General features: G+C 71.6%; 212 protein-coding genes, 3 tRNA genes and 2 pseudogenes (1 of these 217 only partly in view). 113 read left to right on the top strand and 104 right to left on the bottom strand.

Translation table 11 applies throughout. The features are described 5' to 3' along the window. Nucleotides 1-181 precede the first annotated feature (181 nt). The 3 genes from DZA62_RS13935 to DZA62_RS13925 are packed head-to-tail and all read left to right on the top strand — an operon-like array spanning nt 182 to nt 1,914. On the top strand, nt 182-958 hold the full coding sequence (locus tag DZA62_RS13935) for a hypothetical protein (RefSeq protein ID WP_116949472.1): 777 nt from the start codon (nt 182-184) through the stop codon (nt 956-958). Nucleotides 959-973: 15 nt separating this feature from the next. Next, the gene (locus tag DZA62_RS13930; RefSeq protein WP_116949471.1) at nt 974-1,579 is read left to right on the top strand and encodes a hypothetical protein; all 606 of its coding nucleotides are present in this window, start codon (nt 974-976) and stop codon (nt 1,577-1,579) included. A gap of 41 nt (nt 1,580-1,620) precedes the next feature. After that, on the top strand, nt 1,621-1,914 hold the full coding sequence (locus tag DZA62_RS13925; RefSeq protein WP_157987673.1) for a hypothetical protein: 294 nt from the start codon (nt 1,621-1,623) through the stop codon (nt 1,912-1,914). A gap of 104 nt (nt 1,915-2,018) precedes the next feature. Here DZA62_RS13925 and DZA62_RS13920 read toward each other — a convergent pair whose 3' ends face one another. From DZA62_RS13920 to DZA62_RS13905, 4 genes are all read right to left on the bottom strand, one after another. Next, nucleotides 2,019-2,255, bottom strand: coding sequence for a hypothetical protein (locus tag DZA62_RS13920; RefSeq protein WP_157987672.1), 237 nt, complete (start codon nt 2,253-2,255; stop codon nt 2,019-2,021). A gap of 22 nt (nt 2,256-2,277) precedes the next feature. Further along, nucleotides 2,278-5,406, bottom strand: coding sequence for a golvesin C-terminal-like domain-containing protein (locus DZA62_RS13915; RefSeq protein ID WP_198663730.1), 3,129 nt, complete (start codon nt 5,404-5,406; stop codon nt 2,278-2,280). Nucleotides 5,407-5,658: 252 nt separating this feature from the next. Beyond that, nucleotides 5,659-6,612 (bottom strand): carbon-nitrogen hydrolase family protein, encoded by a 954-nt coding sequence (locus tag DZA62_RS13910; protein WP_116949468.1) that lies wholly within the window; start codon nt 6,610-6,612, stop codon nt 5,659-5,661. Nucleotides 6,613-6,814: 202 nt separating this feature from the next. After that, complete coding sequence (locus DZA62_RS13905; RefSeq protein WP_116949467.1) at nt 6,815-7,213, bottom strand: MerR family transcriptional regulator; 399 nt, start codon at nt 7,211-7,213, stop codon at nt 6,815-6,817. A gap of 68 nt (nt 7,214-7,281) precedes the next feature. Here DZA62_RS13905 and DZA62_RS13900 point away from each other — a divergent pair, with 68 nt between their 5' ends. The 4 genes from DZA62_RS13900 to DZA62_RS13885 all read left to right on the top strand — a co-directional run bounded on the left by DZA62_RS13900 (nt 7,282) and on the right by DZA62_RS13885 (nt 13,965). Next, nucleotides 7,282-8,175 (top strand): NAD(P)-dependent oxidoreductase, encoded by an 894-nt coding sequence (locus DZA62_RS13900; protein ID WP_116949466.1) that lies wholly within the window; start codon nt 7,282-7,284, stop codon nt 8,173-8,175. A gap of 206 nt (nt 8,176-8,381) precedes the next feature. Continuing rightward, nucleotides 8,382-12,137 (top strand): S8 family serine peptidase, encoded by a 3,756-nt coding sequence (locus DZA62_RS13895; protein WP_116949465.1) that lies wholly within the window; start codon nt 8,382-8,384, stop codon nt 12,135-12,137. Between the two features lie 68 nt (nt 12,138-12,205). Further along, nucleotides 12,206-12,781: a TetR/AcrR family transcriptional regulator gene (locus DZA62_RS13890; protein WP_198663729.1), complete on the top strand. Its 576-nt coding sequence runs from the start codon at nt 12,206-12,208 to the stop codon at nt 12,779-12,781. Continuing rightward, a complete protein-coding gene (locus DZA62_RS13885) occupies nt 12,778-13,965 on the top strand; it encodes an MFS transporter (RefSeq protein WP_116949463.1) in 1,188 nt (395 codons plus the stop codon). The genes DZA62_RS13890 and DZA62_RS13885 overlap by 4 nt, the downstream gene beginning before the upstream one ends. A 44-nt stretch (nt 13,966-14,009) precedes the next feature. Here the strand turns inward: DZA62_RS13885 and DZA62_RS13880 are convergent, their stop codons facing one another. Then, nucleotides 14,010-15,014, bottom strand: a complete 1,005-nt coding sequence (locus DZA62_RS13880; RefSeq protein ID WP_116949462.1) for a PHP domain-containing protein — start codon at nt 15,012-15,014, stop codon at nt 14,010-14,012. 101 nt (nt 15,015-15,115) lie between these two features. Here DZA62_RS13880 and DZA62_RS13875 point away from each other — a divergent pair, with 101 nt between their 5' ends. After that, the gene (locus DZA62_RS13875) at nt 15,116-16,357 is read left to right on the top strand and encodes an MFS transporter (protein ID WP_116949461.1); all 1,242 of its coding nucleotides are present in this window, start codon (nt 15,116-15,118) and stop codon (nt 16,355-16,357) included. Next, a complete protein-coding gene (locus DZA62_RS13870; RefSeq protein WP_116949460.1) occupies nt 16,347-17,102 on the top strand; it encodes a MerR family transcriptional regulator in 756 nt (251 codons plus the stop codon). Before DZA62_RS13875 ends, DZA62_RS13870 begins: the two co-directional genes overlap by 11 nt. Here DZA62_RS13870 and DZA62_RS13865 read toward each other — a convergent pair. Both DZA62_RS13865 and DZA62_RS13860 read right to left on the bottom strand, forming a co-directional pair. Continuing rightward, nucleotides 17,086-17,979 carry an arginase family protein gene (locus DZA62_RS13865; protein ID WP_116949459.1) on the bottom strand — a complete coding sequence of 298 codons (894 nt, stop codon included), beginning with the start codon at nt 17,977-17,979 and terminating at the stop codon, nt 17,086-17,088. The two genes, DZA62_RS13870 and DZA62_RS13865, sit on opposite strands and share 17 nt — an antisense overlap. A 4-nt stretch (nt 17,980-17,983) precedes the next feature. Next, nucleotides 17,984-18,679 carry a VOC family protein gene (locus tag DZA62_RS13860; RefSeq protein ID WP_116949523.1) on the bottom strand — a complete coding sequence of 232 codons (696 nt, stop codon included), beginning with the start codon at nt 18,677-18,679 and terminating at the stop codon, nt 17,984-17,986. A gap of 60 nt (nt 18,680-18,739) precedes the next feature. On the opposite strand from DZA62_RS13860, the gene DZA62_RS13855 reads away from it, so the two are divergent. Next, nucleotides 18,740-19,939, top strand: a complete 1,200-nt coding sequence (locus DZA62_RS13855) for a phosphotransferase family protein (RefSeq protein ID WP_116949458.1) — start codon at nt 18,740-18,742, stop codon at nt 19,937-19,939. A 52-nt stretch (nt 19,940-19,991) separates the two neighbouring features. Here DZA62_RS13855 and DZA62_RS13850 read toward each other — a convergent pair whose 3' ends face one another. Beyond that, nucleotides 19,992-21,284 (bottom strand): MFS transporter, encoded by a 1,293-nt coding sequence (locus tag DZA62_RS13850; protein WP_157987671.1) that lies wholly within the window; start codon nt 21,282-21,284, stop codon nt 19,992-19,994. Between the two features lie 98 nt (nt 21,285-21,382). Between DZA62_RS13850 and DZA62_RS36845 the strand changes: the two genes are divergently transcribed. Then, nucleotides 21,383-21,949 carry a CGNR zinc finger domain-containing protein gene (locus tag DZA62_RS36845; protein ID WP_116949456.1) on the top strand — a complete coding sequence of 189 codons (567 nt, stop codon included), beginning with the start codon at nt 21,383-21,385 and terminating at the stop codon, nt 21,947-21,949. A 100-nt stretch (nt 21,950-22,049) separates the two neighbouring features. Here DZA62_RS36845 and DZA62_RS13840 read toward each other — a convergent pair whose 3' ends face one another. Beyond that, nucleotides 22,050-23,420 carry a M14 family zinc carboxypeptidase gene (locus DZA62_RS13840; protein ID WP_116949455.1) on the bottom strand — a complete coding sequence of 457 codons (1,371 nt, stop codon included), beginning with the start codon at nt 23,418-23,420 and terminating at the stop codon, nt 22,050-22,052. A 152-nt stretch (nt 23,421-23,572) separates the two neighbouring features. On the opposite strand from DZA62_RS13840, the gene DZA62_RS13835 reads away from it, so the two are divergent. From DZA62_RS13835 to DZA62_RS13800, 8 genes are all read left to right on the top strand, one after another. Beyond that, nucleotides 23,573-24,391, top strand: coding sequence for a DUF4190 domain-containing protein (locus DZA62_RS13835; protein WP_116949454.1), 819 nt, complete (start codon nt 23,573-23,575; stop codon nt 24,389-24,391). Between the two features lie 77 nt (nt 24,392-24,468). Further along, on the top strand, nt 24,469-25,857 hold the full coding sequence (locus DZA62_RS13830; protein WP_116949453.1) for a diaminobutyrate--2-oxoglutarate transaminase family protein: 1,389 nt from the start codon (nt 24,469-24,471) through the stop codon (nt 25,855-25,857). Further along, complete coding sequence (locus DZA62_RS13825) at nt 25,854-27,317, top strand: pyridoxal phosphate-dependent decarboxylase family protein (protein ID WP_116949452.1); 1,464 nt, start codon at nt 25,854-25,856, stop codon at nt 27,315-27,317. The genes DZA62_RS13830 and DZA62_RS13825 overlap by 4 nt, the downstream gene beginning before the upstream one ends. Next, entirely contained in the window at nt 27,314-29,092 is a 1,779-nt protein-coding gene (locus DZA62_RS13820; RefSeq protein ID WP_116949451.1) for an IucA/IucC family protein, read from the top strand. Before DZA62_RS13825 ends, DZA62_RS13820 begins: the two co-directional genes overlap by 4 nt. After that, a complete protein-coding gene (locus tag DZA62_RS13815) occupies nt 29,089-29,670 on the top strand; it encodes a GNAT family N-acetyltransferase (RefSeq protein ID WP_116949450.1) in 582 nt (193 codons plus the stop codon). The genes DZA62_RS13820 and DZA62_RS13815 overlap by 4 nt, the downstream gene beginning before the upstream one ends. A 349-nt stretch (nt 29,671-30,019) precedes the next feature. Then, the gene (locus DZA62_RS13810) at nt 30,020-31,339 is read left to right on the top strand and encodes a lysine N(6)-hydroxylase/L-ornithine N(5)-oxygenase family protein (protein WP_116949449.1); all 1,320 of its coding nucleotides are present in this window, start codon (nt 30,020-30,022) and stop codon (nt 31,337-31,339) included. Continuing rightward, complete coding sequence (locus DZA62_RS13805; protein ID WP_116949448.1) at nt 31,326-33,080, top strand: IucA/IucC family protein; 1,755 nt, start codon at nt 31,326-31,328, stop codon at nt 33,078-33,080. Before DZA62_RS13810 ends, DZA62_RS13805 begins: the two co-directional genes overlap by 14 nt. 105 nt (nt 33,081-33,185) lie before the next feature. Then, complete coding sequence (locus DZA62_RS13800; RefSeq protein ID WP_116949447.1) at nt 33,186-33,968, top strand: GIDE domain-containing protein; 783 nt, start codon at nt 33,186-33,188, stop codon at nt 33,966-33,968. A 22-nt stretch (nt 33,969-33,990) separates the two neighbouring features. Here the strand turns inward: DZA62_RS13800 and DZA62_RS13795 are convergent, their stop codons facing one another. The 3 genes from DZA62_RS13795 to DZA62_RS13785 are packed head-to-tail and all read right to left on the bottom strand — an operon-like array spanning nt 33,991 to nt 35,902. Beyond that, on the bottom strand, nt 33,991-34,599 hold the full coding sequence (locus DZA62_RS13795) for a hypothetical protein (protein WP_198663728.1): 609 nt from the start codon (nt 34,597-34,599) through the stop codon (nt 33,991-33,993). Nucleotides 34,600-34,635: 36 nt separating this feature from the next. Further along, on the bottom strand, nt 34,636-35,265 hold the full coding sequence (locus DZA62_RS13790; RefSeq protein WP_116949446.1) for an MBL fold metallo-hydrolase: 630 nt from the start codon (nt 35,263-35,265) through the stop codon (nt 34,636-34,638). A 10-nt stretch (nt 35,266-35,275) separates the two neighbouring features. After that, a complete protein-coding gene (locus DZA62_RS13785; RefSeq protein ID WP_116949445.1) occupies nt 35,276-35,902 on the bottom strand; it encodes a cob(I)yrinic acid a,c-diamide adenosyltransferase in 627 nt (208 codons plus the stop codon). A gap of 39 nt (nt 35,903-35,941) precedes the next feature. Between DZA62_RS13785 and DZA62_RS13780 the strand changes: the two genes are divergently transcribed. Next, entirely contained in the window at nt 35,942-36,697 is a 756-nt protein-coding gene (locus tag DZA62_RS13780; protein ID WP_116949521.1) for an ABC transporter permease, read from the top strand. Nucleotides 36,698-37,013: 316 nt separating this feature from the next. Here DZA62_RS13780 and DZA62_RS13775 read toward each other — a convergent pair whose 3' ends face one another. After that, complete coding sequence (locus tag DZA62_RS13775; protein ID WP_116949444.1) at nt 37,014-37,364, bottom strand: metallopeptidase family protein; 351 nt, start codon at nt 37,362-37,364, stop codon at nt 37,014-37,016. Between the two features lie 68 nt (nt 37,365-37,432). Here DZA62_RS13775 and DZA62_RS13770 point away from each other — a divergent pair, with 68 nt between their 5' ends. The 3 genes from DZA62_RS13770 to DZA62_RS13760 all read left to right on the top strand — a co-directional run bounded on the left by DZA62_RS13770 (nt 37,433) and on the right by DZA62_RS13760 (nt 39,224). Next, nucleotides 37,433-38,962 carry a metallophosphoesterase family protein gene (locus DZA62_RS13770; RefSeq protein ID WP_157987669.1) on the top strand — a complete coding sequence of 510 codons (1,530 nt, stop codon included), beginning with the start codon at nt 37,433-37,435 and terminating at the stop codon, nt 38,960-38,962. 65 nt (nt 38,963-39,027) lie between these two features. Continuing rightward, nucleotides 39,028-39,100 (top strand) — tRNA-Glu (locus tag DZA62_RS13765). A 46-nt stretch (nt 39,101-39,146) separates the two neighbouring features. Next, nucleotides 39,147-39,224 (top strand) — tRNA-Asp (locus tag DZA62_RS13760). A 39-nt stretch (nt 39,225-39,263) separates the two neighbouring features. Here DZA62_RS13760 and DZA62_RS13755 read toward each other — a convergent pair. From DZA62_RS13755 to DZA62_RS13740, 4 genes are read right to left on the bottom strand one after another with little or no spacing between them, the layout of a single operon-like run. Beyond that, a complete protein-coding gene (locus DZA62_RS13755; RefSeq protein ID WP_198663727.1) occupies nt 39,264-40,487 on the bottom strand; it encodes a tyrosine-type recombinase/integrase in 1,224 nt (407 codons plus the stop codon). Further along, nucleotides 40,487-40,765: a helix-turn-helix domain-containing protein gene (locus DZA62_RS13750; protein WP_116949442.1), complete on the bottom strand. Its 279-nt coding sequence runs from the start codon at nt 40,763-40,765 to the stop codon at nt 40,487-40,489. Before DZA62_RS13750 ends, DZA62_RS13755 begins: the two co-directional genes overlap by 1 nt. Further along, the gene (locus tag DZA62_RS13745) at nt 40,750-42,327 is read right to left on the bottom strand and encodes a replication initiator (RefSeq protein WP_116949441.1); all 1,578 of its coding nucleotides are present in this window, start codon (nt 42,325-42,327) and stop codon (nt 40,750-40,752) included. Before DZA62_RS13745 ends, DZA62_RS13750 begins: the two co-directional genes overlap by 16 nt. Next, a complete protein-coding gene (locus DZA62_RS13740) occupies nt 42,327-42,656 on the bottom strand; it encodes a hypothetical protein (RefSeq protein ID WP_157987668.1) in 330 nt (109 codons plus the stop codon). The genes DZA62_RS13745 and DZA62_RS13740 overlap by 1 nt, the downstream gene beginning before the upstream one ends. 162 nt (nt 42,657-42,818) lie before the next feature. On the opposite strand from DZA62_RS13740, the gene DZA62_RS13735 reads away from it, so the two are divergent. Then, nucleotides 42,819-43,598: a GntR family transcriptional regulator gene (locus DZA62_RS13735; protein ID WP_116949439.1), complete on the top strand. Its 780-nt coding sequence runs from the start codon at nt 42,819-42,821 to the stop codon at nt 43,596-43,598. Nucleotides 43,599-43,629: 31 nt separating this feature from the next. Here DZA62_RS13735 and DZA62_RS35725 read toward each other — a convergent pair whose 3' ends face one another. The 9 genes from DZA62_RS35725 to DZA62_RS13695 form a co-directional block, all read right to left on the bottom strand. Next, nucleotides 43,630-44,472, bottom strand: coding sequence for a hypothetical protein (locus tag DZA62_RS35725; RefSeq protein WP_157987667.1), 843 nt, complete (start codon nt 44,470-44,472; stop codon nt 43,630-43,632). A gap of 361 nt (nt 44,473-44,833) precedes the next feature. Further along, complete coding sequence (locus tag DZA62_RS37575) at nt 44,834-45,340, bottom strand: HEPN domain-containing protein (RefSeq protein ID WP_157987666.1); 507 nt, start codon at nt 45,338-45,340, stop codon at nt 44,834-44,836. Continuing rightward, nucleotides 45,340-46,476 (bottom strand): GmrSD restriction endonuclease domain-containing protein, encoded by a 1,137-nt coding sequence (locus tag DZA62_RS13725; protein WP_157987665.1) that lies wholly within the window; start codon nt 46,474-46,476, stop codon nt 45,340-45,342. The genes DZA62_RS37575 and DZA62_RS13725 overlap by 1 nt, the downstream gene beginning before the upstream one ends. Nucleotides 46,477-46,800: 324 nt before the next feature. Further along, on the bottom strand, nt 46,801-47,178 hold the full coding sequence (locus DZA62_RS13720) for a PIN domain-containing protein (protein WP_198663726.1): 378 nt from the start codon (nt 47,176-47,178) through the stop codon (nt 46,801-46,803). Further along, nucleotides 47,178-47,432 (bottom strand): type II toxin-antitoxin system Phd/YefM family antitoxin, encoded by a 255-nt coding sequence (locus DZA62_RS13715; RefSeq protein ID WP_157987664.1) that lies wholly within the window; start codon nt 47,430-47,432, stop codon nt 47,178-47,180. The genes DZA62_RS13720 and DZA62_RS13715 overlap by 1 nt, the downstream gene beginning before the upstream one ends. A gap of 159 nt (nt 47,433-47,591) precedes the next feature. Beyond that, a complete protein-coding gene (locus DZA62_RS13710) occupies nt 47,592-47,885 on the bottom strand; it encodes a hypothetical protein (protein WP_116949434.1) in 294 nt (97 codons plus the stop codon). After that, nucleotides 47,882-48,406, bottom strand: coding sequence for a hypothetical protein (locus DZA62_RS13705; protein WP_116949433.1), 525 nt, complete (start codon nt 48,404-48,406; stop codon nt 47,882-47,884). Before DZA62_RS13705 ends, DZA62_RS13710 begins: the two co-directional genes overlap by 4 nt. 333 nt (nt 48,407-48,739) lie before the next feature. Beyond that, nucleotides 48,740-49,111, bottom strand: coding sequence for a hypothetical protein (locus tag DZA62_RS13700; protein ID WP_116949432.1), 372 nt, complete (start codon nt 49,109-49,111; stop codon nt 48,740-48,742). 108 nt (nt 49,112-49,219) lie between these two features. Continuing rightward, nucleotides 49,220-49,966 carry an alpha/beta fold hydrolase gene (locus DZA62_RS13695; RefSeq protein WP_157987663.1) on the bottom strand — a complete coding sequence of 249 codons (747 nt, stop codon included), beginning with the start codon at nt 49,964-49,966 and terminating at the stop codon, nt 49,220-49,222. 951 nt (nt 49,967-50,917) lie between these two features. On the opposite strand from DZA62_RS13695, the gene DZA62_RS13690 reads away from it, so the two are divergent. After that, the gene (locus DZA62_RS13690) at nt 50,918-51,463 is read left to right on the top strand and encodes a P-loop NTPase family protein (RefSeq protein WP_116949430.1); all 546 of its coding nucleotides are present in this window, start codon (nt 50,918-50,920) and stop codon (nt 51,461-51,463) included. A 471-nt stretch (nt 51,464-51,934) separates the two neighbouring features. Here the strand turns inward: DZA62_RS13690 and DZA62_RS13685 are convergent, their stop codons facing one another. Beyond that, a complete protein-coding gene (locus tag DZA62_RS13685; RefSeq protein WP_116949429.1) occupies nt 51,935-52,504 on the bottom strand; it encodes a dihydrofolate reductase family protein in 570 nt (189 codons plus the stop codon). A 350-nt stretch (nt 52,505-52,854) separates the two neighbouring features. Further along, a pseudogene (locus tag DZA62_RS13680) lies at nt 52,855-53,486 on the bottom strand (IS256 family transposase); the annotation flags it as partial. Nucleotides 53,487-53,793: 307 nt separating this feature from the next. Here DZA62_RS13680 and DZA62_RS13675 point away from each other — a divergent pair. The 5 genes from DZA62_RS13675 (at nt 53,794) to DZA62_RS13655 (ending at nt 58,991) form a co-directional block, all read left to right on the top strand. Next, complete coding sequence (locus tag DZA62_RS13675) at nt 53,794-54,267, top strand: hypothetical protein (RefSeq protein WP_116949428.1); 474 nt, start codon at nt 53,794-53,796, stop codon at nt 54,265-54,267. A 685-nt stretch (nt 54,268-54,952) separates the two neighbouring features. Beyond that, the gene (locus DZA62_RS13670) at nt 54,953-55,144 is read left to right on the top strand and encodes a hypothetical protein (protein ID WP_157987662.1); all 192 of its coding nucleotides are present in this window, start codon (nt 54,953-54,955) and stop codon (nt 55,142-55,144) included. Nucleotides 55,145-55,186: 42 nt separating this feature from the next. Beyond that, complete coding sequence (locus tag DZA62_RS13665) at nt 55,187-56,686, top strand: class III lanthionine synthetase LanKC N-terminal domain-containing protein (RefSeq protein ID WP_116949426.1); 1,500 nt, start codon at nt 55,187-55,189, stop codon at nt 56,684-56,686. Further along, the gene (locus DZA62_RS13660) at nt 56,683-57,843 is read left to right on the top strand and encodes a lanthionine synthetase C family protein (RefSeq protein ID WP_157987661.1); all 1,161 of its coding nucleotides are present in this window, start codon (nt 56,683-56,685) and stop codon (nt 57,841-57,843) included. The genes DZA62_RS13665 and DZA62_RS13660 overlap by 4 nt, the downstream gene beginning before the upstream one ends. Nucleotides 57,844-58,145: 302 nt before the next feature. Then, nucleotides 58,146-58,991: a carbohydrate deacetylase gene (locus DZA62_RS13655; protein WP_198663725.1), complete on the top strand. Its 846-nt coding sequence runs from the start codon at nt 58,146-58,148 to the stop codon at nt 58,989-58,991. 14 nt (nt 58,992-59,005) lie between these two features. Here DZA62_RS13655 and DZA62_RS13650 read toward each other — a convergent pair whose 3' ends face one another. Beyond that, nucleotides 59,006-59,512 (bottom strand): MarR family winged helix-turn-helix transcriptional regulator, encoded by a 507-nt coding sequence (locus tag DZA62_RS13650; protein ID WP_116949423.1) that lies wholly within the window; start codon nt 59,510-59,512, stop codon nt 59,006-59,008. Between the two features lie 77 nt (nt 59,513-59,589). Between DZA62_RS13650 and DZA62_RS13645 the strand changes: the two genes are divergently transcribed. After that, a complete protein-coding gene (locus tag DZA62_RS13645) occupies nt 59,590-59,847 on the top strand; it encodes a PNPOx family protein (protein WP_198663724.1) in 258 nt (85 codons plus the stop codon). Beyond that, a complete protein-coding gene (locus DZA62_RS13640; protein ID WP_198663723.1) occupies nt 59,844-60,311 on the top strand; it encodes a nitroreductase/quinone reductase family protein in 468 nt (155 codons plus the stop codon). The genes DZA62_RS13645 and DZA62_RS13640 overlap by 4 nt, the downstream gene beginning before the upstream one ends. On the opposite strand, the gene DZA62_RS13635 is transcribed toward DZA62_RS13640, so the two are convergent. The 6 genes from DZA62_RS13635 to DZA62_RS13610 all read right to left on the bottom strand — a co-directional run bounded on the left by DZA62_RS13635 (nt 60,280) and on the right by DZA62_RS13610 (nt 67,564). Further along, the gene (locus DZA62_RS13635; protein WP_116949422.1) at nt 60,280-62,271 is read right to left on the bottom strand and encodes a hypothetical protein; all 1,992 of its coding nucleotides are present in this window, start codon (nt 62,269-62,271) and stop codon (nt 60,280-60,282) included. The genes DZA62_RS13640 and DZA62_RS13635 overlap by 32 nt on opposite strands. Before the next feature lie 44 nt (nt 62,272-62,315). Continuing rightward, entirely contained in the window at nt 62,316-63,098 is a 783-nt protein-coding gene (locus tag DZA62_RS13630; RefSeq protein ID WP_116949519.1) for a carbohydrate ABC transporter permease, read from the bottom strand. 104 nt (nt 63,099-63,202) lie between these two features. Then, complete coding sequence (locus DZA62_RS13625) at nt 63,203-64,132, bottom strand: carbohydrate ABC transporter permease (RefSeq protein WP_116949421.1); 930 nt, start codon at nt 64,130-64,132, stop codon at nt 63,203-63,205. Then, on the bottom strand, nt 64,129-65,439 hold the full coding sequence (locus tag DZA62_RS13620) for an ABC transporter substrate-binding protein (RefSeq protein WP_116949420.1): 1,311 nt from the start codon (nt 65,437-65,439) through the stop codon (nt 64,129-64,131). The genes DZA62_RS13625 and DZA62_RS13620 overlap by 4 nt, the downstream gene beginning before the upstream one ends. Then, on the bottom strand, nt 65,436-66,731 hold the full coding sequence (locus tag DZA62_RS13615; RefSeq protein ID WP_116949419.1) for an FAD-dependent oxidoreductase: 1,296 nt from the start codon (nt 66,729-66,731) through the stop codon (nt 65,436-65,438). Before DZA62_RS13615 ends, DZA62_RS13620 begins: the two co-directional genes overlap by 4 nt. After that, complete coding sequence (locus tag DZA62_RS13610) at nt 66,728-67,564, bottom strand: IclR family transcriptional regulator (RefSeq protein WP_116949418.1); 837 nt, start codon at nt 67,562-67,564, stop codon at nt 66,728-66,730. Before DZA62_RS13610 ends, DZA62_RS13615 begins: the two co-directional genes overlap by 4 nt. Before the next feature lie 205 nt (nt 67,565-67,769). On the opposite strand from DZA62_RS13610, the gene DZA62_RS13605 reads away from it, so the two are divergent. Beyond that, nucleotides 67,770-68,600, top strand: a complete 831-nt coding sequence (locus DZA62_RS13605; protein ID WP_157987660.1) for a PP2C family protein-serine/threonine phosphatase — start codon at nt 67,770-67,772, stop codon at nt 68,598-68,600. Between the two features lie 122 nt (nt 68,601-68,722). Here the strand turns inward: DZA62_RS13605 and DZA62_RS13600 are convergent, their stop codons facing one another. Together DZA62_RS13600 and DZA62_RS13595 are read right to left on the bottom strand one after the other, a co-directional pair. Continuing rightward, nucleotides 68,723-70,129, bottom strand: a complete 1,407-nt coding sequence (locus tag DZA62_RS13600; protein ID WP_116949416.1) for an MFS transporter — start codon at nt 70,127-70,129, stop codon at nt 68,723-68,725. A 74-nt stretch (nt 70,130-70,203) separates the two neighbouring features. Further along, on the bottom strand, nt 70,204-70,602 hold the full coding sequence (locus DZA62_RS13595) for a VOC family protein (protein ID WP_116949415.1): 399 nt from the start codon (nt 70,600-70,602) through the stop codon (nt 70,204-70,206). Between the two features lie 129 nt (nt 70,603-70,731). Between DZA62_RS13595 and DZA62_RS13590 the strand changes: the two genes are divergently transcribed. Together DZA62_RS13590 and DZA62_RS13585 are read left to right on the top strand one after the other, a co-directional pair. Further along, complete coding sequence (locus tag DZA62_RS13590) at nt 70,732-71,445, top strand: TetR/AcrR family transcriptional regulator (protein WP_198663721.1); 714 nt, start codon at nt 70,732-70,734, stop codon at nt 71,443-71,445. Nucleotides 71,446-71,898: 453 nt separating this feature from the next. After that, on the top strand, nt 71,899-72,378 hold the full coding sequence (locus DZA62_RS13585) for a Fur family transcriptional regulator (protein WP_198663720.1): 480 nt from the start codon (nt 71,899-71,901) through the stop codon (nt 72,376-72,378). Here the strand turns inward: DZA62_RS13585 and DZA62_RS13580 are convergent, their stop codons facing one another. Beyond that, on the bottom strand, nt 72,379-73,134 hold the full coding sequence (locus DZA62_RS13580) for an endonuclease/exonuclease/phosphatase family protein (protein ID WP_116949413.1): 756 nt from the start codon (nt 73,132-73,134) through the stop codon (nt 72,379-72,381). 16 nt (nt 73,135-73,150) lie between these two features. Continuing rightward, nucleotides 73,151-73,927 (bottom strand): DUF72 domain-containing protein, encoded by a 777-nt coding sequence (locus DZA62_RS13575; RefSeq protein ID WP_116949517.1) that lies wholly within the window; start codon nt 73,925-73,927, stop codon nt 73,151-73,153. Between the two features lie 122 nt (nt 73,928-74,049). Between DZA62_RS13575 and DZA62_RS13570 the strand changes: the two genes are divergently transcribed. Beyond that, nucleotides 74,050-74,658, top strand: coding sequence for a nucleotidyltransferase domain-containing protein (locus DZA62_RS13570; protein ID WP_116949412.1), 609 nt, complete (start codon nt 74,050-74,052; stop codon nt 74,656-74,658). 50 nt (nt 74,659-74,708) lie between these two features. Further along, nucleotides 74,709-75,065, top strand: coding sequence for a hypothetical protein (locus tag DZA62_RS35715; RefSeq protein ID WP_157987659.1), 357 nt, complete (start codon nt 74,709-74,711; stop codon nt 75,063-75,065). Between the two features lie 75 nt (nt 75,066-75,140). Here DZA62_RS35715 and DZA62_RS13565 read toward each other — a convergent pair whose 3' ends face one another. After that, entirely contained in the window at nt 75,141-76,508 is a 1,368-nt protein-coding gene (locus DZA62_RS13565) for an FtsX-like permease family protein (RefSeq protein WP_198663719.1), read from the bottom strand. Next, on the bottom strand, nt 76,505-77,284 hold the full coding sequence (locus tag DZA62_RS13560; protein WP_116949411.1) for an ABC transporter ATP-binding protein: 780 nt from the start codon (nt 77,282-77,284) through the stop codon (nt 76,505-76,507). Before DZA62_RS13560 ends, DZA62_RS13565 begins: the two co-directional genes overlap by 4 nt. Before the next feature lie 145 nt (nt 77,285-77,429). On the opposite strand from DZA62_RS13560, the gene DZA62_RS13555 reads away from it, so the two are divergent. From DZA62_RS13555 to DZA62_RS13515, 9 genes are all read left to right on the top strand, one after another. Then, a complete protein-coding gene (locus DZA62_RS13555; protein ID WP_157987658.1) occupies nt 77,430-77,981 on the top strand; it encodes a hypothetical protein in 552 nt (183 codons plus the stop codon). 87 nt (nt 77,982-78,068) lie between these two features. Further along, a complete protein-coding gene (locus DZA62_RS13550; protein ID WP_116949409.1) occupies nt 78,069-78,803 on the top strand; it encodes a YcnI family copper-binding membrane protein in 735 nt (244 codons plus the stop codon). Then, nucleotides 78,796-79,461: a copper resistance CopC family protein gene (locus tag DZA62_RS13545; protein WP_157987657.1), complete on the top strand. Its 666-nt coding sequence runs from the start codon at nt 78,796-78,798 to the stop codon at nt 79,459-79,461. The genes DZA62_RS13550 and DZA62_RS13545 overlap by 8 nt, the downstream gene beginning before the upstream one ends. After that, complete coding sequence (locus DZA62_RS13540; protein ID WP_116949407.1) at nt 79,461-81,470, top strand: cytochrome c oxidase assembly protein; 2,010 nt, start codon at nt 79,461-79,463, stop codon at nt 81,468-81,470. The genes DZA62_RS13545 and DZA62_RS13540 overlap by 1 nt, the downstream gene beginning before the upstream one ends. 62 nt (nt 81,471-81,532) lie before the next feature. Then, nucleotides 81,533-81,605: transfer RNA gene (locus DZA62_RS13535), tRNA-Phe, on the top strand. Between the two features lie 285 nt (nt 81,606-81,890). After that, nucleotides 81,891-82,442 (top strand): hypothetical protein, encoded by a 552-nt coding sequence (locus DZA62_RS13530; protein ID WP_116949406.1) that lies wholly within the window; start codon nt 81,891-81,893, stop codon nt 82,440-82,442. Next, on the top strand, nt 82,439-82,756 hold the full coding sequence (locus DZA62_RS13525) for a hypothetical protein (protein ID WP_157987656.1): 318 nt from the start codon (nt 82,439-82,441) through the stop codon (nt 82,754-82,756). The genes DZA62_RS13530 and DZA62_RS13525 overlap by 4 nt, the downstream gene beginning before the upstream one ends. 33 nt (nt 82,757-82,789) lie before the next feature. Then, nucleotides 82,790-83,077: a hypothetical protein gene (locus DZA62_RS13520; protein WP_198663718.1), complete on the top strand. Its 288-nt coding sequence runs from the start codon at nt 82,790-82,792 to the stop codon at nt 83,075-83,077. Next, the gene (locus DZA62_RS13515) at nt 83,074-83,397 is read left to right on the top strand and encodes a hypothetical protein (protein ID WP_116949404.1); all 324 of its coding nucleotides are present in this window, start codon (nt 83,074-83,076) and stop codon (nt 83,395-83,397) included. Before DZA62_RS13520 ends, DZA62_RS13515 begins: the two co-directional genes overlap by 4 nt. A 507-nt stretch (nt 83,398-83,904) precedes the next feature. Here DZA62_RS13515 and DZA62_RS13510 read toward each other — a convergent pair. Beyond that, nucleotides 83,905-84,258 carry a hypothetical protein gene (locus tag DZA62_RS13510; RefSeq protein WP_157987655.1) on the bottom strand — a complete coding sequence of 118 codons (354 nt, stop codon included), beginning with the start codon at nt 84,256-84,258 and terminating at the stop codon, nt 83,905-83,907. A gap of 565 nt (nt 84,259-84,823) precedes the next feature. Here DZA62_RS13510 and DZA62_RS35710 point away from each other — a divergent pair. Beyond that, a complete protein-coding gene (locus DZA62_RS35710) occupies nt 84,824-85,957 on the top strand; it encodes a pentapeptide repeat-containing protein (RefSeq protein ID WP_198663717.1) in 1,134 nt (377 codons plus the stop codon). A gap of 77 nt (nt 85,958-86,034) precedes the next feature. Here DZA62_RS35710 and DZA62_RS13505 read toward each other — a convergent pair whose 3' ends face one another. The 4 genes from DZA62_RS13505 to DZA62_RS13490 form a co-directional block, all read right to left on the bottom strand. Beyond that, the gene (locus tag DZA62_RS13505; protein WP_116949402.1) at nt 86,035-86,916 is read right to left on the bottom strand and encodes a HEPN domain-containing protein; all 882 of its coding nucleotides are present in this window, start codon (nt 86,914-86,916) and stop codon (nt 86,035-86,037) included. A gap of 119 nt (nt 86,917-87,035) precedes the next feature. Beyond that, a complete protein-coding gene (locus DZA62_RS13500; RefSeq protein WP_157987653.1) occupies nt 87,036-88,250 on the bottom strand; it encodes a GmrSD restriction endonuclease domain-containing protein in 1,215 nt (404 codons plus the stop codon). Between the two features lie 84 nt (nt 88,251-88,334). Beyond that, nucleotides 88,335-89,030, bottom strand: coding sequence for an HAD family hydrolase (locus DZA62_RS13495; RefSeq protein WP_116949400.1), 696 nt, complete (start codon nt 89,028-89,030; stop codon nt 88,335-88,337). Continuing rightward, nucleotides 89,027-89,869 carry a GntR family transcriptional regulator gene (locus DZA62_RS13490; protein WP_198663716.1) on the bottom strand — a complete coding sequence of 281 codons (843 nt, stop codon included), beginning with the start codon at nt 89,867-89,869 and terminating at the stop codon, nt 89,027-89,029. Before DZA62_RS13490 ends, DZA62_RS13495 begins: the two co-directional genes overlap by 4 nt. A 129-nt stretch (nt 89,870-89,998) precedes the next feature. Between DZA62_RS13490 and DZA62_RS13485 the strand changes: the two genes are divergently transcribed. From DZA62_RS13485 to DZA62_RS13460, 7 genes are all read left to right on the top strand, one after another. Further along, the gene (locus DZA62_RS13485; RefSeq protein WP_157987652.1) at nt 89,999-90,400 is read left to right on the top strand and encodes a hypothetical protein; all 402 of its coding nucleotides are present in this window, start codon (nt 89,999-90,001) and stop codon (nt 90,398-90,400) included. Between the two features lies 1 nt (nt 90,401). After that, on the top strand, nt 90,402-90,926 hold the full coding sequence (locus DZA62_RS13480) for a hypothetical protein (protein ID WP_116949398.1): 525 nt from the start codon (nt 90,402-90,404) through the stop codon (nt 90,924-90,926). An 86-nt stretch (nt 90,927-91,012) separates the two neighbouring features. Then, nucleotides 91,013-91,177 (top strand): hypothetical protein, encoded by a 165-nt coding sequence (locus DZA62_RS35705; protein ID WP_157987651.1) that lies wholly within the window; start codon nt 91,013-91,015, stop codon nt 91,175-91,177. Between the two features lie 169 nt (nt 91,178-91,346). Further along, complete coding sequence (locus DZA62_RS13475; protein ID WP_157987650.1) at nt 91,347-92,810, top strand: FtsK/SpoIIIE domain-containing protein; 1,464 nt, start codon at nt 91,347-91,349, stop codon at nt 92,808-92,810. Next, entirely contained in the window at nt 92,807-94,234 is a 1,428-nt protein-coding gene (locus tag DZA62_RS13470; protein ID WP_116949396.1) for a replication initiator, read from the top strand. Before DZA62_RS13475 ends, DZA62_RS13470 begins: the two co-directional genes overlap by 4 nt. A 55-nt stretch (nt 94,235-94,289) precedes the next feature. Next, on the top strand, nt 94,290-94,502 hold the full coding sequence (locus DZA62_RS13465) for an excisionase family DNA-binding protein (protein WP_116949395.1): 213 nt from the start codon (nt 94,290-94,292) through the stop codon (nt 94,500-94,502). Further along, nucleotides 94,502-95,629, top strand: a complete 1,128-nt coding sequence (locus tag DZA62_RS13460) for a site-specific integrase (protein ID WP_116949394.1) — start codon at nt 94,502-94,504, stop codon at nt 95,627-95,629. Before DZA62_RS13465 ends, DZA62_RS13460 begins: the two co-directional genes overlap by 1 nt. Nucleotides 95,630-96,024: 395 nt before the next feature. Here the strand turns inward: DZA62_RS13460 and DZA62_RS13455 are convergent, their stop codons facing one another. From DZA62_RS13455 to DZA62_RS13445, 3 genes are all read right to left on the bottom strand, one after another. After that, entirely contained in the window at nt 96,025-96,357 is a 333-nt protein-coding gene (locus tag DZA62_RS13455; protein ID WP_116949514.1) for a hypothetical protein, read from the bottom strand. A 319-nt stretch (nt 96,358-96,676) separates the two neighbouring features. Beyond that, nucleotides 96,677-97,522, bottom strand: a complete 846-nt coding sequence (locus tag DZA62_RS13450) for an alpha/beta hydrolase (protein WP_116949393.1) — start codon at nt 97,520-97,522, stop codon at nt 96,677-96,679. A 247-nt stretch (nt 97,523-97,769) separates the two neighbouring features. After that, nucleotides 97,770-98,603 carry a class I SAM-dependent methyltransferase gene (locus DZA62_RS13445; protein ID WP_408618767.1) on the bottom strand — a complete coding sequence of 278 codons (834 nt, stop codon included), beginning with the start codon at nt 98,601-98,603 and terminating at the stop codon, nt 97,770-97,772. A 91-nt stretch (nt 98,604-98,694) separates the two neighbouring features. Here DZA62_RS13445 and DZA62_RS13440 point away from each other — a divergent pair, with 91 nt between their 5' ends. Further along, a complete protein-coding gene (locus DZA62_RS13440; protein WP_116949391.1) occupies nt 98,695-100,203 on the top strand; it encodes a collagen-binding domain-containing protein in 1,509 nt (502 codons plus the stop codon). Between the two features lie 82 nt (nt 100,204-100,285). Here the strand turns inward: DZA62_RS13440 and DZA62_RS13435 are convergent, their stop codons facing one another. Next, nucleotides 100,286-101,050 carry an LPXTG cell wall anchor domain-containing protein gene (locus DZA62_RS13435; RefSeq protein WP_116949390.1) on the bottom strand — a complete coding sequence of 255 codons (765 nt, stop codon included), beginning with the start codon at nt 101,048-101,050 and terminating at the stop codon, nt 100,286-100,288. A gap of 143 nt (nt 101,051-101,193) precedes the next feature. On the opposite strand from DZA62_RS13435, the gene DZA62_RS13430 reads away from it, so the two are divergent. After that, nucleotides 101,194-102,258, top strand: coding sequence for an aldo/keto reductase (locus DZA62_RS13430; protein WP_116949389.1), 1,065 nt, complete (start codon nt 101,194-101,196; stop codon nt 102,256-102,258). A gap of 45 nt (nt 102,259-102,303) precedes the next feature. Here the strand turns inward: DZA62_RS13430 and DZA62_RS35700 are convergent, their stop codons facing one another. The 3 genes from DZA62_RS35700 to DZA62_RS13420 form a co-directional block, all read right to left on the bottom strand. Further along, nucleotides 102,304-102,441 (bottom strand): hypothetical protein, encoded by a 138-nt coding sequence (locus DZA62_RS35700; protein ID WP_157987649.1) that lies wholly within the window; start codon nt 102,439-102,441, stop codon nt 102,304-102,306. Between the two features lie 272 nt (nt 102,442-102,713). Next, a complete protein-coding gene (locus tag DZA62_RS13425; protein ID WP_026874431.1) occupies nt 102,714-102,935 on the bottom strand; it encodes a BldC family transcriptional regulator in 222 nt (73 codons plus the stop codon). Between the two features lie 193 nt (nt 102,936-103,128). After that, nucleotides 103,129-104,766 carry a DHA2 family efflux MFS transporter permease subunit gene (locus DZA62_RS13420; protein WP_198663714.1) on the bottom strand — a complete coding sequence of 546 codons (1,638 nt, stop codon included), beginning with the start codon at nt 104,764-104,766 and terminating at the stop codon, nt 103,129-103,131. Nucleotides 104,767-104,859: 93 nt separating this feature from the next. On the opposite strand from DZA62_RS13420, the gene DZA62_RS13415 reads away from it, so the two are divergent. After that, nucleotides 104,860-105,954, top strand: coding sequence for a Glu/Leu/Phe/Val dehydrogenase dimerization domain-containing protein (locus DZA62_RS13415; protein WP_116949388.1), 1,095 nt, complete (start codon nt 104,860-104,862; stop codon nt 105,952-105,954). Between the two features lie 145 nt (nt 105,955-106,099). Next, nucleotides 106,100-106,318 (top strand): DUF3073 domain-containing protein, encoded by a 219-nt coding sequence (locus tag DZA62_RS13410; protein WP_116949387.1) that lies wholly within the window; start codon nt 106,100-106,102, stop codon nt 106,316-106,318. Nucleotides 106,319-106,412: 94 nt separating this feature from the next. On the opposite strand, the gene purM is transcribed toward DZA62_RS13410, so the two are convergent. After that, entirely contained in the window at nt 106,413-107,483 is a 1,071-nt protein-coding gene (purM, locus tag DZA62_RS13405) for a phosphoribosylformylglycinamidine cyclo-ligase (protein ID WP_116949386.1), read from the bottom strand. A 156-nt stretch (nt 107,484-107,639) separates the two neighbouring features. Between purM and DZA62_RS13400 the strand changes: the two genes are divergently transcribed. Further along, entirely contained in the window at nt 107,640-108,593 is a 954-nt protein-coding gene (locus tag DZA62_RS13400) for a GNAT family N-acetyltransferase (protein WP_116949385.1), read from the top strand. A 75-nt stretch (nt 108,594-108,668) separates the two neighbouring features. After that, nucleotides 108,669-108,918 (top strand): annotated as a pseudogene (locus DZA62_RS37570) (DUF6886 family protein); the annotation flags it as partial. A 34-nt stretch (nt 108,919-108,952) separates the two neighbouring features. Here DZA62_RS37570 and DZA62_RS13390 read toward each other — a convergent pair. Continuing rightward, nucleotides 108,953-109,894, bottom strand: a complete 942-nt coding sequence (locus DZA62_RS13390; protein WP_198663713.1) for an SH3 domain-containing protein — start codon at nt 109,892-109,894, stop codon at nt 108,953-108,955. Nucleotides 109,895-110,023: 129 nt separating this feature from the next. Further along, on the bottom strand, nt 110,024-111,604 hold the full coding sequence (gene purF / locus DZA62_RS13385; protein WP_116949511.1) for an amidophosphoribosyltransferase: 1,581 nt from the start codon (nt 111,602-111,604) through the stop codon (nt 110,024-110,026). A 78-nt stretch (nt 111,605-111,682) separates the two neighbouring features. Here purF and DZA62_RS13380 point away from each other — a divergent pair, with 78 nt between their 5' ends. Further along, nucleotides 111,683-112,516 (top strand): SDR family NAD(P)-dependent oxidoreductase, encoded by an 834-nt coding sequence (locus tag DZA62_RS13380; RefSeq protein WP_116949384.1) that lies wholly within the window; start codon nt 111,683-111,685, stop codon nt 112,514-112,516. A gap of 21 nt (nt 112,517-112,537) precedes the next feature. Here DZA62_RS13380 and DZA62_RS13375 read toward each other — a convergent pair whose 3' ends face one another. The 5 genes from DZA62_RS13375 to DZA62_RS13350 form a co-directional block, all read right to left on the bottom strand. Next, on the bottom strand, nt 112,538-112,963 hold the full coding sequence (locus DZA62_RS13375) for a hypothetical protein (protein WP_116949383.1): 426 nt from the start codon (nt 112,961-112,963) through the stop codon (nt 112,538-112,540). A gap of 32 nt (nt 112,964-112,995) precedes the next feature. After that, a complete protein-coding gene (locus tag DZA62_RS13370) occupies nt 112,996-113,553 on the bottom strand; it encodes a DUF1697 domain-containing protein (protein ID WP_116949382.1) in 558 nt (185 codons plus the stop codon). A gap of 10 nt (nt 113,554-113,563) precedes the next feature. Further along, nucleotides 113,564-114,904: a dipeptidase gene (locus DZA62_RS13365; RefSeq protein WP_116949381.1), complete on the bottom strand. Its 1,341-nt coding sequence runs from the start codon at nt 114,902-114,904 to the stop codon at nt 113,564-113,566. A 79-nt stretch (nt 114,905-114,983) separates the two neighbouring features. Then, nucleotides 114,984-117,590 (bottom strand): ExeM/NucH family extracellular endonuclease, encoded by a 2,607-nt coding sequence (locus DZA62_RS13360; RefSeq protein WP_157987648.1) that lies wholly within the window; start codon nt 117,588-117,590, stop codon nt 114,984-114,986. A 109-nt stretch (nt 117,591-117,699) separates the two neighbouring features. After that, complete coding sequence (locus DZA62_RS13350) at nt 117,700-120,027, bottom strand: 5'-nucleotidase C-terminal domain-containing protein (RefSeq protein ID WP_198663712.1); 2,328 nt, start codon at nt 120,025-120,027, stop codon at nt 117,700-117,702. A gap of 171 nt (nt 120,028-120,198) precedes the next feature. Between DZA62_RS13350 and DZA62_RS13345 the strand changes: the two genes are divergently transcribed. Both DZA62_RS13345 and DZA62_RS13340 read left to right on the top strand, forming a co-directional pair. Next, on the top strand, nt 120,199-120,774 hold the full coding sequence (locus DZA62_RS13345; protein WP_157987647.1) for a hypothetical protein: 576 nt from the start codon (nt 120,199-120,201) through the stop codon (nt 120,772-120,774). Beyond that, on the top strand, nt 120,768-121,709 hold the full coding sequence (locus tag DZA62_RS13340; RefSeq protein WP_116949378.1) for a hypothetical protein: 942 nt from the start codon (nt 120,768-120,770) through the stop codon (nt 121,707-121,709). Before DZA62_RS13345 ends, DZA62_RS13340 begins: the two co-directional genes overlap by 7 nt. Before the next feature lie 509 nt (nt 121,710-122,218). On the opposite strand, the gene DZA62_RS13335 is transcribed toward DZA62_RS13340, so the two are convergent. Continuing rightward, the gene (locus tag DZA62_RS13335; RefSeq protein ID WP_116949377.1) at nt 122,219-123,223 is read right to left on the bottom strand and encodes a LacI family DNA-binding transcriptional regulator; all 1,005 of its coding nucleotides are present in this window, start codon (nt 123,221-123,223) and stop codon (nt 122,219-122,221) included. A 127-nt stretch (nt 123,224-123,350) separates the two neighbouring features. Here DZA62_RS13335 and rhaI point away from each other — a divergent pair, with 127 nt between their 5' ends. The 8 genes from rhaI to DZA62_RS13295 all read left to right on the top strand — a co-directional run bounded on the left by rhaI (nt 123,351) and on the right by DZA62_RS13295 (nt 131,677). After that, nucleotides 123,351-124,517: an L-rhamnose isomerase gene (rhaI, locus tag DZA62_RS13330; protein WP_116949376.1), complete on the top strand. Its 1,167-nt coding sequence runs from the start codon at nt 123,351-123,353 to the stop codon at nt 124,515-124,517. A 2-nt stretch (nt 124,518-124,519) separates the two neighbouring features. Beyond that, nucleotides 124,520-124,882 carry an L-rhamnose mutarotase gene (locus DZA62_RS13325; protein ID WP_116949375.1) on the top strand — a complete coding sequence of 121 codons (363 nt, stop codon included), beginning with the start codon at nt 124,520-124,522 and terminating at the stop codon, nt 124,880-124,882. Then, nucleotides 124,879-126,915 carry a bifunctional aldolase/short-chain dehydrogenase gene (locus DZA62_RS13320; RefSeq protein WP_116949374.1) on the top strand — a complete coding sequence of 679 codons (2,037 nt, stop codon included), beginning with the start codon at nt 124,879-124,881 and terminating at the stop codon, nt 126,913-126,915. The genes DZA62_RS13325 and DZA62_RS13320 overlap by 4 nt, the downstream gene beginning before the upstream one ends. Continuing rightward, a complete protein-coding gene (locus DZA62_RS13315; protein WP_116949373.1) occupies nt 126,912-128,345 on the top strand; it encodes a rhamnulokinase in 1,434 nt (477 codons plus the stop codon). The genes DZA62_RS13320 and DZA62_RS13315 overlap by 4 nt, the downstream gene beginning before the upstream one ends. Continuing rightward, on the top strand, nt 128,346-128,729 hold the full coding sequence (locus DZA62_RS37565) for a nitroreductase/quinone reductase family protein (RefSeq protein WP_198663742.1): 384 nt from the start codon (nt 128,346-128,348) through the stop codon (nt 128,727-128,729). It abuts the gene before it with no gap. A gap of 46 nt (nt 128,730-128,775) precedes the next feature. After that, entirely contained in the window at nt 128,776-130,128 is a 1,353-nt protein-coding gene (locus DZA62_RS13305; RefSeq protein WP_408618765.1) for a serine hydrolase domain-containing protein, read from the top strand. A 231-nt stretch (nt 130,129-130,359) separates the two neighbouring features. Further along, the gene (locus tag DZA62_RS13300) at nt 130,360-130,890 is read left to right on the top strand and encodes an RNA polymerase sigma factor (protein WP_198663711.1); all 531 of its coding nucleotides are present in this window, start codon (nt 130,360-130,362) and stop codon (nt 130,888-130,890) included. Next, nucleotides 130,883-131,677 (top strand): zf-HC2 domain-containing protein, encoded by a 795-nt coding sequence (locus tag DZA62_RS13295; RefSeq protein ID WP_116949371.1) that lies wholly within the window; start codon nt 130,883-130,885, stop codon nt 131,675-131,677. Before DZA62_RS13300 ends, DZA62_RS13295 begins: the two co-directional genes overlap by 8 nt. Here DZA62_RS13295 and DZA62_RS13290 read toward each other — a convergent pair. Genes DZA62_RS13290 through DZA62_RS13275 form a run of 4 tightly spaced genes read right to left on the bottom strand, consistent with a single transcriptional unit; the run spans nt 131,674 to nt 134,832 of the window. Further along, complete coding sequence (locus tag DZA62_RS13290) at nt 131,674-132,465, bottom strand: sterol carrier family protein (protein WP_157987646.1); 792 nt, start codon at nt 132,463-132,465, stop codon at nt 131,674-131,676. The two genes, DZA62_RS13295 and DZA62_RS13290, sit on opposite strands and share 4 nt — an antisense overlap. A gap of 28 nt (nt 132,466-132,493) precedes the next feature. Then, nucleotides 132,494-133,018 carry a 2'-5' RNA ligase family protein gene (locus DZA62_RS13285; protein ID WP_116949369.1) on the bottom strand — a complete coding sequence of 175 codons (525 nt, stop codon included), beginning with the start codon at nt 133,016-133,018 and terminating at the stop codon, nt 132,494-132,496. A gap of 22 nt (nt 133,019-133,040) precedes the next feature. Then, entirely contained in the window at nt 133,041-134,201 is a 1,161-nt protein-coding gene (locus tag DZA62_RS13280; protein ID WP_116949368.1) for an AAA family ATPase, read from the bottom strand. A gap of 43 nt (nt 134,202-134,244) precedes the next feature. Beyond that, a complete protein-coding gene (locus DZA62_RS13275; protein ID WP_198663710.1) occupies nt 134,245-134,832 on the bottom strand; it encodes a TetR/AcrR family transcriptional regulator in 588 nt (195 codons plus the stop codon). 85 nt (nt 134,833-134,917) lie between these two features. On the opposite strand from DZA62_RS13275, the gene DZA62_RS13270 reads away from it, so the two are divergent. Genes DZA62_RS13270 through DZA62_RS13260 form a run of 3 tightly spaced genes read left to right on the top strand, consistent with a single transcriptional unit; the run spans nt 134,918 to nt 137,306 of the window. Continuing rightward, nucleotides 134,918-135,331: a VOC family protein gene (locus DZA62_RS13270; RefSeq protein WP_116949366.1), complete on the top strand. Its 414-nt coding sequence runs from the start codon at nt 134,918-134,920 to the stop codon at nt 135,329-135,331. A 32-nt stretch (nt 135,332-135,363) separates the two neighbouring features. Beyond that, entirely contained in the window at nt 135,364-135,957 is a 594-nt protein-coding gene (locus tag DZA62_RS13265) for a winged helix-turn-helix domain-containing protein (RefSeq protein WP_116949365.1), read from the top strand. Next, nucleotides 135,954-137,306, top strand: coding sequence for an MFS transporter (locus tag DZA62_RS13260; RefSeq protein WP_116949364.1), 1,353 nt, complete (start codon nt 135,954-135,956; stop codon nt 137,304-137,306). Before DZA62_RS13265 ends, DZA62_RS13260 begins: the two co-directional genes overlap by 4 nt. On the opposite strand, the gene purL is transcribed toward DZA62_RS13260, so the two are convergent. The 4 genes from purL to DZA62_RS13240 all read right to left on the bottom strand — a co-directional run bounded on the left by purL (nt 137,270) and on the right by DZA62_RS13240 (nt 141,174). Further along, entirely contained in the window at nt 137,270-139,522 is a 2,253-nt protein-coding gene (gene purL, locus DZA62_RS13255) for a phosphoribosylformylglycinamidine synthase subunit PurL (protein ID WP_116949363.1), read from the bottom strand. The genes DZA62_RS13260 and purL overlap by 37 nt on opposite strands. Next, a complete protein-coding gene (purQ, locus tag DZA62_RS13250) occupies nt 139,519-140,190 on the bottom strand; it encodes a phosphoribosylformylglycinamidine synthase subunit PurQ (RefSeq protein WP_116949362.1) in 672 nt (223 codons plus the stop codon). The genes purL and purQ overlap by 4 nt, the downstream gene beginning before the upstream one ends. Then, nucleotides 140,190-140,441: a phosphoribosylformylglycinamidine synthase subunit PurS gene (purS, locus tag DZA62_RS13245; protein WP_116949361.1), complete on the bottom strand. Its 252-nt coding sequence runs from the start codon at nt 140,439-140,441 to the stop codon at nt 140,190-140,192. The genes purQ and purS overlap by 1 nt, the downstream gene beginning before the upstream one ends. Nucleotides 140,442-140,667: 226 nt before the next feature. Beyond that, nucleotides 140,668-141,174: a winged helix-turn-helix domain-containing protein gene (locus DZA62_RS13240; RefSeq protein ID WP_157987645.1), complete on the bottom strand. Its 507-nt coding sequence runs from the start codon at nt 141,172-141,174 to the stop codon at nt 140,668-140,670. 277 nt (nt 141,175-141,451) lie between these two features. Here DZA62_RS13240 and DZA62_RS13235 point away from each other — a divergent pair, with 277 nt between their 5' ends. Continuing rightward, a complete protein-coding gene (locus tag DZA62_RS13235; protein ID WP_116949359.1) occupies nt 141,452-145,843 on the top strand; it encodes a S8 family serine peptidase in 4,392 nt (1,463 codons plus the stop codon). Nucleotides 145,844-145,899: 56 nt separating this feature from the next. Here DZA62_RS13235 and DZA62_RS13230 read toward each other — a convergent pair whose 3' ends face one another. Further along, nucleotides 145,900-146,211: a hypothetical protein gene (locus tag DZA62_RS13230; RefSeq protein ID WP_157987644.1), complete on the bottom strand. Its 312-nt coding sequence runs from the start codon at nt 146,209-146,211 to the stop codon at nt 145,900-145,902. A gap of 193 nt (nt 146,212-146,404) precedes the next feature. Here DZA62_RS13230 and DZA62_RS13225 point away from each other — a divergent pair, with 193 nt between their 5' ends. From DZA62_RS13225 to DZA62_RS13215, 3 genes are read left to right on the top strand one after another with little or no spacing between them, the layout of a single operon-like run. Then, the gene (locus DZA62_RS13225; protein ID WP_116949357.1) at nt 146,405-146,743 is read left to right on the top strand and encodes an ArsR/SmtB family transcription factor; all 339 of its coding nucleotides are present in this window, start codon (nt 146,405-146,407) and stop codon (nt 146,741-146,743) included. Beyond that, the gene (locus DZA62_RS13220) at nt 146,740-147,183 is read left to right on the top strand and encodes an SRPBCC domain-containing protein (RefSeq protein WP_116949356.1); all 444 of its coding nucleotides are present in this window, start codon (nt 146,740-146,742) and stop codon (nt 147,181-147,183) included. The genes DZA62_RS13225 and DZA62_RS13220 overlap by 4 nt, the downstream gene beginning before the upstream one ends. Next, entirely contained in the window at nt 147,180-147,611 is a 432-nt protein-coding gene (locus tag DZA62_RS13215; protein WP_116949355.1) for a YybH family protein, read from the top strand. Before DZA62_RS13220 ends, DZA62_RS13215 begins: the two co-directional genes overlap by 4 nt. 43 nt (nt 147,612-147,654) lie before the next feature. On the opposite strand, the gene purB is transcribed toward DZA62_RS13215, so the two are convergent. Next, nucleotides 147,655-149,097 (bottom strand): adenylosuccinate lyase, encoded by a 1,443-nt coding sequence (gene purB, locus DZA62_RS13210; RefSeq protein ID WP_232827422.1) that lies wholly within the window; start codon nt 149,095-149,097, stop codon nt 147,655-147,657. 92 nt (nt 149,098-149,189) lie between these two features. On the opposite strand from purB, the gene DZA62_RS36355 reads away from it, so the two are divergent. Beyond that, nucleotides 149,190-149,333, top strand: coding sequence for a GPGG-motif small membrane protein (locus tag DZA62_RS36355; RefSeq protein ID WP_198663709.1), 144 nt, complete (start codon nt 149,190-149,192; stop codon nt 149,331-149,333). Between the two features lie 28 nt (nt 149,334-149,361). On the opposite strand, the gene DZA62_RS13205 is transcribed toward DZA62_RS36355, so the two are convergent. Beyond that, on the bottom strand, nt 149,362-149,976 hold the full coding sequence (locus DZA62_RS13205) for a TetR/AcrR family transcriptional regulator (RefSeq protein WP_116949354.1): 615 nt from the start codon (nt 149,974-149,976) through the stop codon (nt 149,362-149,364). Between the two features lie 71 nt (nt 149,977-150,047). Between DZA62_RS13205 and DZA62_RS13200 the strand changes: the two genes are divergently transcribed. The 4 genes from DZA62_RS13200 (at nt 150,048) to DZA62_RS13185 (ending at nt 152,511) form a co-directional block, all read left to right on the top strand. Next, nucleotides 150,048-150,764, top strand: a complete 717-nt coding sequence (locus DZA62_RS13200; protein WP_198663708.1) for a GAP family protein — start codon at nt 150,048-150,050, stop codon at nt 150,762-150,764. Between the two features lie 23 nt (nt 150,765-150,787). Then, complete coding sequence (locus DZA62_RS13195) at nt 150,788-150,943, top strand: ribbon-helix-helix domain-containing protein (RefSeq protein ID WP_116949353.1); 156 nt, start codon at nt 150,788-150,790, stop codon at nt 150,941-150,943. Further along, complete coding sequence (locus DZA62_RS13190) at nt 150,940-151,635, top strand: hypothetical protein (protein ID WP_116949352.1); 696 nt, start codon at nt 150,940-150,942, stop codon at nt 151,633-151,635. The genes DZA62_RS13195 and DZA62_RS13190 overlap by 4 nt, the downstream gene beginning before the upstream one ends. 96 nt (nt 151,636-151,731) lie before the next feature. Next, a complete protein-coding gene (locus DZA62_RS13185) occupies nt 151,732-152,511 on the top strand; it encodes an LLM class F420-dependent oxidoreductase (protein WP_116949351.1) in 780 nt (259 codons plus the stop codon). A 70-nt stretch (nt 152,512-152,581) separates the two neighbouring features. Here the strand turns inward: DZA62_RS13185 and folE are convergent, their stop codons facing one another. From folE to dacB, 6 genes are all read right to left on the bottom strand, one after another. After that, nucleotides 152,582-153,181: a GTP cyclohydrolase I FolE gene (gene folE, locus DZA62_RS13180; protein WP_198663707.1), complete on the bottom strand. Its 600-nt coding sequence runs from the start codon at nt 153,179-153,181 to the stop codon at nt 152,582-152,584. 5 nt (nt 153,182-153,186) lie between these two features. Next, nucleotides 153,187-155,208: an ATP-dependent zinc metalloprotease FtsH gene (gene ftsH, locus DZA62_RS13175; RefSeq protein ID WP_116949350.1), complete on the bottom strand. Its 2,022-nt coding sequence runs from the start codon at nt 155,206-155,208 to the stop codon at nt 153,187-153,189. 216 nt (nt 155,209-155,424) lie between these two features. After that, nucleotides 155,425-155,976 (bottom strand): hypoxanthine phosphoribosyltransferase, encoded by a 552-nt coding sequence (hpt, locus tag DZA62_RS13170; RefSeq protein ID WP_116949349.1) that lies wholly within the window; start codon nt 155,974-155,976, stop codon nt 155,425-155,427. Between the two features lie 92 nt (nt 155,977-156,068). Further along, a complete protein-coding gene (gene tilS, locus DZA62_RS13165) occupies nt 156,069-157,217 on the bottom strand; it encodes a tRNA lysidine(34) synthetase TilS (protein WP_116949348.1) in 1,149 nt (382 codons plus the stop codon). Nucleotides 157,218-157,231: 14 nt separating this feature from the next. After that, nucleotides 157,232-158,344 carry a zinc-dependent metalloprotease gene (locus DZA62_RS13160; protein ID WP_116949347.1) on the bottom strand — a complete coding sequence of 371 codons (1,113 nt, stop codon included), beginning with the start codon at nt 158,342-158,344 and terminating at the stop codon, nt 157,232-157,234. A 319-nt stretch (nt 158,345-158,663) separates the two neighbouring features. Next, nucleotides 158,664-160,019, bottom strand: coding sequence for a D-alanyl-D-alanine carboxypeptidase/D-alanyl-D-alanine endopeptidase (dacB, locus tag DZA62_RS13155; protein ID WP_116949346.1), 1,356 nt, complete (start codon nt 160,017-160,019; stop codon nt 158,664-158,666). A gap of 95 nt (nt 160,020-160,114) precedes the next feature. Between dacB and DZA62_RS13150 the strand changes: the two genes are divergently transcribed. Next, nucleotides 160,115-160,609 carry an inorganic diphosphatase gene (locus tag DZA62_RS13150; RefSeq protein ID WP_116949345.1) on the top strand — a complete coding sequence of 165 codons (495 nt, stop codon included), beginning with the start codon at nt 160,115-160,117 and terminating at the stop codon, nt 160,607-160,609. Between the two features lie 3 nt (nt 160,610-160,612). On the opposite strand, the gene DZA62_RS36840 is transcribed toward DZA62_RS13150, so the two are convergent. Both DZA62_RS36840 and DZA62_RS13140 read right to left on the bottom strand, forming a co-directional pair. Beyond that, on the bottom strand, nt 160,613-161,962 hold the full coding sequence (locus DZA62_RS36840; protein ID WP_116949344.1) for a C40 family peptidase: 1,350 nt from the start codon (nt 161,960-161,962) through the stop codon (nt 160,613-160,615). Nucleotides 161,963-162,145: 183 nt separating this feature from the next. Continuing rightward, the gene (locus tag DZA62_RS13140; protein ID WP_116949343.1) at nt 162,146-162,616 is read right to left on the bottom strand and encodes an Lrp/AsnC family transcriptional regulator; all 471 of its coding nucleotides are present in this window, start codon (nt 162,614-162,616) and stop codon (nt 162,146-162,148) included. A gap of 209 nt (nt 162,617-162,825) precedes the next feature. Here DZA62_RS13140 and ddaH point away from each other — a divergent pair, with 209 nt between their 5' ends. The 6 genes from ddaH to DZA62_RS13115 are packed head-to-tail and all read left to right on the top strand — an operon-like array spanning nt 162,826 to nt 169,119. Next, the gene (gene ddaH, locus DZA62_RS13135; RefSeq protein ID WP_116949505.1) at nt 162,826-163,623 is read left to right on the top strand and encodes a dimethylargininase; all 798 of its coding nucleotides are present in this window, start codon (nt 162,826-162,828) and stop codon (nt 163,621-163,623) included. A 2-nt stretch (nt 163,624-163,625) separates the two neighbouring features. Continuing rightward, nucleotides 163,626-164,843, top strand: coding sequence for an ornithine--oxo-acid transaminase (gene rocD / locus DZA62_RS13130; protein WP_116949342.1), 1,218 nt, complete (start codon nt 163,626-163,628; stop codon nt 164,841-164,843). A gap of 52 nt (nt 164,844-164,895) precedes the next feature. Continuing rightward, on the top strand, nt 164,896-165,072 hold the full coding sequence (locus DZA62_RS35695) for a hypothetical protein (RefSeq protein ID WP_157987643.1): 177 nt from the start codon (nt 164,896-164,898) through the stop codon (nt 165,070-165,072). 24 nt (nt 165,073-165,096) lie between these two features. After that, nucleotides 165,097-167,412: a S8 family serine peptidase gene (locus DZA62_RS13125; protein WP_157987642.1), complete on the top strand. Its 2,316-nt coding sequence runs from the start codon at nt 165,097-165,099 to the stop codon at nt 167,410-167,412. 43 nt (nt 167,413-167,455) lie between these two features. Next, nucleotides 167,456-168,607, top strand: a complete 1,152-nt coding sequence (locus tag DZA62_RS13120) for a hypothetical protein (RefSeq protein WP_157987641.1) — start codon at nt 167,456-167,458, stop codon at nt 168,605-168,607. Further along, nucleotides 168,604-169,119, top strand: a complete 516-nt coding sequence (locus tag DZA62_RS13115; protein WP_116949339.1) for a hypothetical protein — start codon at nt 168,604-168,606, stop codon at nt 169,117-169,119. The genes DZA62_RS13120 and DZA62_RS13115 overlap by 4 nt, the downstream gene beginning before the upstream one ends. Before the next feature lie 44 nt (nt 169,120-169,163). Here the strand turns inward: DZA62_RS13115 and DZA62_RS13110 are convergent, their stop codons facing one another. Next, entirely contained in the window at nt 169,164-169,862 is a 699-nt protein-coding gene (locus DZA62_RS13110; RefSeq protein ID WP_198663706.1) for a sirohydrochlorin chelatase, read from the bottom strand. Between the two features lie 50 nt (nt 169,863-169,912). On the opposite strand from DZA62_RS13110, the gene DZA62_RS13105 reads away from it, so the two are divergent. Further along, nucleotides 169,913-171,328, top strand: a complete 1,416-nt coding sequence (locus tag DZA62_RS13105) for a threonine/serine exporter family protein (protein WP_116949337.1) — start codon at nt 169,913-169,915, stop codon at nt 171,326-171,328. A gap of 8 nt (nt 171,329-171,336) precedes the next feature. Here DZA62_RS13105 and cobA read toward each other — a convergent pair whose 3' ends face one another. From cobA to DZA62_RS13070, 7 genes are all read right to left on the bottom strand, one after another. Continuing rightward, the gene (gene cobA / locus DZA62_RS13100) at nt 171,337-172,059 is read right to left on the bottom strand and encodes a uroporphyrinogen-III C-methyltransferase (protein ID WP_198663705.1); all 723 of its coding nucleotides are present in this window, start codon (nt 172,057-172,059) and stop codon (nt 171,337-171,339) included. Further along, complete coding sequence (locus DZA62_RS13095; protein ID WP_232827418.1) at nt 172,056-173,222, bottom strand: uroporphyrinogen-III synthase; 1,167 nt, start codon at nt 173,220-173,222, stop codon at nt 172,056-172,058. Before DZA62_RS13095 ends, cobA begins: the two co-directional genes overlap by 4 nt. Continuing rightward, a complete protein-coding gene (nirD, locus tag DZA62_RS13090; protein WP_116949335.1) occupies nt 173,219-173,560 on the bottom strand; it encodes a nitrite reductase small subunit NirD in 342 nt (113 codons plus the stop codon). The genes DZA62_RS13095 and nirD overlap by 4 nt, the downstream gene beginning before the upstream one ends. After that, nucleotides 173,557-176,058 carry a nitrite reductase large subunit NirB gene (nirB, locus tag DZA62_RS13085; RefSeq protein ID WP_116949334.1) on the bottom strand — a complete coding sequence of 834 codons (2,502 nt, stop codon included), beginning with the start codon at nt 176,056-176,058 and terminating at the stop codon, nt 173,557-173,559. The genes nirD and nirB overlap by 4 nt, the downstream gene beginning before the upstream one ends. After that, nucleotides 176,055-177,536: an FAD-dependent oxidoreductase gene (locus DZA62_RS13080; protein WP_116949333.1), complete on the bottom strand. Its 1,482-nt coding sequence runs from the start codon at nt 177,534-177,536 to the stop codon at nt 176,055-176,057. The genes nirB and DZA62_RS13080 overlap by 4 nt, the downstream gene beginning before the upstream one ends. Continuing rightward, complete coding sequence (locus tag DZA62_RS13075; protein WP_116949332.1) at nt 177,533-179,632, bottom strand: molybdopterin oxidoreductase family protein; 2,100 nt, start codon at nt 179,630-179,632, stop codon at nt 177,533-177,535. The genes DZA62_RS13080 and DZA62_RS13075 overlap by 4 nt, the downstream gene beginning before the upstream one ends. Before the next feature lie 94 nt (nt 179,633-179,726). Then, nucleotides 179,727-181,163 (bottom strand): MFS transporter, encoded by a 1,437-nt coding sequence (locus tag DZA62_RS13070; RefSeq protein WP_116949503.1) that lies wholly within the window; start codon nt 181,161-181,163, stop codon nt 179,727-179,729. Nucleotides 181,164-181,440: 277 nt separating this feature from the next. Between DZA62_RS13070 and DZA62_RS13065 the strand changes: the two genes are divergently transcribed. Then, nucleotides 181,441-182,790 (top strand): FAD-dependent oxidoreductase, encoded by a 1,350-nt coding sequence (locus DZA62_RS13065; protein WP_116949331.1) that lies wholly within the window; start codon nt 181,441-181,443, stop codon nt 182,788-182,790. Here DZA62_RS13065 and DZA62_RS13060 read toward each other — a convergent pair. Both DZA62_RS13060 and DZA62_RS13055 read right to left on the bottom strand, forming a co-directional pair. Beyond that, nucleotides 182,771-185,176 (bottom strand): transglycosylase domain-containing protein, encoded by a 2,406-nt coding sequence (locus DZA62_RS13060; protein ID WP_116949330.1) that lies wholly within the window; start codon nt 185,174-185,176, stop codon nt 182,771-182,773. The genes DZA62_RS13065 and DZA62_RS13060 overlap by 20 nt on opposite strands. Before the next feature lie 255 nt (nt 185,177-185,431). Beyond that, nucleotides 185,432-185,932, bottom strand: coding sequence for a gluconokinase (locus DZA62_RS13055; protein WP_116949502.1), 501 nt, complete (start codon nt 185,930-185,932; stop codon nt 185,432-185,434). A gap of 83 nt (nt 185,933-186,015) precedes the next feature. Between DZA62_RS13055 and DZA62_RS13050 the strand changes: the two genes are divergently transcribed. After that, the gene (locus DZA62_RS13050) at nt 186,016-186,420 is read left to right on the top strand and encodes a VOC family protein (protein WP_116949329.1); all 405 of its coding nucleotides are present in this window, start codon (nt 186,016-186,018) and stop codon (nt 186,418-186,420) included. A gap of 7 nt (nt 186,421-186,427) precedes the next feature. Here DZA62_RS13050 and DZA62_RS36835 read toward each other — a convergent pair whose 3' ends face one another. Further along, a complete protein-coding gene (locus DZA62_RS36835) occupies nt 186,428-186,928 on the bottom strand; it encodes a CGNR zinc finger domain-containing protein (RefSeq protein WP_232827417.1) in 501 nt (166 codons plus the stop codon). 142 nt (nt 186,929-187,070) lie between these two features. Between DZA62_RS36835 and DZA62_RS13040 the strand changes: the two genes are divergently transcribed. From DZA62_RS13040 to DZA62_RS13030, 3 genes are all read left to right on the top strand, one after another. Continuing rightward, on the top strand, nt 187,071-187,904 hold the full coding sequence (locus tag DZA62_RS13040) for an alpha/beta fold hydrolase (protein WP_116949327.1): 834 nt from the start codon (nt 187,071-187,073) through the stop codon (nt 187,902-187,904). A gap of 73 nt (nt 187,905-187,977) precedes the next feature. Next, nucleotides 187,978-188,157, top strand: a complete 180-nt coding sequence (locus tag DZA62_RS13035) for a hypothetical protein (RefSeq protein ID WP_116949326.1) — start codon at nt 187,978-187,980, stop codon at nt 188,155-188,157. 52 nt (nt 188,158-188,209) lie between these two features. Next, nucleotides 188,210-189,046 carry an SMP-30/gluconolactonase/LRE family protein gene (locus DZA62_RS13030; protein ID WP_116949325.1) on the top strand — a complete coding sequence of 279 codons (837 nt, stop codon included), beginning with the start codon at nt 188,210-188,212 and terminating at the stop codon, nt 189,044-189,046. A 3-nt stretch (nt 189,047-189,049) separates the two neighbouring features. Here the strand turns inward: DZA62_RS13030 and DZA62_RS13025 are convergent, their stop codons facing one another. The 6 genes from DZA62_RS13025 to DZA62_RS13000 are packed head-to-tail and all read right to left on the bottom strand — an operon-like array spanning nt 189,050 to nt 193,708. Then, complete coding sequence (locus DZA62_RS13025) at nt 189,050-189,730, bottom strand: class I SAM-dependent methyltransferase (protein WP_116949324.1); 681 nt, start codon at nt 189,728-189,730, stop codon at nt 189,050-189,052. A gap of 41 nt (nt 189,731-189,771) precedes the next feature. Then, complete coding sequence (locus DZA62_RS13020; protein ID WP_116949323.1) at nt 189,772-190,680, bottom strand: ABC transporter permease subunit; 909 nt, start codon at nt 190,678-190,680, stop codon at nt 189,772-189,774. Beyond that, on the bottom strand, nt 190,677-191,564 hold the full coding sequence (locus tag DZA62_RS13015) for an ABC transporter ATP-binding protein (protein WP_116949322.1): 888 nt from the start codon (nt 191,562-191,564) through the stop codon (nt 190,677-190,679). The genes DZA62_RS13020 and DZA62_RS13015 overlap by 4 nt, the downstream gene beginning before the upstream one ends. Continuing rightward, a complete protein-coding gene (locus tag DZA62_RS13010) occupies nt 191,561-191,956 on the bottom strand; it encodes a GntR family transcriptional regulator (protein ID WP_116949321.1) in 396 nt (131 codons plus the stop codon). The genes DZA62_RS13015 and DZA62_RS13010 overlap by 4 nt, the downstream gene beginning before the upstream one ends. A gap of 55 nt (nt 191,957-192,011) precedes the next feature. Next, complete coding sequence (locus DZA62_RS13005; protein WP_116949320.1) at nt 192,012-193,025, bottom strand: hypothetical protein; 1,014 nt, start codon at nt 193,023-193,025, stop codon at nt 192,012-192,014. Then, the gene (locus DZA62_RS13000) at nt 193,022-193,708 is read right to left on the bottom strand and encodes a GNAT family N-acetyltransferase (protein WP_116949319.1); all 687 of its coding nucleotides are present in this window, start codon (nt 193,706-193,708) and stop codon (nt 193,022-193,024) included. Before DZA62_RS13000 ends, DZA62_RS13005 begins: the two co-directional genes overlap by 4 nt. Before the next feature lie 157 nt (nt 193,709-193,865). On the opposite strand from DZA62_RS13000, the gene DZA62_RS12995 reads away from it, so the two are divergent. The 3 genes from DZA62_RS12995 (at nt 193,866) to DZA62_RS12985 (ending at nt 196,980) form a co-directional block, all read left to right on the top strand. Then, the gene (locus DZA62_RS12995; RefSeq protein ID WP_116949318.1) at nt 193,866-194,537 is read left to right on the top strand and encodes a response regulator transcription factor; all 672 of its coding nucleotides are present in this window, start codon (nt 193,866-193,868) and stop codon (nt 194,535-194,537) included. Further along, complete coding sequence (locus DZA62_RS12990) at nt 194,534-195,730, top strand: sensor histidine kinase (protein WP_116949317.1); 1,197 nt, start codon at nt 194,534-194,536, stop codon at nt 195,728-195,730. The genes DZA62_RS12995 and DZA62_RS12990 overlap by 4 nt, the downstream gene beginning before the upstream one ends. Nucleotides 195,731-195,900: 170 nt before the next feature. Further along, the gene (locus tag DZA62_RS12985) at nt 195,901-196,980 is read left to right on the top strand and encodes a fatty acid desaturase family protein (protein WP_116949316.1); all 1,080 of its coding nucleotides are present in this window, start codon (nt 195,901-195,903) and stop codon (nt 196,978-196,980) included. Between the two features lie 23 nt (nt 196,981-197,003). Here the strand turns inward: DZA62_RS12985 and DZA62_RS12980 are convergent, their stop codons facing one another. Further along, nucleotides 197,004-197,501, bottom strand: a complete 498-nt coding sequence (locus DZA62_RS12980) for a cupin domain-containing protein (protein ID WP_116949315.1) — start codon at nt 197,499-197,501, stop codon at nt 197,004-197,006. 137 nt (nt 197,502-197,638) lie between these two features. On the opposite strand from DZA62_RS12980, the gene DZA62_RS12975 reads away from it, so the two are divergent. Beyond that, nucleotides 197,639-199,324 carry a DEAD/DEAH box helicase gene (locus DZA62_RS12975; RefSeq protein ID WP_116949314.1) on the top strand — a complete coding sequence of 562 codons (1,686 nt, stop codon included), beginning with the start codon at nt 197,639-197,641 and terminating at the stop codon, nt 199,322-199,324. Nucleotides 199,325-199,336: 12 nt separating this feature from the next. Here the strand turns inward: DZA62_RS12975 and DZA62_RS12970 are convergent, their stop codons facing one another. Next, on the bottom strand, nt 199,337-199,738 hold the full coding sequence (locus DZA62_RS12970; protein ID WP_116949313.1) for a hypothetical protein: 402 nt from the start codon (nt 199,736-199,738) through the stop codon (nt 199,337-199,339). 178 nt (nt 199,739-199,916) lie between these two features. On the opposite strand from DZA62_RS12970, the gene DZA62_RS12965 reads away from it, so the two are divergent. From DZA62_RS12965 to DZA62_RS12935, 7 genes are read left to right on the top strand one after another with little or no spacing between them, the layout of a single operon-like run. Then, nucleotides 199,917-201,080, top strand: coding sequence for an ROK family transcriptional regulator (locus DZA62_RS12965; protein WP_116949312.1), 1,164 nt, complete (start codon nt 199,917-199,919; stop codon nt 201,078-201,080). After that, nucleotides 201,077-202,036 (top strand): carbohydrate ABC transporter permease, encoded by a 960-nt coding sequence (locus tag DZA62_RS12960; protein WP_116949311.1) that lies wholly within the window; start codon nt 201,077-201,079, stop codon nt 202,034-202,036. The genes DZA62_RS12965 and DZA62_RS12960 overlap by 4 nt, the downstream gene beginning before the upstream one ends. Continuing rightward, nucleotides 202,029-202,829, top strand: a complete 801-nt coding sequence (locus DZA62_RS12955; RefSeq protein ID WP_116949310.1) for a carbohydrate ABC transporter permease — start codon at nt 202,029-202,031, stop codon at nt 202,827-202,829. Before DZA62_RS12960 ends, DZA62_RS12955 begins: the two co-directional genes overlap by 8 nt. A 13-nt stretch (nt 202,830-202,842) precedes the next feature. Beyond that, on the top strand, nt 202,843-204,090 hold the full coding sequence (locus DZA62_RS12950; RefSeq protein ID WP_116949501.1) for an ABC transporter substrate-binding protein: 1,248 nt from the start codon (nt 202,843-202,845) through the stop codon (nt 204,088-204,090). Then, entirely contained in the window at nt 204,087-205,226 is a 1,140-nt protein-coding gene (locus tag DZA62_RS12945) for a glycoside hydrolase family 15 protein (RefSeq protein WP_116949309.1), read from the top strand. The genes DZA62_RS12950 and DZA62_RS12945 overlap by 4 nt, the downstream gene beginning before the upstream one ends. Beyond that, nucleotides 205,223-207,451: a glycoside hydrolase family 31 protein gene (locus DZA62_RS12940; RefSeq protein ID WP_116949308.1), complete on the top strand. Its 2,229-nt coding sequence runs from the start codon at nt 205,223-205,225 to the stop codon at nt 207,449-207,451. The genes DZA62_RS12945 and DZA62_RS12940 overlap by 4 nt, the downstream gene beginning before the upstream one ends. Before the next feature lie 41 nt (nt 207,452-207,492). Continuing rightward, a complete protein-coding gene (locus tag DZA62_RS12935; protein ID WP_116949500.1) occupies nt 207,493-207,912 on the top strand; it encodes a VOC family protein in 420 nt (139 codons plus the stop codon). Here DZA62_RS12935 and DZA62_RS12930 read toward each other — a convergent pair. After that, nucleotides 207,906-209,051, bottom strand: coding sequence for a glycerol dehydrogenase (locus tag DZA62_RS12930; RefSeq protein ID WP_116949307.1), 1,146 nt, complete (start codon nt 209,049-209,051; stop codon nt 207,906-207,908). The genes DZA62_RS12935 and DZA62_RS12930 overlap by 7 nt on opposite strands. 256 nt (nt 209,052-209,307) lie before the next feature. Between DZA62_RS12930 and DZA62_RS12925 the strand changes: the two genes are divergently transcribed. The 3 genes from DZA62_RS12925 to DZA62_RS12915 are packed head-to-tail and all read left to right on the top strand — an operon-like array spanning nt 209,308 to nt 211,330. Further along, nucleotides 209,308-210,042 (top strand): hypothetical protein, encoded by a 735-nt coding sequence (locus tag DZA62_RS12925; protein WP_116949306.1) that lies wholly within the window; start codon nt 209,308-209,310, stop codon nt 210,040-210,042. Further along, complete coding sequence (locus tag DZA62_RS12920) at nt 210,039-210,857, top strand: HoxN/HupN/NixA family nickel/cobalt transporter (protein WP_116949305.1); 819 nt, start codon at nt 210,039-210,041, stop codon at nt 210,855-210,857. The genes DZA62_RS12925 and DZA62_RS12920 overlap by 4 nt, the downstream gene beginning before the upstream one ends. 20 nt (nt 210,858-210,877) lie before the next feature. Beyond that, nucleotides 210,878-211,330, top strand: a complete 453-nt coding sequence (locus tag DZA62_RS12915) for a hypothetical protein (protein WP_116949304.1) — start codon at nt 210,878-210,880, stop codon at nt 211,328-211,330. On the opposite strand, the gene DZA62_RS12910 is transcribed toward DZA62_RS12915, so the two are convergent. Next, nucleotides 211,324-212,820, bottom strand: coding sequence for a DUF7059 domain-containing protein (locus DZA62_RS12910; protein ID WP_116949303.1), 1,497 nt, complete (start codon nt 212,818-212,820; stop codon nt 211,324-211,326). The genes DZA62_RS12915 and DZA62_RS12910 overlap by 7 nt on opposite strands. A gap of 17 nt (nt 212,821-212,837) precedes the next feature. Here DZA62_RS12910 and DZA62_RS12905 point away from each other — a divergent pair, with 17 nt between their 5' ends. The 3 genes from DZA62_RS12905 to DZA62_RS12895 all read left to right on the top strand — a co-directional run bounded on the left by DZA62_RS12905 (nt 212,838) and on the right by DZA62_RS12895 (nt 214,702). Then, complete coding sequence (locus tag DZA62_RS12905) at nt 212,838-213,146, top strand: DUF2470 domain-containing protein (protein WP_198663703.1); 309 nt, start codon at nt 212,838-212,840, stop codon at nt 213,144-213,146. 53 nt (nt 213,147-213,199) lie between these two features. Beyond that, entirely contained in the window at nt 213,200-214,072 is an 873-nt protein-coding gene (locus tag DZA62_RS12900) for an aminoglycoside phosphotransferase family protein (protein ID WP_116949302.1), read from the top strand. A gap of 72 nt (nt 214,073-214,144) precedes the next feature. Next, on the top strand, nt 214,145-214,702 hold the full coding sequence (locus DZA62_RS12895) for a dihydrofolate reductase family protein (protein ID WP_116949301.1): 558 nt from the start codon (nt 214,145-214,147) through the stop codon (nt 214,700-214,702). Nucleotides 214,703-214,853: 151 nt separating this feature from the next. Here the strand turns inward: DZA62_RS12895 and DZA62_RS12890 are convergent, their stop codons facing one another. Beyond that, nucleotides 214,854-215,504, bottom strand: a complete 651-nt coding sequence (locus DZA62_RS12890) for a LysE family translocator (RefSeq protein ID WP_116949300.1) — start codon at nt 215,502-215,504, stop codon at nt 214,854-214,856. A gap of 400 nt (nt 215,505-215,904) precedes the next feature. After that, nucleotides 215,905-220,478, bottom strand: the 3' portion of a protein-coding gene (locus tag DZA62_RS12885) for an HtaA domain-containing protein (RefSeq protein WP_116949299.1). Its footprint extends 538 nt past the window's final position; only the last 4,574 of its 5,112 coding nucleotides appear in the window; its start codon lies off the right edge, out of view — the gene reads right to left on this strand; its stop codon occupies nt 215,905-215,907.

Raw genomic sequence — 220,478 nt, 5'->3', positions numbered from 1 at the left:
GTCGCGCACATCTTAACCGGCGGGCGCGATGCCCTGGAAACTGTTTTCGGCGTGGCCGGGACTCCTGAAAGCTGTTTGCGTATACTCGCTCGACGGCCGGAACGATGACTGCGACTCGACTGGACATGACCATGAACACCATCAGCTGCCCGAGCACGACCTCTCGCGAGGTGGCGCACCGATGAGCGACGGGCCGAACCCCTCGCCGGGCCAGCGGTTCGCGGTGATCAGCCGCCAGGTCGTCTTCGTCGTGGGGTCCGCCCTGCTCGTCGCCGGCGTCCTCGCGATCGTCAACGACCAGGTCGTGCTGGGAGTCGCACTCGTCGTCGTGGCGGCGCTCGCCGTGATCTGGCGTGGCCTCCTGACGGTGCGGCGCGGCCAGCGCGCGCTCGCCGAGCGCAAGCGCGCCGAGGTGCCCGACGGCCCGGTCCGCGGTGCCGACGCGCCGGCACCGGTGGAGGAAGTCGTCGCGGCGCTGGTCGGGATGAACAGCGCCGAGTTGCCGTACCAGATCGATGCCGCCCAGAGCGCCGACGGCGTGCGCGTCGACGTGCAGTGGAAGCACGAGGAGCTGCGCTGGCAGACCCTCTTCGTGCGTGGGTCGCAGGCCTACGCGTGGCGCATGGAGGTCGACCTCGACCCGTCCAAGGCGCGCTACACGTTCGTCGAGCACTCCGGGACGGCGGCCGTGCGTGCCGCGGCCGGACCGCTGGGGGCACAGGCCTACGGCACCTGGACCTGGAAGAAGGGCAAGACGTCCGGAGGCACCTCGGCGACCTTCGTCGAAGGCGCCGACGGCCAGGTCACGGTCACCGGCCCGGCCGGACCCCGCACCTCCTGGGAAGGCGCCGTCATGATCAAGCCGGCCGACGCCAAGGTCCCGGTGTTCACCGTCCTGCGCAACAACGGCTGGCGCCCGCGTCGCGACTGGGCCGGCGCCCGGCAGTTCGAGAAGTAGAGAATGAGAGATCACGTGCGTATCCGCCGTTCCCTCCTGGCCACGGTCACGGCCCTGATCCTCACCCCGGCGCTCGCGGCCTGCTCGTTCGAGGCCGGCGAGCTCGAGCCGGTCGGGGAAGAGTCCGAGACCGCGGAGTCGCCTGACACCGAGAGCACAGGCGCCGAGCTGCAGACCGTCACCGCCGAGCACCTGACCGCACAAGTCCCGGCCGACTGGCAGTCGATGGGCGACGTCGACGGCTGGTCCTACGTCCATCAGCTCTCCACCAGCAGCGGCGGCGTGGCCGGCCGTATCGGGTTCATGCCCGGCGGCGCCGCGATGTCCGCGCAGGAGGCCGTCGACTGGTTCATCAGCGAGGTCGAGGGCACGGGCGCGACCGACGACGATTACGCGCCCGTCGCGGAGCTGCGCACCGGCGAGGACCGCGCCAACACCTCCTACACCTACGAGTCCGGCGGCGAGCGGTACACGGGCGTGGTCTGGGCGATCAGCGACGGCAACGGGGTCCCGTCCCTGATCCAGCTGTCCGGGGCACCTGACGTCGTCACGCCGGAGCTCATCGCCCAGGTCGACGAAAGCCTGGACGTCACCGGCAACTGGGAAGGCACCACTCCTTGACCAGCCGTCCTCCCCGCCGCCGGGCAGGGAGGTAGGAACCGATGGCTGACCGTGAGACCGATCGGTGGTCTGACCTGGGCGACCCCGCCAAAGCACGCCGCCTCGCCTGGATGTGGGTGATCTTCGCCCTCGTGGCGGCGGGCGGGGCCGGGCTCAGCTGGCTCGCCTGGTGGGTCGCCCAGGTGGGGAACTACCAGGACAACTGGCGCGGATTCAACGAGGGCGACGGCTTCCCCTGGATCTTCGTCGCGGTGTGCGTCGTCGCCGGCGTGTGGTGCCTCTTCGTCGCACGCCGGCAGTGGTCCCGCGCCCGCCATCTGGCGCGGGACCACTAGTCCTTCGCTTGGTTCCGACCGCCTCGGCTGGCTTGGTCGTCGCGCGAGGCCGGGCAGATCGGGCGCTCTCACGACGACCAGCCTTGCCGAGGACGGCGCCGCGCTCAGCGGCCCTCGCGGATCTCCCGCTCACGGTCCCGGCGGGCCTTGGCCGCCCCTCGGCGCTGCTGGACGCGGCCCAGCCACTCGTAGGCCGCGTCGTAGCCCGCGATGCCGACCGAGATCAGGCCCAGGATGCCGACGATCACCGTGATCGGGATCAGGTCCATGGCCCGGAACACCACGGTTGCGGCCAGAAGACCCACGCCGATACCGAGGCTCCACCGCCCGAGGCCGCTCATCTCCACCTCAGCTCTCTGCTCGTCATGGGCTGGGACTGAAACGGACGGCGTCGGCACGTACGGTCCCACCGCCTACCGTAAGCGATACCGACGACAACCCGTCCCCGAAGTCATAAGTGCCGAGCGAGTGCCACTGGCCACCGGTGGTGCACTGATCCACCGGGACGTCCGCCGACCCTCCCGCGTGCTGGACGGTGTAGGTGGTCTGCGTACTGCAGACGCTGTTCGCCGGGAACCAGACGGCGACGTCGTAGGCGCCGGGCTCCAGGACGGCGCGCCAGGTCGCCGTGGCGCCGACCTGCCGGCTGAACCGGCTCCTGGATCCGTCGAAGCCGCTCACGGCGCTGGGCGACCATGTGCCCGCCTCTTGGTATGCGGGGTGCTCCGGGTCGCAGGTGGGCGGCTCGCCCTCGTCGGTGACGACGACCGGGCCGGGATCGTCGTCGACGCGGGGAACGATCGTGTGCCCCTCGGAGAACGCGCCGGCGCCGACGTTGTTGACCGCCTGGACACGATAGGTCCCGCCGGCCGACTCGGCGGCGCCGAGCGTGAGCTCGACCGCGCCGGTGGTGGCGCCGAAGACGACCTCCTCGTCGGTCGGGCACGCGCCGTGGCCGCTGACCGACACCACGTAGCCGCGCGCGCCGTCAGCCGCGTCCCATCGCAGCGTCGTGAGGCCGTCGGCGTCGGCGTGCGACAGTCCGGTGACCTGGTTCGGCAGCGCACTGTCCACCGGCACGGTGTGCTCCGCGCTGCCGCCGCCGGTGAGCCGGTAGTCGTGACCGGCCGTGATGGGGAACGACAGGGCGCCGGTGACCGGGTCGACGTCGAACTCCACCACGCTGCCCTCGGTGGTGTCGGTGACCGTGAGGGAGTCGGTGTCCCATCCCGTGTTGTCGTTGCGGATGTGGGAGGTGCCGGTGCCGTCGGTGAAGTCGTAGGTCGAGCCGGTCCGGATCGGATACACCTGGGCGCTCAGCTCGTCGTCGGTGCCGGTCACCGTGACGCCCTTGCCGCCGACGAACGCCGGCACCCGGTCGTAGCCGATCGCGTAGTCGTCGAGGGTGGCCGGTCCGTGGAAGACCGAGCCCGTCGCGATGTCGATCCACTTCCCGGCCGGGAGGTACACGTCGCGCGACTGCGCGGTCTCGAAGTCGGCGCCGAACACCGGCGTCGCCAGCACGGACTCACCGAGCATCCACTCGTACTGACGAGTCGTGTCATTGGCCAGCCCATACGTCGTCTCGTCGTCGGGATAGGCGATGGGCAGCGGCGTCATGGCGTACGGGAAGCCCGTCTCGTACCCGTCCAGCACCGCGTCGTAGATGTACGGCCGCATCGACTCGTGCCACAGCGCCAGGTCCTTCACGGTGTCCGCGTAGTCGTCCCTGCCCATCTCCCAGGGACCGCGCCCGAACGCCAGCACCGGCTGCAGCGCGTCGAACTGCATGTTGCGCACGTAGTACTTCTGGTACGACGGATCGCTCATGGGGACTTCCGGCGTCCCGCCCACGTAGTCGCCGTAAAGGCTGGAGACGCCGCTGGCGGCGAAGTTCAGCAGATTGACCGGCATGCGGTCCGGATCGGTGTGATAGTTCTCGCCGGTGCCATAGATGGTGTCGTTGATGCGCAGGATGTCGCCGGGAAGCGAGTACGCCGCATTCCTGGCCATCACCAGATCGCCGGATTCATGCATCGCCTGCAGCACCGGATTCCAGTTCGCGTCGCGGTGGAGTCGAGGCGTATAGAGCATGGCGTCCTCCTTCCAGCCGTCCACGCCCCACTCCTGCAGCCGCTCGACGAACCAGTCCACCGCGTCGTCGTTCGAGCCGTCGAGGACGTAGCTGTGCCCGGAGGGGAACACCGCTCCCGTGATGACCGTGGGCGTGCCGTCGGGGTCGCTGACCAGATAGCCGCGGTCGATCGCCTCGTGGACGAACGGGCCGTCGTACTTCTCGACGTAGTTTCCCCCGTCCTCCGGGAGCGCCTTGAAGTTGTTGCGCGCGCCGAGGATCAGCTTCACCTCGTTGTCGGAGAAGAACTGCTTCAGCGCATCCGGATCCGGATAGCGCGGATTCGGCAACCCGTCGTCGCGGCCCGATTCCGCGGTGTCGTCCCACATGCCGAAGCTGTTGGTGGTGCCTTCCTGCGGAGTGCTCCGCTCGCCCGGCCAGAAGCCTGACCCGACCACACCCCAGGACAGCGGATAGCCCTCGTCCAGGAACCTCTGCACCGTCTCGGTCACCGACGATTGGTACGTGTCCCAGCGCAGGGCGCCGAACGCCTCCCACCCCAACCCGAAGAACTCCTTCGCGGGGCGGCCGTCGTAGTACCCGTGCTCTTCGCGAACGTGCCGGTAGTCGCCATAGACCTGCTCGAGATCGCGGCCGACGAAGTAGTACAGCCCGTTCACCCGGTCGACATCCTGGGCGCCGAGGCGGTTCTCCGTCGCGGTGAGGGCGACCCGCTTCTGACCGTCCTCGAACCACACCTGTCCGAAGCGCTGCTTCGGGAAGACGGTGAAGTTGCTGATGAAGCGCTGGCAACTGCCGCCGTTGGTGACGTCGTCGAGTTCCAGCCCGGTCAGTTCGGTGGTCGGGCGTGCGCGCACCCGGCTGTTGCACGACTCGCCCTGCTCGGTCGAGCCGTCGGCCCACGAGCCGTGGTCGCCGAGCCCGTAGGCGGGCGCGACCGGACCGGTGCGGAAGTCGATCGTGCCGCCGTCGCCCGGGAGATTCGCCACGGAGAGGCGCGCGTAGCTGCCGAACGGATGGACGTTCACCTTGAGGTGCGCACCGTCCTCGAGCGTCACGTCGATGATCGCGACGCGGGCGTTCGGACGAGAGATCAGCTCAGCGTCGACCGCGTCGGCGAAATCCGTCCCGCCCTCCGGGCGCAGCCGAAGGCCCGACTCGGCATGCGCCGGGACGAGCTGCGCGCCCGAGCTGTCGGTGAACGAGTAACGGAAGCCGTCCTTGACGATCCGCAGGTCGTAGGTCTCTCCTGACACGACGAGGGTGTCCCCGGTGTCGACGACCCCGGAGTGCGCCGCGGTCACCGGCTCCGCGTTCGCCGGCGCGACCAGCGCCGCGATCGCCAGCGGCAAGGCGAGACTCCCGGCCGCCGATCGTCTGACGATGCGTCGGTCCACGATGACTCCCTTGTCTCGGACGATTTCGACGTCAATCTGAACCAGACGTTTGCACACATAATCCGCCCTACGCAAGTCTCATCCAGGAACCGGATTCGTTAATCATTATTAGATGACTAGGGCCTCGACAGCCGGTGCATCAAGCGGGCGGGCGGCCGAGCACGCGGGTCGAACGGGTTCAGTACCCGCCCACGCCGAACAGGGCCTCGGCCGGCCGATGCCGGCGACCGAGGCCCTGCGGGAGCGCTGCCGCTAGAAGGTGACGCGGCTGCGGGTGCGGCGGCGCCAGTCCCGGGCGTAAGGGCTGAGCGCGTCGTCGCGGTGCACCTCGGTGACGACGACGGCGGGGCTGCCGTCGGCCGGGCCGGCGGCCGACCAGTCGCCGCGGGGGCCGATGACGCCCGCGTGCGGCCCCGACCGATCGGCCGGCACGGCGAGGCTGATCCAGTAGCTGTTGGCCGCCGCGTAGCCGCGGGCCTCCGTCGCCACCGTCTCGCGGCCGGGAACGCCGCCCGTCTCGTACGACACCAGCACGCCGTCGACGTCGAGACGTTCGTACTCGGTGAACAGCTCCGGGAAGTGCACGTCCATGCCGAGGGCGAGGCCGAACCGGTAGTCGTCGACGTCGACGGTGACGGGGCCGGAACCGGGCGTGTACATGTAGCTGATCTTCGTGTTCGACAGCGTGCGCTCGTCGTAGCGGGCCGCCACCGTTCCCTGGTCGGAGACGACGTACAGGCTGTTGTAGGGACGATCCGGGCCGGGCCGCCGGTGCGGCGCGGCGATGACCGTCCAGACCGAGAGCTCGCCCGACAGCGCGGCGATGCGGCCCAGTTCCTCCTGGAGCACCGCCCACTCGGCCCGGCTCCAGTCGGACGGTCCGACCTCGTCCGGCCCGAGCTCGGAGAGCACGAGCTTGCTCGGGAAGCAGAGCGCCCCTTCGGTGAAGTGCACCAGGCGGGCGCCCGCCGCGGCCGCGTCCCTCAGCAACCGGCGGACCTCGGCCGCGCTGGCCCGCAGCCCGCCGACGTCGGTGGGATCGTCGCGGACCGTCGACTGGGCGACGGCGATGCGCAGGGCGGCACCCGGCGGGTCGTCATCGCCGCCCCGGACCGGGCGGACGTGGCGGAGTGCGGCCGTGTACGACTCGCCCGTCTTGGCGGAGCGGGCGCGGACCCGGCGTTTGAGATTCCTGTGCGCTGTCATCTGGCCTCCTACGCACTCGCACGCGATCCCCCAGCGATCCCGTCCGAGGCGGTCGACCAGGACGAGCGGCTCGAGACGAGAAGTCCCTTTGCCTTCTGGATCAGGGCCAGGCTGGGGCCGGCCGGCGAAGGTGAGGCGTGAGCCACGCCAGGTTCATAGGTTGGCGCACCCCGCCGAACGCGTCAACACGCCTGGCCGTGCGTCACGCGGCGCCGTTGGCGGCGACCCAGGCGTCGTACTCCGCGTCGTCCTCGGGCGTGCGGTCGATCAACGCCGTCAGCTGCGTGCGCGCCGTCGTCAGCTCCTCGATCGCCGACGTCAGGCGGTCGCGCTCGGACTCCAGCGGCTCGAGCATCGACCGGCAGCCGGGCATCAGGCCGTTGCCGGTGTCGACCATGCACGGCAGCAGCTCGGCGATCAGGTGGCTGGGCAGCCCGGCCGCCAGCATCGACCGCACGTGCCGCACCGCCTCGATGTCGGACGGGGCGTAGTCGCGGTAGCCGCTGGGCAGCCGGGCCGGTCGCAGCAGGTTCTGCTCCTCGTAGTAGCGCAGCGCGCGCTCCGTCACTCCGGTCCGCCGGGCCAGTTCGCCGATGCGCATCTCGTCCTCCGCAGGTGCCGCCGACGGGCTTGACCCTCACGTCAGCGTGAAGGTTTAGCGTACCGGGCATGACGACATCTTCGCAGGTCACCGTGCTCGGACTCGGCAACATGGGGCAGGCCCTCGCGCGCGCTTTCCTCGCCCACGGCCACCCCACGACCGTCTGGAACCGCTCCCCCGAGAAGGGCGACGCACTGGTGGCGGCCGGTGCGACGCGGGCGGCGAGCGTCGCCGACGCTGTCGTGGGCGCCGATCTCGTCATCGTGTGCGTGGTCGACTACGTGGTCGCGCGGCAGCTGCTCGAGCCGGCCGCCGACGCGCTGCGCGGGCGCACCGTCGTGAACCTCACCGCCGACACGCCCGACGCCGCGCGCGAGCTGGCCGGCTGGGCGGCCGGCCACGGCATCGACTACCTCGACGGGTCGATCATGACGCCGACGGTCACCATCGACACGCCCGACGCGGTCCTGATCTACAGCGGCCCGGCCGGGCTCCACCAGCGTCACGCCGCGACGCTGGCCGCGCTCGGCGGCGCTCAGCACCACCTCGGCACCGACCCCGGCCGCGCCGCCGCGTACGACGTCGCGCTGCTGGACTTCTTCTGGACGGCGGTCTCCGGGTTGACACACGCGTTCGCGCTGGCCAAGGCCGAGGGCATCGACGGCGCCGACCTCGCGCCACTGGCCGAAGGGCTGGCCACCCTGCTCAGGGACTCGGTCGCGGAGCACGGCGAGCGGCTGGACGCGGGCCGCTACGACGCCGACGTCGCGGGCCTGGGGACGATCGCCGCCGGGCTCGAGCACGTCGTCGCGGCGTCGGAGCGGCGCGATCTCGACAGCACCGTCCAGCGGGCCGCGCTCGCGCAGCTGCACCGGGCCGTCGCCGCCGGGCACGGCGACGACGACGTGTCGGTCCTCAGCGCCACGCTGCTGGCCGAGCGGGAGGTCGCAAGCCGGGCCTGACCAGCGGCATCTTTGCGCCATTGGCGCCTACCGGCCACGTGTAGTCCTTCCGCCCCGGGCGGCGGCGGTGCCATCTTGTCCGCACCGGACATCCGGCACATCTGGTACGACCACCTCTCGCCCCCGGAGGAGCCGTGCGACCTCGCCGCCTGACCGACCTCAGGCCTTCGACACCGCCTCGATCCCGCGAACGACGGCGACGATGGGTGGCCGGCTGGTCCGCGACCATCCTGGTCGTCGCCCTGACGGCCACCGCCTCCGCCCCGGCGACCGCGGCGCCGGCCGGCCCCGCCGGCGCCGCGCCGGAGTCCTCGGCGAGCGCCGAGGCCACCACCCGGGTCACGCTGGTCACCGGTGACGTCGTCGACGTGACCACGACCGGCCAGAAGACGTCGGTCGCCGTCGCCGCCGCGGACGGCGGCGCGGTCGAGGCATACGAGCTGGACGGCGACACCTACGTCGTCCCGGCCCGGGTCGCGCCGCAGGTGCGGGCCGGCACGGTCGACGACCAGCTGTTCAACGTCACGCGGCTGATCGAGAGCGGGTACGCCGACGACGCGACCGCCGAGCTGCTGGTCATCGTCACCTATGACGGCGCCGCCGCCCGGTCCGCGTCCGCCGTCGCCGCCCGCGCCGAGCGCCTCCCGGCCAGCGACGCCACCCTCCCGTTGCCCAGCATCGACGGCGCGGCGGTCGAGGTCGCCAAGGCCGACGCCGGCGCCTTCTGGGCCGCCGTCCAGGCCGACCGCGGCGTCGACGGCGTCTGGCTCGACGGCAGCGTCGCCGCGACACTCGACGTCAGCGTGCCGCTGATCGGTGCGCCGGAGGCATGGGCGAGCGGCCTCGACGGCACCGGCACCACGGTCGCGGTCCTGGACACCGGGATCGACCCCGCCCACCCGGACGTCGCCGGTCGGATCGCCGAGCAGCAGGACTTCACCGGCGGCGGCAGCGCGACCGACCGGCACGGCCACGGCACCCACGTCGCGGCGACGGTCGCCGGCACCGGCGCGGGCTCCGACGGTGCCCGCCGCGGCGTCGCGCCCGGCGCCGACCTGATGATCGGCAAGGTCCTCGACGACGGCGGCAGCGGCCAGGACTCCTGGGTCATCGCCGGCATGGAGTGGGCCGCGCGGGGCGGCGCCGACGTCGTCAGCATGAGCCTCGGCGGATACCCCAGCGACGGCACCGACCCGCTCAGCCAAGCGGTGAACGAGCTGACCGCGCAGACCGGCGCGCTGTTCGTCATCGCCGGCGGCAACTACGGACCGGGCGACTACTCGCTGACCAACCCGGGCGCCGCCGACGCCGCGCTCACGGTCGGCAACGTCACCAAGACCGACGAGCTGGCGGCGACGTCCGGCCGCGGCCCGCGGGTCGGCGACCACGCCGTCAAGCCCGACCTCACCGCGCCGGGCACGAACATCGTCGCCGCCCGGGCCGCCGGGACGGCGATGGGCACGCCGGTCGACGACCTGTACACCAGCGCGTCCGGCACCTCGATGGCCACCCCGCACGTCGCGGGCGCCGCCGCGATCGTCCGCCAGCAGCACCCGGACTGGACGCCCGAGCAGGTCAAGGCCGCACTGGTGTCGACGGCGATTCCGCGCGAGGGGCTCACCGTCTACCAGCAGGGCGGCGGCCGCGTCGACGTCGCGACCGCCGTCGCGCAGGGCGTCTACGCCGGTCCGGCGCCGCTGAACTTCGGCTACCTGCCGTACCCGCAGACCGGCCTGGAGCCGATCGTCCGCACCGTGACGTTCTCCAACGGCACGCAGGCTCCGGTCACGCTGGACCTCGCGGCGTCGGCGAGCGTCGGCGCGGCACCCGCACCGGCCGGCATGCTCGCGCTCGGCGCGCCGTCGGTCACCGTCCCCGCGAACGGCACGGCGGCGGTCGACGTCACCCTCGACCCGTCGCTCGGCGCGGCGGGCCTGTACAGCGGCTTCGTCACCGGGACCGGACCGGACGGGGTGAGCGTCTCGCTGCCGCTCGGGCTGAACAAGGAGCCGGAGGTCTACGAGCTGACGGTCACCGTGCTGGACCGCGAGGGCCGCCCCAACCGCGGCGCCACCGTCCAGGTCGGGAACGTCGACGACTCGTCGAAGCACGTGTCGTTCCCGAACCTGGACGCCCGTGGCCAGGCGACCGTCCGCGTCCCGCCGGGCACGTACAGCGCCCTGAGCATCATGACCGAGCTGGACGGCGAGCGGTACACCTACACGTTCGCCGGCGACCCGCAGATCGGCGTCGGCCCGGGCGGCGCGAGCGTCGTGCTCGACGGCCGCACCGCGGTCCCGGTCACCGCGGACGTCGGCCGGACCGTCGAGGGGGTCTTCGCCAAGCTGGAGTTCTGGCGATTCCCGCTGTCCGGCGAGGCCATGCACTACCGCTACCTGCTCGGCGAGCCGTTCACCGACGTCTACGCGACGCCGACCGAGCAGGTCACCGAGGGCGGCTTCCATCTCGTCACGCAGGTCTCGCTCGCCGAGCCGGACATCGTCGTCGACGGCACCGGGCTGGCCGCGTTCGAGCCGGAGTACTTCGTCTACGCGCCGGAGCTGCCCGCGGGCCGGTTCCGCCGCGACGTCGTCGACGCCGGCGCCGCGACGCCGGCCGAACTGGGCGCCGTCGACCTCGACGGGCGGATCGCGCTGGTCGAGGCGACCGGCGGGCAGTGGAGCGAGCAGATTCGGGCGGTCGCGGCCGCGGGTGCGGAGCTGGCGTTCCTCTACAGCCGGGCCGGCTACCCGTTCTCCGGCGCGGTCGAGCGCGGGCTGCCGATCCCCGCCGCCGCACTGGACCTCAGCGAGGCCGAGGCGCTGCTCGCCCGCGACGGCGGCACCGTCACCGTCCACTCGACGCCGGACAGCCCCTACCTCTACGACCTGCGCTTCGACCAGGACGGCGGGGTCGGCACGGACCTCTCGTACGTCGTCGACCCGGACGAGCTCGCCACCGTCTCGAGCACCTACCGTGCGGACGCGCCGCAGCGCACAGTCGCGGACGTGAACGCGTCGTTCGCGCCCTGGCAGGAGTCGTCCTTCGACTCGTACCGCTACTTCCGCGCGCCGGTCGAGCGGACGGAGTACGTGACGGCGTCGCCCGGGATGCTCTGGCTGAAGCAGACCGTCGGCTACGAGACGGACGAGGTGGTCCTCGCGCGGCACGCCCGCGACCGGCTGCGCACGCTCGACGCCGGCGAGCAGCTCGAGGACACCTGGTTCGGCGCGCCCTTCGTGCCGACGCCGCGGCGCGAGGTGCTGGAGCAGGACCGGGTGGCGATCCCGTGCCCGGCCTGCCGCGACGCCGACGAGCTGTTCTTCTGGATCGAGGACGTCGCCGACTCCGGCGACGGCCACTACGGCTCCTGGGACACCCGCTGGGAGAACTCGGCCACCCGTCTGTACCGCGACGACGCGCTGGTGGTCAGCCGGCGGACCGGGCGCGGGGTGCTGGCGGCGGTCGCGGCGGACTCGGAGTACCGGCTGGAGATCGACGCCTGGTCCGACGCGCCGTGGAGCTGGGGGACGCGGTCGTCGACGGCGTGGACGTTCCGGTCCGCCGCCCCTGCGTCCGGCGTCGGCGAGCTGCCGTCGCACTACGCGTGCACCGACCGCGGCGACCGGAACTGCGCGTTGCTGCCGCTGCTGTTCGCGACGTACGACGTGCCGCTGGACTCGCTGAACCGGGCGCCGGCCGGGCGCACGTTCCACTTCGGCCTGACCGTGGGCGGGCAGGTGGGGGCGCCGTCGCCGTCGGTCCGGCGGGTGCGGGTCGACGTCTCGTACGACGACGGCGCCAGCTGGCGGCCCGCGGTCGTCCGGCGGTCCGGCGCCGGGGAGTACACCGTCAGCGTCAAGCACCCCGCGGACGCCGAGCACGTCTCGCTGCGGATCGACGCCCAGGGTGACGGCACCCGGCTGGAGCAGGAGGTCATCCGCGCCTACCCGCTGGACTGACCTTCGCCGCCGCCACACCGGCCGCCGGGTCTGGACGTCCTGAGCTGCGTCGTGATACACCTTGTATCGTGAACGAAGCGACGGTGTCTCAGGACGTCCTGGCCGCGGCGAAGCGGCTGGCCGAGCGGCAGGAGCTCGGCGGCGCGTCGATGGCGGACATCGCCAAGGAGGCCGGCATCACCCGCGTCACGCTGTACCGGCGCGGTGAGACGCGCACGGCGATCCTGGTCGCGCTGCGCGACGAGCTGGCTCGCGAGGAGCGCGAGCGGCTGCTCCCGGTCCTCGCCGGCCCCGGCGACGCCCGCGCCCGGCTGACCGCGGCGTTCGAAGTCTTCTGCGCGGTCACCGACGAACGGTCCGAGCTGATGGCCGGGCTCGACGATCCGACGCTGAACGCGATCTACCACGATCCCGGCGACGAGTCGCTCACTCGCACCGAGTTCACCGCCCCCATCGTCCGGCTGCTGCGCGACGGCGCGCTGGACGGCTCGCTGCGTCCGGCCGCCGATCCCGAGGAGACCGCGACCGTGCTGTACGTCCAGGTCTGCGAGACCTATCGGCACCTGCGCCGCGAACACCGCTGGTCGGCGCGGCGCGCCACCGACGCCGTCCTCGACCTCACGCTGCACGGGCTGCTGCCATGAGCGCCGTGGCCACCGTGCTCGAGCGGGTCATCCCCGGCCAGGGCGTCGACCGCGGCCGGGTCGCCCGGCTGACGGTCGCGCACGCCGGCGCCGACCTGTTCCAGGCCGCCGTCCCCGCCCTGATCCCGTTCTTCGTCGCCGAGCGCGGCATGACCTACGCCGACGCCGGGCTGCTGGTGCTGGCCGGCAGTCTCGCGTCGTCGGTGATGCAGCCGCTGGCCGGCGTGGTCGGCGACCGCGTCCGGGCCGCCTGGCTGCAGCCGCTGGGGCTGGCGCTGGCCGGCGGCGGGCTGCTCGCGGCGACCATGCTCGACTCGTTCGCCGCCATCGCGGTCGCGCTGCTGCTCGGCGGCCTCGGCGTCGCGATCTTCCACCCGGAGGCGTTCCGCGCCACTCGCGCCGCTGCGGCCGCCAGCCCGGGCGCCGCGCTCGGCGTCTTCGCGCTCGGCGGCAACATCGGCTTCGCCCTGGGCCCGTCGCTGGTCGTGCCGCTGGGTGCGGCGTACGGCATCGAGGCGGCCGGCGCGGTCGCCGTCATCCCGCTGCTCGGCGCCCTGCTGCTGGGCCGCGGGGTCCCCTCCGACCTGGCCGAGCCCGACCCGGCCTCAGCCGGTGCGTGGCCGGTCCGCAGCGACTGGCGCACGTTCGGCTTCGCGACGCTCGGCGCGACGGCGGCCGCGGGCGTGCTGTTCGGGCTGATGGCGTTCGCGCCGGTGTGGTTCGACGAGACGCTGGGCGCGGGCGTGGGCCTTGGCAGCGCAGCGGTCACCGGCATGCTGCTGGCCGGAGCCGCCGGGACGTACCTGGCCGGCACGCTCGGCGACCGCCACGGACGACGGCCGGTCGTGCTGGTGTCCGTGCTGGCGCTGGTCCCGCTGTCGGCCGTGCTGCCACTGACCGGGCCACTGCCGGCCGTGCTGCTGCTGATCGTGATCGGCCTGGTGCTGGAAGGGATCTTCTACCCGCTGGTCATCGTCGCGCAGGACGGCCTGCCGCGGCACGCCGGACTGGCCGCGGGCATGGCGCTCGGGCTCAGCGTCGGCGTCGCCGCCGGCACCACCAGCCTGCTCGGCGTCCTCGTCGACGCCGATGGCCCGGTCGCCGCGCTCTGGGGTTGCGCCGTCATGGCGGTGGTCGCGCTCGGCGCCGGCGCACTCGCCGTCCGCCCGCGCCCGCTCCCATGATCATCAATGATCCAACCCCTCAGGAGTGGTTGGATCATTGATGATCATGGTGCGTTGCGGCCGGTCCAGGCCAGCAGGTCGTCGACCGGCCAGGTGTTGACGATCTTCTCGACCGGCACCCCGCAGGCGGCCGCGCGCTCGCACCCGTACGGCTGCCAGTCCAGCTGGCCGGGCGCGTGCGCGTCGGTGTCGAGCGCGAACGAGCAGCCCGCCTCGACGGCCAGCCGCAGCAGCCGCTTGGGCGGGTCGAGCCGCTCCGGCCGCGAGTTGATCTCGACGGCGACGCCGAACCGCTCGCACGCCGCGAAGACGAGCTCCGGGTCGAACGTCGACTCGGGCCGGGTGCCGCGGTTGCCGGTGATCAGCCGGCCGGTGCAGTGCCCGAGCACGTCGACGTGCGGGTTGGCGATGGCGGTGACCATGCGCTCGGTCAGCTCGTCCGACGCCATGCGCAGCTTCGAGTGCACGCTCGCCACGACGACGTCGAGCCGGCCGAGCAGCTCGTCGGTCTGGTCGAGCGAGCCGTCCTCGTTGATGTCGACCTCGATGCCGGTGAGGATCCGGATACCGTCGCTCCTGTCGTTCAGCTCCGCCACGACGTCCAGCTGCTCGCGCAGCCGCTGCGGCGACAGGCCGTTCGCGACCGTGAGCCGCGGCGAGTGGTCCGTCAGCGCGACGTACGCGTGCCCCAGCTCGGCGGCGGCCCGGACCATCTCGTGGATCGGGCTGCCGCCGTCGGACCAGTCGGAGTGGGTGTGCAGGTCGCCGCGCAGCGCCGCCCGGATCTCCGCGCCGCCCTCGGCGACCGGCCGCCCGCCGGTGGCCTCCAGCCGGCGCAGGTACACCGGGACCTCGCCGGCCAGCGCCTCGGTGATGACGGTCGAGGTCACCTTGCCGATGCCGGGCAGCTCGGTCAGCGTGCCGGCCTCGACGCGGTCGACCAGCTCGGCCATCCCGATGGAGTCGACGGTCTCGGCCGCGGTCCGGAACGCACGCACGCGGTACGTCGGTTCGCGGGCCCGCTCCAGCAGGAACGCGATGCGCCGCATGAGGTCGCCGGGTGTGGGGTCGGCAGTCACGGACCCAGTGTCTCCCGGGCGGCCCCGCGCCGGCTTGACCCCGACGCGACGTCATGGTTTTCGCTGGACCCATGAAGCTGATCCCGGTCGCGTACCTCGCGTCGTACACGCTGAGTCTGCTCGGCAACTCCATCGCCGGTGTCGCGCTGCCGCTGATCGTGCTGCAGGTCACCGGCAGCGCGCTCGGCGCGGGCTGGGTCGCGGCCGCGACGGCGGTGCCCGCGGTCCTCGCCGGCCTGTTCATGGGCGTCGTGATCGACCGGATCAACCGGCGCACGTCGTCGATCGTCACCGACCTGGTCTCCGCCGGGGCGGTCGCCGCGCTCCCCGTCGTCGACGCGGTCACGGGACTGGAGCTCGGCTGGTTCGTGCTGTTCGGCATCATCGGCTCGCTCGGCGACGTGCCCGGGATGACGGCGCGCGACGCGCTGCTGCCGGCGATCGTGCGACACAGCGGCGTCAGCGCCGAACGGCTCATGGGCACCCGCGAGGGACTGGGCGCCGTCGCCCTCCTCGCCGGGCCCGCCGCCGCCGGGACGCTGATGGCGGTGTTCGACGGGTCCACCGTGCTGTGGATCACCGCGGCGACGTCGCTGGGCGCGGCGCTGATCACGTTGCTCATCCCGCACCGGGTCGGCGTCATCGACACCGCGGTGGCAGCCGCGCCGACCGGCTCGTCGTGGCGGCAGTTCACGGACGGCTGGCGGGTCCTGGCCGGGAGCCGGTTCCTCGCGACCGTCACGCTGATCGCCGTCGTGTCGGTGTTCGTCCTGGCGGGGCTGCAAGGGCTCGTCCTGCCGGTGTACTTCCTCGACGCCGGGCGTCCGGAGCAGGTCGGGTTCGTCCTCACCGCGATCGCCGCGGGCATGCTGCTCGGCGCCGGCACCTACGCTGCCGCCGGCCCGCGCGTATCGCGGCGCTTCTGGCTGCTCACCGGCATCGCCGGGACGACCGCCGGGTTCGCCGTCGTCGCCGGCCTGGTCGCACCGTGGGCGGTGTTCGCGGGCGCGTTCCTCGTCGGAGCGTTCAGCGGGCTCAGCTCCAGCCTGCTCGGCGTTCTGATGATCGAGCGGGTGCCGGAGGCGTTCCGCGGCCGGGTCATGGGGACGCAGAACGCGATCACGACGGCCGCGCCGCCGGCCGGGATCATGCTCGCCGCGGTGCTCACCGAGTACGGCTCGGTGCGCGTGGCGGCCATCGCGGTCACGGTGGTGTGGACGGTGACGGCGATCGTCGCACTGCGCTCGCGAGCGCTGCGTACCGTGGACTCCGTGACCGCACCGGCCGAGGAGGTGCCCGCGAGTGCGCAGTAGTGAGCTGGCCGCGCTGGCCGGCGTCACCGTCCGGACGCTGCGGCACTACCACCAGGTCGGGGTGCTCGACGAGCCGCCGCGGTCGGCCAACGGCTACCGCTCGTACGACGTCCACCACCTGATCCGGCTGCTGCGGATCAAACGGCTGACGGCGCTCGGGTTCCCGCTGTCCGCGCTGCCGGACCTGCTCGACCAGCCCGGCGCCGACGCCGTCGCGCTGCTCGACCAGCTCGACGACGAGCTGGCGGCCGCGATCCGGCGGCTGGAGGCGCGGCGCGCCATCGTCGCCGAGCTGCGGCGCGACCGTGCGGCGCCCGACCTGCCGCACGAGCTGGCCCGCTACCTCACGGCGTCGGGGGCGGGCGAGGTGGCGCCCGGGCTGGCGCGCATCGACCGCGAGCAGGCGATCCTCATCGCCCATCTCGTGGGCGACGCGAAGCTGCCGCAGCTGGCCCGGCTGTACGAGCGGATGGCCGACCCCGACGTCATCGCCGCGAGCAGGGCGCTCTACGTACGCATCGACGAGCTGGGCCCGGACAGCGGCGACGCCGAGATCGAGCGGCTGGCCGACGACCTGGCCGCGCTGGTGGCGCCGATGCTGGCGGACGTCCAGGCAGCGGGCGACGACGATCTCGACCTCGGTGCGCTGGCGCCGTTGCTGTCCGCGTACACCGACGACATGCTCAACGAGTCGCAGCGGCGGGCGCTGGCACTGGTGGAGGAGCGACTCAGCGCACTGGTGTGAACGCCGCGGCGAGGGCCTCGGCCAGGCGCCGCGCCGTCGAGCCGTCGGGCTCGCCGTGGTCGGGGTTGAACTCGGTGAGCACCAGGCCGGCGAACCCCGGGTGCCGCACCATGACCGTCACCGCGCTCATGACCTGGGCGAGCGTGAGGCCGCGGTACTGCGGGACGTCGGCGGCCGGGAGGTCGAGGAAGTTCACGACGTCGACGTCGAGGTGGACGATGAACCGCGTCGTCACGGACGTGACGGCGTCGAGCGCCAGCCGGGCGGCGGCCTGCGGGTCGGGCGCCACCGACGCGACCGGGAACCGCCAGCTGGGGACCCGTCCGTGCACGTCCTCTTCGTCGTCGGCGTAGCCGAAAAAGCACACCTGGTCGGCCGTGAGCAGCGGCCTCCGCGGACCGAAGCCGCTGAGGGCGGGCGCGGTGCCGGGAAGATCGAGCAGGTGCGCGACCCCCATGCCGTCGGCGATCGGCTCGTCCGGATGATCGGCGGGCGTCTGGAGGTCCTGCCCTCCGTCGACGTACACGAGGCCGACCTCGTGCCCGGCGGCGGCGAACGCGCTGACGACGGCGATGGTCAGCGTGCACTCCCCGCCCACGACGACCGGCGTGTGGTCGTCGGCCAGGATCTGTGTGACGGCCGCCCGGGTGTCGTCGAGCACCTCCAGCACGCCGTCGAGATTGTTCGGTCCGCCGTCGGCCGCGGGGCGTGCCGTCCACCGGCGGACCGGGCGGTCGCCGTGGTCGTGGAGATCGTTGCCGGACCGCTCGAGCAGCTCGACCAGCCCGGCGGCCCGCAGCGCGGCCGGCGCACGCTCCTGGCCCGGCCAGTGGGCGGCAGCACTCGACGGCACGCCGAGGATTCCGAGCGTCGTCATGGCGTCAGTCCCGTCCCTGCCAGGTGCAGATGCAGATCTCGTTGCCCTCGGCGTCGGCGAGCACCCAGAACGCCGGCGCCCGTCCGTCGTTGACCAGCCGTCCGCCGGCGTCGAGCGCCGCCGCCAGCCGCCGGCGCGCTTCGTCGTGTGGGACGCTGATGTCGAGATGGATGCGGTTGCGCTGCGGCCGCGGCGCGTCCATCTGCTGGAACCAGACCGCGGGCCCCTGCCCGAGCGGGTCGACCAGCGCATCGGCGGGACCGTCGGGTCCGGGCTCGTCGGCGTAGGCGAGCACCGCCTTCCAGAACGGCCGCACCGCCGGGATGTCGAGCGCGTCGATGGCGATCTCGAGGGCCTGCTCGGACCGCGACGGCCCGCCGACCGCCGGATCGACGTCGTGCCCGGCGGACCGCAGCGCCGTGGTGATGCGGCCGGCGGCGTCGACGTCCGTGCTGGTGACGTTGGCCAGGGCGGCGTCCTGAAGGCTGAGCAGCACGCGGCCGGGCCGCAGGTCGACCAGCAGGTGGGCGTCGGCCGGGCCGGCCGCGCGTACCGCCGTCGCCGTGACGTCGACCGCCTCGGCCGAGGACCCCACCGCGACGCGGGTGTGGAACCGCGCCAGGAGATAGCGCCAGCCCAGCCGCTCGACGGCGGCCGACGCCTCCGGACGGCGCAGCGGCCGCGCTGTGTCCTCGCCCATGCCGGCCATGCTCGCACGCGGGTCCGACAGTCTGGGCGCAGACCGTGAGAAGGTCCGAGCGTGCACTATCCGCTGACACCCGCTCGTCGCGACGCCGTGCTGCACGGGTTGACCGTGATCTGCGGGCGACGACCGGTCGTCGTGGCGGCGGACGGCGTCGGCCACGACTGGGCGCCGGTGACGCGGCTGGTGTTCGATCGGGAGCTGCCCGGGCTGGGCGCCGATGATCGCGCGGCCCGCTCGATCATCGTGAAGACGAGGCGAGTGGACGGTGCGGGGCACGGCGGCCCCGCCTACCTGAGGCGCGAGGTCGCCGCGTTGCGGACGCTCGGGCGAAGCCGGGTCGCCGCGCGCGTGATCCTCGTCGACGACGAGGCCGGTGTCGTCGTGCAGTCCGACCTCGGGAGCCGGCCGACGCTGGAGCAGGTGCTCCTCGGCGACGACCGGGAACGCGCGGCCTCGGCGATGGTGGAGTACGGCCGGGCGGTCGGGCGGCTCCATGCGAGCACCCTCGGGCGCCGCCTCGATCACGAGGCCGCGCTGGCCGAGTTCGGGCCGGCCGATGTGACGACCGGCGGCGGCTCCGGGACCCGCGGCACGCGCCACTGGTCCGTCGTCGAGGACGCCTGCACGGACCTCGGCCTCCCCGACGCCAGGATCGCGCGGGACGACCTCGCGCTCGTCCGCTCACACCTCGACGACCCCGGCGCCTACGCGGCTCTGGTGCATGACGACCTCAACCCGACCAACGCACTCGTCACCGAGCACGGCGTGCGACTCGTCGACTTCGAAGGCAGCCGATACGGGCACATCGGCTTCGACGTCTCGTTCCTGCACTACCCGTTTCCTCACCACAGCCCGAACTGGTCCGTCCTGCCGGTCGACGTGGTCGACGACGCCGACCGCGCGTATCGGGACGTGCTCGCGGAATCGCTCCCGGTGGATGCGCTGCCGGCGTACGACGAGATGCTCGCGGTCGGCGCGGCCACCGCGCTCGCCGGCCGGGTGACCCGTCTTCCACTGATCGCGAGCCCGGACCAGCCGGCGTACGACAGCTGGCGGCGGCGCGCTCAGCTGGTCCAGCAGCTCGGGGTGTTCCGGCGCCTCGCCGCTCGGGCCGGCATCCTGCCGGATCTCGCGCACTGGTCCACCGAGCTGGCCGAGGCGATGGTGATCCGCTGGCCGGACGCCGGTGCGCCGCCGCCTCGCCTCTATCCGGCGTTCGCCGGGACACCCTCGGCGGCCGCGTCCACCGGCTGACCGGGCCGGGCCGGCCGGGCGGGGCGACCGTGCCGGGCCGACCGTGCCGCCCTCACGCGGTCGCCGCAACGTCGTCCTCGTCGGCGGCACCGCCGACGGCACCACGGACGGCGGCCGCCAGATCGGTGCGGAGCGCGAATCGCACGAACGCGGCGAGCACGATCACCGCGAGCACCGTCGCCGCGGCGAACGCCGTCCGCAGCCCCCACACCTCGGCGATGACGCCGGCGAGGGCGGCGCTGACCGGGATGACGCCCCAGCTGATCATCCGCGACGCCGAGTAGATGCGGCCGAGGAGTTCCGGCGGCGACAGGTTCTGCCGGATCGTCCCCGCGAGGATGCGCCAGATGCTCGACCCCGCCCCGGCGACGACGGCGCCGCCCGCCACCACCCAGATGCCGGCGCCGAACGCGACCGGCTCGACGAACAACACCGTCCCGACGGCGTCGGCGATCATCAGGCGGGTGGTGCCGACCCACCGGCGCAGCGGCTCGACCAGCACCGACGCGACGATCCCGCCGACGGCCATGGCGGTCAGCAGCAGCCCGTACTGAGCGGCCGTCAACCCCAGCGGCCCCGGTTCGACGACGTACACGACGAGCAGCGCGGTCGCCACCGCCCAGACGACGTTCATGGCGGCCGTGAACAACGTCAGCGTCCGCACGACCGGCTGCCGCCAGAGGAACCGGAACCCGGCGGCCACACCACCGGCCGCAACCCCACCACCGGCGGTCGCGCCGGGCTCGCACACGGCGGTCGGCGCGGCGCGGGGCAGCGTCATCATGAGCACCCCGCCGACGGCGAGGACGTAGAGCGCGGCGCTGGCACCGGTCGCCAGGGCCAGCGTCGTGCCGGCGAGCAGACCGGCGAGCGGCGGCCCGGCCAGCTGGTTGGTCACGTTGATGGTCGCCTCGATGCGCGCGTTCGCCCGGCTGCGCCCGGCCGGCTCGACGACCAGTGGGATGGTCGCGGTCAGCGCGGTGTCGACGAGGGTCTCGGCGACGCCGAGCAGCACGGCCGCGACGAGGATCAGCGGCAGCGTCAGCGCATCGGCGAGGAACGCGGCCGTGACGCCGCCGAGCACCAGGCCGCGCACCGCGTTCACGGTGCTCAGCAACGCCCGCCGATCCACGCGGTCGACGATCCAGCCGGCGTGCAGCCCGAACACCGGCCACGCCAGGGTGAGTGCCGCCGTCACCGCCGCGACGCCGCCTGCGGACGCGCCGACGGCGATCGCCAGCAATGGCAGCACGAACAGCCCCATGCCGTCGCCGAGGTTCGCCGCCCCCGTCCCGAACCACAGCCCGTTGAACGACCGGCCCAACGGCACCGGCAACACCCGCATCGGATTCTCACCCTTCATCGGCGTTTCACTGGTTGCAGTCTCGACGCCGAGCGTCTTACCTGTCAACGCCTGATGAACGGTGAGATAGCCTGGGCCACATGACCGACGTCGAACTGGTCGGCAACGCGCTCTGCCTCGACTTCGCCAATACCGTCAACGCGCGGCCGGTCGCCCGTCGCGACTGGTTGGCGTCGCCCGCGGAGGTCGTGACCTGGGCGCGCGCCGTCGGACACCCCGTCGACGACGATCCGAGCCTGCGGTTCACCCTCCCCGTGGCCCGTGACCTGCGCGAGACCGTGTTCCGCGTGTTCCAGCCGCTGGCGCACGGCGACGCCCCCTCGCCCGACGACCTCGAACTCATCCATACGGTGCACGCGGAAGGGATCGCGCAGGCCCGGTTCGTGGAGGACGGCGCGACGTTCCGGCTCTCCTGGGCGGAGCCAGAGAGCCTGCGGGTGCTGCTCTGGGAGGTCGCCACCTCGGCCGCTGGGCTGCTCACCCGGGGACCGCTGCACCGCCTCGGCGACTGCCCTTCGTGCCACTGGCTGTTCCTCGACACCAGCAAGAACGGCCGGCGCCGGTGGTGCAGCATGATCACGTGCGGCAGCCGCGACAAGTCCCGCCGCTACTACGCGGCTCACGGCGATCGCGCCGAGACCGAGTGACGGCGAGGGCGCGTTTTCGAGCAGGACAGGAGACGTGGTCATGGGCCGGCGGTCGCATGCCGGCCCATGACCACGGGGGTCGGAACCCGCTGTTACCGAATCACGGCCGCGACTTGTGGAACTCGCGGCGGCACTCCTTGAGATCGACGGTGATGCTCTCGCCGAGGTCGACGTTGACCGGCACGGTTTCGAGAACGGTGCCGTCGGGGCGTTCGCAGGTGAGGATCCACGGCTCCTCGTAGAACCCGGTCTGGAACCCGTGCACCCCGTCCTCCTGGTAGGCCGGGATCGGCCGGTACGACGGGTTCACGGCCCATTCGAACTTGCCGTTGCGGCCGAGCGTGAGATCCGACGTCAGCGTGGTGGTGAACGACGACGGGCGGGTGGCGCCGTCGGACTGGAGGTAGGGGCTGGTGTACATGTCGAACGCCTTGGTGATGCGCAGCACGGCACCCTTCGGGCCCTTGCCCTCGATGACGGCGTACTGGGCGGGGTCGGCGGCCGTCTCGAGCATGGTCAGCATGGCCTCGCGGTGCTCGTCGTACACGTCGAGGACCTGGGTCTCGTACGTGCGCGCCACACCGGCGTCGGGGCAGGTCTCGGTCGTGAGGGCGAGGCCGCGGGTGGCGTAGTAGGCCCAGTCGATCGCCTCGCCGGTGGTCTCGTAGTCCTCGGCCGACGGCAGCGCGTCGTAGCCGGGGCCATAGATCGACGCCACCTCGGAGGCGAGGGAGTGCAGCCGGTCGACATCCTGAGCGGGGCCGGCGGCCAGCTGCAACGGCGGGTACAACACGACCTGGATGCACGTGTGCTGGGTGTTGAAGACGACCGCCTGCCGGGTCGACAGCAGCCACTCGATGTTGCGGGTCTCCGGCTCCGACCACGCGGCGGCGCCACCGGTGGAGATCGGCAACCAGCCCATGCCGTAGTTGCGGTTCATGTCGGTGTTGGTGTCGGTCTGCCGCCGGCCGCGCACGAACCCGTCGACGTTGACGATGGGCACGACGACGACGCGGGCGTTGTCGAGCAGTCGCGTGACGTGACGGTCGCCGGCGGCGGCCCGCTGGACGAGGTCGATGGCGAACTCCATGGTCAGCTCGCCGCTCGGGAACTCGTTGCCGTGGTGCATGCCGACGTCGACGAAGACCGGCTTGCCGTCGTCGGCGTTGACGTCGGTACTGATCTCGACGCCGCGGACGGTGCGCCCGGACGTCGTCGGGTAGGGCAGCGTGATCGGCTTGACCAGGTCGGGGTGGTCGGCGACCAGTTCCGCCATGTCGGCCTCGTAGTCGGCCAGCGTCCGGTAGGCGGTGTTGCCGCTGGGCAACTCGGCGTCGGCCGCGACAGACGGGGCCGACGGCGACGCCGCGCCCACGGCGGCCGGGACGGCGACCGCGGGAACCGCCAGGACGGCGGCCGCGGCCAGCAGGACGGTGCGGCGACTCGAACGGGAGTGATCAGTACGTCTCATGAACGCATTCCTCCGCAGAACCGGCAGTGGGGGCAGGACCAGTCAAGATCGGCCGATCCGCGCCGAGGTTATCGCTTGGTTACGTTTGATACGAGAGATGTGGCATGTCACGTTGCGGCGGTAGAGTCCGGACCCAGCACTACCGTCGCGCCATGTCCGAGCCCGAGGCGCCGACCCCGCCGGCCGCGCGCGACCCGTACGCGACGCCGTACGCGACACCGGCCGCGACGCCACCCTCGTACGCCGAGCACCGTGCCACGATCGCGCAGCAGCCGCCCCCGCAGTACGGCACCTACGGCGGCCGGCCGTACGGACCGCCGAGCCCCTGGCCGGTCCAGCCGCAACCGGAACGCAGGCCGGGCACGAACGGCATGGCCATCGCGGCGCTGATCTTCGGACTCATCGGCGGCATCCCACTGGCCATCGTCTTCGGCGTCATCGCGCTCGGCCAGACGTCCAACGACCGGCAGCAGGGCCGCGGGCTGGCCGTCGCCGGGCTGATCGGCGCCGGCCTCTGGCTGCTGGTCCTCGTGGGGGCGGGCGTCCACGCCATGGTCACCGAGCCGGAGCGCGACGACACCGGCCAGATCACCGACGAGGGCTCGTTGTCGACCTACGACGTCGAGATCGGCGACTGCCTGAACGGCCTGCGCGACGTCGAGGACGCCTCCAGCGTCACCTCGCTGCCCGCCGTCCCGTGCACCGAGGCGCACGAGGGCGAGGTGTTCGCGTCGTTCGAGCTCGCTGCGGGCGACTACCCCGGACTCGACGGCATCACCGCGCAGGCCGACGCGCGGTGCGCCGCGGCACTGCTGACCTACTCGCCGAGAGCGTACGAGAACCCCGAAATCGGCCTGTCCTACCTGTACCCGCAGCAACCGAGCTGGCCCCGCGACCGCGAAGTGGTGTGCATCGCCGTCGCCGTCGAGGGCACGCTCACCGGGAGTCTCGCGAACCAGCCGGGGGTCTGACGGAGCTACTTGCGGTCTGAGTTAGGTTAGGCAAACCTAGTTGACTGCAGATCATTCTCCGTGAAAGGACCGCGCCCGTGGCGTACCACGAGGGTGTCAGGCTCGCCGAACCGCCGGCAACCGGAACCGCCGAAACCGCCGACGACCTGCTCGAACGCCAGCGCCTCCGAGAATCCTCGGCGCGCTCCTATCCGCGCCGCCTCCCGATCGCCCTGGTCGCCGGGCAGGCGAGCACCGTCCGCGACCGCCAGGGCCGCGAGTACCTCGACTGCCTCGCCGGTGCCGGCGCTCTGGCGCTCGGCCACCACCACCCGGTCGTCGACCAGGCGTTGCGCGAGGTACTCGACGAGGGCACGCCGCTGTCGACGCTGGACCTGCCGACACCGGTCCGCGACCGGTTCGTCGAGCAGCTGTTCGCCGTGCTGCCGGAGCCGCTGCGCGACGGCCGCATCCTGTTCTGCGGGCCGACCGGCGCCGACGCGGTCGAGGCCGCGGTCAAGCTGGCCCGCACCGCCACCGGCCGGTCCGGGCTGATCGCGTTCGGCGGCGCCTACCACGGCATGACGCAGGGCACGCTCGCGCTCACCGGCCGCAAGGCGGTCAAGGAGCCGCTGGGCACGCTCCTCCCCGACGTCCACCACCTGCCGTTCCCGACGGCGTTCCGGTCGCCGTTCGGCTTGGACGACGGCGCCGCGATGGCCGGCCGCCTGGTCGAGTGGGCGCTGACGGACGACCTCAGCGGCATCGCGACGCCGGCCGCCGTCATCGCCGAGCCGGTGCAGGGCGAGGGCGGCGTGCAGCCGATGCCGGCCGCGTTCGCGGGCACGCTCCGCCAGGCCACGCGCACGACGGGCACCGTCCTCATCGCCGACGAGGTGCAGACCGGCCTCGGCCGCACCGGCGACCTGTGGGCGAGCGACGCGATCGGGCTGGACCCCGACGTGCTGGTGCTGTCGAAGGCGATCGGCGGCGGGCTGCCGCTGGCGGTGATCATCCACCGCGGCGAGCTGGACGGCTGGCAGCCGGGCGCGCACGCGGGCACGTTCCGCGGGCAGACGCTCGCGCTGGCGGCGGGCGCGGCGACGATCCGCGAGGTGGTCCGCGCCGGACTGGCGCAGCGGGCCCGCGAGGCCGGCCGCCGGCTGACGGAGGGACTGCTCGCGGTGGCGGCCGACGATCCGCGGGTCGGGCACGTCCGCGGCCGCGGCCTGATGGTCGGCGCCGAGCTGGTCGACCCGGGCGTGGCCGACGCCGACGGGGTCCCGGTGCCGGACGGTTGGCTGGCCGGCAAGGTGCAGAGCGAGATGCTGCGCCGCGGCGTCATCGTCGAGGTCGGGGGCAGCCACGACGCCGTCGTCCGGTTCCTGCCGCCGCTGGTCGTCACCGACGAGGAGCTGGACCGGGTGGTCGAGGCGTTCGGCGCAGCGCTGCGGGCCGTCCGCGCGGACGAGGAGGCGGGGCGGTGACCGGGCCGCTGTTCCTCGACGGCAGCCCGGCGGCGCACGACGCGTTGCGGGCGGCCGTCGCCGAGGTGCTCACCGTCCTGGCCTCCGCCGACGGCCCGCCCGGCGAGCACCGCCCGTTCCCGTCCGCCGGCCCGGCGCGGCTTCGCGAGATCGCGGACGCGATCGAGCCGCTGCCGGACGAGGCGGAGCCGCTCGGCGAGGTGCTCGCCGACGTCGGCCGGACGGTGCTGGCGCACGGCGCGCGGGTCACCGATCCGTGGTGCGCCGCCCACCTGCACCCGCCGACGCTGCTGACGGCGGCCGCGACCGAGCTGGCGATCGCCGCGACGAACCAGTCGATGGACTCCTACGACCAGGCGCCCATGGCGACGTACGTCGAGGACCGGCTGGTCGGCCGGCTCAACGCGCTGATCGGGCTGCCCGAGGGCGGATCCGGTGTGCTGACCTCCGGCGGGACGGCGTCCAACCTGCTGGGGCTGCTGCTCGCCCGGGACCACGCGGCCGGCGGGGCGAACCTCAGCGGGCTCCCGCCCGGCGCCGCCCGCTGGCGCATTCTCGCGTCGGCCGGGGCGCACGTCAGCGTCCGGCAGGCCGCCGCGGTGCTGGGGCTGGGCCGCGACGCCGTCGTCGCCGTCACCACCGACGACGACGGCCGCATGGACGTCGCCGCCCTGGACCGGACGCTGGCCCAGCTCGCCCAGACCGGCGGCGTGCCGATCGCCGTCGTCGGGACCGCCGGCACCACCGACACCGGCGCCATCGATCCGCTCACGGCGTTGGCCGACCGCGCGGCCGCCGCCGGCGCCTGGTTCCACGTCGACGCCGCCGTCGGGTCGGCCCTGGTGCTCAGCGACCGGTTGCGGCCGCTGGTGGCCGGGCTGGAGCGGGCCGACTCGATCACGGCCGACCTGCACAAGCTCTGGTGGCAGCCGATCGGCGCGAGCGCCCTCCTGGTCCGCGACGCCGACGCGCTGGGCAGCGTCCGCGAGCCGGCCGACTACCTCAACCGCACCGAGGACGACGACGTGCTCAACCTCGTCGACCGGTCGCTGGACACGTCGCGCCGGTTCGACGCGCTGAAGATCCTGGTGTCGCTGCGGGCGACCGGCCGGCGCCGGCTGGCCGGCCTGGTCGAGCACCTGGTCGACCTCGCGGCGAAGGCCGGCGAGGCGGTCCGCCGCCGCCCCGACCTGGAGCTGCTGGCGCCACCGCAGACGGTCACCGTGCTGTTCCGCTGCCGCCCCGACGGCGTCGACGCGGACCGGCTGGACGCGCTGAACGTCGACGTGCAGCGGCGGCTGCTGGCCTCCGGCCGGGCGGTCGTCGGGCGCACCCGGTACCGCGGCCGGGTCGCCCTGAAGCTCACCTTCACCAACCCGCTGACCAGCCACGACGATGTCGCCGCGCTGCTCGTCGCGGTGGGGGCCGAGGCGTCGGCCGGACTCGAGGAGGCGGCATGACCGGCCTGCTCGAGACCGCGGCCCCGACGCCCACCCAGGCCGCCGACGACGCGACGGCGCACGCCCTGCTGTCGTGCTGGCTGCGCGAGGTGCCGGGCTGGACGCTCGAGCCTGCCGGCGGGGCGCGCATCGTCATCCCGCTGCCGCAGTGGAACGCCCGCCTGATCGTCGGCGTCCGCCGGGTGTCGGCCACGTACCGGCACCAGCTGGAGCTGCCCGCGCTCGTCCAGATCGCCGGCGGCGAGCCACGGCCGGTCGGGCTCGCACACCTGGCCGTCCTGCTCGCCGACGCGCTGCCCGGCACCGGGCTGCGCACGGAACCGCTGCTCGCCCGGGTCCTGGACAGCGCCGCCGCGGTCGCCGGCTACCTCGACGGCCGAGCGCCGGAGATCGACCGGCTCTGGTCCGCCGAGCCGCTGCCGTTCGCCGAGACCGAGCAGGCGCTGCTGCTCGGCCACCTGGTCCACCCGACCCCGAAGAGCCGCGGCGAGCTGGGCGCCGTCGAGCGGCAGCGCTTCTCCCCCGAGACCGGCGGCCGGTTCGCGCTGCGCTGGCTGGCCGTCGACCGCGACCTGGTGCGGCACGGCAGCGCGCTGGACGTCCCGGCACCCGAGCTGGCCGCGGCGCTGCTGCGCGACGATCCCGCCGTCGACCAGGGGGCGCTGGCCGCCACCCGCGATGCCGTCGGCGGCGACCGGATCCTGCTGCCCGCGCACCCGTACGAGGCGGACCGGCTGGCCGCCGACCCGCTGACGGCCGACCTGTTCGACTCCGGCGCCGTCGTCGACCTCGGCGCGTGGGGCGCGCCCTTCCTGCCGACGACGTCGGTGCGGACGGTGTACCGCGCCGACGCGCCCTGGCAGCTGAAGTTCAGCCTGCACGTGCGCGTGACGAACTCGATGCGGGTGACACTGCCGAAGGAGCTGGACCGCGCCGTCGAGTCGGCGGCGCTCGCCCGCACCGTCATCGGCGACCGCACCCGCGCGGCCGCGCCGCACTTCGTCCTCGTCCAGGACCCCGCCTACCTGACGCTGGCCCGCGACGGCATGGTGCTGGACGGGTTCTCCGTCCTGCTGCGGGACAACCGCTGGACGGCGAGCGGCCCGCGCGACGTCAGCGCGCTCACCACGCTCTGCCAGGACCACCCGTACGGCGGCAGCAGCCGGCTGGCCGCGATCGTCGCGCACATCGCCGTCCGCGACCACCGCACCGAGGACGCCGTCGCCCGCGAGTGGTTCGGCCGGTTCTGCGACGTGGTGGTGCGCTCGCTGGTCCGGCTCTACCTCGACGTCGGGCTGTGCTTCGAGGCGCACCAGCAGAACACGCTGGTCGAACTGGAGGACGGCTGGCCGGTGCGCGGCGTGTACCGCGACAGCCAGGGCTACTTCCACCGCGCGGCCGCGCACGGCGACCTGGTCGACGTCGTGCCCGGGCTGGGCGAGGTCACCGAGTCGATCTTCCCCGAGGAGCTGGCCGACGAGCGGCTGGTCTACTACCTGTTCGTCAACCTCACCCTCGGCGTGATCAACGCGCTCGGCCCGAGCGTCGACGAGAACGTGCTGCTGGGCGACCTGCGCCGGGTGCTGACGGAGGAACGGTCGCGCGGCGGGCGGTACCCGGCCACGCTGCTGGACCGGCTGCTCGACGACGAGCGCTGGCCGTGCAAGGCGAACCTGCTGACCCGGGCGCACGACATGGACGAACTGGTCGGCGACATCTCGACCCAGTCGGTGTACGTGACGCTGCCGAATCCGCTGCTGGGGGTGGGGGCATGACCTGGTCCGTCACGTTGCCGGACGCCACGGTGGAGCTGACGTTCGCGCCGGTCCGGCCGGACGAGGACGGCGAGCTGGTGCACGACTGGATGAACCGGTCGCACGTCGTGCCGTGGTGGCAGCTGGGCGTCTCGCCGGCGGCGATCCGCGCCTACCTGGCCGGGCTCACGCACCTGCGGCCGTGGCTGGTGTCGGCGCACGGCGTCGCGTTCGGCTACGTCGAGACGTACGCCGTCCCCGAGGACCCGCTGGCCGGCTACTACCCCGCGCGTCCGGACGACCAGGGCTTCCACCTGCTGGTCGGGCCGCTGTCGATGCTCGGCACCGGGGTGCCGCGGCTGATGGGCCGGGCCGTGCTCGCCTGGCTGCTGAACCGCGGCGGCCGCGCTGTCTGCGAGCCGGACGTGCGCAACGGGCGGATGCTGGCCTACTGCGACCGGCTCGGGCTGACGTCGCTGGGCGAGGTCGACCTGCCGGAGAAGCGGGCGGCGGTGCTGGCCTGCGAGCGGGCTGCGTTCGACACGCGCTGGCCGGGCGACCGCGCGGCCGTGGCCGCGGGGGCGGGAGGGAGCACATGAGGCTCTTCGGCCGTTTCCGTGGGTACGTGTCAGCCCGAGGCGACGAGATCGCCGCCGCACCCGGCGTTGATCTTGGAGTTGTCGGGCCATCGACCGGACAATTCACGCCGCAGTTGCGCACTCACACCAAGATCACCACGGGAACGGATCCGGGTCGCCCATCCTCCGGGGTGGGAGGCGGCGGCAGGCGCACGGCGCTCACCTCACTCGCCGGGACGCCGTATGGCGTGCCGTTCTGGTGCCGATACGGCCACGACGCGGGCGAGGTGCTCCCGGCACGGGTGTGGCCGGGGCCCGCGCCGGGCGTCGCCACGGCTGCTGACCCGCGGAACCAGCAAGGGAGCCACAGATGAGCTCTCACGAGCATGACCTCGTCGGCGTCGGGCTGGGGCCGTTCAACCTGGGGCTGGCCGCGCTGCTCGACCCGGTGCCCGACGTCGGCGCGGTGTTCTTCGAGGCGGCGCCGCGGTTCGCCTGGCACCCGGGGCTGATGCTGCCCGGCACGACGCTGCAGGTGCCGTTCCTGGCCGACCTCGTGACACTGGCCGATCCGACCAGCCGCTGGTCGTTCCTCAACTACCTGCACGACCGCGGCCGGCTGTACCGGTTCTACTTCTACGAGCGGTTCCACGTGCCGCGGGCGGAGTTCGACGCGTACGCCAGGTGGGTCGCCGAGTCGCTGCCGTCCTGCCGGTTCGGGACCCGGGTCACGGCGGTGGAGCCGGACGGCCGATCGTGGCGGGTCGTCGTCGAGACCGCGGACGGCGCCGTCGAGGAGCACACGGCACGCTCGGTGGTGTTCGGCGTCGGCACCCGGCCGTCCGTGCCGGCCGTCGCCCGCGACGTCCTCGGGGCGGACGTCTTCCACACCGAGGATTACCTCACCTACCGCGAGAAGGCGGTGACCGCGTCCGCCGTCACCGTCGTCGGGTCCGGGCAGAGCGCCGGCGAGGTGGTCGCCGACCTGCTCGAGGCCGGGCTCCCCGGCGGGCTGACGGTGGACTGGTTCACCCGGTCGCGCGGGTTCCTGCCGATGGAGTACTCCAAGCTCGGGCTGGAGCACTTCACGCCCGAGTACACGGCCTACTTCCACGGTCTGCCGCCCTCGACCCGCGACGAGATCCGGGCCGGGCAGGACCTGCTCTACAAGGGCCTGTCCGCCGAGACCAGCGAGCGCATCTACGACCTGCTGTACGAGGCGACGGTCGATCGGGCCGACCCGCCGGTGGCGTACGCGGGCGGGTGCGAACTGCGCGCGATCGAGCCGTCGCCGACGCCCGGACGGCGCTGGCGGCTGACCTGGCACCACCGCGACCTGGACCGCACCTTCACCCGCGACACCGACGTCGTCGTGCTGGGGACGGGGCACGAGCCGTCCCCGCTGCCGGTGGCCGACGGCGTCGTCGCACGCGACACGCTGGGCCGGCCCGAGGTGTCGCTGGACTACCGGCTCCGGCTGACGTCCGAGGCGGCGCCGTCCACGCTGTTCGCGCAGAACGCCGAGTTGCACACGCACGGCGTCGGCGCACCGGACCTGGGCCTCGGTGCGCACCGCAACTCCGTCATCGTCAACGCGCTCGCCGGCCGCGACGTCTACCCCGTCCGCGACCGCACCGTCTACCAGAGTTTCGGCGTCCCCGAGGAGGTCCGCGCCCATGACCGCACCTGACCTGGAGCAGTGGGAGCGGGCGAACCGCGAGCTGATCGCGAAGCTGCTCACCGAGTTCGGCTATGAAGAGATCATCGCGCTGGACGTCACGGACGACGGCGCGCTGACGGTGCCGCTGCCGGGCGCGACGCTGACCGGACGGGCCGTGCGGCGGGCGCTCGGCTGGTGGCGCGTCCTCCCCGAGTCGCTGACGGCCGAGGGCGGCGGGCCGCTGCCGGACGCCGTCGCGGTGTTCACCGCGCTGCTCACCGCCGCGGGGGCCGACGCGTCCACCGTCGCCGGCGCCGTGTCGGAGCTGTCGTCGACACTGCTCACCGACGCGCGGCAGCTCACGACCGCGCGCCCGGCGGCCGAACTGGCCGACCTGGAACCGGTACTGGCCGAGGCCGAGCTGACCGGGCATCCGTGGATCGTCGCGAACAAGGGCCGGGTCGGATTCGGCGCCGACGACCTGCGGGCGTACCCGCCGGAGGCGCGGGCCGACGTCCGGCTGCTCTGGCTGGCCGCGTCGCCGGCCGTCGCGGACGCCGTCGGCCTCGACCACCACGCGGTGGTGCGCGACCAGGTCGGTTCCGAGGCGTTCGAGGGGATGCGGGCGCAGGCCCAGCTGGGCGGGCTGGACCCGGACACCTGCGTCTACCTGCCCGTTCATCCGTGGCAGTGGGCGCACCGGATCCTGCCGCTGCACGCGCCGCAACTGGCCCGCGGCGACCTGGTGGTCCTCGGCGACGGGCCGGCGCGGTACCGGCCGCAGCTGGCGATCCGCACGATGACCGACCTCGACGACCCGGCACGTCGCTACCTCAAGCTGCCGCTGTCGATCCTCAACACGTCGGTCTACCGCGGGCTGCCGCGCGAGCGGACGCTGGCCGCGCCCGGGCTGACGTCGTGGCTGTCGTCGGTGGTCTCGTCGGACGCCTTCCTGCGGGAGACCGGGCTGATCCTGCTCGGCGAGGTGGCCGGGGTGAGCGTCGCGCACCCCGTGTACTCCGGCCTGCCCGGCGTCCCGTACCAGTACACCGAGCTGCTGGGGGCGATCTGGCGCGAGCCCGTGCAGCCGTACCTGCGCGACGGCGAGCAGGCGGTCTCGCTGGCCGCGCTGCTGCACGCCGACCCGTCCGGCGGAACGTTCGCGGGCGCGCTGGTGGAGCGGAGCGGCCTGCCGGCGTCGGAGTGGGTGCGGCGGCTGCACGCGGCGGTGCTGCCGCCGCTGCTGCACGTCCTGTACAAGTACGGCGCGATGTTCTCGCCGCACGGGCAGAACTGCATGATCGTCCACCGCGACGGTGTGCCGACCCGGCTGGTCGTCAAGGACTTCGTCGACGACCTCGCGATCTGCTCGGAGTCCATTCCCGAGCATGCCGGTCTGACGCCGGCCGTGCGGGCCGCGCTGGCCGACGTGATCCTGGACGGGAAGACGCTGCGGAAGTACCTGCAGAACGGCCTGCTGATCTGCGTCGACCGGTACCTGGCGGAGATCTTCGCGGACCGGCTGGGCGTGCCGGAGGCCGACTTCTGGGCTTCGGCGCGGTCGGTGCTGGCGGCGTACCAGGAGCGTTTCCGCGGCGAGCTGGCCGACCGGTTCACGATGTTCGACCTCGAGTCGCCGACCTTCCCGAAGCTGTGCCTCAACCGGCTGCGGCTGTTCGAGCGCGGCTACGCCGACGACCCCGAGCGTCCGGTCATCTCCGCCGTCGGCTCCGTGCCCAACCCCCTCTCGCCCTCGTTCGTCCCTCGGTGACATCGGCCGGCCCCGGACCGGGTGGGGCCGATTGCTGACCTCGGCGCGGGGCCGGGGTGGGCTATCGTGTGCGGGCCGGGCACACATGTCGAAAGGATCTCTGTCATGTGGTTGGTCGGCCTGGTCTTGCTCGGCGTTGCCGGGTTCTGCGGATTTCTCGTCGTCAGGGCACGCGGGCGGCAGCGCCAGATGATCACGACCGACACGTTCACCGCCCAGGAGCTCCGCACCCTCCAAGCGGCCGCGGCCGAGGCAGCGGGGCCGGGCGTGTTCCGGCAGACCTGCGAGGTGGCGGGCACCGCCCAGCCGAGCGCGTCGGGGGCGCTGAAGTCCGAGATCTCCGCCACGGAGTGCGTCTGGCACAAGCACGTCGTCACCCGCAAGTACTGGGAGACCGAACGCAAGCGCGACTCCAACGGCAATTACCGCAATCGCCGGGTCGAGAAGAAGGAGAAGGTGGCGGACCGGGAGTCCGAGCAGCCCTTCCTCGTGACCGACGAGACCGGCAGCGTGCTCGTCCATCCGAGCCGAGGGGTCGAAGGCGTCGAGCAGATCGTCGACCGGTTCGAGCCGCACGACGAGAAGGAGGAGCGGACCGAGCTGTCGATCGGCTCGTTCAGCCTGTCGTTGCCGAAGACTCAGCGCGAAGGCACCATCGGCTACCAGTACGAGGAGTGGGTGCTCGAGCCCGGCCGGAAGGTCTACGTTCTCGGCGAGGCCGGCGACGCCTCCGGGGAGCTCGCGATCGAGGCGCCCACGCTCATCTCGACCAAGGACGAGGAGACCCTGCTCCGCGAGTCGCGCTCGAAGCAACGCCTCTTCCTGCTCGGCGCCACGGTCGCCGCCGTGGCCGGAATCGCCCTCATCGTGATCGGCGTCCTCCGCTGACGGCAGGTGGCGCCCGCGTCAGCTAGTGCAGGTCGTTGCGCCGCCAGAGCACGGCGGCGCGTTCGAGTTCTTCCGCCATGCGCAGGTTGCCCTTGGCCAGCCGCGTCTGCCGCTGCCCCTCGTCCTCGGCGAGGTCGTCGGCAGCGTGGGCGCGCCCGGCGGCGACCACCCGGCAGAACGCCGCGGCCCGTTCCAGCGCGACCGCGAAGTCGCCGGTGAACGCGCTGGTCAGGACGGCGTCGCCGAGAGCGGCGACCTCGGCGGGGCCGGGCGGGTGCGCGACGCCCGCGACCGCCGTCGACACCTCGGCCACGCGCTCGCCGACGGCGAAGACGCGAGCCGCCTCGGCGCCGTTGCGGTGCACCCAGCTGCGCAGCAGGTAGAGCGACCAGAGTGTGCCGGGCAGGGTGTCGGCGCCGGAGCCGCGCCACAGTTCGGCCATCTCGTCGAGGCCGAGACGGTCGGCGAGATCGAGCAGCCGCGGCGCGGCGCCGGGCTCGGCCCGGGCCGCCTGCAGGACGGCGGCCGCGGTGGCGTGCGCGACAGCGGTCCGGTCGGCGGGATCGGGGTCGCCGAGCAGGTCGGGCATGTCGGGGCGCAGCTGGGGTCGCCGGTGGCTGCCTTCGGTCACGTCTCCATTGTCCCTTGTGTGCGCCGCTGCCGTGGATCAGGCCTCGAGCGTGGCGCCGGGAGCCACCACACGCAGCTCGGTCTCCTCGGGCGCGAGCTTCTCGATCAGGGTGTAGAAGAAGGCGGGCACGGCGAGCATCGCCTCGTGGATCGGGATCGCGACGTTCGGTGTCAGCGCCCGGAGGTAGTCGACCGACTCACTCAGCTTCAGCCAGGGCGCGGCGGTGGGCAGCCCGAGGATCTCGACGTCGACGTCGGGGATCGTGTAGGAGTCACCGGGGTGCAGGAACCGGCCGCCGATGAGGTAGGCGACGTTCGGGATGACCGGCACGTCGGGGTGGATGACCGCGTGCTGGCCGCCGAACACGTCGACCGCGGTGCCGGCGTGCAGCCGCTCACCCGGCTGGACGCCCATGGCCGCGATGCCGGTCTCGGCCAGGATCGCCGCGCTCGCGGCGTCGGTGTAGAGCCGTGCCTCCGGGTTGGCCGCCAGCAGCGGCCGCAGGCGGTCGACGTCGAGGTGGTCGGGGTGCTGGTGGGTGACCAGCACCGCCGTCAGCCCGGTCAGCGACTCGAAGCCGTGCGAGAAGCCGCCGGGATCGATGAGGATGCGGCCGTCGCCGTCCTCGACGAGGACGCAGGAGTGCTCGAACTTCGTCAGCCTCATGATCTCGAGGCTAGCGCTGCGACGGCGGTTCCGCGCGTCCGCCGCCAGGCTGCCAGAGAACGTCGCCCGCGGCCCGGTTGGCGTAGCGGGACAGGATGAACAACAGGTCGGAGAGGCGGTTGAGGTAGGAGGCGGTGAGCGGGTTGACGCCGTCGATGTCGCCGGTGCCGTACTCCTCGACCGCGTGCCAGGCCGACCGCTCCGCCCGCCGCACCGTGGTGGTGGCGACGTGCAACTGCGCCGCGGTGAGCGTGCCTCCCGGCAGGATGAACGACGTCAGCTTGGGGACCTCGGCGTTGTAGCGGTCGCAGTCGGCCTCGAGCTCCTCGATCCAGGCGGCCTGGACCCGAAGCGGCGGGTACTCGTACTCGGCCTTCAGCGGCATGCAGAGGTCGGCGCCGACGTCGAACAGGTCGTTCTGGACCCGCTGCAGGACGGCGAGCACGTCCGGGCCGAGGTCGCCGCCGCCGGTGCCGGACCGCTCGTGTGCGACGGCGACGCCGATGGTGGCGTTGGCCTCGTTGACGTCGGCGTAGGCGGCCAGGCGTGGGTCGGTCTTGCGGGTGCGGCTGAAGTCGCCCAGCCCAGTGGTGCCGTCGTCGCCAGTACGGGTGTAGATCCTCGTCAACCTCACCATGTCCCCACACTACGGCCCCGAGGTGGGATGCTCGGCGGGATGTCGTCGACGCTGCTGCCGGTCGAGCCGGCTCTGGGCGTGGCGATGGCGGTCCTCGTCGTGGTCGCCGTCGCCGTGAGCGCCGTCGCCAGGCTCGGGTACGACCGCGCGATCGTGACGGCGGCCCTGCGCGCGGTGGCCCAGCTCGCCCTCGTCGCGCTCGTGCTCGCGGCCGTGGTCCGGGTGGCGCCGCTGACGGCGGCGTTCCTGCTGCTGATGCTGGCGACGGCGACCGTGACGGCCGGACGGCGGATGACCCGGGACCGGTCCTGGACGTGGGCGGTGGTTCCGGTGGCGGCCGGTCCGCTGCTGGTCGTGACGACACTGCTGGCGACCGGTGTGCTGCCGGCCGACCCACTGGCCGTGATCGCCGTCGCCGGGATCCTGATCGGCGGCGCGATGACGGCGGCGGCGCTGGCCGGGCGGCGGGCGCTGGACGAGCTGATCGCGCGGCGTGGCGAGGTCGAGGCCGCGTTGTCGGTCGGTCTGCTGCCGCGCGACGCGGCGCTGGAGATCGCCCGGCCGCAGGCGGCGACCGCGCTGATCCCCGCCCTCGACCAGACCCGCACCGTCGGCCTGGTCGTGCTGCCGGGCGCGTTCGTCGGCATGCTCATCGGCGGCGCCGACCCGATCCAGGCCGGCGCCGTCCAGCTGTTCGTGCTGATCGGTCTGCTGGCGGTCGAGACGGTCGCCGTCGCGCTCACGATCGAGCTGGTCGCCCGCGGCGTCATCGTCCGGCCGCCGACCCCGCCCTGACCGGGACGAACCGCCCACCGGCCGATCGTCAAGGTGATCCTTCCCACGCCGGAGCGCTGGGAACAACCACGGACATCAGGTAGTTTCAGGTACTGGCGACAGCCCCTCGGGGCTCTCGCTGGGCGGCGGGCCGTGGTAACCCCGGGTCCCATTTATAGCCGCTACGAGCGGCCGTTGCGCCGAGAGGCGTTCCCGGCCCGGCGCCCGAACCATTCCTACTCACCGCCCCACGGCGGCAGCGCGCGCACGTCAGGTGCGGCCGCGCACGGTCAGCGCGATGAACACCACGACGAACGGCATCGCCGAGATGCCCGCCCTACGACCAGCCGAGCTCGTGCAGCCGCTCGTCGTCGATGCCGAAGTGGTGCGCCACCTCGTGCACGACGGTGATCAGCACCTCCTCGACAGCGTCGTCGGGGGTGTCGCAGATGCGCAGGATCGGCAGCCGGAACAGGCGGATGGTGTCGGGCAGCACGCCGGTGTACCACTCGCCACGCTCGGTGAGCGGCGTGCCCTCGTACAACCCCAGCACGTCGGGGGCGTCGTCCGGAGCCTCGTCCTCGATGAGGATCACCACGTTGTCCATCATCTGGGCCAGCTCAGGCGGGATCTCGTCGATCGCCTCGGATACCAGTCGTTCGAACTCCGCCTCGGTCAGCTCCAGCACGGGACCAGTCTCGCCTGTCGAACCGGTGCACACCGATTCCGGGGGCGGAAATGTGTTACCAACGAGGCGTGGACGTGGTGACCGAGACGAGCCCGCCCGGCGACCCCGCGCCGCGCAGGGCATGGCGTGACTACACGCGCCCGGCGACGTGGCCGACCTGGCTGCGCCGGACGTTCTCGCTGCTCAGTCCGGTCGCGCTGGCGCTGGCCGGGGCCTGGATCGCGCTCGTCATCGCCGGCACGACGCAGACGTACGTGGGCCCGCTGGCCATCGACGTCGCGTTCCGGCCGACGCTGACCGGCGAGTCCGTCATCCACCTCGACCCCGTCGGCGCCGTCGTTCTGGACACCCACTCCGGCCCGGTCACGCTGGACATCTCCGTGCGCCAGGTCGACCTCGACGGCCTCAGCGGCTACGTCAACGATCCCTACTCGCTGGCCGGCCTCGACGACGAGCTCGCGGCCGGCATCCAGGACGTGCTCGTCGACGCCGCCATCCGGGCCGCCGTCACCGCCGTCATCGGCGGGACGCTGGCGGCCGCGCTGGTGCTGCGCTCGGTCCGGCGCACGGCGCTGGCGGCCGGCGTGGCGACCGCCGCGGTGCTCGGCAGCTACGGGCTCGTGGCGCTGACGTACAACTCCGACGCCGTCCGCGAGCCCGCGTACACCGGCCCCCTGGCGGCCGCGCCGCAGCTGATCGGCAACGCCGAGGACATCGCGACGAACTTCGACGCCTACGCCGACCAGCTGGCCGGCTTCGTCGCCAACGTCGCCGCCGTCTACGACACCACGCTCAACCTGCAGACGTTCCAGCCCAACGACGACACGATCCGGGTGCTGCACGTGTCCGACCTGCACCTCAACCCGGCCGCGTGGGACATCATCGGCGCCGTCGCCGACCAGTACTCGGTCGACGCCATCGTCGACAGCGGCGACATCGTCGACCAGGGCACGCCGCTGGAGAACTCCTACGTCCGCCCCATCGCCGACCTCGGCCGGCCCTACGTGTTCGTCAAGGGCAACCACGACTCCGTCGCCACCGTGGCCGCCGTCGCCGCCGCCCCGAACGCCGTCGTGCTGGACGGCGAACCGGCCGACGTGGCCGGGCTGCGGTTCATGGGCGAGCCGGACCCCCGGTTCACGCCGGACAAGTCCGTCCGCGGCGTCCCGGACGAGGTGCTGCGCGAGGGCACCGAGGAGTTCGCCGACGACGCCGCGGACGCCGAGCCGTCGCCGGACGTCATCGTCTACCACGACCCGAGCCACGCCGAACTGTTCGACGGCATCGCCCCGCTCGTGCTCTCGGGCCACGCGCACAAGCGCGACACCTACGTCCTCGACGACGGCACCCGGGTCATGGTCCAAGGCTCCACCGGCGGCGCCGGGCTGCGCGGACTACGTGACGAAGATCCCACTCCGGTCAACTTGTCGGTGCTCTACTTCGATCCGGAGACGAAAGCGCTGGTGGCCTGGGACGATCTCACCCTCGGCGGCCTCGGCCGGACCAGCGCCGAGATCGACCGCCACCAGGCCGGCGAGGACGACGGCGCCGCTCAGGGCCCCGAAGACCCCTCGCCAGCTCCCGATTTGGAGAACTGAGCTCGTCACCATATGCTTTCAGCGTCCCGAACGGCGACGAGCCATGGGCCATGTCGTCAGATCTGGTCCCCATCGTCTAGCGGCCTAGGACTCCGCCCTTTCAAGGCGGCAACGCGGGTTCGAATCCCGTTGGGGATGCGATGCCCTGCTTCGGCAGGTCGTCGGGTAAGGCAGTACAACGCAAGGTCCTGTGGAGCAGCTCGGAGTGCTCGCCGCCCTGTCAAGGCGGAGGTCGCGGGTTCAAGTCCCGTCAGGACCGCCAGCAACACCCACAGCTCAGAGGTCATCCTCTGAGCTGTTTTCATGTCCGGACCCGGGCTCGTCGGCGGGCCGAGGCAGCGAAAGCATCGAACAGTCTGGTGCGGGCGCTTCCCGAGTCGTGCGTGTAGAGGTTGAGCGTCGTCGTCGCCTGCTCGCGTCCCATGACGCGCTGGACGTCGTTCACGGGCAACGCCGTCGGACACCAGCCAGGTCGCGTACGAGTGCCGCAGGTCGAGGAACCGCAGCCCTCCGGCGCCCGGCGCGAGACCTCCTTGACGGCGGCGGCCTCGGTCTCGAAGGTCTCCGTCTGCTCCCGCCCGGCGTCGTCCTGCCGGACGCCTTGGTAGACGTTCTCGCCCTCCTGGATCGCCTTGCCCAGCAGCCCGGCCCGGACGAGGGACGGACGCCAGACTCGGACGCGGAAGAGCGTGCGGCGGACCGGTCCCCCGGCCTGGCTGGTGAACACCTCCCCCGCGTCGCCCTGGCCGTAGACGCGACGGTGGTCGCGCAGCGAGGTGACGACGAACGGCGGCAGCGGGACGACGCGGCGACCGGCCCGCGACTTCGGGAACGGCTTCGTCGTGACAGCCCCGGCGACCTCGACCGCGACTCGCACGACGTGGACCTCCTCGGCGTCCAGGTCGACGGCATCCCAGCGGAGGCCGACGCACTCGCCCCAGCGCAACCCGGTTCCGCCGGCCAGTGCCGCCAGGGCGCGGTGCCGCTCGGGGATGACGGGCAGGAGCTGGCTCAGGAACGCCTCGCGGCTGATCGTGCGCTCGTCGGTGTCCGAACGACGGATCGCCGGGAGCTGGACGCCCTCGCACGGGTTGAAGGCCAGCAGCCGGTCACGGACGGCGAGCCGCATGATGCCCGCGAGCACGTGGAAGCACTTCCGCACGGTGGCCGGCGAACGGGTGGTGTTCAGCTCCGAGACCCAGCGCTGGACCGACGAGTGGTCGATCTTGTCCAGCGGCACCGAGCCCCAGCGGGGCAACACGTGGGTCCGGAGCACCGAGTCCGTGCGCACGGTGGTCGTCGTGGCGCTAGCCCGCCCAGCGACCCACGTCGCCGCGTAGTCGCTCAGACGGACCCGTCCGGCGCGAGGATCGACGTACAGCCCGTGGTTCTTGGCCGACTCGACCTCGGCGAGGAAGTGGGACGCTTCACGCTTGGTCGGGAACGACTTGGAGCGCTGCGCCCCGGACGGATCACGCCACGAGGCGCGGAAGGTCCCGGCCGTCGTCTTGCGTACGAAGCCCATCAGAACAGCCCGTCCTGTCCGGGGAGCAGCGGTCCGGGCTCCGGGTCGGGCTCGATGGTGACGTCCTCGAGCCAGTCGTGGAACGCCTGTTTGGGGATCACCCAGCGCCCGCCGAGCTTGCGTGCCGGGATGTCGCCGGACCGCACCAGGGCGTAGGTGCCGCCGAGGGCGATGTTCAGCAGCTCGGCGACTTCGGCGACGGAGTAGACGAGGGCGTCGACGCGGGGCTGTTGTCCTGGCGGCCGGTGGGCGTCGAGGCGGATCACGTTGTCGGGCATGGCGGGGTTCCTTCCGGGGAGAACGGGTCGGTTGCCGAAACATCACCGGACGGCGGTCCGGTGGCCTGTTGGGCGGCGTCGTACTGCTCGCGCCAGCGGCGACGTTGCTCGATCGACTTCGCGACGGCCCACACGTAGGAGGGCGCGTCGGGGTCGCCGGGACGAACCGGGGTCCAGATGTAGCGAGGCTTGCCGTCCGGTGCGGTGGCGGTGGCTGAGAGCTGGTCGTGGTCGTCCATCTCAATGCCGGCTTCGGCGAGGACGGCGCGGACGACGGCCGCCCGGTCGGCGCGGTGCTCGGTCAGCGTCTTGCCGGTCCACTTGCGCGAGACGAGGACTCGGCGGCCGCCGAGCCCGAGGTGGTCGCGGTCGTGGGCCTTGGACGGGCAGCGGCCGGGTTCCATGCCCGGCTTGGCGTTCTTCGGCTGGGTGCCGTAGCGCAGCCAGTTCGCGCACGTGGGCGAGCACGGGAGCCAGCGGACTTCCTCGGCGAGGCGGTCGATGTGGGCGCGGCGTGCGGCCGAGATGCGGTCCGGGTCGTCGGTGTCGAGCGGTTCGGCGATCGACTTGGTCAGGTACTTTGTCAGGTAGCCGACGCGGCGGTCAGCGGCCGGTGTCCCAGCGAGGATGCCTTGCAGGTCGACCTGGACGCCGAAGCGCAGCACGTGGACCGGCTCCGGTTCTTCGCCGAGGTCGAGGCCGTCGCCGTTGTCGACGTAGTCCATCGCCTCGTCCCAGGTCGGCAGCGCCCAGCCGCCGTCGTCGACGTAGCCGCCTTGCTCGTCATCCCACGTCGGGCGGCCGTCGCGGTAGTGGTGGACGTGGTCGAGATCGGGCCACCAGACCTGGTGGTAGGTCGCGGCTGCGACCTGCTTGATGAGCGTGCGCGGGATCGCACCGCGGATGGCGGCGTGCAGGTGCGGGGCGAGGCGACGCTGCGGTTCGACGGTGGCGAAGTACTGGACGTTGTAGCCGGTGGCGCGGCGCAGGTTCTGCCAGAACCGGTCGACGAGCTTCGGGAAGTGCATCGCGTCCATGGCGGCGCGCCGGTAGTCGTACCGGTCCGGGTCGGCGGGGACGCCCTCGTCGGTCACGCGCCCGTAGGACGGCATCGTGAGCGTGAGGAACATCGACGGCCGATAGGTCTTGCCGTCCGGGGCCTCGAAGGTCCGCCCGACGGTGTGGCCTGAGACCGGCAGCCGGGGCAGGTCTGGCACGTCCTCACGCCGCCTGGTGGACCGCACACGACGCTCTGTCACGTCGGCGGCGTCGTCGTCCTCCGTAGGGGCCCCGTCGTCGCTCTCAGCGGCGTCAGGATCGTCGAGCTCGGGTTCGGTGTCGAGGTGCCAGCCCTCGCGGCACTGTTGCATCCTCAGCCGTCGAGCCCGCTCGGCACACGAGGGGCAGATCGCCTCACGGGTCGCGCCGCACGCGATCGTCACGGTCCGCACGTCGCCGGTGGTCGTGTCGGTCACCCGCGACAGGATCGGACGCACGCAGGCGCCGAGGAGGACGGCGGCGCTGCGGACCAGCTCGTCGGAGAGGGCCGGGCCGAGCACCATCACTGCCGCCCTACTGGTCGTGGCGTGACCATGAACTCGGGCTCGTCGTCCTCCGGCCGGTACACGGGCAGCGGCCGGCGCAGCTCGGCGGGATCGACGGCCGGTGTTGCCTCCATCAGCCCGTGCACGCAGTGGCACGCGTCCAGCGGACCGAGCACACCGAAGCCGTCGCAGTCGATGCACACGATCCACACCGACCGCTCGTGCAGGCCGATGCAGCGTGGCGAGGCGCACCACCGGTAGCCGCACCAGATGCACACCTGAGCGAAGTTCAGCCGCAACGGCCGTAGCGTCGCCGCCATGGCTGAGGCCAGTGTCTGGGTCGTCATCGTGACCTCCGGGGATAGGGATGACTCCATCTGACACTCGACACGTTATAACAAGTAGGACGACTGGACAACGCAGTATGCGACACGCCAGGCTGACCGCCTCAGTTACGCGGGCGACCGCCCAGGTGGAAGACTTGTTCTGTCGAGTAGAGGGGAGGGCCTGTGGCGGACTTCAGGGGTCGCCCTGCCTACCTGCAGATCGCTGACGACATCCGCAGCCAGATCATCGACGGCACGTTGCAGGCCGAGGACCGGTTGCCCAGCGAAGCCGACCTCATGGCCGACTACGGCGTCTCACGCATCGTCGTGCGCAACGCCGTCGAAGTCCTCCGGTCCGAAGGACTCGTGGTCAAGCAGCAGGGGCGCGGCAGCTTCGTCCGAGCCCAGCGACCACAGCGCACCCGCGTCGTCGGCGACCTCTACAGCGAGCGCCCCGAGGCATCGCCATTCGCTGCGTCCGCCCGAGCCTCCGGCCAGGTCCCGGAGTGGGAGTACCAGACCCGCCGCACCACAGCATCCAAGACCATCGCCGACCGCCTCGGCATCACAGCCGGCGACCCGGTGATGCGCACCAGCTACCGCTTCTTCGCCGACGGCGAGCCCGCGATGCTGTCGACGTCATTCGAGCCGCTGGCCATCACCGAGGGCACACCCGTCGAGCAGCCCGAAGGCGGCCCCGTCACCGGCGTCGTGCCCCGCATGGACGCCATCGGCATCCACATCACCCACGTCGTCGAGGACGTGACCGGACGGTCAGCGCGGCCTTATGAGGCCGAAACGCTGAAGGTTCCAGTCGGCGTGCCCATCCTCGCCATCGAACGCACCTACTACGCCAAGAGCCGACCCATCGAGACCGCCGACATCGTCGTCTCCTCCGACCGCTACGTCCTGTCCTACCGACTCCCCGTGCCACCCCGGACGGATCGGCCGACGCCGATCTAGATGTCCGCCAGCGACGCGTGAATTCTGACGGTCAACTCGCCGGCTCAAGCTTCGGCAGCACGACGCGCGTCAAGCGTGGCAAAGGCGGGTCGGTGTCGAACGGAGCGGCGAGCCGCGTAAAGGTTGGCGCGATCACCGACGGATCCCCCGACGCCCATCCGTAAAGCTCAATACCGCGGATCGTCGGAGTTACCTTCAATGCGGCTCGGAATGGATTCTCTTCCACCGCTACCGTCTTCTTGTCACCTAGAGCGAAATCCTGACCGATCAAACCCGCTTGGTGGATGCCAATAATCGCGTGCGTGATCGCGCCTTGCCTGTCTATGTCGTGATCGCCTACAAGCATAGACACGAATTCGGAGTACTCAACAAGCATCAGCGCCTTTCGCGTACCGGAGGTAACGTTGAGCTGCACGTCCGCCCTGCCGTGTAGGCGGCTAGCCCATTCCCGATAGAGAAGGTAATGTGCCCGTATCTGCAAGGTGCTCATCGAGGTCACCTCTGCTGCCCAGGTAACTGCACGATCATCGCGACCGTTGGGCGACCTAGAGCCAGCGAGAAGACCACTGACATAATCGACTGCGACCGAATCATCGAGCAGCAGCCCGTCATCTAGGATGCGATCCGCCACACGCTCATTCATATACCCCTCTTGGCCACCTTTAGCCTCGGCACGCTCAAGAATTCTCATAGCGTTACCTATCCTGCGTTTGGCCTTGTAGGCCAGATAGATGGCAACCTCGTCCGTAGCAGGCCCAAGGAGGCGGACCAAGAGGCTACCGATTCCACGTCCAGCCTCTTCAGCAGTCTTTGCCGCTAGCAGGCTTCCAGGTTCCAACTCCTGCTCCTCTCCACCTGGCGGAAGCTGACTCACGTGGCCCCCTTATCTCTGGATTGCCGGATCGAGCTATTGAGGATCAAGCGGCGCGCTGCGCGCGCCGTGCCCGCCCCGGCCTCCGGGCCGGACGTGCGGCCTGACGGCCGTTCCGGCCCTGTCGGCCGGCAGGCACACGCTCACCGCAGATTCGGCCCACGCCTATCCAAGCTCCGTGTTCGTGTGTCGTCCTCGTCGCGGCCATTCTTTGGTCTCCCCTCCACGCGTCAAGGGCGACTTCGTCGTCACTACGGGATCGGCTACACCGACCCTTGACCCGCTCCGCTCCGACCAACCGCCGGCAGCTATGAGGACGGCACCGCAGGCGAGGCGCGAGTTATCAGTAACGCCGGGTCTATCACTACGCACTTTCTCGAACTTGTTCGGGATCGAGAAGGTCACATAACGCACGCAACAGCTTTGAGGCGTCTCGGTAGTACTGCCTAACTGTCACAATAGTTATTCCGGAATCTCCGCCATGTGAGATGCTGTTTCTGAGTCCAGCGACACTCCGAATAGCGTCTATCTCCTCGAAATAATCATCCTCCAAATCGGTCCACCAGGACGTCTCCAGAGATTGGATTAACTTCCTAAGTTTTTCTTCGTCTATATTCCTCAACAGCCGCAACTGAGCTTGAACGTATCGGTGCAACTGTGGGGAAGAGCGGCGACGAGCGTACTCGATTACGAGCTCCTTAGTGGACTGCTCAATTACCCCAGATAGCAATACGCACAAGTACCTAGAGTAATGCGCCACGAGTTCTGCCTCAAGCTCCTTTCCTTCAATTAGGGTCAAGGCAGAATTGAACTTTTCTAAACGTCTTATTACGTCGGCACGCCCCCTTATTGCCGCACTCGGCGCGCGCATTACTCAACCTCCGCAAACGCATCGGTCGCCGTCGCGAGGCGCGTATCTACACTCTCCTCGGAAGCGGTCGAACTGGTCGTGGCGTTGCGGTAATCCTCATCTTCGAGGAGCTGGTCGTACTTGACCTTCAGATCGTCGTGCTTCGTGATGTTGCCTGCTTCCAGCCGTCGCATCAGACCGACCCCCACCGAATCTACAACGGCTGCATTGATCGGCCGCACCGGGCGAAACGCGCGCGGACCAATGAATATCAGGATGTGCCTCATCGCGTCGACAAACCTGGCACCCAATCCCCCATCGGGCACGAGATCTCGCGTGCGATTCTTCTCAAGATAGTGATTTAGGAACGATTTCACGGGACGTGCATAGCTCTCACTATCCTCATAGAGCGCCAGCACTCTTAGGATAAGTTCATGATCCTTGAACCTCGCCGACGCGGGACCATATAGCTCCCGCCAGGCGAGATCTTCATTCAGCCGGCTGATGCCCTTCAGAAAGGATCCATGATAGAGAGCTACACGAATCTCTTGGGGCTGCAGCGGACTGCCACCCGTATTCAGCCGCTCGAATATGGAATAGACCGCATCCTGCGATCCCATTGGGTGTTCCTGACGGAGAACTGTCGCGTGGATTATGCTGTCGTCGAGGCGCCGACGGTCTTCCGGGTCGAGCTCCTCGTAGGTTAGTCCGACGAACGGCGCTTGAATGTACTTGAGTCGATAGCGAGATTCACCGACGTTTCCGCTATAAAAGTACTGCAGTGTGCGGAGGCGCTGTTGGCCGTCGAGTACAAGAAGCTTATTTGCTCGGTCTCGGACGAGGAATACCCCCGGAACCGGAAGGCCGAGGAGGAGGCTCTCAATGAACTTATCCATTTGAGGCCGTGTCCACACGAAGCGTCGCTGAAAACCGTGGACCTCCTCATCCTCCGGAAAAGCAGGGTCGAACGACGGGATTACAATGTCGCCCAGGTCTATCCTCTTCACAAGCCCGTCGACGGGATAATCGGCTCCGTAGGAAGCAATCTCGTAAGCAGTAGCTACTACTTCGAGTTCTGGATCGACGTCCAGCACTTCGTCGATCTCAACTTCTTCAGGCCGAACTTCTGCATCAGCGGCAACTGCGTCGTCTGCCATCTGCTTTCCTTCGCCCCCTTCGCGCTGCTTCCCGAATCGACCAGGGCAGCGCAGCATCGGCCGGACCCATGGTGAGCGAGACGCTACTCCTCGTGTCGGACAGAAGCCCACCGATAGGCGTCGCGCCGGCGTGGTCGTGTTGAGACCGTCGATACCCGTAGGCGAGACCAGGTGCGAACGCTCCTGCAACGCCAACGATGACGGTTGCAGACGAAGACGGCGACGGTCACATGCGCGGCGACGCAGCCGTACAGGTCATGGCAACATTCGTGGACGCCGTCGAAACTCCCGTGGCCGCTTACGGATCAGGCGACGGCAGTCATGTCAGACGCTATGCAGGCGAAGGGACCTGTTGACCGCATCGGCCAAGTGGGCGAGGTCGCCGGGATCACTGGTGATGACGAGGTCGCCGCGTGACAGGGCCGAGACGACGACCGTGGCGTCGACAACGTCGCTGGTTCTCGCGGCGGCACACGCAGCACCGGCCTCGCGGGCGAGCTGTTCGGTCATCGGCTCGATCTTGCAGCCACGCAGCAAACGGGAGAGCTGATGCTGCGGGCCGCCGCGCCAAGCCTGCGCCAGTACGGCGGCAGGGACGACCGGGCGGATCTCGTGCCGTAGCGCGTCACGGTGCAAGGCCCAGATGTCGACACGATTGGCTTCCGCCGCTACCAACGCGCCGGTGTCGTAAGTGATGCCCATCAGTCAGTGATGACACCCTCGCGGACCAGCACGTCGCGTGCCTTGCGTGCCTCGTCGACGGGGATCGGTCCGTGCTCGGCCTCGAACTCCTCAACGGCAAGTAGGCCATCGAGGACGGCGGCTCGTTCCGCCGGCATGATGGCAGCCAGGCGCTCCCCGTGGTCGGTCAGGTAGATGACCTCCCCGGTGGACGTGGCTCGGCTGATCACCTCGCTGAGGTGATCCTTCGCGTCCTGCACCGGCATCTCGGACATAGTCCCAGCGTACGGCAGAAGCTCAGCAGACACAGCAGTCTCACTTTCAGTCGAGACGACGCACGATCAGTTGACGTCGCGCGTCGTCGCAGTTCGCAGAGGGATACGGCTGGTCCCGTCGCACCAGCAGCCGATGCGACGGGACCAGCCGGCACATCGTCAGAGAGCGTCGCGGCCAGTTCGTCGCTGGATGCGCTCGACGGCCTCGTGGATCGCCTCCCGCAGTAGATCGGCCTCATGAGTCCCGAGGCGGACCACAGTGCTCCGACCATGACGCGGCACGGTTGTCAGCTCGACACCGGTCGTCGAGCTGTGCGGGCGGACGACGTTGACGCCGAGCACCCAGCGTCCGGAGTCGGCCGGGATCGACTCCACATAGTGCCGGTGCACGGTGTGCACGCCGGACTCGTCGCACCACTTCACCGCGCAGTCCTCCCGGTCGGCGGCGGTCACTGGGCGTCCTCGGTCTCGGCGCGCTGGATCTTGCGCAGATCACGGACAACGGACTCCAGCTCGCCCAGCGTTACGCCAGCTTCCGACAGCACGCCTGCGACTCGGTCGACGACCTCGCTGTGGGCCTGGCTCCTCAGCGTGTAGCCGTCCTGCGGGTAGAGCACGCCCGGCTTCATCAGCTCCAGACCGCCGACACGCTCGACCATGCGATTGAGCTGTTCGACGATCTCGACATCGGTCGCGCCGGGCAGGTACCGCTCTCGCACGTTGGCGAGCAGCTTGGGCGTCCACATGGCCTGTTGGGCGGTGTCGGCGATGCGCACCAGGTCTGCGGCGAGCCGGCGGGCCTCCTTCGGAAGCAGGTCGAACTGCGCGTACATGTCGGTCTCGAACGGCTTGATCACCACATCGATGTGGGCGTCACCTTGCAGGATGTGCGCGACCATCTCGCCGACGCCCTCTTCGACGAAGGGTTCGCGGGTGATGATCTCTCGGGTATCGGGTTCGGGTAGCTTGACCACGGGTCTCTCCCTGCTAGTTCAGGTTGGGATCAAGTCCCCGGCGCGGTGTTCCAGCACCGGCCGGGGGCGACTAACGGTGAGGACGCGCAGGCACCGGGCGGACCGCGTGGCCGCGCAGCGGAGAGGCAGCGAAGAGGCATCAGAACCCGCACCGCCCTCGAACAAGGGCCGATAGCGGCCGCCATGCTGACCTGCGCTGATGAGCCACCGACAGCAACAGACGACAGCGGACGGCGAGCCCGATCCGCACTGTCAAGGCGGAGGTCGCGGGTTCAAGTCCCGTCAGGACCGCCAGCAACACCCACAGCTCAGAGGTCATCCTCTGAGCTGTTTTCATGTCCGGAGTCGGGCTCGTCGGCGGGCCGAGGCAGCGAAAGCATCGAACAGTCTGGTGCGGGCGCTTCCCGAGTCGTGCGTGTAGAGGTTGAGCGTCGTCGTCGCCTGCTCGCGTCCCATGACGCGCTGGACGTCGTTCACGGGCAACGCCGTCGGACACCAGCCAGGTCGCGTACGAGTGGCGCAGGTCGAGGAACCGCAGCCCTCCGGCGCCCGGCGCGAGACCTCCTTGACGGCGGCGGCCTCGGTCTCGAAGGTCTCCGTCTGCTCCCGCCCGGCGTCGTCCTGCCGGACGCCTCGGTAGACGTTCTCGCCCTCCTGGATCGCCTTGCCCAGCAGCCCGGCCCGGACGAGGGCGGGACGCCACACACTGGCGCATCAGGCGCATGTCGCTCTGGCAGCCCAGCGCGCCGCCGAGCGGCCCAATCGCATGAGCGCAAGCCGCGCGGCTGCGATCGGCCAATGAGTGGCGATCTGCTACGGCCCGGAAGGGCGGTCTGCCTGCACCTCAACCGCACGGCGCTGGACCTGCTCGCACCAGGCCTGACCCGGGGCGGCCCAAAAATCGTGATGCGCATCGGGCACGACGACGAACTCGGCGCAGGGCAGTGCTTCGGCGAGCTGAGCATTGGGCCATGAAGGGCGGATGTCATCCCCGGCAACCACCACGATGACGCGGGCCGAGCATCCGGCGATCTCACGCCAGAGCTGAGGACGCTTGATCCATTGACGCCAACTGCGCAGAAGCGCGGCGTGAACCTCTGTGGAGTACGGATAGGGGAAGGGATCGCCGGCCGGGCTCACGTCGTTGTCCTTGGCCGCGTGATAGGCGGCAGACCAGTCACGATCGTTCTGCACGCCCCTACCACAGACATGGACGAGGACGCGGACACGTTCGGGGTGCGCCAGCGCGTAGAACAGACCAAGGTCCGCCCCCCAGGAGTGACCCACGACAGCCCAGGTGTCTAGTGCCAAATGGTTTCGGACGTCTTCAAGGTCGGCGATCGCTTGCGCGAGATCGTGCGCGTTGCCGGCGCTGCCGCCGACACCCCTTGCCTCGGGCGTGATCACGAACGCTGGACGACACCACTCAGTATCGGCCAGGTATGCCACGTAACCCGGCCCACCCGACAGTTGCACGACGGCCGGACCAGCGGGATCGCCCTGAAGATGCACACGGAGAACCACGCCATCCTTCGCGACCACCGGGACTGTGTGCTTCACGGAGCCACGGTAGTGACCGCCAACCTCATCGACCGAACGGCTCTCTCGGCGCACGCTCGGAGTGTCGCACATCAACTGACGGACGCGTGTCTGCAGATCTGCCGACGGAACACAACGGCCGCCGGTGTTGTCGCCGCCTGTGTTGCCTTGAAGCGGGTGATGCTTGACGGATCTGTGTCAGTTGACGGGTGGACAACTGGGGCTAGCTCTCACATGGTTCAGGTCTACTGCTCTCAGTGAGAGGCTGTCTCCGTGGGCATCGATACAACTGGTCGCATCCGGTACACCTGCCCGGTCTGTGGGCATGCCGGGCTGACCGTTCGTCCGTACGCGACGTGGCCGCCACCAGAGGGCGTCCAGCTGAGCCCGCCATACGAGAACATGCTTGGCCGTCCGTCATACGAGGTGTGCCCGCGTTGCGGGTTCGAGTTTGGCAACGACGACAACCCAGGCACGGCGGCGCCCGTGTCATTCGAGGTCTACCGACAAGAGTGGGATAACGACGGGCGTCCGTGGTTCGACCAGAACGCTGGACAAGACTAAGCCGTCACCGACGTCCTGTGTCGGCTGGCGTATACGAGGTCGTCCTTCCAGCCGTCCTGGGCTTGTTGCGCCCCGCGACGCCCCTGCCGTCAGGCGCGATTCCGAGCGTCGAGCGTCAGCCGACACAGATCCGTCAAGCATCAACCGCGACAGGACATGTCGCCGCCTGTGTGTGTTGCCCGAGTTGACCTCTCTGAGATCAAGGCGGCGCTGACGCGCCGCACCGCACCGACCACCACGCGAGGCAGCCTCGGGCAGTCGCCGTCCGGCATCGCCCTCTACGCGGCCAGTCTGCGGCCTCGGCTGCGCGGGTCAAGGACGACGCCTCGAAGTGGCCACCCCGGGTGGGGCGCGCGATCAGGCCGAAATCCGGTTGAGTACCTGTCGACACTCACCGACGATCGGCGCATGGCTCAGCGAATTCAGGTGATCGGAGCAGCAGGATCGGGAAAGACCACACTCGCCCGCCAGCTCGCCGCACGGATCGGGGTGGAGGCGCTCGACCTCGACTCCGTCATCGGTAGGGATGCCGTCGAACTCCGCCAGGCGTGCGAGCGATTTGCCGCCGAACCGGCCTGGGTCTGCGAGGGCATCTATTGCGGCTGGACGGATCCGTTACTGCGTGCGGCCGATCGGATCATCTGGCTGGATCTACCGCCGGTCCTGTCGGCGTACAGGATCATTCGTCGCCACGTCCGGAACTCGGTCGGCGGCAACAATCCGCACAAGGGAGTGCGGCTGCTGGTCGGGTTCACCTATGACGCGGCCTGGCGCTACTTCCATCGCCCCGTCGCCAGCGATGACGAGCTTGCCAGGAACCCTGGCGCGAACAGTCGCGCAACCGTCGACCAACGGCTGCGGCCATACGCCAGCAAGGTCATCCATGTTCGCACCCGCACCGATGTGCGCCGACTCTCCGACCTGATCGAAGTATCCGATGCCCCAATCGACTGAGCAAGCCTGTGCCCAGGCCGCCCCCGGAGACGGCACGCAGGCGCCGACGAGTCAGCGAATAGTCAGCGGGGCGGCCATCGACGGCCACCAGCGACCGTCCGCCGACGACGTCCGACCTGCGCAGACTGAGCAGGGCCAGCACCAGACGACAACGGTCGACGGCGTGGCCCTGCACTGTCAAGGCGGAGGTCGCGCGGAGGAATTGTCAAGACCTGCGGATTGAGAGTGGGCGGCCAGCAGCATCTGCCCGCCGGCGGCCAATGGAACCTACCCGGACATGGCCATCTCGTCACGCGGCGTGCGGATGCTGAGTAGCTCGACACCCCGCCCGAGCCGTGATCTACCGGCACCTCGGGGACGCAGGTTGCGCCGTTCTGTCCGCACGTTTGGGTCGGTTCCGAACCCTCGCATCAGGCGCGAGAACCGTCGTTCCGTCGCGAGGCAGCAGCCAACGTGCCAGGACACATCACGTCAAGCCGTTACTCGCGTGGGCCGGTATCGCAGGGCGAGCGCCCCCGACCGGAACTCATGGCGATCCACGAGCTCGAGCTGGATGCGCTCGCGCAGACCGGCGAGCAACGTCGGCCCGTGTCCGGCGAGGACCGGCTGAACAAGGAACTCGTACTCGTCGATCAGTCCCAGATCTGCCAACGCCAGAGGGAGCGTCACGCCACCCACCCACAGGCCCTCGCCTGGCTCCTGCTTGAGCCGCTGAACCGCTTTCCCCAAGTCGCCTCGCACCAGCTCGGCATTCCAATCGATCCCGCTCAGCGTGCTCGACACGACGTACTTCTTCGCCCCGTCGATGGCCTCGGCGAACGGGATCTGCCACTCATCCATCCAGTCAGGCCACGTGCCCGTGGCCGGCCTCCGCCAGGCCGACTCCATCATCTCGTAGGTCACCCGGCCGAAGAGCAGGGCATCGGCTCGCTCCATCTCAGCGGTCCAGTAGCGCATCGACTCCTCGTCCGGGGGGAGCCCTGCCTCGTGATGGCAGCAGCCGTCGAGTGTGACGTTGATCGAGTATCGGAGTGGTCTCATCTTGTTGCTCTCCCTTGATGCGCGCCCCGCGTTCGCCGGGCCTTACTCAGCTCAGACGACTACCGGCGCCACTTCTCATCGGCGTCTGATCCCACCTACTCAACACCGTGGTGCGAACCAGACCGCAGACCGAGCGCGCGACCGATTCGGCGATCTGCTCAAGCCGCGGTCAGCCGGCGACCGTCCCAGAACGCGCGGCCGAAGCGGCTCCATCGCATCGCCGACCGCCGGCACGCCGGCTGAGGCGCGTCGCGGCCTTCTTGTCTTTGACCACTCCACGTGGTCACCACCGCCGAGAGGTCGGTGGCCGTCAGCGGGCAGATCTCGTTGGCCACCCATAGATCGAGTGTTCACGCGGCTTGAGCGTCATCTCCTGACTCGTGGTCGAGGGCGACGAGGTGGGGCGCGTGACGGCGCGCCAGCGGCGTTGGGCGGACTCGACGAGCGTGAAGGCCATGGCGATGCCGGCAGCGCGGGAGCCGGGTCCCTTGGTGACCCGCTGACGGAGCCGGACCGTGGCGAAGATGGACTCGATCGGGTTGGTGGTGCGCAGGTGGATCCAGTGCTCGGCCGGGTGGTCGTAGAACGCGAGCAGCACATCGAGGTCGTCGGTGATCTTCGCGGCGGCCTTGGGCCACTTGGTTCCGTACGCGTCGGCGAACGTCCAGGCGGCGGCCTGGGCATGCTCGCGGTCCTCGGCGTTCCAGATCTCGGCAAGCGCCGCCTTCTCGCCGGGCTGGGCGGACTTGGGCAGCGCGCTGAGCACGTCGGCGATCTTGTGGAACCAGCAGCGCTGTTCTCGGGTCTCGGGGAACACGTCGCGCAGCGCGGCCCAGAACCCGAGCGCACCGTCACCGACCGCGAGCACCGGAGCGCGCATCCCGCGGCGCTTGCAGCAGCGGAGCAGGCCGGCCCAGGACTCGGTGGACTCGCGTTGACCGTCATCGAGCGCGACCAGCTCCTTGGCGCCATCCGCGCGGACACTTCAACATGGGCGTACGTTCCCGAACCGGCGCGCCAACGCCGGCCATGATCAGAGTGGCTTCGTTCTGAGATCTACCTCGGGAAGGTGCGCCCGATCACCTCACCCACCGAGGGCGACCCACAGGTTCTGATCATTCCTCGGTCGCGGGTTCACGTCCTGTCAGGACCGCCGGCAACACCCTCAGCTCAGAGGCCATCCTCTGAGCTGTTTTCATGTCCGGAGCCGGTCTCCTCAGCGGGCGGAGGCGGCCACCGGACGCCCTTCGCCCTGGCGTCAGGCCCTGGCCTGGCGGATGATTCGACCTGTGCGGCTCGTCGAACCCGCTCCGGGATCCATCGGCTCGCTCGTCCTCACGGGGATGGGTGCGTTGGCGATGCTCTCGGCGTGTGCCGATTCGAAACCAAGTGACGCAAGGTCGCAGGCCCCCGCAGTGGACCGTGCCCCTGCCGTGTGGGAACTGCAGTCAGATCAGCGGCTCACGACCTCATCCACCGGCTTCACAGCGATTGTCTCGCGTCTCGCATGCAACAGCGGGGTCACCGGTGACGTGGTGGCGCCCGACGTCGAGTTCGGGGAATCCGAGATCGTCGTCACCTTCCAGGTGGAGCCCGAGGACCCCGACGCAGCGGACTGCCAAGGCAACGAATGGGTCCCTTATGACGTGACCTTGACCGAGCCGATTGGGGATCGAGCGCTGATCGACGGCCAGTGCCTACCTGGCGGGGCGGCCGAGCAGACCGTCTTCTGCGATCCGGAACACAGCCGATGGACGCCCTGAGCGCCTCAGCAAGAAGCACTCTCGGCTGCGACGGCGAGGCCCCGCAGTGTCAGGCGGAGGTCGCGGGTTCACGTCCCGTCAGGACCGCCGCAACGCCCACAGCTCAGAGGATCTCCTCTGAGCTGTTTCATGTCCGGGCACGGTCTCGGTGGCCCACGAGTGGACGAAGTCCGCCTCCGGAGACCGATCCTGCGCATGCGGTCGGGCGTGAAGACCACCATGAGTTCGTCCCCGCCCACGAGCACTTCGTCGACGTCCGGCCACCGCGGCATGGCCGCGACGATCCACATGGGGCCGGCGCTGACGTCGAAGGCGCGGGGCGACCGGGATGCCGTACGTCCGGGGCTCAGAGACGCGCAGGCCGTCTCTCTGCCGAATGGCCGGCCCGACGTCCCAGGATCTGCCGGCCGACGAGCGCGGCCGTCTGCTGCTCGTAGCGTCGCCGGACCTCGTCGGCGTCATCGACCTGTGGCACCGGGCGATCGTCGCGCACCGTCGGCTCGGTGGGTGCGGCCGGCGGCGGGACCGGCTCACGGCCGCGTCGAGCCCCGTGCCCCGGCGTGCCGCCACGGCCCTCACTCGCGACTACCCGATATCGCCATATGCATACGCCCGACACCCTTGTCAACCCATTTTCCTGGGACTACGATCAAAATGTCGATCATGTCGAATGGGGGGTTTGATCATGGCAGACAACGACCTCAGCGCTCGCCTGGACAGGCTGGAGCAAATGCTCGGACTGCAGCGCTTGGATGTCTCCGATGCGGAAGGCGGCAGAGGGTTCGCCAACAGCGGCGTTTCGGATCATTGCGGCAACAGCACGTTCAGCAATCACTGCGCCGTCATGCGTGCCGAACCAGAGGTTGCGCCTCAGTAGCCGTGCCGCACCGAACGCCGACAACAGCACATTGTTCGTGCGATGCGCGCGCCGAACTTCTTCTGGCACCCGTACGTCTTCGAGCCGCTGGCCAGCCGCCCGCCGTCTGACGAGTACAGCAACCAACTGCTGACGCTGCTCCCGGACAACTGGCTGATCAGCAGGTATGACGTCTGGCTTCATGCCACGCCCGAGGACTCCGGCTCCGGAACGCAGCGCCAGCAGGGTTTCAAGATACACATCTCGGCGATTCCACAGAATGCGTCGACCGTCCTCGGAGTCGTCGCGCCGATCTGCGCCGATTGGCGCGTCGACTTCAAGGTCGCCGGCGATCCGACGATCTTGCAGGTGCTGAATTCTAAACGCCAGTCGCGGGGCGGATCGGGGAAATTCATTACGATCTACCCACCCGACGACGCGGCGTTTCGAGGACTGATAGAGCAGCTTTATCAGGCGACCCGATCTGCCGGTGTCGTCGGTCCGCACATACTTTCCGACCGACGATACAAGGACAGTTCGGTCGTCCATTACCGATACGGCGGTTTCTCCTCGCCGAAACGGGTCAACCTCGACGGCACACACACCCCGTGCCTCGTGTCGCCGGCCGGCGTGTTCGAGCCCGACGACCGGCGACCGTACTTCCAGCTGCCCGGCTGGGTCGAGGACCCCTTCGGCCGCAGCGGCGAGATCAACGTCGACTCGTCCCTCGCCCTCAACGGCCGCTACACCATCGAGTCGGCCGTCAGCTTCTCGAACGCGGGCGGCATCTACGTCGGCATCGATGCGGCCGGCCGGACACCGGTCATCATCAAGGAGGCCCGCCCGTTCACCCACCACTGGAGCATCGGCGAGACCACCTGGGACGCGGTCGACCTGTTGCACCGGGAGCATGCGATCCTGCGCCGGCTCGCCGGGCTGCCCTTCGTGCCGACGGTCGTCGAGATCTTCGAGGACAGCGGACACACGTTCCTGGTCGAGCAGCGGCTCCCGGGGCGCAGCCTCCGGCACTACTGGGCCCGGAACGAGATCATCCTGGCGCCCTACATCCGGCGGCCGCACCGGCTCGCGCAATGGTTGCCACTCTTCACCCACGTGGCCGAGCGGCTCATCGCGATGGTGCTCGCCGTCCACGAGCGCGGTGTCCTGCTCGGCGACCTGTCGCCGGCCAACGTCATGATCGACGACGACGGCGAGCAGGTGGGCCTGATCGACTTCGAGAGCGCGGTCACGGTCGACGACGGGCCGGAGATTCGCGGGTTCGCGGCCGCGTGGCGCACCCCGGGTTTCGCGGCGCCCGACCGCGGGCAGCGCGGCGAACTCGGCCCGGACGACGACTTCTACGCCGCCGCCATGGTGCTCTACCACGCGGTGGTGCCGGTGAACCCGCTCTTCGGGCTCCAGCCCGGCGCCATGGAGCTGTTCCTCGACCGGTTCGTCCGCCTCGGCGTGCCTGACGAGGTCCGGCAGCTCATCCATCTGCTCGTCGACGGCCGGCCGCGGGCGGCGCAGGCCCTTCTGCGCGAGTGGCGGGTCGCGACGTGACCGGCGACGGGGCGTCGGCACGGCCCCGGCCGGGCGAGTTCTCGGCGCTGCGCCGCGGGACCGTCGACTACGTGCTGTCGACCGCCGACCCGGACCGGACGGATCGCCTCTGGCCGGCGGACGCCGCCGTCTACACCACGAATCCGCTCAACGTCGCCTACGGCGCCTGCGGCACGGCCCTGTTCCTCCTCAGCCAGACCACGACCGGCGTTCCCGAGCCCATCGTCGACTGGATGCTGGCGCACGAGATCGACTCGGACTCCTACCCGCCCGGCCTCTTCTTCGGGCTCGCGGGCGTCGCGTACACGTTCGCCGAACTCGGCCTGGTCGCCGAGGCGGCGCGCATCATGCGGGAGCAGCGGCGGTCGCCGTTGCTCTTCACGGATCCGGGCATCGCGGTGGGCGCCGCCGGGTGGGGACTCGTCGATCTCCACCTGTACGCCGCAACCGGGGAGCAGACGTACCTGGACTGGGCGGTCCGCGCCGGTGACCACCTGATCGCGAGCGGAGCCCGGCGTGACGGCGGAACCGCCTGGCGGTGTGGCCTGGACGATCGGGTGCACTACGGACTCGGCTACGGCGCGAGCGGCATCGCCGTGTACCTCCTCCGTCTCTACCAGGCCACCGGCACGACCGCCTATCTGAGTGAGGCGGTACGGGGCCTCGAGTTCGATCTCGAGGCGCGCACGGAGACGGAGCTGGGCTGGTTGTGGCGCCGGTTCGAGGGCGACGACCTGCTGCGGCCCTACTGGCTGCACGGGAGCGCGGGCGTGGGCAGCGCGGTGGTCCGCTTCTTCGAGGGCACGCACGACCGGCGCTATGCGGAGCTCGCGGCGAGGATCTGCACGGATGCGTACGTGAAGTTCACGGTCAGTCCCGGGCTGTTCGACGGGCTGGCCGGCATCGGTGAGCTGATGCTCGACCTGTACCGGGCGACGGCCGAGCCACGCTATGCCGACTGGGCGCTGGACGTGGCGGAGACGATCTCGTGGTTCCGCGTCCCGAAGGAGAAGGGAACGGCCTGGCCGAGCCGATCGCTGGACAAGATCTCCAATGACTACGCCACCGGAGCCGCCGGCATCGGCCTGTTCCTGACCCGGTTGACGGACGGCGGACCCCGGCCCTTCATCGATCCCCGGCCGGCGCGACCGCGCTAGCCGAGTGAGTCCGATCGTTCGGTGGTGGGCCGCAGCGTGCCTGGGGAGCGCGTACAACACCAGGCGTTCTCCCGCTCCACCAGGCATGCATGCCTCGTGATGCACCAGAACGGCTCATGATGGCCCGTCACCCCGACGGCGGCTGAGAGAACAGGTGGGTAGAGGACTGCCTCCGGTGAATGCCGCCAGCTCCGGCGAACCCGGGCGCAACCGACCAACGCACCGAAGTGCAGAGCCTCACTCGGACTCACTCATCCAGGGGTGGCCGACGGGTGACATCCTCGTGCGCGGAGGAGATGCCGATGCCGGCCGAGGGCGCAGAGACGCTGGGATTCGCGCCGTCTGAGCGCGTCCTGATCGTCAACTGCGACGACCTCGGCATGCACCCGGCGGTCACCGCGGGCATCGTCGACGCCGTCGAGAACGGCATCGCCGGCTCGGCCAGCCTCATGGTGTCGGCGCCGGGTGCCGCCGACGCGATGCGGCTGCTCAGCGACCGGCCGTGGCTGCCGTTCGGCGTCCATCTCACGATCATCCGCGACGCGGACGACTCCGCCTGGGGCCCGGTCGCCGCGCGCGAGCGGGTGCCGTCGCTGCTCGATACTGCGACCGGCGAGCTGTTCACGAACACCCCGGCCGGCCGCGACCGGCTGCTCGCGCGCGCCCGTCTCGACGAGGTCGAGCGCGAGCTGCGCGCCCAGCTCGACGCGGTGCTGCGGGAAGGGCTGGCGCCGACCCACCTGGACTGGCACTGCCTCGCCGACGGCGGACGGGCGGACGTGTTCGAGCTCGGCCTGGCGCTCGCCGCGGAGCACGGGCTGGCAGTGCGCGCCTGGCTGGACGACGGACGGGCGGCGGCGCGGGTCCAGGGCCGGCCGGTCGTCGACCACGCGTTCGTCGACAGCTTCGCCCTCGACCCGGACGACAAGGCGGCGACCTACGAGCGTCTGCTCCGCGACCTGCCGGCAGGGCTCAGCGAGTGGGCCGTGCACCCGGCGCTCGCGACGCCGGAGTGGCGGGCGATCGAGCCGGCCGGCTGGCAGGTGCGCGCGACCGACCACGCCTTCCTCACCTCGGCCCGCGCCCGCGAGGTGCTGGCGGAGGAGGGCATCACCGTCATCGACTACCGGCCGCTGCGACCCTCCTGAGCCGGCCGCTGCCGTCAGCCGGTGCCGTCGTCGGGTCCGTGCCCCTGGCAGGCGGCGATGATCTGGGCCACGGCCGCGCGGAACTGGTCGCGGCCGGCCGGGCTCAACGGCTCCAGCAGCCGGCTCAGCTCGGCGCTGACCTCGGCGTGGAACGCGGCCGACGCCTGCCGGCCGGCGTCGGTCGGCACCACCTGCACCGCGCGCCGGTCACCGGGCACCGACGACCGGGCCGCCAGGCCGCGCCGTTCGACGCGGTCGACCAGGCCGGTGAGCGCCGCCTTCTCGACACCGAAGCAGCGCGCGAGGTCGGCCATGCCCCGAGGGCGATCGGCCACGATGCACAGCAACTTCGCCTGTACAGGCGTCAGGTCGTGACGTTCGGCGATGCGCGCGTAGAGCCCCTGCACCAGGCCGGACAGCCGGACCAGCGCGTCCGCCACGTCGAGCGGCTGTTCGCCGTCGAGGACGTGCGGCGCGGTGACCAGGCCGGCCGACGTCGCCGTTTGCCCGCTGTCGTCCACACGGAATACGGTACATCCCAGAGATAGTTAATGATGCGTACAGTACGCGTAGCTAACCAAGCAGGGAGGTCGACTGGATGTCCTTCACCGACAACGTGCGGTCCGGGCGCACCAAGGTCGCCCTCGTCATCGACGACCTGCTCGCGCAGCGTCCGTGGACGCCGCCCTACCTGCGGATCTACGGCGCCGCCGAACTCGTCGACGGCGCCCTGCGCGTCACCCCCACCCACTCGTGGAGCCGGAACCTGGACGGCCGCCCGTTCGGCCACGACCGCGAGGTGCGGGCCCGGCGCACCGTCCACCAGCCCGTCACGACCCCGAGGACCACCCCATGAGCTTCGACACCCGCAACGGAACCCGCGGCGCCCGCCAGCCCAGCGCCAGCCCGTTCTTCCGCTGGCTGAACAACCGCGCCATGAACCGCATCCGCCGCAAGGGCGGCCGGTTCATGGGCATGAACGCGCTCGTCCTCACCACCGTCGGCCGCAAGTCCGGCACCGAACGCAGCACGCCGGTCGGCTGGTTCCCCGGCCCCGACGACAGCTGGCTCATCGTCGCCTCCGCGGCCGGGGGGCCGAAGAACCCGGCCTGGTACTACAACCTCGCCGCCCACCCCGACGAGGTTCACGCCGAGGTCGCCGGCCAGAAGATCCCCGTCACCGCCGAGCAGCTCCACGGCACCGAGCGCGAGGAAGCCTGGCACCAGATCACCACCGCTTCCCCGCGCTTCGCCGAGTACCAGACCAAGACCGACCGCGAGCTGCCGATCATCCGCCTGGTGCGACGCCCGCAGACGTGAACGTGTAGGCGATCCGGCCGGCGCGGCCGTGCGGGATGCGGAGCATGTGCAGCCGGCGCGACTCGTCCAGGAAGTAGGTCCGTGTGGCCGGCGTGACCGAGGCGTCGGCCGCCTGCCCCCAGTCGATGGTCAGTGTGACGTCGCCGCGGGTGATCGCCAGCGAGCCGGCCGTCGCGGCGGCCGGCACTCCGGCCACCACCTCGTCCCCGGTCGACCACCGCACCTGGTCGTCCGGCCGGAGGACGAGCGGGACCTGCTCGACCGCGTCCATGGTCGTCGTGATCTCCCGCACTATCCCGGCGTCGGTGAACAGCGCCGCGACGGTCACGTTGCCGCTCGTCGTCGTCCAGCGCAGGCCGAGATCGCCGCGGACCGCCGCGACCCGGTCGGGGGCGACGACCGGCCCGGTGCCGGCCGGGCCGTCGTAGTACACCGGCGTCAGGTTCGACGCGGCGTCCGTGCCGCCGCCCGGGAGCACGGTCGCCCAGCATTCGGTGTTCGAGTTCTGCCCGCCGTGGACGAACGTGCCGGCGTCCGGATGCCAGAGCAGCCCGAGGCCGGCCCGCACCACGCCGTTGGGCCGGGTGCCCAGGAACGCCTGCAGGTAGTACGACGGTCGCCGGAGGAAGAGGTAGTGCTGGTCGTTCGGGTCGGCCCGCAGCTGCGTGAACCGGCTGTGCCGCACGGCGGGCAGCCCGGCGATCGCCACGTCGCGCTGCCGGCGGCTCGGGTACCCCTCGCCGTAGGGGATGTTCGCGGGGATCCGCGGGTTGGTGTCGCCCGGTGCGAGCGCCGCCACCGGCTCCGATGCCGCCGCCCACGCCGCCCGCTGGGCGTCGCGGTCCTCCTGAGCGGGACAGAACACACGCAGACCCGGAACCGAGCGGGCGAACACCGATCCCAGGTCGCGCTGCTGCCGGTCCGGCGTGACCGGGTCGAGGAAGTACATGGGGGTGCGCGCGGCGCCGGAGGCGAACGAGACCAGCCCGGCGCCGTCCGGCTCGGGTACGACGGTGTGACCGAGCCACTCAGCGAGCCGGCGGACGACCGGCAGCAGCACCGGCCGGCCGACCTCGGTGTGGATCTCGTGGAACTCGGTGAGCGTGACGTTGAGGTTGTAGGCGATGTCCATGCCCCGCGGCTCGTAGAGGAATCCGGCCGGGCTCTGCGCGTGGGCGGCGTAGTAGGCGATGCGGTCGTCGAGCAGGCGGCGCAGGCCGGCGTCCGGGTCGAGGTTCAGCGCCTTGGCCGCGCCGGCGAGCCCGGCGGCCGGCTGGTTCGCGAACTCGACCATGCCGTCCTGCCAGACGCCGCTGTTGCCGGGGTCGAGGAACCACGTCATCGCCCGGTGCAGCGCGGCGCTGATCTCGGCGCCGCGCTCCGGCAGTGCGCGGGCGTCGCGCAGCTGCCGCAGCGTCTTGCTCAGGTAGCCCAGGGCGAACGCCGTGGCCGCGCGCGACCGTTCGTCCGGCGCGAACTCCGACCAGGAACCGTCGTCGTGCTGCAGCCGCAGGTAGTAGCCGATGGCCGCGTCCAGGCGGGCGAGCAGGACGGGGTCGTGACGGTACGGGTTCCACGGCCGGTCGGCGCCGTGGAACCAGGCCAGGGTGGCGACGTGCTCCATGATCCGCGCGTTGAACGACTCGACCGGCGTGCGCCACCAGCCACCGGCCATGAACCCCCGCAGCTCGGTGTCGGAGTCGTCGATGTCGTTGACCATATCGGCCAGCGTGACCAGGTACGGCGCGTACCGCTGTTCCGCCGCGGCGAAGCCCGCCCGTGACGGCGCGCCGGCGGGAAGCGGCGCGAGCCGGGCCAGCGGCCCGCTGCCGGGGTCGCCGCCGGCCGTGGTGACGGGGGCCGCTTGAGCACCCCGCGTGGCGGCCAGACCGCCCACCAGTCCGGCGACCCCGCCGACGATCAGCGTCCGCCGGTTCGGCCGGGCTCCTGCGACTGCCATGGTGCCTCCGTTCCGCCGCGAGCGCGGCCGGGTCCGTCGGGCCGTCAGCCTTTGATGCCGCTGGCGAAGCCCTTGATGATGTACTTCTGGAGCAGGAAGTAGATGACGAGGATCGGCACGATCGCGATGCCCATGCCGGCGAAGATCACCTGCCACTGGCTGGCGAACTCCCCGCGGAAGGCGAAGATCGCCACCGGGAGCGTCTGCTGCGGGCTCCCGCCGACGTAGAGCAGCGGGGTCAGGAAGTCGTTCCAGATGTTGATGGCCGACAGGATCACGACCGTGCCGGTCACCGGGCGCAGCAGCGGGAAGACGATGCGCCGGAACACCGACAGCGACCCGGCGCCGTCGACGCGCGCCGCCTCCTCGTAGTCGCGGGGCAGGGCGCGCAGGAACCCGGCGTAGAGGAACACGGCCAGCGGCAGCTGGTGCCCGATCTCGAAGATGATCAGTGACGTGTAGGTCTGCAGCAGGTTGAGATCGCGCATCAGCTGGTACAGCGGCACCATGCCCAGCTGCAGCGGGATCATCAGGCCCAGCAGGAAGAGCAGGTACGTCCCGTAGCCCAGCCGGGTGCCGCGCCGGGCCAGCACGTACGCGGCCAGCGAGCCGCAGGCCACGAGCAGCAGCACCGACAGGCTCGTCACCACGACCGAGTTCACCATCGCCGTGCCCAGGTCGCCCCGCTGCCAGGCCTCGGTGAAGTTCGCCAGCGCCGGGTCCGAGGGGAGCGACAACGGCGAGCGGGCCAGCTCGGCGGGCGTCTTGAACGCCACGGTGAGGAAGACGTAGAACGGGAACAGGAAGATCGCGGCGACGGCGAGCATGCCCAGCTCAGCGCCGATGCGCGGAAGGGTCCACCGACGCCGGGCCCGGCGCACCGGCGGCACGTCGCCGCCGGCCGGCCGCGTCGTCCGGACCTCCACGGCGCTCACTGCTGCACCTCGAACCGGCGCAGGCCACGCAGCTGGAGCAGCGCGAACGCGAAGACGATCATCGTCAGGACGAGCGCGATGGCCGTGGAGTAGCCGTACCGGCCGGACACGAACGCCTCCTTGTACATGACGACGGACAGGGTCTCGGTCGCGTAGCCGGGGCCGCCGCCCGTCATGACGTAGACCTGGTCGAACAGCTTGAGGCTGCCGATCAGCGTCAGCGAGAGCGCGATCGTCGTGGCCGGGAGGAGCAGCGGAAGGGTCACGTGCCGCAGCCGCTGCCAGCGCCCGGCGCCGTCCATCGTGGCCGCCTCGTGCAGCTCGGGCGGCACGCCTTCGAGCCCGGCCAGGTAGATGACCATCGTGAGGCCGGCGTTCTGCCAGATGATGACGCCGATGACGCTGGCCAGCGCCACCGAGGAGTCGCCGAGCCAGTTCTGGGCCAGCCCGCCGAGCCCGACAGCGCCGAGCGCGTCGTTCAGCGGACCGGCCGGGGTCAGGATGTACTGCCAGAGGAACCCGATGATCACCGGCGGCAGCAGTGCCGGGGCGAAGAACATGGTCCGCAGCAGGTTCCGGCTGGCCAGCGCCGAGTGCAGCGCCAGGGCGAGCGCCAGGCCCACCAGCGTCTGCACGATCGTGGTCGAGACGGCGATGACCAGCGTGTTCCGCAGCGCGGAGCGGGCGGCGGGGGCGGAGAACAGCTCGGTGAAGTTGTCCAGTCCGACGAAGCCCGGCGTCTCCCGTCGTCCGGCCCAGTCGGTGAACGCGTACCCGGCGCCCTGCAGCGTCGGCCACAGCACCACGAACGCGTAGAAGAGCAGCGCCGGCACCAGCAGCAGGTACGGGACGCTCGCCCGGCGGGACCGGCGGCGGGCGACCTCCGGCCCGCCGTCGGTCGACGGCGGGCTGGCGGTCAGGGTCACGACTGGCCCTTGGCGTACTCGGCGTCCAGCTGACCGAGCAGCCCCGTCGTGTCGAGGGCGCCGTCGAGCCACTCCTGGCCGGACTGCAGCATGGTCTGCTGGACGTCGCCGTTGGGCCACAGGTAGTTGGCGTAGGCGACGGAACGCCCGTCGGCGAGCAGCGGCTCGATCGGCGCCAGCACGTCGCTGTCCAGCGTGACGTCGGTGGCGAGGCCCGGCAGCACGCCCATCTCGTTCGCGTAGGTCGCGACGTTCTCCGGCTCGGCCAGGAAGTCGAGGAAGCCCAGTGCCGCCTCGGGGTCGGCGGCCGCGTTGACGGCCAGGAAGTCCGGCGCCACGGGGACCATCGTCGCCTCCGGGTCGTCGTTTGCCGGCAACGCGAAGACGCCGAACGCGTCGGCGCCGCCCTCGGAGTAGCCGTGCAGCTGCGGCAGGCCGGCGGAGACCATCAGCACCATCGCCGCGTCGCCGGTCGCGACCGACTGCATCCCCTGGTCGGCTGGGATGCCCAGCATGCCGTCGGAGAGATACCCGGCGTCGCGCAGCTCGGCGATGCGGGCGAACACCTCGCCCCACTCCGCGTTCTCGGCGAACGTCGTCTCCCCCGCGGCCAGCTGCGCGTCGATGTCCGGGTTCTCGGCGTAGACCAGCGTCCCGGCCAGTGCGTAGACCCAGAACTGGAAGAAGATGCCGCCCTGGAACGGCGCCGCGATCGGCGTGACGCCGGACGCGTCCAGCGCCGCGCAGGCGTCGACGAACTCCTGCCAGGTCGTGGGCACCTCGACGCCCGCGTCCTCGAACACCTGCCGGTTGTAGGCCATCACGATGGCGTTGCGGCTCACCGGAAAGGCCAGCACCTCGCCGTCGACCTCGGCGAGGGCGCGGGTGTCGTCGCCCAGCTCGTCCGTCCACGCCGCGTCGGACAGGTCCGTCAGCTCGCCCTCGCGACCCAGCACGCCGACCGCGACCGGGCTGGAGTTCCCCGGCGAGACCCGGATCAGGTCCGCCGCGGTCCCGGACGTGAGCTGAACCCGCAGCTGCTGGTTCAACTCGTCGGTGGTGGCCGAGGAGACGTCGACGGTCGCGCCGGTCTCCTCCTCGTACGCCTCGATCAGCGGCGCGAGGCCGGTGTTCTGCTCGGTGTTGACGTACGCCGTGAGGCTGCCGCCCGACCCGCCGTCCTCGGTCGAGTCGTCGCCGGAGTTGACGAATCCGCAGGCGCCGAGCGTCACGACGAGTGCGGTGCCGAGAGCGGCCCGCTGGATCAGGACACGGGCGAGACGGGACCGAGCGGCGTCGATGGTCATGAGGTCTCCTTGGTCGGCAGGGGTGGCACGACGACGTCGCCGGGCAGGATCGCCCCGTGGGCGCGCAGGTCGTCGTGGATCAGGTCGAGCGGAAGGTCCAGGACGTCGCTGCCGCGGCCCACGGCGCGTGCCGCCATCACCCCGGCGGACTGGCCCATGGCCATGGACGACGCCTGCACCCGGTACGCGGACGACGCCTCCTGGTCGCCGCTGATGGCGCGACCGGCGACGACCAGCCGGGACGATCCGCGTGGGATCATCGCCGCGCGTGGGATGGTGGGCAGGGTGCCGTAGGCGAGCGGCCGGATGTCGATGCCGTCGCCGTCCGGCCGGTGCACGTCGATCGGGTAGAAGCTGTAACTGAGCGCGTCGGGCCAGGCGCGGCCGCTGGCGTAGTCGTCGAGCGTGATGGTGGCGTGGCCGTCGATGGTCCAGCTCTCGCGGATGCCGGTCTCGATCGCCCACGACTCGATGACGACCTGCTCCAGGCCGGGTTGCCGTCGCAGGAAGCGCAGGATCCGCAGCAGGGTGCGGCGACCGGCGACCTCGGCGGCCGTCTTGTCGCGGCTGGTGCCGCCCTGCACGCCGGTGACGTGGATCGCGTTCTCGCCCCGCACCCGCAGGAACTTCGCGACCGGGTTGTGAGCGAGGTCGGCGGGCAGGAGGTCGCCGCGCCTGACCGCGTCGTCGTGCGCGGCCTGGACCGCGTCGACGTCGATGGCCGCGAGGTCGTAACCGCCCAGCCGGACCATGATGGTGCCGGGCTGGCGGCGCGGACGGGTGGAGCGGGCCAGCCCGGCGAGCGCGACGAGGTCGGCGTCGCCGGTGCAGTCGACGACGGCCCCTGCCCGGATGCGGTGCAGGCCGTCCTTGGTCGCCAGCGTCAGCCGCCAATCCGTCCCGTCCCACGCGGCCTCGACCACGATGGCGTGCAGCAGCAGCTCCGCCCCCGAGCCGACCACCGTGTCGTCCAGCACCGCCGCCAGCACGGCCGGCGACACCCGGACCTGTAGCCGGTGGTGCGGCAGTTCCCACTGGGAGAAGTCGGGCAGCCGCAGGCCGGCCTCGCGGACCGAGCGCGTCACGGCCTCCCAGCCGATACCGGAGATCACCTGCTGACCCCATGCGTGGAACAGGCCGGGCAGCGACACCCCCGCCACCGTCGTGGTTCCACCGAGCGCGCCGTTCTTCTCGACCAGCAGTGTGCGCGCACCGAGGCGGGCCGCCTGCGTCGCCGCCGGGCCGCCCGCCGTCCCGCCGCCCGCGACGACGACGTCGTAGTACGGCGTCATGCGCTCACCTGCCCCGGGTCGGCTCCGAGCATCAGCGACAGCTCGGCGGCGGCATCGACGACGTCGTCGCGCAGCGATGCGGCGTGGGCGTCCGTGTGCCGGACGGACGGATACCCGGCGCATACCGCCGCGATGGTGCGCCCGGTGTGATCGCGCACCGGTGCCGCGACGCCGCAGACACCGGGCGCCTCCTCCTCGAGGTTGGTCGCGAACCCGCGGGTGGCGACGGCGTCCATGGCGTCCATGAGCTCCGCCTCGTCCGGCGGGGCGTCGTCGCGCCAGGGCGCGGACCGCAGCATGCTCAGACGCTCCGGTCGCGGCAGGCCGGCGAACAGCACCTTGCCGGCCGCGGTGCGGTACGGCGGGGTGGCCGAGGCGTCGACGAACCGTGCCGTCGTCGGGTCGATGGTGAGCAGCTGCGGGCTGACGAGGACGGCGATGTCGACCCGGCGGTAGCCGTGGAACACCGCCAGGTGCACCGTCTCCTGGGTGCGCTCCCAGAGGGTCCGCAGCACCGGTGCGGCCGCGGCGGACAGGTCGGTCTGCATCACGAACCGGCGGTTCAGCTCGAAGAACCGGGAACCCAGCAGGTAATGACGGCTGCTCGCGTGCTGCGCGACCAGGCCGTGCGCCACCAGGGACGACAGCAGCGTCCGCGCGGTCGACGACGGCAGCCCCACCTGCTGGGCGAGATCGCGCAGGGCGATGCCATGCGAGCCGACGCCCGCGACGACGTCGAGCAGCGCCACGGTGCGATCGATCGCCTGGATCGCGGTCCGCGGCTCCGGGCGTGGGGCGGCGGCCATCGGTCGCGCGACGTCGTCGTCAGTCATCGTCGGTTCCGTTTCCGGCCGTCCGGTCCGGCCGCTCGACTCGTTCGGCAATGTCGAAGCGTGTTCGACATTGCGGCGAGCGTAGGGCGCGTCTTGAATCGTGTCAATGAGGCGACGGCCGCTGGCGGCGGGCCGGCGGTTGCGCACCGCGGCGAATCGACGCAGGGTGAGAGGGGATCCGATCCCGGCGAGGGACGAGGTGCCGATGCTCCGATTCCGCCCGGCGGCGGCGTCCGACCGCGGCCTCGTGCGCCCCGGCAACGAGGACTCCGGCTACGCGAGCGCCGGCCTCCTGCTGGTGGCCGACGGCGTGGGCGGGAACGCGGCTGGCGAGGTCGCGTCGGCCAGCGTGGCCCACGTCATCGCGTCGTTCGTGCTCGGGTCGCGCGCGCGGCAAGACCCGGTCGCGCTACTCAGCGACGCCATCGAGTACGCGTTCGCGCACCTCAGCGACGGCGTGCGGCGCGATCCGGCCCGGGCCGGCATGGCCACGACACTGACGGCGCTGCTCGCCGACGGCGACGGGTTCACGCTGGCGCACCTCGGCGACTCGCGCGGCTACCTGCTGCGCGGGCCGGCGCTGCAGCAGCTCACCCGCGACGACACCCTCGTCCAGGAACTGATCGACGAGGGCCGCATCACCCGGCAGGACGTCGCCACCCACCCGTACCGCTCGGTCGTCGTGCGGTCGGTCGCCGCCGAGACCACGCCGGTCGCGACGATCCTCCGCGTCGGCCTGGAACCCGGCGACCGCGTGCTGCTGTGCAGCGACGGCCTCACCGACCTCGTGCCCGACGACGTCATCGCCGGGCTGCTGGACGAGGGTTCACCGACGGCCGCGGCGCGGCGGCTGGTCGACGCCGCGCTGACCGCGGGCGGCCGCGACAACGTCACCTGCATCGTCGGCGACGTCGACGAGGGCAACCCGCACGTCCGCAACGGCACGCTCGTCGGGGCGCACCGGAACCCGGTCAACCTCATCGACCCGGCGGCCGCGCTGGCGCAGAGCCTCGCCCGCGGCGCGGCTGTCGGCTAGATGTGATCCAGGGACGACCCCTGTAGAGAGACCCGCCTCAGCGGCCCCGGCGCCCGGTTCACGCGATTCTCGCCATCGAGGTCGGGCAGGGCCGGCGGCCGACAGCGACCCCCGGCCCGCCGTCAGACGGGGTCGGGCACCGGCTCGCGCTCGGTGTCGGGGCCGGGCAGGACGGCCGCCGCCGCGTCGTCACCGGGCGTGTCGCCGGGCCCACGCGCCGGACCACGCTCGGGCTCGGGGTCGTCGCGCAGCGGATGGGCGAGCTCGTCGGCCGGGAGCCTGGCCCAGACGACCGCCACGACGGCGACCACGACCGGAACCACACCGGCGATGACGAACGTCGCCCGCAGGCCGATGACCTGGGAGATCGGGCCGGCCAGCGCCATGGACACCGGCATGAGCGAGATGGACACGAAGAAGTCGAGGCTGGCGACCCGGCCCAGCAGCGCCGGCGGCACCCGCCGCTGCAGCAGCGTCCCCCAGATGACCATGGGCGCGGAGAACATGGCACCGAGCACGAACGCCGACCCGATGACCACCCAGACCGACCCGGCGAAGCCGATGACGATCATGGGCAGGCAGCCGAGACCCCAGAGCAGGTTCATCCAGGTGAGGTAGCGCCGCGGCATGCGCATGGACGCCACGACCAGCGAGCCGACCGCGCCGCCGATGCCGAACGCGCCCAGCACCCACGCGTGGTCGCCGGGCCCGCCACCGAGGCGGTCCTTGATGATGAACGGCGTGAGGACCTCGAGCGGGCCCATGAGCACCAGGATCATCAGGCTGGCGAACAGCAGCGTGGCCAGCAGCCACGGCGTGCGCCACATGTATGCCAGCCCTTCGCGCATGTCGGCCAGCGCGGTGCGGACGGGGTGCGCGACGGCCTCGGGCGGCAGCTCGCGGCGGACCGGCGTCTTGGGGACCGTGGTCAGCGCCAGGAGTCCCAGCGCCGCCGCCCCCGCGGCCACCAGCACGGCCGAACCGGGGTTGGCCATGCCGACGACGGCGCCGGCGACCGCGGGCCCGAGCGCCTGGCCGATGGTCGGCCGGACCATGCCCTCGAAGCCGTTGACCGCCATGAGGTCGGACTCGGGCACCAACGCCGGCAGCCACGCGGAGTAGGCCGGGTAGTAGAACGCCATGCCGACGCCGGTGAGGAACGCGACCACGGCCAGGTGCCACAGCCGGGTGACGTCGGTGAGCGACAGCACGGCCACCAACGCCATGCCGCCCAGTTCGATGCCGGCGACGCACAGCAGGATGGTCTTCTGCGGGACGCGGTCGGCCACGACGCCGGCGAGCAGCGCCGGCAGCAGCACGCCGACGGCCGACGCCGTGGAGACGACCGAGAGCTGGGCCGGGCCGCCGCCGAGGCGGATGACCTCCCACACCTGAGCGACGATCCACACGCCGCTGGCGAACGTCGACAGCACCAGGGCCACCGCCAGGCGGCGGTAGGCCGGGGTGCGGAACGGCGTCAGCGCGCGCGGCAGCTGCCGGCCGGCGGCGACGGGTTGTACGTCAGTCATCGTGGGTCCTCCGCGAATGATTGTGCCGATACGGACTGACAAAGTCGCTCGAATTCATCGCGGCCGGCTCCGCCTCAGGAGAAGTCGGCGTTCGGGTCCATCCAGACCAGCTCCCAGTGGTGACCGTCAGGGTCGAGGAAGCTGCGTCCGTACATGAAGCCCTCGTCGAACGGGTCCTTGGCCTTCTGCCCGCCGGCGGCCAGCGCCTTGTCGGCCAGTTCGTCGACCTCCTCGCGGGTGTCCACGTTGATCGCGAGGATCGCCTGCGTGCCGGAGGCCGAGATGCCATTGGTGACCGACTCCGCGAAGAAGTCCTCGATCAGCGCCATGACGTAGACCGTGTCGCTGACGGCGACGCAGACGGCCTGCTCGTTGGAGAAGTCCTTCTCGAGCTCGAAGCCGAGCGCCGTGTAGAAGCCGGTCGCCCGGGCGAGGTCCTGGGTGCACACGTTGACGAAGAGCTTGCGGGACATGAGGTCACTCACCTTCCGAATCTGTGTCCGCCGGTCAACTGTTTCCGGCTGAAGCCAACTGTGTCCTACAGATACTGTTTCCGCAAGACTCAATTTTGATAGAGTTCTCGCCAACGGAGGTGAGGGCACGTGGTGACGGACCCGGGCACGACGGCGGACGGCACGATCCAGCTGCTCTGGGGGCTGCGAGAAGGGCCCACGCGAGGACCGAAGCCGGTGCTCAGCCTCGAGCGCATCGCCCAGGCGGCGGTCGACCTCGCCGACGCGGAGGGCCTGGCGGCGGTCTCGATGCAGCGGGTCGCGGCCGACCTCGACTTCACCAAGATGTCGCTCTACCGCTACGTCACCGGCAAGGACGAGTTGGTCGCGGCCATGATCGACCTCGCCGTCGGCGAGCCGCCGGCACTCGGCGAGCTGCCCGGGACCGGCTGGCGTCCACGCATCGAGGCCTGGGTGCGGCTGCTCGGGCAGACCTGGGAGGCGCACCCCTGGCTGCCGTGGGTCACCATGGGCGACCGCGTCATGGGCCCCAACGAGACCGCCTGGACGGAGCTGTTGGCGGCCGTCCTCGCCCGGACCGGCCTCACCGTCACGGAGCGGATGAGCCTCGCCCGCATGCTCGGCGGGCACGTCCGCACCACCATGTCGGTGTCCACCGCCGGCACGCAGCCGTGGGTCAACCCGCGTCAGGCGGCGCTGCTGCGCGAGCACGCCGACCGGTTCCCGACGCTGCGGGCCATGCTGGACGACGATCTCACGCCCCCGCCGGACAACGGCCGCGACTTCGGTCTGCGCCTCATCCTCGACGGCGTCGAGCGACTCATCGCCGCCCGCGCCGGCTGAATCCTGCGGCCGGGACGGCATTCCGTGCCGGAGTCCCGCCCGGCCGGGGTTCTGGCGGCAGTGCGCCGAGCGAGCCCGAGTGATCTCTCGTCGTCGTGAGTGACGAGAGAGCGAGTGTCCGGCGCTGGTCCTGCCGGCGTGCCATCGGTGTGGCCCGCCTTGGCAAGGTCGGTCACGTCCTTGGCAAGGTCCAGAGTCGCGCGACTGTCCGACTCGCCCTGGTGTGCGGGGCGGTCAGCCTTGCCATGGTGACCGGCCCGGATGAGGCCTCCACCGGGACGGGGCCGTGAGGAGGGCTGGGCCCGATCGCCGAGGAATCTCGTCTCGTCGACACCGCACCCGCGGCCACCGTCGTCTCAGCCCACCGGCGACCGTGGACCGGGACTCACGTCCGCTGTCCCGGCCGAACCACAGGGAGTGGCGATTCCCGTTCTCAGCCGGGACACTGGAGGGGTGAATGTCGATGTCAGCGCCCCGCACGGCCACTCGCACGACGACGACGTCGCCACCGTCGAGCGCGCGCTGGACCGCCTGCGCGCCCGTGGGCACCGCATCACCGGCGCCCGGCACGCGGTCATCGAGGCGCTCGCGACCGTCGACGGCCACCCCAGCGCGGAGCAGCTCTCCGAGCAGGTCCGCGAGCTGCACCCGACGGTGCACCGCGCCACCGTCTACCGCACGCTCGAGACGCTGGCCACGCTCGGCGTCGTCACGCAGGTGCACGTCGGCGGCGGCGCCACGACGTACCACCTGGCCGCCGGCGCCACCGGGCACGACGACCACCTGCACGCCAGCTGCCGGGTCTGCGGCCGCATCATCGACCTCCCCAGCGACCTGCTCGACCCGATCAAACGGCGGCTGGCCGACGAGAGCGACTTCCAGCTCGACCCACCGCACATCGCGCTGTCCGGCACCTGCCGGCGCTGCCAGTAGTCAGCTCAGCCGCAGCGTCGCGCGGACCGGCCAGTGGTCCGACGGCAGCCGGCCGCCCGGCCGCTCCCGCTCGACCTCGGCCTCCTCGATCGTCCAGTGCGCGCTGGCGAGGATGTGGTCGATGCGCTTCCCGTCGGCGGCCCCGGTGAAGCGGTGCGCGGTCCCGCCGGTCACCGGCGCGAGCCGGAACCCGGCCTCCAGCAGCGGTCCCAGGACGCCGCGATCGCCGGGGCCGGCGTTGAAGTCACCCAGGACGACGGCAGGCAGGGCGGGGTCCAGCCAGCCGGTCAGCTGCCGGACGGAGGCGACGCGGTTGGCGGCGTGCCGCTCGTCCAGGTGCGTGTTGACGACGGTGAACTCGCGCGCCGTGCGCTGGTCGCGGCAGCGGAGGATCGTCGCGACGCGCGGGAACGACGCGTCCGGCAATCGGGTCCCGGGGACGTCCGGGGTGTCGCCGAACCAGCGGGTGCGGTGCTCCAGGACCCTGATGAACCCACCCGAGACGGCGACCGGGCACTGCTCGCCGGACGTCCCGCCATCGCGCCCCTGCGAGTACCACCGCAGGCCGGGCAGCTTCCGGGCGAGATAGGTGCGCTGGAACTCGTACACCTCCTGCAGCCCCAGCACCTCGGCGCCCAGCGCGCCGATGGCCGCCGCGGTCGCACCGCGCCGGAACCACCACGAGTTCAGCCAGTCGAGCGCGCGCCCGTTGCGGACGTTGAACGTCGCGACGCGCAGCTCCAGACTCGGCTCCACGGCGGCAGCGTAGCGGTCAGGAGAAGACGGTGCCGGCCGACGACGGCGTGTGGGTGACGGATCTGCCGGCCCGGCGCAGCACGCCGGCGAACCTGACGGCGTCGCGCACGGCCGCGCCGTCGGGGTCGTTGTTGAAGTAGACGAAGACGTCCCGTTCGTCGGCCCACGTCGCGGCCAGCCGGTCGGCCCAGCTGCGCAGCGCCTGGCCGCCGTATTTCGGCCACGGATGCGCGGCGCCCTCGTGCAGGCGCAGGTAGCCCCAGCCGGCCGTGCGCCACAGCGGGGTGACCGGCCGGCCCTCCCGATCGGCCCAGCACAGGGCCGCTCCACGCCGCTCCAGCAGCGAGCGGATCTCGTCGGTCCACCACGACTCGTGCCGCGGCTCGACGGCCACCCGGACGTCGCGCGGGAACTGCGACAGGCAGCGGTCCAGCCGGTCCGGCTCGGCCCGCAGGTTCGGTGGCAGCTGGAGCAGCACCGGCCCGAGCTGGTCGCCCAGGCCGGCGGCGACGTCCAGGAACCGGCGGACCGGCTCCTCCGGGTCGCGCAGGCGGCGGATGTGCGTCAGGTACCGGCTCGTCTTCACCGCCATGACGAAGTCGGCGGGCAGCCGCTCGCGCCACGACTCGAACGTCTCGCGTCGCGGCAGCCGGTAGAACGCACTGTTGTTCTCGACCGTCGCGAACGCCTCGACGTACCGGTCCAGCCAGCGCCGTTGCGCCAGCTTCGGCGGGTAGAGCACGCCGCGCCAGGAGTCGTACTGCCACCCCGACGTCCCCACGTACACCACCATGGCCGGATCCGTGCCCATTTCCGGCTGGTTCGAACGCGACCGAACCGAATGCGCCTATACTAGGTTCAGGTGTTTTTATAAGAAGTTCGAATGTGCTCTATTTGGGACCGCCGGGAGGCGACATGGACTGGAGCGATCCCGCCACAGCGGTGATGTCGCACGGAACCGCGGCCGTGATTCGCGCACTGGCGGGCGCAGGCACCTTCGGAGTCCGCGAACTGGCTCGTGTCGCCGGCGTATCGCCGACCCGCGCACGTCAGGCGATTCAGCGCCTGGCAGAGCATGGCCTCGTGGACGTCGATGCCCACGCCGGATCGCATCTGGTTCGACTCAATCTCGAGCACGTCGCCGTGCAGCCGACGATCGCCTTGGCGAACCTCCGGACGGAGGTTCTGCATCGTCTCGGCACCGAGGTCAACAGTTGGCCGGTGCCGGCGGAGCACGTCGCACTGTTCGGCTCGGCGGCGCGCGGAGACGGCGATACCTCGTCAGACATCGACATTCTGGTGGTTCGGTCACAGGGCGAGCAGGAGGAGTGGGATCACCAACTGGCGGAGTCCGGTGCCGCCATCCGTCGATGGACGGGGAACTGGGTCGGTTGGTTCGAGGTCGAGGTCGAGGAGTTGCAACGGATGGCGGCGGCGGGTGAGCCGATCGTCGACGAGTGGCGACGCGATGCCATTCCCCTACGCGGCCGTCCCTTGAACTCGCTACTGCGGCGTCCCTCGTGACCCGTCGGGAACGCACCGGTGGCCGGGCACTCGCTACGGCGCGAACGGCGGTGGCGCAGGAGTACCTCCAACTGGCCGAGTTCGCAGCATCCGAAGATCGGCGGGCCGCGAACAACGCCGCCGCAGGGAATGCCGTCCAGGCGTCGATCGCAGCAGCGGATGCCATCTGCTGCCTTCGGCTCGGGCGCTATCACACGGGCGAGGACCATCGCGCTGCCGTCACGCTACTCGAACGCGTCCAGCCCAACGGGACTGATCTGGCTCGTGACCTTGCGAAGGTCCTCGCGATCAAGGACCAGGCCCACTACTCCGGAGAGGGAGTCGCAGCAACGCGACTGACCAGTGTCTTGCGCAGCGCAACCAGGCTCGTCGGAGCGGCCCGGGCTCTCCTCGATCAGACTCGCTGACCAGCTGAAAGAGGGCCGGTTCGAACGCGGCAGCGGGGCGACGGCGCGCGCCGTCGCCCCGCTCGGGGGTCCGCGTCACACCGCGACCGCCTGCACCGCGGGCACCCGGATCACCTTCCGGGCCGCGCCGAGGCAGGACGCCAGGGTGAGCACGGCGGCGGTGGAGACGATGCCGACGTAGATGCCGATCGTGGTGTCCGGCAGCAGCTCGCCCGTGCGGGCCAGGCTGTACGGGAACACCGTCACGATCGAGCCGATCGAGCCGAACAGCACGCCGGCCGCCGCGAGCACGACGCCCTCCATGCCCACCATGCTCAGCACCTGGGGCGGTGTGGAACCGACCAGCCGCTGCTGGCCGAACTCGCGCCGGCGGTAGGTGGTGGCCGCGACCAGCGTGTTGATCACCAGGATCGCCGCGAACACCGACAGCATGCCGACGACGACGAAGTTCAGCGTCTCGATCGCCTGCGCCTCGTCCGGCGGGATCGACGAGCCGGCCACCGGCGGAGCGGAGTTCTCGATGCTCTGCATGTACAGCGTGCCGGTCGCGATGCCGGTGAACAGGATGATCGGCATCAGCGCGCCGGCCATGTGCTGCGTCCGGCGGCGGACGTTTTCGACGGCGAGGTAGCCGCTGGTGCCGCCCAGCAGCCGCATCGGGCCGGCCAGCACGGCCGTCACGGCCCGCACCAGCACGGGGGCGAACAGCGCCAGCCCGATCGAGAACCAGATCGACGCCTGACCGGCGGTCTGCATCGCGTCGATGCCCTTGTCGTCGAAGAGCGTCACGGTGAGGATCGCGCAGTTCAGGCCGATGGCGAGGAACGCGATGGCGGCGATCGTGCGCTTGCGGGTCATCCGCGCCTGCTCGATCGTGACCGCCGTCATGGCCTCCTTGGCCCGCATCCGCGTCGACCGGCGCGCGGTGACGACGGCCCCGCCGACCGCGGCGAGGAACGTCACGCCGACGCCGATGGACAGCGCCGTCGCGCCGAAGCCGTAGGAGATGCCCTCGGCGACCTGGTCGGTGTTCTGCAGCAGGTCCAGCAGCAGCCGGCCGGCGGCCATCGCCGGCACGATCGCCAGCGCCGCCGCCGCGACGGCCACGAGCGCGGCCTCGCCGACGATCATCCGGCCGACCTGGACCGGGGTCGCGCCGATGCTCTTCAGCAGGGCCATCTCCGCGGCGCGCTGCCGCACCGACAACGTCATGGTCGAGATCACCGCGAACAGCACGATGACCAGGCCCCAGCCGCCCACGACCATCGCCATGGTCGTCAGCGTCTCCTCGCTCACGTCGTCGACGCCGGTACCCGCGGCGGTGTCGAGCAGGGCGGCGAACGCCATCACGACGACCGCGCCCAGGAACATCGACAGGAAGCTCGCGACGAACCCGCCGGTGCGGTGCCGCAGCGTGCGCACGGCCAGCCCGAACACCGTCACTCACCCACAGCCGAGCTCAGGCCGACGGTGTCGCCGAGGTGCGTCATGCGCTCGGCGACGGCCTCCGCCGTCGGACGGTCCAGCGAACCGGCGATGCGGCCGTCGGCCAGGAAGATCACCGAGTCGGCGTACGCGGCCGCCACCGGGTCGTGCGTCACCATGACGACCGTCTGGCCGAACTCGCGCACCGCCTCGGCCAGCAGCGTCAGCACCGTGCGGGCGCTGCGGCTGTCGAGGGCGCCGGTGGGCTCGTCGGCGAAGATCGCGCTCGGGTTGGTGACCAGCGCCCGGGCGATGGCGACCCGCTGCTGCTGACCGCCGGACAGCTCGGCCGGACGGTGGTCGATCCGCTCACCCAGCCCGACCCGCTCGAGGATCGCGGTCGCGCGCTTGCGGTCGGCCCGCTTGCCCGCCAGCCGCAGCGGCAGCGTCACGTTCTGCAGGACGGTGAGCGTCGGGAGCAGGTTGAACTGCTGGAAGATGAAGCCGATGCGCTGCCGGCGGAACTTCGTCAGCGCGGTCTCGCTGCCGCCGGTCAGCTCGGCGCCGTCGATGAACACCCGGCCGGCGGTCGGCTGGTCGAGGCCGGCGGCGCACTGCAGGAACGTGCTCTTGCCGGAGCCGGACGGGCCCATGATCGCGGTGAACGTGCCCGCGGCCAGGCTGAGGGACACGTCGTCCAACGCCCGGACGGGGTTCTCGCCGGTGCCGTAGGTCTTGCTGACCTGGACCAGCCGCAGGGCCTCCGCGGCCCTCGTGATGTCATGCCCAGCCATCTCTCTCTCCGTTCTCGGGTGGCGCTCGTCCGGCGCCTACCAAGAACCTAGGAATCAGCCCTGGCCGGGCGCGATGGAGGAATCTCCCCAGTTGGGGTGGGGCTACCCCTAAGGGCGGCCTTGACCTTCTCGGTACAGTGACGGCGTGCCTGGTCTCGGACGTGGTCGTGCGCGCGTCACGCGCGGCCTGGTCATGTCCGCGGCCTGTCTGCTGCTGCCGACGCTGGCCCACGCGGCCGCCGGTGGCGATGTCACGACGCAGCCCGGTTTCGTCGCGGTGGCGCTGCTGCTGTGCGTCGCCTGCGTCGCGCTGGCCGACCGGCGGCGTTCGGTGCTCGAGATCGCGGCGATGCTGGTGTTCACCCAGCCGGTGCTGCACGTCCTGCTGACGCTCGACGGCCACCACTCCACGCAATCCTCCGTCGTCCCGTCCGCGGGCATGGCGCTGGCGCACGTGCTGTCGGCCGTGGTGCTGACGGTGCTGCTGGCCGGCGCCGAGAGCGTCGCGTGGTCGCTGGCGTCGCTGTCCGCGACGGTGCTGCTCACGCGGGTGCGGCGGCTGCTGACGGCGCCGGTGCCCGCCGTGGCGCGCCTGCGGGCCGAGGGTGCCGAGGTCGTGGCCGCCGCGCCGCGCAGCGTCCTGCTCGTCCGGTCGACACCGTGGAGAGGCCCACCGGCGCTGCCGGTTCTGGGCTGACACGACTGCTGTCGACGGGGGACGCGGTGCTCTTCGGGCGCCGCGGGTTCCCGCGTATCTCCACGACTGAGACAAAGGACGCAATTCATGATCACACGTACCCTCGCCAGGGCGGGGCTCGCCGCCGGTGGCGCCGTCGCGTTGGGGCTGGTCCTCGCCGGGCCCGCCTCGGCGCACGTCACCATCCGGCCGGACGTCGACACCGCCGGGTCCTACTCCAAGATCACCGTCCGGGTGCCGAACGAGTCCGACACCGCCGGCACGGTGCAGGTCCGGCTCGACCTCCCCGCCGACACCCCGATCCCGTCGGTGCGCGTGCAGCCGCACGCGGGCTGGACCGCCGAGCTCACCACGACCCGCTTCCCGGAGCCCGTGCAGGTCGGCGACCGGACGCTCGAGGAGGCGGTCACGGCCGTCACCTGGACCGCCGACCCGGGCGTGCGCATCGGCCCGGGCGAGTTCGACGAGTTCGCGATCTCCGTCGGCCCGCTCCCCGAGGCCGGCACGTACTTCCTCCCCGCCACCCAGACCTACGACGACGGCGAGGTCGTCGCCTGGGCCGAGGAGACGGTCGAGGGCCAGGAGGAGCCGGAGCGCCCGGCGCCGTCGCTGGAGGTCGTCGAGGCCACCGGTGAGGACGGTCACGGCGGCGCGCCGGCGGCCGAGAACGTGTCGGACGAGGGTGGGACGTCCACCGACGCCGCAGCATCGGACGGCGACGGCGCCGACGACCTCGCGCGCGGGGTCGGCATCGGCGGACTCGTCGTCGGCGCGGCCGGCGTGGGTGTCGGCGCGGCGGCGCTGCGGCGGCGCAATGCGTAGCCTCCGTCGCCTGATCGGGGTCGCGGCGCTGGCCGCGGCCCCGGTCGCCGGGCTGTCCCTGTTCGCCGCCCCCGCCGCGGTCGCCCACGACCAGCTGGTCGCGAGCACGCCCGAGGACGGCGGCACCGTCAGCACGCCGCTCACCGCGGTCGAGCTGGTCTTCAGCAACGCCATCCCGGGCGAGTTCGTCCAGGTCGCGGTCACCGACGCGGCCGGCGCCACGTTCCAGGACGGCGCGCCGCAGACCGCCGGCGACACCGTCACCCAGACCGTCCAACAGCTGCCGGACGGCGCCTACACGATCGCTTACCGGGTCGTGTCGTCCGACGGCCACCCGATCGAGGGCACCGTCGGCTTCACCGTCAGCGGCGTGGGACCGGCAGCACCTGCGGAGACGCCGGCCGAGGCGCCGTCCGAGACACCGTCCGCGGCACCGTCCGAGACGCCGTCGGCGCCCGCGGAGACGCCGGCCGAGGAACCGTCGGACGAGACCACCCCGGCCGCCGGCTCCGGCTCGTCGTCCGCCGACGACGGCGGAGGGCTGGGCTCGACGGCGACCGTTCTGCTCATCGTCGGCGGCGCCGTGGTCGTCGCCGTGCTCGCGTTCGTGGCGGCCGGTGGCCGGCGGCGCGGAACCGCGGAGGACACTGACAGCTGATGAACACCTCGACTCCGGCCGCCGACGTCGTACCGCCCACCCGCCAATGGGGCGTGGCGGCGGCCGGGATCGCCCTGGTCACGCTGATCGTCGCGCTGCTGCTCGGCGGCGGCGACGCCACGGCCGGCATCCCGGGCCTGGGCGATCCCGGCGAGGTCACCAAATGGGGGCTGCCGATCGCCCGGGCCGTGCTCGACGGAGCCGGCGCGGTCACCGTCGGGCTGCTCGGCCTGGCGGTCGTGCTGCCGACGCGCAAGGGCCAGCTCGGCGGCGACGCGCTGCACGCACTGCGGGCGGCGTCGCTGTCTGCGCTCGTGCTCGCCGTCGCCGCCGCCGTCGTCCACCTGCTGACGCTGTCCGACCTGGTCGGACGGCCGCTTCCGGAGGCGCTGGCCGGCGACTCGTTCGTCTCGTACACGTCGACGGTCGAGCAGGGCCGGGCGTATGCGGCGATGGTCGTGCTCGCGCTGGCGATCATCCCGGCCGCGCGGCTCACTCTCGGGCACGGCGGCGCCATCGCACTGTTCTGCCTCGGCGTCGCGACGCTGGTGCCGCTCAGCCTGATCGGGCACTCGTCGTCCGGCGATTACCACCATTCCGCACGGGTGTCGCTGCTGGTGCACCTGATCGGTATGGCGCTGTGGGTCGGCGGGCTGGTGGCGCTGTCCTGGTATGCCGGACGGCGCGGGCGGGAGCTGCCACGGGTGGCGCGCGCCTTCTCCGCCGTCGCGCTGGGCTGCTTCGTCATGGTGGCGGCCAGCGGCGTGCTGAACGCGTGGGTGCGGCTGGAGTCGCTGGCCGAGGTGTTCACGTCCGCGTACGGACTGATCCTGTTCGGGAAGGTGCTCGCGCTGATCGCGCTGGGCTGGCTCGGCTGGCGGCACCGCAGCCGCACGCTGCCGCAGCTGGAGGCGGGCCGGGCGGGCGCGTTCCGGCGGCTCGCCGTCGGCGAGATCATCATCATGGCCGTGGCGCTCGGCCTCGCCGTCGCCCTCAGCCGAACCGAGCCGCCCGGCCCGGAGATCCCCGAGGTGCGCACCGCCGTACGCACCCTCATCGGTTTCCCGGTCCCGCCCGAGATCAGCCCGGGCCGGCTGGTGACCGAGTTCTACCCGGACGCGATGTTCGCGCTCGGCATCCTGGCCGCTCTGCTGCTCTACCTGGGCGGCGTCTGGCGGCTGTACCGCCGCGGCGACAAGTGGCCCGTCGGGCGGACCATCGCCTGGCTGACCGGCCTCGCGACGGTCGCGTTCGTGGGGCTCAGCGGGCTGCAGACCTACGGCATGGTGATGCTGTCGGTGCACATGGTCCAGCACATGATCCTCATGATGGTGAGCCCGATCCTGCTGGTCCTCGGCGGGCCCGTCACGCTGGCCCTGCGCGCACTGAAGCCGGCTCGGCGCGGTCAGCTGGGCCCGCGCGAGGCCATCACCGCCGCCGTCAACAGCCCCGTCGCTCGGGTGCTGACCCACCCGCTCGTGGCGCTGGCGCTGTTCGTGTCCGGCTCGTTCACGGTCTACTTCACCGGCCTGTTCGAGTCGGCGATGCGCTCGCACACCGGCCACATGCTGATGAGCGCCCACTTCCTCGTCGTCGGGTACCTGTTCTTCGAAATGCTCATCGGCATCGACCCGCTGCCCAAACGTCCGCCGTTCCCCGCCCGCGTCGTGCTGCAGCTGCTGGCGATGTCCTTCCACGCCGTCTTCGGACTCGCCCTCATGGAGTCGTCGCGCCTCATCGCCGGCGACTACTACCGCGAGATCGCCACCGAGATCACCTGGCTGCCCAACACCCTGGACGACCAGACCCTCGCCGGGCAGATCACGTGGGGCTTCGGCGAACTGCCCGGGCTGCTGGTCATCGGCGTGCTGTTCGTCCAGTGGTATCGCTCGGACGAGCGCGAGGCGCGGCGTTTCGACCGGCGCGAGGGCGAGGACGAAGCCGAACGCGAGGCCTACAACACCTACCTCGCCAAGCTCGACGAACGCTCCCGCCGCGAGAAGACCTGAGCGTCGGCGGGCACGATTTCGCCCGCGCGGCGGCGTCGGCTAAACTCGTCCCGCCAACGCAAGGACAGGTAGCTCAGTTGGAAGAGCGTCCGCCTGAAAAGCGGAAGGTCGGCGGATCGAACCCGCCCCTGTCCACCCCTTCACCAGCACGTTCATCTATCGTTCGTCACCGCCGTTGACCGTGATTCCCCCGCCGTATCCGCCCCTTGGGGCACGCCGGGGGCACGGCGATCCATCCACTCGCGCCGTCTGATCTGGCGGGCTGGCTTCTGCGCGTCACGCCGCATCGCGGTCGTCAGACGGCGGGCGCGTGGCCCTCCTGTAGTCGGGAGTGACCTCATCCCTTGTAGTCGCCCCCGGCCGGTGCGCCAACACCGGTCCGGGGACTTGATCCCACCCTGAACTAGCAGGAGGAGACCCATGGTCACCGTACCGAAGCCGAAGAAGCGAGAGATCATCACCCGTGCACCGTTCGTGCATCCCGACGTCGGGGAGATCGTCGCGTACCACGACGAGGAAGGCCCGACCATCGATGTGACGATCCGCCCGGAGGGCTCCGAGGAGTACGCGCACTTCGGGCTCACCGCGGCGGACGCGCATGAGCTGGCGGACGAGCTGCACCGCATCGGCACCATCGTTCAACGGGCCGGCTGGACTCCCACGCTCCTGTCCGACGCGCGGAACTATCTGCCGGGCATGACCGACGAGCAGATCATCGAGCGACTGGACCGGCTCTACCGCCGCTGGGGCGGACTCGTCATCGGGTTCCGCGGCCGACTGGACCGGGCCGCCGCCCGTGCACTGGCGGTCGAGGTCCACTTGGAGACGCTGGAACGCTCGGCCGCGTCGGTCGAAGAGCACGCCGAGAGCCTGTCCGGGATCCCGGAGCTGGCCGACCGGCTGGCCGAGCTGCGCTCCTCCCTGGACGAGGTCAGGCAGATGTACGTCGCCGAGCGGGAGCGTCAGCCGTGATCGGGGCTAACGAGCGGAACGCCGCGTGTTCGGTGAAGTGGTGTGACGAGACCGGCACGCACACGGTGCACCGCAAGTACGTGGCATCGGTGCCCGGCGGGATCCGCGGCGGCGGCCTGGTCGGAGTGAACCTCGCCCAACGGGTCCAGCCGCGGGCGTCGGTGTGTATCGAGCTGACCGTCACTACGCCATGGGCCTCCACTGCTGGCTACCTGTTCGCCGCCACGTCGGTGCCGGAAATCGCGTCGGCGCTGACCGAGGCAGCCGAGCGCGCGACGGAGCTGGACGCGGCACGGCATCGGAACGACGAATGACGACTGTCACTACTCGTAGTAGGGTTGTAGTAGATGAATGTGGACTGGACGCACGGTGCCGCGCACATGTGGGACCGCCACCAGGTCAGTGTTCAGGAGGCAAACGAGGCGCTGGCCGACCCGCTGGCATGGGTGCTCGACCCGGACCCGAAGAGCAAGTCCGGCGACAGCATCCGGGTCATCGGGTTGTGCCGGTCGAGAGAGGAACTGTTGACGGTGATCCTGGTCCGCGACCCGGCCGTGTCCTGGCTGTGGGGCGCGAACGGGTGGCCATCGAACAGCAGCGACCGGCGTGAATACATGCGAAGGAGGCGAGCATGAGCAGGATCGAAGACAAGATCAAGGAGATCCAGGACGAGTCCGAGGCCACCAGGGAGGACCCCTACCCCGAAGGGACGGTGGGGACGCACCCGAACCTGGCCGGGTCAGTCGTGCAGTCGGTGCGGTTGCCGGCGGCGGAGTTCGCGAAGATCGAGCAGATCGCTCGTGAGGCCGAGCTTCCGGTGTCGGCGCTGATCCGAGGCTGGGTGCTGAACAGCCTGGCGGCTCGGGAGAACGCCACGTTAAAGGACGCGGTGAACCGGCTCATCTCCGACGCCGACGAGCTGCGCCGCTTCATCGACCGCGATCCCGCCGCGTAGCTCGGGGTGGCTCGGGTCGTGCCCGCTCTCCGGCGTCGACCTCGTAACTGCCGCCCCTAGGCCGAAGCGAAGCCTGTCCAGGGTCGACGTAGTCGATCGCGCAGCGACACGGAGCGCAGCGCAGTGCCCTTGACTCGCGCAGTGCAGGCCGGATCATGGCGGCGTGAGGGGGACGCCCCTGACAAGCAAGGCCCGGTTCACGGTTGGCCGGCGATGGTGGAACCACTCCACTGTCGCCGGCCTTCTGCATGTCCCGCGGCCGCCGGCCGGGCCGCGGGAGGGACCGGCCGCCAGGCCGCACGCCCGACGCGGGCCCGCAGCCGGCGAGCCGCGCGGCGAGCGGAGCGAGCCGCCTTGACGGAGTACAGAAAGTCTTCACGCCCATCCGCACGTGCACCTTGTCTAGATGCGGCTGATGCTTGGCACCCGTGTATCAGCTGATCCTTGACGGTGGGCTCCTAGGTCCGGCGGCTGCAGGCTGATCGATCCCGGCGGCCGCGGGCGCACCTAGCTGGCGGTGAAGATGCCGGTGTCGGAGGCGACGTCGAATGCGCGGACACCAAGCCTTTGGAGCAGTTGGGCGACGAAGCGATTGGCGGCGTCATCGTCCGCACCGCGGATGTGAAGTGCGAAGTAGTCCAGCTGTGGGCGGTCAGGAACATTGATCTCGATGTCCGCGCCACCGACCAGGACGTGCCCCCAGGTGCGGTCGGTGAAGTCCGCGGAGGGCACGAGTTCCCGCACGGCGGCGACGACCTCCGCGTGGCCGAACGGCAGTGGCGCCGGTCGCCATGAGTCGGGGATCTCCGCAACGCTGCGGACGGTTGGGGGTATGTCCTGGACGATGATGTCGCGGCTCACGCCAGCCATGATGACATCCGCGCCACGGACAGTTCGGCGGGCTGCCGCTGTCAAGCATCAGCCGCGACAGGACATTCGCACGCGCACCTGTCCCATCGGTGCCCGCAGCACTGCCACAGGCAACTGCACCATAGGTAGAACTCCGTCGCCGCAGCGCGGCGCGAAATGGCGGGCAGGAGGTCCGGTCTGCCGTGCGCTGCCCACACCGCTGCGCATTCGGAGCGGAACGGCTCGCGCCATGCGGCCGTGGACTCTGCGAACGTGCGCCGGCACAAGGAGTTTCGTCGCGGGCCGCTGGTACCTTCGCTGAGACGTTCGCTCCTTGGTAGTTCGCGGGGCGCCCGTAACGATGGCAGTTAATCGGAAGGCCGAACCAGTGATGAGTGCGGACGACCAGCCACGCCGCCGTCTCAACTCAATTGGAGGTCGGCTTGTTGGGCTACTCGGCAGAGTGAGACGGATACGTCTGCGCGGAAGTAGCGCGCTTGGGTTCCCGCCCACCGGGTTCCCGGTACGCCATGGCCTCACGTCCCACGTCCTCACGTGGCTCCTTTTAGGCGCTGTGTTGACAGCCAGCGTGATGGTTCTCCTCTGGCGAACACTGGGTGAGCCCGACCTGGCGACAACAAGCGGCACCCTCACGCCCGACGACATGTTCTCCATAGTTCGAATCAGCTTGGCCGCCGTTGCCGGTATAGGCGGAATCGTCGCGCTCGTTGTCGCTTTCCGGCGACAGAAGTTCATCGAAACCGATCATCTTCGCGCCGTAGCAGCCGAGAAGCGCGAGGACACTCGCCTATTCACTGAGCGATTCCGCTCAGCCGCAGAGCAGATGGGTTCGGACAAAGCCGCAGTCAGGCTCGCCGGCTTGTATGCTCTTCGCGAACTGGGCGACGACTGGGTCTCGGGCCGGCAGATGTGCGCAGACGTCATCTGTGCCTATCTCAGAATGCCATTTAGAGGGCCGTTTAGCATGGGTTCGGAGGGGGACGAGGAGCTGGCCGTGGAGGCGGGCAGTGAATCCGGGGCACAGGAATTTCAGGTTCGACTAACAGCCCAGAAGTTGATTGCGTCGCGTCTCCCTGAGCGAGGCACATCGAAAGGGTTGCCCAACAGTTGGGATATAGCCCTCGATCTGAGCGGGGCTCATTTAATCAATCTCGACCTCTCCTTGAAGGTCATCTTGAGCATGAAGTGCGACCGCGCAACTTTCCACGGTGACACCTGGTTTAACGGCTCGGTATTCTTGGATGACGTTGGGTTCTATGACACCGTTTTTAACGGCCGTGCGGTCTTTACTGGAGCTACGTTTAGGAGACATGGCGGATTCGCGGGGTCCAAGATGCTCAATGGCGCCTACTTCGTGAAGGCTAAATTCGACATCGACGCCGAGTTTCTGCGTGCCGGCCTCGGTGGAGAAGTGGAGTTCAGAGGCGCTTCAGTTCTACATGGACGTTTCGACTTTCATGATGCTCAGTTCGACGGCAGGTTGAATTTTAGTCGCGTCGACTGGGGCTCAAATGGCGCGGAGAAGGTATTCGTGGGCGCGAGCGCGACCCAACGGACAAGTGCGTCAGGCCTTCCTGACCCTTGGAGCCTTGTCGGTAACGCATTCGTCAAGGAATCGATGGGCGGTGACTCAGCACCGCACAGCGGCGAAAACGACCGGCTCCTCGCCCCCGATGCGCCATCAGAGTAGGACGTAATCGAGCGCCCGCGCGCGGGAAGGCTCTTGAAACTGCACTCGCGGGCCGCAATTCGGTGCGATTTCTAGTGCTAGGCCTCGGGTAGCAGCTCTACCCATTGCTGCGCCACCGAATGGACCGCAGCGCCTTCGCCCAAACGCGGAGGGCCATCGCTCATGCCAACGCCCAGCTGCACCACCTCGTTCACGCCAGCGATCACCGAATCCCGTGCGACGTTGTCCGCCATCAGTGAGGTCACTCTACCGCCCTTGAAAATGCCCGTCTTGCCTTGGAACAGCAGAGCATCGCCTATTGCCAGGTTCGCACCAACCAGGTCAACGCCTATGAAGTCAGTATATTTCTTCGCCATGATTCCAATACGGGGAGCATTTCCAGTTGCGACTAGCTCGTCTAACAACCTCAGATTGGCGACCGACTCCACCGACAACAGGTATTGCTCAAGAACATCTAGGTATTCGAGTAGTCGCTGCGATCTTAGAATGTCATCCTGGATCGAATAGGCATGTGTTAACGAATTGCGGCGGTCGACAAGATCCACCAGCAACGAGGAGACGGATGCCATACCGGTTTTGGCCAGAGACGCCGCAGTCACCAGCCCACGCTCATCCAGTTTGACGTCGAGCCTTGCGATCAACTCACAGATCAGTGGATGCCGATAGTTTGCCTGGGCCCGGGTAAAGACTGCCGGCACAAGCCTCCGCAGCGAGCTCGTTGACCTGCTGTTCAGCGCGACGAATATGTCGTCCTCGTCAAGATCGGCCCGAAGGCGCGACTTTGGGCCATCAATTATGGAGTTCAGGGCTAGGCTCTTGAACTCATTTCGAACGCGTTCTGGCATCGTCAGAAACGATTGATGCAGCTTGTTATAGTTCGCCGCGACTTCCAGAATTATCTCGTCAATTGACTGCTCAAGCAGGCCGTATAACGACACGACTCCTGCGACGTAGCCCATGCGCCGAACCTGTACGCCGCCCGCACCGGTGGCGACCAGGGCTCTCTCCGTTGAGTCGGATAGTTCGATATCAGCGCGCAGCTTTGATACGCTTGATCGAATTGCTTGTCGAAGTTGCTTCACTTCGCATCCAGTACCCGGTTCAACATTTCCAGGATAAGTGCATCTCTGCGAAGGACGTCCTTGGGGTCTGTCTTGCGCCCGTCGAACTCTGTCGAATACTCGTCATAGAGCGCTCCCAGTTTCTCACTTACCTCCGCCTTCCTCGCAACTAGGTCATGCTCCTGATCGAGCTGCTGGCTGAAGGCCGACATCACAGAGTCGTACGCCAGCAGGGTAGGACGCGGCACCCAATCGCGCCTTCCGCCCCGCTCCCGCCTGATATAGAAAGCTCGCTCACCTAGGACTTCGACGACTAGGTCTATCGTACGAACGAAGAGCGCACCGATCTCTTCCACAAGATCACGCGAGTAAGTCTCGTTGGCTCGTGACCAATATTGATCGAGAAACGGCTTTAGCCGGCGGGGGCCCTCGACACCGCGCTGGCGGTGGGCGAAGAAGCGAAGGACCATTTCAACATCTTCCATACTCTGGAAGCGTGGGTCCCGCAGCACGTCTTCGCTCGGACTGTCGAGGTCGTCTGCGTCATTCTCAGGTTCCGGTATCCCCCACGCACGACAAAAACTGGGAGTTCTTGCCAGTCTGGGAAGGACCGCGTTCAAAGGGCCTTTGCTTAGTGCGTTCCGGGATTCCTGCGGCTCTAGCGTCACTCCGCCACTGTTGATGCGCTCAAAGACGAGCTCCTTCAGCTGTTGCGCATCACCCTGATCCTGCGCCGTTTCGTACAGGAGCACTATGCTTGATATGTAGCGCCTGTCGATTGCTTGGCGCAGCTGCAAAGGCAGGTTATCATATATCCGACCATTCAGCTCCGGCCAGTATTCAAGCTCCGCAAGCTCAAATCGGTTACGGTAGAAATCCCATATCGCAGTGAGCCGCTGCAGGCCATCCATGACTTCGTATTTCGAATATTCGTACTCATACACGAAGATCGGCGGTACGGGCACGTTCATGATGAACGATTCAATCAGCCGAGACTTCTTCCCCACCGACCATCGATGGCGTCGCTGATACTCCGGCTTTAATTCGTATCGGCCGGATTCAAGCACGAGGGGGAGTTCTGCCAGCTGGGTCCGCGCTTGGTCCGTGACGATGCGCACTTCGCCGCTTGAGTACCGTCGAACGATTGTCTCGTCGGACGATCCGCCTGGATCTGGCTCAATTATTGGATCAAGATTGAGCTTCTCGCCCGGTATCAAATCGTTGACCGGCATCACGTGCTCCTGACTCGTCTCGGTGCTTCGTCCTACTCTAGCTACGCTCAGATTGATTGGCTCGGTTCCTCGGGTGCAGGTCACTCAACTCGTTCGCAAGGCTGCCGCAATTGCCGGCATTGCATCCGTGATGGCATCGGCTCCGACGGACCTGAGACGCTCGGCCTTGCCCGCCTTGTTTGCGAAACCGATCGATCGAACATCTGCGCGCCGGGACGCGACGACGTCTGACTCCGAGTCCCCGACGAGAACAGCTGATGTCGGTCGCGTAGCTGTTGCGGCCATCGCTTCGAGCAAGTATGCAGGATTCGGCTTCATACACGCGGGCTGCGGCGTTCGGCGTGCGGCCACGTAGTGGATGAGGCCACCGATTTGGTGGGCCGCCAGATAGCCTTGTATGGCGACGGTGGCGTTGTTGCTCACAATTGCGACACGCCGCCCGGACTTGGCTGCAGCACGAATCACGTCCACGGCACCGGGCGTAGGCACTGCAGAAGCGACAGCCTCGACTTCGGCGACAACAAGCTCCTCGTAGACCTGGCGCGTTACTACGCTCCCGTAGGCTGCACTATGCCGATAGACCGCGAGCGGATCAGGCTCACGGTCTAGGGTAGGCGGGATGGCGAGGCCATGACGCTTAAGTGTTCGGCGAAGTCGCTCAGCAACGACCGGCGCAGGCAGACCGGCGAAGACACTGCAGATAGGGCCGTCGAAGTCGAGCATTAGGAGTTCGACGCCGGACATGAGCTTGGCGAGCTGTTCGCTCGTGCTGGCGGTCACTGGGCGCTCTCGCGGCCGACGGTGGTCCAGATGCTGTCGAACCAGCGGCGAGCCTGGGCGACGTACTGGGAGCCCATGGATTCGTCGTCGTCGGTGGCGGCGTGGTGGAACAGGATGGCGTCCTTGCCGCCGAGGTCGAGGATGGTCGTCGGCTCGTCGGCGAGGCTGACCTGGTGTTCGTATACGGGGTAGAAGCCGAAGAACACCTGGGCGTCGTTGATGATGTAGAGCTTGAACATCGGTGGCGTGCCGTGCACGCGCATTTCGACGCTGGCCTTCTTCACGAGGCCGATCTCGGCCAGCTCGTTCACCGAGTGGCGTAGGGCCTCGATGTGGCGCACGGCGATGTCGGCCATGCGCTCGCGGATCGGCGGATAGTCGCCGGGCTCGTCGACGCGGCGGGGCAGCGTCCACGGCGTGGTGGTGTCGGCGATGAGGATGCGGATGCTGATCTCCTGCGGTGTGAGCCGGCCGGAGCGGATGTTGTCCAACGGCTCCTGCATCGCCCCGTGCAGCGTCTCTGCCGTGTAGCCGGCGAAGTCGACCCGGACGCTGCCGCCCTCGAACGCCTGCTCCAGGTGCGGGCGCAGACCGACTGGCTTCTCCGTGCGCTCGCGGACGAATACACCGCTCCCCTGCCGGGACACGATCAGCTTCTCGTCGCGCAGGATGTCCAACGCGTTCTGCACGGTCTGTCGCGCCACGCCGTAGGTCTCGGCCAGCTTGCTCCCGGACGGCAACTTCTCGCCGGGCGCGTACTTGCGGGTCAGGATCGCCGCACGCAGGGCGTTCGCGACCTGGATGTACGGCGGACGCGGGTCGTCCGGGTCAAGTGCCATGCCTTTCAGGATATCGGCAAGTCAGCCAACCTAGACAAATTCATTGACTTGCCTAACCTGCCTAGTTAGCCTGGCCATGTTGGTTGTGTCGTAGAGCGCGACGCACAGAGCCCAGGGAGGCCACAGGTCATGGCGACCTATGCAGTGGACAGCAAGCAGCAGGCGATGACGGCGACCGGTGTCGTCAACTCGGTGCACGAGTGGGAGGACACCCCGGACGGGCGTCGGCAGTCCGAACGCCAGGCGGTCGACGAGGAGACGCATCTGCCGTTGTGGGCAGTCGAGGTCAACTACCGGACGGTGTCCTTCGACCGGGAGCTGACGGCGCGGGCGCAGGTGACGGTTCCGGCGCCGTTGCGGCCGGAGATCGCGGATTACTCGCCGATCGAGTTCGGTGATCTGGTGGCGTCGGCGCGGGCGACGAAGACGGGCCAGCTGGTGGAGTCGTGGCGCGCCGGTGGGATCGCGTCGCACACGCCGCCGCGCAAGGACGCCGGCAAGACCACGTCCGGTAGCGAGAAGGCGGCCTGAGATGACCGTTCTCGATGTGCCGACCGATGCGTACGCGGCGGCTGACTGGCTCGCGGCACGGCATCCGTGGGTGCGTCAGCTGGTCGAGCGGATCGCCGGCCGGATCGAGGAGCACCCCGGCTGGCTGGACGCCGTCACCGCGGCCGTCAACGGCCACCTGGCGGACGCGGCCGCGTGGGAGGCGTACGAGGCCCGGCACCCGGCTCCGGACGGCGACGCGGCGTTCTGGGAGTGGCACGCGCAAGGCCCGAAGGTCTCGCCCGAGGTGCGAGCGTTCGGCGTCATGTCCAGCGGTGAGAAGCGGCTGATCCGGCTGGTCGCCACCCTCGGTGGCCGGGTCGCGTGGTCACCGCACGACGTGTCGTTCGACCAGCGCGGCGCGGCGGTTCTCGCGGACTGGCTTGCGATCGTGCACGCCCGTCTGCCGGCGTCGCTGTACCCGGCCGCGTCGGATGACGCGCTGGTGGTGCGGCTGGCGGCTGTAATCGACGCGGTCAACGGTGAGGTTCGCGCCGTCTCGCGATGAGACCCCACCGGGGACGGGTGACAGGCCTAGGAAACCGACCCCGTCCCCGGTGGCCCCAATCAACACCCCGAATGGAGGGGATTGGTGTGTCCAACCCTACGACCTGGCGACTCCCGTTCACCGCACTCGGCGTCGTCCTCGCGCAACTGCTGACCGTCGTCGCCCTCATGGTCGGCGCGGACGAGGTCCAGGCCGAGCGGTCCAACGCGGCCAGTGACGCCGCGGTGACCCGCTGCGGTGAACGCCCATGACCGCGCACCCGACCGTCGCCGTGATGGTGGCTTGTTCCGGCTGTGGTCGGCCGGTGGCCGCCGCATCGGCGTGGTTCCACCCGGGGACCGGCGACACCGTCTGCGACTCCTGCCACGCTGCCGCCCATGCCCGGCACACGGCCCTGACCGCCGTTGAAGGACTGCTTCGATGACGCCCCGACCCGTGCTGAGCGCGAAGAACGTCAAGATCCTCGCGGCGTTCGTGCAGAACCTGTTGGACCACGACTCGCTGATCCGGCGGCTGCTGCGCGGCCTGGGCTGGGTGACGCTGACGCCGCTGATGCTGCTGCGCAAGCTCCCCCAGGTCTTCGCGACCGGGGCCGTGCTGCTGCTCGCCTACGGCGTGCTCGGTGCCGGCGGCCTGGTCCTGCTCCTGGTGCTGCCGCTCATCACGTGGGTGGTGTGGCGGCTCGCCCACCCGGAGTCTTCGGAACGGGTCGCCGCGTATGTGCGGGGGCGGTGGCGGTACCGGCGGATCTACCGCAAGCACTGGCCCACCGTCGCCGCCGGCTGCGGCCTCACCGTCGCTGGCTCGTTCGGCCGCGCCGTTGCGCCCGAGCTGATCGGCGTGGCCGCGCATCCGGCCGCTGACGCCGTGCACGTGCGGCTACTGGCCGGCCAGTCCCCGGCCGACTACGCCGACCAGGCCGACGCCCTGGCGCACGCGTTCGGCGTCGCTCAGGTCCGCGTCCGCTCCGACCAGCCCGGCACAGTCACGTTGCTGTTCAGCACCGGGGACATGCTCACCGACCCCATCCCGGCCATGACGTTGGACGCGTCGGACGTGGACTTCGAGGCGCTACCGGTCGGGTTCACCGAGGACGGCTCCCCGTACCGGCTGCGGCTGCTCTACAGCCACGTCTTGACCGTGGGCGCGACCGGGTCCGGGAAGGGATCCGCGCTCTGGTCAACCGTCCGAGCCCTCGCCCCGGCCGTCCCCTCCGGGCTCGTGCAGGTGTGGGGTGCGGACCCGAAGGGCGGCATCGAGCTGGCGATGGGCCGCGCGCTGTTCTCCCGGTTCGCTGCCGATGACGAGCCCGGCGACATGGTCGACCTGATCGTCGAGGCCGCCGAGCTGGTGCGCAAGCGTTCGAAGCGGCTGCGCGGCCACTCCCGCAAGCACACGCCCACGGCGGAGGAGCCGTTCGTGGTGCTGATCATCGATGAGCTGGCGTTCCTGTCGGACTACCAGGACGACACCAAGCTCAAGCACCAGTTCAACAAGGCCCTCAAGGTCGTCCTGTCCCAGGGGCGCGCCGCCGGGGTCTCGGTGCTCGCGTTCGTCCAGGACCCCCGCAAGTCCGTCGTCGACGCCCGCAACCTGTTCCCCACCAAGATCGCGCTGCGCCTCGACACCGCGTCCGAGGTCGAGATGGTGCTCGGCAAGGACGCGCTCGAACGCGGCGCACATGCTGAGTCGATCCCGGAGTCTCAGCCTGGGACCGGGTACGTGCTCGTCGACGGCGACCCCGCCCCGGTCCGGGTGCGGTTCAGCTGGGTCACCGATGACGACATCCGCGCCATGGCCCGCGACTACCCGGCCTCGCAGCCCCGGCATGGCTTCACAGTCGTCACCGACACCGACACCGACGACACGGGGGCGGTCGCGTGAGCACGCGCGAGCTGAGTCACACGGAGCTGGTGTTCCAGCTGGCGTCCCTCTCCCGCAGCAGAGCCGGCGAGCAGGCCCGCGGCTGCGTCAACCCGATCCGGCTCACCGGCTCCTCGACCACCATCCACGCCGCGACAGGCGAGGTCGTGCGCAGCTACTCGTCCGACGACGAACCGGACGGGCACACCTACGTCCGCTGCGGCAACCGCCGCGCCGCCGTCTGCCCGTCCTGCTCGCGTGAGTACAAGGGCGACGCGTGGCACCTGCTGTCCTGCGGGCTGGCCGGCGGCAAGACCGTCCCCGAGACCGTTGCGCAGCATCCGGCGACGTTCGCCACGTTCACCGCGCCGTCGTTCGGGGCCGTGCACCGCCACACCCGCCCGTTGAACGGGCGCACCGCACCGTGCCGGGCCAGGCGGGACAAGCCGCGCTGCCCGCACGGCCGGCCCTTGAGTTGTGTGCGGCGGCATGACGCCGACGACCCGCAGGTGGGGCAGCCGCTGTGCTTCCAGTGCTACGACTACACCGCCCACGCCGCCTGGCAGTGGTGGGCACCGCAACTGTGGCGGTACTTCACCATGGCGCTACGCCGCCGCCTCGCCCGCACCGCCGGCCTCACCCTGCGTGCGTTCGCCGAGGCGGCGAAGGTCTCGTACACACGGGTGGTGGAGTTCCAGGCGCGCGGCGTCGTGCACTTCCACGTCGTCATCCGACTCGACGGACCCGACGGCCCGGCCACCCCGCCAGGACTCGGCCTCACCGTGGGCGACCTCGAGGACGCGGTCAGGCACGCCGCCACCCACGCACACAAGGACGTGCCCCTCCCCGGCGGGCAGACACTCAGGCTGCGGTGGGGCCGCCAGCTCGACCTACGCACCATCACCCCCGGCGCCGGCCGCGACAACCAGGCCGGCCCGGCGCACCCGCACCAGGTCGCCGCCTACCTTGCCAAGTACCTCACCAAGTCGACCGAGGACTTCGGGCTACCCGTCGCCGGGAAGCTCTACAGCGCCGGCCACGCCGCCAAACACGGAGCGACCCCGCACGCCGTCCGCCTCATCAAAGCCGCACAACAGCTCGTCCCCATCCACGACGACTACACCCGGCTCAAGGACCGCTACGCCACCCTCGGCTACCGCGGTCACCCCATCACCAAGAGCCGCGCCTACTCCGTCACCTTCGGCGCATTGCGGTCCGCCCGCCGGCACTGGCGACAACGCCGCGCCCAACTCCCCGCCAACGCCGACGTACGCGACGTGCTCGACGTCGACCAGGCCGACGACAGCGCTGCGGCGACAACCGTCGTCGTCGGCAGCTGGCGCTACGCCGGACGCGGCTACCTCGACACCGCCACCGCCGCGAACGCCACCCGCTCAGCGAACCTCGCCCGCATCCGCCGCGCCGAGGAGGCCTCGCAGGCATGAGCGAGGCAACCACGCCAGCAAGAAGATCCGCAGTCTCACGGAAGGACACACGCTGATGGATCGGCTGTTGACCGTCGATGAGGCCGCCGAGATGCTCGGCACCACATCGCGGTTTCCTCGGCGGCTGATCGCCGAACGGCGCATCCGCTTCGTCAAGGTCGGCGGCCACCACGTCCGCATCCCCTTGTCCGCCATTGCGGCGTTCATCGCCAACGGCACGGTCGAGCCGACCGAGGTTCGCTGGCACGGTGGCCGGGTGGTGCGCTGATGGCCGGCCGTCGCCCGTTCGGCAAGGTGCGCAAGCTGCCGTCCGGCCGTTTCCAGGCCTCGTTCGTCGGCCCCAACGGCCGCCGACAGAACGCTCCCGACACTTTCCGCACCAAGACCGACGCTGACCGCTGGTTGACGCGGGTCAGGGCCGACATCAGTCGCGGTACGTGGCTGGATGAGCAACTAGGCCGGGAGACGTTCGGCGAGTACGCAGAGGCGTACCTCACCGACAACTCAAACGTGGGACGTCGCTGGGCGGAGACCTGCCGGCGGAACATGCGGCTCCACATGACGACGCTGCTCGACGTTCCACTGATCGCCATCACGCCACGCGTCGTGCGGGCCTGGTACACGGATGCCGTTCGGGGAACAGGTGGCAAGACCTCGATCGCGCAGTCCTACCGGTTCCTGCGGGCGGTCATGAATGCGGCCGTCCGAGACGACGCGATCACGCGCAACCCGTGCATGATTCCTGGCGCCGGCTCGGTCAAGTCGCGCGAACGCAAGATCGCCACAGCCGACCAGGTCGCGGAGCTGATCACGACGATCAGCCCGGAGCGCTACCGTGCCGCCGTCGTGCTGGCCGCCTGGTGCGCGCTGCGCCGGGGCGAGGTCTGCGCGATGCGTCGCGAGGACGTGAACCTGACGAAGGGCACGGTGTGGGTGCGCGAGAACCACGTCGAGCTGCTGGAATCGCCAGTGCGGTACAACAAGGAGCCCAAGACGCCGGCAGGGAAGCGGGAGATCTCGGTGCCGCCGCACGTGCTGACCTTCCTGGTCCAGCACGCCGAACGCTGGGCCGGCTCTGAGTGGTTCTTCGTCGGTCGCGACGGCAAGCAGATGCGGGGCAATGCGGTCTACCAGGCGTTCGTGCGGGCACGGACCAAGGTAGGCGTCGACATCGCCTTCCACGATCTGCGGCACACCGGGCAGAGTCTCGCTGCGGCCGCCGGCGCGACACTCGCCGACCTCAAGAAGCGACTCGGGCACTCGTCGACGGCTGCGGCCAACCGGTACCTTCACGCTCTGGACGGCCGGGACGCCGAGGTCGCCAAGGCGTTGAGCGAGCTGGCGCACCGCGCCAACAGTGCTCAGATCACGCCGACGAGGACCAAGGAGGGATGACGGACATGGGGCACGCGTGGGGCACGATCACCGTGATCATGGCCGCCTACCTGCGGTTTTGCTTGCGCCTGAAAAGCGGAAGGTCGGCGGATCGAACCCGCCCCTGTCCACCCCTTCACCAGCGCGGATGTCTTCCGCTGGTTGACCGCGAGAGTCCGGCGTGGGCCAGCTTTCCGGCCGGAAATGATCACGTTAACCATGCGCTCTCCCGGTTGACCAGGCATGCATGCCTCGTGAACCGGGAGAACGCCTGGTCCGAGCCCACCGACGGCGTCCGAATAATTCGGTTTGTCGCGAAATTTGTCGTGCCACCAAGGCCTGCAGCCTTCGTGAGGCACGAGAGATCCTCGTGATGGCCGCCGACCTGCGCATGCCGGCCGTCGGCGCAGCCAACCTCAGCGAAACTCGTGAACGACCTCGATCGCGCCGACAATGTGGTCGTTGAATTCCTCCAGCTGCTCAGCCGGGACCCACAGTTCCAGGATCGTCCGGCCGCCCGCCTGCCGAACCGGGTAGCGAGCAGCGAACGCAGCGTCGACGGCGAACCGGGTCACGTAACCCACCCCCGACGCCGGCACGTTCCAGTCCCTGGCGATCTTGATCGCGTACTCCTCGTTGAGCACCGGGTAGAAGATCGGCTGATCGGGAAGGCGCGGTGGCCACCGTCGCCAACCCGACGCCCTCACCAACTCCAGCTCCTCCGGACCCGTCGGACGCCACAAGACCATCACCTGCTGCCTGCCCGCGTCCTCCGTCACCAGGCAAGTGTCGCAGACCCCGCTCACCAGGTCCTGCGAGAATTCGCGCGTCCACGAGCCACCCTCGGCGCTGGACAGATGCCGTCGTGGGCTGCTCAGCCGGGAATCGGGCCGATGGGTCCGGGGTCGTCGGTCTGCTTCGGACAACGCGCGCATCCGATGTAGCGGCTGCCGTCCTCGTTCGACTTCGACACCCACTTGTGCCACCCGAGCCGGCACAACCACGACTTTCGTGCCATCGACTCAGCATGCACCTGCCGACCAGTGGGGACAATAGCCGTCCTCTTCCCTATCGCCAGAGCCAGCGGAGGGCGTCGGGCAGCAGAACGCCGCCGTGGTTGGGGCTGTGGCCGCCGTCGCCGAGGACCAGACGGAAGTCGTAGCCCGCTTCGGCGAGTGCGGCGGCGACACGCAGGTTGCTCGCGAGCCAGTTCCCGTCGGGTTCGTTCCAACGCAGGTCTCGGTGACCGGCCTGCAGGAAGATGCGTAGCGGCTTGCGCGGAACGGTGGGGATCAGGTCGGGATAGGGGTTGCCTCCCGGCATCTGCGCGAAGCTGGAGAGGAAGCCGATGACACGGCGGAATCGGTCCGGTCTCAGCCATGCCGCGGTGAAGGCGCAGTTGCCGCCGCTGCTGCCACCGCAGATGCCCCATCGGTCCGGGTCCTCGCTGACTGAGTAGCGCTTCGTCACCTGGGGGATGATCTCTTGCAGCAGCAACGTGACGTAGCGGTCGTCGAACGCGTCGTACTCGACGTTGCGGTTCTTGCGGTGGTTCACCTCCGCGTCGACCTCGAAGTCGCCGGGGTCGACGAAGACGCCGATGGTGATGGGGATGTCCCCGCGGTGGATGAGGTTGTCGAGGACGACGGCGGCGCGCACCTCGCCCCCGGGGTCGAGGTACAACCCGCCGTCCTGGAAGAGCATGAGCGCGGCCGGTTCCGATGGGTCGTACATCGCGGGGACGTGAACCCGGATCCTGCGCGACGTGCCGGGGTAAACCGTGCTTGCCGTCCACTCGAACTCGACGGTCTCGCCCGCAGGCACGCCCGGCTGTACGACGGAGTCAGGGCCGTGGGCATAGCGAACGTCCGACTGGTCCACGGGAATCGGGCGGTAGGGCACCGGTGCGGGCACTCGGACAACGTACGGACCGCCCGGTAGCAGGACAATCGAGTATCACGCCGAGCAGCGGAAGGGACCCTGCTCACCCTGAACCCGTTCCGGGCTCGCGGGCGCCCCCGTGCCGGGTCCGCAACGGGGGTCCCGCCACGGGGACTCGGCCGCCTCGGTGCTGGGGCTGGGCGCGAGGCGACCTGCGATGACCCGTACTACGCGGTAGGGGCTCGGTCAAGGGATGACAGGCCGCTGGTCCGCCCGCTGATCAGGGACGCCACATCGTCACGCCGATGTCGCGGGCTCGCTCCGAGAACCGCCCGCCGGGCGACGACGACCTCAGGAGGCGGCGAAGATCCGCCTCGAAGGCCCCGAGCCGGTCGCCGAACAGGTGGGGTGCCGAGCTCGACAGCGAGAAGACCGCGGCGACGACGTCATCGAGAGGCCGATCGACGATCTCTCCGCGCTCGAGGTCGAGGCGAGCCGAGGCCGTGAACCCCGCTCGCCGCATGACCTCGTCCTCGCCGGAACTGGTGCCGGCGGGCAGGATGCCGCGCCCGGCGCGTCGCACCGGCCCCAGATAGGCGGCGACCAACTCGTCGATGCGGTCCCAGGGCGGCTGCGGGTGCGGCGACGGATCGGGCCCGGCCGCGCCGCGGTGTGTCGTCGCGGAGACGTGAACCCAGACGCCGTCGGGGCGGAGCATCGCTCTCACCTGCCGGGCGACGGCCTCCTGGTCCATCCAGTGGAACGACTGGGCGAAGGTCACCACGTCGAAGCGGCCGAGATCCGCCGGCAGGTCCTCGGCCCGAAGCTGCCGCCACTCGACGTTGTCGATGCCCGCACGCGCGGCCTGGCGACGAGCTTCGACGAGCATGCCGGCGTCGGCGTCGACACCCACGGCGGACTCGAACAAGGGCGACACCAGCAATGTCAGCGAACCGGGTCCGCAGCCGACGTCGAGCAGGCGACCGGAGCCGTCCGAACCCAGTGCGTCGCCGATGGCGCGAGCCAGACTCGGCGGGTACGGCATGCGGCCGACGGCATAGTGCGGCGCGCTACCGGCGTATAACGACTCGTCCCATTCCCACGACGCAGCCACGAGCGCCCAATCTAGCGACGCGCCGGCGGTCGGCCCATCGATTTGGCCGAGTCGGTTGTACGCCGCAGGTGCCACTGGCATCGTGACAACGATGCGCAGGTTTCTGACGAGTTCGATGTCACGTCCGGTCAGGGCGGCGGGCTGCCTCGTCGCCGGCGGTGCCCTCGCGGCCGGCTGGCTCGGCGTCGGCCTGCCGACGGCGGCGGCGCTCGATCCCGTCAACCCGGTGCGCGTCGACCTCGACGGGCATCCGGCGAACAGCGGGTTCCTCGTCTTCGTCGAGGGCGACGTCACGGTGCGCGGTGACGAGAACGAGGGCACGCTCGCGCTGGGCGGCGACTTCGCGTTCCAGAGCGGCTTCAACGTCAACGCGAACCCGTCGGGCCGGTTCGAGACCTTCACCGCTCCCGGCGACGACCGGCCGACGGCGCTGTACGTCGGCGGCGGCATCGTCTTCCCGGCGGAGCCCGTGGCACTGCGCGTGCTGAATGAAGGCTTCGCCAAGGTCGGCGACACCACCACCTACGACGCGGACAACGTCGACGGGAACGGCGCGACCGGGCTCTACCACATCGTCCCGGAGGGCAACGCGTACGACACTCACCCGCGCATCGAGGGCACCACGAACCTGCAGGACGGTCCGTCGATCGAGGACGCCGACCTGCCGGATCTCATCGACTTCGCCGGGGCCTTCGATCGCTACCGCGAGCTGACCACCGACCTGGGCACATGCGACGAGACCCTCACCCCGGTCGACGCGAACGGCGAGGAGCTGTCGCGGCCGCTCGCCCCCGGCACGACGGCGTACCTCGAGCTGACGCCGGGCGAGACGAACGTGCTCACCGTCACCGCCGACGAGCTCGTCGGGCTCGCCGGTCTGACCTTCCGGCCCACCGGCCCCGAGGCGGACACGCCGCTGCTGGTGAACGTCCTCGGCACGTCGGTCACCGGCCCGTTCCCGAACCAGGCGGGCATCAGCGGGGCGAACGCGCCGTACATGCTGTGGAACTTCCCCGAGGCGACCGACGTGACGTTCACCGGCGGCACCGCGGTCGAGGGGACTCTGTACGCACCGAACGCCGACCTGGCCTGGCAGAGCACGCAGAACATCGAGGGCAACGTCATCGCGAGGACGCTCGACTACGGGCCGGTCGCCGGGCCGACGCCGCGCGAGATCCACGACTTCGCCTTCGACACGACGCTGTCGTGCGACAGCGACTCCACCCCGACACCGACCCCGACCGGCACCTCGACGCCGACCGGCACGCCCACGCCGACTCCGTCGCCGTCGCCGTCTGAGACACCGACAGGGACACCGACGGGGACGCCGAGCCCGTCCGAGACCCCCAGCCCGTCGGAGACTCCCAGTCCGTCGGAGAGCCCGAGCCCGTCGCAGACGCCTTCCCCGTCACCGACGGAGCCGAGTCCGACGGACCAGCCCACGTCGAGCCCCAGCGAGACGCCGGGGCCGCCGGACCAGCCCGACGAGCCGGAGCTGCCCGACACCGGGGCCGGCATCGCGGCGGTCTTCGCCGGGATGGCGCTCATCGCGTCCGGCGTGGCCGCCACGTTGTACCGGCGCCGCCGCCACACCTTCTGAGGCACGACCCGCCGCAGACGTGACTCTGCGCCCATCGGCCGGGAGGGACCGACGGGCGCAGAGCCGACTCGGGCGCCGGCGATCAGGCCGTCGTGGACCGGCGACGAGCGACGATCGCCGCGCCGCCGGCCGCGAGGGCCAGGCCGCCGAGCGCGATCAGGGTCGCGTCGGAGCCGGTGTCCGGCAGCTCGTCGTCGCCGTTCTCGTCGGCTGCCGCATCGTCGGTGCCGGACTCGGCGATCCCGTCGGCCGCGCCGCCCTCAGAGCCGTCGTCGGAGCCCTCGGCGCCGGACTCGGCGCCGCTCTCGTCGCCGCCGTCGTCGTGGCCGCCCTCGTCGCCGCCGTCGTCGTGGCCGCCCTCGTCGCCGCCGTCGTCGTGGCCGCCCTCGTCGCCGCCGTCGTCGTGGCCGCCCTCGTCGCCGCCGTCGTCGTGGCCGCTCTCATCGGCACCGTCGTCGTGGCCGCCCTCGTCGCCGCCGTCGTCGTGGCCGCCCTCGTCGCCGCCGTCGTCGTGGCCGCCCTCGTCGCCGCCGTCGTCGTGGCCGCCCTCATCGGCACCGTCGTCGTGGCCGCCCTCGTCGCCGCCGTCGTCGTGGCCGCCCTCATCGGCACCGTCGTCGTGGCCGCCCTCGTCGCCGCCGTCGTCGTGGCCGCCCTCATCGGCACCGTCGTCGTGGCCGCTCTCATCGGCACCGTCGTCGTGGCCGCCCTCGTCGCCGCCGTCGCTCTTGTCGTCCCCGAAGGAGACGAGCGCCGCCGACGCGTCCAGCTCGCCCGCCAGCGCCGGTGCCGTGCCTGCCACGGTGAGGGCCAGCGCCCCGATCCCACCGATGATGCTCTTCCGCATGACTCAACCCCATATGGTCACAGAAAGGGACAAAGCGAACATCGGGCGGGACCATACCGCGTACGGACGGCGTCGAAACCGGCCCTCCGTGGAAGAAGTCCGCCGCTTGACTTCGAGCGCGCTCGAAAACGTAGCGTCGAGCCATGCGCTATCGGCCCCTCGGCGGCACCGGCATCCACGTCAGCCCCTACTGTCTCGGCACCATGATGTTCGGCGCGGTCGGCAACCCCGATCACGACGACAGCGCCCGCATCATCCACGCCGCGCTCGATCGGGGGATCAACGTCGTCGACACCGCGGACATGTACTCCGCGGGCGAGTCCGAGGAGATCGTCGGCAAGGCGCTGCAGGGCCGCCGCGACGACGTCGTGCTGGCGACGAAAGTGCACTTCCCCGTGGGTGACGGGCCGATGGGCGACGGGCCGAACCGGGGCGGCAATTCGCGCCGCTGGATCATCACCGCGGTCGAGGACAGCCTGCGCCGGCTGCAGACGGACTGGATCGACCTCTACCAGGTGCACCGGCCCGACCCCACCACCGACATCGAGGAGACGCTGTCCGCGCTGAGCGACCTCGTCCGCCAGGGCAAGATCCGCGCGTTCGGCTGCTCCACGTTCCCGGCCGAGGAGATCGTCGAGTCGCACCACGTGGCCGAGCGGCGGGGGCTGCTGCGCTTCCGCACCGAGCAGCCGCCGTACTCGCTGCTGGCCCGTGGCATCGAGACGTCGGTGCTGCCGACCTGCCGGCGTTACGGCATGGGCGTGCTGACGTGGAGCCCGCTCGCCTCGGGATTCCTGTCCGGCGCCCAGCGCAAGGGCCGCCCCGCCGATCTCACGACGGGACGCGCCAGGCTCACGCCCGCCAGGTTCGACCCGGAACTGCCGGTCAACGCGGCCAAGCTCGAGTTGGTCGAGCGGCTGGTCGAGGCGGCCGACGACGCCGGGTGCACGCTGCCGCAGCTGGCCGTCGCGTTCACGCTGACGCACCCCGCCGTCACGTCGACGATCATCGGGCCGCGCACGATGGCGCAACTGGAGTCGCTGCTCGACGGCGCCGAGGTCGCCCTGGACGACGCGACGCTGGACCGCATCGACGCCATCGTGCCGCCGGGCAGCAACGCCTATCACCCCGACGGCGCGTGGACGCCGGCCTCGCTGTCCGATCCCGCCCGCAGGCGTCGCCCGGCAGCCGATCGCAGTGCCGCCTGACGCCGAAGAAATATGTCATCTCGAGGCACCAGCGCGTCGCGCACGTCACAAACGCACGCCGACGACAATTGAGCCTTGACGTGTTGCGGCGACGCCGCCGAAAGGGCCGCACATTCTGGCCGAATGGCCGATGAGAAAGTTGATGTGCGAGAAAAGAAAATGATCGTTGAAAGTTGCGGACACGGGCGGCGGTCTACCCACCGCCCGTGTCGACGCCTGGCGGCTTCTGCGGTGCGACAGCGCAGCCACACCCACCCGGGCCTGACTCCGTCACACTCGCGACGCCGACCTGATCTCGTGTGATCCTGAGCCACAGGTCACACGACTTCTAGTTACGCGTTCCCGCGCAGCCCCCGCCGCAGGCCTGGCCCGCCGCCTACGGGCCCAGCCTTGACTTCCCCGTGTACCGCCCCCGCTCGGTGAGGTCGAGCGTATGGTGGGACGATTCTCACCCCTTAGAGCTCGCCGACCTCGACGCGCTCCACTGCGGACCCTTGCCCGTTGAGCAGCGCACGCACCTCGGACTCGCGGTACCGCCGGTGGCCACCGAGCGTCCGGATCGACGTGAGCTTGCCGGCCTTGGCCCACCGGGTCACCGTCTTCGGATCCACCCGGAACATGGCCGCCACCTCGGCAGGAGTGAGGAGGGGCTCGGCGTCTTGTGTCCTGGTCGCCATCGTCACCTCCTTAGATCCCATAGCGGGAGGTTTCCCGCCACACCGGATATTCCACCCTGTCGACCCCCTTGAACGACACCGCCCGTACGGCTCGACCCATGCCAGCCATTCGGATGATGTCCACCCAGGGTGTCTCTAGCCTACGTAAGGTTCACGTAAGCCGCGAACCGACCCAAGTCGTGCTGGGACGGCCTCACCCGGCATCGGAGATCGTCCGAGTGCCGGTACCACCCGCCTCCACTTCTCGCCTCGTTCGTCCACCCTTGACTGCGAGACACAGCAGTGCCCCACATGCCACGGCGACGACCGGAACGATCAGCGTCGGCTTCATTGCATCAACATAGCCCTGTATGAACACTTCGTGCGCCATTTCGGCGATCTTTCCCGCGACTTCTTGAGAAACTCCCGGTGGCAGTGCCATGTCAATTCCGCCTTGCGTGGCGCTGACCTGCAGACCTCCTTCTGCGGTCCCGGCAAAGCCGTCGATGAACGGCTGCCGAACGTCGGACGGCAATGCCGTTGCGGCCGCAACGGCATTGGAATGCAACCGACTCGCGAGCAGCCCCTGCAGGACCGCGCCGACCACCGCGCTGCCGACGACCTGACCCAGCTGCCGGTTGGTGTTCAGCACCCCAGACGCCGCGCCGGCCACCCGGCCGGGCACGTCGCGCATCGCCACCGTGTTCATCGGGGCGAAGATGCACCCCAGCCCCAGCCCCGCGACCAGCAGCGACGGCAGGAAGTGCCACCACTGCGCGGTGTCCGTGGCCACCAGAGCGAAGGACAGGACGCCCACACCGTAGAGCACCAGGCCGGCGATCAGGATGTACTTGCCGCCGACGCGGTCGGTGAACCGGCCCGCGAGCGGCGCCACGAACATCGACACCACCGACATCGGCGCGAGCGTCAGCCCGGCCTCCAGCGCGGTGTGCCCGAGCACGGTCTGCAGGTAGATGGTGATCGGCAGGAACGTCCCCACCATGCCGATGGCGACCAGCCCCGCCACGCCGTTCATGACCGAGTAGTTGCGGTCGTGGAACAGCCCGAACGGGATCAGCGGCTCGCGGTCCTGGCGCGTCGCCTGCAGCACGAGGAACACGCCCAGCAGGACGGCGCCCGCCACCAGCAGCGCCGGGATAGACACGAACTCCCACACCTGCCCCCACCCGAACCGTTCGCCCTCGACCAGGCCGAACGTCAGGAGCACGAGCGCGGCGCTGGCGAGCACGACGCCGGGGAGGTCCAGCCGGTGCCGCTCACGCCGCCCCGACTCGGGGATGATCGACCACGCCATGGCCAGGACGAGGACGCCCACCGGGACGTTGACGAAGAAGATCCACCGCCAGTCGAACACCGTCACCAGCAGCCCGCCGAGCGTCGGCCCGGCCACGGTGGCGACGCCGGCCACCGCGCCCCAGATGCCGAACGCCGTACCGCGTTTCTCCGGCGGGAACGTGGTGATCAGCAGTGCCGACGTCTGGGGCATGAGGATCGCCGCGCCGATGCCCTGCACCACACGGCAGACGATGAGCATGGCCGGTCCCTGCGACAACCCGCAGGCCAGCGACGCGAGCGTGAACACCGTGACGCCGATGATGAACATGGTCCGCTGCCCGCGCAGGTCGCCCAGCCGGCCCGCGGTGATGACGAGCACCGCCAGCATGATCACGTAGGCGTTGATGACCCAGAGGATCTCGTCGAGGGACGCGCCGAGCTCGGTCATCATGCTGGGGATGGCGATGTTGACGATCGTCACGTCGAGCAGCGTCATGAAGAAGCCGAGGCACAGCGTGATCAGGATCGCCCAGGGGTTGCCGTGCCATCGCCTCACCGTGGTGCCTCCTCGCTACCGCCGGTCGTCCTAGAGTGAGCTTGACACTCAGCCCGCACACCCCGCGGGCCCGGACGTGAAAGGGTCACCACCATGACCAAGGCGTCGCCCCTTGTGTTCGGCCGACACACCGGACACGAGCAGGTCGTTTTCTGCCACGATGCCGGAAGCGGCCTACGTGCCATCATCGCGCTCCACTCCACTGCCCTCGGGCCCGCCCTTGGCGGTACCCGGTTCTACCCGTACGAATCCGAGGACGCCGCGCTCGAGGACGTCCTGCACCTCTCCCACGGCATGACCTACAAGAACGCGCTGGCCGGCCTCGATCACGGCGGCGGCAAGGCGGTCATCATCGGCGACCCCGAGCTGGACAAGTCCGAGACGCTGCTCCGCGCCTACGGCCGGTTCGTCCAGTCGCTCGGCGGCCGCTACATCACCGCGTGCGACGTCGGCACCTATGTCGCCGACATGGACGTCGTCGCCCGCGAGAGCCGGTGGGTCACGGGCCGCTCGCCGGCCGAGGGCGGTGCCGGCGACTCCAGCGTGCTCACCGCGTTCGGCGTCTTCCAGGGCATGCGCGCCGTCGCCGAGCGACTGTGGGACGGCACCAGCCTGGCCGGCCGCCGGGTCGGCATCGCCGGCGTCGGCAAGGTCGGCTCCAAGCTGACCGGCCTGCTGCTCGACGAAGGCGCCTCGGTCGTCGTCACGGACGTGTCCGAGCACGCGCTCGACCAGTTGCGCACCGCACACCCGCAGATCGACGTCGTCGGCGACGCCACCGAGCTGCTCGGCGCCGGCATCGACGTCTACGCGCCATGCGCGCTGGGCGGCGCGCTCGACGACGACACCATGACATTGCTCACCGAGGGCCGGGTGGCCGCCGTTTGCGGCGGCGCCAACAACCAGCTCGCCCACGCCGGCATCGAGAAGAGCCTCGACGACGCCGGCATCCTCTACGCGCCCGACTACGTCGTGAACTCCGGCGGCGTCATCCAGGTCGCCGATGAGCTGCACGGATTCTCCTTCGACCGGGCCAAGGCGAAGGCCACGAAGATCTTCGACACCACTCGCGAGATCTTCCAGCTGGCCGCCGACGACGGCGTCCCACCGGCCGTCGCCGCCGACCGCCTCGCCGAGCGCCGCATCAGCGCCGTCAGCCGATTGCGCGACGTCTACCTGGGCGGATGACGCGCGGAAGGCCCATTGTTGGGACCGGATGAGGCGGAACAGCCTCGGACCCTGTACCGTTGTCCCTACGAGCAGATGTCATCTGAAGGGAAACGAGGGCGTCCAGTGAGCTGGTCGCCCCGGTTTGTGCGAGGGGGTCGACCCTATGGGGCGCGGCCGGGCCAAGGCCAAGCAGACAAAGGTCGCCCGTCGGTTGAAGTACCAGACTCTGGACACCGACTTCGGCGCTTTGCAGCGTGAGTTGGGCACCGACGGCAATGCCGGCAACGATGACGACCTCGACGAGGAGACCAGCGAGGAGTACGACGAGTACTCACGCTACCTCGACGACGATGACGACGAACCCCGTCGTCATGCGGGTTGACCCGGGTCGCTAGCGATACCGCATCGTCCGAGCGGTCTGCTGGCATCGGGTGTCCGAGGCCAGCAGATCGCTCGTGCCGATCAGTCGCGTACGGTCAGTCGCGGTAGGCGCCGTGCAACGTCGCCGACCCGTCGCCGCTGATCACCTCGCCGGCGATCCATGCCGGAACACCCCGATCCGTCAGTAGCCGCACCGCGGCGTCGGCGGCGTCGGCCGCCACGACGGCCACCATGCCCACCCCCATGTTGAGGGTCTTCTCCAGCTCGGCCTCCGCCACCCCGCCGACCTCGCCGACCAGTCCGAACACCGGCTGCGGCGCCCACGTGGCGCGATCGAGGCGGGCCGTCACGGTGCCGGGCAGCACCCGGGCCAGGTTGGCCGCCAGCCCGCCTCCGGTGACGTGCGACATCGCGTGCACCTCGACGGCGGCCGCCAGCGCCAGGCAGTCCTGGGCGTAGATGCGGGTGGGCTCGAGCAGCTCCTCGCCCAGCGTGCGGCCGAGCTCCGCCACGTCGCGGTCCAGCGCCCAGCCGGCCCGCTCGAGCAGCACGTGCCGCACCAGCGAGTAGCCGTTGGAGTGCAGACCCGACGACGCCATGGCGACGACGACGTCACCGGCCCGGACCCGCTCGGCGCCGAGCAGCGCGTCGGCCTCCACGACCCCGGTGACCGCGCCCGCGACGTCGTACTCGTCGGGGTCCAGCAGACCCGGGTGCTCGGCCGTCTCGCCGCCACTGAGCGCGCAGCCCGCGACGACGCAGGCCTGGGCGATGCCCTTGACGATCGCGGCGGTGCGCTCCGGGACCACCCGTCCGCAGGCGATGTAGTCGGTCATGAACAGCGGCTCGGCCCCGCACACGACGATGTCGTCGACGACCATGCCGACGAGGTCGAAGCCGATGGTGTCGTGGACGTCCATGCGCTGCGCCACCGCCACCTTGGTGCCGACACCGTCGGTGCTCGTGGCCAGCAGCGGCCGCCGGTACGCCGTCAGCGCGCTGGCGTCGAACAGCCCGGCGAAGCCGCCGAGGCCGCCGACGACCTCGGGGCGGCGGGCCTTGGCGACCCACTCCTTCATCAGCTCGACGGCGCGGTCACCGGCCTCGATGTCGACCCCGGCACTGGCATAGGTGGCACCCGTGGGCGCGCTCTCGCTGCTCGACACGCATAGAAGCGTATCCGGTGGGTGGTGCTAAGCTCGCGCCCAGCGTCCGGACCTGCAGCGGCCCGGCCCGACGGAGAGGAGGTCGCGATGTCCCGCAACGGTTTCCGCGCCGCCCTCCATGGCGAGGACGGCGCCTGACTCTCCCGAAGGAGAGACATGCAGCTCAGCATCACCCGTCCCAGCACGCCCGACGAGGCACTCGCGCTCTTGCGCGGCGCCCGGTCCGAACTGGGCACCCCCATCTCCGACCTCGTCGTCACCGACGCCCACATCACCAAGGCGTTCGCCAACCGCAACCGCCGGCCCGAGTGGGTCTGGACGGCCCACCGTGCCGGCCGGACCGCCGGCCGGGTCGCCGGCTGGGGTGCGCCCGCCAACGACCAGCCGTGGATCCTCGACTTCTTCGACCTCGGCGCCGAGCCGGACCGCGTCGAGATCATGTCGGCGCTCCTGCGCCGGGCCGCCGCCGACCTGCACGCCGGCGGCCTCGAGCAGGTCGAGCTGAACCTGTTCCCGCCGGCGGGCTGGCGCGATGACCCGCCGCCGGGGTTGGACGACCTGCTGGCCGCGGCGAAGGCGGCCGGCTTCGAGATCCTGGTGACGCGGCGCCGGTTCCGCTGGACCCCGGCCGCCGGTGTCCCGTCCGTCCGCGACGGGCTGCGGTTCGAGCCGGTCAGCGGGCCGGACGATCCGGCGCTCGCCGACGCCTACCGGCGCACGTTCGAGGGCAGCCTCGACGCGCACACCCAGCGGTCGCTGCGCACCCGCGACGCGACCGAGCTGGCCGCAGAGGAACTGACCGACATGATGAACTACGCCGGCCCGGCCGACGGCTGGCGGGTCGCCTACGACGGCTCGGGCGGACTGGTGGGACTGGTCACAGGCGACCCCGGCGTCAAGGTGTTCACGGGCTACGTCGGCGTCGTCCCCGAGCAGCGCGGCCACGGGTACGCCCGCGAGCTGCTCGCCTGGATGACGCGCTGGCAGGCCGAGCAGGGCGCGGAGAAGGTGGTCGGCGAGACCGACGACGCGAACGTGCCCATGGCGAAGGCGTTCGAGGCCGTCGGGTTCGTCCAGGAGAGCGCGCGGATCGACCTCGTGTCAGGCTGATCGGAGCGGCTCCGTGGGTGGGCGGGGTTCGGCCACACCGGCCCCGCCCGCCGTCCCGCCGGCGGCTGGTAGGACTGGGCGGTCGACGCGCAGCGCTGCCCCGACTACTGGTTCCCCCAGCAGTGCCCGCGGGCGCTGGCCTGGGTCACGCCGGCCACCACACCGGCCGACCGCGACCGGATCATCGGCGCCGGCAGCGGCGATCGCGTGCATGCGATCGAATACCGCTGTGGAGGCGCTGCGAACGGTGCGGCTGTTCGCCCACCGGCTTCCGGCCGCGAGGTTCCGGCCCTTCGGCTCGCCCGAGCCACACGCCTGTGTGGCGGCAGTGTGACGCGACCAGCCGTGCCGAGCACGCGTCAGGTGCTGCCTTCGTTGCCGTAGACGGTCACGTGGACGTGGTCGTAGTGGTTCGCGGTGTCGTCGCCGCGATCCTCCATCGAGCGCCAGCCCTCGGACGAGCGCTCCACGGTCCAGATGCGCTGCTGCCAGATGACCTCGCTGACGCCCAGCTCGCGGTAGTTCTCGCGGACGTACGCCGCGATCTCGTCGCCGACGGAGCCGCGGATCATGATGTCCAGTGCGCGGCCGGAGCCGTGCTCACCGCCGTCGCCGGCGCGCACGCCGCCGTAGGACGTCACCTGCGGGAAGATCGCACAGACCGCGCGGTGGACGCGGATGGCGTCCTGGGCGAGGCCGTCCTCGACCCCGGAGCCGGACTCGCACTCGGCGGCGGAGATGCCGCCGGAAGGCTCCTCGGCGGGCGGCTCCTGGGCCAGGTACTCGGTGGCCACCCAGTACGGCTCGCCGTCGAGCAGGATCTGCGACCAGGTCCCCTCGGTGGCGCCGGTGATGTCGACCTCGGTGCCGGTGCCGAGAACGGTCACGACCTCGCCCTCGAGATCGGGGCTGGAGCGCACGTTCAGGCCGGCCGTGACGAACAGCTGCCCGGCGACCGTCGGCTCCGGCGTGGGAGTCGGTGTCGGGGTGGGCGTGGGGGTCGGGGTCGGAGTCGGCGTGGGGATCGGTGTCGGTGTCGGCGTCACGGTGGGAGTGGGCGTGGCCGTGGGCGTCGGGGCGGCGTTGGGCGTCATCGGCGGCAGCGGCGGACGGTCCTCGCCGCGGCTGGCGGACTCCTCGCGCTCCGGCATGCCGAGCGACGTGGTCGCGTCGTTGCCGACGTCGGAGCCGTCGGGCCACATCGTCACCCCGGCGACGGCGGCACCGGCCAGCACGACCGGAGCGGCCAGGAGGGCGACCCGGCGACGGGTCAGCTCCGGCAGGCGGGCGAACGCCGGCATCTTGGTGCGTCGATGACGAGACCGTCCATGACGGGACCGCGACACTACGTTCCTCCTACCTCAGCTCGAGACCGTTTCGTGACCGAGGAGCAGGCAACCACATTTCGGGCGGTTTGTCACAACCCGGCCTCACGGACGCCGCAGCGCATCGGCGGCTCCACCCGCGCTGAGCAGGGCGTTCAGGCCATCGGCAGGATCTCCGAGTGATGAGGCTCGCTCCAGGCCGTCGCGGTCGGGCGTCTCGCAGCCGGGGATGGTCTCCTGCTCGAGCACGTCCTTGCCCGCGCGGGCCGGCGGCTCGATCGGGTAGACGCCGTCGAAGCAGGCCCGGCAGAGATCGTTCTTGCGCACCGTCGTCGCCTCGATCAGGGCGTCGAGCGAGACGTAGCCGAGGGAGTCGGCACTGATCGAACGGCGGATCTCGTCGGTGCTCAGGCCGGTCGCGATGAGCTCCGCGCGGGAGGCGAAGTCGATGCCGTAGAAGCACGGCCAGCTGACCGGCGGGCTGGAGATGCGCACGTGCACCTCGCTGGCGCCGGCCTCGCGGAGCATGCGCACCAGCGCCCGCTGGGTGTTGCCGCGCACGATGGAGTCGTCGACGACGACCAGCCGCTTGCCGGCGACGATCTCGCGCAGCGGGTTCAGCTTGAGCCGGATGCCCAGCTGGCGCAGCGTCTGCGACGGCTGGATGAACGTGCGGCCGACGTAGGCGTTCTTGACCAGGCCGATGCCGTACGGGATGCCGGACTCCTCGGCGTAGCCGACGGCGGCCGGGGTGCCCGACTCGGGCACCGGGATGACGAGGTCGGCGTCGACCGGGTGCTCGCGCGCCAGCCGTCGCCCCACCTCGACGCGGGTCTCGTGCACCGAGCGCCCGGAGATGTGGGTGTCGGGGCGGGCGAGGTAGACGAACTCGAACAGGCAGCCCTTCGGCTCGGCCGCGGCGAAGCGGCGCGAGCGCAGGCCGTCGGCGTCGATGGCCACCAGCTCGCCGGGCTCGACCTCACGGATGAACGAGGCGCCGACGATGTCCAGTGCCGCGGTCTCGCTGGCGACCACCCAGCCGCGCTCCAGCCGGCCCAGCACCAGCGGACGCACGCCCTGCGGGTCGCGGGCGGCGTAGAGGGTGTTCTCGTCGGAGAACACCAGCGAGAACGCGCCGCGCGCCTGGGCCAGTACCTCGGCGGCGCTCTCCTCGAGCGTGCGGTCGGCGTAGGAGCCCATGAGCGCGGTGATCAGCGCGGTGTCGGTGGTGTTGCCGTAGCGCAGTTCGCCGCTGGCCGACCCGACCCGTTCGTTGACGAGCTCGAACAGCTCGGCGGTGTTGGTGAGATTGCCGTTGTGCGCCAGCGCGACGGTGCCGGCCGGCGTGGCGCCGAGCGTCGGCTGCGCGTTCTGCCAGTGGCTGCCGCCGGTGGTGGAGTAGCGCGTGTGCCCGACGGCGACGTGGCCGACCAGCGTGTTCAGCGTCGACTCGTCGAAGACCTGGCTGACCAGGCCCATGTCCTTGTAGACGAGGATCTGCTCGCCGTTGCCGACGGCGATGCCGGCCGACTCCTGACCCCGGTGCTGCAGCGCGTACAGCCCGAAGTAGGTGAGCTTGGCAACCTCTTCGTCGGGTGCCCACACCCCGAAGATGCCGCAGGCGTCCTGCGGCCCCTTCTCCTGTGGGTTGATGTCGTGCGTGAGTCGTCCATCGCCCCGGGCCACGGCACCCAGTGTACGGAGCTGGACCAGGATTGCGAGCGGTGGGAAGAACACCGGGGCCGCGGGTCGTTACCTCAAGACATGAGCCCCACGACGGTATTGATCACGGGTGCGACCGATGGCCTGGGCCGATGGCTCGCGCTGCGGCTGGCGGCGTCGGGCGCCGGCGTCATCCTCCACGGACGCAATCCGGCGCGTCTGGACGAGACCGCCCGCGAGATCCGGGCCGACGGCGGACGCGAGCCGGTCGGCGTCGTACGGGCCGATTTCGCCGATCTCGGCCAGGTCGACCGCCTGGCCGACGAGGTCCTGGACCGCTTTCCCGGTCTGGACGTCCTGGTCAACAACGCCGCGGTCGGCTTCGGCGAGCCCGGCGGCGGCCGCGAGCTGAGCCCCGACGGCGTGGAACTGCGGTTCGCGGTGAACTACCTGGCCAGTTACCACCTGACCCGGCGGCTGCTGCCGGCCCTGGTCGCGGCGGCGCCCGCACGCATCGTCAACGTCGCGTCGATCGGCCAGGCGCCCATCGACTTCGCCGACCCGATGCTCGACCACGGCTACGACGGCTACCGGGCGTACCGGCAGAGCAAGCTCGCGCAGATCATGTTCACCCTCGACCTCGCCGACGAGCTGAGCGGCACCGGCGTCACGGCGAACGCACTGCATCCGGCCACGCTGATGGCGACGTCGATGGTCCGCGAGGCCGAGTTGACTCCGTTGAGCACCCTGCACGACGGCGGCGAGGCGACACTGCGGCTGGTCGCCGACCCGGAGCTGGCCGACGTCAGCGGCGTCTACTTCGACCAGACCATGGCGGCGTCGCCGAACCCGCAGGCGCTCGACCCCGACGCCCGCCGGCGACTACGCGAGCTGTCCGACGCGCTCGTCACGCGGGCGCTGTCGCAGCGCGCCTGACGCCGGCGGAGCCCGGCCACGTCAGCCGGTGGCGTCGGCGTGGGCCGCCACCTGGCCGACCATCCACTCGACGGCGGGCGCGACGCCGCCGTTCGCGGTGAGCAGGCCCGGCGGGTCGCCGACGTACTGTTCGGACAGCAGCCCGCGGGTCTCCAGCCGGTCGACCAGCGCCGCCTTCACCGCGGCGCGGTCGAGGCGGGCCGGGACGGGGAACGCGAGCACGTCGAGCGGGTCACGAGCGACGTCGGGGTAGCGCGCCAGCATCCGGCCGATGTCGGGGTCGGTGTCGTGCAGGTGCAGCCAGATGCGCACCACCGGCGGCACCCCCGTGCTGCCGACGTAGACCACCGGACGGCCGGCGCCCGGCCGCAGCCACGCGTAGACCCAGGAGCCGACGCCGACCAGCTCGCCGTCGCGCACCTGCAACAGGATGGCCTCGTTCTCCATGGCCGCAGTCTGTCAGCGCGGACGGGCGTCGTTCAGTCCGAACGGCGGTTTCCCGGCTCTTGTGAGAGTTGCACGAGAGTGCGCACAGTGGCCAGATTTCGCGACGTCGCCACCCCCAACGCCGGCTTGCTGAGCGCCGCGGCCAGTTTGCTGCGCCCGGCGCCGCCGGGGACGTGCAGATACAGCGTCGTGCCGTCGACGCGGAACTCGTCGGCGCCGGACTCGAGGCCCTCGGCGGCCGTGTAACGGTCAGGGTCGGGCACCGCGCGCAGGAAGCTCAGCAGCAGCCGGGACGGTTCGGCGTCGGGGAACGGGTTGGCGTCGACGGCGGCGGCGAGCTCGCCGTGGGTGCGGACCAGGACGGCGACCTCCAGGCCCAGCTCGGCCTGGATGGCCGCCTCGATCGCCGTCTCCAGCTCGTCGCGCCCCGCGTCCGGCGTGGCGCTGGTGAAGACGACGTTGCCGCTGTTGATGTAGGTGGTGACGTCGGTGTGGCCGAGCCCCGCGACGAGCGCGCGGAGATCGGCCATCGCGACCTTCTTCTTGCCGCCGACGTTGATCCCCCGGAGCAGCGCGACGTGCCGCGACACCGCCGGACCCCTACCGAGGGAGCCGGGCCAGCCGGTCCAGCAGCAGCGCCTCGGCGAGGCAGCCCTTGGCGAACATCGCGAGGTCGAGGCTCTCGTTCAGCCCGTGCGGGCCGCTGAGGGGGTCGCCCATGCCGGTGACGAGCACGGTCGCGTCGGGGAACGTCTTCTCGAACTCGGCGATGAACGGGATGGAGCCGCCCATGCCGGTGCGTACCGACGTGACGCCGAACGCCTCGGTGAGCGCGGCCTCTGCGGCCTCGACGACCAGGCCCTCGGTCGGCAGCGCACAGCCGCCGCCGACCATGCCCTCGGTGATCTCGAGCTGCGCGCCGAACTCGACGTGCTCGCGCAGGTGCGACTCCAGCGCGTCGAGCGCCGCGCGGGGGTCCTGCTCGGGCGCGATGCGGACGCTGACCTTGGCGCGCGCCTCGTGCACCAGGATGTTGGAGGCGTCGGCGACCGCCGGGGCGTCGAGGGCCAGCACGGACGCCGTGGGCCGGGTCCACAGCCGGTCGGGCAGCGAGCCGGTGCCGACCAGCTGGACGCCGTCGAGCACGCCCGCCTCGGCGCGGTAGCGCTCCTCGGGGTAGTCGACGTCGGCGGCGCCGGTGGTGACCAGCCCGGCGATGGCGACGTCGCCCTTGTCGTCGTGCAGCGTGGCCAGCAGGCGGGTCAGCGCGGTGAGCGCGTCGACGACCGGCCCGCCGAACACGCCGGAGTGCACCGACTTCTCCAGCACCCGCAGGGTGACGAGGCAGTCGACGCCGCCGCGCAGGCTGGTGGTGAGCGCCGGGACCTCGGCGGTCCAGTTGGCGGAGTCGGCGACGACGATGACGTCGGCGGACAGGCGGTCGCGGTAGGCCTCGAGGAACGGCGTGAACGACGGCGAGCCGATCTCTTCCTCGCCCTCGACGAACAGCACGACACCGACCGGCGGGCGGCCGTCGAACGCGCGCAACGCCGCGATGTGCGTGGCCACGCCGGCCTTGTCGTCGGAGCTGCCGCGGCCGTAGAGCCGGCCGTCGCGCTCGGTGGGCTCGAACGGGTCGGTGGTCCAGCCCTCGCGCGGACCCGTGGGCTGGACGTCGTGGTGGGCGTAGAGCAGGACGGTGGGCGCGCCCTCCGGGGCCGGCCAGCTGGCGATGACCGCAGGCCGGCCACCGGCCGCGCTGACGACGTCGGCCTGGGCTGCTCCGGCACCGCGGGCCAGCTCGGCGACGGCCTCGGCGCTGGCGAGGACGTCGCCGGCGCGGGCCGGGTCGGCGCTGACGCTGGGGATGCGCACCAGCCGCTCGAGGTCGGCACGCGCGGACGGGAGGATGGCCTCGACGGCGGCCCGGAGATCGGTCATGCCGGACACTCTAGGTGCCCCTGCCGACAGCATGGGGCCGCCCTCCCGGAGGAAGGACGGCCCCGCTGCTGAGGGTGCGTCAGAGCTGCGAGCGCAGCTTCTCGGCGGCCGCCAGCAGCGCGGCGCGGGCGTCCGCGTCGGCCACCCGCTGGGCCACCGCGACGAACCGGTCCAGCGACGTGCCTGCCGGCCCGGCCAGGCCGCGCGCGGACAGCCGCTCGGCGGTCGACAGGTGCGCGATCAGCTGCGCCTCCTGCGACCGGTTGACGGCGCCTGCGGCGGCGTAGCGCTGCACCAGGCCCCGGACCCCGTCGAACGTGACCGGCGTCTGCACACCGACCAGGATCGGGTCGTGGTCGCTGGCCCGGTAGACGGTGCCCGGCTGGAACAGCTCGCTGGCGAAGTAGTTGTACCGCGAGTACTCGAACAGCACCGACTCCACCGAGTTGATGTTCCAGACGTCGGCGCCGGTCACCAGACCCGCCTCGACGACCGACGAGCTGGCCAGCACGTGGTCCAGCGAGCCGACCTTGCCGTCGAACACGTAGGTGTGCTCGCCGGCGTACTCGTTGTTGAGGTCGGTGTACCCGGCGTCGTAAAGCGCCTGCATCGGGTTCTCGCCGCTGTAGGCGTTGAAGTCGCCGAGCAGGAATGCGTCGTCGGTCGCCGTCGCCGCGGCCCGTTCGCCGGCGAAGGCCACCAGGGCCTGCGCCTGCGCGGTGCGGTCGGCGTCGAAGCAGCCCTCCGGCAGGTCGCCGCACTCACCGCCCTTGGACTTGAAGTGGTTGACGATCGCGTTGAACTCGTAGCCGGTGCCGAGGGTCCGGAACTCCTGCGCCAGCGGCTCGCGGGCGTTGTGGAAGGCCGGGTCGTCGATGAGGATGACCGACTCGCCCACCGGCTCGACCGCGGCCGTCCGGTAGATGAACGCCGTGCGGATGACGTCCTCGTCGCTCGGCAGCGCGGCCGGCGACGGCACGTACGCCCAGGTGTCAGCGCCGGCGTCGGCGTTGAGCGCGTCGACCAGCGTGGCCAGCGCGACGTCGCGGTCCTGGCCGAACGCGGCGGAGTTCTCGATCTCCTGCAGCGAGACGACGTCGGCGCCGAGGCCGTTGATCGCCGCGACGATCTTCGCCTCCTGCCGGTCGAGGTTCGTCTCGTCCCAGGCGCCGCGCGCGTCGCAGCCGCCGGAGACGGTGATGGGGGTGCCGGCGCGGTCGGTGTAGGCCTGGCAGCCGGGCAGGTCGACGCCCAGCGTGGTGAAGTAGTTCAGCACGTTGAACGCGGAGATCTTCAGGTCGCCGCCGACCTCCTCCGGCGCCGCGTTCGCCGCGCGGGTGTTACCGGTGCCGAACGTGACGACGTCCGGCGCGGGCCCGGTGACCGGCGACGTCGGCTGGAAGTTCCACTGGAACCGGAAGTCGAAGATCACGTCGTCCTGGAACGTGACGCCGGCGCCGGTGCGGGCCGGGTCGTCGTTCGTGAGGTACGGCACCAGGCTGCTGGTGGCCGTGCGGTTCGACTGGCCGTCGTCGAGTGTGACGGCGCGGGCCGCGTTCGCCGCGACCGCCTCGTCGAACTCCGGTGTGCCGGGTGCGGCGACCTCGGTCTCCTGCACCAGCGGGCCGCCGAAGCCCAGGCCGACGGAGCCGAACGCGCTACTGCCCCAGCCGCCCAGTGCGTAGGTGTCGGAGACGGCGTAGCCCTCGGCCGGGCGGACCAGCATGCCCTCGTAGACCTCGCGACCGGCCTCCGTCGCGGGCAGCGTGAACGGCACCGGCTTGACGGCCTCGGCCGGCTCGGTGAGCGTCTCCAGCCCGTCGGCGGCCAACTCGATCTCGGTCAGCCCGAAGTACTCGGTGACCTCGCCGGTGACGCGGACGTGGTCGCCGATCTCGACCTGTCCCGCCGTCGACGGCGAGTAGACGAACACCGCGTCGGACGCCGTCCGCACCGCGTCGCCGCCACTGCCCGGCGTCTGGATGTAGTACCCGCCGAACCCGCCGGTCGGGTAGGCGGCCGTGACGACGCCGCTGGTGACGACCGTCGTGCCGACCAGTGGGGAGTCGGCGCCGGTGCCCTGGATCTCCGGGATCGTCGCCGCCTCGGGCTCCGGGTCCGGATCGGGGTCGCCGCCGCCGTTGACCGCGCCGAAGGTGCTCGCCAGCGGGCCCGTCCAGACACCCTGGATCTTCTGCAGCGACTGGCCGATCGGCGTCGAACTGGCCTGCGAGACGCCGATGTCGACGGCGGCCATGCCGTTCGCCGGGCCGCCGACCGCCGTCATGCCGCCCTCGTAGGAGAGGAACTCCGCGACGCTGCCGTCGGGGCGGACCAGCGCGATGCCGTCGGGCGAGCCGTTCTGGATGCCGTCGGCCGGGTACGTCGCGACGACCACGCCGGCGGCCGGGACGGCGCCGCTGAGCGTGCGGGTGTTGTACGGCGCGCCGCCGTTGCCGTTGTAGAGGACGATCTGCCAGCCGGTGAGGTCGGTGCCCGGGTCGGCCTGGATCTCGATCGCCTCGCCGGTGTCGGTGCCGACGTTGTCGTAGTGGATCTCACTGATGAACGGGTCGCCTTCGGCCGCTCCGGCCGAGAGTGCGGGCACGGCCGCCATACTCGCGCCGGCCAGGCCGGCCGCGGCCACCGCCGCGAGCCAGCGGAGAGGACGTCTGGTCGAGTGCATCGGTCGGACCTTTCGGGTCGAGGGATCGGGCCTCGGGGGTGACGTGGCGCCCCGCCGGGTGAGCGGGGCGCCACGGTCGGTACAGCTCGGCCGGTGTGGCCGTCAGACGTCAGACGGCCGGGCCGCCGGCGTCGCCACCTGCGCTGCCCTTGCGCCGCGAGAGCGCGAACAGGCCGCCGCCGAGCGCGAGCACGACGACACCGCCGATGACCCACCAGAGCACACCGGACGAACCGGTGTCGGGCAGCTCGTCGCCGTCCTCGGTCCCGTTGTCGGTGCCGTTGTCGGACCCGTTGGCATCGCCGTTCTCGTCGCCGTCGTCGGACCCGTTCTCGTCCGCGCCACTGTCGGTGCCGTCGTCGGCGCCGTTCTCGTCGCCGCCGTCCTCGTCACCGTTGTCGCCGCCGTCCTCGTCACCGTCGTCGGTGCCGGGGTCGTCGCCGAAGTCGACCGTCACCGGCAGGGTGACCGTCGTGCCGGTCTCCGCCAGCTCGACCACCAGGGTGGTCTCGGCCGCCTCCTTGGCGGAGTCGGGCGTGATCGTCGGCACCGTGACGCGGACCTGCGCCCGGCCGACCTCGTCGGTGGTGTCGACGACGGCCGGGTCGATGTCGACCTTGCCGACCTCCTGACCGGCCAGCGTCACCGTCGCCGTCGCGTCGACCGGCTCGCCGTGGCTGAACAGCAGCGACGACAGGTCGACGGCGATCTCGTCGCCGGACTCGTAGACGGCGGCGGGGTCGGAGACCCAGGTGACGCCGACGGCCCGCTGCCCGTAGTCGGGCGCGGCCGGCGAGTTCTCGCCGAGGTAGGACACCATGGCCTGCAGGTCGACCTGGCCGGTGTCCGCCGGGTTGCCGCCCTGGGCCAGGGTGGCGAAGTTGTCGCCGCCGGAGGCGAGGAACGAGTTGACGACGACGCGGTACTCGCCGGCCGGGTCGACCGGCGCGCCGTCCAGCTCGAGGGTCGTGATGCGCTCACCCGCGGCCGCGGCCGGGTCGTAGGTGTAGGTGAGGCCGGCCGAGACGCCCAGCTTGAGGAACGGCCGCGAGGCCCCCTCGGGCTGCCACTGCTCCTCCAGCACCTGGGCGAGCTGCTCGCCGGTCAGCGTGGTGGTCACCAGCGTGTTGGCGAACGGCTGGATCAGCGCCGCCTCCTGGTAGGTGACGTTGCCGTCGGCGTCGCCCTCGCCGCTGCTCGCGAACGGCAGGTCGGCGCGCAGGCCGCCGGGGTTCATGAAGGCGATCTGCGCCGAGGGGTCGGTCACCTGAGCCGCCGCCAGCTGGACGTCGGCCACGAAGTTGCCCAGCGGCGACTCGCCGCCGCGGTTCTCGGTGGCGCCGTCGGACTGGCGGGCGCGGTTGAGGTCGGCGGTGATCTCGCCGAGCGACTGCGCGCCCAGCTCCTCCGCCGCGTCCTCCGCGGCCGCGACGTCCTCGGCGATCGCCTCGTCGGCCGGGTAGAGCGCGGACCAGGAGCCGTCCGAGTTCTGCTCGGTCAGCGCGATGATGTCGGAGGTGACGGCCGAGACCGCCCCGGCGTCGGTGTCGTAGGTGAAGCTGATCTTGTTGAGGTTGTAGCCGTACTGGCCGGCGCTGACGACCGGGCGGGTGGTGACCTCGCGGCCGGCCCACTCCGGCACCTCGATGCTGTGGTTGTAGGCCAGGTGCGTGTGGCCCGAGACGATGGCGTCGACGTCGGCGCTCACGCCGGTGACGATCTTGCCGAAGTCGCTGGCCGGGTCGGTGGCCGACTCGACGGAGGTGGTGGCGGCGCCCTCGTGCACCAGCAGCACGACGATGTCCGCGCCGTCGGCCTTGAGCTCGGCGGCGGAGGCGTTGGTGGCCTCGACGATGTCGCCGACCTCGAGCGCCGCGATGCCGCTCGGGCTGACCAGCTCGGGCAGGTGCTCGGTGACCGCGCCGACGAAGCCGACGGTGACACCGTCGAACTCCTCGGTCCAGGTGGGCGCCAGTTCGGTGTCGGTGTCGCAGCCGGTGTCGGCGCCGTCGGCGACCGTCACGTTGGCGCCGATGTACTCCCACGTCGCCCGCGGGATGACGCGGTCGATGAGGTCGCAGTAGCCCTGGTCGAACTCGTGGTTGCCGACGGCGCTGACGTCCAGTCCGGCGGCGCTCAGCGCGTCGATGGTCGGGTTGTCCTGCTGGATGAACGAGGTGAACGTCGACGCCCCGATGAGGTCGCCCGCGGCCGCGAAGACCGTGTTCGGGCCGCTCAGCTCGGCGACCGCGCCGGCGAGCACCGCGGCGCCGGCGGCCTGACCGTCGGCGCTGATGCGGCCGTGGAAGTCGTTGATGCCGAGAACGTCGATCTGGACCTCGGCAGCCTGCGCGGGGACGGCGGTGAGCCCGACCCCGGCCAGTCCCAGGGCGGCTGCAGCACCCAGGGCACGGTGGAAACGCCTGTTCAGGCGCATATTTCTACCCCCTACATGGCAGTTTGACGGCGGTGACGCTACCTCCGCCGGGTAAACGGACGGCATACGCCACGGCACAGGCTGGTCGCGACCCCGGCCGCTCGTCAACAGGTCTCGGCGTCGAGACACATTCGTGACAAGGCTTCGGCCCACTCCGTTATCGTCAGGGTCGTGACCTGGACCCGACGCCCACGGACGACGTCCCCGATCCTCCCGCGCTCGCTGGCCGCGGTGGCCGCCGTCGCGGCGCTCGCCGCGTGCTCGTCGTCGGGCGAGGAGCCGGCCGGTCTCGACGACACCCCGACGGCGGCGCCCACGGCCGACCCGTCCGGCGACCCGTCGGCCGGAGCCGACGCCGAGGCCGCCGCTCTCGACGCCTACGAGCGCTACTGGGACGCCCGCATCCAGTCGGTCAACGGTCCCGACACCAGCCCCGAGGCGTTCGCGGGCGTGGCGACGGAGTCCACCATCGCGTTGCACCTGCAGACCGCGCGCACGTACGAGCAGGAGGGCATCGTCTTCACCGGCGAGCCGCGGGTGTACGACACCACGGTTTCGATCGACGGCGAGCGGGGCACCGTCACCTCATGCGTCGACGACAGCGCGTGGGTGGCGACGCAGAACGGCGAGCCGCTCCCCGCCAACCCGGACAAGCCGGCGATCTATCCGGTCGGGTTCCAGGTGCTGTTGCTCGACGGCTCATGGCTGATCGGCGACCCCATCGAAGCGGAGGGCATCACATGCTGAAGCGCCGGCTCACCGGCCTCCTGCTGGCCGCGGTCACCGTGGTGGGCACCATGGTGATCACCGCCGTTCAGGTGACCCCCGCGGCCGCCGAGGACTGCATGCAGTACGTCGAGACCAGCCCGGGCGTCTGGGAGTACATCAACGTCTGCGACGGCGACGAGGGCGGCGGTGGCGACGAGGGCGGCGGCGATGAGGGCGGTGGCGACGACGGCGGCAACGCCGAGCCCGAGTGCTACCTCGGCCGTGAGGACCAGTTCAACTACGACTGGTCCTACTGCGACGGCGACCTGAGCTGCTATGTCTTCAGCCCGCCGCCGTCGGCCCCTGACGAGGAGGACTGGCCGGAGAAGCCGGCCGACGCACCCGAGGACGCCGTCTACGCCAATCAGGCCTGCTTCACCCAGCCGCCCGAGGAAGACCTCGTCAGCAACGAGTACCTCTGGCTCGACCCACCCGAAAACGTCATCAACTGGGAGCAGGAGGCCGTCCAGGCCTTCGGCGCTCTGGTGGCGCCCGACTTCGACCTCGCGTTCAACCCGCCGGGGCGCGCCTTCGTCACGCTCGACACCTGGTACTGGGCCGAGGGCGCCGGCGACGGCGAGATCACCGGCACGTCCGCGGCCGGGCTGGTCGCCATCGCCACGCCGGAGCGGCTCGAGGTCCAGCCGGGCGACGGATCGACGACGCTGACCTGCCCGTTCTCCGTGGCGCAGAGCGACGCCTGCAGCTACGTGTACGACAAGGCGTCGGTCAACGGCACCGCGACGGTCGACGGCCAGCCGGCGTACGACGGCCAGGCGCGGCTGGTCTACACGGTCCGGTTCGAGTTCAACGGCACCGTCATGGAGATCGCCGGCGTGCCGGCCGTGTTCGAGACGCCGTGGGAGGCGACGCCGATCCCGGTCGCCGAGATCCAGGCCATCGTCGAGGACTAGCGGTTCGGTCCACCGAGGTTGAGGGGCATCGGTCGGCTGGGCTTCTCGTTGGCTGGCCGACCGTTGGCCGTTTGCCAGGTTCGCCGTTCCCCTGACCCATTCTCTGAGCCGGAAGCACGCGCCTCGAGCGGACCCCATTGGCGCTTCGCGCGACGGGCGACCGCTTGACCCACGCCGACGACCCGGAGCCGACTTCGATAGCCAGAATCACGCGATCAGCCCACCAACGACATCCGAAACAGCACTCCGGCTATCGAAGCCTGGCGAACGACGCACCGGGGCGGGCTGTGCCCGCACTTGCCCCATCCCCTGACAGCTGCCCGTTCTTCGACCGCGTGCGCGCGGGTCCAGTCCAAGCCCCCGACCACGGCGAACGCCGACCACAGAGGGCGCGGACTCGAGGCGCGCATGCGCGGCCAAGAACCTGGGCAGCAGGGGGACGACCCACTGCCGCAAGCCGGCGAACGGCCGCAAGGCAGCGAACGCCGCACGACGGCGCGCTGCCGAAGTCAGCGCGACGACGAGTCGCGCACGATCAACTCCGGATCGAACACGACCTGCCGATGCTCGTGCTCGTCGGCCATCGTCTCGGCGAGCAGCAGCTCCGCCGCCGTCCGGCCGAGTTGCTGGCGCGGTTGGCGCACGGACGACAACGGCACCGCCGCGGCCGCCGCGAAGTCGATGTCGTCGTAGCCGACGATCGCGACGTCGGCCGGCACCCGCAGCCCCGCGTGCGTCAGCGCCTGCAGCACCCCGAGCGCCACCAGGTCGTTGGCGCAGAACACCGCCGACGGCAGCGCGTCGCGGCCTCCGGCGGCCAGCCGGTCCCCCGCCGCCCGCCCGGCCGCCACGTTGAGCGCCGTCGTCGTCAGGACGGTCAGCTCGACGTCGTCGCGCGCCGACACGACCGCGGACGCGCCCTCGTAGCGCTCCTGCACCTGACGCAGCGTCAGCGGCCCGCCCACGAACAGGATCGAGCGGTGCCCGGCCTCGATCAGGTGGGTCGCCGCCAGCCGGCCGCCCAGGACGTCGTCGACCGCGACGGAACACTCCACCGCGGGGTCGCCGAGCCGGTCGAAGAGCACGACCGGGATGCCGCGGTCGCGCAGCCCGGCGATGCGGCCGTCGGTGTCGATCGGGTTGATCAGCACGCCCTGCACGCGCATCTCGGCGAGCAGGTCGAGGTGTGAGGCCTCCTTGCGCGGGTCCTCGTCGGTGTTGCACAGGATGACGGCGAGGCCGTGCTGGTTCGCGGTGTCCTCGACGCCGCGAGCGACGTCGGTGAAGAACGGGTTCGCGACATCCAGCACGACCAGGCCGAGGGTGCGGCTGCGGCCGACCCGCAGCTGCCGGGCGGAGTCGTTGCGGACGAAGCCCAACTCGGCGATGGCGGCGTAGACGCGCTCGCGGGTCGGTTCGGCGACCAGCTCGGGCCGGTTGAGGACGTTCGACACCGTGCCCACGGACACGCCGGCCCGCACCGCCACCTCACGGATGTTCGGGGCTCCTGCCATCGCCGCAGCTTACCGGCTGGACGGCCGCCCCACCGAGGGCCCGGCCGGTTGACGCGCCGCCGCCGGACCGCGTAGCTTGACGGATGAGCTGAATCGGTTCAAAGACGGCCGTTGGAGGCAACACACGATGACAACTCACGACGACGTGAAGGCGGCCGTCCGCGCACTGGGAGTCGAGACGGCGTCCTGGGCGTTCGCCAACTCCGGCACCCGGTTCAAGGTGTTCGGCCAGCCGGGCGTGCCGCGCGACCCGTTCGAGAAGATCGCCGACGCCGCACAGGTGCACCGCTACACGGGTTCGGCGCCGCGCGTCTCGCTGCACATCCCGTGGGACCTGGTCGACGACTTCGGCGCGCTGGCCGCGCACGCCCGCGACCTCGGCGTCGAGATCGGTGCCATCAACAGCAACGTCTTCCAGGACGACGACTACAAGCTCGGCTCGCTGGCCAATCCCGACCCCGCCATCCGCGCCAAGGCCGTCGCCCACCACCTGCAGTGCATCGACGTCCTGCGGGCCACCGGCTCGAAGGACCTGAAGATCTGGCTCGCCGACGGCCTCAACTACCCCGGCCAGGACTCCCTGCGCGACCGTCAGGAGCGGCTGGCCGAGTCGCTCCAGACCATCTACGCCGCGCTCGACGACGACCACCGCCTGCTGCTCGAGTACAAGTTCTTCGAGCCGGCGTTCTACTCCACCGACATCCCCGACTGGGGCACGTCGCTGACGCACTGCCTCGCGCTGGGCGACCAGGCGCAGGTGGTCCTCGACACCGGCCACCACGCGCCCGGCACGAACATCGAGTTCATCGTCATGATGCTGCTGCGCGCCGGCCGGTTGGGGGCGTTCGACTTCAACTCGCGGTTCTACGCCGACGACGACCTCATGGTGGGCGCGGCCGATCCGTTCCAGCTGTTCCGCATCCTGCACGAGATCGTGGCCCAGGACGCGCACCGGCCCGAGTCGGGCGTCAACTTCATGCTCGACCAGTGCCACAACATCGAGCCGAAGATCCCGGCGGTCATCCGCTCGGTGCTCAACGTCCAGGAGGCGCTGGCCAAGGCGTTGCTGGTCGACGCCGGCGCGCTGGCCAAGGCGCAGGCGAGCGGCGACGTGCTGGGCGCCAACGCGGTGCTCATGGACGCCTACAACACCGACGTCCGCCCGCTGCTCGCCTCGCTCCGCGAGGAGCAGGGCCTCGACCCCGACCCGATCGCCGCCTACCTGCGCTCCGGCTACTTCGAGACGATCAGCGCCGAGCGGGCCGACGGCGCCCAGGCCGGCTGGGGAGCCTGACCGTGCCGCGGTACTGCTTCGTCTCGCGGGTCCGTCCCGACCAGGTGGACGAGTACCGCCGCCGGCACGCGGCGGTCTGGCCGGAGCTGCTGCGGGCGCTGCGCGACACCGGCTGGCGCGACTACTCGATCTTCGTCGGCGACGACGGCCTGCTGGTCGGCTACGTCGAGGCCGACGACCTCGACGCGTCGCAGGCCGCCATCCAGGCCACCGACGTCAACCGCCGCTGGCAGGAACAGATGGCGCCACTGTTCTCTCACGGCGCCAAGCCGGACGAGAACTGGCGGCACCTCGACGAGGTGTTCAACCTCGATGACCAACTGGCCACCGTCTCCCGAGACGCCTCCCGAGATGAGGACCGATGACCGACCCCACCGTCACCGAGCTGATCGAGCGCAGCAACCAGCTCGGGTCGGACCCGCGCAACACGAACTACGCCGGCGGCAACACGTCGGCCAAGGGCAGTGCCGTCGACCCCGTCACCGGTGGTGAGGTCGAACTGCTGTGGGTGAAGGGCTCCGGCGGCGATCTCGGGACGTTGAAGGAGTCCGGGCTGGCGGTGCTGCGGCTGGATCGCATGCGCGCCCTCGTCGACGTCTACCCGGGGGTCGAGCGCGAGGACGAGATGGTCGCCGCGTTCGACTACTGCCTGCACGGCAAGGGCGGCGCAGCTCCGTCCATCGACACCGCGATGCACGGGCTGGTCGACGCCGCGCACGTCGACCACCTGCACCCGGACTCCGGTATCGCGCTGGCGACGGCGGCCGACGGCGAGGCGCTGACGAAGGAGTGCTTCGGCGACCGGGTCGTGTGGGTGCCGTGGCGGCGGCCCGGTTTCCAGCTGGGGCTGGACATCGCCGCGATCAAGGCGGCGAACCCCGACGCCGTGGGGTGTGTGCTCGGCGGACACGGCATCACCGCCTGGGGCGGCACGTCGCAGGAGTGTGCCGAGAACTCGCTGTGGATGATCCGCACGGCGGAGGAGTTCCTCGCCACCCGCGGCAAGGCCGACCCGTTCGGGGCGGTCGTCGACGGGTTCGGCCCGCTCCCCGAGGCGGACCGGCGGGCCCGCGCGGCCGCGCTCGCACCGGTCGTGCGTGGTCTGGCGTCGACGGACAAGCCGCAGGTCGGGCACTTCACCGACAGCGACGTCGTCCTGGAGTTCCTGTCTCGCGAGAAGCTCGGCGCGCTGGCCGAGCTGGGCACGTCCTGCCCCGACCACTTCCTGCGCACCAAGGTCCGCCCGCTGGTGCTGGACCTGCCGGCCACCGCGCCGGTGGCCGACGTGGTCGAGCGGCTGCGTGAACTGCACGCCGCGTACCGCGAGGAGTACGCCGCCTACTACGCCCGGCACGCCACCGCGGACAGCCCGGCGATGCGCGGCGCGGACCCGGCGATCGTGCTGGTCCCCGGGGTGGGGATGTTCTCGTTCGGCAAGGACAAGCAGACCGCGCGGGTGGCCGGCGAGTTCTACGTCAACGCGATCAACGTCATGCGCGGTGCCGAGGCGGTGTCGTCCTACGCGCCGATCCCGGAGAGCGAGAAGTTCCGCATCGAGTACTGGTCGCTCGAAGAGGCCAAGCTGCAGCGGATGCCGAAGCCCAAGCCGCTGGCCACCCGGGTCGCGCTGGTCACCGGCGCGGGGTCGGGCATCGGCAAGGCGATCGCCGAGCGGCTGGCCGCCGAGGGCGCCTGCGTCGTCGTCGCCGACCTCGACGCCGGCAACGCTGCCGCCGTCGCCGCCGAGATCGGAAGCACCGACGTCGCGGTGCCGGTGGGTGTCGACGTCACCTCCGAGGAGCAGATCGCGGCCGCGTTCGAGCAGGCCGTGCTCGCGTTCGGCGGCGTCGACCTCGTGGTCAACAACGCCGGGCTGTCCATCTCGAAACCACTGCTGGAGACGTCGGCCGCGGACTGGGACCTGCAGCACGACGTGATGGCTCGTGGATCGTTCCTGGTATCCCGCGAGGCCGCCCGGGTGATGATCGACCAGGGGCTGGGCGGCGACATCGTCTACATCGCCAGCAAGAACGGCGTGTTCGCCGGCCCCAACAACGTCGCCTACGGCGCCACCAAGGCCGACCAGGCCCACCAGGTCCGTCTCCTCGCGGCCGAGCTGGGCGAGCACGGCATCCGGGTCAACGGCATCAACCCCGACGGCGTCGTCCGCGGCTCCGGCATCTTCGCCGGCGGCTGGGGCGCGCAACGAGCCGCCGTCTACGGCGTCCCCGAGACCGAGCTGGGCGCGTTCTACGCCCAGCGCACCCTGCTCAAGCGCGAGGTGCTGCCCGAACACGTCGCCAACGCGGTCTTCGCCCTCACCGGCGGCGAGCTGTCACACACGACCGGACTCCACATCCCGGTCGACGCCGGGGTCGCGGCGGCGTTCCTGCGATGAGCACGCTCACCGCGGCGGCGGTCGACCTGGGCGCCTCGAGCGGCCGGGTGATGCTGGCGCGGGTCGGGCCGGATCGCCTCGACCTCACCGAGATGCACCGCTTCCCCAACGTCCCGGTGCGGCTGCCCGGCGGGCTGCACTGGGACGTGCTGCGGCTGTACCGCGACGTGCTGGACGGGCTCGGGCAGGCCGCCCGGGCGACCACCGGCGGCGAGGTGCTGCGCAGCGTCGGCATCGACTCGTGGGCGGTCGACTACGGGCTGCTCGACGATGGCGGCGCACTGCTGGGCAACCCGTACCACTACCGCGACGGACGGACGTCCGGCGCCGCGGCGGCGGTGCACGCGCGGGTCGGCGAGCGTGAGTTGTACGACGTCACCGGCCTGCAGTTCCTGCCGTTCAACACCATCTACCAGCTGGCCGTGGAACCGGCCGCCGCGCTGGAGCGCGCCCGGCACGCGGTGCTCGTCCCCGACCTGCTGACCTACTGGCTGACCGGCGCGCTGGGCACCGAGATCACCAACGCGTCGACGACCGGTCTGCTGGACGTCCGCTCCGGCGACTGGGCGGCGCCGCTGTTCGACGTGCTGGGGCTGGCGCCGTCGCTGTTCCCGCCGCTGCGCCGGCCCGGCGACGTCGTCGGCCCGCTGCTGCCCGAGGTGCTCGACGACACCGGGCTGGACCCGTCCGTCGTCGTCACCGCGGTCGGGTCGCACGACACCGCGTCCGCCGTGGTCGGGGTGCCGGCCGCCGACGAGCGGTTCGCCTACATCTCCTGCGGCACGTGGTCGCTGGTCGGCGTCGAGCTGGACCGGCCGGTGCTCACGCCGGCCGGGCGAGCGGCGAACTTCACCAACGAAGGCGGCGCGGACAACACCGTGCGTTACCTGCGCAACGTCATGGGGCTGTGGCTGCTGAGCGAGTCGATCGCGACGTGGAACCGCACCGAGCCGCCCGCCGACCTGCCGGCACTGCTGGCGGCCGCCGCCGACGTGCCCGCCGGCGGCCCGGTCTTCGACCCCGACGACCCGGTCTTCCTGCCGCCGGGCGACATGCCCGCCCGCATCGCCGACATCCTGCGTGCGGCCGGGTCGCGGGTACCGGAGAGCCGGCCGGAGCTGGTCCGCTGCATCCTCGACAGCCTCGCCGCCGCCTACGCGCGCACCGTCCGCGCGGCCGCCGACCTGTCCGGCCGCACCGTCGACGTCGTCCATCTGGTCGGCGGCGGCGCCCGGAACGAGCTGCTGTGCCGGCTGACGGCCGACGCCTGCGGGCTGCCGGTGCTGGCGGGCCCGGTCGAGGCGACGGCGCTGGGCAACGTGCTCGTGCAGGCCCGCACCCACGGCGCCGTCGACGGCGACCGGTGGGCGTTGCGGGCGCTGCTGCGCTCCACTCAGCACGTGCGGCGGTACGAACCCGCTAGCCTGTAGCTGACCAGCCCGGACGCCGCCGACGGGAGGTCCCGCTCATGGCCGCCGACCGACCGCCCCGGCTACCGCCACGCTGGTTCGTTCGGACGTTCTGGACGCTGCACCGCGCGCTGTGCGGGGTCAGCCGCGGGCGGCTCGGCCTGTGGCGGCCGAAGCCCGGCGCGTGGGGCCTGGTGGCTGAACCTGCAGGCGCACCCGGACGCGACCGTCGAGCTGGCCGGGGCCACCCGCCCCGTGGTGGCGCACGCCGCCGAGGGAGCCGAGCGAGATCGGTTGTGGGCGACGTGGCGGCTCGTCGACGAGCAGTTGGACGGCTACGCCGCCAGGCGCCCGGGTGAGACCGCGGTCGTGGTGCTGGCACCGCGCCCCGGCGACTCGCGCTGACCGGCTGCCGGCCGCCGCGTTCCCTACCGTTACGCTCGGGCCCGTGATCCGGCCCACCACCGCCACCCACCTCGCACGTCTCGTCGCCGAGGAGCAGGCCGGCAGCCGGCTGCCCTCGGTCGCCGCCGGCATCGTCCGCGACGGCGAGCTCGTCTGGTCCGCCGCACGCGGCACCATCGACGGCCGCGAGGGCAGCCGCGAAGCCGACGAGCACACCCAGTACCGCATGGGCTCGATCACCAAGACGTTCGTCGCGGTGGCCGTCATGAGGCTGCGCGACGAGGGCCGGCTCGACCTCACCGACCCGCTCGGCAAGCACCTCCCCGACACCTCGATCGACGACGTCACCATCGCACAGCTGCTGTCGCACGGCGCCGGGCTGCAGGCCGAGACCGACGGGCCCTGGTGGGAGCGTACCGAGGGCGGGCCGTGGCGGTCTCTGGCGACGCAGCTGGGCCGGCGTCTCCCGGCGGGGCAGCGGTTCCACTACTCCAACGCCGGCTACGGCGTGCTCGGCGAACTGGTCGGCCGGCTGCACGGCCGGTCGTGGGCGAAGGTCGTGTCCGCCGAGCTGCTCGAGCCGCTCGGTATGGGCCGGACGACGACGCGGCCGGTGGCGCCGCACGCGCACGGCCTCGCCGTCCACCCGTTCGCCGATGTCGTCCTGGCCGAGCCCGAGCACGACGGCGGCGCGATGGCGCCGGCCGGCCAGCTGTGGTCGACCGTGCGCGACCTCGCGCGCTGGGCCGCGTTCCTCGGCGGCCGCACCGACGGGCTGCTGGCCGCCGAGACACTGACGGAGATGTTCCGCCCGCTGGTCGTCGTCGACGTGCCCGGCGCGCCGTGGACGGCCGCGCACGGCCTCGGCGTCCAGGTGTGGAACGACGGAGGCCGCAGGTTCACCGGACACGGCGGCTCGATGCCCGGCTTCCTCGCCGAGGTCCGGGTCGACGTCGAGACCGGCGACGGCGTCGTCGTGCTCACCAACACGACCGCCGGGTTGTCCCGCGGGTTCGCCGCCGAGTTGCTCGACGCCTTCGCCGCCGCCGAGCCGCGCACGCCGCCGGTCTGGCGGGTCGGTGCCGTGGGGCCGGAGGTGTTCGAGCTGATCGGCCACTGGTACTGGGGCGCGACGACGTACGAGCTGCGGGCCATGGACGACGGCTGGCTGCGGCTCGGTCCGGCCGACGGCGCCGGCCGGGCCTCGCGTTTCCGTCCCGACGGCGACGGCGGCTGGGTCGGCCTGGACGGCTACTACGCGGGCGAGCCGCTGCGCGTCGTCCGTCACGCCGACGGCACCGTGCGCCACCTCGACCTCGCGTCGTTCGTGTTCACCCGGACGCCGTACGACCCGCGCGCGGACGTTCCGGGCGGTGTCGAGCCGGCGGGCTGGCACTGAGGCCGTCATCGCGGTCGCCACGTTCGTCCTGGGTATGGTCTGAAGTGGAGGACGGCCGCGGGCCGGTTGGATCGGGCCCAGGACGGGAACACTGTCGGCCGTCACGCCCTGATCATCATCCTTGACCTCGTCTCTCGAGGGGAGCCGAGCAATGAGCGTCAGCGACGGTGACCGACGCCACGTTCGGATCCAATCGATTCCCGGTCCTGCCACGTATATGAGGTTGTGAGGGTGTCGGACGAGGCGCTGCTCGCCGGGATGGCCGCCGGCGACGCGGACGCGATGGCCGCGTTCGTCCGGCGCCACCAAGGGCGCGTCTACGGCCTGGCGCTGTCGGTCGTGGGGGTGCCCGCGATCGCGGAGGAGGTGGCGCAGGAAGCGTTCGTCCGGGCCTGGCGGCACGCCGGCAACTACGACGCCCGCCGGGCGCAGGCGTCGACGTGGCTGCTGACCATCACCCGCAACGTCGCCATCGACGTCCTGCGGGTCCGCCGGGAGCTGGCCGTCGAACCGGCCGTCGTCGCGGAGATGCTGATCTCCACCACCAACGACACCGACCGGGTCGCCGACAGCGAACGCATCACCACCGCACTGCGGGCGCTGCCCCGCGAGCAGGCGACGGCCGTCCTGCTGTCAGTACATTTCGGCTTGACCGCACGGGAGATCAGTGAGCAGCAGCAGATCCCCCTCGGTACGGCCAAGACTCGCATCCGGACCGGACTGTCGCGGCTGCGTGCGATGCTCGAGGTGAGTCATGGTTGATCCGACGAGGTGTGGCGAGGTCGCCGACGCCCTGGCCGAGGTGGCCACCGGCGCCGCCAGCGGCCCGGACCGCGCGCGCGTGCTCGCGCACCTGGCCGACTGCCCCGACTGCCGCCGCGAGCTGGAGGAGCTGACCCGGGTCGCCGACGAGGTCCTGCTGATCGCGCCCGAGCACGACCCGCCGGCCGGGTTCGAGGGCGCCGTCCTGGCCCGCATCGCGGCGCTGTCCGACGAGTCCGCAGCGGACGAGCCGGCGGAGCCGGTCACACAGCCGGTCGCGGAGCAGCCGCCGGCACCGCCCGCCGACGGTGGGCCGGACGCCGTCGTGACCCCGCTGCGCCCGCGACGCTGGCGCCGCATCCTGCCGTACGCGGCCGCCGCGGTGATCGCCGGCCTGGGCGGCGCCGGTGTGGTCTGGCAGGTGACCTCCGACGACCGCGACCTCGCCGCCGGCTACCGCGAAACGCTCGACGTGGCGAACGGCCGCTACTTCCACGCCGCCCCGCTCCTGGACGACGCCGGCACGCAGGTCGGGCACGTGTTCCTCTACCAGGGCGACCCGTCGTGGGTGTTCACCGTGCTCGGCGACACCGCGGAGCCGGGGACGTACGAGGTGTCGGTCGTCACCCACGACGGCACGCAGACCGTCGCCGACTACGAGGTGGGCCGGGCCGGCGGCGGATCCGGCGGCACGGTCGACGCGAACATCTACCAGATCGAGCGCATCGACCTGACCGGATCCGGCGGCGTCACCTACACAGCCGACCTGTCCGACGACACGGACTAGAACAACGGCAGGTGGGCCGACAGATCGGCGCGCTGCCCGCTGGCCAGGACGGTGCCGGCGGCGATCTCGGCGGCCCACGTGGTGCGCCCGCCGGCCAGCCGGAGCCACAGCGGCGGCGTGAGGTCGACGGTGTTGGGCGGCGTGCCGCGGGTGTGCCGTGGCCCCTCGATGCACTGGACGGCGGCGAACGGCGCGACGCGCACCTCGACGCTGCGGCCCGGCGCGCGGTCGGCCAGCACGTCGAGGAGCGTGCGGACGGCGAGCCTGATGGTGTCGCGGGGGATGGCGGGCGGGTCGGCGGACGGGACCGAGCGGGCGAGGTCGTCGGCGTGGACGGCGATCTCGATGACCCGGGTCAGCAGGTAGTCGCCCTGGCGGGCCGGCACCCGCCGCGTCGTCAGGACGACGTCGTCGAGCCCCCGCGCGTCGACGGTGGCGGCCGAGGCCTCGAAGCGGTCGTCGACGGCGGCGAGGACGCGGTCCTTGTCGTGCGCCGCAGCAGCGGCGATGGCGAGCGTCCGCTCGGACAGGTCGGCGGCGGCGCCTGCGTACGTCGTGAGGTAGTCGCTGAGGCTGCGAGCCGCGACCCCACGCGGGGCCGCTTCCGTGGCCGTCACCGAGTCGGCCACCAGCGCGACGTGCGCCGCGAGGTCGGCGACGGTCCAGCCGGGCAGCACGCTCGGGCCGGCCCAGTGCTCCGGCGGCAGCTCGGCCAGCCAGCCACGCAGCGCCTCGTGGCCACTGCGGTACGCCGCCCACGCCGTCGCCGGGTCCATCCGTTTCGCCACCCCGGCAGGCTACCCGCCAGGTCTGACGTCAGGGGGCGTGCGTCAGGGGCCACCGCTCGCCGGTTCCGCTGTCGATCAGCTCGGCCCGGTCGGCCAGCGCTTCCAGCGGCAGGACGTCGTAGACCGTCGCGGCGAGCGTACCGAGATCGCTCAGGTGGACGCGTGGCGCGAGCGAGCAGTGCGGGATCCACGAGCCCGGCCGATAGTGGTGGTGCAACTCGGCGCCGCGGTCGCCCAGGGCGCGGGCCACCCGCTCCTGCCGGGCGACGAGCTCCGCGCTGACCGCCGGAATCAGCCAGCACCGGCCCCGCCGGAACGTGCCGAGTCCGTCGAAGTGCAGCCGCACCGGCCCGGCGTCGGGCAGCGCCTCGACCGTGGCCCGGACGTCGTCGAGGTCCCAGCGGCGTAGCACCGCCAGCGAGACGTGCGGCACGTGCCGGCCGTGGGTGTGCGAGGTCAGCGACGCGATGCCTCGGTCCTCGAGCCGCCGCCAGAGCCGGCGGACGGCGGCATCGGCCCGAGGATCGAGCAGCAGACAGACGGCGAGCGCCATGAACCCACGCTAGGGGTAAGCCTCAGCGCGAGCCCCAGTTCCACGAGGGCCGGTCGAAGCGGTCCTGCCCCTCGATCCGGGTATCGCCGGTCTCCTTGACCAGCTCGACCCGGGCTGCCGCGGCGCCGATGTGGTCGATCAGCGCGTGCGAGTGCGTGACGACGACGATCTGTGTGGTCTCGTGCGCCGTGACGACGAGCTCGGCCAACGCCGGCACCAGGTGCGGATGCAGGCTGGTCTCGGGCTCGTTCAGCACCATCAGCGCGGGCGGCCGCGGTGTGAGCAGCGCGGCCGCCCAGAGCAGGAAGCGCAGCGTGCCGTCGGACAGCTCCGCCCCGGCCAGCGGGCGGAGCAACCCGTGCTGCCGGAAGGAGAGGTCGAGCCGGCCACCGACCTGGGCGATCTCGAGCCGTGAACCGGGAAAGGCACGGTCGACCGACTCGTCGAGCGCCTCGACCGCCCCGATCTCGCGGATCGTCTGCAGCGCGGCGGCCAGGTCGGCGCCGTCGTCGGCCAGGACCAGGGTGCGGGTGCCCAGCTGCGGCTGCCGGGCCGGTGCGCCGGCATCGGTGCGGAAGTGGTCGTAGAAGCGCCAGCCGCGCACTTGCTCACGGACCGTCAGCAGCTCGGGGGCGCGGGCGGGATCGGCGACCTCGCTCAGCATGCTCTCGAAGGTGCGCAGGCCTTGGGCCAGGTGCTCCCAATCGCCACCGCCAGAGCGTACTCGCACCAGTTCGTTGCGACGATCGGCCAGCCACGTCCCCGGCCGCAGCACCGGGCCGCTCCAGATCGCCTCGCGCTTGATCTCCGGGTCGAGGTCGAAGAACGCCGATCCGGCCGGTCGTGGCAGGCCGAGGTCGATCAGGTAGCCGAAGTCGTCGCCGGCGAAGCCCATGCGAACGTTGACCGGCTGGGACCGCCGGGTGCCCTGAATCGGCTGCCCTCCGGACCGCATCTCGCGGCTCGGCTTCTCCGGCCCGGCCCACGTGACTGACGGCATTCCGCCCTCGCGGGCGAGCGACGCGATGACGTCGCCGCGCGCGCACTCGGCGAGCAGCCGCAGCGCGCGGTACAGGCTCGACTTCCCCGTCCCGTTCGCGCCGGTGACGATGTCGAGGCCGGTCAGCGGCAGGACGAGGTCGCGCAGCGAACGGTAGTTCGCGATGGCGATCGTCCGCAGCATGGCCCCATCATGCCGTCAGGTCTCGTGACTACCGGCGCCGCCGTCACCGTAGGCGCAGAGCGTCGAGCAGGGCGAGCAGCGCGGCGACGGTGTCGTCGAGGTCGCGAGGGTCGTCGGAGCGGGCCAGCCAGAGGGCGGCCTCGTTCATCGCGCCGGACAGCAGGTGGGTCAGCGGTTCGACCGGCTGCGGCGCGAGGACACCGTCGTCGACGGCGGATTGCAGGGCCTCGCGCAGGTGCCGCCCGGAGGAGGCGTCGTCGAGGGCGCGCCAGTCGTCCCAGCCGAGCACGGCCGGCCCGTCGATCAGCATGATGCGCTGCACCTCGGGGTCGGCGCCGGCCCGCAGGAACGCCTCGCAGCCCGCGGTGAGCTGCCCCCATGCGTCGGGTCGTTCCTCGGCCGCGGCGACGACCCGTTCGGCGACCTGTGCCTGAACCCGCTCGACGACGGCCTGGAAGAGCGCCGCCTTGTTGGTGAAGTGGTGGTACAGCGCGCCTTTGGTGAGCCCGAGCGCGTCGACGATGCCGGCCAGGCTGACCGCCGCGTAGCCGTCGCGCGCGAACTGGCGGCGCGCCTCGGTGACCAGCGCGACGAACGTCGCCTCGCGCTGTTCGGCCTTCGACGGGGACATCCCACCTCCAGTTGACATACCAACGGTATGCATCGTAGCGTGCGGAACACATACCGACGGTAGGTATCCGAATTGAGGAGGACCCATGGCCATCAGCGGCTTCTACCCGGTCGTCTGCAGCTCCGACGTCGCCGCCGCGCGCGACTTCTTCACCGAGCACCTCGGCTTCACGCTCACCTTCGAGGCCGACTGGTACGTCAGCCTGCGCCACCCCGACGCCGCGCACATCGAGCTGGCGTTCGTCGACCACCGCCACCCGACCATCCCCGAGGGGTTCCGGCAGCCGGCCCGCGGACTGCTGCTCAACCTCGAGGTCCCCGACGTCGACGCCTGGTACGCACGGCTGGCCGGCGGCGCGGGGCTCCCCGTCGCCCTGGAGCTGCGCGACGAGGCGTTCGGCCAGCGGCACTTCGTCGTCGAGGCGCCCGACGGCGTGCTGGTCGACGTCATCACGCCGATCGAGCCGACCGGGGAGTTCGCCGACCAGTACGTATCTTGACAGAATGGTCGGGATTCGCCGACCATTCGGGAATGCCCGACCAGTCTGCCGTTCCCGACTACGAGCTCCCCGACGAACTCGAGCTCACCGATCCCGCGCAGTACCGGGCGCTGTTCGACGAGACCCGAATGAAGATCGTCAGCCTGCTGCTGGAGCGCGCCGCGACGACGACGGAGCTGGCGGCGGCGCTGGACAAGCCGAAGGGAACGGTCGGCCACCACCTGAAGGTCCTCGAGTACGCGGGCCTGGTGCACGTCGTGCGCACCAAACTGGTCCGCGCGATCGAGGCCCGCTACTACGGCCGCACCGCGCGCGTGTTCCTGTACCACGACTGGGACCGCGCCTCGTTCGACGGCATCGGGCTGGAGCCCAAGGGCCTGCTCGCCGAGACCACCGCGGAGATCGCCCAGCTCCCCGCGGAACTACTCGACCTCCCGATGCTGACGAACTCCCGCTACGCGCGCATCCCGGCCGAACGGGCGGAGGAGTGGCGGCAGCGGCTGATCGAGCTGCTCGACGAGTTCGTGCGGCAACCGCGCGAGGGTGACGTGACGTACGGTGTGCTGGTCGGGATCTTCCCGACGCAGCGCGGGCACCTGCCAGATCCGAAGGACGGTGCCGCGTGACCACCGAGACGACCGCGCCGGCCGGGCTGGGCCGCAACTACTGGAAGCTCTGGAGCGCGTCGGTCGTCTCCAACTTCGGCGACGGCCTGTCGGCGGTGGCGATCCCGTGGCTGGCCACCGCCGTCACCCGCGATCCGATGCAGATCGCGCTGGTCACCCTGGCCACCCGGTTGCCGTGGCTGCTGTTCTCGCTGCCGGCCGGGGTCATCAGCGACCGCCTCGACCGCCGCAAGCTGGTCGCCGTCATGGACGTCGCGCGGTTCGCCGTCATGGGCGCGTTCGCGTTCGTGGTGCTGAGCTGGCAGACCGACCTGCCGACGCCGGACCAGATCGCCGACGGCACCGCCGCCGTGCCCGAGAACGGCACCGTCCTGCTCGCGCTGCTGTACCTGATGGCGTTCCTGCTGGGCATGGCCGAGGTGCTGCGCGACAACACGGCGCAGACGCTGCTGCCGTCCGTCGTCGAGAAGGACCGGCTGGAGAAGGCGAACGGCCGCCTGTGGGGCGCCGAGGTCGTCGTCAACAACTTCGTCGGCCCGCCGCTGGCCGGCCTGCTGCTGGGCCTGGCGTTCGCGCTGCCGTTCTTCATCAACGCCGGCACCTTCGGCATCGCGGCGGCGCTGGTGTTCATGCTGGCCGGGCAGTTCGCGCCGAAGGGCAAGGTCAGCAGCGGCCGGATCAACTGGAAGACGGAGATTGCCGAGGGCGTGCGGTGGCTGTGGAACCACCACCTGCTGCGGTCGCTGGCGTTCCTGCTCGGCGCGGCGAACGGCCTACAGGCCGCCGCCATGGCCATCTACGTGCTGCTGGCGCAGGAGATCCTGGGCCTCAATGCGACGCAGTTCGGCATCATGCTGTCGGGGGTGGCGGTGGGCGCGGTGGCCGGGTCGCTGGTCGCCCACCGGGTCAGCGCCCGCATCGGCCCCGGCGCGTCGCTGATCGTCTCGCTGGTCGTGCTCGGCGGCACCCTGGGCGCCGTCGGCCTGCTGTCGTCGCCGGTGATCGTCTACGTGGTCTTCGTGTTCGAGGGCTTCTTCACCGTGCTGTGGAACGTCATCACGGTGTCGATGCGGCAGACGATCATCCCCGACCACCTGCTCGGCCGGGTCAACTCGGTGTACCGGTTCTTCGGCTGGGGCGCGCTCTCGGTCGGGACGCTGCTCGGCGGCGTCCTCGTGACGGCCGGCGGCGTCTGGCTGAGCCGCGAGTGGGCGCTGCGGCTGCCGTTCCTGGTCGCCGCGGCCCTGCACGTGGTGATGGTGCTCTACGCGCTGCCGCGGCTGACCACCGCCCGGATCGAGGCCGCGAAGGCTCAGGCCTCGAACGTCGAGGAGAGCGTCGACTCGTGAGCCGCGCGCAGTTCGTCGACCGGAACGACGAACTGCCCCTGGACGTCGAGCACGCCGCCGTCGTCGACCATGCCGATGCGCTGGTGCGGGAACCGCCGCGCCGAGCACATGTCGGTGAACCGGACCTCCTCCGAGCGCGGCACGACGACGATCGCGCGGGCCTGCGACTCGGAGAACAGGAACACGAACGGGTCGAGGCCGTCCGGCACCCACACCCGCGCGCCGACGCCGTAGCGCAGCACCGACTCGACCAGCGCGATGGCCAGCCCGCCGTCGGAGAGGTCGTGCGCGGCGTCGATCAGCCCGTCGCGTGAGGCGTTGACGAGGATCTCGGCCAGTTCGCGCTCGGCGGCGAGGTCGACCGAGGGCGGCCGCCCGCCCAGGTGCCCGTGCTCGGCCCACGCCCACTCGGAGCCGCCGAACTCGTCGCGCGTCTCGCCCAGCAGGTAGACGACCTGGCCCGACTCACGGAACCCCTGCGGCGTGCGGCGCGCGACGTCGTCGAGCACACCCAGCACGCCGACGATGGCCGTCGGCAGGATGGCGGTGTCGCCGGTCTGGTTGTACAGCGACACGTTGCCGCCGGTGACCGGGGTGCCCAGCGCCTGGCAGCCGTCGGCCAGGCCGCGGATCGCTTCGGCGAACTGCCACATGACGGCGGGGTCCTCGGGCGAGCCGAAGTTGAGGCCGTCGGTGACGGCGAGCGGCCGGGCGCCGGTGGTGGCGACGTTGCGGTAGGCCTCAGCCAGCGCCAGCTGCGCGCCGGTGTACGGGTCGAGCTTCGCGTAGCGGCCGTTGCCGTCGGTGGCGATGGCCACGCCCAGCCCGGTCGACTCGTCGATGCGCAGCACGCCGGCGTCCTCGGGCTGCGCCAGCACGGTGTTGCCGAGCACGTAGCGGTCGTACTGGTCGGTGATCCAGGCCTTCGACGCGAGGTTCGGCGACGCCAGCAGCCGCAGCAGGGTGCCGCGCAGCTCGTCGCCACTCGACGGGCGGGCCAGACCCTCGGGGCCGGCCGCCTGCAGCTCGTCCTGCCACGGCGGACGCGCGAACGGCCGCTCGTAGACCGGGCCGTCGTGTGCGACGGTGCGGGGGTCGACGTCGACGATGGTCTCGCCGTGCCAGTCGATGATCAGCCGGCCGGTGCCGGTGACCTCGCCGATGACCGCCGTCTCGACGTCCCACCTGGCGGTGATGGCGAGGAACGCGTCGAGGTTCTCGGGCGTGACGATGCCCATCATGCGTTCCTGCGACTCCGACATCATGATCTCGCCGGGCGTGAGGCTGGGGTCGCGCAGCAGCACCTTCTCGAGCTGCACGTACATGCCGCCGTCGCCGTTGCTGGCCAGCTCGGAGGTGGCGCAGGAGATGCCGGCCGCGCCGAGGTCCTGGATGGCCTCGACGACCTGCGCCCCGAACAGCTCGAGGCAGCACTCGATGAGCACCTTCTCCATGAACGGGTCGCCGACCTGCACCGCCGGCCGCTTTGACGGCTTCGTGTCATCGAAGGACTCCGACGCCAGGATCGACGCGCCGCCGATGCCGTCGCCACCCGTGCGCGCACCGAACAACACCACCTTGTTGCCGACGCCGGTGGCGTTGGCCAGGTGAATGTCGTCGTGCTTCATGACGCCGACACACAGCGCGTTGACCAGCGGGTTCGCCGCGTACGACGGGTCGAAGACGACCTCGCCGCCGATGTTGGGCAGGCCCAGGCAGTTGCCGTAGCCGCCGACCCCGGCCACGACGCCGGGCAGCACCCGGTGGGTGTCGTCGGCGTCGAGCGGGCCGAACCGCAGGGAGTCCATGACGGCGACCGGCCGCGCGCCCATGGCGAGGATGTCGCGCACGATGCCGCCGACGCCCGTCGCCGCGCCCTGGTACGGCTCGACGTAGGACGGGTGGTTGTGCGACTCGATCTTGAAGGTGACCGCGTAGCCGTGGCCGATGTCGACGACGCCGGCGTTCTGGCCCATGCCGACCAGCAGCGCGTCGGACTGCGGCGCCTTGTCGCCGAACTGGCGCAGGTGCACCTTGGAGCTCTTGTACGAGCAGTGCTCGGACCACATGACGCTGTACATCGCCAGTTCGGCGTTGGTGGGCCGGCGGCCGAGGATGTCGCGGATGCGCTGGTACTCGTCGGCCTTGAGACCCAGCTCGTCCCAGGGCTGCGACTGGTCGGGGGTCTTCGCGGCCAGCTCGACGGTGTCGATCACGAACGGACCAGTCCTTCCAGGACAGACGTGAAGAAGCCGAGGCCGTCGGTGGTCGGCCCGGTGAGCGACTCGACCGCGTGCTCGGGGTGCGGCATCAGCCCGACGACGTTGCCGCGGGCGTTGGTGACGCCGGCGATGTCGCGGTAGGAGCCGTTGGGGTTGTCGCCGGCGTAGCGGACGACGACCCGGCCCTCGGCCTCGAGCTCGTCGAGCGTGCGGTCGTCGGCGACGTAGCCGCCCTCGCCGTTCTTCAGCGGGATGACGATCTGCTGGCCGGCCGCGTAGCCGGACGTCCACGCCGTGGCCGTGTTCTCGACCCGCAGCGGCTGGTCGCGGCAGACGAACTTGCGGTGGTCGTTGCGGATCAGCGCGCCTGGCAGCAGGTGAGACTCGCACAGCACCTGGAAGCCGTTGCAGATGCCGAGCACCGGCAGCCCGCCGCGGGCGGCGTCGACCAGCGGCTCCATGACCGGCGCGAACCGGGCGATGGCGCCGCAGCGCAGGTAGTCGCCGTAGGAGAAGCCGCCGGGCAGCACGACGGCGTCGACACCGTGGAGGTCGGCGTCGCCGTGCCAGAGGGAGACCGCCTCGCCGCCGGCGACCCGGACGGCCCGGGCGGCGTCGCGGTCGTCGAGGGAGCCGGGGAACGTGACGACGCCGATGCGCATCAGACGCCGGCCTCCACGTGGACGGTGAAGTCCTCGATGACCGGGTTGGCGAGCAGGGTCGCGGCGGCGCGCTCGATCTCGGCGACCGCTTCGGGCGTCGCCTCGCCGTCGAGCTCGATCTCGAAGCGCTTGCCCTGCCGGACCGAGGCGACTCCCTCGAATCCGAGCCGGCCGAACGCACCCTGCACGGCTTTGCCCTGCGGGTCGAGAATTTCGGGTTTGAGCATGACGTCGACAACGACGCGGGCCACGGGCACGCTCCTCGCGCGGCGGAGAACTGGGGCGTGCTCCAGGATACCCAGTCGGGTCGGGGCATGAGGTGTCTCCCGGGTCCGGCCGCCCGCCAGGCCATGACGGAACGGGGCAGGACCAGGTCATCCCCGGTCGGCGGTGGTGCGGTCCGCGCCCTGCCCGGACCGACCACCGCCGGCCGTGACCCAACCCATCACCGGCCGCTGCGGACGGCCGGCCGCACACTCAGTCCGGGACGACCAGCCGGAATCCGACGCCGCGCACGGACACCACGCGCAGCTCGTCGACCACCAGCGCCAGCCGCCGCCGCAGCCGCTTCACGGCCGACACGACGGGGTCGGCGTCGCCCAGGTAGCGGGTCTTCCAGATCCGCGCCATCAGCTCCTCGAACGTCCAGACCCGGCCCGCCTCCGTCGCGAGCGTGGCCAGCAGGTCGAACTCGCGGGCGCTCAGCGCGATGTCGACGTCGCCCCAGGTGACCTGCCGCGATACCAGGTCGACGCGGAGACAGCCCCGCTCGATGACGCGGGTCTCGAGGTCCTCGACGCCGGCCGGACTGTCGGGTATGCCCGTCTCGCCGACCAGCAGCCGGCGCGCCGCCTCAGTGTCCGGCGCGATCATCACGATGGCCCGGCGGTCGATCGCCTGGGCGATCGCGGTCGAGTCCTTCAGCGACGTACCGACGCAGATGACGAAAGGCGTGATCGTTTCAATGTACGGAGCTGCGGACACCGCGCACCAACTCCCTGCAAACCGCCCCACCGATTGCTTGGAGCATGACAGGTTTCGCGACGCTTTGGTATGTCTCGCGGAATATTTCCGGTTAAATCCAGGGCATCCCGGAGTCAATCCATGTGACATCGCCCGTCAACGGCCTCGATCTTGCCCCTGAACCGACCTTGTCGCCGGTAGCCGGACGTAGCGAGGATGGCGCCACCGCATTCCGGACAGTGTGACACGGCGCCCGTCACCCTGCCTCCGCCGTGTCGCGCTCACACAGGAGGTCCCCGTGCAGCTACCAGCCCACCGCGGGCGGCGATATCTCGCCGCAGTACTCTCGGTCTTCGCCTTGGTGTCGGCGGTCCTGGCCGCCACACCGGCGCAGGCCGGATTCGGCCGGCCGGCCGAGCCGGCGTCGAAGATCGAGCCAGGAGTGTTCGACCCCGACGCCGTCAAGGACAGCGCGGACTTCTGGGTCCGGTTCAGCTCGTCCGCCCGGACGACGTCCGCGACCGCCATCACCGACTGGACCGAACGTGGTCAGTTCGTGGTCGACCAGCTCAAGGCGACCGCCGAGCAGTCCCAGGCCACCGTCCGCAAGCTCCTCGACGAGCGCGGCGTCGGCTACCAGGCGCACTGGATCACCAACGCGATCCTGGTCGAGGACGGCACCCGCGCCCTGGCCGAGCAGATCGCCGCGCTCGACGGCGTCGAGCAGATCCGTGCGCCGCGCACGTACGAACGGCCCGAGCCGGTCGACACGAAGCCGTCCAGTGGCATGGGCACCGCCGCCGTCGAGTGGGGCATCTCGAACATCAACGCCGACGACGTCTGGTCCCAGTTCGGCGTCCACGGCGAAGGCATCGTCGTCGCCAACATCGACAGCGGCGTCGACTACGACCACCCGGCGCTGGTCGAGCAGTACCGCGGCAACAACGGCGGCAGCTTCGACCACAACTACAACTGGTTCGACGCCACCGGCTCCAACGACACCCCGTTCGACGGCGCCGGCAACTCGCACGGCACCCACACGATGGGCACGATGGTCGGCGACGACGGCAGCGGCAACCAGATCGGCGTCGCGCCCGGAGCGCAGTGGATCGCGGCGAACGGCTGCAACACCTGCTCCGACGCCGACCTCATCGAGTCCGGCGAATGGATGCTCGCGCCGACCGACCTCGACGGCCAGAACGCAGACGTCTCGAAGCGGCCGCACATCGTCAACAACTCGTGGGGGTCGATCTTCCCGTCGAACGACCCGTTCATGGAGGACATCCTCATCGAGTGGGCCAACGCCGGCATCTTCGGCGTCTGGGCCAACGGCAACAGCGGCGACTCCTGCGAGAGCAGCGGCTCGCCGGGCAGCCGGACGATCAACTACTCCGTCGGCGCGTACGACGTGAACAACGACATCGCCGACTTCTCCGGCCGCGGACCCGGCCAGGACGGTGAGATCAAGCCGAGCATCTCCGCGCCGGGCGTAGCGGTGCGCTCGTCGATCAACGGCGGCGGCTACAACCTGCTGTCCGGCACCTCGATGGCCACCCCGCACACGGCCGGTGCCATCGCGTTGCTGTGGTCGGCCGCGCCGTCGCTGGTCGGCGACATCGAGGGCACCCGCGCACTGCTCGACGAGACCGCCATCGACGTCGAGGACCTCACCTGCGGCGGCACCGCGGACGACAACAACGTCTGGGGCGAGGGCCGGCTCGACGCGCTCGCGCTGATCGAAGCCGCCCCGACAGGTCAGACCGGCACGCTGGCCGGAACCGTCACCACCGCCGGCTCCCCGGTCGGGGGTGCCACCATCAGCGTCGCCGGCCCGATCGAGCGGGAGACCACCACCGCCGCCGACGGCACCTATTCGCTGGTGCTCACCGCCGGCGACTACGACGTGACGGTGTCGGCGTTCGGCTACGAGACCGTGACGGCCACCGCCACCGTCGCCGCGGAGGGCACGACGACGCTCGACGTCGCTCTCGAGGCGGCCACCAGCCACCCCGTCACCGGCACCGTCACCGACGCCCTCTCCGGGGCGCCGGTCGCCGGAGCCACCGTGAGCATCGACGGCGCGCCCGTGGAACCGGTCACGACCGGCGCCGACGGCACGTACGCGTTCGCGGCGGTCCCGGCCGGCTCGTACGAGCTGACCGCGGACGGCGGGCGGTGCACCGATCCGCTCACGCAGGCGCTGACCGTCAGCGGGCCGTCGACGCTGACCTTCGCTCTGCCGAAGCGGACCGACGGCTACGGCTACTTCTGCACCACCGGCCCGTCGGAGTACGTCGAGGGCACCGACCAGGTGTCCCTGACCGGGGACGAGGCGACGGCCTCGGTCGCGTTGCCGTTCGACTTCCCGTTCTACGGCGAGAGCTACGACACCGCGTACCTGTCGTCCAACGGGCACGTGAACTTCCTCGCGCCCATCACCAACTACACCAACTCGGCGCTGCCCAACGCGGCCGCGCCGAACGCCACGCTGGCGCCGTTCTGGGACGACCTGCACATCCAGGCCGGCGGCGGGGTCTACACCGGCACCGTCGACGGCGGGTTCGTCATCGAGTACCGCAACGTCTCGTTCTTCAACGTCGCGAACGTGCGGATCGACTTCAGCGTGACGCTCTACGAGGACGGCACCGTCACCTTCGCCTACCGGAACCTCGACCCGGCCCAGGCGCGGGAACTCGGCAACAGCGCGACCGTCGGCATCGAGAACGCCACCGGCACCGACGCCCTGCAGTACTCGTTCAACGAGGCCGCGCTCTCCGACGACACGGCGATCACGTTCGAGCTGCCGCCGAACGGGTTCGTCACCGGCACCGTCACCGACGCCAACGACGGCCTGCCGATCGAGGGCGCCACGGTGGCCGCCGTCGCACCCGACGGCACCGTCGCCCGCCAGACCAGCACGGACGAGGACGGCGCCTACCGCATGCAGGTGTTCTTCGGCGCCTACACGGTGCAGGCCGGCAGTAGCGGGTACGAGACCGGCTCCGAGGACGTGCTGATCAACCAGGACGGCGAGGTCAACACCGTCGACTACGCGCTGCGCACCGGCATCGCCGTCGTCGAGGCCGACGAGTTGTCCTGGACGATCACCGAGGGCCAGACCCGCTCCGGCGAGGTCACCATCACCAACAGCGGCTCCGCGGACCTGACCTGGGAGGCCACCGAGGTCGACCGCGGCTCCGGCCGCCAGACGGCGGCCACCCCGGCGCTGATGGGCAGCTCGAAGGTGGACCCGAACGCCACCAACGCGCTCGGCACGTACTCCGAGGAACAGCTGGCCGAACTGGCGTCGCGGGACATGGCGCCCGCCGCGCCCGGCGACGTGCTGGCCCAGTGGGACGCCGCCGGCGTCTCGGTCGCCTGGGGCGTCGGCTTCGACGGCGACGTCTGGGTGTCCGACCCCGACAGCATCACCAACCACCAGTTCTCCACCGAGGGCGAGCCGGGCGAGGTGTTCCCGGGCAACTGGGGCGGGGTCTGGAACGGTGACCTGGCGCTGGACGCCAGCACCGGCGCGATGTGCCAGGTCAACGTCGGCGGCGACAACGCGATCCACTGCTTCGACACCGCCGACGGGTCCGAGCAGTACGTGATCTCGGGCTCGCCGTGGAACGGGATCTCGCAGCGCGGCCTCGCCTACAACCCCGTCGACGACGTCTTCTACATCGGCGGCTGGAACGAGGGCGTCATCTACACCGTCGCGGGCCAGTCGCACGACGACCCGGGCGCCACCCTCGCCCAGTGCGAGACCGAGGACGCGTCGATCGCCGGCTTGGCCTACAACCCGACGGCGGACGTGCTGTGGATGGTCAACAGCTCCCTGACCACGTTCATCTACCAGATCGACCCGTCGAACTGCGCCACGATCTCGACCATCGAGTTCCCGGAGCAGGGCTCGGGCCCGGGCGCCGGCCTGGAGATGAACACCACCGGCGAGCTGTGGGCGACCAGCCAGCTGACGAACACGGCGTACCTCATCGACACCGGCGTCCCCAACGCCAGTGACGTGCCGTGGCTCTCGGAGGACCCGGCGTCGGGGACCCTTGCGCCGGGCGAGTCGGTGACGGTGACCGTCACGGCCGACAGCACCGACCTCGAACCGAACCTGTACGAGGCGACGCTGACGATCGCGACGAACGCCGGGCGGGTCCCGAACCACCAGCTCCCGGTCTCGTTGCTGGTGCCTGCCTACCAGGTGGGCGTCAACGCGGGCGGCGCCGCCTACACCGACGGCGAGCTGGACGTGTGGCAGGCGGACAAGCAGTACACCGCCGGCTCCTGGGGCTGGGTCGGCCAGCGGGTCGAGGTGACCACCACCAACCGGGCGATCGGCGGCACCGAGGACGACGCGCTCTACCAGAGCCGGCGGTCGGGCATCTTCAGCTACCGGTTCGACAACGTGCCGGCCGGCACGTATGAGGTGGAGCTCGGGTTCGCGGAGTTCCAGGCCAACATGCTGCCCGGGCGCCGCGTGTTCGACGTCAGCCTCAACGGCGCCTACGTCCTGGTCAACCACGACGTGGCCGCCGAGGTCCGCGGGCTGTGGGCCGACCAGCACACGTTCGTCGTCGAGCACCAGGGCGGGCCGCTGAACCTCCAGTTCCACGACCGCTTCGGCTATCAGCTGCCGATCGTCAACGCCCTGCGCGTGACCGACCGGCCCGACCTGTAGGAGGAGATCACCGTTCCGGGGGCGGTGCCGTTCGCGGCGCCGCCCCCGGCGCACGTTCAGCGGTAGTAGAGCCGGTAGGTGAGTCCGGCCAGCCGGCACTGGGTCTCGTTCGCGATGCCCTCGGCCTTCAGGATCTGACCCGTGAAGGCGCATTGGGCCTGGGTTCGGTGGGTGCTGTGGTAGCGCCAGGGCCGGGTGATACCCCGCTCAGCGGTCGTCGAGGCGTGGTCCACGACCGCGGTCTGTGCTCCGGCCGCCGGCAGTGCGGCCGGCTCGGCGGCCGTCGCCGTCGCGGCGCCCGCCATCGCCGCAGCGATCATCGCCAGGCCGGCGAACCCGGCCACCGCCGCCCCTCTGAAGTTGGACATCGAATCTCCTCCGCGGTCACGCGCCCGACGGGCGCCGCGCCCGCCGGATGCGAGCACGGCGACGACGCTACGAAGACCCGCTTTCAGCGCACTTGCCTGCCGCTTACGGCCCGCGCGTCCTCCCACGACTTCCTGGACCCGAATACTTAAGTGGATACTTGACTTTTCAGTTCCGGCGATTAAAGTTAAGTGCATGCTTAAGCGTGAGGCAGCGGACCGCGTGTTCCACGCTCTCGCGGACACCAACCGGCGAACCGTCATCGAGCGCCTGACCCGCGGCCCGGCCACCGTGAGTGAGCTGGCGGCCCTGCTCGGGGTGACCGTCGCCGCGACGGTCCAGCACCTCCGGGTGCTGCAGGACAGCGAGCTGGTGCGGTCGGAGAAGGTCGGCCGGGTTCGCACCTGCCAGATCGATCCGGCCGGCCTGCGCAACGCCGAGGCGTGGTTGCGGCGTCAGCGCACGGCGTGGGAGCACCGCCTGGACCGCCTCGGCGCGGTCCTCGACGACCAGACGAAGGAGTCAGAATCATGACCGGCCACACAGTGAAGCACAGCACGTTCACGCTGGAGCGGACCTACGCCGCACCGCCCGCCGCGGTCTTCGCGGCCTGGTCCGACCGCGACACGAAGGCCAAGTGGTTCGCGGCCGACGACGGTCGCTACTCGCTGGACTTCCGGGTCGGCGGCACCGAGGCCGTGCACGGCGGCGACGGAGTCGACCTCGTCGCGAGGAGCGAGTACCACGACATCGTCCCCCAGGAGCGCATCGTCTACAGCACGACCCTGTTCGCCGACAAGGTCCTGTCGACCGTGTCGCTGACCACCGTGTGGTTCGTCCCCGCCGGCGACGGGACCCGCCTGGTGCTCACCGAGCAGGGCACCTTCCTGGACGACCAGGAACAGCCCGAGTGGCGCGAGCAGGGCACCGGTGACTGGCTGGACGCCCTCGGCCGCCAGGTGGCCCAGCGATGACGCCCGACAGCGACCAGCAGATCCGGGAGCTGCTGGAGACCCGGACTCGGGCGTACGATCGGCGCGACGCCGCCACGGCGGCCGCCGCCTACGACGACGACCTGGTGCTCTACGACGCGGTCGGCCCGTTCGTCCGCCGCGGCGAGGATCCGTCCGGCCGGCTGGAGCGATGGATCGCGTCCTACCGCACCCCGATCGGGCACGAGATCCGCGACCTGGAGATCACCGCCGGAGCCGATCTCGCGTTCTGTCACTTCCTGGTCCGGATCAGCGGAACGATGCGGGACGGCACCGAGGTCGCCATGTGGGTGCGCGCGACGAGCTGCCTCCGCCGACAGAGCGGCACCTGGACGATCGTTCACGAGCACGCGTCCGTGCCGTTCGACGCCGGCACCGGCCACGCCGTGCTGCGCAGCGAGCTCTCATGACTCGCCAGCACCAGGTCCAGGACGTCCTGGACGGGCTCCGCCGCTACAGGATCGGCGACGGCGTGTAGGCGGCGGCCACCGGATGGGCGGCGGCGATCTCGTCGACCCGCGCGACCACGGCGCCGACCTGCGCGCGCGCAGCGCCGGTGAACTCCAGGGGCGACCGGACCAGCGAGTCGAGATGCGCGCGGTCCAGCCCCAGCCGGGAGTCGCCCGCCAGCCGCTCGAACAGGTCGTTGCGCTCGGCCCCCTGCTCACGCATGGACAGCGCGACCGCGACGGCGTGCTCCTTGATGGCCTCGTGGGCGGTCTCGCGCCCGACCCCGGCCTTGACGGCGGCCATGAGGACCGACGTGGTGGCGAGGAAGGGCAGGTAGCGGTCGAGTTCGCGGGCGATGACCGCGGGGTAGGCGCCGAACTCGTCGAGGACGGTGAGGAACGTCTCGAACAGGCCGTCGACCGCGAAGAACGCGTCGGGCAGCGCGACTCGGCGGACGACCGAGCAGAACACGTCGCCCTCGTTCCACTGGGCGCCGGCGAGTTCGGCGGCCATCGAGGCGTAGCCGCGGAGGACGACGGCGAGGCCGTTGACCCGCTCGCAGGACCGGGTGTTCATCTTGTGCGGCATGGCGCTGGAGCCGACCTGGCCGGCCTTGAACCCCTCGGTGACCAGCTCCTGCCCGGCCATCAGCCGGATCGTGGTGGCCAGCGACGACGGCCCGGCGGCCACCTGGACCAGCGCGGACACGACGTCGTGGTCGAGGGAGCGCGGGTAGACCTGGCCGACGCTGGTGAACACCCGCTCGAACCCGAGGTGCCCGGCGATGCGCTGCTCGAGCGACGCGATGCGGGCGGCGTCGCCGCCGAGCAGGTCGAGCATGTCCTGCGCCGTGCCGACCGGGCCCTTGATACCGCGCAGCGGGTACCGGGCGATCAGCTCCTGCACGCGGTCGAACGCCACCAGGACCTCGTCGGCGGCCGACGCGAAGCGCTTGCCGAGCGTCGTCGCCTGGGCGGGGACGTTGTGGCTGCGGCCGGCCATGGTGGTCTCGGTGTGCTCGGCGGCCCGCGTGGCGAGCCGGACGAGGACGGCGACCATGCGGTCGCGGACGTGCTCGAGCGACAGCCTGATCTGCAGCTGCTCGACGTTCTCGGTGAGGTCGCGGCTGGTCATGCCTTTGTGGACGTGCTCGTGGCCGGCCAGCGCGTTGAACTCCTCGATGCGCGCCTTGACGTCGTGGCGGGTCACCCGTTCGCGCGCGGCGATGGAGTCGAGGTCGACGTCCTCGAGCACCGCCCGGTAGGCCTCGACCACGCCGTCGGGGACGTCGACGCCGAGGTCGCGCTGGGCCTGCAGCACGGCCAGCCAGAGCCGCCGCTCCAGGACGATCTTGTTCTGCTGCGACCACAGCCGGGTCAGCTCCGGCGAGGCGTAGCGAGCGGCGAGGACGTCGGGAATCGTGGGCTTGTCGGGCACGACGCCCATTCTCCCGCACGACCTCCCCCCGGTCGGCACCACCCGTTTGGAGATCGGGCGTTCGGGCACCAATCGGGCGGGAATGAGAAGAAGGAGGCACCATGGAGTTCCTGCTCTGGATCCTGGCCGTCATCCTCGTGATCGGGGGCATCGTCTCGCTGGTCCGCGGCCAGTTGTTGTGGGGCATCGTCCTCATCGTTGTCGGCCTGCTGGTCGGGCCCGGCGGGGTGAGCGTCTTCACCTGACGGAGCGGCGCGGCCGCGGCCGGCGCGCTCAGCCGGCCGCGAGCCGTGGCACCTCGGCCAGGAACTCCCGCAGGACCGCGCGGATGCGCTCCGGCGGCATCCTGGCGGGGACGAACATGGCCTGGGTGGCCAGCCCGTCGACGAAGACGTGCAGGTACTCCGCCCAGGTCTGCACTCGCGGGTCGACGTTCACCGGCTCGCCCTCGAACCCGGCCAAGGCGAACACGACCTGGACGTGCAGTCCGCGCTGGCCGTCCCACAGCTCCTCCGCGCCGGCCAGCGGCTCCTGACGTGACCACTCCGTCACCGCGAGCCACAACAGGAACTCCTCGCGCCGCCGCTCGTCCAGCGGGATCAGTTCCTCGAGCAGCCCGGCCACCAGCTCCAGCAGCGGCAGCCGCCCCCGATCGGCCTCGACCCGCTCGCGGATGCGCCGTTCCACTCGCTCGTTGACCACCGTCGCGACGAACTCGCGCAGCTCACGCTGGGTGGAGAAGTAGTACCGCAGCGCACCGGTCGACCAGCCGGCCTCGGCCGCCACCGTCCGCACGGACGCGCCGGCGGCGCCGTCGCGCACCACCACCCGCAGTGCCGCTTCGGCCAGCTCGCGCCGGCGCTGCTCGTGGTCGACCACCTTCGGCATGGACTCTTTCTATCACGACTGTGCTAATTTATTTCGCACAGCCGTGTCGCAACGTCCCGAAGGAGACCACCGTGGGGCTCGACGTCATCCTGCCGGTCTATGGCCTGGCCCTGCTCGACACCATGAGCCCGGCCACCATCGGCATCTCGATCTACCTGCTGCTGACGGCCGGCACACGGACGCCGCGGCTGCTGTTCAGCTACCTCGCGACCGTCGCGCTGTTCTACTTCTGCCTCGGCACCGCACTGATGGCCGGGCTCGGCGCCGTCGTCGACTCGCTCGACGACGCGGCGAACAGCCGGACCGCGTACCTGGTCCAGGCCGGCATCGGCGCCGCCCTGTTCATCGGCGCCTGGTTCGTGCCGACGAAGAAGAAGGACGGCGACGCCGGAGGCGGCGGCGAGCACGGACGGCGGGAACGGCGGGCAGGACGGGCGCAGACGGTCCCGGCGATGGTCGGGCTCGGCGTCACCACCGGGTTGCTGGAGGCCGCGACGGCACTGCCGTACCTGGCCGCGATCGGCCTGATGACATCGAACGGGCTGAGCCCGGCGCAGTGGGTGCCGCTGCTGGCCGGCTACAACGTGATCATGGTGCTGCCGGGGGTGCTGCTGTTCCTGGTCTGGCGGGCGGCCGGCGAGCGGGTGCGCCCGCGGCTCGAGCGAATCCGCGACTGGTTGCAGGCCAACTCCGCCGAGACGCTGGGCTGGATCATGGGCATCGCCGGCGTCCTGCTGGTGCGCGACGCGGTGTACGTGCTGAACACCGAGTTCCGGTTCTTCGGCTGACGACAGGTGCTAGCATCCTAGCCATGGCCGACAAGGTGCAGTTCAACGTCTACCTTCCGCCGGACGTCGTGCGCGCCACCAAGCACCGCAGCATCGACGAGGAGCTGAGCCTGTCGGCCTTCGTCGAGAAGGTGCTCCGGCAGTACCTCGCCACCGCGGAGCAGGAGGACCCCCGATGACACTCACCGTCCGACCGGTCCGGCGCACGGCGCACGCCGACGCGTGGGTCCGGGTCGTCGAGGCTCTCGGCGGTGTCGCCGCCGGCCGCGACGGCGACCGCGTCGACCTCGCGCTGGGGCACGGCCGGGTCACCGTCGTCCGCGCGGACGAGTCCGGCACCGAGCTCGGCTTCGAGGCACCCGACCTGCTCGCCGTCGCCGCGGAGTGCGAGCGCAACGGCCTGGCGACGATGTCCGCCGGCGGTCGGCTGGAGCTCACCGGGCCGGACGGCCTGCGGGTGCACGTCGACGAGCGCCCGGACGCCGTGCCACCGCCCGGCGCCGACCCCGCGCTGTCCACGCTGCCGCTCTGGTACTCGCCGGACGTCGCGGGCGCGGCCGCCGTGCTCGACCGCCTCGGGCTGACGGTGCGCATCGCGTCGCACATCGGCGACTGGGTCGACTTCATCGCGCCCGGCGGCGGGCTGGTGGCCGCACACCGCGCCGACGTGCCCTCCGTCCAGCTCTCGTTCGAGTACGACGGCGACGTCCGTGCGCTGGCCGCCCGGCTGGCCGGCCGCGGCCTGACCGCGTCCGTCGTCGACGAGAACTACGGGCTCACCGTGCGGGTGCCCGATCCCGACGGCACCGGCGACATCTGGGTGAACCAGATCCAGACCGACCTGCACGGCTACCGTCGCGCCGGTGGCTAGGGTGTCCGGACCCGCCGGAATGCCGCCGCGGCGTGCCGGGGTTGTTACACAAGGCCGGATCCGCGGCCGTCCCCCGAGTCACGAACGAGGCATTCCATGACCCGACCGATCCGTATCGGCGTCCAGATCCAGCCGCAGCACGCCGACTACCGGGAGATCCGCCGCGCCGCCGCCGAGGCCGAGGACGCCGGCGTCGACATCGTCTTCAACTGGGACCATTTCTTCCCCCTGCGCGGTGAGCCCGACGGCAAGCACTTCGAGTGCTGGACGATGCTCGGCGCATGGGCCGAGCAGACGTCGCGGGTGGAGATCGGCGCGCTGGTGAGCAGCGTCGGTTATCGCAACCCCGAGCTGCTGGCCGACATGGCCCGCACCGTCGACCACATCAGCGACGGCCGGCTGATCCTCGGCATCGGCGGTGGCTGGTTCCAGCGCGACTACGACGAGTACGGCTACGAGTTCGGCACCGCCGGCAGCCGGCTGGACGACCTGGGCGAGGCGCTGCCGCGCATCAAGGACCGCTGGTCCAAGCTGAACCCGAGCCCGACCCGCGACATCCCGATCCTCATCGGCGGCGGCGGCGAGAAGAAGACCCTGCGCCACGTCGCCGAGCACGGCACCATCTGGCACGCCTTCGGCGACGCGGCCGTGCTGCGGCACAAGAGCGAGGTGCTCGACGGCTGGTGCGCGACCGTCGGCCGCGACCCGGGCGAGATCGAGCGCTCGACGGCGGTCAGCGGGCGGCCCGGGGCGGCCGCCGAGGAGCTGGTCGACCTGGGCATCAGTCTGTTCACGATCAGCGCGTCCGGCCCGCTGTACGACCTCGGTTCGCTGAGCGAGTGGGTCGCCTGGCGCGACCGCCTCAACGCCGCCTGAGCGAGCCGCCCGACCGCTGAGCCCGAGACGGCATTCCCTGCCGCTCGGGCGGTCCGGTGGCGGGCGAAGATCAGCGCCCGATGATCAGACTCATCGCCTCGGCCCGCGTGGTGGCGTTGCGCAGCTGGCCACGGACGGCGCTGGTGAGCGTCTTCGCGCCCGGCTTGCGGACGCCGCGCATCGTCATGCACAGGTGCTCGGCCTCGACGACGACGATGACGCCGGCCGGCTTGAGGAGGTCGACCAGCGAGTTCGCCACTTGCGAGGTGAGCCGCTCCTGCACCTGGGGCCGCTTCGCGTAGACGTCGACCAGCCGGGCCAGCTTGGACAGCCCGGCGATGCGCCCGGAGGGGCCGGGGATGTAGCCGACGTGGGCGTAGCCGTAGAACGGGACCAGGTGGTGCTCGCACATCGAGGCCAGTTCGATGTCCTTGACCAGGACCATCTCGTCGTGGCCCAGCTCGAACGTGGTGGTGAGGACGTCGGCGGGGTCCTGGTGCAGGCCGCGGAACATCTCGGCGTAGGCCCGGGCGACCCGCGACGGGGTGTCGAGCAGGCCGTCGCGGTCGGGGTCCTCGCCGATCGCGATGAGCAGTTCACGAACGGCCGCCTCCACCCGGGCGTGATCGAACTGCCCGGGTGGCTCCGTCGGCACCGGTTCCGCGTTCACGCGCCTCAGCCCTCGACCGGGCCCTCGGGCTTCGGCATCGGCGGCAGGACCGGCGTGGGCTCGGGCGCGACGGTGATGGCGGCCTGCTCCTCGGCATGGTGGCCGTTGGTCGAGACCTTGATCGGGAACGCCACGGGACCACGATCGGACGGCCTCCGGGTGGCCGAGCCGGTCCAGGCCGGCCGGCGACCGTGCTTGCGGATCGAGGCGAAGACCTCGGCGACCTCTTCCTTGTTCAAGGTCTCGCGCTCGAGCAGCGCGATGACCAGGTGGTCGAGGATCTCGCGGTTCTCGACCAGAATGTCGAACGCCTCCTGGTGCGCGGTCTCGATGAGCTTGCGCACCTCTTCGTCGACGATGCCGGCGACGGTCTCGGAGTAGTCGCGCTCGTGCCCCATGTCGCGGCCCAGGAACGGCTCGGACCGGTCGGAGCCGAACTTGATGGCGCCCAGCCGCTCGGTCATGCCGTACTGGGTGACCATGCGGCGGGCCAGCGTGGTGGCCTTGTCGATGTCGTTCGCCGCCCCCGTGGTGGGGTCGTGGAAGACCATCTCCTCCGCCGCGCGGCCGCCCATCATGTAGGCGAGCTGGTCGAGCATCTCGTTGCGGGTGGTGGAGTACTTGTCCTCGTCGGGCAGCACCATGGTGTAGCCGAGAGCGCCGCCGCGCGGCAGGATCGTCACCTTGTGCACCGGGTCGGTGTGGTGCAGGGCCGCGGCCACCAGGGCGTGCCCGCCCTCGTGGTAGGCGGTGATGCGCTTCTCGTCGTCCTTCATGATGCGCGAGCTCTTCTGCGGGCCCGCGACCACACGGTCGATGGCCTCGTCGAGCGCCTGCGGCGTGATCAGCTTCTCGTTGCGCCGAGCGGTCAGCAGGGCGGCCTCGTTCAGCACGTTGGCGAGGTCGGCACCGGTGAAGCCCGGCGTCCGGCGCGCCACCGCGCGCAGGTCGGCGTCCTCGGTCAACGGCTTGCCGCGGGCGTGCACGCCCAGGATCTTCTCGCGGCCCTCGAGGTCGGGCGGCTCGACGGCGATCTGCCGGTCGAAGCGGCCCGGGCGCAGCAGCGCGGGGTCGAGGATGTCGGGCCGGTTGGTCGCCGCGATCAGGATGACGTTGGTCTTGACGTCGAAGCCGTCCATCTCGACCAGCAGCTGGTTCAGCGTCTGCTCGCGCTCGTCGTGACCGCCGCCCATGCCGGCGCCACGGTGGCGGCCGACCGCGTCGATCTCGTCGACGAACACGATGGCCGGCGCGTTCTCCTTGGCCTCCTTGAACAGGTCGCGGACCCGGGAGGCGCCGACGCCGACGAACATCTCGACGAAGTCGGAACCGGAGATGGAGTAGAACGGCACCCCGGCCTCGCCGGCGACCGCGCGGGCCAGCAGCGTCTTGCCGGTACCGGGCGAGCCGTAGAGCAGCACGCCCTTGGGGATCTTGGCGCCGACGGCCTGGAACTTGCCCGGCTCCTGCAGGAACTCCTTGATCTCGTGGAGCTCCTCGATGGCCTCGTTCGCGCCGGCGACGTCGGCGAACGTCGTCTTCGGCGCGTCCTTGCTGGCCAGCTTGGCGCGCGACTTGCCGAACTGCATGACCCGGCCGCCGCCGCCCTGCATCTGGGTCATGAAGAAGAAGATCAGCGCACCGAGGATCAGGAACGGCAGCAGCGTGCCGAGGATGCCCCACAGGATGCTCGGCTGCGGCACCTCGACGTTGTACGTCTCGAGCTTGGTGCCGTCCTCGTCGTGCAGCCGCTGCAGCTCCTCTTGCAGCTGCAGGCCCTGGCCCTCGACGTACTGGGAGACGATCTTGGTGTGATCGGAGTCGGCCAGCGTGAGCTCGATCTCCTGGGTCTCACCACCGGTGATCTTCGCAGACTGGACGTTGCCGGCCTCGATCTCGGAGACGATGCGAGCGGTGTCGACCTTCTCCGCGCCACCGGCACGGTTGAGCACACTGCTCAGCACGACGGCGGCGAGCACGAAGACGAGCAACCAGATCAGTGGTCGCGTGAATCGCTTGGCGTTCATGATGCGAGACCTGCTGGCCTCGTACCTCCTGTGATCGGCTGGCTTCAGCACACGCCGCGAACGCCCGGCATGTCCACCGAAGGTGTCGGATCGTCCGACGATACCTTGCGCGGGCCTGCGCGACCATTCCGGCACGTCTGCTACATGGTGAGAACGTCGCAGGTGAGCCGCCGTGTTCCCGGCGGGCGGGACAACTGCGTCACATCGCTGTGGGGGTCAGCTGTACACGTGCGGCGCCAGCGTACCGACGACGCGCAGGTTGCGGTACCGCTCGGCGTAGTCGAGGCCGTAGCCGACGACGAACGCGTTGGGGATGTCGTAGCCGACGTATCTGACGTCGACGGAGGTCTTGGCGGCCTCGGGCTTGCGCAGCAGCGTGCACACCTCGACCGAGGCGGGGCCGCGCGAGCGCAGGTTCGACACCAGCCACGACAGCGTCAGCCCGGTGTCGATGATGTCCTCGACGACGAGCACGTGGCGGTCGGTGATGTCGGTGTCGAGGTCCTTGACGATGCGCACGACGCCGCTGGACCGGGTGCCCGAGCCGTAGGACGAGATGGCCATCCAGTCCTGCTCGACGTGCCGGGACAGGTGCCGGCTGAGGTCGGCCATGACCATGACCGCGCCCTTGAGCACGCCGACGAGCAGGAGATCCTTGCCCTCGTAGTCGCGCTCGATGGCGGCCGCCAGCTCGGACAGCTTGCCCTGGATCTCTTCCTCGGTGAGGAGGATCTTCTCGAGGTCTCCGTCGACGTGTTCTGGATCCACACGCGCAGCCTTTCACACGTCCCGGCGGCCGGGTGCGGGGACCGTGACCGCCGCCATGATCATGGCGGCGAACGGCACGTACGGCGGACCGGTCAGCGCCACGCCGTGAAATGCAGGAGGCCGTCGCGGCGGGTGGCGCGCAGCCCGCCGGGGAGGTCGATGCCGGCCTGCCCACGCCACGCGGTGACCAGGGTGTCGACGGCGCCGACGTGGGCGGCGGTGAGATCGGTGGGCGGGCTGCCTGCGGCGATCGCGGCCCGGCGCAGCACCCGCCAGCGGACGGCCTTGGACAGCGCCGCCAACCCGGCGACGTCCAGTCCCGGCGCCGTCTCGGCCCGGCCCAGTTCGCCCGCGTCGTCGGCGGCGAACGTTGTCGGTGCCCACCCGTAGGGTTGGGTCCCACCCGGACCGGGCGGGGACTGCCCACGGTCGCCGCTATCACCGCGACCGTCAGGCGCCGACTGCCCACGGTCGCCGGGCGCGGGTTGCCCACGACGGCGATCACCGGCCGGGTCGAGCGACGCGAGCGCGTCGGCCGCGGCCGCGTCGAGGGCGTCGGCGTCGGCGCGGGCCAGGGCGGCGGTGCGGGCCAGCGCCTGCGCCACGCCAGGGCCGAGTTCGGCCTCCAGCACCGGCAGCACCCGGTGCCGGACCCGGGCGCGGGCGTACGCGTCGTCCTCGTTGTGCGGGTCCTCCCACGGGGTCAGCCCGGCCGGCAGCGCGGCCCGCACGACCTCGCGGCGCAGGCCGAGCAGCGGCCGCCGCAGCGGGCCGGAGCGCTCCGCCATGCCCGACAGCGACCGTGTCCCGGACCCCCGCGCCAGCCCGAGCAGGACCGTCTCGGCCTGGTCGTCCAACGTGTGCCCGAGCAGTACCGCCGCCGCCCCGGTACGCGCCGCCGCCGTCGTCAGTGCCGCGTACCGGGCCGACCGCGCGTTGCCCTCGGGCCCGTCCGGCCCGCGCGAGGCGTCGACGTGGACGGTGACGACGGGGTCGAGGCCCAGCCCGCACAGCAGCGCCGCCGTCGACCGCGCCCGCTCCGCCGACCCGGTCTGCAGGCCGTGGTCGACGCAGACGGCGCCCGCTCGCAACCCGGCTCTCGGCGCCACCCACGCCGTCGCCGCCGCCAGGGACAGCGAGTCGGCGCCACCGGAGCAGGCGACCAGCACCGTCGCGCCGTCCGTCAGATCGGCGAGCGCCGTGCGGACGGCCCGCCGGACGTCGAGGTGCGGGTGCCCCATGGGACGAGCGTGGGTCAGGCGCCGTCGCGGCCGAGCGCCGGCAGGCCGTGCACCCGGCGCACCCAGGCGACGGGGTCGGCGATCTCGTCCTTCGTCGGCAGCGTGGCGGGCGACTCCCAGACGCGGTTGAAGCCGGCCATGCCGACCCGGCCGACGACGGCGTTCACGAACGCCGCGCCGTCGCGGTACTGGCGCATCTTGGCGTCGAGGCCCAGCAGCCGGCGGAACGTGCGGTCGAGCCCGACCGACGAGTAGCGGCGGCGCTGGAACCGGCGCCGGATGGTCTCGACGGACGGGATGACATCGGGCCCGACGCCGTCCATGACGACGTCGGCGTGCCCTTCGAGCAGCGACATGAACGCCGTGACGCGGTCGAGGACGGCCTTCTGCGCCGGGGTCTGGACGAGGTCGAGGACGGAGCTGCCGCCGTCGCCGGACCGGGCGGTCTCGCCGAGGGCGCGGACGGCGTCGCGGGCGCGGGTCAGGAACGCACCGGGGTCGACATCGGTGGCCTCGACGAACGCCTCGATCTCGCCGGCCAGGTGATCGCGCAGCCAGGGCACCGCGGTGAACTGCACCCGGTGCGTCTCTTCGTGCAGAGTGACCCACAGCCGGAAGTCGTGCGGGTCGACGCCCAGCTCGCGCTCGACGTGGACGATGTTGGGCGCGACGAGCAGCAGCCGGCCCTGCGCGCCGTCGTCGGGGCCGCCCAGCCGGCCGGCCCAGAACGGGTCGAACTGGCCGAGCACCTTGCTGGCCAGGAACGCCAGCAGCGCGCCGGTCTGCAGCCCCGTGACCTTGGGGCCGACCCGCTGGAACGGGGTGCGCTCGCGGCCTTTCTGCAGCTTGCGCTGCAGCGGCGCGATGATCGTGCGCATGCTCTGAGCGTTGGCCCGGGCCCAGTTGCCGCGGTCGACGACCACCAGCGGCGCGTAGCCGAGCGAGGCGTCGAGCCCGGTGAAGCCGTTGACGTGTGCCTCGGCCTCGCCGGCGAGCCGGCGCAGCTCCGCCACGGCGTCGCGGGCCTCGGAGTCGGTGACGGCCGGTCCGGGACCGGCCAGTCGTTGTGCCGTCGCGACCGCGAGGTCCCAGTCGACCATGTCGGGAGCGGCGTCAGCGGTCGTCATACGACCACGCTACGTCACCGGCCGCCGGCCCGCGTCGGGGTGAGACACACGCTGAATGAGTGAATCCGATTGTCGGTGGTGGGGTGGCAGCCGGATCGGGCTCGGTGAGAACCGTGATCAGGAGCGGGTTGGCGCTGCCCTGGCGATCACGACCCACCCTTGATCACAGTGCTCACCCCGCTGCGCGTAGGCGTGAACGGGCCGCGGTCAGTGCTGGTGGACAACGGTGATCATCAACGATCGCTACGACACCAGGCGTTCTCCCGCTCGACCAGGCATGCATGCCTGGTCGAGCGGGAGAACGCCACATGATCACTCACTAAGCGCAGCCACAGCCCGCCAACGCTGCCGCGACGTCGTCGAGCGCGGCCCGCGCCTCCGTCGTGTTGCCGACGTCGTCGGCGAGCACCGCGAACGCGTAGGGGACGCCGTCGGCGGCCACGACCACGCCGGCCAGCGCGCTGACGCCGGTGAGCGTGCCGGTCTTGGCCCGGACCAGTCCGGCCGCGGACGAGTCGTCGAAGCGGTCCGCGAGCGTGCCGGTGAACGCGGCGACCGGCAGCCCGGTGACGACGGCGCGCAGGTCGGGGTGGTCCGGCCCGGCGGCCAGGACCAGCGTCTGGGTGATCAGTCCGGCCGGGACCGCGCTGCCGCGCGCCAGCCCGCTGCCGTCGAGCAGGGTCGCCCCCGACGCGTCCAGCCCGAGCGCGGAGAGCGCCTGCACGACCGCCGGACCGGCGTCGGCGGACGTGCCCGCCGCACCGGCGGCGAGCGCGACGTGCCGGGCCAGCACCTCGGCGCCGTCGTTGTCGCTGCTGGTGAGGACGTCCTCGACGATGGTCGAGAGCGGCGCGGACGCGACGGCGGCCAGCTCGGCGCCATCGGCCGGCGCGGCGGCCTCGGCCGGGTCGCCGTCGACGGTGATGCCCTGGTCGCTCAGCAGGTCGGCGAACTCCTCGGCCGCGTCGAGCGGCGGGTCGGACGGCCGGTCCTGGATGTCGGCGGCGAGCGCGGTGGTCGGTGAGACGACGCTGGGGACGTAGCCGGGGCTCCAGTCGGGGTCCACGGCCGGACCGCTGAACAGCGACGCGTCGTAGGACAGCGTCACGGTCGTGACCCCTGCCTCGGCCAGTGCCTGCGCCGTCGCCACGGCGAGGTCGGCCAGCCGGGTACCGGCGCCGTCCTCGTCGGCGGTCAGCGTGGGGTCGCCGCCGCCCACCAGCGTGACGGCGGACGGGTCCGGCCCGCTGACGACGCGGGTGGTGAACGTGTGCTCCGGGCCGAGCGCCTGCAGGGCCGCGGCACCGGTGAGGATCTTCAACGTGCTGGCCGGGGTGTGCGGGTCGGTGCCGGCGGCCTCGTAGGACGGCGTGCCCGTGGCGAGGTTCACGACGCTGACGCCCACCGCGCCGCCCAGCCCCGCGGCGCCGAGCGTGGGCGCGAGCACGTCGCCGACGGCCGGCTCACCGGTCGTGCCGGCGTCGGCCGGAGCGGCCAGCACCCCGGGCGCGGCGGACCACGTCGGCGCTGGTCCCGCCGCCGGCCGGAACAGCGGCGTCTCGGCCGCCGCCTCGTCGTCGATCCAGGGCAGACCGGTTGTGCGATCGAGCACGATCCCGGCGCCACCGGCGAGCACGGCCACGCAGCCGGCCACGATCGCGGCCCGCCTCCACATCGTCGTCCCCCTCAACCTGTTGACACGGCGGACATCACCGTACGGGAGACTGGACCCGACCAGCACATCGGGACGCTTGGGGGAAGGACCTACAGGTGGAGTTCGACGTCACCATCGAGATACCGGCGGGGAGCCGGAACAAGTACGAAATGGACCACGAGACGGGTCGCATCAGACTCGACCGCCGCCTCTTCACGTCGACTCGCTATCCCCACGACTACGGGTTCATCGACGACACCCTGGGCCTGGACGGCGACCCGCTCGACGCCCTGGTGATCCTCGAGGAGCCGACGTTCCCGGGCTGCCTCATCCGCTGCCGCGCCATCGGCATGTTCCGGATGAAGGACGAGGCCGGCGGCGACGACAAGGTGCTCTGCGTGCCGGCCGGCGACCCCCGGAAGGTCACGTTCCAGGACATCGGCGACGTGCCCGAGTTCGACCGCCTCGAGATTCAGCACTTTTTCGAGATCTACAAGGACCTCGAGCCGGGCAAGTCGGTCGAGGGCGCCACCTGGGTCGACCGCGCCGCCGCAGAGGAGGAGATCGAGGCCTCCCGCCAGCGGCTCGTCGAGTCGGGCGGAGCGCACTAGGTTCTAGACACGGCCGTAGAACGACGGGTCGACCCAGTAGAAGACGTTCTGGACCTCGACGTTCTTGCCCGGCCGCGGCGCGTGGATCATCTTCCCGCCGCCGATGTACAGGCCCACGTGGTACACCCCGGAGGCCTGGCCGTTGTCGGACCAGAAGATCAGGTCGCCGGGCCGCAGCGCCGAGTACGAGACGTGGTCGACCCGCTGCGCCTGCGCAACGCTCCAGTGCGGCAGGTCGACCCCGCCGGCCTCCCAGGCGCGCATGGTGAGGCCGGAGCAGTCGAAGCTGTTCGGGCCGTCGGCGCCCCACGCGTACGGCTTGCCGACCTGGGCGTACGCGTAGTCGACGGCGGCCTGGGCGCCGTTGGACGGCGGATCCGGCTGCTCGGGCTCCTCCGGCTCCTCGGTCGGCTCCGGTGACGGCTCGACGGTGGGCTGCGGCGGCTGAGGCGGTGTCGTCGGCTGCGGCGGTGTCGTCGGCTGCGGCGGCGTGCTCGGCTCCGTCGTCGGTTGCGGCGGAGCGGTCGGCTCGACCAGGACCGTCGGGTCGTCCGGCGGGCCGACCGACGGCTCGCTGGTCGGCGCGGGCGGCTCGGTCGGCTGCTGCTCCGCCTGTTCCTGCTCGGCCTGTTCCTGCTCGGCCTGTTCCTGCTCTGCGGCCAACGCCTCCTGGTGCTGCCGCTCCAGCACGACGGTGGTGCCGCGGGCGGCGGCAAGCTGGGTGATCGCGGCGCTCCGCTGCGACTCGACGGCGGCGACCGCCTGCTCCTGCCCGGCGACGGCGGCCTCGGCTGCGGCCCGGGCGGCGTCGGCCTGCTCAGCGGCCGCGGACCGTTCCGCCAACGCGGTCGCCGCCTGTGCCGCGGCGTCGTCGGCCGTCTGCCGGGCGTCACGCGCCCGCTGCGCGATGGTCGTCTGCGAGCGGGTGACGGCGCGCAGCGCGCCCATGCCCTCGTACAGCGCCTGCCCGTCCTCGGCGCCGAGCACCATGCCGACGCCGGCCAGCTGACCGCCCTGGCTGTACGTCGCCGCGGCCATCCGGCCCAGTTCGACGCGGGCCCGCTCGGCCTCGGCGCCTCGCTGCTGTGCCGCCTCGCGCGCCGTCGTCTCCGCCTCGGTGGCCTGCTCGAGCAGCACGCGCGCGCCGTTGTACGCCTCGATCGCCTTGGCCGCCTCGATGTACAGCGCGTCGACCCGCGCCGTCAGCTCGGCCAGCCGTGCCTCCAGCGCGGCGACGTCGCCGGCGGCGGATGCCTCGGCGTCGCGGGCGTCCTGGAGGTCGGACTCGGTGGGAACGGCCGGGTCGGCGTGAGCCGGCCCGACCACGCCGGCGGCCAAAGCGGTGGCGAGCACCCCCGCCAACACCCCGTTTCGCACTCTGGCAACCTCCCCCGTACCTGGCGTCCCACGAAGCACAGTAGCCAAGAAAGTCACGCTAGAGAACAGGAATCACAGGAATTTCAGGAGTCACACGGCGTGTCGCCTTGACAAACCACACGCGTGTAATTCGCGAAAGCGCTGGACAATCCGGTCAAGTCAGCCGGCGGTGTCCTCGTCCGTTCGCGGTGCCTGAACCCGCCGGAGCAACGGCGACAGCACCAGGACGCTGCGGGTGCGGGCGACGAACGGCTCGGCGGAGATCTCGGTCAGCACCCGCTCGAAGTGCTGCATGCTTCCCGCGAAGACGTGCAGCAGGGCGTCCGCGTCGCCGGTGACCATGAACGCCTCGACGACCTCCGGGTAGGTCTGGACGCGGCGGGCGATCTGCTCGCCCGCCGTGCGCGGGTTGCAGAACAGTTCGACGTAGGCCTCGGTGCTCCAGCCGATCTCGGCCGGCTCGACCCGGACGGTGAACCCGGTGACGACGCCGCGGGCGCGCAGCCGGTCGACCCGGCGCTTCACCGCGGGTGCGGACAGGCTGACCTTCGCGCCGATGGCGCCGTAGCTGGCCCGGCCGTCGGCCATGAGGACGCGGATGATCCGCTCGTCCAGCGCGTCGAGTGTCATGGGTGGATCGTCCCCGTTCCGCCCATCGAACGCAACGAATCGCCGTCTGTTCGAGAGCAGACGCAACGTTTCGCCTCTACACACGCAACGGAACGATCTCGATCGCCACCCTGCCCCCGCTCTACGTTTCTGCTGTGACCGTGAACGACGCCACGGAGCTGACCCGGCTCCCGCGCGGCCATCGCGTCGCGACGACCCGCGACTACGTGATGTGCCGCCCCGACCACTTCGCCGTGCACTACTCGATCAACGTCTGGATGGACCCGGCCCAGCCGGTCGACCGCGACCGCGCGCTCGCCCAGTGGGACGAGCTGCGCGCGACCTACGAGCGACTCGGCCACCGCGTCCAGCTGCTCGGCCCGCGGCCCGGACTGCCGGACATGGTGTTCGCGGCGAACGGCGCGTTCGTGGTCGGCGACCGCGCGCTGGGCGCACGGTTCCGCGAGCTGGTGCGCGCCGACGAGGCGCCCGCGCACCGGTCCTGGCTGGAGGAACGCGGCGTCGCGGTCACCGAGCCGGCCGCCGTCAACGAGGGCGAGGGCGACTTCGCCTGGGCCGCCGGGCGGATCCTGGCCGGCGCCGGGTTCCGCTCCGACCCCGCCGCGCACGCCGAGCTGGCCGCCGTCTTCGGGACGCCGGTGGTCCCGCTGGAGCTGGTCGACCCGCGCTTCTACCACCTCGACACCGCGCTGGCCGTGCTCGACCGGCAGACGATCGCCTACTACCCGCCCGCATTCGCCCCGGCCAGCCAGGCGATCCTGGCGGCGCTCTTCCCCGAGGCGATCGTCGCCACCGAGGCCGACGCCCTCGTGCTCGGGCTGAACGCCGTGAGCGACGGCCGGCACGTCGTGCTGGCCGAGCAGGCCGGCGAGCTGGCCGACGCCGTCGCCCGGGCCGGGTTCGAGCCGGTTCCCGTCGACGTGTCCGAGCTCTTGAAGTCCGGAGGCGGCGTCAAGTGCGCCACTCTGGAACTGCACCACCCATCCATCGCCGAGGAGCGCTCGTGACCATGCAGACCACCCGCACCCAGGACGCGATCGCCCTCGTCGAGAGCAGCACCGCGCACAACTACCATCCGCTCCCGGTCGTCGTCAGCGACGCCGAGGGCGCGTGGGTCACCGACGTCGAGGGCCGCCGCTACCTCGACTTCCTCGCGGCGTACTCCGCCGTGAACTTCGGCCACCGGCACCCGGACATCGTCGCCGCGGTCAAGGCGCAACTGGACCGCGTCACGCTGACCAGCCGTGCGTTCCACCATGACGTGCTCGGGCCGTTCGCCCGCGAGCTGGCCGACCTCGCCGGCAAGGACCTCGTACTGCCGATGAACACCGGCGCCGAGGCGGTCGAAACCGGCCTCAAGGTCGCCCGCAAGTGGGGCTACGAGGTCAAGGGCGTGCCTGAGAACCAGGCGACGATCATCGTGGCCGACGGCAACTTCCACGGCCGCACGATCAGCGTCGTCAGCTTCTCCACCGACCCGGTCGCGCGGACCCACTTCGGCCCGTTCACGCCGGGCTTCCGGGTGGTGCCGTACGGCGACGCCGCGGCGATGGCGGCCGCGATCGACGAGACGACGGTGGCCGTGCTGGTCGAGCCGATCCAGGGCGAGGCCGGCGTCGTCGTCCCGCCGTCCGGGTACCTCACCCAGGTGCGCCGGCTGTGCGACGAGCGGCAGGTGCTGTTCATCGCCGACGAGATCCAGTCCGGCCTCGGCCGCACCGGCACCACGTTCGCCTGCGAGCACGAGGGCGTCGTTCCGGACCTCTACCTGCTCGGCAAGGCGCTGGGCGGCGGCGTCGTCCCGGTGTCCGCCGTCGTCGGCGATCACGACGTCCTCGGCGTCATCCACCCCGGCGAACACGGCAGCACGTTCGGCGGCAACCCGCTGGCCTGCGCGGCCGGCCGCGCCGTCGTCGCCATGCTGTCGACCGGCGAGTGGCAGCGGGCGGCCACCGAGCTCGGCGCGCACCTGCACGCGCGGCTCGGCGAGCTGATCGGGCGGGGCGTGGTCGAGGTCCGCGGCCGTGGTCTGTGGGCCGGCGTCGACATCAACCCGGAGCTGATGAGCGGCCGCGAGGCGTGCGAGGCGCTGCTGAGCGAGGGCGTCCTCGTCAAGGACACCCACGGCTCGACGATCCGGTTCGCGCCGCCGCTGGTGGTGACCCGCGACGAGATCGACGTCGCGGTCGACGCGCTGGGCCGGGTGCTGGCGGCACGCGGTGTGTGACGCCCGCGTGGCGCGACATCTGGCGGACACCTGACGGGCGTACGGTGACCCGGTGCCGAAGAAGCCCGACGACGAAGTCACCGTACTGCGCGTCAATCCCGCCGTCTGGGCGCAAGCGCTGAAAGCCGCCGACGGCGACGCCAGACGCATCGAGATCCGCGGCGAGTTCGACGTCGTCGTGCACAACGAGCCGCTGCCGCCGGGAGAGCGGGTCAAGCGCCAGGTGTGACCCGCGGTGTGTAGGGTGCCGGCCGTGAAGCGCCCCCTGCTGCTGGGAATCGCCCTCGGCCTCTGTGCCGCCATCGTCGCCGTGGTGGTGATCGTCATGGTGACCAGGGATGACGGCGACGACGGCAACACCGCGCGTGGTGACACCGCGCTCGACGACATCCTCAGCGACGAGCAGCGGGAGCTGATCGAGAGCGCCCGGCCCGACCCCGGTTGCCCGGACGAGCCGGTCGCCGCACCCGACGACGACGCACTGGTCGCGCTCGACGTGGTGCGCGTCGACGAGAACGACTGCCTGGTCGCGACCACCGAGTACGTCGCCGCGGACGAGGTCGACGGGCGGCGCGCCGAGCTGCTGGAGGAGCCCGGCGTCGTCGCCGCGGGTGTCGTCGGCGACGTCACCCTCGACGAGGTCGACGACCGCCGGGACGATCAGTGGCCGCTGGACCGGCTCGGCGCCGAGGAGGGCTCGGCCGACCTGCCCTGGCCGGACGGCGACGGCGCCGTCCTGGCGGTTCTCGACACCGGTGTGGACGCCGCGCACCCGGACCTCGACGACGCCGTCGTCGAACGCCGGCACTTCACGGGCGAGGGCGACCTCGACGAGGACGGCCACGGCACCCACGTGGCGGGCATCGCCGCGGCCCGGCGTGACAACGGCGGCATCATCGGCGTCGCACCGCGCGTGAGTGTGCTCGACGTGCCGATACGACTGCAGAGCACGAACGAGACCGCGCAGACCTGGCCGAGCGGCCTGATGTGGGCGGTCAACCACGGCGCCGACGCCGTCAACATGTCGTTCGGCGCGCCTCTCCCGGACCCGCTCACACCCGCCGATGTCCAGGACCTCGAGGTCGAGGCGGCCGCGGTGTACTTCGCCGTGCACAACGACGTCGTCCCGGTCGCCTCCGGCGGGAACTGCGGCGACGGCGGTGACGGCTGTGCCGAGAAGAGCCAGCGGCAGACACCGGCCGCCCTGCCGGGCGTCATCGCCGTCGGCGCCGTGCAGGAGGACTTCGACCTGCCCGCCTACTCGACGCGGAACGACGACATCGACATCGTCGCGCCGGGTGGCGGCGACGCGCGCAACGCCGTGCTGTCCACGTACCCGGGCGACGAGTACGAGGAGCTCCAGGGCACGTCCCAGGCCGCCCCGCACGTCGCAGCCGCGGCCGCGCTGATCCAGGCCGCCGCGCCCGAGGCGACGACGAACGACGTGTCCACCGCGCTCCTCGACACCGCCGACCTCGAGCCGCTGGACGAGGGCGACCGCGAAGGCCCCGGCGTGGGCGCCGGCCTCCTGAACATCACGGGTGCGCTGGAGCAGGTCCTGGGCGGCGAGCCGCCGGCGACGCCGTCGTCGTCGGAGCGGTCGCAGGCGGCCTTCGTCCGCGACGACGAGCTCTTCGCCTTCGACGGGGCACGCGTCCAGCGGGTCCGGGAGATCGATCCCGAGGTCGCCGTGCGCTGGGTGGACTGGACGTCGGACGGGTCGCTGCTCGTCGGCGCCGACGACGGCGAGCTGTTCTCCTGGGACGGGTCGAGCACGCAGCCGGTGGAGGTGCCGTGCGGCTGGTGCTCGGAGAGCCGGCCCGCGCTGGTCCAGGACGCCGCGGTCGACGGCGCGCCCGCCGCCGACCTCGTCGCCGGCATGGACTACGCCGGGACGATCACCTGGTACGACGCGGCGACCCTGGACGAGGTCGCGACGACGACGCCGGCGTTCCCGCCGGACGCGGTGGGCACGAAGACGCTGCTCGGCTCGGCCGGCGGGCAGCTGCTCGTCCACGAGTCCGGCGGCGCGCAGGCGTCCGAGCGGGTCTGGCTGGTCGATCCGGCCTCCGGCGCCGCCGACCTGTCGCACGACGTCATGGGCTCGCCGCAGGCGCCGATCGCCGTCGCCGCGGACGACGCCCAGGTCGCCGTCGTCACCGGCTACGGAGCCTGTGGCGCGGAGGTCGCGGTGCTCGACGGCGCCGACCTGACGGAGATCGCCAAGGCGACCGTGCCGGAGGAGCTGATCATCGACGAGGTGTTCTTCAACGGCGCGGCGCTCTACGCGACCATGGAGACCGCCGCGAGCGACTGCTCGGCCCTCTCGTCGAGCGGGCTGTGGCGGCTGGACGGCGGTCAGTGGCAGGAGGTCGACGAGTCCCCCGTCGGCGCCCGGCCGCTCGAGGGCATCGACGACGACGCCGAGCAGAGCTGGCTGGTGGCGGGCATCGACGGACAAGGCGCGTTCAACCCGCCGTTGATCAGCGGCCCGCCCGCGAGCGAGCTCGGCGCCATCAGCGACGGTCCGTGGTCGACGCCGACCACCACGGAGATTCCCTGGCCGTAGCGCCTGTCACAGGACCGGTGCGCGGACGACCTTCGAGAACGTGGTGAGTGGGTCGAGCGGCCAGAGCGTGCTGCGTCAGGCGGTCGAAGGGCTCCTGCGCGCCCGCGCCGACGCCGAGCGCGGCCTCGACGACGTGACCGCCTGGGTCACGAGGGCCGCGCTCCGTCCCTCCGAGACCGCGCGTGCCGGGCGGCACCCCCTCGCCCGCCGCGCCGCCGACGACGCGGCGATGCCGGCCGGCGCCATGCCCGGCGCACTGGCCGCGCTGTCGGCCGCCACCCGCACCGCCATCGCCACCGAGGTGCACGCCCTCCTCTCCCTCCTCGCCGTCGACCATCACCAGCTGCCGCCGCTGCCTCCGCTCGACGCCAGGCCACTCGCCGGGCCCGGCGACCGCGCGTTCCTCTCCGCGTTCTCCGAGGGCTTCGCCCGCTCCTACGTGGCGACCGTGCTGGGCGATCTCTCCAGCGGCCGCCCCACCTCCAAGGCCGACGCCGCCGCCCATCCCGGAGCCCAGCAGGCCACCATCGACGCCGCCCGCGACCGCATCGTGGCGGCGGTCGAGCCCGAGCATCGGGCCCTCGTCCGGGCCTGGCTGTCGCACCCGGACTGCCATGCGGTCGAGATCCACGGTCCGCAGGTCGGCGACCGCGACCTCGAACTCCGAGCCGGCTGGACCCGCCCACCCGACCACGGCGCCGAAGGCGCCGACTCCTGGCGCGTCCGCGACGACGGCAAGGTCGTGTCGAAACACCAGGTCATGGTCGATGCCGGCGCGTTCACGAGTGCTGATGCCTTCGTGCGACCGCTCGAGGCCTTCATGACAGTGGCACGCCGACATCCGGACGGCATCGAGGGTTTCCTCCGGGACCACTCCGTCGATGGTGTCGCGCCGTTCTTCATCAACGCCCAGCTGGGCAGGCTGGCTCCCGGCGACGCGGTGGCACACCGCGGCGCGGGCACCGGCACTCCGCAGGCCGCTCGCGACTGGGTGAGAATGCGCCGCGACGCGATGAAGAAGGACCACGAGTGCATCGCGCCGGTGCGTACCATTCCGTACGACCCGATCGCCGACGGGCCCGATCCAGGCGTACGACTCGTGTTCAAGCGTGGCGAGGACGGCTGGGTCATGGTGACGTACTACCCCAGCGACAGCCCTGCACCGGACAACCAGCGTCTCGAGGACATCACGTGATCCCACGCAGCCAGAACTTCCGCGGCTATCTCGGCGGCTGGTTCAGCGCCGAGACCGACTTGACGCTGTACATCGAGGCGTGCGAGCGCGTACCGGCGTGGCTGGCCGAGGACAACCGGGGCCTCACAGAGTTCCGCGACGAACTGGCCACGCACATTCGCGAGTCGTCCTTGCCGCCTCGGCACAACGACTCCCAGTGGGGCACCGACGAGTGGCTTCGCGACATCTGGTTCGACGCGTTCGGGCCGGAACCGGCGCCCGGCGACCCTTACCCCGTCCCCGCCGTCCAATGGGGACGGGTCCGGCTCACCGACTACATGCTGCACGCGGTCGACGAGGACGAGGAGGGCAGCAGCGACGGCGCCACGGCGTGGCTGGCGGCCCGCGGCCTCACCGCCCAGGGCGTGTACGACGCGATCTCGGGCGACACGGTGCGGCGGCCGGAGCCGGACGGCTATGCCGAGCACCTGCGCCGCCTGACCGAGGCCGGACTCCGCGAACAGCTCCCGTGATCATCAACCTTCTGCGTCGTGATAGCAGCGCAAAAGGTTGATGATCATGGAACCTCGTCCGCCGAGACCGCGACGCGGTAGCGGTCGGCGATCAGCGCGGCGACCAGCGGGTGCGGCCCGATCGGCGGGGCGACGAGGTCGGCGCCGGAGGTGGCGAGGCGTTGCTGGAAGAGCCCGGGCGCCAGCAGGTAGGACGCCACGCCGACGGTCGCGTGGCCGGCGGCGCGCAGGGACGAGACCGCGTCGGGCACGGACGGCGACGCCGTGGTGACGTACGCGGGTTCCACCGGGCGGCCGAGCGCCGACGACAGCAGGGACGCCGCCACCGCGACCTCGGCCAGCGCCGACTCGTCGGACGAGCCCGCCGCGGCCAGCACGACCGCCTCGGGCACGCCGTCCGGCGCGACCGACCGCAGCCGCGCTTCCACAGCGGCGACGACCGCCGCGTCGGGGCCGAGCGCCGGTGTGACGATCGCCCGCCCGCCGTCCGAGGCCACCGCGGACGGCACGTCCACCCGCACGTGATAGCCCGACGCCAGGAACATCGGCACGACGACCGCCCGCGCCCCCGGCGCGACCCCGGCCAGCACCGACGACAACGTCGGCGAGATCACGTCCACGTACGCCACCCGCACGTCCACGCCGGGCAGCAGAGCCCGCACGCGCTCCAGCAAGGACGACAGGACGACGGGGCCTTCGGGGGCGCGGGTGCCGTGCGCCACCGCTACGAGTACATCGCTCACGGGACCAGTCTCGCTCGACGCCGGCTCACCGATGTTCGTACCGTCGGATCATGACACCCGACGAGAGCGCACAGGGCCCGTTCCGGCAGCGTGCCCGCCGGGTGGTCCGGCCGGAGGGTCCGCCGACCCAGCCGCTGGCGATCCGCGGCATGCAGAGCCGCCTGACGGCGGACGAGGAGCGGCGGGTCCTGGACCTCATCCTGCGCACCGGCGACGCGATGGTGGCGACGGGGGCGCCGGTGGCGGACGTGACGGCGGCGCTGTTGCGACTCGCGGCCGGGTTCGGGGTGACCCGCCTGCAGATCGACATCACGTTCATCTCGATCATCGCGTCCATCGACCGCGACGACGACCCCATCACCAAGGTCCGCGTCATCACCGTGCGCAACTCCGACTACAGCCGCCTCGCGGAGCTGTTCGACCTCGTCGACGAGGTGCATCGGGAGTCGCTGACGCTCGACCAGGCACAGGACAAACTGGATGAGATCCTGTCGGCGCCGCATCCGTACCGGCGCTGGATCGTGACGCTGGCGCTCGGCCTGATGGCGTCGGGCGTCGCGCTCCTGCTGAACGGCGGGCTGCTGGTCGCACTGGTCGCGGCGGTCACCACGATCCTCATCGACCGCACGCTGCGCACCCTGCGCCGCAAGGGCCTGCCGTACCTGTTCCAGCAGGTCATCGGCGCCGGGCTGGCGACGGTCGTCGGGTTGGCGGCGTTGTGGGCGACGGACCGGTTCGGCTGGTCGCCGACGCTGCTGCCGCCGTCGCTGATCGTCGCCTCCGGCATCGTCGTGCTGCTGGCCGGGCTGTCGCTGGTCGGCTCGGCCGAGGACGCCATCGCCGGGTACCCGCTGACGGCGGCCGCGCGGACATACGAGGTGGTGCTGCACACCATCGGCCTGGTGGTCGGCATCGGCGTCATGCTCGACCTCGGCCAGCGCGCCGGCATCCCGCTGACCATCCTGGAACCGGGCACGCTGAACATCCCGACCACGATCCAGATCCTCAGCGGCGGCCTCATCGCCGGCGCCTGGAGCCTTGCGTCGTACACGCGGGCGCGCACGATCCCGGTCGTGGTCGGCGTGGGCATGGTGGCGGCCGGCGTCCTGCTGCTGGGCCGGCAGGTCCTCGAGCTCGGCCCGGTCGGCTCGTCCTTCCTCGCCGCGCTGGTGGTGGGCCTGATCGCCGGCGGGCTGAGCGAACCGCTGAGGACGCCGAACCTGGTCATCTCGGTGTGCGGCATCACGCCGCTGCTGCCCGGCCTCGCGATCTACACCGCGATGTACCGCATGGTCGAAGCGAACGACATCGTCGGCGGCACGGGGCAGCTGATCGCCGCATTCGGCATCGCGCTGGCGCTGGCCGCAGGCGTCACGCTCGGCGAGTTCCTGGCCACGCCGCTGCGCTCGGAGATGGACCGCTGGCAGCGCCGGGTGGCCCGCCGCGCCCACGGCACCCGCAGCTGAGCGGCCGGTCACGACGCCAGTAGGTCGCGCAGCGCGACCACGTCACCCACCACGACGACGGCGGGCGGCTCGATCCCCTCCGCCGCGCAGTCGACGGTGTCCAGCGTCGCGACGACGACCCGTGCCCCGCTGGACACCACCACGGCCACCGGCGTGCTCGGCCGCCGGCCACCGCGCACGAGCCGAGCGGCCAGAGCGGCCAGGTGCGTCACACCCATCAGCACGACGATCGTGCCGGTCCCGGCCGCCAGCCGGTCCCAGTCGACGGTCGACTCCGGCGAGTCCGGATGCGCGTGCCCGCTGACGATCGTCACCTCCTGAGTCACGCCGCGCTGCGTCACCGGGATGCCGGCCAGCGCCGGGACGGCGATCGCGCTGCTCACGCCGGGCACCACCTCGTACGGGACGCCGGCCGCCGCGCAGGCGAGCGCCTCCTCACCGCCGCGGCCGAAGACGTAGGGGTCGCCGCCCTTGAGCCGGACGACGCGCAGCCCGCGGCGGGCGCGATCGATCATGAGCGCCTCGATCTCGCGCTGGCTGCGGCGGTGCTGGTGCGGCTCCTTGCCGACGTCGACGATCTCGACGTCCGGGCGCAGCGCGTCCAGCAGTGACCGCGGCGCCAGCCGGTCCACCAGCACGACGTCGGCCTGCTTGAGCAGGTCGAACCCGCGCAGGGTGAGCAGTCCCGGGTCGCCCGGTCCCCCGCCGACGATCGCGACATGACCCGTCACGACGACCCCCCGTACTTCACCGATCCGGCGGCCTCGGGCTCGTAGGCCAGCCGGTAGCCGCGCTTCACCACCGTCTGGACGACGCGCGCCCCGACGGCGCCGCGCAGCCGGGTGACCGCCATCTCGACGGCGTGCTCGTCGCTGCCGCCGCCGGGTAGGACGGCGAGCAGCTCGGCCCGCGACACGACGACGCCGGGACGCCGGGCCAGCTCGGCCAGCACCGCCATCGGCCCGGGCGGCAGCTCGCGCGCGACCCCGTCGACGACGACGGCGTGCCCGCGCAGCTGGACGGCGTGGCCGGCGACCCGCAGCGTGCGGCAGCGAGCCGGCAGTTCGGCGACGATCTCGCGGACGAGCGCGCCCAGCCGCGAGCGCGCCGGCTGCACGGTCGCGATGCCCAGCCGCTCCAGCCGCGCCCCGGTCACCGGCCCCACGCACGCGGGCAGCACCGACGACGACAGCGCGGCCGTCACCTCCGACGACAGCCCCATCGACGAGGCCAGCGACAGCAGGCTGGCCACGGCCGGCGCGCTGGTGAACACGACGCAGTCGACCTGCCGTGCCGCGACCGCCTCGACCAGCCGGCCCAGCGGCGCGACGTCGTCCGGCGGCACCCAGCGGTACACCGGCACCATCACGACCGACGCCCCGGCGGCCTCCAGCGCGTCGGTGAAGTCCGGCAGCGGCTCGCCGTGCAGTTGGACGGCGATGCGGCGGCCGGTGAGGTCCTGCGCCAGCAGGTGCTCCAGCACCTCGGCCGACGACTCCGACGGCGGCGCCCAGTCGTCGGTCAGCCCGGCGGCCCGCATCGCGCCGCGCGCCTTCGGCCCCCGCGCCAGGAGCGTGGCCGATCCAAGCCGCTCCAGCAGCCGCTCGCCCAGGCCCCAGCCGTCGGCCGCCTCCATCCAGCCCCGGAAGCCGATCCCGGTGGTCGCGACGGCGATGTCGATCGGCTCGTCGATGCAGGTGCGGGTCGCCGCCAGCAGCTCGGCGTCGTCGTCCAGCGGCACGATCCGGATCGCCGGCGCCTGCACGACCCGGGCGCCGCGCCGTTCCAGCAGCGCGCCCAGCTCCTCGCGGCGGCGCGCCGCCGTCACCGCCACGGTGAAGCCCGACAGCGGCAACGCACCGGCGCCCACGGCGGCCGACGAGGCCACCGTCACGGCACCGCCACCTCCACGTCGCCGTCGCGCACGCGCACGTCGTACACCGGCACGGCGACGCCCGGCTCGTCCAGGCATTCCCCGCTGACCAGCGAGAACACCTGCTTATGCATCGGCGACGCGACGGTCGGGAGGGTGCCGCGGGAGCCGACGATGCCGCGCGACAGCACATAGGCGTCGCTGAACGGGTCGTGGTTGGCCAGCGCGAACACCGCGCCGTCGTGGGTGCGGAAGATCGCCACCTGCTCGCCGCCGACCAGTGCCGCCACCCCGCGTTCGGGCAGCAGCCGGTCGAAGCGGCAGACGGCGGTCCACGTCTGGACGTCGAGAACGGTCATCGGCGCACCACCTCCAGGGTCGGGCCGGCCACCACCGGGCGGATCTGCCCGCGCTCGGTGACGAACCGGATGCTCGGGTCGGGGGCATCGGGGGCGTTGACGAACGAGACGAACCGGCCGAGCTTCTCCTCGTCGTCGAGGACGGCCGCCCATTCGTCGGTGTAGGAGCCGGCGTGCCGCTCCATCGCCGTTTCCAGATCGGCGCACAGGCCGAGCTCGTCGTCGACGAGGACGCGACGCAGGTAGGCGAAACCGTCGCCGTGCTCGTCGGTGAGCGCCTCGATCCAGGCGGACGTGCGCTGGAGCCGGTCGGCGGTGCGGACGTAGAACATGAGGAACCTGTCGACGAGGCCGACCAGCTCCGCGTCGGAGAGGTCGGACGCGAACAGCTCCGCGTGCCGCGGCCGGAACCCGCCGTTGCCGCCGAAGTAGAGGTTCCAGCCGTTCTCCGACGCGATGATGCCGACGTCCTTGCTGCGGGCCTCGGCGCACTCGCGGGCGCAGCCGGAGACGCCGGCCTTGATCTTGTGCGGCGCCCGCAGCCCGCGGTAGCGCAGCTCCAGCATGATCGCCAGCGACGTGGAGTCCTGCACGCCGTAGCGGCACCACGTCGAGCCGACGCACGACTTCACCGTCCGCAGCGCCTTGCCGTACGCGTGCCCGGACTCGAACCCGGCGTCGACCAGCCGTTTCCAGATAGCCGGCAGCTGCTCGACCCGGGCACCGAGCAGGTCGATGCGCTGCCCGCCGGTGATCTTGGAGTAGAGGCCGAAGTCGCGGGCCACCTCGCCGATCGCGATCAGGCCCTCCGCCGTCAGCTCGCCACCCGGCACTCGCGGCACGACCGAGTAGGTGCCGTTGCGCTGGATGTTGGCCAGGAAGTGGTCGTTGGTGTCCTGCAGCGCGGCCTGCTCGCCGTCGAGGATGTGCCCGCCGCCGAGCCCGGCCAGGATCGACGCGACGACCGGCTTGCAGATGTCGCAGCCACGCCCGCGTCCGTGCCGCGCGATGATCTCGCTGAACGTGCGCAGCCCGGTCACCCGGACGATGTCGAACAGCTCGGCCCGGCCGACGTCGAAGTGCTCGCACAGCGCCGGGTTGGCCTCGACGCCGGACTGCGTGAGCAGCGTCTTCAGCAGCGGGACGCAGCTGCCGCAGACGGTGCCGGCCCGCGTGCACGTCTTCAGCGCCGCGACGTCGGCGCAGCCCTCGTCGTGGATCGCCGCCCGGATCGCCCCGGCGCTGACGTTCTGGCACGAGCACACCTGCGCGTCGTCGCCGAGGTCGGACGTCGACGGCCCGGCCAGCAGCAACTTCTCCGGGGTGTCGGTGAGCGGCTGGCCGACCATCGTCCGCAGCGCCGCATAGGCCGACGCGTCGCCGACCAGCACGCCGCCCAGCAGCCTGGACGCGTCGTCGGTCACGACCAGCTTCTTGTAGACGCCGCCGACCGGGTCGGCGTAGACCACCTCGAGCGCGTCCGGCGCCGCCCCGTGCGCGTCGCCGAAGCTGGCGACGTCGACGCCGAGCAGCTTGAGCTTCGTGGACGTGTCGGCCTCGGCGAACGCCGCGTCGCCGTCGAGCAGCCGGTCGGCCACCACCTCGGCCATGTCGTAGCCGGGCGCGACCAGCCCGTAGACGCGGCCGCCGGCCAGGGCACACTCGCCGATCGCCCAGATCGCCGGGTCCGACGTCAGGCACGTCTCGTCCACGACGATGCCGCCGCGCTCCCCGACCGCCAGCCCGGCAGCGCGGGCCAGCTCGTCCCGCGGCCGGATGCCGGCGGAGAACACGATCAGCCCGGTCTCCAGGGACGACCCGTCGGCGAACGTCATCCGCAGCCCGTCGTCGGCGGCGGAGATGCGCTCGGTCGCGGTGTCCAGCCGGGCGGTCAGCCCGAGCGCCTCGACCTTGCGCCGCAGCACCTCACCCCCGCCGTGGTCGACCTGCGCCGGCATCAGCCGCGGCGCGAACTCCACCACGCTGGTCGCCAGGCCCAGCGAGAGCAGCGCGTTGGCCGCCTCCAGCCCGAGCAGCCCGCCGCCGATCACCACACCGCTGGTCACCGACGCCGCCCGCGACCGGATGGCGTCCAGGTCGTCGATGGTCCGGTAGACGAAACAGCCGTCCAGGTCCGCCCCCGGCACCGGCGGGACGAACGGCCGCGAGCCGGTGGCCAGCACCAGCGCGTCGTACGCGACGGCCCGTCCCGACGCCGTCGTGACGACCCGCGCCGCGCGGTCGATGCCGGCCACCGCGTCGCCGAGCACCAGCTCGCAGTCGGCGTCGTAGCAGCCGTCCGGCGCCAGCCGGAGATCCTCCTCGGTCGTCCCGGTGAGGTACGACGTCAGCGCGACCCGGTCGTAGGCGGGCCGGGGCTCCTCGCCGAGGACGGTGATCCGCCACCGCCGCTCCGGGTCGCGTTGCCGGACCGCCTCGACCAGGCGCTGCCCGACCATGCCGTTGCCGACGACGACGAGCTGACGTGGTGCGCTCATGCGGGTACCTCCACGGTCGATCGGGACGCGAGCAGCGCGGCGACGTCGGACCGGCAGCCGCCGCAGCCGGTGGTCGCCCGGGTGGTGACGGCGACCTCGGCGACGGTGTCCGCGCCCGCGTCGCGGGCGGCGCGGACCCGGCCGGCGGTGACGCCGTTGCAGCGGCAGACGGTGTGGTCGTCGGGCAGATCGGCGGGGTCCGGCGCGGCTCCCGCGCCGACGACGCCGGGGAAGATCAGCGCCCGCCGGTCGGCCGGCACCGGCTCCGCACGGTCGAACAGCTGGGTGACGGTGCCGACGGTCTCCGGGCCGCCGAGCATGATCGCGCCGGTGACGCGGTCGTCGCGGATCACGACCTTCTGATAGGTGCCGCGGGCCGGGTCGGCGAACCGCAACACCTCCAGGCCGTCGTCGGCGTCGAAGTCGTCGACGTCCGTCTCGCCCATCGCGGCGAGGTCGACGTCGGCCGCCTTCAGCCGGGTGACGATCGCCGACCCGTCGTAGCGCGTGGACCCGCCGGTGAGCACGTCCGCCAGCACCCCGGCCTGCTCCCAGGCCGGCGCGACCAGCCCGTACACCTGGTCGTCGTACTGCGCGCACTCGCCGATCGCGTGGATCGACCGGTCGGTCACCGAGGTCATGCTGTCGTCGACGACGATTGCCCGGCCGGTCTCCAGGCCGGCGGCCGCCGCCAACCCGGTGTTCGGGCGCACGCCGCAGGCGACGACCACGAGGTCGGCCGGGAGCCGCGTGCCGTCCTCCAGCCGCAGGCCGCGCCCGCCGCCGCCCCAGCCGTCGGTGAACCGGACCGCCCGCGCGTTCAGCCGCACCCGGACGCCGAGCTCGCGCAGGGTCCGGGCCAGTACCCGGCCCGCGTCGAGGTCCAGCTGCCGTTCCATCAAGCGGTCCGCCGGATGCACGACCTCGACGTCGATACCGCGCCCGGCCAGCCCGCGGGCCGCCTCCAGGCCGAGCAGCCCGCCGCCGAGCACGACCGCGTAGCGCACCCGGTCCAGACGGGACAGCATCGCCCGGCAGTCGCCCAGCGTGCGGAAGACGACGACGTCGCGGTCCAGCTCGCCGTCGTCGCCGACCAGCCCGTCGATCGGCGGCACCCACGGTCGGCTGCCGGTGGCCAGCACCAGGTGGTCGTAGGGCAGGTGCTCGCCGGCCGTCGTCAGGACGCGGCGGCGCCGGCGGTCGATCGCGGCCACCTCGACGCCGGTGCGCAGCTCGACGTCCTCGGCGGCGTACCAGGCCGACGGTACGGTCTCGATCTCCGCCGGGGTCAGCGAGCCGGCCAGCACCGACGACAGCAGCACCCGGTTGTACGCGGCCTCCGGCTCCGCACCGAGCACCGTCACCTCGAACCGGCGGGACAGATCCCGAGCCCGCAACTCCTGGACGAACCGGGCGCCGGCCATGCCGTGTCCGACGACGACGATCCGGGTGATGACTGCATCGGTCGGTCGGCTCATTCGACACAGCCTCCCTGGGGCACCCGCTCCAGCCGGACCGCGCAGACCTTGAACTCCGGCATCCGCGACACCGGGTCGAGCGCGGGGTTCGTCACCCGGTTCACCGCCTGCTCGCCGCCCCAGTGGAACGGCATGAACACGGTGTCCGGCCGGATCGTCGTGGTCAGCCGGACCCGGCCGACCGCGTCGCCGCGCCGGCTGACGACCCGGACCAGGTCGCCGTCGGCCAGCCCGCTGCGGCCGGCGAGGTCGGGGTGGATCTCGACGTGCGGCTCCGTGACAGCGGCCGCCAGCGCCGGGACGCGGCGGGTCTGCGCACCGCTCTGGTACTGCTGCAACACCCGGCCGGTCGTGAGATAGACAGGATGCTCCGCGTCGACGTCCTCGGCCGGCGGCCGGTGCTCGACGGCGACGAACCGGGCCCGGCCGTCCGGCGTCGGGAAACCGTCGGCGAACAGCCGCGGGCTGCCCGGGTGCTCCGCCGACGGGCACGGCCAGAACACCCCGCCCTCGGCGTCGATGCGGTCCCAGCCGATGCCGGCGTAGTCGGCGACACCGCCGGCGCTGGCCCGGCGCAACTCGTCGTAGACGGTCTCCGGGTCGGCGCTGAACGGCGCCTCGCACCCGAGCCGCGTGGCGAGATCCGTCAGGACGTCGAGCTCGGTGCGCACGCCGGACGGTGGCGCGACGGCGCGGCGCCGGCGGATCACCCGGCCCTCCAGGTTGGTCATCGTGCCGTCCTCCTCGGCCCACTGGGTGACCGGCAGGACGACGTCGGCCAGCGCGGCGGTCTCGGACAGGACGACGTCGCAGACGACCAGCGCGTCCAGCGCCGCCAGGCGTTCGGCGACGTGCCGGCCGCGCGGCGACGACACCGCCAGGTTGGTCCCGTGCACCAGCAGCGACCGCGGCCCTCCGTCGGTGCCCAGGCTCTCGATCAGCTCGTAGGCCGACGGCCCCGGCCCGGGCAGCTCGTCGGGGTCCACGCCCCAGACCCCGGCGACGTGCGCCCTGGCGGCCGGGTCGTCGATCTTCCGGTAGCCGGGCAGCTGGTCCGCCTTCTGCCCGTGCTCGCGGCCGCCCTGCCCGTTGCCCTGACCGGTGATGCAGCCGAATCCGCTGTGCGGCCGGCCCGGCAGGCCGAGCGCGAGCGTCAGGTTGATCAGCGCCGTGACGGTGTCGGTGCCCTTGCTCTGCTGCTCCGCGCCGCGGGCGGTGAGGACGACGGCGCCGCGGCCGCGCGCACCCGCGGCCAGTTGCGCGACCGTGGCCCGTTGCGCCGCCACCGACACCCCGGTGACGCGTTCGACCCGCTCCGGCCACCACTGCGCCGCGGCCCGCCAGGCCTGCTCGAACCCGGTCGTCCGGTCGTGGATGTAGGCGCGGTCGGCGTGCCCGTCCGCGACCGCGAGGTGCAGCAGCCCGAGCGCCAGCGCCAGGTCCGTGCCGGGCAGCAGGGGCAGGTGCAGGGTCGCGCGGTCGACGGTGGCGGTGCGGCGGGGGTCGGCGACGATCAGCGCGCCGCCCCGGTCGACGACGGCGGCCAGGTGCTGCACGAACGGCGGCATCGTCTCGGCGACGTTGCCGCCGGCGAGCAGGACGGCGCCGGTCTCGGCGAGGTCGGGCAGCGGGAACGGCAGCCCGCGGTCGATGCCGAACGCCCGGTTCGACGCCGCGGCGGCCGACGACATGCAGTAGCGGCCGTTGTAGTCGATGTTCTTCGTCCGCAGCGCGACCCGGGCGAACTTGCCCAACTGGTAGGCCTTCTCGTTGGTGAGGCCGCCGCCGCCCAGCACGGCGACGGCGTCGCGGCCGTGCTCGGCCTGGGTCGCGCGGACCGCCGCCGCGACGACGTCCAGCGCCTCGTCCCAGCCGGCCTCCCGGAACGGGCCCGACCGGTCGTCGCGCAGCAGCGGCGTCGTCAGCCGGTGCGGCGAGTCGAGCAGGTCGGCGGCCGTCCAGCCCTTCTGGCACAGCCCGCCCCGGTTGGTCGGGAAGTCGCGCGGGCCCACGGTGACCCGGCCGCCGGCGTCCGCCGTCAGCGTCATCGCGCACTGCAGCGCGCAGTACGCGCAGTGGGTGGCCGTGGTGCCCATGCCCGCTACGGTGTGAACCGGCGGTTTCCGGCCCGCCTCCGGCACGTTACGCCCGCGATAAATGGGTCGCACTCGCCCGCTCCGCGCTCGGTGATCAGATGTCGGCGCCGGACAGCGTGGACCCGCGTCGCCCGTAGTTCCACCAGGTCAGCAGCACGCAGGTCACGTAGAAGCCGAGGAAGATCACGAACGCGGTCGCGACGGCATCCGCGGGCACCCGGCCGTCGTTCACCAGGCCGAGCACGCCGAACGTCGCGACGATGACGAACCCGCCGAACGCACCGACCGCCGACGACAGCCCGATGACGGCGGCCGCCTCGGTCCGGCCCCGCGCCAGGGCGGCCGTCCGGTCACCGTCGCCCGCCTCGCGCAGCGCCTGCTGCTGGAAGATCATCGGGATCATCCGGAACGTCGACCCGTTGCCGATCCCGGTCGTCACGAACACCAGCAGGAACGCGCCGAGGAACAGCGGCCAGCTGCCAGCGTCGACCGCCACGATCACGACGACGGTCCCGGCGGCCATCGCCGCGAAGTTCCAGAACGTCACCCGCGAGCCGCCGATCCGGTCGGACAGCCAGCCGCCGAACGGCCGCGCCACCGACCCGACCAGCGCGCCGAGGAAGGCGTAGTTCGCGGCCGGCACCTCGGGGAACTGCAGCTGGATGAGCAGCGGGAACGCCGACGAGTAGCCGATGAACGAGCCGAACGTGCCGATGTAGAGCCACGACACGACCCAGGTGTGCTTGTGCCGGACGACGGTGATCTGCTCGCGGAACGTCGCCAGCGACACCGACAGGTTGTCCATGAAGAACCACGCGCACACCGCCGCGACGAGCCCCAGGACCGCCCACACCCACCCCGCCCGGGCCAGGTCCACCCCGGCCGCGCTGGCACCGACCAGCCCGAACAGCCCGCCGGCGCCGACGATCAGCGGCAGCCCGAGCTGGATCAGCGCGACGCCGACGTTCCCGCCGGCCGCGTTCAGCCCGAGTGCCAGCCCTTTCGACCTGTCCGGGTAGAAGAAGCTGATGTTCGTCATGCTGGACGCGAAGTTCCCGCCGCCGAACCCGGCCGTCGCCGCGATCAGCAGGAACGCCCAGTACGGCGTGCCCGGGTTGCCGACCGCCACCGCCAGCAGCACCGTCGGCACCAGCAGCAGCAGCCCGCTCACCACCGTCCAGTTCCGGCCGCCGAAGCGCGGGACCGCGAAGGTGTAGGGGATCCGCAGCAGCGCACCGACCGCGTTCGGCACCGCGACCAGGAAGAACATCTGTGCGGCGGAGAAGCCGAAGCCGTAGTGCGCGACCAGCAGCGCCGACGAGATGCTCCACAGCGTCCACACGGAGAACGCGATGTTCTCCGCGAAGATCGAGAACACCAGGTTGCGCCGGGCGACACCGCGGCCGGTGCGCTGCCAGAACGCCTCGTCCTCCGGCTCCCAGTGATCGATCCAGCGCCCGCCGCGGCGCCGGCCGCCGGGCGGAGCGGGCGCCGCTGTCGTGGTGGGCGCGAGCGTCGGTGTGTCGGTCATGACGTCCTCCGGATCGGGGTCTGACTCCACAGGCCGCCGACGCTAGGAACGCTCCATTAAGGTGACGTGCCCTGAGCGGCGCGCTCGTGTCAACGTCTCCTCACCCCGGGCCGCGACCCGCCGTGAGACCCCTCGGAATGATCACGTTAAGGAGGGGTCTGTTCGCTTCCCCAGGCATGCATGCCTCGGAGAGCGGGAGCACCCCTCCTTAACGTGATCATTCCGAGGGGGGCGAGGGCTCTGGTGCCGCGGGGCGATCTCGGCATACGTTGGAGCGATGGAGGACGACGACAGTCGATCCGAGGCGGCCGGCCGGGCTGCCGCCATCGTCGGGGCCGGTCCGGCCGGCTTGTACGCCCTGGCGGCGCTGGTGCGTGAGGAACGGTTCGAGCGCATCGACGTGTTCGAGGCCGCGCCCGCGCCGTACGGCCTGGTCCGCTACGGTGTCGCGCCGGACCATCCGAAGACCCGCAACATCTCGCGGGTGCTGGCCCGCGGCTTCGAGCACACGCGGGTGCGGTTCCTCGGCAACGTCACCGTGGGCCGCGACGTCACCGTCGACGAGCTGCGGGCCGGCTACGACGCCGTCGTGGTGTCCACCGGCATGCTCGGCGACCGGCGGCTGGGCATCCCGGGCGAGGACCTGCCCGGCTCGTTCGGCGCGTCCGAGCTGGTCGCCTGGTACACCGGCCATCCGGAAGCGCGCGCCGTCGAACTGCCGGCGCGCCTCACCAGCGCGACGGTCATCGGCGCCGGCAACGTCGCCCTCGACATCGCCCGCATCCTCGTCAAGGACGCCACGGCGCTGCGCACCACATCCATGCCTCGGCACGTCGTCGAGGTCCTCGCGGCGAGCACCGTCACGGACGTCCATCTGGTCGCGCGGCGCGGGCCGGCGCAGGCCAAGTTCACCTCACCGGAGCTGCACGAGCTGGGCGCGCTCGACGACGTCGACCTCGTCGTCGACCCCGCCGACCTCGTGCTGGGCCCGGCCGACGAGGAGGCCGTGGCGCAGGACCGCCACGCCAAGGTCACCGTCGACGTGTGCCGCGAGTGGTCACAGCGCCCGGCCACCGATGCACCCCGCCGCATCCACCTGCACTACTGGCGCCGGCCGGTGCGCATCCTCGGCGCGACCGCGGTCACCGGTATCGAGCTGGAGCCGACCCGCCCCGGCGACGCAGGCCCGTTGACGCTGCCGACACAGCTGGTCGTGCGGGCCATCGGCTACCACGGCACGCCGATTCCCGGGCTGCCGTTCGACGACGCCAGCGGCACCGTGCCGTCGCGCGACGGCCGGGTCCTCGACGACGGCGCGGTGATCGCCGGGGTCTACGTGACCGGCTGGTTGCGCCGCGGCCCCACCGGCGTCATCGCAACGAACCGGGGCGACGCGAACGAGGTGGCGGAGTCGGTGCTCGCCGACCTCGACACCTTGCCGGAGCGGCCGTCCGACCCCGACGGTGTCGACAAGCTGCTGGCCGAACGCGGCGTCCGGGTGGTCACGTGGGCCGACTGGCTGCGGCTCGAGGCACACGAGAAGGCCACTGGCGACGCCGCGGGCGGTGACCCGATCGTCGTGCACGACCTCGCCGTCGCCCTCGAGGTCATCGACGCCGCCGGCTGATCCCGCCCACGGCCAGCGCACCTGCGCCGAGCAGCACGACCCCGGCCTGACCGCTGCGCGCGCCCGGGTTGGGGGTGCCGTTCTCCGTGCCGGCGTCGGTGCCCGCCTCGGTGCCGGTGTCCGACCCGCCGGAGTCCGTTCCGGTGTCGGTGCCACCGGTGTCGGTGCCACCCTCGTCGCTCGGCGGCGGCTCCTCGGTGGGCGGCGGCGGCTCCTCGGTGGGCGGCGGCGGCTCCTCGGTCGGCGGCGGCTCCTCACCACCCTCGTCGCTGGGCGGCGGCTCCTCGGTCGGCGGTGGCGGCTCCTCGGTCGGCGGCCGTCCGCCCTCGTTGCCGTTCTGGTTGCCGTTGCCGTCGTCCTCGTCGTCGTCGTTCGGACGGTTGGGACGCTCGTTGCTCGGGCGATCCTCGTCGTTGCCGTTGTCCTCGCGGATGTTCGCGGCGTCGGGGAAGTCCTCCTCGGGCAGGCCCTCGAGCGCGCCCTCCATGAACGCCGTCCACGTGCGGCCCGGGTAGGCGCCGCCGCTGAAGTGGTCCATGCCGCCGACGCCGTCGAGCGACTGGGTGCCGTCGCCGCGGAAGTAGACCACCGACGCGGCCAGCTGCGGGGTGTACCCGGCGAACCAGGCCGTCTTGTCGTCGTGGGTACCGGTCTTCGCGGCGACCGGACGGTCGAGGTCCTGCGCGGCGTCGGCGGTGCCGTTGTCGACGGTCTCGGTGAGCGCGTAGGTGACGTCGTGGGTGACGTCCTCCTCGAACACGCGCTCGTCCGACACCCCCAGTTCGTGCGTGACCGTGCCCTCGCGGTCGACGACCTGCTGGATGGTCGTCGTGGCCGAGCGCACGCCCTGCGAGGCGAGCGTGGCGTAGGCGTTGGCCATGTTCAGCGCCGAGACGCCGCCGATGCCGATGGCGACGCGCGGGTTGAGGTTCTCCTGCAACTGGGCGTCGTCGGGGAAACCGGCCCGGACCAGCGAGTCGACGACCTTGTCGGCCCCCATCTCCATGGCGACGTCGACGAACGCGGTGTTGATGGAGTTCTCCATCGCGCGTTCGAGCGTGACGTTGCGGCCGTAGTCGCGGTTGCCCTGGTTGTTCACCGGCGGACCGAGCTCGGGCGGGTCGAACGGCGAGTTGCCCCAGAACCGGCTGCGCAGCGAGTAGCCGTTCTCCAGCGCCGCGGCGAGCACGAACGGCTTCACCGTCGAACCGGCCTGCGGGATGGCGTCGACGGCGTCGTTGTAGCTCTGCTCGACGGCGTCGGGCCCTCCGTACACCGCGACGACGGCGCCGTTGCCCGGCCGCACCGCCGCGAGGCCGATGCGCACGCCGTCGGCGTCCTCGGTGGGCCGCTCGTCCTGGATGGCCTGGATGGCCGCCGACTGTGCCTGGATGTTGAACGTCGACGTGATGCGCAGGCCGCCGGTCTCGATCTCCTGCTCGTCGAAGCCCCGGGCGACCAGTTCGTTGCGGACCATCATGAGCAGGTAGCCGTTGGGCCCGCCGTAGCGGTTGACCTGCTGCTCCGGCAGGACTTCCGGCGCCACGGTGGCGTCGGCCGTGGCCTGGTCGATGGCGCCGGTGCCCACCATGCCGTCGAGCACGTACTGGAACCGCTGCGCGAACCGCTCGGCGTTCTCGGGGCCGAGCGTGGGGTCGTAGCGTGTGGGCGAGCGCAGGATCGAGGCCAGCGCGGCGCTCTGCGCGAGGTCGAGGTCGGCGACGTCGACGCCGAAGTAGGACCGCGACGCCGTCTGCACGCCGTACGTGGCGCGGCCGAACCAGATGGTGTTCAGGTAGTCGGCCAGGATCTGCTCTTTGTCGACGTCCTGGTCGATCTTCACCGAGATGACCAGCTCACGCAGCTTCCGCGTGTAGGAGCGGTCCTGGGTGAGGTAGTAGTTCTTGACGTACTGCTGGGTGATGGTCGAGCCGCCACCGGCGCTGGACGAGCCGCGCAGGGCGTCCCAGCCGGCCCGGACCATGCCGGTGACGGAGAAGCCGGAGTTCTCGTAGAAGCTGCGGTCCTCGGCGGCGACGACGGCCTGCTGGAGCGTCTCGGGGATCTCCTCGATGCCGACGATCTCGCGGTTCTCGGCGCTGAATCGGCCCAGCTCGGTCTCGCCGTCGTCCCAGTAGACGATGGTCGACTCGGACGTGGAGAAGTCGTTCGGCTCGGGCACGTCGATCATGGCGAACGCGACCCCGATGGCCCCCGCGCACAGCAGGAACATGCCGAGCACTGTGAAGCCGAACACCTTCCAGTTGAAGACGCGGCGCCAGCCGGTCCGCTTCTGGCGGCCGGCTCGGTAACGGGCTCCGCCCTTGTCGGGGCGGTCCGTGGGGTCGGCGGATTCGGTGTTCTCGGGTTCGCGTTCCGTGCTCATGACTTCTTCGATGGTACGTTGCGCGGTTCGGTCGCTCGGGTCAATGAGAAGACGGCCGAGGCCGCCGAGGAGTTCCGGCCTGCGGGGCGGCGCCGGTCACATCCGCCGCCGCCGCCGCGGCCCGCCCGGGGACGGGCACGGCGCAGCGACGTTTCTCCGCCACCCCCGCGAGCGGAGACCACGATTCGCCGCACCCTGCCCGCCGACCCGGTATACCCGGTTCGCACCTTTGCTGAAACCGAGGTCAGGATCACATCACTCCGCGTGACCGCGCGCTCTCTCACCGAGCCGGCGCAGCGCCTCGGCGACGAGCTCGTCCGGGTCGCCGTCGATCGGGACCCGCACGCCGTCCTCGTCCGCCTCCAGCGGCTCCAGCGTGTCGAGCTGCGAGCGCAGCAGGCTCGGCGGCATGAAGTGGCCCTTCCGTGCCTTCATGCGGACGGCGAGCAGCTCCGGGTCGCCGTCGAGGTGGACGAACGTCACGCCGCCGGCGGCCTCGCGGAGGACGTCGCGGTAGACCCGGCGCAGCGCCGAACACGTGACGACGGCGCTGCGACCCAGCGCGGACTGTTCGGTGAGCCAGTCACGCACAGTGGCCAGCCACGGCCCGCGGTCGTCGTCGGTCAGCGGCGTGCCGGCCGCCATCTTCGCGACGTTGGCCGGCGGGTGCATGTCGTCGGCCTCGGCGAACGGCCGGCCGAGCGCGTCGGCCAGCCGCGTCGCGACGGTCGTCTTGCCCGAGCCGGACACGCCCATGACGACGATGTGGGGCGGGAGGGTCACGCGGTCCAGCCTGACACGCCCTGGCCGCCGACGCCCACGGCGTCCAGACTGGGGGCATGACCGACTCCGAGCCGGTGCGCGAGCTGCGCCTCGTCGTCACCGTCCCCGACCACGACGCGGCCGTCCACTTCTACCGCGACGTGCTGGGCCTGCCCGAGCTCGCCGACTTCTCCTCGCCCGACGGCCGGGTCGTCCTGCTCGGCGCCGGCCGCGCCACCATCGAGATCGTCGACCAGGACCAGGCCGAGTTCATCGACCGCGTCGAGGTCGGGCGACGCGTCGCCGGGCACGTCCGCGTCGCGCTCGAGGTCGACGACTCCGCCGCGACCACCCGCCGGCTCGCCGACGCCGGCGCCGAGGTCCTCGCCGAGCCGACGCGCACCCCCTGGGACTCGCTCAACTCCCGCCTCGACGCCCCCGGCGACCTCCAGCTGACGCTCTTCACCGAACTCGGCGACTGAGGCCGGGTCACTGCTCCTTCGCGGTCTCCTTCGACCGCGCGTAGTGGCGCCGCGCCTTCGCCCGGTTGCCGCAGACCTCCATCGAGTGCCACTTCCGCGCGTTGGCGCGGCTGTTGTCGACGAGGAAGTGCTGGCAGTCGGGGGCGGCGCACGGCCGGATGCGCGAGCCGTCGGGCCCCTGCAACCCGGCCCACTCCTCGACGGCCCGCACCCCCACCCGGCGCCCGGCCGGGACGTCGTCGTGCCAGAGCAGGCCGTCGCGGGTGAGCTGGGCGCGTCGCCGCATGACGTCGACCCACGGCGTCAGCGCGTCCAAGGACGCCTCGCCCCTGATGACGGCGGCCAGGACCGGCCGCACGTCGCGGGCGTCGGCGATCTCCTCAGGCGTCCCCAGCCCGTCGTGCTCGCGCAGCCAGGCCCGCGCGGCCGCGTCGTCGCCGAGCTCGTCGCGCGGCCCGTCGGGATAGACGATGCGCGAGTTCACCAGGTCGAGCAGCAACGGGGTCATGTCGGTCCTTTCCGATCGTCTCCATTCTAACCTCATAGCAGCTCTTGACAGGTTGGAATATCCGCGCTTCCATCGAACTTGTAACCCCCGCAATCGACAGAACCGGTTAGAGGACCGGTCGAGCGGAAACGGAGCCAGCGTCATGCCGTACATCACTGTCGGAACCGAGAACACGGCGAACATCGACCTGTACTACGAGGACCACGGCACCGGACAGCCGGTCGTGCTGATCCACGGCTACCCGCTCGACGGGCACTCGTGGGAGAAGCAGTCGGCGGCGCTCCTGGACGCCGGTTACCGCGTCATCACCTACGACCGTCGCGGCTTCGGGCGGTCCAGCCAGCCCACGACGGGGTACGACTACGACACGTTCGCCGCCGACCTCAAGACGGTCCTCGACACCCTCGACCTGCGTGACGTGGTGCTGGTCGGTTTCTCGATGGGCACCGGTGAGGTGGGCCGCTACCTCGGCACGTACGGCAGCGAGCGGGTCGCCAAGGCCGCCTTCCTCGCGTCGCTGGAGCCGTTCCTGCTGCAGACCGACGACAACCCGACCGGCGTGCCGGGCGAGGTGTTCGCCGGCATCGAGCAGGCCGCGAAGTCCGATCGCTACGCCTGGTTCGACCAGTTCTACAACGACTTCTACAACCTCGACGAGAACCTCGGCACGCGCATCGGTGAGGCCGCCGTCCGGGGCAGCTGGAATATCGCCGCCGGCGCGTCGTGGTACGCCTCCTCCGCCGTGGTGCAGAGCTGGCTGACCGACTTCCGCGCGGACATCGAGAAGGTCGACGTCCCTGCGCTGATCCTGCACGGGACCGCCGACCGCATCCTGCCGATCGACGCGACGGCCCGCGAGTTCACCAAGCGACTCCCGAGCGCCGACTACGTCGAGGTCGAGGGCGCACCGCACGGCCTGCTCTGGACCCACGCGGACGAGGTCATCGAGGCGCTGCTCGCGTTCCTGCGCAAGTGAGTCACCGACGAGGGGCGGCCGGGCGTGGTCCGGCCGCCCCTCGTCGCGTCCGGACTCCGTAGGGTCGGGAGGCATGAGGCGGACGCTGCCCTGGGCTGCCGGAGCGCTGGGCGCGGTGCTGCTCTGGGGCGAGGCGGACCGGATCATGATCGTGTCGCATCCGCTGCACGCCGAGAAGGGCCGCGCCTGCCTGCACCGGGCCGATCCGGAGCCGGCCCGGCGGCTGCGCCGGATCGACCGAGCCGAGCGATGAGTTCTCCCGCCCGCGCCGGTCTGCCCGATGAGACCGACGAGGAGGACCGGGCATGGACACAGCACGGGTGCTGATGGACGGGATCGTGTTCGGCGAGTCGCCGCGCTGGCACGAGGGACGGCTGTGGTTCTCCGATTGGGGCGCCCACCAGGTCGTCGCGGTCGACGACGACGGCCGCCATGAGGTGGTGGCCACGGTCGAGTCGTTCCCGATGTGCATCGACTTCCTGCCCGACGGGCGGCTGCTGGTGGTCGACTCCGCGGAGCGCCGGCTGCTGCGCCGGGAGGCGGACGGGTCGCTCGTCCCGCACGCGGACCTCTCCGCGTTCTCGGAGCACCCGTGGAACGACATCGTGGTGAGCGAGCGCGGCGACGCCTACGTCAACGGCATCGGCTTCGACTTCCCCGGCGGCGAGTTCGCGCCGGGCCTGGTCGTCCGCGTCACGCCCGACGGCCGGGTGGAGCGGGTCGCCGACGCTCTGGCGTTCCCGAACGGAATGGCCATCACGGCCGACGGCGCCACGCTCATCGTCGCGGAGTCGTACGCGAACCGGCTCACGGCGTTCTCCATCGAGCCCGACGGCGCCCTCGGCGAGCGGCGAGTCTGGGCGGACACCCCCGGCGACCATCCCGACGGCATCTGCGTCGACGCCGAGGGAGCGGTCTGGTACGCCGACGTCGGCAACCGGCACTGCGTCCGGGTCGGCGAGGGAGGCGAGGTACTGGCGGTCGTCGAGTCCGACCGCGGTGCGTTCGCCTGCGCCCTCAGCCGCGGCGACGACCCGCGGCTCTACGTCGTCGGCCAGGAGTGGGACGGCCCGCCGCCGCCCGAGCCGACCGGACGGCTGGTCGCCCACCCGGCGCCGGCGCCGGGAGCCGGCCGTCCCTGACGATCACTCGGGAAGCCGGTCGGCAGCCAGGCCGAACAGGACCGGGACCGGTTCGTCGCCGTCGTCCTCGGCGGTCTCGCCCAGGACGAGTCCCGCGCCGGTCACGGCGTTCAGCAGCTCAGGCAGTGGGACGTTGACGACGCCGACGCGGGAGCGGATCCCGTCGCCGAGGAGCGGGTGCTCCTCGACCCGCTCGTGCCGGCGATAGCCGGGATGGACGATGCGGCGCCCCCGGGAGTCGTGCTCGACGAAGACGCCGCCGAAGCAGGGATGGGCGGCGACGACCACGAGGCGGCCACCGGGTCGGAGCACCCGGCGGGCCTCGGCGAACACCGGCGGCAGCGCGTCGAAGTCCGTGGTCGTCATGATCGTGGCGACGGCGTCGACGGACTGGTCGGCGAGCGGGAGGTCGTCGGCGCTCGCGACGATCGCGGCGACGCCGGTCCGGCGGGCGAGCTCGACCTGCCGGGCGGAGACGTCGACGCCGATGACGCGCCAGCCCAGGCCGGTCAGTGCCGGGACGTGGGCGCCGCCACCGCAGCCGAGGTCGAGGCAGAGCCGGTCGTCGCCGGGGCCGAGCAGGCGGTGCAGGAGACGGTCGGCCGAGCGGGCGAACGGCCGGCCCGCTCCGCTGCTGACGTAGCCGGCGTACCAGTCGGCGAACTCGTCGTAACGCTGTCCCATGGCCCCACTCGACCAGAGGTCGTGGCCGCACGCCCAGGCAATTATGCCGTTACGGTGACCGCCCCGGCCCGGCCGCCGTCGGTCGTCGGCGGAGCCTTCGGGGCACTCCGGCCGAGCACGAGCCGCCAGGCGATCGCCAGCAGCACGACGGTGATGCCGAGGAGGATCGTGGTCTCGATGAGCTGGAACTGCCAGAACCTGTCGTCCGGCTGGTATCGGACCGGCGGGAACCCCTCGCCGGGGCCCATGGTGATGTCGTCGATGGGCCAGCCGTGGGCGATCCGGTCCGGGTCGTCCGACGTCAGTGGCTCGCGATAGCGGGGACGGAGCCCGAACTCGATCGGCAGCCGCAGCGCGAGGTAGACGGGGATGACGACGGCCGCCGCCACCAGGACGCGGCGGAAGACCACTCCGGCCAGGACACCGATCGCCACGCCCAGCAGCACGTAACCGGGGAACACCAGCACGGCGTGGTTGAACTTCCCGCTCGTGAACCGCTGGATGTCCACGGGTTCGAACCACCAGCTCAGACCGGCGGCGAACACCACCGAGGCGATCAGGACGACGCCGAGCACCACGACGAGCTTGGTGGCCAGCCAGCGGGTCCGGGTCACGCCCTGGGTCCAGGCCAGCTGCCAGGTGCCCTGCTCGAACTCGCGGGCCAGCAGGGGAGCGCCGGCGAGCATGCCCGCGACCATCGGCAGGAACGGCAGCCAGGAGGTGAACTGCTGCGGCAGGCCCGCGTACTTGTCGTCGAAGGCCATCACCTGGTCGATGCAGGCCTGGTCGGTGCCGGCGAGGAAGACCAGGTGGCATTCCCGCAGACCAAGACGGTCGTAGGCGTCGTGCATCGCCACGCCGTGCGTGAGCAGCAGGATGCCGAGGCCGGCCAGCAGGATCGCCGCCCCGAGGAACTCCCCGCGGTGCTGGCGCCACGCCACCCAGATCATGCGCTCAGCTCCATCTCGCTCGGGACGGGCCAGGGTTCCCGGGCGCGTCGCAGATAGGCGAGGACGAGTTCCTCGAGCCCGATCGGCCTGGCCTGCCACCCGGGCAGCGGCTCGGCGGGCCCGATCCTCGCGACCACGTGGGCGTGCCGGTCGGCCTGGTCGACGTGGACCACGCCCGGGCCGCCTGGTACCCCCGCGCTCGGGCCGGTGAGCACGCGGTGGTCGCCGAGCAGGGAGTCGACGTCGCCGGCGAGCTGGACGCGGCCGCCCGCCACCACCACCAGATGGTCGCAGACGCGCTCCAGTTCGGCGATGTTGTGGGACGAGAGCAGCACCGTGAGACCCTCACCGGCCACGGTGCCCATCAGGACCTGCAGGAACTCGCGGCGGGCCAGCGGGTCGAGACTGGCCACCGGCTCGTCGAGGATCAGCAGCCGGGGCCGCTTGGCGAGGGCGAGTGCCAGGGCGACCTGGGCCTGCTGGCCGCCGGAGAGCCGGCCCGTGCGCTGCCGCGGCGAGATGCCGAGCTCGGCGATGCGCCGCTCGGCGAAGTCCTGGTCCCAGGTCCGGTTGAGGGAACGACCCAGGTGCAGCAGATCGGACACCCGGAACCGCCGGTAGACCGGGTGGTCCTGGGCCACGAACGCCAGTTGCGCCAACGCCTGTGGCGACTGGGCCGGCGCCAGTTCACCGAAGAGCGAGATCGACCCGGCCGACGGCCGCTGCAGCCCGGCGACCAGCTGCAACAAGGTAGTCTTCCCCGCACCGTTGGGCCCGACCAGGGCGATCACGGCCCCCGCCGGCACCTCGAGGTCACAGTCCTGGAGCGCCCACGTCGACCGGTACCGCCTACCCAGGCCCCGGGTGACGAGCGCCGCGCTCATGCCGCACCTTCCTCAGTCAGTTCCCGCCGCACCACCGCCAGCAGCGCGCCGACCGCTTCCTCGTCGAGTCCCGCGGCCTCGGCCTCCCGTAGCCACCGTTCCAGGCCTCGCCGCAGCTTCGCGTACTGCGCCGGCGGCACCGTGACGTCGGGAGCCCGCGCGACGAACGTCCCCACGCCAGGCCTGGGATCGACCAGGCCCTCGTGCTCGAGCTGGCGATAGGCCTTCGACACGGTGTTGGGGTTGATCGCGAGCTGCTCGACCGCCTCCCTGATCAGCGGCAGCCGGTCGCCCTCCCTGAGGTAGCCCACCATGACCGCCTGCCGCACCTGATGGACCAGCTGCAAGTACGGCGGCACCCCGGACGTGCTGTCGAGTTGGAATATGAACACGAGCCAGCCTCCCTGCTTTCCTATGGAACTAGTAAAGCAGGGAGCCATGCGGCCGTCAACGATCGTCAGGCGGCCGCTCGAACCCGAGATGGACGTGATCGCGGTGCAGGTCATCGGCGAAGTGCTTGCCACCGGGGCCGTCCGGGTCCACCGGGCCGCCGATCTCGTCGCTGCCGGTCGCCCGCACCGCCGCGAGGAAGTCGAGCAGGAACGGCTCGTCCTTGCCCATCGACACCACCGGCCGGCCGTCGACGGCCCAGATGTCGACGGCCCGGCCACGGGTGTGGTTGCTGGTGCGGTCGGTACCGAAGACGTTCTCGGGGTGTCCGCCGCGGAACACCGACACCGCCGGCTGGTAGGTCCCGGACAGCTCCAGCAGCGCCGCGACGACCCGCGCGTCGACGACGCCGGCGGCGAGGTCGGCGAGGGCCGCCTCCGGCAGCTGGACCCGCCCGCTCGCGGCCAGCTCGGCGGCCGGCCCGGTCAGCGCGGCGGCCGCGGCGGGAGCCGGGGCGACGGGACGCAGCTCGGTGACCGTCCACACGCCGCCGGAGCGCGCCAGCCGGACGTCCGCCGTCACGACCCGCTCGAGCAACGCCTCGCCGTCGACCCAGGTCTGCCGGACGACCGTCATGACGCTCGCGGTGCCGCGCTCCAGTCCGCCGTACTGCGGGTAGACGATCTGCGCGACGGCGGGCGCGGCGGGCGGCAGCAGCGGCCCGGCGGTGCGCTCGAGGCCCGGCGATGCCCCGGCGGCGGTCAGCCGATCGGCCGCGGGGGTGACGGCACCGCCGCCGGGCACCGAGCCGAGCGCCTCCAGCACCCGCACCGCCGCCAGCTTGACCTCGGGCGAGATCTCGTTCCCGCCCGGCTGCCACGGGGCCACCACCGGCAGGTCCGGAACCGGTGACGGGGGCTCCGGCGCCGGACCTGCCGGCTGCTTCTCGGGCGGACGCGGCGGCATGGTGCGGGCGGCACGCGACCGCGGCTGCTCGGCTCCGCACGCCGCCACGACCGCTGCCGCGGCCCCGGCGAGGAAGCCACGGCGCCCGACTCCGCGACCGGTCATCGAGCCCGCACGAACCGTGGGTCGATCCGGTAGGTGTGGACCTCGTCGCCGTCGCGGTCGACGTGGCCGCCGACGCGGTGCCAGCCGGCCCGCTCATAGAACCCGGCCGCGCCGCGAGCACCCACCTTCGTGACCAGCTCGACGCGCTCGACGCCGGCTGCCGCGACGATCGAGAGGAACGCCTCACTCAGCTCCGTGCCGATCGAGCGGCCGCGCTGCGCCGGCGTCACGACGATGGCCTCGAGCACGGCGATCGACCCGAACCCCGCCTCCGGTACGTCGCCCTTCGCGACCACGCGCGCCGGGGCCGCGGCCCGGCCGAGCAGCCGTCGCGCGTACCGCATGCCGCGGGACCGGACGAACTCCGCGGCGAGAACCGGCCGGGTGAGCAGGGCGCGCAGCCCGGCCAGCGTGAGCTCACGGCGACGGTGCCCGATGATCCAGGCCACGTTGGCCGGCCGGTCGGTGGTGCCGAGCGTGAACCCGACGACCTCTCCGCCGCGGGTCGCGACCAGCACGACGCCGTACCGCGACTCCAGGTGGGCACGGTGCCAGCGGCGGACGAAGGCCTCGCCGAGCCGTGGGAACAGGCCGTGCGGCAGCTCGGACACGTGCAACGCCGCGGTAGTGCGCAGGTCGCCCTCGCCGGCCGGCCGGACCTCGATCTCGCCATCAGTGCTCATCCTCAGCCTCTCTGCGACCGATCCCCCGCACCCAGCTCTCTTGTCCTGGTAGACGCCCCGTCGAGCGGCGGCGTTGTCACGAGGCGCGGTCTTCTCGATTCATGGTTCGGCGCGAATCTCAGAGGAACCTCAGAGCACTCGTGCGAGCATCGATGGCATGGCAGGCGACCAGGACCACGCGTTGCTGCTGGTCGAGGACGACGCCAAGCTGGCGGCGCTACTGGACCGGCTGTTCACCGGCGAGGGCTACACCGTCGACGTCGCCCGCGACGGCCAGTCCGGACTGCACCACGCGCTGACCAGCCGGTACGCCGTCATGATCATCGACCGCGGGCTGCCCGCCATCGAGGGCGTCGACCTCGTGCGCAAGGTGCGCTCGCGGGGCGTCGCGACACCGATCCTGGTGCTGACCGCGCGCGGCACCACCGAGGACCGCGTCGAGGGCCTCGACGCCGGCGCCGAGGACTACGTCGTCAAGCCGTTCGAGATCGACGAGCTGCTGGCCCGGGTGCGTGCGCTGCTGCGCCGGCACACCGACACGTCGGCCCGCCTCGATCTCGGCGAGCGCTACCTCGACGTCACCGCGCGACGGGTGGTCGGCGGAGCGGCCGCTCCGATCGAGCTGTCCGGGCGTGAGAACGAGCTGCTGCAGCTGTTCGCCGCGCACCCGACGCAGGTCTTCACCCGCGACGAGCTGCGCCGGCTGGTGTTCCAGGACGCCGACAGCCCCGGCGCCGTGGACACCTACGTCTACTATTTGCGCAGGAAACTCGGCCGGGACGTCATCCGTACCGTCCACGGCCTCGGCTACCGGATGGGGTCCGCTTGAACTGGCGCCGAGGCGGCTCCGAGCGCCGCCCCACCTCCGCGCCGGCCGACCGGCGGCTGCTGCGCCGGGCGTCGATCGTCGTCGCGGCGCAGACGGGCGTCGCCGTCGCGCTGGTCATCGGCGTCATCATCGCGCTCGTCTATTCGATCAGCGGGCAGGAGCGGATCTCCGCCACCGAGCACAAGCTGCAGGCCAAGCTGGCCCTGGCCGCGCCCGGCGAGACGATCGTCGACGCGCTGCCGGATGGCTGTCCCGAGGACGAGGTCCGGGCCGCCGTCGACACGCTGGAGCCGGGCACCCGGCGGTTCGAGACGTGCGACACCCCGTTCCTCGCCCATGTCGAGGAGACCGGCCGCGAGCGGACCGCGGCGGTGACGAACTTCACCGAGCAGCAGGAGGAGACCGAGCGGCTGGCCCGGCTGTCGATCCTCGTCGGCGTCGTCGGCGCACTCGCGGCGGCCGGGCTGGGCTGGCTGGTGGCGCGGCGCGCCGTCCGTCCGCTCGGTGACGCGCTGACGTCGCAGCGCCGGTTCGTCGCGGAGGCCAGCCACGAGCTGCGCACCCCGCTCGCGATCCTGCACACCCGCGCCCAGCTGCTGCAGCGCCGTCCCAGCACCGACGACGACCAGCGGCAGGAGATCGACCAGCTGGTCGACGACGCCAGGGTGCTCAACGACATCGTCAACGACCTGCTGCTGTCGGCGGAGATGCAGCTCCGGCCCGAGGCGCGGCAGCCGGTCGACCTCGCCCGGATCGCCGCCGAGGTCAAGGGCTCCTTCTCCGCCACAGCCGACGACGCGGGCATCGACCTCGTCATCGACAGCGTCCCGGCCGAGTCCCACATGGTCACCGGCGTGCCGAGCGCCCTGCGCCGCGCCGTCGCCGCCCTCGTCGACAACTCGATGGACCATGTGGCCCGCGGCGGCACCATCACGCTCGGGCTGTCCGGGTCCGGTGGCACCGTCCGCATCAGCGTCGTCGACGACGGCGACGGCCTCGACCCCGAGCTGGCCGCCCAGCTCACGCAGCGGTTCCGCCGCGGCCCCGGCGCCAACGGCAACGGCCACCCGCGGCTCGGCCTCGGCCTCGCGCTGGTCGACGAGATCGTGCACGCCCACGACGGCACCCTCGCGATCGACGGACGTCCCGGCGACGGCGCCACCGTCACCCTCACGTTCCCCGCGGCGCCATGAGCCCGTCATGCCCGATCTGCGGTCCGTGGGTCGCATCGAGCGTTCGGCACCGATAGGTTCTGGTTGCTGCCGGAACCTCGATCTCGATGGAGCCGTTGTGGCAGTGACGACGTCACAGCTGTGACGCCTCGGCCGGGCACGGCCGCGATCACCAGAAGGGTGCCCCTTTGATGACCACGGCCATGGAGAGTCCGGCTGCGCGCGGATCCGCCCGCGACCGGCATGTCAGCACGTACGCCGAGCTGTCCAAGCTCATCCAGGCGGCCGGGCTGCTGAAGCGCCGCTACACGTTCTACTGGTCGCTCATGCTCGGCACGGTCGCCGCGTTCGCCGCCATCTGGGTCGGCTTCGCCATGCTCGGCGACTCCTGGTACCAGCTGCTGCTGGCCGCGGCGCTCGCCGTCGTCCTCGCCCAGTTCGGCTTCATCGGCCACGAGGGCGCACACCGGCAGATCTTCGCCTCCCACCGCTGGAACGAGTGGACCGGACGCATCATCTCCGGGCTGTTCGCGGGTCTGAGCTACAGCTGGTGGATGCGCAAGCACACCCGCCACCACCTCAACCCCAACAAGGAGGGCGCCGACCCCGACATCGGCCCGGGTGTCCTCGCCTTCTCGCCGGCGGCGCTCGCCCAGCGCGGCCCGGTCGGCCAGTGGTTCGCGCGGCGGCAGGGCTGGTTCTTCTTCCCGCTACTGCTCCTCGAAGGTCTCGCCCTGCACGCCCACAGCATTCAGAACATCGCCCGGCGCGAACGGCTCGAGCACCGGTGGGTCGAGATCCTCTTCGTCACCGTCCGCCTCGGCGGCTACCTGGCGGCGCTGTTCATCGTCCTGCCGCCGGCCAAGGCCATCGCGTTCTTCGGCGTCCAGATGGGGCTGTTCGGCCTGCTTCTCGGCGGCGCCTTCGCCCCCAACCACAAGGGCATGCCGATCGTCCCCGCCTCCATGAAGATCGACTTCCTCCGGCGGCAGGTGCTCACGTCCCGCAACATCACCGGCGGGCCGGTCACCGACCTCGCCATGGGCGGTCTCAACTACCAGGTCGAGCACCACCTGTTCCCGAGCATGCCGCGCCCCAACCTGCGCAAGGCGCAGCCGATCGTGCGCGAGTTCTGCGAGCGGCACGGTGTCACGTATACCGAGACGTCGCTGGTGGGGTCCTATCGGATCGTGGTCCAGTATCTGAACGACGTCGGCCTGCGGGCGCGCGATCCGTTCGACTGCCCCATCACCGCCCAGTACCGCACCTAGACCGGCTCCCCAACCGTCGGCGGTCACACCCAGTGGTTGTCGTGGCGGAGGTAGAAGGCCGCCCGCTCCTCCTCACTGAGCTCCAGTCCCTTGGACACGGCGGCCAGGGTCTCGAAGTAGTCCTCGCGCGGCGCGCCAGGCGTGAACATCAGCAGCATCGAGGCCGGCTCACCCAGCACGTTCTTGAAGCCGTGCACGCCGCCCGGCGGGACGTGGAGGAAGTCGCCAGGGCCCGCCTCGACCCAGTCGGTGCCGTTGTAGAGGCTGACCGCGCCGGTGAGCACGTAGAACGACTCGGTGATGGTCCGGTGGAAGTGCGGGCCGGGGCCGGACTGACCGGGGCCGAAGGTCCACCGGTAGAGCCCGAAGTCGCCGCCGGTCCCGCCGCCGGTGGCCAGGTAATCGACCGTGACGCCGGAGGCGTACGTCACCTCCGGCGGTGCGTCGGCGCGTCGCAACCGCACGTCGACCTCGCCGTTCGCACCGTCGTAGCGGCTGGGCGGATAGGCCGGCAGACTCATCTCGTTCCTCCTGTCGCAGCAGAACCCGGTTGGTCACCGGGCACCCGATAAGGCACACTAGGCACCGACGGGACGTCATGACACGTCCCCGAGGTCGAGTGCGTTGCGCCGATGTCGGCGCAGGTTCCCCCTTCCAGATGAGCGGGAGCCCCCATCGTGACCGGCCACTCCCTCTACGTCCTGGAAGGACGTCCGTGCCCACCGACACCCGCACCTCGCGGGGCGACGGCGCTCGCCGCCGCCCCCGCAACCGCAACCGACGCCCGGCCGCGGCGTCCGCTGCGCATCCCCAGCTCGCCCCCGACACCACGGTCGCGTCGGCCCGACCGGCCGCGGTCGCCGACGACCGGTCGTTCGCCGACCTCGGCGTCCCGGCCACGATCGTCGCGGCGCTCGCCGCCGACGGCGTCACCCGCCCGTTCCCGATCCAGGCCGCCACCCTGCCCGACACCCTGGCCGGCCACGACGTGCTCGGCCGGGGCCAGACGGGGTCCGGCAAGACCATCGCCTTCTCGGTCCCGACGGTGGCCCGGCTGGTCGCCTCGCGCGCCGGCCGCCAGGCCCGGCTGCCGCGCGCACTCGTCCTCGTGCCGACCCGTGAGCTGGCCAACCAGGTCGCCGCGACGATGGCGCCGCTGGCCGCGGCCACGGGCCTGCGCATCGCCACCGTCTTCGGCGGCGTTGGGCAGGGCCCGCAGGTCAAGGCGCTCAGGAACGGCGTCGACGTCCTCATCGCATGCCCCGGCCGGCTCGAGGATCTCATCGCGCAGCGCCATTGCGACCTCGGCGCCGTCGAGATCACCGTCCTGGACGAGGCCGACCACATGGCCGACCTCGGCTTCCTGCCCGCGGTGCGGCGGCTGCTCGACACGACCCCACGCGGTGGCCAGCGGCTGATGTTCTCGGCGACGCTCGACAACGGCGTCGACACGCTCGTGCGTCGCTACCTCACCGACCCGGTCCTGCACTCGACGGCACCGGCCGTCGCGCACGTCTCGACCATGGACCACCACGTCATGGCGGTCGAGACGGCCGACAAGGGCCAGGTGGTGCGCGAGCTCGCCTCGGGCCAGGGCCGCACGCTGCTGTTCGCCCGCACCAAGCACGGCGCCAAGAAGCTGGCGAAGGCGCTCACGGCGGCCGGCATCCCGGCGGTCGACCTGCACGGCAACCTCAGCCAGGGCGCCCGGCAGCGCAACCTCGCCGCCTTCTCGGCCGGGACGTCGCGCGTGTTGGTGGCCACCGACATCGCGGCCCGGGGCATCCATGTCGACGACGTCGGCCTGGTCGTACACGTGGATCCGCCGGCCGAGCACAAGGCGTACCTGCACCGTTCCGGCCGGACCGCCCGAGCCGGGGCCGGCGGCACCGTGGTCACCGTCATGACGCACGATCAGGCCGGCGACGTCCGCGCGCTGACCCGCCAGGCCGGCATCACGCCGACCATCACCCGGGTCGCGCCGGGGCATCCGGCGATCGCCGAGCTCACCGGCCCCGCGGCGCCCCTGGTCGCACCGCCGGCGCCGGCCGCTCGCGCCACCGTGGCCGACGAGGCCTCCGGTGCCCAGGACGGACGGGGACGGCCGCGGCGCCGCCGGGGTGGGCGTTCGGGCCGGGGCAGCGACGGCGCTGCGTCCGGCGCCGCAACGAGCACGTCGGGCACCAGCACGGCGACGACGGCGAACCGGCGCGGCCGCGGCCGGTCCGGCACGGCATCGGGCCGGTCGGGTACGGCGTCCGGCCGGTCCGGCACTCCGTCGGGCCGAACCGGCACCCCGGCCAAGACGGCCGATTCCTTCTCGGCCTCGCTGCGCCGCCGCTGATCCCTCGCCGCGCTACTTCGCGCCGCCGGTGAACGGGGCCTCGCCCGGCTTCGAGGCCCGAAACCGCAGCGCCGACCACACGTCATCGATGGCGACCTGGCCGTTGGGGCGCAGCCCGAACTCGACGACGATCGGCCAGAGCGTGTCGCGGTTGATGTCGGAGCGGCCGGCCTTCGGGTAGGCGACCCAGACGACGGGCGGCGTCGTCACCGTGTCGCGATGGGCCCCGAGGACCCGGCGCGCCGCTGCCTCGTCGTCGGCGAAGACGACCGCCACGCCGGCGTCGGCCGGGCCGTCGACGAGGCGGACGCCGGCCGGCAGCGGGTCGAGCAGGCGCTGCCGGTCAGGGTCCGACACCCACACCGAGGTACCAGGCTTCACCAGCAGTTTCTCGGCGACGGTCTTGGTGCTCATCAGGTACTCCGCTTCCGCCGCAGAACGGCCCTCGTGCGCTGTCGCTGAACACCTCCAGCTTGTTACCGACAAAAAGTTTTGTCAAGGATTGATCGATTGTCGGTGGCCCGATCCACTTGACAGGTTGATGCCGCGGGTGTTTCTTTATGACTAACTTTAGTCCCGAAGGAAGTGCCGGATGCCCGTTCCCCGCGGTGACCTCACCCGCTCGGCCGTGCTGGCCGCGCTGGGCACGTCCGGTCCGCTGAGCAGGACGGACATCGCTCGAACGCTGGGCGTGAGCCCGGCCACCGTCACCCAGATCGTGAAGGACCTGCTGGCCCGCGGCCTGGTCGCCGAGGTCGAGCACCGGCCGTCGCGCGGCGGCCGTCCCGCGGTGCTGCTCGGGCTCGTCGGCTCGGCCGGGCGGGCCCTGGGCGCCAAGGTCGCGGCCGACCACGTCGCCGTCGTCGACGTGCGGCTGGACGGGCAGGTGCGGCAGTCGTGGGACTGGCCGTTCGACGCGATGGCGGCCGACGCACCCGACCGGCTCGTCGATCTGCTCCGGCCGCTGCTGGACGACACCACCGACGACACGGCCGCGCCGGTCCTCGGCATCGGCGTCGGCGTCCCCGGCTCGGTCGACGACCAGGAGGCGGGCGCCGTCGACGCACCGACACTGGGCTGGCGGGGGCTCGCCCTCGGCGCCCGGCTGCGCGCCGCCCTGCCGGTCCCCGTCCTGGTCGAGAACGACGTCAACGCGCTCGCCGTCGCCGAGCGGCTGTACGGCCGGGGCCGCGACCACCGGAACTTCCTCGTCGTGACGATCGGCCGCGGCGTCGGCGCCGGGCTGGTCGTCGACGGGAGCGTCTACCGCGGCGCGGGTGGCGGCGCCGGCGAGTTCGGCCACTTCCCCGTCCAGCCCGGCGGGCCGCGGTGCTCCTGCGGCAACACCGGCTGCCTGGAGGCGTCGGTCGGCCAGGAGGCGCTGCTCCGCGCCGCCCGCGACGCCGGTCTCGACGCACCGGACGCGACGATCTTCGCGGCGGCAGGTGAGCTCTTCGGCCGCGGTGTCGCCGGCCTGATCAACGTGATGGACCCCGAGGTCGTCATCGTGCTCGGCGAGGGCACCCGCGCCTGGGAGGACTGGCGGCCGGGCTTCGAGCCGAGCCTGCGCGCCCATCTGATGCCGTCGCGCCGAGGCGTGCCCGTCGTCGTCGAGTCGTGGGACGACACGTCCTGGGCGCTCGGCGCGGCCGCGCTGGTCCTCGCGACGCCGTACGACGCGGCCGGTGCGACCGGCGGTCAGGGCGAACTGGTCAGGGCCCGGCTCGGCGGCGCGCTCGCCGGGGAACTGCCATGAGCACGACGACGAGCAGCCGCCCGAGCACGACCGCCGCGCCCCGCCGGCAGCGGCCGCGCCGTCGCAACGCGCTGCGCTACGGCGGCAACCGGCTGCGCTACGCCGGCATCGTCGCGCTCTTCCTGGCTCCGAGCCTGATCCCGCTGACGCTGTTCACGCTGGTCCCGATGGTCAGCTCGCTGTGGGTCGCGCTGCACGACTGGAACCTCATCACCCCGATGGAGTTCGTCGGGCTGGCGAACTTCCGCGACCTGCTCTCCGACGGCGACACGTGGGCGGCGTTCGGCCACACGCTCGGCTACATCGCCGGCTACCTGCCGCTGGTCTACCTCCTCGGCCTGGCCGCCGCGCTGGCGCTGAACACCGCGCTGCGCGGCCGCAACGTGTTCCGGGCGGCGTACTTCCTGCCGGTCGTGACGAGCTGGGTGGTCGTCGCTCTGCTCTGGCGCTGGCTGCTGAGCCCGGCGAACGGCCTGGTCAACCACCTGCTCGGGCTGGTCGGCATCGACGGCCCGGGATGGTGGACCGATCCGACCTGGGCGATGCCGTCGGTGATCCTCGCGTCGGCGTGGAAGGACCTCGGGTTCGTCATGATCATCCTGCTGGCCGGGCTGCAGGCGATCCCCGGCGAGCTGTACGACGCGGCGAAGGTCGACGGGACGAGCGCCTGGCAGCGGTTCCGGCACGTGACACTGCCGCTGCTGTCGCCGTCGTCCTTCTTCGTCGTGGTCATCTCGCTGATCAACGGCTTCCAGGTGTTCGACCAGGTGTACGTGATGACCGGCGGCGGGCCGGCCGGCTCGACCGAGGTCGTCGTCCAGCAGATCTACGACCTCACGTTCCGCTACGGCCGGGCCGGCGACGCGTCGGCGCTGTCGTGGCTGCTGTTCGTGGTGGTCCTGGTGGTCACGATCATCCAGGTCCGCGGCCAGCGCAGGTGGGTGACCTATGCGTAGGGCGTTGCTGTACGCCGGCGTCACCGTCGGCGCTGTCGTCATGCTGTTCCCGTTCGTGTGGACGGTGATCACGTCCATCACGCCAGGCGCCGGGCTGGGCACTCCCGACCTCATCCCGGACGAGCCGGGCCTGGACGCGTACCGGACGCTGCTCGACGCGATGCCGTTCTGGCGGATCCTGGCCAACAGCCTGTGGATCGCGGTCGCGTCGACGTTGCTGCAGCTCATCACCAGCGCGATGGCCGCCTACGCGTTCGCCCGGCTGGACTTCCCCGGCCGCAACGCGCTGTTCCTCGTGTACCTCGCGACGCTCATGGTGCCGATGCAGGTGCTCGTCGTCCCGCTGTTCATCGAGATGCGCGAGCTGAACCTCGTCGACACCTATGCCGCCCTGCTGGCGCCGAGCATCGCGTCGGCGTTCGGTGTGTTCCTGCTGCGGCAGGCGGTCGCACAGGTCCCGATCGAGCTGGACGAGGCGGCGACCATCGACGGCGCCGGGCACCTGCGCATCTTCGTGTCCGTCGTCTGGCCGCTCATCCGCCCGGCGCTGGCCACGTTCGCCGTCCTGGCGTTCATGTCCAGCTGGAACAGCTTCCTCTGGCCGCTCGTGGTCATCCGCTCGCCGGAGCTCATGACGCTGCCGCTCGGCCTCAGCACTCTGCACGGCCAGTTCACCACCGAGTGGGACGTGGTGATGGCCGGCTCCGTGATCAGCATCGTCCCGATCGCCGTGCTCTACCTCGCGGCGCAGAAATACGTCATCCAAGGCGTGGCCCGCTCCGGGCTCAAGTGAAATGGAGTTCCCCATGGCTCACCCGATCCGCCGCGGCACCGTCGCCGCCGCGGCCGCACTGCTCACCCTGTCGGCCTGCTCCCAGGGCTCCGCGACCCGCGAGGACGGCGGCGAGGCCGGCCAGGTCGTCGTCCGGTACCAGGAGTTCTCCTCCAACGGCGGCAACGAGGCGAACCTCGAGGCCATCGTGGCGGCGTTCGAGGAAGAGAACCCCGACATCGACGTGCAGGTCGAGACCACGCCGTACGCCGACTACTTCACCAAGCTGCAGACGGCGGTCGCCGGCGGCACCGAAGCCGACGCGTTCGAGCTGAACTACGAGAACTTCGTGACCTACGCCGAGAGCGGCGCGCTCGCGGAGCTCGACGTCGACGGCGGCGCCTACACGCCGTCGCTGCTGGAGGCGTTCCAGCACGACGGCGCCCAGCTCGGCCTGCCGGAGTCGTTCAGCGACGTCGTCCTCTTCTACAACAAGGACCTGTTCGCGGCGGCGGGGGTTCCGGAGCCGACGGCGGACTGGACGTGGGCCGACGAGCAGGCGGCCGCGGCGGCCCTGACAGACACCGCGGCCGGTGTCTGGGGCGACTACCAGCCGGCGACGTTCCACGAGTTCTACAAGGCGCTGGCGCAGGCCGGCGGGCAGTTCCTCACCGATGACGGCAGCGCGACGGCGTTCAACAGCCCTGAGGGCATCGCCGCCGCGACGTGGCTGGCCGGAAAGTCCGGCACCGTCATGCCGACCGAGGCCGAGGGCGCGGGCACGCCGGACTTCGACTCGACGCTGTTCCGCGAGGGCAAGCTGGCCATGTGGCACAGCGGCATCTGGATGTTCGGCCCGCTGGCCGACGTCCCGTTCGAGTGGGACGTCGTCGTCGAGCCGGGTGACCAGACCAAGGCCAGTGCGATGTTCACCAACGGCGTCGTCGTCAGCGCGAACAGCGAGCACCCCGAGGAGGCGCAGGCCTGGCTGGAGTTCCTGACGTCGTCGGACACCACCGTCGACACCCGGCTGAGCGCGGGCTGGGAACTGCCGCCGATCGCCGACCAGGACAAGCTGGCGCCGTACCTCGAGCAGACCCCGCCGGCGAACCGCCAGGCCGTCTTCGACGCGCTGGACGCGACCGTGCTGCCGCCGGTCATCGTCCGCCAGCAGGAGATGCAGGACGCCGTCACCGAGGAGCTGGGCAACGCCGCGGCCGGGCGCAAGACCGTCGAGCAGGCCGTCGCCGACGCCGCCGCGCGGGTGGACGAGCTGCTGTGACCGATCTCGACACCCCGGCCGGCCTCGGCGAGCTGATCGCGCTCGCCGATGCCGGCCACCGGGTCATCGCCACCCACCAGGCGCCGTCCGGCGCCTATCCGGCCAGCCCGACGTTCAGCGCGTACCGCGGCTACAGCTGGTTCCGCGACGGCGCGTTCATCGCCGAGGGCGCCAGCCGGTACGGCGACGCCGACGGCCCGGCGGCCTTCCACCGCTGGTGCGCCGACGTGCTGACCAAGCGGACGGACCAGGTCGACGCACTGGTCGAACGGGCCGTTCGCGGTGAGCACATCCCGGTCGCGGACCTGCTGCCGACCCGGTACACGATCGACGGCGGCGTCGGGAACGACCCGTGGTGGGACTTCCAGCTGGACGGCTACGGCACCTGGCTGTGGGCGCTGGCGGCGCACTCCGACCGCCACGGCCCGGTCGACGACGTCGAGGCGGGTGTGGCGACGGCGGTGCGGTACCTGACGACGTTCTGGGCGCGCCCCTGCTACGACTGGTGGGAGGAGCACGTCGACCACCGGCACGTGTCCACGCTGGGCGCGATCCGGGCCGGGCTGGCGGCGACGACGCACCCGGCGCTGGCCGGCGCGCTGTCGGCGGGTGAGCGTGCGGCCGCCACCGATGCCGTCGCGGCGATCGACGCCCTGGTGCTGGCCGAAGGGGTCGCCGACGGCGGTCACCTGACGAAGTGGCTCGGCGCGGCCGACGTCGACGCGAGCCTGCTGGCCTGCGTCGCGCCGTTCGGGCTGGTCGGCGTCGGCAGCGATCTCGGGCGAACGACGGTGGCCGCGGTCGAGGACGCGCTGTGCGTCGGCGGCGGTGTGCACCGGTACGCGGCCGACACGTTCTACGGCGGCGGGCAGTGGCCGCTGCTCACGGCCTTCCTCGGCTGGAACCACGCGGTCGCCGGGCGGCGTGACGAGGCGCTGGCGTCGCTGCGCTGGATCGCCGCGCAGGCCACGCCGTCGGGCGAGCTGCCGGAGCAGGTCGGGCATCATCTGCTGGCCCCGGAGCGCGAGCAGGAGTGGATCGACCGCTGGGGCACGGTCGCGACGCCGCTGCTCTGGTCGCACGGCATGTACCTGACGCTGGCGGCCGAGCTCGGCCTGGTGGGGAGGGCCCGATGATCCGGCACCGTCCGTTCGGCTCCGAGCACCCGTATGCGGTCACCGGCGACCAGCGGGTGCCCGCGCTCCCGGTCGGCGGGGAGAGCTGTGAGCTGCGGGTGCGTGCCGCGCCCGGCGTCGACGCCGTCGTGTGCGAGTGGTCCGGCCCGTCCGGTGTCGAGACCTGGCCGCTGCTGCCCCCGTCGGCGGGGCCCGCCGGCTCGGACGACGGCGGCGACGGCGGACACCTGGCCGCCGCCCAGGCGCGGTCGCTGGCCGACCGGTCCTTCTGGTCGGTGACGACGCCGCCGCTGACCGCCGGGACGCCGTACCGGTACCGGTTCGTGTCGACGACGGCATCCGGTGCGGTCCGCAGGACGCGGTGGTTCTCGGTGGCGGCGGGCGCGTGGTCCGCGTCCGGCGGCACGCTGTCGCTGGACGGCGGAGCCGACCGGCTGGTGCCAGGCAGCGTCGAGTGGCTGACCGGCCCGGAGGGGCCGCGGCGGGTCCGGTTCGCGCTGCGGCTCGCCGAGGGTGAGCACGTGGTCGGGTTCGGCGAGCGATACGACGCCGTCGACCAGCGCGGGCGCACCCTGGACGCCGTCGTGTTCGAGCAGTACAAGGCGCAGGGCGCGCACGGGCGGACCTACCTGCCGATGCCGTTCGCGCTGGTCGTCGGCGCCGCCGGGTCGTGGGGGTTCCACGTCCGCACGGCGCGGCGCACCTGGTACGACGTCGGCGCGACGACACCGGACCGGCTGGTCGTCGAGGCCGACCTCGACGGCGACGACGCGCTCTGCATCGGGGTGTTCGACGGGTCGCCCGCCTCGGTGGTGCGGCAGTTCCTCGACGAGGCCGGCCGGCCCGAGGAGCTGCCCGACTGGGTGTTCCGGCTCTGGGCCAGCGGCAACGAGTGGAACACGCAGGCCCGCGTGATGGCCGAGATGGACGCCCACCACGAGCACGACATCCCCGTCGGCGCACTGGTGATCGAGGCGTGGAGCGACGAGTCGACGTTCACCGCGTTCCGTGACGCTCGGTACGAGGTGAACGAGGACGGCGGGCCGCACCGGCTGGCCGACTTCACCTTCCCCGCCGACGGCGCCTGGCCGGACCCTCGCAAGATGGTGAAGGAGCTGCATGCGCGGGACGTGAAGGTGCTGCTCTGGCAGATCCCGCTGCTGAAGATGCGGCCGCACCCGACCGGCCAGCTGGCGGCCGACGCCCGCGCGGCGGTGGCCGGCGGGTTCGTCGTCACCGAGGACGACGGGCGGCCCTATCGCAACCGAGGCTGGTGGTTCCCGCTCGCGCTGATGCCGGACCTCGCGTCGGAGAAGGCGCGCGCCTGGTGGACGGAGAAGCGTCGCTACCTGGTCGAGGAGGTCGGCATCGACGGCTTCAAGACCGACGGCGGCGAGCACGCCTGGGGGCACGACGTCGTGCACGGCGCCGGGTCGGCCCGCGGCCTGGCCGGCAACAACCGGTTCCCGGTCGAGTACGCGCGGGCCTACGGCGACCTGCTGCGCTCGGCGGGCAAGGCGCCGGTGACGTTCAGCCGGGCCGGGTTCACCGGATCGCAGGCGCACGGCGCGTTCTGGGCCGGCGACGAGGACTCGACGTGGTCCGGCTTCCGTAGTGCCGTGGTGGCCGGGGTGACGGCCGGCGCCTGCGGGATCGTCTACTGGGGCTGGGACCTGGCCGGCTTCTCCGGCGACGTGCCGGACCCCGAGCTGTACCTGCGGGCCGGTGCGGCGTCGGCGTTCATGCCGATCATGCAGTACCACTCGGAGTTCAACCACCACCGCCTGCCGCTGCGCGACCGCACCCCCTGGAACGTCGCCGAACGGACCGGGGACGAGCGGGTGCTGCCGGTGTTCCGCCGGTTCGCGCACCTGCGGGAGCGGCTGGTCGACTACCTGTCGTCGTCGGCTTCGGCCGCCGTCGCCGGTGGGGCGCCATTGATGCGCGGGCTGTTCTTCGACCACCCCGCCGACGCGTCCGCCTGGGCCGTCGTCGACCGCCAGTTCCTCCTGGGCGACGCGCTGCTGGTGGCGCCCGTGCTCTCGCCGGGCGCCCGGACGTGGGACGTGTACCTGCCGGAGGGCTCATGGGTGGACGTCTGGACGGGCGAGGTCGTCAACGGTGGCCGCACGGTGACCCGGCCGGCGCCGATCGACGAGATCCCCGTCTATTGCCGGTCGTCGGCCTGGCCCGGCCTTCGCGAGGTGTTCGCGGACCTGCCGTAAACCGGTCGTCCGGCGAGGCCGCCGTGCGGCAGGGTGACGCCATGACGTCCCGCATCTCGCACACGAGCATCGACTGCGCCAACGCCTACGAGCTGTCGGAGTGGTGGAAGCAGGTCATCGGCTACGTCGACCTCGCCGACGACCCCAACGAGCCCGGCCACGAGGAGTGCCTGATCCAGTCCCCCGACGGCAGCCACCACGTGCTGTTCATCGAGGTACCGGAAGGCAAGACGGTGAAGAACCGCATCCACTTCGACCTGCGCCCCACCGACCGCGGCCGCGACGAGGAGGTCGAGCGGCTGCGCGGCATCGGCGCCACCGAGGTGGCCGACCATCGTGGCAAGTACGGCCCGGGCACCGGGTGGGTCACCCTGGCCGACCCGGAGGGCAACGAGTTCTGCGTCCTCCGCAGCGACACCGAGGTGGCCGCGGCCGCCGCGGAGGCTGCGTCGGATCAGTGACCGTGCGGTGCGGGTGCGGGCAGTCCGGCCTCGGCCCGGACGGTGCGCGCGTAGCCCTCGATCGAGGTCAGCGCGGCCACGAGCTCGGCCGGGCGGATCTCGAAGGGCATGCTGTAGATCGTCTCGCCGGGCGCGGTCGCGGCCGCCGCGATCGTCGCCAGCTCCTTCTCGTCGTCGGGTGAGAGCCCGACCTCGGTGAGGGTGTTGGGGAGCCCGACCCGGGTCGTGAACTCGATGAACTCGCGGATGTCCCGGGTCGGCGCGCCCTCGAGCACCAGCTGGGTCACGGACCCGAGGTTGACCTTCTGACCGTGCGCGAGTCCGTGCGTCTGGTGGACGGCGGTGAGCCCGTTGTGGATGGCGTGCGCCGCCGCCAGGCCGCCGGACTCGAAGCCGATGCCCGAGAGCAGCGTGTTCGCCTCGACCACCTTCTCCACCGCGGGTGTCACGACGTTCGCGCGCACGGCGTCCAGCGCCGGGAGCGCGTTGTCCCAGAGCACGTCCCAGGACAGCTCCGCGAGCGCCGTGCCGGTCAGGGTGGGCAGCCCGCCCGCCATCGTCGAGGCGTACGCGCTCGCCGTGGCCCGCGCCTCGAGCCAGGTGGCGAGCGCGTCCCCGACGCCCGCGGCGAGGAAGTCGGCCGGGGCGTTCGCGACCACCTGGGTGTCGACGAGCACGAGGTCGGGGTTCTTCGGGAAGAACCGGTACTCCTCGAACGCCCCGTCCGCGGTGTAGATCACCGACAGCGCCGACGTGGGGGCGTCGGTCGACGCGACGGTCGGCACGGTGACCCAGCGGATGCCCGAGAGGAACCCGGACGCCTTGACGGCGTCGATGGTGCTGCCGCCACCGATGGCGACGACCACGTCGGCGTCCTGGTCCGTGATCACTGCGACGAGCCGGTCGACCTCCGCCGCGGACGGGATGCCGTTGAAGTTCTCGCGGCGGACCGGCAGGCCGGCGGCCGCCAGGGAGGCGTCGACGTCGTGCCCGACGAGGCCCCAGACGATGTCGTCGGCGACGAGCAGCGGAGCCCCGCCCAGCGGCTTCAGGAACTCCCCGAGGCGGTGGATCGCGCCCTTGCCCTGGACGTAGCGTCCGGGACTGATGATCGTCTTCACCGGGAACGAGTCGGACATGGTTGATCTCCTTTGATCGAGCGCCGGCGCGGTGGCCTCGGAGCGGTGCCGATGGAGCGACTCACGCTAGGGAGCGCCGGACAGGGTTCCAAGGTGCTCAATCGCCAGGCGATAAAAGGCACCTTGATCATCGGCGAACCGGACATGCCGTGACGAACGGGATGTTCATCGGGGGTTCATGCGGACGACGGCCGGGCGGCGGACGCTGCGCGCCCGGGCCCTGTTGGCTGTGCGGAGTCTCGCCGAAGGAGGGCCGGTGCCGATCGTCCACCGCAGCCGCGGCGCGCGCCGACTGGCCGCCGCGCTCGCGGCCGCCGCTGTCGCCGTCACCGCAGGGGTCGTCGCGGCGCCGCCGGCCGGCGCACATCCGTTCGGGCCGCCGCTGTCGGCGCGGCTGGACGTCGACGGGACGGAGGTGGCGGTCACCTGGACCGCCGCCGAGGACGACTGGGTCAACCTGGGCGAGTTCCTCGGCGCGTTCACCGGCCAGACCGACCAGACCGCCGGAACGGGCGCGCAGCTGACCGGCGCCGACCTGCTGGCCCGCTCGGACAACCTGCCCAGCTACCTGCTCTCGCACTTCGTCGTCGAGCAGGACGGGCGACCCTGCGAAGGGCAGGTCACGCAGTTGCGGGATCTGCTGACGCTCGGCGCGGGCATGGTCTACACCTGCCCGCGCCCGGTCGGCACCGTCGAGCTGACGGTCACGACGCTCACGGACATCAACGAGAACTACCGCACCGTCGTCACGTCGGACGTCGCGTCCGAGCCGGCGCAGGCGCTGTTCACGAACACGACCGCGACCCAGCAGTGGAGCTTCGACGCGACACCGGGCGGCGGCGGGACGGCGCGAGTCGCGCTGATGGCGGCCGGCGGGCTGATCCTCGCCGCCCTCGCCGGCAGCCTGCTCTGGTGGCGCCGCGGCACGACCCGGCCGGCTCCCGCGGCCGACGACCGGAGCGCCCCGCAGACCCTCGAGGCGGCCCGGTGAACTGGCTCTACGAACTCGACAACCGGCTGATCGCGCTCTTCGACAACCCCGGCGTCTGGTGGGCCGGGCTCGTCGTCGCCGTCGTGGTCGGCTGCGCGCACGCCGTCGCACCCGGGCACGGCAAGACCATCGCGGCCGCCTACCTGATCGGCGCACACGGACGGTACCGCGACGCGTTCCTGCTGGGCGCGATCGTCGCCGGCATGCACACGTTCTCGGTGCTCGTGCTGGCGCTGGGCTGGGTCGGTCTGACGGCGTCCGGCGGGACCGACACGCGGCTGCTCACGTCCTGGCTACAGGTGATCTCGGCGCTGATCGTCGTCGCCGTGGGGGTCGGGTTGCTGCTGCGGTACGTCCGCAGCGTCCGGTCCGAGCCGGCGCTGGCCGCGGCCGGTCATGGGCACGGGCACGGCCATGGGCACGGCCATGGGCATGGCCACGGGCACGGGCACGGGCATGAGCCGCCGCCCGGGGTGGCGCCGTGGTCGCGACGGGGTCTGGTCGCGCTCGGCCTGTCCGGCGGCCTGCTGCCGTCGCCGTCGGCGTTCCTGATCCTGGTCAGCGGCATCCTCACCGGCCGCACGGCGTACGCGCTGATCCTGGTGGTCTGCTTCGCGGTCGGGCTGGCGGGGACGCTGACCGCGGTCGGCCTGCTGGTGATCAAGGGCAGCGCCCTGCTGGCCGACTCGGCGCATCGCTCGTCCCGGCTTCGGTGGATCACCCGGGGCGTGCCGCTGGTCGCCGCCGTCGGCGTGACACTCGGCGGCCTCATCTACCTGGTCGTCGGTGTCACCGCCGTGGCCGGCGCCTCCTGAGGGGCGCTAGCCTCCGGGACATGGACGACCCCATCGGCAACCCCGGCGTCGACGTGGCCGCGAGTGGTCTTCTGCCGCACGTCGGCGACCTGCCGGCGTTCGGCGGCCTGCGCTGGAACGACGATGACGATGTCCTGGAGGTCCGGCGACTGACGTCCGCGACGCGGGAGCAGCGGGCGGCGCTCACGGGCGCGGTCGAGCACCTGCTCGCCGCATCGGCGTTCACCGTCGCGGTCCGGCTCGTCGACGCCGGCACCTCCGACCCGGCCGGCGCCGCACAGGCCAAGGCGGTGTGGGACGACCGCCCTTCCTGGGCCGGCGAGCAGGCCGCCCACCTGACCGGGACGTTCTACGACCAAGCGAGCGAGACGGTCGTCGTCCACGTGGCGCCGGAGTTCGACCAGGCGGCGGTCACCCCGCCCACCGGCGCGTTCCCCGTCGAACTCAGGATCGGGGTCATCAGACCCTACTGAGGGGCGGCGAACTCCAGGAAGCCGTCCTGGACCAGCGTCCGCACCCGCGGCAGCAGATCGGCCCGCAGCGCGGCCTCGTCCGCCTCCAGCACCGTTGCCAGCGCGTCGACGATCGTGCCGGCGGGCAGCGTGCCGTCGCAGGCGCCGACGAAGCCGGCCTCGGCGGTGCCGGCGGTGACGGCGCGCAGCAGACCGCGCCGCTGGCGGAGCACGATGTGCTCGGGGTCCTCGTCGCCGGGCCGGCCGATCTGCTCCTGCACGACGCCGTCGGCCTGTACGAGGCGGGCGCCCAGCAGCGCCTCGTCGCCCACGCGCAGGTCGGTGACGCGGTCGAACCACGCGCCGACCGTGGGGCCGAGCGGCTGCTCGACGGCGTGCGGCCATTCCTCGATGCGCACGACCGGGTCCGCCACGCCGGACCGGCGCAACGCGATCCAGCCGAACCCGATCCCCTCGACCGACTGCTCGTCGAACCAGCGCAGCCAGTCGGAGTAGCGCTGCGCGTAGCCCGTGTCGCCGATCTCACCGGAGTCGCGCAGCCACAGCTCGACGTACTCGGCCGGGTCCTCGACCTCGCGCTGGATCACCCAGGCGTCGCAGCCGGTCGACGCGACCCACTCGCCCAGCCGGTCACGCCAGTCCGAACCGCGCACGTGGGTCCAGTTCGCCAGCGATTGCAGCAGCCCGCCCTCGGCCAGGTGCCGAGCACCGTCGACGACGACGCGCCGGGAGATCTCGTCGCCGGGGAGGCCACCGTCGCGGTACACGTGCGTGCCGCCGGGCGAGACGACGAACGGCGGGTTGGTCGCGATCAGGTCGAACGCCTCACCGGCGACCGGCTCGAACAGGCTGCCGCGGCGCAGGTCGACGTCCAGGGCGTTCAGGCGGACGGTCAGCGCGGCCAGCGCCAGCGCCCGCGGGTTCACGTCGGTCGCGACGACCCGCTCGCTGTGCCGGGCGAGGTGCAGCGACTGCACCCCGCAGCCGGTGCCGAGGTCGAGCGCATGCGAGACCGGCCGGCGGACGGTGAGCTGCGCGAGCGTGCTGGACGCGGCGTTGAGGCCGAGGACGTGGTCGTCCGGGATCGGCGCCCGCCGGCCGTCCATGCCGGGGGTGAGGTCGGCGACCACCCACCAGTCACCGGCGTCGTCGGCGTACGGCCGGATGTCGACCACGGCCCTGACGGTGTCGCCGTCGGCGCTGGCCTCCAGGATGCCGCCGGACAGCAACGGCTCGACCGGCAGCACGCGCTCGAGCAGCCACCGCTCGACCGGCGCCTGCAGCGACCAGAGTCGCGCGAGCAACGCCGCCGGTTCGTCCCGGCCGCCGACCGCGAGGCGGCCCGGCGTGGTCTCGTTGCGGTCCAGGGCCGCGGCGGCGCGCGGGCCGAGCACTTCGCGGACGCCGTCGACGGTGTACCCGGCCGCCGCCAGCGCATCGCGCACGCGGGCGACGTCGTCGTCGGACAGGCCGGGAGTTGGTGTCGTCACGCCGATATTCTGTCGTGGTGAGCGAGAACCCGTTCGGACCCGAGGTCATCGCGGCCGTCAGCCGCCACATGAACGACGATCACGCGGCAGACTCGCTGGTCATCGTGCGCGGGCTCGGCGACACGCCGGACGCCACCGCGGCCCGCATGACGCACGTCGACGGCACCGGGGTCGACTTCTCCGTCACCGCCGCCGGCGTCGACCGCACCGTGCGGGTGCCGTTCGCGCGTCCGCTGACGGAACGTCCAGAGATCCGGCAAGAGATCGTCCGCCTCTACACCGAGGCCGCCACCGCGCTCGGCCTCGAGCCCCGCACCGAGGACTGACGCTGGCGCGCGCGGTCGGCGTCCGCATCACGTACGCGGACGTCCCGGCAGGGGTGCGCGACTGGGTCGAGGCGTCGCTCGGCTCGCCCGTCGTGACGACGAACGAGCAGTCCGGCGGCATGTCGCCGGGCTGCGCGACCCGGCTGGTGACCGCCGGCGGGCGGACGGCGTTCGTCAAGGCGGTCGGCACGTCGCCCAGCCCCGGCACACCCGGACTGTTCCGCCGTGAGACCGACGTGCTCCGGTCGCTGCCGCCGGCGCCGTACCGGCCCGCGCTGCTCGCCGGCTACGACGACGGCGACTGGGTGGCGCTGCTGCTCGAGGACGTCGACGGACGCCCGCCGGACCTCGCCGACCCGCACGGCGCCGACGCGACCGCCGTCCGGGAGCTGGTGGAGCGGCAGGCCCGCGAGCTGACGCCATCGCCGCCGGCCCTCACCAACCGGCGGCTGCCGGACATGGCCGAGCGCTGGCGGGAGCGCTGGGCCGAGCTCGCCGGCACGCCGGAGCACGTCCTGCCGCCGTGGCTGACCGGCCACGGCGCCCAGCTCTCTTCGCGGGTCGCGACGTTGCCGGAGCGGCTGGCCGTCGAGTCGCTGTGCCATTGGGACGTCCGCGAGGACAACCTGCTGGTCCGGCCGGACGGCGCCCCGGTGATCGTCGACTGGGGGATGTCCTGCCTCGGCCCGTCCTGGGGCGACGCGTTCATGCTGGCGCTGACCTGGGTCGATACGCCGGCGTTCGATGAGCTGATGGCGAGGTGGCCGGTCGACCCCGACATCGTCACCGACCTGCTGCTGGCCTTCGCCGGGTCGCAGGCCTGGCGCGGTGCACAGCCGATGAAGCCCGGGCTGCCCACGCTCGCCGACTACTGCCGCGCCGAGGCGGCGCGCGGATTCATCGGAGTTCGCCGGCGCCTCGGCTGATGGCGCCTCGAGATCGATTGCCCTAGAGTGCTCGCCAACCGATTGCGATTCGCAAGCAGTGGAGGTGCACGGATGGGGACGCTGAGCTACGCGATGCTCACCTCGGTCGACGGCTACATCTCGGACCAGAACGGGGCGTTCGACTGGGCCATGCCCGACGAGGAGCTGCACACCTTCGTCAACGAGCTGTCGGCGCCGGTGGGGACGTTCCTCTACGGCCGGCGCATGTACGAGACGATGGTCTACTGGGAGACCGCGCACAACGAGCCCGGCCAGCCCGACTACGTGCTCGATTGGGCCCGGCTGTGGCAGGCGGCGGAGAAGGTCGTGTACTCGTCGACGCTCGAGTCCGTCAGCAGCGAACGGACCCGACTGGAGCGCACCTTCGACCCCGACGCCGTCCGCGCCCTGAAGGAGTCGTCGGAGAAGAACCTCACCGTCGACGGACCCGGACTGGCTGCCGCGGCACTTCGGGCCGGACTTGTCGACGAAGTCGGGCAGATCGTGTGCCCCGTGGTCGTCGGCGGCGGCACCCGATTCTTCCCCGACGACGTCAGGCTCGACCTCGAACTGCTGGACGAACGCCGGTTCGGCAACGGCGTCGTCTACCTGAACTACCGGGTGCGGTAGACCGGCGTCAGGTCGCGGCGAGCCCGCATGGCGGCGGCACGACGTCGCGGCGGGCCCCGCGTCCCACCCGGGCCCACGCCACAGCGGACCCACGACAGAGCGGCCCCCACGTCGCGGCAGGCCCGCTGACGGCGGCCCCGTCGCGGCAGCGTCAGGTCGCGGCGGCGACCGGCCTGGACCGGTCGGTGAGCATCCGCATCGCCAGCCCGGCCAGCACCGACCCCATGACCCAGCGCTGCGCCCGCATCCACAACGGCCGCGAGCCGAGGAACGACGCCAGCGAGCCGGCGGTCAGCACGATCAGCGCGTTGACCGTCAGCGCCACCACGATCTGGGTCAGTCCGAGCACCACGCTCTGCCCCGCCACACTGCCGCGCCCAGGGTCGACGAACTGCGGCAGCAGCGACACGTAGAGGATCGCGATCTTCGGGTTGAGCAGGTTGGTGACCAGACCCATGGTGAACAGCCGACGAGGCGGGTCGGGCGGCAGCGACTTCGGCGCGAACACGGAGTCGCCGCCCGGCCGGATCGCCTTCCACGCCAGCCACAGCAGATACGCCGCACCGGCGATCTTCAGCGCCGTGTAGAGCGCCGGCACCAGCGTGAACACCGCCGCGATGCCGACGGCCGCGGCGAGCAGGTAGACGAAGAACCCGGCCGCGACACCGGTCAGCGAGATGAGTCCCGCGCGGCGCCCCTGGGTCACCGACCGCGACACCAGGTAGATCATGTTCGGCCCCGGCGTGAGCACGAGGCCCAGCGCGACTGCCGAGATTCCGAGCAACGCTCCGGTGGTCACCATGTCGGATCCAACCGGCCGTTCGCCGGATCGATTCCGCCCGTCGTCCGCCGGTCGCGGGTCGGCCGGCCGATCCGCGCCGGCCCCGCCGGGCGCCGGACGACGACCACCCTCGCCGACGCTCGGCGGGCTGCTGCTGATCGGCGGACGGGTCAGCACAGCGCTGGACACCGGTGGGCGATCCTCGCCGGCCCGGTGGCTCCCGCTGGCGGCCGCCGCCCTCACCGCCGCGCCACTGAGCTCTCATCGCTGCCCCACCCATCCGAGTTGATCTTGGAAAGAGAGTATGTCAACCTTTCTTCAAGATCAACTTCGATCGACGAGGAGGGGCGACATGCGTACGATGAATGGCCGTGCACCTGGCCGTCCTCCCGAAGGAACGACCAGGTGCACCATCGAACGATCAGGCCCTGCGGCGGCGGTCGTAGAGCCCAACCACGATGCCGCCGGCCAGCAGCGTCAGCCCCGCCATCAGGACCACCAGCGGGTCGGTCCCGGTGTCGGGCAGGTTGCCGTCGCCCCTGTCGGAGCCGCCCTCGGAGCCGTTCTCAGAGCCGTCGTCGGTCCCCTCGTCGGTCCCGTTGTCGGTCCCGTCGTCCGACCCGCCGGCGTCACCGCCGTCCTCGGCCCCGCCCTCGTCGGAGCCGCCGTCGTCGCCCGGCTGGGCGGCGGTGACGGTGAACGGCGCCGATGCGGTCAGCGCCGAGTCCGCGCCGGTCAGCGTGACGGTCGCCGGGCCGACCGGCGAGTCGGCCGGCACGGTCCAGTCCAGCGTCACCTCGCCGTCGGCCGACGTCGTGCCGCTCACGGTCACCGGCTCGGTCTCCGCCGCCTCGGCCAGCTCGTCGGCACTGACGAACTCCAGCGGCACCCGCAGGTCGAACGCGCGGTTGGCCGCCGACCGGTGGTCGGTGCGCAGGTAAAGCACGCATCCGGCGTCGCAGTCGGCGTACTCGTCGGCAGCCACCAGCGCTATCGACGTCTCGGCCACGCCGTCGGCGATCGGCACGACGATGTCCTCGCTCCCCGGGTACGGGAAGCTGGTGATCCACCGCGACGTGCCGGACTCGCCGGTCGTGTCGGCGCCGCCGATGGCCGGCGTCGCGACCTCGCCCGGACCGTTGTCGACCGCCGTCAGCAGGTAGAACCCGGCCGGGGCGTCCGGCGTGTTCTCCTCGCTGGTCGGCGCCAGCCCGGTCAGCGTGACGTCGAGCTCCCCGCCGTCGACGACCAGCAGCGTGCCGTCGCGCCGTACCAGCGGGTTGCCGTCCGCGGACCGCACGGTGATCGTCTGGCCGTGGTCGTTCTCGAAGGTGAGCTCCTCGGTCGCGGCGTCGATGAGAATCGTCGCCTCGACGGTCTCCTCGGCGCCGAACCCGGTGCCCGTGAACGTCGCCGTCTCGCCCTGCGCCACCGTCTCCGGGTCGACGCCGACCGCGGGGTCGGGCTCAGGCTCGGGTTCGGGCTCCTCGTCCGCCGCCTCGACGGTGAACGCGGTGCTCGCCAGCGAGTCGTCCGCGACGACGAGGTCGACGGTGTGCCCGCCGACCGCCAGGTCGGCCGGCACGGTCCAGCCGATCTCGACTGTGCCGTCCTCACCGGCGGTGCCGGTGCCCGCCTCGGCCGAGGCGGCGGTGGCCCGGAGATCGGACCCGGCCTCACCGACCGGGACGGCGAACGTGACGGCGTCCAGCTCGGTGCCCGCGGGGTAGAAGTCCGCGAACGCCGCCACGCCGTCTTCGGTCAGCGCCGCCGGCACGTCCGACGCCGCCACGACCCCGCCGGACTCCGTGACCGGGTGGTCGGTGAAGTCCAGCGCCGCCAGCTCGACATCGTCGTAGGTCACCAGCTCGCCGGAGTCCAGCGACTTGCTCACCACGTCGGCCACCAGCACACCGTCCGTGGCCGACGTCACGGTGACCCGCGGGTCGGTGACGGTCAGCTCCAGCAGCGGCCCGGCGCCCATGTCGTGCCCCGAGAAGTACACCTCACCGCCGAACGCCAGCGCCGTCGCGTCGCCGGTGCCCTCGGCGAATCGGTAGGTGCCGTCGGCGTTCTCGGTCGCCGGGTCGCGCACCTCGATCGTGCCGTGCGCGATCGGCCCGGTGATGTAGTTCCGGAACGACGCCTTCACGCCCCAGTCGAGCGTGCCGATGCCGGCCGGCGGCGCGTCGCGGTCGACGACCGCCGTCACCGTCGCGCCGGGCTCGAACCCGGTACCGGTGAACGTGACCGGCTCGCCCTGCACCACCGGGTCGGGGTCGACGGTGACGGCCGGCGGCTCCGGCTCGGGGCCGGGGTCGGCCGCGAACGTCACCGGGACCACCACGTCCTGGCTACGGTCGGCGCGGTAGTCGACCGGGGCCGCGTCGGACGCCTGCGCCGAGCTGAAGCTCGCCACGAAGCAGGCGGTCTCCAGGCATTCCACGCCGCTGCCGGTCACGGTGCCGGCCAGCGTCAGCGTCCGCGACAACGCGCCGGACGCATCGGCCTGCACGACCTCGTGCTGCAGCCAGCCGGTCGGCCAGCCGTACTCGGGGTCCTGCTCGGCGTTCGCGGTGATCGCCAGCGAGATGCGCCGGTTCGGGGCGAATCCGGTCCCCTCGATCCTCACCTCGGTGCCGACGACCAGGTCGTCGGTCGGCGTGACGGTGAGCTGCGGCGTTCGGACGTCGGCGAACTCGATCGGCGTCTGCGTCGTGTACGCGGGGTCCGCGGTCGGGTCGACCGGCGACGTGTACACCGCCAGCGTCGTGCCCGGCTCGACCGCGCCCGTCGTCAGCGTCACCTCGAACACGCCGAGCGCCGCCCGGCCGTACGACAGCAGCCCACTGACCGGCTCGAACGCGACGGTCTCGACGGGGTCCAGCTCCGGCACGCCGCCGTCGCCGGTCACCACGCCGACACCGACCCGCAGCCCGCCGGCCAGATCGGCGGGAGTGAACCCCGACCCGGTCACGGTGATCTGGTCGGCGAACGGGTCGAGGTTCTCGACCTCCGACACGACGACCGTCGGCGTCGGGGCCGGCGGCTCGTCCTCGAGGGTGACGCTGAACGTCACGGGGTCCAGCTCGGTGCCCGCCGTGTAGAAGCCGGCGAACGCCTCGGCGCCCGCCTCCGTCAGCGCCGCCGGAACTCCGGACGCCGCGGCGACGCCGCCGGTCACCGTGACCGGATGGTCGGTGAAGTCCAGCGTCGCGAACTCGACGTCGGCGTAGGTCACCAGCTCGCCGGAGTCCAGCGACTTACTCACCACGTCGGCCACCAGCACGCCGTCCGTCGCCGATGTCACCGCGACCCTCGGGTCGGTGACGGTCAGCTCCAGCAGCGGCCCGGCCCCGGAGTCGTGCCCGGAGAAGTAGACCGCACCAGCGAACGCGAGCTCGGCCTCCTCCGCCGACCCGGTCCCGGCGCCGTCGGCGAACCGGAACGTGCCGTCCTCGTTCCGCGTGGCCGGCTCCCGCACCTCGATGGCACCGTGCGCGATCGGCCCGGTGATGTAGTTCCGGAACGACGCCTTCAGGCCCCAGTCGAGCGTTCCGGCGCCCGCGGACGGCTCCTCGTCCTCGAACGCGATCGCGACGAACACGCTCTGCTCGAGGTCGGCGCGCCGGCTCGGGAACACCGCCACGGCGCACTCCTCCTCACGGCAGTCGACCGTCGTGCCGTCCTCGGTGGTGAAGGCCGGCGCCAGGCCGTCGAGCTTCAGGCTCCACGCGCCGTCGCCCTCGCCGGGGACCAGCTGGCTGGTGCCCGACGGGTTGCGCGGCAGCTCGCGCGGGTCGCTCGCCGTGCCCTGCGCGCTGGTCTGCACGACCAGCAGGTGGTCGCCGGCGACGAAGCCGGTGCCGTGCACGTAGGTCGAACCGCCCTCGGCCGGGAAGTCGGTCGCGTCGAGCGTCACCGACGGCGCGGGCCGCTCGGCGTCGTCGAACGCGATCGGCACCCAGACGTCCTGGGTCCGGTCGGCCGGGTCGCCGAAGTCGTAGGCCAGCACGACGCACTCCACGACCTTGCAGTCGTAGACGTCGCCCCCGCCGTCCGGGACGAACCGCGACGTCACGGCGTTGAGCGACGCCGGGACGAGGAACTCGCCCTCGGCCGTCGTCATCACCCGGGCCGAGCCCATCGCCTTCGGCCAGGTCGACGGGTCGGTGCCCTCCACCCGCACGGCCTGCACGACCTCGATGGCGGTCTGCGGGTCGAATCCGCTGCCCGACACCTCCACGACGTTCGTGCCGGCGTTGTCCAGTCCGGTCGCCGTCGAGACGGTGAGCGCGGGGACCGCGGGTTCCTCATCCTCGGCGACGGCGAGGGGGGCGGACAGCTCCTGATCGGCGTTGACGGTGCCGCCGGCGGCGTAGGTGTACACGCCCGGCGTGGTGCCGTCCGGCCACTCGACCGGCTCACCGGTCGTGCGGTCGACCGGCTTGGCCAGCGTCAGCTCGGCCGTGAACGTGCCGTCAGGCTGCACGTCGGCCCACTGGGCCCTGATCGCGTCCTGGTACTGCGCCGGCACCAGGTCCAGCGCGGCCTGCGCCAACGCCCACTGCTGAGAGCCGACGGTCCGCGCCGACGACGGCGCGCCCTGCGACGGCTGCCACTGGTCGGCGAACGAGCCGAACACGACGTAGGCACCGGCGGGAACTCCGGCCGGAATGGGCGGGCGGTTGCCCTCCGGGGCGACGTTGCCCTCGGGGTCGAACCCCTCGCCCTTGACCACCACGGTGTCCCCGTAGGTCAGCTCCGCCTCGCCGGCCGGGGTCACGCCGTCAGCGGCGAACACCTCGATCGACGGCTCCCACACCGGGTCCGGCTCGTCGGCCTCCAGCGTCGCGGTGAAGGTCAGCGGGTCGAGCACGGTGCCCGCGGCGTAGAAGTTCGCGAACGCCGGCACGCCGGCCTCGGTCAGCGTCGCAGGAACGCCCGCGGCCGACACCGTGTCGCCGTCGAACGTCAGCGGGTGGTCGGAGAGAT

Source organism: Jiangella endophytica, assembly GCF_003427025.1.
In the GTDB taxonomy this organism is placed as follows: domain Bacteria; phylum Actinomycetota; class Actinomycetes; order Jiangellales; family Jiangellaceae; genus Jiangella; species Jiangella endophytica.
The sequence above is the reverse complement of the archived record's forward strand: the minus strand, read 5'-3'. Positions and strand labels throughout refer to the sequence as shown.

Excerpts from the sequence above, each read along its gene's own strand:
- DZA62_RS13460 (WP_116949394.1), top strand. The coding sequence starts at position 94,502 with ATGGCCGGCCGTCGCCCGTTCGGCAAGGTGCGCAAGCTGCCGTCCGGC.
- DZA62_RS13320 (WP_116949374.1), top strand. The coding sequence starts at position 124,879 with ATGACCGACCCCACCGTCACCGAGCTGATCGAGCGCAGCAACCAGCTC.
- DZA62_RS12960 (WP_116949311.1), top strand. The coding sequence starts at position 201,077 with ATGAGCACGACGACGAGCAGCCGCCCGAGCACGACCGCCGCGCCCCGC.
- DZA62_RS13285 (WP_116949369.1), bottom strand. The coding sequence starts at position 133,018 with ATGGCGCTCGCCGTCTGTCTGCTGCTCGATCCTCGGGCCGATGCCGCC.
- DZA62_RS13400 (WP_116949385.1), top strand. The coding sequence starts at position 107,640 with ATGCAGCTCAGCATCACCCGTCCCAGCACGCCCGACGAGGCACTCGCG.
- DZA62_RS12975 (WP_116949314.1), top strand. The coding sequence starts at position 197,639 with ATGAGCGGGAGCCCCCATCGTGACCGGCCACTCCCTCTACGTCCTGGA.
- DZA62_RS13480 (WP_116949398.1), top strand. The coding sequence starts at position 90,402 with ATGACCGTTCTCGATGTGCCGACCGATGCGTACGCGGCGGCTGACTGG.
- DZA62_RS13205 (WP_116949354.1), bottom strand. The coding sequence starts at position 149,976 with ATGCCGAAGGTGGTCGACCACGAGCAGCGCCGGCGCGAGCTGGCCGAA.
- tilS (WP_116949348.1), bottom strand. The coding sequence starts at position 157,217 with ATGGGGCACCCGCACCTCGACGTCCGGCGGGCCGTCCGCACGGCGCTC.
- DZA62_RS13640 (WP_198663723.1), top strand. The coding sequence starts at position 59,844 with ATGAGCTTCGACACCCGCAACGGAACCCGCGGCGCCCGCCAGCCCAGC.
- DZA62_RS12895 (WP_116949301.1), top strand. The coding sequence starts at position 214,145 with ATGGGGACGCTGAGCTACGCGATGCTCACCTCGGTCGACGGCTACATC.
- rocD (WP_116949342.1), top strand. The coding sequence starts at position 163,626 with ATGCAGACCACCCGCACCCAGGACGCGATCGCCCTCGTCGAGAGCAGC.
- DZA62_RS13340 (WP_116949378.1), top strand. The coding sequence starts at position 120,768 with ATGCTGAAGCGCCGGCTCACCGGCCTCCTGCTGGCCGCGGTCACCGTG.
- DZA62_RS13025 (WP_116949324.1), bottom strand. The coding sequence starts at position 189,730 with ATGGGACAGCGTTACGACGAGTTCGCCGACTGGTACGCCGGCTACGTC.
- DZA62_RS12915 (WP_116949304.1), top strand. The coding sequence starts at position 210,878 with ATGGACGACCCCATCGGCAACCCCGGCGTCGACGTGGCCGCGAGTGGT.
- ftsH (WP_116949350.1), bottom strand. The coding sequence starts at position 155,208 with ATGAACGCCAAGCGATTCACGCGACCACTGATCTGGTTGCTCGTCTTC.
- DZA62_RS13060 (WP_116949330.1), bottom strand. The coding sequence starts at position 185,176 with ATGAGCACGGAACGCGAACCCGAGAACACCGAATCCGCCGACCCCACG.
- DZA62_RS13375 (WP_116949383.1), bottom strand. The coding sequence starts at position 112,963 with ATGGAGAACGAGGCCATCCTGTTGCAGGTGCGCGACGGCGAGCTGGTC.
- DZA62_RS13070 (WP_116949503.1), bottom strand. The coding sequence starts at position 181,163 with ATGACCGACACACCGACGCTCGCGCCCACCACGACAGCGGCGCCCGCT.
- DZA62_RS36835 (WP_232827417.1), bottom strand. The coding sequence starts at position 186,928 with ATGACCCCGTTGCTGCTCGACCTGGTGAACTCGCGCATCGTCTATCCC.
- DZA62_RS13500 (WP_157987653.1), bottom strand. The coding sequence starts at position 88,250 with ATGCCGGTCAACGATTTGATACCGGGCGAGAAGCTCAATCTTGATCCA.
- DZA62_RS13600 (WP_116949416.1), bottom strand. The coding sequence starts at position 70,129 with ATGACTGACGTACAACCCGTCGCCGCCGGCCGGCAGCTGCCGCGCGCG.
- DZA62_RS13430 (WP_116949389.1), top strand. The coding sequence starts at position 101,194 with ATGCGCTATCGGCCCCTCGGCGGCACCGGCATCCACGTCAGCCCCTAC.
- DZA62_RS13505 (WP_116949402.1), bottom strand. The coding sequence starts at position 86,916 with ATGGGCTACGTCGCAGGAGTCGTGTCGTTATACGGCCTGCTTGAGCAG.
- DZA62_RS12980 (WP_116949315.1), bottom strand. The coding sequence starts at position 197,501 with ATGAGTCTGCCGGCCTATCCGCCCAGCCGCTACGACGGTGCGAACGGC.
- DZA62_RS13800 (WP_116949447.1), top strand. The coding sequence starts at position 33,186 with ATGTGGTTGGTCGGCCTGGTCTTGCTCGGCGTTGCCGGGTTCTGCGGA.
- DZA62_RS13755 (WP_198663727.1), bottom strand. The coding sequence starts at position 40,487 with ATGGGCTTCGTACGCAAGACGACGGCCGGGACCTTCCGCGCCTCGTGG.
- DZA62_RS13910 (WP_116949468.1), bottom strand. The coding sequence starts at position 6,612 with ATGACAGCGCACAGGAATCTCAAACGCCGGGTCCGCGCCCGCTCCGCC.
- DZA62_RS13540 (WP_116949407.1), top strand. The coding sequence starts at position 79,461 with ATGAACACCTCGACTCCGGCCGCCGACGTCGTACCGCCCACCCGCCAA.
- DZA62_RS13140 (WP_116949343.1), bottom strand. The coding sequence starts at position 162,616 with ATGACACTCGACGCGCTGGACGAGCGGATCATCCGCGTCCTCATGGCC.
- DZA62_RS13670 (WP_157987662.1), top strand. The coding sequence starts at position 54,953 with ATGGCAGACAACGACCTCAGCGCTCGCCTGGACAGGCTGGAGCAAATG.
- purB (WP_232827422.1), bottom strand. The coding sequence starts at position 149,097 with ATGGGCGTCGTGCCCGACAAGCCCACGATTCCCGACGTCCTCGCCGCT.
- DZA62_RS13810 (WP_116949449.1), top strand. The coding sequence starts at position 30,020 with ATGAGCTCTCACGAGCATGACCTCGTCGGCGTCGGGCTGGGGCCGTTC.
- DZA62_RS12935 (WP_116949500.1), top strand. The coding sequence starts at position 207,493 with ATGACGTCCCGCATCTCGCACACGAGCATCGACTGCGCCAACGCCTAC.
- DZA62_RS13615 (WP_116949419.1), bottom strand. The coding sequence starts at position 66,731 with ATGACGCCGTACTACGACGTCGTCGTCGCGGGCGGCGGGACGGCGGGC.
- DZA62_RS13715 (WP_157987664.1), bottom strand. The coding sequence starts at position 47,432 with ATGTCCGAGATGCCGGTGCAGGACGCGAAGGATCACCTCAGCGAGGTG.
- DZA62_RS13465 (WP_116949395.1), top strand. The coding sequence starts at position 94,290 with ATGGATCGGCTGTTGACCGTCGATGAGGCCGCCGAGATGCTCGGCACC.
- DZA62_RS13920 (WP_157987672.1), bottom strand. The coding sequence starts at position 2,255 with ATGAGCGGCCTCGGGCGGTGGAGCCTCGGTATCGGCGTGGGTCTTCTG.
- DZA62_RS12970 (WP_116949313.1), bottom strand. The coding sequence starts at position 199,738 with ATGAGCACCAAGACCGTCGCCGAGAAACTGCTGGTGAAGCCTGGTACC.
- DZA62_RS13900 (WP_116949466.1), top strand. The coding sequence starts at position 7,282 with ATGACGACATCTTCGCAGGTCACCGTGCTCGGACTCGGCAACATGGGG.
- DZA62_RS13390 (WP_198663713.1), bottom strand. The coding sequence starts at position 109,894 with ATGCCGGCGTTCGCCCGCCTGCCGGAGCTGACCCGTCGCCGGGTCGCC.
- DZA62_RS36355 (WP_198663709.1), top strand. The coding sequence starts at position 149,190 with ATGGAGTTCCTGCTCTGGATCCTGGCCGTCATCCTCGTGATCGGGGGC.
- DZA62_RS13850 (WP_157987671.1), bottom strand. The coding sequence starts at position 21,284 with ATGCGGGTGTTGCCGGTGCCGTTGGGCCGGTCGTTCAACGGGCTGTGG.
- DZA62_RS13040 (WP_116949327.1), top strand. The coding sequence starts at position 187,071 with ATGCCGTACATCACTGTCGGAACCGAGAACACGGCGAACATCGACCTG.
- DZA62_RS13740 (WP_157987668.1), bottom strand. The coding sequence starts at position 42,656 with ATGACGACCCAGACACTGGCCTCAGCCATGGCGGCGACGCTACGGCCG.
- DZA62_RS13835 (WP_116949454.1), top strand. The coding sequence starts at position 23,573 with ATGTCCGAGCCCGAGGCGCCGACCCCGCCGGCCGCGCGCGACCCGTAC.
- DZA62_RS13785 (WP_116949445.1), bottom strand. The coding sequence starts at position 35,902 with ATGGTGAGGTTGACGAGGATCTACACCCGTACTGGCGACGACGGCACC.
- DZA62_RS13490 (WP_198663716.1), bottom strand. The coding sequence starts at position 89,869 with ATGGCACTTGACCCGGACGACCCGCGTCCGCCGTACATCCAGGTCGCG.
- nirD (WP_116949335.1), bottom strand. The coding sequence starts at position 173,560 with ATGACCGTTCTCGACGTCCAGACGTGGACCGCCGTCTGCCGCTTCGAC.
- DZA62_RS13605 (WP_157987660.1), top strand. The coding sequence starts at position 67,770 with ATGCTCCGATTCCGCCCGGCGGCGGCGTCCGACCGCGGCCTCGTGCGC.
- DZA62_RS13435 (WP_116949390.1), bottom strand. The coding sequence starts at position 101,050 with ATGCGGAAGAGCATCATCGGTGGGATCGGGGCGCTGGCCCTCACCGTG.
- DZA62_RS13885 (WP_116949463.1), top strand. The coding sequence starts at position 12,778 with ATGAGCGCCGTGGCCACCGTGCTCGAGCGGGTCATCCCCGGCCAGGGC.
- DZA62_RS13195 (WP_116949353.1), top strand. The coding sequence starts at position 150,788 with ATGGCCGACAAGGTGCAGTTCAACGTCTACCTTCCGCCGGACGTCGTG.
- DZA62_RS13820 (WP_116949451.1), top strand. The coding sequence starts at position 27,314 with ATGACCGGCCTGCTCGAGACCGCGGCCCCGACGCCCACCCAGGCCGCC.
- DZA62_RS13275 (WP_198663710.1), bottom strand. The coding sequence starts at position 134,832 with ATGTCCCCGTCGAAGGCCGAACAGCGCGAGGCGACGTTCGTCGCGCTG.
- DZA62_RS12985 (WP_116949316.1), top strand. The coding sequence starts at position 195,901 with ATGACCACGGCCATGGAGAGTCCGGCTGCGCGCGGATCCGCCCGCGAC.
- DZA62_RS13485 (WP_157987652.1), top strand. The coding sequence starts at position 89,999 with ATGGCGACCTATGCAGTGGACAGCAAGCAGCAGGCGATGACGGCGACC.
- DZA62_RS13530 (WP_116949406.1), top strand. The coding sequence starts at position 81,891 with ATGGTCACCGTACCGAAGCCGAAGAAGCGAGAGATCATCACCCGTGCA.
- DZA62_RS13610 (WP_116949418.1), bottom strand. The coding sequence starts at position 67,564 with ATGACTGACGACGACGTCGCGCGACCGATGGCCGCCGCCCCACGCCCG.
- DZA62_RS12940 (WP_116949308.1), top strand. The coding sequence starts at position 205,223 with ATGATCCGGCACCGTCCGTTCGGCTCCGAGCACCCGTATGCGGTCACC.
- DZA62_RS13815 (WP_116949450.1), top strand. The coding sequence starts at position 29,089 with ATGACCTGGTCCGTCACGTTGCCGGACGCCACGGTGGAGCTGACGTTC.
- DZA62_RS13925 (WP_157987673.1), top strand. The coding sequence starts at position 1,621 with ATGGCTGACCGTGAGACCGATCGGTGGTCTGACCTGGGCGACCCCGCC.
- DZA62_RS13685 (WP_116949429.1), bottom strand. The coding sequence starts at position 52,504 with ATGAGACCACTCCGATACTCGATCAACGTCACACTCGACGGCTGCTGC.
- purQ (WP_116949362.1), bottom strand. The coding sequence starts at position 140,190 with ATGCGCATCGGCGTCGTCACGTTCCCCGGCTCCCTCGACGACCGCGAC.
- DZA62_RS13230 (WP_157987644.1), bottom strand. The coding sequence starts at position 146,211 with ATGTCCAACTTCAGAGGGGCGGCGGTGGCCGGGTTCGCCGGCCTGGCG.
- DZA62_RS13935 (WP_116949472.1), top strand. The coding sequence starts at position 182 with ATGAGCGACGGGCCGAACCCCTCGCCGGGCCAGCGGTTCGCGGTGATC.
- DZA62_RS13220 (WP_116949356.1), top strand. The coding sequence starts at position 146,740 with ATGACCGGCCACACAGTGAAGCACAGCACGTTCACGCTGGAGCGGACC.
- DZA62_RS13575 (WP_116949517.1), bottom strand. The coding sequence starts at position 73,927 with ATGGTGGTGTACGTGGGGACGTCGGGGTGGCAGTACGACTCCTGGCGC.
- DZA62_RS13875 (WP_116949461.1), top strand. The coding sequence starts at position 15,116 with ATGAAGCTGATCCCGGTCGCGTACCTCGCGTCGTACACGCTGAGTCTG.
- DZA62_RS13030 (WP_116949325.1), top strand. The coding sequence starts at position 188,210 with ATGGACACAGCACGGGTGCTGATGGACGGGATCGTGTTCGGCGAGTCG.
- DZA62_RS13790 (WP_116949446.1), bottom strand. The coding sequence starts at position 35,265 with ATGAGGCTGACGAAGTTCGAGCACTCCTGCGTCCTCGTCGAGGACGGC.
- DZA62_RS12965 (WP_116949312.1), top strand. The coding sequence starts at position 199,917 with ATGCCCGTTCCCCGCGGTGACCTCACCCGCTCGGCCGTGCTGGCCGCG.
- DZA62_RS13315 (WP_116949373.1), top strand. The coding sequence starts at position 126,912 with ATGAGCACGCTCACCGCGGCGGCGGTCGACCTGGGCGCCTCGAGCGGC.
- DZA62_RS13415 (WP_116949388.1), top strand. The coding sequence starts at position 104,860 with ATGACCAAGGCGTCGCCCCTTGTGTTCGGCCGACACACCGGACACGAG.
- DZA62_RS13905 (WP_116949467.1), bottom strand. The coding sequence starts at position 7,213 with ATGCGCATCGGCGAACTGGCCCGGCGGACCGGAGTGACGGAGCGCGCG.
- DZA62_RS12950 (WP_116949501.1), top strand. The coding sequence starts at position 202,843 with ATGGCTCACCCGATCCGCCGCGGCACCGTCGCCGCCGCGGCCGCACTG.
- DZA62_RS13270 (WP_116949366.1), top strand. The coding sequence starts at position 134,918 with ATGGCCATCAGCGGCTTCTACCCGGTCGTCTGCAGCTCCGACGTCGCC.
- DZA62_RS13080 (WP_116949333.1), bottom strand. The coding sequence starts at position 177,536 with ATGAGCCGACCGACCGATGCAGTCATCACCCGGATCGTCGTCGTCGGA.
- DZA62_RS13190 (WP_116949352.1), top strand. The coding sequence starts at position 150,940 with ATGACACTCACCGTCCGACCGGTCCGGCGCACGGCGCACGCCGACGCG.
- DZA62_RS13595 (WP_116949415.1), bottom strand. The coding sequence starts at position 70,602 with ATGTCCCGCAAGCTCTTCGTCAACGTGTGCACCCAGGACCTCGCCCGG.
- DZA62_RS12890 (WP_116949300.1), bottom strand. The coding sequence starts at position 215,504 with ATGGTGACCACCGGAGCGTTGCTCGGAATCTCGGCAGTCGCGCTGGGC.
- DZA62_RS13840 (WP_116949455.1), bottom strand. The coding sequence starts at position 23,420 with ATGAGACGTACTGATCACTCCCGTTCGAGTCGCCGCACCGTCCTGCTG.
- DZA62_RS13750 (WP_116949442.1), bottom strand. The coding sequence starts at position 40,765 with ATGCCCGACAACGTGATCCGCCTCGACGCCCACCGGCCGCCAGGACAA.
- ddaH (WP_116949505.1), top strand. The coding sequence starts at position 162,826 with ATGTGCCGCCCCGACCACTTCGCCGTGCACTACTCGATCAACGTCTGG.
- DZA62_RS13690 (WP_116949430.1), top strand. The coding sequence starts at position 50,918 with ATGGCTCAGCGAATTCAGGTGATCGGAGCAGCAGGATCGGGAAAGACC.
- DZA62_RS12955 (WP_116949310.1), top strand. The coding sequence starts at position 202,029 with ATGCGTAGGGCGTTGCTGTACGCCGGCGTCACCGTCGGCGCTGTCGTC.
- DZA62_RS12930 (WP_116949307.1), bottom strand. The coding sequence starts at position 209,051 with ATGTCCGACTCGTTCCCGGTGAAGACGATCATCAGTCCCGGACGCTAC.
- DZA62_RS13225 (WP_116949357.1), top strand. The coding sequence starts at position 146,405 with ATGCTTAAGCGTGAGGCAGCGGACCGCGTGTTCCACGCTCTCGCGGAC.
- DZA62_RS13620 (WP_116949420.1), bottom strand. The coding sequence starts at position 65,439 with ATGACCATCGACGCCGCTCGGTCCCGTCTCGCCCGTGTCCTGATCCAG.
- DZA62_RS13455 (WP_116949514.1), bottom strand. The coding sequence starts at position 96,357 with ATGGTCTTGTGGCGTCCGACGGGTCCGGAGGAGCTGGAGTTGGTGAGG.
- dacB (WP_116949346.1), bottom strand. The coding sequence starts at position 160,019 with ATGTGGAGGCGGGCCGCGATCGTGGCCGGCTGCGTGGCCGTGCTCGCC.
- DZA62_RS13160 (WP_116949347.1), bottom strand. The coding sequence starts at position 158,344 with ATGACGACCGCTGACGCCGCTCCCGACATGGTCGACTGGGACCTCGCG.
- DZA62_RS13515 (WP_116949404.1), top strand. The coding sequence starts at position 83,074 with ATGAGCAGGATCGAAGACAAGATCAAGGAGATCCAGGACGAGTCCGAG.
- DZA62_RS13035 (WP_116949326.1), top strand. The coding sequence starts at position 187,978 with ATGAGGCGGACGCTGCCCTGGGCTGCCGGAGCGCTGGGCGCGGTGCTG.
- rhaI (WP_116949376.1), top strand. The coding sequence starts at position 123,351 with ATGACAACTCACGACGACGTGAAGGCGGCCGTCCGCGCACTGGGAGTC.
- DZA62_RS13185 (WP_116949351.1), top strand. The coding sequence starts at position 151,732 with ATGACCCGACCGATCCGTATCGGCGTCCAGATCCAGCCGCAGCACGCC.
- DZA62_RS12995 (WP_116949318.1), top strand. The coding sequence starts at position 193,866 with ATGGCAGGCGACCAGGACCACGCGTTGCTGCTGGTCGAGGACGACGCC.
- DZA62_RS13570 (WP_116949412.1), top strand. The coding sequence starts at position 74,050 with ATGGACTGGAGCGATCCCGCCACAGCGGTGATGTCGCACGGAACCGCG.
- DZA62_RS13865 (WP_116949459.1), bottom strand. The coding sequence starts at position 17,979 with ATGACGACGCTCGGAATCCTCGGCGTGCCGTCGAGTGCTGCCGCCCAC.
- DZA62_RS13020 (WP_116949323.1), bottom strand. The coding sequence starts at position 190,680 with ATGATCTGGGTGGCGTGGCGCCAGCACCGCGGGGAGTTCCTCGGGGCG.
- DZA62_RS13635 (WP_116949422.1), bottom strand. The coding sequence starts at position 62,271 with ATGGCAGTCGCAGGAGCCCGGCCGAACCGGCGGACGCTGATCGTCGGC.
- DZA62_RS13050 (WP_116949329.1), top strand. The coding sequence starts at position 186,016 with ATGACCGACTCCGAGCCGGTGCGCGAGCTGCGCCTCGTCGTCACCGTC.
- DZA62_RS13410 (WP_116949387.1), top strand. The coding sequence starts at position 106,100 with ATGGGGCGCGGCCGGGCCAAGGCCAAGCAGACAAAGGTCGCCCGTCGG.
- DZA62_RS13335 (WP_116949377.1), bottom strand. The coding sequence starts at position 123,223 with ATGGCAGGAGCCCCGAACATCCGTGAGGTGGCGGTGCGGGCCGGCGTG.
- DZA62_RS13055 (WP_116949502.1), bottom strand. The coding sequence starts at position 185,932 with ATGGGCGTGTCCGGCTCGGGCAAGACGACCGTCGCGACGCGGCTGGCC.
- DZA62_RS13805 (WP_116949448.1), top strand. The coding sequence starts at position 31,326 with ATGACCGCACCTGACCTGGAGCAGTGGGAGCGGGCGAACCGCGAGCTG.
- DZA62_RS13365 (WP_116949381.1), bottom strand. The coding sequence starts at position 114,904 with ATGACCGATCTCCGGGCCGCCGTCGAGGCCATCCTCCCGTCCGCGCGT.
- DZA62_RS13380 (WP_116949384.1), top strand. The coding sequence starts at position 111,683 with ATGAGCCCCACGACGGTATTGATCACGGGTGCGACCGATGGCCTGGGC.
- DZA62_RS13295 (WP_116949371.1), top strand. The coding sequence starts at position 130,883 with ATGGTTGATCCGACGAGGTGTGGCGAGGTCGCCGACGCCCTGGCCGAG.
- DZA62_RS37575 (WP_157987666.1), bottom strand. The coding sequence starts at position 45,340 with ATGCGCGCGCCGAGTGCGGCAATAAGGGGGCGTGCCGACGTAATAAGA.
- DZA62_RS13005 (WP_116949320.1), bottom strand. The coding sequence starts at position 193,025 with ATGACCGGTCGCGGAGTCGGGCGCCGTGGCTTCCTCGCCGGGGCCGCG.
- DZA62_RS13065 (WP_116949331.1), top strand. The coding sequence starts at position 181,441 with ATGGAGGACGACGACAGTCGATCCGAGGCGGCCGGCCGGGCTGCCGCC.
- DZA62_RS13560 (WP_116949411.1), bottom strand. The coding sequence starts at position 77,284 with ATGGCTGGGCATGACATCACGAGGGCCGCGGAGGCCCTGCGGCTGGTC.
- DZA62_RS13105 (WP_116949337.1), top strand. The coding sequence starts at position 169,913 with ATGACACCCGACGAGAGCGCACAGGGCCCGTTCCGGCAGCGTGCCCGC.
- DZA62_RS13265 (WP_116949365.1), top strand. The coding sequence starts at position 135,364 with ATGCCCGACCAGTCTGCCGTTCCCGACTACGAGCTCCCCGACGAACTC.
- DZA62_RS13725 (WP_157987665.1), bottom strand. The coding sequence starts at position 46,476 with ATGGCAGACGACGCAGTTGCCGCTGATGCAGAAGTTCGGCCTGAAGAA.
- DZA62_RS13745 (WP_116949441.1), bottom strand. The coding sequence starts at position 42,327 with ATGGTGCTCGGCCCGGCCCTCTCCGACGAGCTGGTCCGCAGCGCCGCC.
- DZA62_RS36845 (WP_116949456.1), top strand. The coding sequence starts at position 21,383 with ATGACCGACGTCGAACTGGTCGGCAACGCGCTCTGCCTCGACTTCGCC.
- DZA62_RS13520 (WP_198663718.1), top strand. The coding sequence starts at position 82,790 with ATGAATGTGGACTGGACGCACGGTGCCGCGCACATGTGGGACCGCCAC.
- DZA62_RS13545 (WP_157987657.1), top strand. The coding sequence starts at position 78,796 with ATGCGTAGCCTCCGTCGCCTGATCGGGGTCGCGGCGCTGGCCGCGGCC.
- DZA62_RS13440 (WP_116949391.1), top strand. The coding sequence starts at position 98,695 with ATGCGCAGGTTTCTGACGAGTTCGATGTCACGTCCGGTCAGGGCGGCG.
- DZA62_RS13000 (WP_116949319.1), bottom strand. The coding sequence starts at position 193,708 with ATGAGCACTGATGGCGAGATCGAGGTCCGGCCGGCCGGCGAGGGCGAC.
- DZA62_RS13015 (WP_116949322.1), bottom strand. The coding sequence starts at position 191,564 with ATGAGCGCGGCGCTCGTCACCCGGGGCCTGGGTAGGCGGTACCGGTCG.
- nirB (WP_116949334.1), bottom strand. The coding sequence starts at position 176,058 with ATGAGCGCACCACGTCAGCTCGTCGTCGTCGGCAACGGCATGGTCGGG.
- DZA62_RS13655 (WP_198663725.1), top strand. The coding sequence starts at position 58,146 with ATGCCGGCCGAGGGCGCAGAGACGCTGGGATTCGCGCCGTCTGAGCGC.
- DZA62_RS13550 (WP_116949409.1), top strand. The coding sequence starts at position 78,069 with ATGATCACACGTACCCTCGCCAGGGCGGGGCTCGCCGCCGGTGGCGCC.
- DZA62_RS13860 (WP_116949523.1), bottom strand. The coding sequence starts at position 18,679 with ATGGGCGAGGACACAGCGCGGCCGCTGCGCCGTCCGGAGGCGTCGGCC.
- DZA62_RS13475 (WP_157987650.1), top strand. The coding sequence starts at position 91,347 with ATGACGCCCCGACCCGTGCTGAGCGCGAAGAACGTCAAGATCCTCGCG.
- DZA62_RS13425 (WP_026874431.1), bottom strand. The coding sequence starts at position 102,935 with ATGGCGACCAGGACACAAGACGCCGAGCCCCTCCTCACTCCTGCCGAG.
- DZA62_RS13780 (WP_116949521.1), top strand. The coding sequence starts at position 35,942 with ATGTCGTCGACGCTGCTGCCGGTCGAGCCGGCTCTGGGCGTGGCGATG.
- DZA62_RS13720 (WP_198663726.1), bottom strand. The coding sequence starts at position 47,178 with ATGGGCATCACTTACGACACCGGCGCGTTGGTAGCGGCGGAAGCCAAT.
- DZA62_RS13215 (WP_116949355.1), top strand. The coding sequence starts at position 147,180 with ATGACGCCCGACAGCGACCAGCAGATCCGGGAGCTGCTGGAGACCCGG.
- DZA62_RS13360 (WP_157987648.1), bottom strand. The coding sequence starts at position 117,590 with ATGCACTCGACCAGACGTCCTCTCCGCTGGCTCGCGGCGGTGGCCGCG.
- DZA62_RS13630 (WP_116949519.1), bottom strand. The coding sequence starts at position 63,098 with ATGCTCGCCGTCGCCGCGATCTTCCTGTTCCCGTTCTACGTCTTCCTC.
- DZA62_RS13645 (WP_198663724.1), top strand. The coding sequence starts at position 59,590 with ATGTCCTTCACCGACAACGTGCGGTCCGGGCGCACCAAGGTCGCCCTC.
- DZA62_RS13880 (WP_116949462.1), bottom strand. The coding sequence starts at position 15,014 with ATGCGGCGCATCGCGTTCCTGCTGGAGCGGGCCCGCGAACCGACGTAC.
- DZA62_RS13665 (WP_116949426.1), top strand. The coding sequence starts at position 55,187 with ATGCGCGCGCCGAACTTCTTCTGGCACCCGTACGTCTTCGAGCCGCTG.
- DZA62_RS13075 (WP_116949332.1), bottom strand. The coding sequence starts at position 179,632 with ATGGGCACCACGGCCACCCACTGCGCGTACTGCGCGCTGCAGTGCGCG.
- DZA62_RS13350 (WP_198663712.1), bottom strand. The coding sequence starts at position 120,027 with ATGCGCCTGAACAGGCGTTTCCACCGTGCCCTGGGTGCTGCAGCCGCC.
- DZA62_RS13280 (WP_116949368.1), bottom strand. The coding sequence starts at position 134,201 with ATGCTGCGGACGATCGCCATCGCGAACTACCGTTCGCTGCGCGACCTC.